The organism is Stenotrophomonas sp. ATCM1_4 (assembly GCF_004348115.1).
Classification (GTDB): domain Bacteria; phylum Pseudomonadota; class Gammaproteobacteria; order Xanthomonadales; family Xanthomonadaceae; genus Stenotrophomonas; species Stenotrophomonas capsici.
Genome location: NZ_QPFB01000001.1, coordinates 3317694 through 3548379 on the forward strand (window position 1 = coordinate 3317694; position 230686 = coordinate 3548379).

The 230686-nt window shown below is 67.1% G+C and carries 200 protein-coding genes, 2 tRNA genes, 1 other RNA gene and 1 pseudogene (1 of these 204 running past the window's edge); 74 read left to right on the plus strand and 130 right to left on the minus strand.

From position 1 onward, the window contains the following. The first annotated feature begins 422 nt into the window (after positions 1-422). The gene (locus ATCM_RS19445) at positions 423-557 is read left to right on the plus strand and encodes a hypothetical protein (protein WP_279432515.1); all 135 of its coding nucleotides are present in this window, start codon (positions 423-425) and stop codon (positions 555-557) included. Between the two features lie 139 nt (positions 558-696). Further along, positions 697-1230: a DUF5694 domain-containing protein gene (locus ATCM_RS19275; RefSeq protein ID WP_207911821.1), complete on the plus strand. Its 534-nt coding sequence runs from the start codon at positions 697-699 to the stop codon at positions 1228-1230. Positions 1231-1412: 182 nt separating this feature from the next. On the opposite strand, the gene ATCM_RS15230 is transcribed toward ATCM_RS19275, so the two are convergent. The 18 genes from ATCM_RS15230 to aspS all read right to left on the minus strand — a co-directional run bounded on the left by ATCM_RS15230 (position 1413) and on the right by aspS (position 16996). Beyond that, positions 1413-1488 (minus strand) — tRNA-Lys (locus tag ATCM_RS15230). A 61-nt stretch (positions 1489-1549) separates the two neighbouring features. Further along, positions 1550-2218 (minus strand): 7-cyano-7-deazaguanine synthase QueC, encoded by a 669-nt coding sequence (gene queC / locus ATCM_RS15235; protein ID WP_132865325.1) that lies wholly within the window; start codon positions 2216-2218, stop codon positions 1550-1552. A 76-nt stretch (positions 2219-2294) separates the two neighbouring features. Then, a complete protein-coding gene (gene queE / locus ATCM_RS15240) occupies positions 2295-2984 on the minus strand; it encodes a 7-carboxy-7-deazaguanine synthase QueE (RefSeq protein WP_132865326.1) in 690 nt (229 codons plus the stop codon). 41 nt (positions 2985-3025) lie between these two features. Continuing rightward, the gene (gene ybgF, locus ATCM_RS15245; RefSeq protein WP_132865327.1) at positions 3026-3841 is read right to left on the minus strand and encodes a tol-pal system protein YbgF; all 816 of its coding nucleotides are present in this window, start codon (positions 3839-3841) and stop codon (positions 3026-3028) included. Positions 3842-3844: 3 nt separating this feature from the next. Further along, positions 3845-4363 (minus strand): peptidoglycan-associated lipoprotein Pal, encoded by a 519-nt coding sequence (pal, locus tag ATCM_RS15250; protein ID WP_132865328.1) that lies wholly within the window; start codon positions 4361-4363, stop codon positions 3845-3847. 63 nt (positions 4364-4426) lie between these two features. Continuing rightward, the gene (gene tolB / locus ATCM_RS15255; RefSeq protein ID WP_132865329.1) at positions 4427-5746 is read right to left on the minus strand and encodes a Tol-Pal system beta propeller repeat protein TolB; all 1320 of its coding nucleotides are present in this window, start codon (positions 5744-5746) and stop codon (positions 4427-4429) included. A 162-nt stretch (positions 5747-5908) separates the two neighbouring features. After that, a complete protein-coding gene (tolA, locus tag ATCM_RS15260) occupies positions 5909-6985 on the minus strand; it encodes a cell envelope integrity protein TolA (RefSeq protein ID WP_132865330.1) in 1077 nt (358 codons plus the stop codon). After that, positions 6975-7403 (minus strand): protein TolR, encoded by a 429-nt coding sequence (gene tolR, locus ATCM_RS15265; RefSeq protein ID WP_132865331.1) that lies wholly within the window; start codon positions 7401-7403, stop codon positions 6975-6977. The genes tolA and tolR overlap by 11 nt, the downstream gene beginning before the upstream one ends. 41 nt (positions 7404-7444) lie before the next feature. Then, entirely contained in the window at positions 7445-8224 is a 780-nt protein-coding gene (tolQ, locus tag ATCM_RS15270) for a protein TolQ (RefSeq protein ID WP_132865332.1), read from the minus strand. A gap of 20 nt (positions 8225-8244) precedes the next feature. After that, complete coding sequence (gene ybgC / locus ATCM_RS15275; protein WP_132865333.1) at positions 8245-8667, minus strand: tol-pal system-associated acyl-CoA thioesterase; 423 nt, start codon at positions 8665-8667, stop codon at positions 8245-8247. Next, positions 8660-9697: a Holliday junction branch migration DNA helicase RuvB gene (gene ruvB, locus ATCM_RS15280; protein WP_132865334.1), complete on the minus strand. Its 1038-nt coding sequence runs from the start codon at positions 9695-9697 to the stop codon at positions 8660-8662. Before ruvB ends, ybgC begins: the two co-directional genes overlap by 8 nt. A 102-nt stretch (positions 9698-9799) precedes the next feature. After that, positions 9800-11716, minus strand: coding sequence for a potassium transporter Kup (locus ATCM_RS15285; RefSeq protein WP_132865335.1), 1917 nt, complete (start codon positions 11714-11716; stop codon positions 9800-9802). A gap of 41 nt (positions 11717-11757) precedes the next feature. Next, positions 11758-12345 carry a Holliday junction branch migration protein RuvA gene (gene ruvA / locus ATCM_RS15290; RefSeq protein ID WP_132865336.1) on the minus strand — a complete coding sequence of 196 codons (588 nt, stop codon included), beginning with the start codon at positions 12343-12345 and terminating at the stop codon, positions 11758-11760. 136 nt (positions 12346-12481) lie between these two features. Beyond that, positions 12482-13003: a crossover junction endodeoxyribonuclease RuvC gene (gene ruvC / locus ATCM_RS15295; RefSeq protein WP_132865337.1), complete on the minus strand. Its 522-nt coding sequence runs from the start codon at positions 13001-13003 to the stop codon at positions 12482-12484. Positions 13004-13070: 67 nt separating this feature from the next. Further along, positions 13071-13799 (minus strand): YebC/PmpR family DNA-binding transcriptional regulator, encoded by a 729-nt coding sequence (locus ATCM_RS15300; RefSeq protein ID WP_132865338.1) that lies wholly within the window; start codon positions 13797-13799, stop codon positions 13071-13073. A gap of 64 nt (positions 13800-13863) precedes the next feature. Next, on the minus strand, positions 13864-14514 hold the full coding sequence (locus ATCM_RS15305; protein ID WP_132865339.1) for an alpha/beta fold hydrolase: 651 nt from the start codon (positions 14512-14514) through the stop codon (positions 13864-13866). A gap of 93 nt (positions 14515-14607) precedes the next feature. Further along, complete coding sequence (locus ATCM_RS15310; protein ID WP_207911854.1) at positions 14608-15123, minus strand: GNAT family N-acetyltransferase; 516 nt, start codon at positions 15121-15123, stop codon at positions 14608-14610. Positions 15124-15241: 118 nt separating this feature from the next. Next, on the minus strand, positions 15242-16996 hold the full coding sequence (gene aspS / locus ATCM_RS15315; protein WP_132865341.1) for an aspartate--tRNA ligase: 1755 nt from the start codon (positions 16994-16996) through the stop codon (positions 15242-15244). Between the two features lie 158 nt (positions 16997-17154). On the opposite strand from aspS, the gene ATCM_RS15320 reads away from it, so the two are divergent. After that, positions 17155-18132, plus strand: coding sequence for a DUF3011 domain-containing protein (locus tag ATCM_RS15320; RefSeq protein ID WP_132865342.1), 978 nt, complete (start codon positions 17155-17157; stop codon positions 18130-18132). Between the two features lie 40 nt (positions 18133-18172). Here ATCM_RS15320 and ATCM_RS15325 read toward each other — a convergent pair whose 3' ends face one another. The 5 genes from ATCM_RS15325 to bla all read right to left on the minus strand — a co-directional run bounded on the left by ATCM_RS15325 (position 18173) and on the right by bla (position 24595). Then, positions 18173-18805 carry a hypothetical protein gene (locus ATCM_RS15325; RefSeq protein WP_132865343.1) on the minus strand — a complete coding sequence of 211 codons (633 nt, stop codon included), beginning with the start codon at positions 18803-18805 and terminating at the stop codon, positions 18173-18175. Between the two features lie 42 nt (positions 18806-18847). Next, positions 18848-19471, minus strand: coding sequence for a hypothetical protein (locus tag ATCM_RS15330; protein ID WP_132865344.1), 624 nt, complete (start codon positions 19469-19471; stop codon positions 18848-18850). Positions 19472-19566: 95 nt separating this feature from the next. Beyond that, the gene (locus ATCM_RS15335; protein ID WP_165931197.1) at positions 19567-22326 is read right to left on the minus strand and encodes a tetratricopeptide repeat protein; all 2760 of its coding nucleotides are present in this window, start codon (positions 22324-22326) and stop codon (positions 19567-19569) included. Positions 22327-22400: 74 nt separating this feature from the next. Beyond that, on the minus strand, positions 22401-23636 hold the full coding sequence (locus tag ATCM_RS15340; RefSeq protein ID WP_132865346.1) for a cation:proton antiporter: 1236 nt from the start codon (positions 23634-23636) through the stop codon (positions 22401-22403). Positions 23637-23704: 68 nt separating this feature from the next. Beyond that, positions 23705-24595, minus strand: a complete 891-nt coding sequence (bla, locus tag ATCM_RS15345; protein ID WP_132865347.1) for a class A beta-lactamase — start codon at positions 24593-24595, stop codon at positions 23705-23707. 166 nt (positions 24596-24761) lie between these two features. On the opposite strand from bla, the gene ATCM_RS15350 reads away from it, so the two are divergent. Continuing rightward, positions 24762-25631: a LysR family transcriptional regulator gene (locus tag ATCM_RS15350; RefSeq protein ID WP_132865348.1), complete on the plus strand. Its 870-nt coding sequence runs from the start codon at positions 24762-24764 to the stop codon at positions 25629-25631. A gap of 273 nt (positions 25632-25904) precedes the next feature. Here the strand turns inward: ATCM_RS15350 and ATCM_RS15355 are convergent, their stop codons facing one another. After that, positions 25905-27782, minus strand: coding sequence for an ATP-binding cassette domain-containing protein (locus ATCM_RS15355; protein ID WP_132865349.1), 1878 nt, complete (start codon positions 27780-27782; stop codon positions 25905-25907). 314 nt (positions 27783-28096) lie between these two features. On the opposite strand from ATCM_RS15355, the gene ATCM_RS15360 reads away from it, so the two are divergent. After that, positions 28097-30508, plus strand: coding sequence for a TonB-dependent receptor (locus tag ATCM_RS15360; protein ID WP_132865350.1), 2412 nt, complete (start codon positions 28097-28099; stop codon positions 30506-30508). A 184-nt stretch (positions 30509-30692) separates the two neighbouring features. Then, positions 30693-32399 carry a YbaL family putative K(+) efflux transporter gene (ybaL, locus tag ATCM_RS15365; protein ID WP_132865351.1) on the plus strand — a complete coding sequence of 569 codons (1707 nt, stop codon included), beginning with the start codon at positions 30693-30695 and terminating at the stop codon, positions 32397-32399. A gap of 196 nt (positions 32400-32595) precedes the next feature. Here ybaL and ATCM_RS15370 read toward each other — a convergent pair whose 3' ends face one another. Then, positions 32596-33477: a GyrI-like domain-containing protein gene (locus ATCM_RS15370; protein WP_132865352.1), complete on the minus strand. Its 882-nt coding sequence runs from the start codon at positions 33475-33477 to the stop codon at positions 32596-32598. A gap of 42 nt (positions 33478-33519) precedes the next feature. Beyond that, positions 33520-34443, minus strand: coding sequence for a LysR family transcriptional regulator (locus tag ATCM_RS15375; RefSeq protein ID WP_132865353.1), 924 nt, complete (start codon positions 34441-34443; stop codon positions 33520-33522). A 124-nt stretch (positions 34444-34567) separates the two neighbouring features. Between ATCM_RS15375 and ATCM_RS15380 the strand changes: the two genes are divergently transcribed. Further along, complete coding sequence (locus ATCM_RS15380; RefSeq protein ID WP_132865354.1) at positions 34568-35218, plus strand: NAD(P)H-binding protein; 651 nt, start codon at positions 34568-34570, stop codon at positions 35216-35218. A gap of 112 nt (positions 35219-35330) precedes the next feature. Here the strand turns inward: ATCM_RS15380 and ATCM_RS15385 are convergent, their stop codons facing one another. The 7 genes from ATCM_RS15385 to ATCM_RS15415 all read right to left on the minus strand — a co-directional run bounded on the left by ATCM_RS15385 (position 35331) and on the right by ATCM_RS15415 (position 44601). Continuing rightward, the gene (locus tag ATCM_RS15385) at positions 35331-36116 is read right to left on the minus strand and encodes a hypothetical protein (protein WP_132865355.1); all 786 of its coding nucleotides are present in this window, start codon (positions 36114-36116) and stop codon (positions 35331-35333) included. 211 nt (positions 36117-36327) lie between these two features. Next, positions 36328-37614 (minus strand): aminotransferase class I/II-fold pyridoxal phosphate-dependent enzyme, encoded by a 1287-nt coding sequence (locus ATCM_RS15390; protein WP_132865356.1) that lies wholly within the window; start codon positions 37612-37614, stop codon positions 36328-36330. A 260-nt stretch (positions 37615-37874) separates the two neighbouring features. Further along, positions 37875-40463, minus strand: a complete 2589-nt coding sequence (clpB, locus tag ATCM_RS15395; RefSeq protein ID WP_132865357.1) for an ATP-dependent chaperone ClpB — start codon at positions 40461-40463, stop codon at positions 37875-37877. A gap of 175 nt (positions 40464-40638) precedes the next feature. Continuing rightward, complete coding sequence (locus tag ATCM_RS15400; protein WP_132865358.1) at positions 40639-41466, minus strand: DUF3014 domain-containing protein; 828 nt, start codon at positions 41464-41466, stop codon at positions 40639-40641. Between the two features lie 76 nt (positions 41467-41542). Beyond that, complete coding sequence (locus ATCM_RS15405; RefSeq protein WP_132865359.1) at positions 41543-43123, minus strand: hypothetical protein; 1581 nt, start codon at positions 43121-43123, stop codon at positions 41543-41545. 65 nt (positions 43124-43188) lie between these two features. Further along, positions 43189-44076, minus strand: a complete 888-nt coding sequence (locus tag ATCM_RS15410) for an SH3 domain-containing protein (RefSeq protein WP_132865360.1) — start codon at positions 44074-44076, stop codon at positions 43189-43191. A gap of 54 nt (positions 44077-44130) precedes the next feature. Beyond that, positions 44131-44601: a DUF3574 domain-containing protein gene (locus tag ATCM_RS15415; protein ID WP_132865361.1), complete on the minus strand. Its 471-nt coding sequence runs from the start codon at positions 44599-44601 to the stop codon at positions 44131-44133. A 185-nt stretch (positions 44602-44786) separates the two neighbouring features. Between ATCM_RS15415 and ATCM_RS15420 the strand changes: the two genes are divergently transcribed. From ATCM_RS15420 to otsA, 4 genes are all read left to right on the plus strand, one after another. Further along, on the plus strand, positions 44787-47225 hold the full coding sequence (locus ATCM_RS15420; protein ID WP_132865362.1) for a TonB-dependent receptor: 2439 nt from the start codon (positions 44787-44789) through the stop codon (positions 47223-47225). Between the two features lie 167 nt (positions 47226-47392). Continuing rightward, positions 47393-48139, plus strand: coding sequence for a trehalose-phosphatase (otsB, locus tag ATCM_RS15425; protein WP_132865363.1), 747 nt, complete (start codon positions 47393-47395; stop codon positions 48137-48139). Positions 48140-48189: 50 nt separating this feature from the next. Then, a complete protein-coding gene (locus tag ATCM_RS15430; RefSeq protein WP_132865364.1) occupies positions 48190-49971 on the plus strand; it encodes a glycoside hydrolase family 15 protein in 1782 nt (593 codons plus the stop codon). Next, entirely contained in the window at positions 49968-51374 is a 1407-nt protein-coding gene (otsA, locus tag ATCM_RS15435) for an alpha,alpha-trehalose-phosphate synthase (UDP-forming) (protein ID WP_132865365.1), read from the plus strand. Before ATCM_RS15430 ends, otsA begins: the two co-directional genes overlap by 4 nt. Before the next feature lie 108 nt (positions 51375-51482). On the opposite strand, the gene ATCM_RS15440 is transcribed toward otsA, so the two are convergent. From ATCM_RS15440 to rluD, 4 genes are read right to left on the minus strand one after another with little or no spacing between them, the layout of a single operon-like run. Further along, positions 51483-51887: a thiol-disulfide oxidoreductase DCC family protein gene (locus tag ATCM_RS15440; RefSeq protein ID WP_132865366.1), complete on the minus strand. Its 405-nt coding sequence runs from the start codon at positions 51885-51887 to the stop codon at positions 51483-51485. Beyond that, positions 51884-52423, minus strand: coding sequence for a DUF4166 domain-containing protein (locus ATCM_RS15445; protein WP_132865367.1), 540 nt, complete (start codon positions 52421-52423; stop codon positions 51884-51886). The genes ATCM_RS15440 and ATCM_RS15445 overlap by 4 nt, the downstream gene beginning before the upstream one ends. Then, positions 52420-53199: a peptidoglycan editing factor PgeF gene (pgeF, locus tag ATCM_RS15450; RefSeq protein WP_132865368.1), complete on the minus strand. Its 780-nt coding sequence runs from the start codon at positions 53197-53199 to the stop codon at positions 52420-52422. Before pgeF ends, ATCM_RS15445 begins: the two co-directional genes overlap by 4 nt. Continuing rightward, positions 53199-54200, minus strand: a complete 1002-nt coding sequence (rluD, locus tag ATCM_RS15455) for a 23S rRNA pseudouridine(1911/1915/1917) synthase RluD (protein WP_207911855.1) — start codon at positions 54198-54200, stop codon at positions 53199-53201. The genes pgeF and rluD overlap by 1 nt, the downstream gene beginning before the upstream one ends. A 103-nt stretch (positions 54201-54303) precedes the next feature. Between rluD and ATCM_RS15460 the strand changes: the two genes are divergently transcribed. After that, the gene (locus ATCM_RS15460) at positions 54304-55188 is read left to right on the plus strand and encodes an outer membrane protein assembly factor BamD (RefSeq protein WP_132865370.1); all 885 of its coding nucleotides are present in this window, start codon (positions 54304-54306) and stop codon (positions 55186-55188) included. A gap of 334 nt (positions 55189-55522) precedes the next feature. Here the strand turns inward: ATCM_RS15460 and ATCM_RS15465 are convergent, their stop codons facing one another. The 5 genes from ATCM_RS15465 to sucC form a co-directional block, all read right to left on the minus strand. Continuing rightward, on the minus strand, positions 55523-58132 hold the full coding sequence (locus ATCM_RS15465) for a TonB-dependent receptor (RefSeq protein ID WP_132865371.1): 2610 nt from the start codon (positions 58130-58132) through the stop codon (positions 55523-55525). Positions 58133-58648: 516 nt separating this feature from the next. Beyond that, positions 58649-60286, minus strand: a complete 1638-nt coding sequence (locus ATCM_RS15470; protein WP_132865372.1) for an NAD+ synthase — start codon at positions 60284-60286, stop codon at positions 58649-58651. Position 60287: 1 nt separating this feature from the next. Beyond that, on the minus strand, positions 60288-60668 hold the full coding sequence (locus ATCM_RS15475; RefSeq protein WP_132865373.1) for an endonuclease domain-containing protein: 381 nt from the start codon (positions 60666-60668) through the stop codon (positions 60288-60290). A gap of 330 nt (positions 60669-60998) precedes the next feature. Then, complete coding sequence (gene sucD / locus ATCM_RS15480) at positions 60999-61874, minus strand: succinate--CoA ligase subunit alpha (RefSeq protein WP_132865374.1); 876 nt, start codon at positions 61872-61874, stop codon at positions 60999-61001. Positions 61875-61895: 21 nt separating this feature from the next. After that, entirely contained in the window at positions 61896-63065 is a 1170-nt protein-coding gene (gene sucC / locus ATCM_RS15485) for an ADP-forming succinate--CoA ligase subunit beta (RefSeq protein WP_132865375.1), read from the minus strand. Positions 63066-63326: 261 nt separating this feature from the next. Here sucC and ATCM_RS15490 point away from each other — a divergent pair, with 261 nt between their 5' ends. Together ATCM_RS15490 and ATCM_RS15495 are read left to right on the plus strand one after the other, a co-directional pair. Continuing rightward, positions 63327-64949 carry an ATP-binding protein gene (locus ATCM_RS15490; RefSeq protein WP_132865376.1) on the plus strand — a complete coding sequence of 541 codons (1623 nt, stop codon included), beginning with the start codon at positions 63327-63329 and terminating at the stop codon, positions 64947-64949. Between the two features lie 63 nt (positions 64950-65012). Further along, the gene (locus tag ATCM_RS15495; RefSeq protein ID WP_132865377.1) at positions 65013-66410 is read left to right on the plus strand and encodes a sigma-54 dependent transcriptional regulator; all 1398 of its coding nucleotides are present in this window, start codon (positions 65013-65015) and stop codon (positions 66408-66410) included. 97 nt (positions 66411-66507) lie between these two features. Here the strand turns inward: ATCM_RS15495 and pilB are convergent, their stop codons facing one another. Further along, complete coding sequence (pilB, locus tag ATCM_RS15500) at positions 66508-68238, minus strand: type IV-A pilus assembly ATPase PilB (protein WP_132865378.1); 1731 nt, start codon at positions 68236-68238, stop codon at positions 66508-66510. A 168-nt stretch (positions 68239-68406) separates the two neighbouring features. Here pilB and ATCM_RS15505 point away from each other — a divergent pair, with 168 nt between their 5' ends. The 3 genes from ATCM_RS15505 (at position 68407) to ATCM_RS15515 (ending at position 71615) form a co-directional block, all read left to right on the plus strand. Further along, a complete protein-coding gene (locus ATCM_RS15505; RefSeq protein WP_132865379.1) occupies positions 68407-69264 on the plus strand; it encodes a glycosyltransferase family 2 protein in 858 nt (285 codons plus the stop codon). Further along, entirely contained in the window at positions 69257-70426 is a 1170-nt protein-coding gene (locus tag ATCM_RS15510) for a glycosyltransferase family 4 protein (RefSeq protein WP_132865380.1), read from the plus strand. Before ATCM_RS15505 ends, ATCM_RS15510 begins: the two co-directional genes overlap by 8 nt. Before the next feature lie 88 nt (positions 70427-70514). Beyond that, on the plus strand, positions 70515-71615 hold the full coding sequence (locus ATCM_RS15515) for a glycosyltransferase (RefSeq protein ID WP_165931198.1): 1101 nt from the start codon (positions 70515-70517) through the stop codon (positions 71613-71615). A gap of 11 nt (positions 71616-71626) precedes the next feature. Here the strand turns inward: ATCM_RS15515 and ATCM_RS15520 are convergent, their stop codons facing one another. The 8 genes from ATCM_RS15520 to ATCM_RS19455 form a co-directional block, all read right to left on the minus strand. After that, the gene (locus tag ATCM_RS15520; RefSeq protein WP_132865382.1) at positions 71627-73123 is read right to left on the minus strand and encodes a hypothetical protein; all 1497 of its coding nucleotides are present in this window, start codon (positions 73121-73123) and stop codon (positions 71627-71629) included. 54 nt (positions 73124-73177) lie between these two features. Continuing rightward, complete coding sequence (locus ATCM_RS15525; protein ID WP_132865383.1) at positions 73178-73849, minus strand: NTP transferase domain-containing protein; 672 nt, start codon at positions 73847-73849, stop codon at positions 73178-73180. Next, complete coding sequence (locus ATCM_RS15530) at positions 73825-74427, minus strand: HAD family phosphatase (RefSeq protein WP_132865384.1); 603 nt, start codon at positions 74425-74427, stop codon at positions 73825-73827. Before ATCM_RS15530 ends, ATCM_RS15525 begins: the two co-directional genes overlap by 25 nt. After that, on the minus strand, positions 74424-75185 hold the full coding sequence (locus ATCM_RS15535; protein ID WP_132865385.1) for a class I SAM-dependent methyltransferase: 762 nt from the start codon (positions 75183-75185) through the stop codon (positions 74424-74426). Before ATCM_RS15535 ends, ATCM_RS15530 begins: the two co-directional genes overlap by 4 nt. A 16-nt stretch (positions 75186-75201) precedes the next feature. Further along, positions 75202-76440, minus strand: a complete 1239-nt coding sequence (locus tag ATCM_RS15540; RefSeq protein ID WP_132865386.1) for an oligosaccharide flippase family protein — start codon at positions 76438-76440, stop codon at positions 75202-75204. 233 nt (positions 76441-76673) lie between these two features. Then, positions 76674-77036 (minus strand): prepilin-type N-terminal cleavage/methylation domain-containing protein, encoded by a 363-nt coding sequence (locus tag ATCM_RS19450; protein WP_132865387.1) that lies wholly within the window; start codon positions 77034-77036, stop codon positions 76674-76676. Positions 77037-77110: 74 nt separating this feature from the next. Next, positions 77111-78976: a hypothetical protein gene (locus ATCM_RS15550; protein WP_132865388.1), complete on the minus strand. Its 1866-nt coding sequence runs from the start codon at positions 78974-78976 to the stop codon at positions 77111-77113. A gap of 117 nt (positions 78977-79093) precedes the next feature. Continuing rightward, on the minus strand, positions 79094-79456 hold the full coding sequence (locus ATCM_RS19455; RefSeq protein WP_132865389.1) for a prepilin-type N-terminal cleavage/methylation domain-containing protein: 363 nt from the start codon (positions 79454-79456) through the stop codon (positions 79094-79096). Between the two features lie 411 nt (positions 79457-79867). Here ATCM_RS19455 and ATCM_RS15560 point away from each other — a divergent pair, with 411 nt between their 5' ends. From ATCM_RS15560 to coaE, 3 genes are all read left to right on the plus strand, one after another. Next, complete coding sequence (locus ATCM_RS15560) at positions 79868-81070, plus strand: type II secretion system F family protein (RefSeq protein WP_225591845.1); 1203 nt, start codon at positions 79868-79870, stop codon at positions 81068-81070. A 7-nt stretch (positions 81071-81077) separates the two neighbouring features. Continuing rightward, complete coding sequence (locus ATCM_RS15565; RefSeq protein ID WP_132865390.1) at positions 81078-81944, plus strand: A24 family peptidase; 867 nt, start codon at positions 81078-81080, stop codon at positions 81942-81944. Between the two features lie 67 nt (positions 81945-82011). After that, a complete protein-coding gene (gene coaE, locus ATCM_RS15570) occupies positions 82012-82626 on the plus strand; it encodes a dephospho-CoA kinase (protein WP_132865391.1) in 615 nt (204 codons plus the stop codon). A gap of 18 nt (positions 82627-82644) precedes the next feature. Here the strand turns inward: coaE and ATCM_RS15575 are convergent, their stop codons facing one another. The 6 genes from ATCM_RS15575 to ATCM_RS15600 form a co-directional block, all read right to left on the minus strand. Continuing rightward, positions 82645-83988 carry a HAMP domain-containing sensor histidine kinase gene (locus ATCM_RS15575; RefSeq protein WP_243694032.1) on the minus strand — a complete coding sequence of 448 codons (1344 nt, stop codon included), beginning with the start codon at positions 83986-83988 and terminating at the stop codon, positions 82645-82647. Then, positions 83981-84658 (minus strand): response regulator transcription factor, encoded by a 678-nt coding sequence (locus ATCM_RS15580; protein ID WP_132865393.1) that lies wholly within the window; start codon positions 84656-84658, stop codon positions 83981-83983. Before ATCM_RS15580 ends, ATCM_RS15575 begins: the two co-directional genes overlap by 8 nt. A gap of 136 nt (positions 84659-84794) precedes the next feature. Next, a complete protein-coding gene (locus tag ATCM_RS15585; RefSeq protein WP_132865394.1) occupies positions 84795-85259 on the minus strand; it encodes a hypothetical protein in 465 nt (154 codons plus the stop codon). Between the two features lie 218 nt (positions 85260-85477). Next, the gene (rimK, locus tag ATCM_RS15590; RefSeq protein WP_132865395.1) at positions 85478-86353 is read right to left on the minus strand and encodes a 30S ribosomal protein S6--L-glutamate ligase; all 876 of its coding nucleotides are present in this window, start codon (positions 86351-86353) and stop codon (positions 85478-85480) included. A 79-nt stretch (positions 86354-86432) separates the two neighbouring features. Next, positions 86433-86506, minus strand: a tRNA-Gly gene (locus ATCM_RS15595). 128 nt (positions 86507-86634) lie between these two features. Next, positions 86635-88440: an autotransporter domain-containing protein gene (locus ATCM_RS15600; protein WP_207911856.1), complete on the minus strand. Its 1806-nt coding sequence runs from the start codon at positions 88438-88440 to the stop codon at positions 86635-86637. A gap of 167 nt (positions 88441-88607) precedes the next feature. Here ATCM_RS15600 and thiS point away from each other — a divergent pair, with 167 nt between their 5' ends. From thiS to ATCM_RS15620, 4 genes are all read left to right on the plus strand, one after another. Next, entirely contained in the window at positions 88608-88808 is a 201-nt protein-coding gene (gene thiS / locus ATCM_RS15605; RefSeq protein WP_132865397.1) for a sulfur carrier protein ThiS, read from the plus strand. 160 nt (positions 88809-88968) lie between these two features. Further along, the gene (locus ATCM_RS15610; RefSeq protein WP_132865398.1) at positions 88969-89763 is read left to right on the plus strand and encodes a thiazole synthase; all 795 of its coding nucleotides are present in this window, start codon (positions 88969-88971) and stop codon (positions 89761-89763) included. Next, positions 89763-90497: a tRNA (guanosine(46)-N7)-methyltransferase TrmB gene (gene trmB, locus ATCM_RS15615; protein ID WP_132865399.1), complete on the plus strand. Its 735-nt coding sequence runs from the start codon at positions 89763-89765 to the stop codon at positions 90495-90497. The genes ATCM_RS15610 and trmB overlap by 1 nt, the downstream gene beginning before the upstream one ends. Before the next feature lie 28 nt (positions 90498-90525). After that, positions 90526-92376 (plus strand): SLC13 family permease, encoded by a 1851-nt coding sequence (locus ATCM_RS15620; protein ID WP_132865400.1) that lies wholly within the window; start codon positions 90526-90528, stop codon positions 92374-92376. Positions 92377-92559: 183 nt separating this feature from the next. Here the strand turns inward: ATCM_RS15620 and ATCM_RS15625 are convergent, their stop codons facing one another. Next, positions 92560-92913: a Rieske (2Fe-2S) protein gene (locus ATCM_RS15625; RefSeq protein WP_132865401.1), complete on the minus strand. Its 354-nt coding sequence runs from the start codon at positions 92911-92913 to the stop codon at positions 92560-92562. Positions 92914-93089: 176 nt separating this feature from the next. Here ATCM_RS15625 and ATCM_RS15630 point away from each other — a divergent pair, with 176 nt between their 5' ends. From ATCM_RS15630 to mscL, 3 genes are all read left to right on the plus strand, one after another. Further along, a complete protein-coding gene (locus tag ATCM_RS15630; protein ID WP_132865402.1) occupies positions 93090-93377 on the plus strand; it encodes a hypothetical protein in 288 nt (95 codons plus the stop codon). Between the two features lie 73 nt (positions 93378-93450). Next, positions 93451-94152 carry a fumarylacetoacetate hydrolase family protein gene (locus ATCM_RS15635; RefSeq protein ID WP_132865403.1) on the plus strand — a complete coding sequence of 234 codons (702 nt, stop codon included), beginning with the start codon at positions 93451-93453 and terminating at the stop codon, positions 94150-94152. Positions 94153-94209: 57 nt separating this feature from the next. Next, complete coding sequence (gene mscL / locus ATCM_RS15640) at positions 94210-94626, plus strand: large-conductance mechanosensitive channel protein MscL (protein WP_132865404.1); 417 nt, start codon at positions 94210-94212, stop codon at positions 94624-94626. A gap of 64 nt (positions 94627-94690) precedes the next feature. On the opposite strand, the gene ATCM_RS15645 is transcribed toward mscL, so the two are convergent. Beyond that, complete coding sequence (locus ATCM_RS15645) at positions 94691-95683, minus strand: hypothetical protein (protein ID WP_132865405.1); 993 nt, start codon at positions 95681-95683, stop codon at positions 94691-94693. A 250-nt stretch (positions 95684-95933) separates the two neighbouring features. On the opposite strand from ATCM_RS15645, the gene ATCM_RS15650 reads away from it, so the two are divergent. Then, the gene (locus ATCM_RS15650) at positions 95934-97361 is read left to right on the plus strand and encodes a M28 family peptidase (protein ID WP_132865406.1); all 1428 of its coding nucleotides are present in this window, start codon (positions 95934-95936) and stop codon (positions 97359-97361) included. A 173-nt stretch (positions 97362-97534) separates the two neighbouring features. Here the strand turns inward: ATCM_RS15650 and ATCM_RS15655 are convergent, their stop codons facing one another. The 6 genes from ATCM_RS15655 to cysD all read right to left on the minus strand — a co-directional run bounded on the left by ATCM_RS15655 (position 97535) and on the right by cysD (position 107537). Then, entirely contained in the window at positions 97535-98380 is an 846-nt protein-coding gene (locus tag ATCM_RS15655) for a TrmH family RNA methyltransferase (protein ID WP_132865407.1), read from the minus strand. A 15-nt stretch (positions 98381-98395) separates the two neighbouring features. Further along, positions 98396-99898, minus strand: coding sequence for an alanine/glycine:cation symporter family protein (locus ATCM_RS15660; protein WP_132865408.1), 1503 nt, complete (start codon positions 99896-99898; stop codon positions 98396-98398). Between the two features lie 297 nt (positions 99899-100195). Beyond that, positions 100196-103321: an efflux RND transporter permease subunit gene (locus ATCM_RS15665; RefSeq protein ID WP_132865409.1), complete on the minus strand. Its 3126-nt coding sequence runs from the start codon at positions 103319-103321 to the stop codon at positions 100196-100198. Beyond that, a complete protein-coding gene (locus ATCM_RS15670; RefSeq protein WP_132865410.1) occupies positions 103318-104403 on the minus strand; it encodes an efflux RND transporter periplasmic adaptor subunit in 1086 nt (361 codons plus the stop codon). Before ATCM_RS15670 ends, ATCM_RS15665 begins: the two co-directional genes overlap by 4 nt. A 339-nt stretch (positions 104404-104742) precedes the next feature. Further along, positions 104743-106626 carry a sulfate adenylyltransferase subunit CysN gene (gene cysN, locus ATCM_RS15680; protein WP_132865412.1) on the minus strand — a complete coding sequence of 628 codons (1884 nt, stop codon included), beginning with the start codon at positions 106624-106626 and terminating at the stop codon, positions 104743-104745. Then, positions 106626-107537, minus strand: coding sequence for a sulfate adenylyltransferase subunit CysD (gene cysD, locus ATCM_RS15685; RefSeq protein ID WP_132865413.1), 912 nt, complete (start codon positions 107535-107537; stop codon positions 106626-106628). Before cysD ends, cysN begins: the two co-directional genes overlap by 1 nt. Before the next feature lie 197 nt (positions 107538-107734). On the opposite strand from cysD, the gene ATCM_RS15690 reads away from it, so the two are divergent. The 3 genes from ATCM_RS15690 (at position 107735) to ATCM_RS15700 (ending at position 112092) form a co-directional block, all read left to right on the plus strand. After that, positions 107735-109573, plus strand: coding sequence for an assimilatory sulfite reductase (NADPH) flavoprotein subunit (locus ATCM_RS15690; RefSeq protein WP_132865414.1), 1839 nt, complete (start codon positions 107735-107737; stop codon positions 109571-109573). Positions 109574-109651: 78 nt separating this feature from the next. Further along, positions 109652-111358 (plus strand): assimilatory sulfite reductase (NADPH) hemoprotein subunit, encoded by a 1707-nt coding sequence (cysI, locus tag ATCM_RS15695; RefSeq protein ID WP_132865415.1) that lies wholly within the window; start codon positions 109652-109654, stop codon positions 111356-111358. Continuing rightward, complete coding sequence (locus ATCM_RS15700) at positions 111355-112092, plus strand: phosphoadenylyl-sulfate reductase (RefSeq protein ID WP_132865416.1); 738 nt, start codon at positions 111355-111357, stop codon at positions 112090-112092. The genes cysI and ATCM_RS15700 overlap by 4 nt, the downstream gene beginning before the upstream one ends. Positions 112093-112234: 142 nt before the next feature. Here the strand turns inward: ATCM_RS15700 and ATCM_RS15705 are convergent, their stop codons facing one another. The 6 genes from ATCM_RS15705 to ATCM_RS15730 all read right to left on the minus strand — a co-directional run bounded on the left by ATCM_RS15705 (position 112235) and on the right by ATCM_RS15730 (position 117653). Then, the gene (locus ATCM_RS15705; protein ID WP_165931199.1) at positions 112235-112675 is read right to left on the minus strand and encodes a BLUF domain-containing protein; all 441 of its coding nucleotides are present in this window, start codon (positions 112673-112675) and stop codon (positions 112235-112237) included. An 82-nt stretch (positions 112676-112757) separates the two neighbouring features. After that, positions 112758-114761 carry a TonB-dependent copper receptor gene (locus ATCM_RS15710; RefSeq protein WP_243694106.1) on the minus strand — a complete coding sequence of 668 codons (2004 nt, stop codon included), beginning with the start codon at positions 114759-114761 and terminating at the stop codon, positions 112758-112760. Positions 114762-114890: 129 nt separating this feature from the next. Beyond that, the gene (locus ATCM_RS15715) at positions 114891-115316 is read right to left on the minus strand and encodes a DUF2946 family protein (protein WP_132865419.1); all 426 of its coding nucleotides are present in this window, start codon (positions 115314-115316) and stop codon (positions 114891-114893) included. An 87-nt stretch (positions 115317-115403) separates the two neighbouring features. Further along, entirely contained in the window at positions 115404-116105 is a 702-nt protein-coding gene (locus ATCM_RS15720; protein ID WP_132865420.1) for an alpha/beta hydrolase, read from the minus strand. A gap of 59 nt (positions 116106-116164) precedes the next feature. After that, positions 116165-116446, minus strand: a complete 282-nt coding sequence (locus tag ATCM_RS15725) for a hypothetical protein (protein ID WP_132865421.1) — start codon at positions 116444-116446, stop codon at positions 116165-116167. A gap of 223 nt (positions 116447-116669) precedes the next feature. After that, positions 116670-117653 (minus strand): LysR family transcriptional regulator, encoded by a 984-nt coding sequence (locus ATCM_RS15730; RefSeq protein WP_132865422.1) that lies wholly within the window; start codon positions 117651-117653, stop codon positions 116670-116672. 165 nt (positions 117654-117818) lie between these two features. Between ATCM_RS15730 and cysG the strand changes: the two genes are divergently transcribed. The 3 genes from cysG to ATCM_RS15745 all read left to right on the plus strand — a co-directional run bounded on the left by cysG (position 117819) and on the right by ATCM_RS15745 (position 121027). Then, positions 117819-119282 (plus strand): siroheme synthase CysG, encoded by a 1464-nt coding sequence (cysG, locus tag ATCM_RS15735; RefSeq protein WP_243694033.1) that lies wholly within the window; start codon positions 117819-117821, stop codon positions 119280-119282. A gap of 23 nt (positions 119283-119305) precedes the next feature. Then, on the plus strand, positions 119306-120265 hold the full coding sequence (gene cysK, locus ATCM_RS15740; protein ID WP_132865424.1) for a cysteine synthase A: 960 nt from the start codon (positions 119306-119308) through the stop codon (positions 120263-120265). Positions 120266-120442: 177 nt separating this feature from the next. Next, complete coding sequence (locus tag ATCM_RS15745; protein WP_132865425.1) at positions 120443-121027, plus strand: O-acetyl-ADP-ribose deacetylase; 585 nt, start codon at positions 120443-120445, stop codon at positions 121025-121027. A gap of 112 nt (positions 121028-121139) precedes the next feature. Here the strand turns inward: ATCM_RS15745 and ATCM_RS15750 are convergent, their stop codons facing one another. From ATCM_RS15750 to ATCM_RS15770, 5 genes are all read right to left on the minus strand, one after another. Continuing rightward, positions 121140-122465 (minus strand): M1 family metallopeptidase, encoded by a 1326-nt coding sequence (locus tag ATCM_RS15750; RefSeq protein WP_132865426.1) that lies wholly within the window; start codon positions 122463-122465, stop codon positions 121140-121142. A gap of 267 nt (positions 122466-122732) precedes the next feature. After that, on the minus strand, positions 122733-123737 hold the full coding sequence (locus ATCM_RS15755) for a class I fructose-bisphosphate aldolase (RefSeq protein ID WP_132865427.1): 1005 nt from the start codon (positions 123735-123737) through the stop codon (positions 122733-122735). Positions 123738-123902: 165 nt separating this feature from the next. After that, positions 123903-125369 carry a pyruvate kinase gene (gene pyk / locus ATCM_RS15760; RefSeq protein ID WP_132865428.1) on the minus strand — a complete coding sequence of 489 codons (1467 nt, stop codon included), beginning with the start codon at positions 125367-125369 and terminating at the stop codon, positions 123903-123905. A 355-nt stretch (positions 125370-125724) separates the two neighbouring features. Beyond that, a complete protein-coding gene (locus ATCM_RS15765) occupies positions 125725-126369 on the minus strand; it encodes an HAD hydrolase-like protein (RefSeq protein ID WP_132865429.1) in 645 nt (214 codons plus the stop codon). Further along, positions 126366-127544, minus strand: coding sequence for a phosphoglycerate kinase (locus ATCM_RS15770; RefSeq protein ID WP_132865430.1), 1179 nt, complete (start codon positions 127542-127544; stop codon positions 126366-126368). Before ATCM_RS15770 ends, ATCM_RS15765 begins: the two co-directional genes overlap by 4 nt. Positions 127545-127626: 82 nt before the next feature. Between ATCM_RS15770 and ATCM_RS15775 the strand changes: the two genes are divergently transcribed. Continuing rightward, positions 127627-128187 carry a GNAT family N-acetyltransferase gene (locus tag ATCM_RS15775; protein ID WP_132865431.1) on the plus strand — a complete coding sequence of 187 codons (561 nt, stop codon included), beginning with the start codon at positions 127627-127629 and terminating at the stop codon, positions 128185-128187. Between the two features lie 105 nt (positions 128188-128292). Here ATCM_RS15775 and ATCM_RS15780 read toward each other — a convergent pair whose 3' ends face one another. The 3 genes from ATCM_RS15780 to ATCM_RS15790 all read right to left on the minus strand — a co-directional run bounded on the left by ATCM_RS15780 (position 128293) and on the right by ATCM_RS15790 (position 132888). Then, a complete protein-coding gene (locus tag ATCM_RS15780) occupies positions 128293-129672 on the minus strand; it encodes a DUF3999 domain-containing protein (RefSeq protein ID WP_132865432.1) in 1380 nt (459 codons plus the stop codon). Next, the gene (locus tag ATCM_RS15785; protein ID WP_132865433.1) at positions 129669-132383 is read right to left on the minus strand and encodes a DUF2339 domain-containing protein; all 2715 of its coding nucleotides are present in this window, start codon (positions 132381-132383) and stop codon (positions 129669-129671) included. The genes ATCM_RS15780 and ATCM_RS15785 overlap by 4 nt, the downstream gene beginning before the upstream one ends. 97 nt (positions 132384-132480) lie before the next feature. Then, positions 132481-132888 carry a helix-turn-helix domain-containing protein gene (locus tag ATCM_RS15790; RefSeq protein ID WP_132865434.1) on the minus strand — a complete coding sequence of 136 codons (408 nt, stop codon included), beginning with the start codon at positions 132886-132888 and terminating at the stop codon, positions 132481-132483. A 112-nt stretch (positions 132889-133000) separates the two neighbouring features. On the opposite strand from ATCM_RS15790, the gene ATCM_RS15795 reads away from it, so the two are divergent. Then, the gene (locus tag ATCM_RS15795; RefSeq protein ID WP_132865435.1) at positions 133001-134041 is read left to right on the plus strand and encodes a pirin family protein; all 1041 of its coding nucleotides are present in this window, start codon (positions 133001-133003) and stop codon (positions 134039-134041) included. 125 nt (positions 134042-134166) lie between these two features. On the opposite strand, the gene gap is transcribed toward ATCM_RS15795, so the two are convergent. Further along, entirely contained in the window at positions 134167-135168 is a 1002-nt protein-coding gene (gap, locus tag ATCM_RS15800) for a type I glyceraldehyde-3-phosphate dehydrogenase (RefSeq protein ID WP_132865436.1), read from the minus strand. A gap of 211 nt (positions 135169-135379) precedes the next feature. Between gap and ATCM_RS15805 the strand changes: the two genes are divergently transcribed. Together ATCM_RS15805 and ATCM_RS15810 are read left to right on the plus strand one after the other, a co-directional pair. Further along, positions 135380-136024, plus strand: a complete 645-nt coding sequence (locus tag ATCM_RS15805) for an OmpW family outer membrane protein (protein WP_132865437.1) — start codon at positions 135380-135382, stop codon at positions 136022-136024. A 105-nt stretch (positions 136025-136129) separates the two neighbouring features. Then, positions 136130-136948, plus strand: coding sequence for a S1/P1 nuclease (locus ATCM_RS15810; protein ID WP_132865438.1), 819 nt, complete (start codon positions 136130-136132; stop codon positions 136946-136948). 48 nt (positions 136949-136996) lie between these two features. Here ATCM_RS15810 and ATCM_RS15815 read toward each other — a convergent pair whose 3' ends face one another. From ATCM_RS15815 to ATCM_RS15825, 3 genes are read right to left on the minus strand one after another with little or no spacing between them, the layout of a single operon-like run. Next, complete coding sequence (locus ATCM_RS15815) at positions 136997-137566, minus strand: hypothetical protein (RefSeq protein ID WP_132865439.1); 570 nt, start codon at positions 137564-137566, stop codon at positions 136997-136999. A 2-nt stretch (positions 137567-137568) separates the two neighbouring features. Then, positions 137569-139104: a TonB family protein gene (locus tag ATCM_RS15820; protein ID WP_165931200.1), complete on the minus strand. Its 1536-nt coding sequence runs from the start codon at positions 139102-139104 to the stop codon at positions 137569-137571. After that, positions 139091-139462, minus strand: coding sequence for a BlaI/MecI/CopY family transcriptional regulator (locus ATCM_RS15825; protein ID WP_132866204.1), 372 nt, complete (start codon positions 139460-139462; stop codon positions 139091-139093). Before ATCM_RS15825 ends, ATCM_RS15820 begins: the two co-directional genes overlap by 14 nt. A 121-nt stretch (positions 139463-139583) precedes the next feature. Here ATCM_RS15825 and ATCM_RS15830 point away from each other — a divergent pair, with 121 nt between their 5' ends. From ATCM_RS15830 to ATCM_RS15845, 4 genes are all read left to right on the plus strand, one after another. Then, positions 139584-141542 carry an acetyl-CoA hydrolase/transferase C-terminal domain-containing protein gene (locus ATCM_RS15830; RefSeq protein WP_132865441.1) on the plus strand — a complete coding sequence of 653 codons (1959 nt, stop codon included), beginning with the start codon at positions 139584-139586 and terminating at the stop codon, positions 141540-141542. A 299-nt stretch (positions 141543-141841) separates the two neighbouring features. Further along, a complete protein-coding gene (locus ATCM_RS15835) occupies positions 141842-143572 on the plus strand; it encodes a M10 family metallopeptidase C-terminal domain-containing protein (RefSeq protein WP_132865442.1) in 1731 nt (576 codons plus the stop codon). Between the two features lie 183 nt (positions 143573-143755). After that, positions 143756-145885, plus strand: coding sequence for a type I secretion system permease/ATPase (locus ATCM_RS15840; protein WP_279432516.1), 2130 nt, complete (start codon positions 143756-143758; stop codon positions 145883-145885). A 10-nt stretch (positions 145886-145895) separates the two neighbouring features. Further along, on the plus strand, positions 145896-147299 hold the full coding sequence (locus ATCM_RS15845) for an HlyD family type I secretion periplasmic adaptor subunit (protein WP_132865443.1): 1404 nt from the start codon (positions 145896-145898) through the stop codon (positions 147297-147299). A 55-nt stretch (positions 147300-147354) separates the two neighbouring features. On the opposite strand, the gene ATCM_RS15850 is transcribed toward ATCM_RS15845, so the two are convergent. From ATCM_RS15850 to ATCM_RS15915, 14 genes are all read right to left on the minus strand, one after another. Beyond that, on the minus strand, positions 147355-147750 hold the full coding sequence (locus tag ATCM_RS15850; RefSeq protein WP_132865444.1) for a hypothetical protein: 396 nt from the start codon (positions 147748-147750) through the stop codon (positions 147355-147357). Positions 147751-148156: 406 nt separating this feature from the next. Continuing rightward, entirely contained in the window at positions 148157-150163 is a 2007-nt protein-coding gene (gene tkt / locus ATCM_RS15855) for a transketolase (RefSeq protein WP_132865445.1), read from the minus strand. Between the two features lie 171 nt (positions 150164-150334). Beyond that, a complete protein-coding gene (locus ATCM_RS15860; RefSeq protein WP_132865446.1) occupies positions 150335-151642 on the minus strand; it encodes a dicarboxylate/amino acid:cation symporter in 1308 nt (435 codons plus the stop codon). 56 nt (positions 151643-151698) lie between these two features. Beyond that, positions 151699-153342: a BatD family protein gene (locus ATCM_RS15865; RefSeq protein WP_243694034.1), complete on the minus strand. Its 1644-nt coding sequence runs from the start codon at positions 153340-153342 to the stop codon at positions 151699-151701. A 35-nt stretch (positions 153343-153377) separates the two neighbouring features. Further along, positions 153378-155291, minus strand: coding sequence for a VWA domain-containing protein (locus ATCM_RS15870; protein ID WP_132865448.1), 1914 nt, complete (start codon positions 155289-155291; stop codon positions 153378-153380). After that, positions 155288-156289 carry a VWA domain-containing protein gene (locus ATCM_RS15875; RefSeq protein WP_132865449.1) on the minus strand — a complete coding sequence of 334 codons (1002 nt, stop codon included), beginning with the start codon at positions 156287-156289 and terminating at the stop codon, positions 155288-155290. The genes ATCM_RS15870 and ATCM_RS15875 overlap by 4 nt, the downstream gene beginning before the upstream one ends. Next, entirely contained in the window at positions 156289-156741 is a 453-nt protein-coding gene (locus tag ATCM_RS15880; protein WP_132865450.1) for a DUF4381 domain-containing protein, read from the minus strand. The genes ATCM_RS15875 and ATCM_RS15880 overlap by 1 nt, the downstream gene beginning before the upstream one ends. Then, on the minus strand, positions 156741-157667 hold the full coding sequence (locus ATCM_RS15885) for a DUF58 domain-containing protein (protein WP_132865451.1): 927 nt from the start codon (positions 157665-157667) through the stop codon (positions 156741-156743). The genes ATCM_RS15880 and ATCM_RS15885 overlap by 1 nt, the downstream gene beginning before the upstream one ends. Positions 157668-157735: 68 nt before the next feature. Beyond that, complete coding sequence (locus ATCM_RS15890; RefSeq protein ID WP_132865452.1) at positions 157736-158755, minus strand: MoxR family ATPase; 1020 nt, start codon at positions 158753-158755, stop codon at positions 157736-157738. Positions 158756-158852: 97 nt separating this feature from the next. Next, complete coding sequence (locus tag ATCM_RS15895) at positions 158853-160742, minus strand: type IV pilus secretin PilQ family protein (RefSeq protein WP_132865453.1); 1890 nt, start codon at positions 160740-160742, stop codon at positions 158853-158855. Between the two features lie 19 nt (positions 160743-160761). Then, entirely contained in the window at positions 160762-161271 is a 510-nt protein-coding gene (locus ATCM_RS15900) for a pilus assembly protein PilP (protein ID WP_243694035.1), read from the minus strand. Between the two features lie 24 nt (positions 161272-161295). Next, entirely contained in the window at positions 161296-161967 is a 672-nt protein-coding gene (pilO, locus tag ATCM_RS15905; protein WP_243694036.1) for a type 4a pilus biogenesis protein PilO, read from the minus strand. Further along, positions 161964-162719, minus strand: a complete 756-nt coding sequence (locus ATCM_RS15910; RefSeq protein ID WP_132865455.1) for a PilN domain-containing protein — start codon at positions 162717-162719, stop codon at positions 161964-161966. The genes pilO and ATCM_RS15910 overlap by 4 nt, the downstream gene beginning before the upstream one ends. Continuing rightward, the gene (locus ATCM_RS15915; RefSeq protein ID WP_132865456.1) at positions 162719-163777 is read right to left on the minus strand and encodes a pilus assembly protein PilM; all 1059 of its coding nucleotides are present in this window, start codon (positions 163775-163777) and stop codon (positions 162719-162721) included. The genes ATCM_RS15910 and ATCM_RS15915 overlap by 1 nt, the downstream gene beginning before the upstream one ends. A gap of 213 nt (positions 163778-163990) precedes the next feature. Between ATCM_RS15915 and ATCM_RS15920 the strand changes: the two genes are divergently transcribed. Both ATCM_RS15920 and ATCM_RS15925 read left to right on the plus strand, forming a co-directional pair. Then, positions 163991-166423: a penicillin-binding protein 1A gene (locus ATCM_RS15920; protein WP_132865457.1), complete on the plus strand. Its 2433-nt coding sequence runs from the start codon at positions 163991-163993 to the stop codon at positions 166421-166423. Between the two features lie 77 nt (positions 166424-166500). Further along, positions 166501-167121, plus strand: a complete 621-nt coding sequence (locus tag ATCM_RS15925) for a hypothetical protein (RefSeq protein ID WP_132865458.1) — start codon at positions 166501-166503, stop codon at positions 167119-167121. 249 nt (positions 167122-167370) lie between these two features. Here the strand turns inward: ATCM_RS15925 and ATCM_RS15930 are convergent, their stop codons facing one another. From ATCM_RS15930 to ATCM_RS15960, 7 genes are all read right to left on the minus strand, one after another. Then, the gene (locus ATCM_RS15930) at positions 167371-168645 is read right to left on the minus strand and encodes a citrate synthase (protein ID WP_132865459.1); all 1275 of its coding nucleotides are present in this window, start codon (positions 168643-168645) and stop codon (positions 167371-167373) included. A 296-nt stretch (positions 168646-168941) separates the two neighbouring features. Next, positions 168942-169184, minus strand: coding sequence for a type B 50S ribosomal protein L31 (locus tag ATCM_RS15935; RefSeq protein ID WP_132865460.1), 243 nt, complete (start codon positions 169182-169184; stop codon positions 168942-168944). 86 nt (positions 169185-169270) lie between these two features. Next, complete coding sequence (locus tag ATCM_RS15940; protein ID WP_132865461.1) at positions 169271-170206, minus strand: nucleoside hydrolase; 936 nt, start codon at positions 170204-170206, stop codon at positions 169271-169273. Between the two features lie 64 nt (positions 170207-170270). After that, entirely contained in the window at positions 170271-172376 is a 2106-nt protein-coding gene (gene recG / locus ATCM_RS15945) for an ATP-dependent DNA helicase RecG (RefSeq protein WP_132865462.1), read from the minus strand. Between the two features lie 198 nt (positions 172377-172574). Then, a complete protein-coding gene (locus tag ATCM_RS15950) occupies positions 172575-174992 on the minus strand; it encodes a TonB-dependent receptor (protein ID WP_165931201.1) in 2418 nt (805 codons plus the stop codon). A 56-nt stretch (positions 174993-175048) separates the two neighbouring features. After that, positions 175049-176239, minus strand: coding sequence for an SO2930 family diheme c-type cytochrome (locus ATCM_RS15955; protein ID WP_243694037.1), 1191 nt, complete (start codon positions 176237-176239; stop codon positions 175049-175051). Positions 176240-176248: 9 nt separating this feature from the next. Then, the gene (locus ATCM_RS15960) at positions 176249-177484 is read right to left on the minus strand and encodes a parallel beta-helix domain-containing protein (RefSeq protein ID WP_132865464.1); all 1236 of its coding nucleotides are present in this window, start codon (positions 177482-177484) and stop codon (positions 176249-176251) included. Positions 177485-177603: 119 nt separating this feature from the next. Here ATCM_RS15960 and ATCM_RS15965 point away from each other — a divergent pair, with 119 nt between their 5' ends. Continuing rightward, entirely contained in the window at positions 177604-178635 is a 1032-nt protein-coding gene (locus ATCM_RS15965; protein WP_207911823.1) for an AraC family transcriptional regulator, read from the plus strand. A 33-nt stretch (positions 178636-178668) separates the two neighbouring features. Here ATCM_RS15965 and ATCM_RS15970 read toward each other — a convergent pair whose 3' ends face one another. The 5 genes from ATCM_RS15970 to ATCM_RS15990 all read right to left on the minus strand — a co-directional run bounded on the left by ATCM_RS15970 (position 178669) and on the right by ATCM_RS15990 (position 183855). Beyond that, a complete protein-coding gene (locus tag ATCM_RS15970) occupies positions 178669-179052 on the minus strand; it encodes a RidA family protein (RefSeq protein ID WP_132865465.1) in 384 nt (127 codons plus the stop codon). Between the two features lie 466 nt (positions 179053-179518). Next, positions 179519-181678 (minus strand): bifunctional (p)ppGpp synthetase/guanosine-3',5'-bis(diphosphate) 3'-pyrophosphohydrolase, encoded by a 2160-nt coding sequence (locus tag ATCM_RS15975; protein WP_132865466.1) that lies wholly within the window; start codon positions 181676-181678, stop codon positions 179519-179521. Positions 181679-181785: 107 nt separating this feature from the next. Continuing rightward, positions 181786-182085: a DNA-directed RNA polymerase subunit omega gene (rpoZ, locus tag ATCM_RS15980; protein ID WP_132865467.1), complete on the minus strand. Its 300-nt coding sequence runs from the start codon at positions 182083-182085 to the stop codon at positions 181786-181788. 123 nt (positions 182086-182208) lie between these two features. Continuing rightward, the gene (gmk, locus tag ATCM_RS15985; RefSeq protein ID WP_132865468.1) at positions 182209-182829 is read right to left on the minus strand and encodes a guanylate kinase; all 621 of its coding nucleotides are present in this window, start codon (positions 182827-182829) and stop codon (positions 182209-182211) included. Positions 182830-182994: 165 nt separating this feature from the next. Further along, positions 182995-183855: a YicC/YloC family endoribonuclease gene (locus tag ATCM_RS15990; protein ID WP_132865469.1), complete on the minus strand. Its 861-nt coding sequence runs from the start codon at positions 183853-183855 to the stop codon at positions 182995-182997. A 110-nt stretch (positions 183856-183965) separates the two neighbouring features. Between ATCM_RS15990 and rph the strand changes: the two genes are divergently transcribed. From rph to pepQ, 8 genes are all read left to right on the plus strand, one after another. Next, the gene (gene rph / locus ATCM_RS15995; protein ID WP_132865470.1) at positions 183966-184694 is read left to right on the plus strand and encodes a ribonuclease PH; all 729 of its coding nucleotides are present in this window, start codon (positions 183966-183968) and stop codon (positions 184692-184694) included. After that, a complete protein-coding gene (locus tag ATCM_RS16000) occupies positions 184691-185080 on the plus strand; it encodes a VOC family protein (RefSeq protein WP_132865471.1) in 390 nt (129 codons plus the stop codon). The genes rph and ATCM_RS16000 overlap by 4 nt, the downstream gene beginning before the upstream one ends. Continuing rightward, a complete protein-coding gene (gene rdgB, locus ATCM_RS16005) occupies positions 185077-185676 on the plus strand; it encodes an RdgB/HAM1 family non-canonical purine NTP pyrophosphatase (RefSeq protein ID WP_165931202.1) in 600 nt (199 codons plus the stop codon). Before ATCM_RS16000 ends, rdgB begins: the two co-directional genes overlap by 4 nt. A gap of 11 nt (positions 185677-185687) precedes the next feature. Further along, the gene (locus ATCM_RS16010; RefSeq protein WP_132865473.1) at positions 185688-186188 is read left to right on the plus strand and encodes a hypothetical protein; all 501 of its coding nucleotides are present in this window, start codon (positions 185688-185690) and stop codon (positions 186186-186188) included. A gap of 42 nt (positions 186189-186230) precedes the next feature. Continuing rightward, entirely contained in the window at positions 186231-187460 is a 1230-nt protein-coding gene (hemW, locus tag ATCM_RS16015; RefSeq protein ID WP_132865474.1) for a radical SAM family heme chaperone HemW, read from the plus strand. A gap of 75 nt (positions 187461-187535) precedes the next feature. After that, complete coding sequence (locus ATCM_RS16020) at positions 187536-189950, plus strand: DUF1631 domain-containing protein (RefSeq protein WP_132865475.1); 2415 nt, start codon at positions 187536-187538, stop codon at positions 189948-189950. Beyond that, positions 189947-190294 carry a PilZ domain-containing protein gene (locus ATCM_RS16025; RefSeq protein ID WP_132865476.1) on the plus strand — a complete coding sequence of 116 codons (348 nt, stop codon included), beginning with the start codon at positions 189947-189949 and terminating at the stop codon, positions 190292-190294. Before ATCM_RS16020 ends, ATCM_RS16025 begins: the two co-directional genes overlap by 4 nt. An 82-nt stretch (positions 190295-190376) precedes the next feature. Further along, complete coding sequence (gene pepQ, locus ATCM_RS16030; RefSeq protein ID WP_132865477.1) at positions 190377-191702, plus strand: Xaa-Pro dipeptidase; 1326 nt, start codon at positions 190377-190379, stop codon at positions 191700-191702. A 140-nt stretch (positions 191703-191842) separates the two neighbouring features. On the opposite strand, the gene ATCM_RS16035 is transcribed toward pepQ, so the two are convergent. The 3 genes from ATCM_RS16035 to ATCM_RS16045 form a co-directional block, all read right to left on the minus strand. Further along, the gene (locus ATCM_RS16035) at positions 191843-193828 is read right to left on the minus strand and encodes a trehalase family glycosidase (RefSeq protein WP_165931203.1); all 1986 of its coding nucleotides are present in this window, start codon (positions 193826-193828) and stop codon (positions 191843-191845) included. 111 nt (positions 193829-193939) lie between these two features. Continuing rightward, positions 193940-195265, minus strand: a complete 1326-nt coding sequence (gene pepP, locus ATCM_RS16040) for a Xaa-Pro aminopeptidase (protein WP_132865479.1) — start codon at positions 195263-195265, stop codon at positions 193940-193942. A gap of 8 nt (positions 195266-195273) precedes the next feature. Then, complete coding sequence (locus tag ATCM_RS16045) at positions 195274-195819, minus strand: YecA family protein (protein ID WP_132865480.1); 546 nt, start codon at positions 195817-195819, stop codon at positions 195274-195276. A 127-nt stretch (positions 195820-195946) separates the two neighbouring features. Here ATCM_RS16045 and ATCM_RS16050 point away from each other — a divergent pair, with 127 nt between their 5' ends. The 8 genes from ATCM_RS16050 (at position 195947) to ATCM_RS16085 (ending at position 200226) form a co-directional block, all read left to right on the plus strand. Continuing rightward, positions 195947-196168: a TIGR02449 family protein gene (locus ATCM_RS16050; RefSeq protein WP_132866209.1), complete on the plus strand. Its 222-nt coding sequence runs from the start codon at positions 195947-195949 to the stop codon at positions 196166-196168. Further along, positions 196165-196464, plus strand: a complete 300-nt coding sequence (locus ATCM_RS16055; protein ID WP_132865481.1) for a cell division protein ZapA — start codon at positions 196165-196167, stop codon at positions 196462-196464. The genes ATCM_RS16050 and ATCM_RS16055 overlap by 4 nt, the downstream gene beginning before the upstream one ends. 85 nt (positions 196465-196549) lie before the next feature. Next, positions 196550-196734, plus strand: a non-coding RNA gene (gene ssrS / locus ATCM_RS16060) — 6S RNA. Between the two features lie 200 nt (positions 196735-196934). Next, positions 196935-197525, plus strand: coding sequence for a 5-formyltetrahydrofolate cyclo-ligase (locus ATCM_RS16065; protein WP_132865482.1), 591 nt, complete (start codon positions 196935-196937; stop codon positions 197523-197525). Further along, positions 197522-198004, plus strand: a complete 483-nt coding sequence (locus ATCM_RS16070) for an EVE domain-containing protein (protein ID WP_132865483.1) — start codon at positions 197522-197524, stop codon at positions 198002-198004. The genes ATCM_RS16065 and ATCM_RS16070 overlap by 4 nt, the downstream gene beginning before the upstream one ends. A 139-nt stretch (positions 198005-198143) precedes the next feature. Then, positions 198144-198791: a ribose-5-phosphate isomerase RpiA gene (gene rpiA, locus ATCM_RS16075; protein ID WP_132865484.1), complete on the plus strand. Its 648-nt coding sequence runs from the start codon at positions 198144-198146 to the stop codon at positions 198789-198791. Positions 198792-198870: 79 nt separating this feature from the next. Next, complete coding sequence (locus ATCM_RS16080) at positions 198871-199323, plus strand: DUF192 domain-containing protein (RefSeq protein ID WP_132865485.1); 453 nt, start codon at positions 198871-198873, stop codon at positions 199321-199323. Positions 199324-199377: 54 nt separating this feature from the next. After that, the gene (locus ATCM_RS16085) at positions 199378-200226 is read left to right on the plus strand and encodes a SirB1 family protein (protein ID WP_132865486.1); all 849 of its coding nucleotides are present in this window, start codon (positions 199378-199380) and stop codon (positions 200224-200226) included. A gap of 155 nt (positions 200227-200381) precedes the next feature. Here ATCM_RS16085 and ATCM_RS16090 read toward each other — a convergent pair whose 3' ends face one another. Next, positions 200382-200573, minus strand: a complete 192-nt coding sequence (locus ATCM_RS16090) for a rubredoxin (protein ID WP_132865487.1) — start codon at positions 200571-200573, stop codon at positions 200382-200384. A gap of 68 nt (positions 200574-200641) precedes the next feature. Here ATCM_RS16090 and thiE point away from each other — a divergent pair, with 68 nt between their 5' ends. Together thiE and hemL are read left to right on the plus strand one after the other, a co-directional pair. After that, the gene (gene thiE, locus ATCM_RS16095) at positions 200642-201271 is read left to right on the plus strand and encodes a thiamine phosphate synthase (protein ID WP_132865488.1); all 630 of its coding nucleotides are present in this window, start codon (positions 200642-200644) and stop codon (positions 201269-201271) included. A gap of 198 nt (positions 201272-201469) precedes the next feature. Continuing rightward, complete coding sequence (gene hemL / locus ATCM_RS16100) at positions 201470-202762, plus strand: glutamate-1-semialdehyde 2,1-aminomutase (protein ID WP_132865489.1); 1293 nt, start codon at positions 201470-201472, stop codon at positions 202760-202762. 219 nt (positions 202763-202981) lie between these two features. Here hemL and azu read toward each other — a convergent pair whose 3' ends face one another. After that, a complete protein-coding gene (gene azu / locus ATCM_RS16105; RefSeq protein ID WP_132865490.1) occupies positions 202982-203431 on the minus strand; it encodes an azurin in 450 nt (149 codons plus the stop codon). 137 nt (positions 203432-203568) lie between these two features. Here azu and ATCM_RS16110 point away from each other — a divergent pair, with 137 nt between their 5' ends. Continuing rightward, positions 203569-204165, plus strand: a complete 597-nt coding sequence (locus tag ATCM_RS16110; RefSeq protein ID WP_165931204.1) for an HAD-IA family hydrolase — start codon at positions 203569-203571, stop codon at positions 204163-204165. A 164-nt stretch (positions 204166-204329) separates the two neighbouring features. Here ATCM_RS16110 and ATCM_RS16115 read toward each other — a convergent pair whose 3' ends face one another. After that, entirely contained in the window at positions 204330-205559 is a 1230-nt protein-coding gene (locus ATCM_RS16115) for an acetylornithine transaminase (protein ID WP_132865492.1), read from the minus strand. Between the two features lie 69 nt (positions 205560-205628). Here ATCM_RS16115 and ATCM_RS16120 point away from each other — a divergent pair, with 69 nt between their 5' ends. Next, positions 205629-206492: an ion transporter gene (locus ATCM_RS16120; protein WP_132865493.1), complete on the plus strand. Its 864-nt coding sequence runs from the start codon at positions 205629-205631 to the stop codon at positions 206490-206492. A 44-nt stretch (positions 206493-206536) separates the two neighbouring features. Here ATCM_RS16120 and ATCM_RS16125 read toward each other — a convergent pair whose 3' ends face one another. After that, positions 206537-207355, minus strand: a complete 819-nt coding sequence (locus tag ATCM_RS16125) for an NAD(P)-dependent oxidoreductase (protein ID WP_132865494.1) — start codon at positions 207353-207355, stop codon at positions 206537-206539. Between the two features lie 120 nt (positions 207356-207475). Between ATCM_RS16125 and ATCM_RS16130 the strand changes: the two genes are divergently transcribed. Next, positions 207476-208153 (plus strand): hypothetical protein, encoded by a 678-nt coding sequence (locus ATCM_RS16130; protein WP_132865495.1) that lies wholly within the window; start codon positions 207476-207478, stop codon positions 208151-208153. Between the two features lie 58 nt (positions 208154-208211). Here ATCM_RS16130 and ATCM_RS16135 read toward each other — a convergent pair whose 3' ends face one another. Next, positions 208212-208874, minus strand: a complete 663-nt coding sequence (locus ATCM_RS16135) for a serine/threonine protein kinase (RefSeq protein WP_132865496.1) — start codon at positions 208872-208874, stop codon at positions 208212-208214. A 126-nt stretch (positions 208875-209000) separates the two neighbouring features. Between ATCM_RS16135 and ATCM_RS16140 the strand changes: the two genes are divergently transcribed. Beyond that, entirely contained in the window at positions 209001-211010 is a 2010-nt protein-coding gene (locus tag ATCM_RS16140; protein ID WP_132865497.1) for a bifunctional DedA family/phosphatase PAP2 family protein, read from the plus strand. A 57-nt stretch (positions 211011-211067) separates the two neighbouring features. Here ATCM_RS16140 and ATCM_RS16145 read toward each other — a convergent pair whose 3' ends face one another. The 8 genes and pseudogenes from ATCM_RS16145 to ATCM_RS16180 form a co-directional block, all read right to left on the minus strand. Beyond that, a complete protein-coding gene (locus ATCM_RS16145) occupies positions 211068-211685 on the minus strand; it encodes an LON peptidase substrate-binding domain-containing protein (RefSeq protein ID WP_192287922.1) in 618 nt (205 codons plus the stop codon). Between the two features lie 71 nt (positions 211686-211756). After that, a complete protein-coding gene (locus ATCM_RS16150; RefSeq protein ID WP_132865499.1) occupies positions 211757-213139 on the minus strand; it encodes a DcaP family trimeric outer membrane transporter in 1383 nt (460 codons plus the stop codon). A gap of 198 nt (positions 213140-213337) precedes the next feature. Next, positions 213338-214126 (minus strand): 2-oxo-3-hexenedioate decarboxylase, encoded by a 789-nt coding sequence (gene dmpH, locus ATCM_RS16155; RefSeq protein ID WP_132865500.1) that lies wholly within the window; start codon positions 214124-214126, stop codon positions 213338-213340. Further along, complete coding sequence (dmpG, locus tag ATCM_RS16160) at positions 214123-215163, minus strand: 4-hydroxy-2-oxovalerate aldolase (protein WP_132865501.1); 1041 nt, start codon at positions 215161-215163, stop codon at positions 214123-214125. The genes dmpH and dmpG overlap by 4 nt, the downstream gene beginning before the upstream one ends. Positions 215164-215173: 10 nt before the next feature. Beyond that, on the minus strand, positions 215174-216112 hold the full coding sequence (locus ATCM_RS16165) for an acetaldehyde dehydrogenase (acetylating) (RefSeq protein WP_132865502.1): 939 nt from the start codon (positions 216110-216112) through the stop codon (positions 215174-215176). Positions 216113-216152: 40 nt separating this feature from the next. Continuing rightward, positions 216153-216950: a fumarylacetoacetate hydrolase family protein gene (locus tag ATCM_RS16170; RefSeq protein ID WP_132865503.1), complete on the minus strand. Its 798-nt coding sequence runs from the start codon at positions 216948-216950 to the stop codon at positions 216153-216155. Then, a pseudogene (locus tag ATCM_RS16175) lies at positions 216947-217150 on the minus strand (tautomerase family protein); the annotation flags it as partial. The pseudogene ATCM_RS16175 and the gene ATCM_RS16170, both read right to left, overlap by 4 nt. 19 nt (positions 217151-217169) lie before the next feature. Beyond that, positions 217170-218435 (minus strand): MFS transporter, encoded by a 1266-nt coding sequence (locus ATCM_RS16180; RefSeq protein ID WP_132865505.1) that lies wholly within the window; start codon positions 218433-218435, stop codon positions 217170-217172. Between the two features lie 149 nt (positions 218436-218584). On the opposite strand from ATCM_RS16180, the gene ATCM_RS16185 reads away from it, so the two are divergent. Together ATCM_RS16185 and ATCM_RS16190 are read left to right on the plus strand one after the other, a co-directional pair. Further along, on the plus strand, positions 218585-219253 hold the full coding sequence (locus ATCM_RS16185; protein ID WP_132865506.1) for a hypothetical protein: 669 nt from the start codon (positions 218585-218587) through the stop codon (positions 219251-219253). Between the two features lie 61 nt (positions 219254-219314). Next, positions 219315-220160 (plus strand): IclR family transcriptional regulator, encoded by an 846-nt coding sequence (locus ATCM_RS16190; RefSeq protein WP_132865507.1) that lies wholly within the window; start codon positions 219315-219317, stop codon positions 220158-220160. 148 nt (positions 220161-220308) lie between these two features. Here the strand turns inward: ATCM_RS16190 and mpl are convergent, their stop codons facing one another. Both mpl and ATCM_RS16200 read right to left on the minus strand, forming a co-directional pair. Further along, complete coding sequence (gene mpl / locus ATCM_RS16195) at positions 220309-221772, minus strand: UDP-N-acetylmuramate:L-alanyl-gamma-D-glutamyl-meso-diaminopimelate ligase (RefSeq protein ID WP_132865508.1); 1464 nt, start codon at positions 221770-221772, stop codon at positions 220309-220311. A 313-nt stretch (positions 221773-222085) separates the two neighbouring features. Then, on the minus strand, positions 222086-222649 hold the full coding sequence (locus ATCM_RS16200) for an adenylate kinase (protein WP_132865509.1): 564 nt from the start codon (positions 222647-222649) through the stop codon (positions 222086-222088). Positions 222650-222790: 141 nt separating this feature from the next. On the opposite strand from ATCM_RS16200, the gene ATCM_RS16205 reads away from it, so the two are divergent. Further along, positions 222791-224047 carry a 6-phosphofructokinase gene (locus ATCM_RS16205; RefSeq protein WP_132865510.1) on the plus strand — a complete coding sequence of 419 codons (1257 nt, stop codon included), beginning with the start codon at positions 222791-222793 and terminating at the stop codon, positions 224045-224047. 5 nt (positions 224048-224052) lie between these two features. Then, the gene (locus ATCM_RS16210; RefSeq protein WP_132865511.1) at positions 224053-224658 is read left to right on the plus strand and encodes a YiiX family permuted papain-like enzyme; all 606 of its coding nucleotides are present in this window, start codon (positions 224053-224055) and stop codon (positions 224656-224658) included. Between the two features lie 48 nt (positions 224659-224706). Here ATCM_RS16210 and ATCM_RS16215 read toward each other — a convergent pair whose 3' ends face one another. Beyond that, positions 224707-225213, minus strand: a complete 507-nt coding sequence (locus ATCM_RS16215) for a hypothetical protein (RefSeq protein WP_225591804.1) — start codon at positions 225211-225213, stop codon at positions 224707-224709. 243 nt (positions 225214-225456) lie between these two features. On the opposite strand from ATCM_RS16215, the gene ATCM_RS16220 reads away from it, so the two are divergent. Continuing rightward, complete coding sequence (locus ATCM_RS16220) at positions 225457-227484, plus strand: sodium-translocating pyrophosphatase (protein WP_132865512.1); 2028 nt, start codon at positions 225457-225459, stop codon at positions 227482-227484. A 257-nt stretch (positions 227485-227741) separates the two neighbouring features. Here ATCM_RS16220 and ATCM_RS16225 read toward each other — a convergent pair whose 3' ends face one another. Together ATCM_RS16225 and ATCM_RS16230 are read right to left on the minus strand one after the other, a co-directional pair. After that, positions 227742-228143, minus strand: a complete 402-nt coding sequence (locus tag ATCM_RS16225; protein WP_132866211.1) for a YbaN family protein — start codon at positions 228141-228143, stop codon at positions 227742-227744. Between the two features lie 43 nt (positions 228144-228186). Further along, positions 228187-228777, minus strand: a complete 591-nt coding sequence (locus ATCM_RS16230) for a biliverdin-producing heme oxygenase (protein WP_132865513.1) — start codon at positions 228775-228777, stop codon at positions 228187-228189. A 279-nt stretch (positions 228778-229056) separates the two neighbouring features. Here ATCM_RS16230 and ppa point away from each other — a divergent pair, with 279 nt between their 5' ends. Together ppa and ATCM_RS16240 are read left to right on the plus strand one after the other, a co-directional pair. Next, entirely contained in the window at positions 229057-229602 is a 546-nt protein-coding gene (gene ppa / locus ATCM_RS16235; RefSeq protein WP_132865514.1) for an inorganic diphosphatase, read from the plus strand. 175 nt (positions 229603-229777) lie between these two features. After that, positions 229778-230686, plus strand: partial view of an HDOD domain-containing protein gene (locus ATCM_RS16240; protein ID WP_132865515.1) — the 5' portion only. 207 nt of this gene lie beyond the right edge of the window; only the first 909 of its 1116 coding nucleotides appear in the window; its start codon is at positions 229778-229780; its stop codon lies beyond the right edge, outside the window.

Here is a 230686-nt window from a genome sequence, read left to right on the forward strand (position 1 = left end):
GTGGCAGGTGAGGCTGGCATCCAGCGCCGTCCGTCGATGACCTTGGGCACCGTGAAACATGGCCATTGAAAGCCCCTCGGGCAGACAGAAATCCCTCGCCAGCTTGCGCCGAACTGGCGCTTCAACGGCAAACCACCATGGGCCTGGGAGTCATACAGGGAATGTTGGGACGAAACCTACTGGTCGGGACGGCGCTGGCCGGATGCCTGCTGGCAGGCGCAGCACAGGCGCAGGGCTATGAACCGCACACACAAGGGGCCCCGGCACGGGGTGCCAAACGAGGTCGCGGTACTGGGTACCGCCCATCTGGCAGGGCTGCCGGACACGTTCGACCCCGCATCGCTCGCCGGCCTGCTCGACCGCTTGGCCAACTGGCAGCCACGGGCCATCGCATCGAGGCCGTCTCGGGCCTGCAGTGCGACATGCTGAGCCGCCAGCCCTCCCGCTACGCGCTGACGATGCACGACTATTGCCCCTACGTCTCGGTCGCGGCCAAGGCCACCGGGCTCGACATACCGGCCGCGAACGCGGCGGTGGAAACCCTGCTGGCCACATGACCCGCGCAGCCGACGGCAATGCAGCGCCGCCGCTTGGCGGCCACGTTCCTGGCTGCCGGCGAGCGATTCCGCGCTCGTCCAGTGGCTGCGGCTTCCCGCCGCCGAACGGCACGCCGGCGACGGCCTGGACGAGGAACTGGTGAACGCACTGGAAGCCCTGCGCGCCAGCCGCAATGAAAACACGGTCATTGCCGCCACACTCGCCGCACGCCTGGGCCACGAGCGGCTCTGGCCGATGGATGACCACAGTTCTGACCGCTACGGGCCCGATCCCAAGGCCTACGTGGCAGCCATCCGCAAGGCCTGTGAAAACCCCGCCAACGCGCGCCGGTCGGCGATGTTCGGAGGCATCGAAGCGCAGATCGACACGCCGGAAAAGGCGCTGGCGCTGTATCGCCACTACAACGGTCCGGAGATGGCGCCGATCGCCTTCGAGAGCGACTACGGCGCCGCGTTGGAGGAACCCTCGCCGCAAGGCTATGGCCGCCTCTACGTGACCTCGTGGGAAACCCGCAACCTGCGCATGGCGGCCAACATCCGCGACCTGATGGGACCGACGCCGGGCATGCGCACGCTGGTGATCGTCGGCGCCTCGCACAAGGCCTACCTGGACACCTACCTGGACCAGATGCACGACGTGCGCATCGTCGATGTGCCGACGCTGCTGAAGTAACCGCGCATCCAACACCGCCTCACCGCCGGGATGGCGGACAGGCGTGCAAGCCCCCAACGGAAAAAGGCACCGCCATGCGGTGCCTTTTCCGTTCTGCAACCAGAACGAGGTGAAGTCGCGGAAAAACTGCCGATTGCGGAAATAAAAAAGGGCTCCGGAATCTCCGGAACCCTTGGCAATACTGGTGGGCCGTGAAGGATTCGAACCTTCGACCAAAAGATTAAAAGTCTTCTGCTCTACCGACTGAGCTAACGGCCCAAACAAAGACCCGGCCGTAGCCGGGGTGCGCATTCTAGCGCAAGAAGCAGCAAACCGGAAATCAGGCGTAGTGCGTGGGGTCGGCCAGGCCGGCGGCGGCGAAGCCGTCCGCACGCAGGCGGCAGGCGTCGCAATGGCCGCAGGCTCGGCCGTTCATGTCGGCCTGGTAGCAGGACACGGTCAGCCCGAAGTCCACGCCCAGGCGCTGTCCTTCGGCGGCGATCTGCGCCTTGCTCAGGTACTGCAGCGGCGCGTGCACGACGATGCCCGCCCCTTCCACGCCGGCCTTGGTGGCCAGGTTGGCCAGCGCCTGGAAGGCGGCCACGAACTCGGGCCGGCAGTCCGGGTAGCCGGAGTAATCCACGGCGTTCACGCCGCAGAAGATGTCGTTGGCGCCCAGCACCTCGGCCCAGCCAAGTGCCAGCGACAGCATGATGGTGTTGCGCGCCGGCACGTAGGTCACCGGGATGCCGGCACCGCCGGCCTCGGGGACGTCGATGTCGTCGGTCAGCGCCGAACCGCCGATGCTGCGCAGGTCGACGTCGACCACCTTGTGCCCGGCCACGCCCAGCGCGGCCGAGACCCGCCTGGCCGCTTCCAGCTCCGAGGTATGCCGCTGGCCGTAGCGCACGCTCAGCGCGTACACCTCGAAGCCCTGTTCCTGGGCGATGGCGACGACGGCGGCCGAGTCCATGCCGCCGGAAAGAAGCACGACTGCTTTCTTCTTCATGTGTTGATCCGGTTGGGGGAGGAATGCCAGCACGCTGTCCCGCGCCGGGGTTGAAGCCATGAACGACGTGCAGGCCTCAGCGCCCGGGCTCGTCGTTCCAGAGGATCTTGTGCAACTGCATCTGGAAACGCACCGGCAGGCGGTCGGCGACGATCCAGTCGGCCAGTTCGCGGGCGCTGACCTGCGACTTGCTGGGCGAGAAGAACACCGTGCAGCGCGCCGGCAGGCCATGCTCGGCCACCATCGCACGTGCCCATTCGTAGTCGCCGCGGCTGCAGATCACGAACTTGAGCTGGTCGCGCGCGGTCAGCAGCGGCAGGTTCTCCAGCCGGTTGCGCGCCACCTCGCCCGAATCCGGGGTCTTCAGGTCGACCACGCGCGACACCCGCGCATCCACCGCGGCGATGTCCAGCGCGCCGGAGGTCTCCAGCGAGACATCCAGCCCGGCGTCGCACAGCTTCTGCAGCAGGATCAGGCAGCGCTTCTGCGCCAGCGGCTCGCCGCCGGTCACGCAGACGTGGCGCACGCCCTGCTGGAGCACCTCGGCGACGATGGCGTCGATGTCCCACCACTCGCCGCCATGGAAGGCGTATTCGGTGTCGCAGTACAGGCAGCGCAGCGGGCAGCCGGTCAGGCGCACGAACACCGTCGGCCAGCCGGCGGTATCGGCTTCGCCCTGGAGGGACAGGAAGATTTCAGTGATCTTCAATCGCGGCAACGGCGACTGCACGATCTCGCTGGGGACAGCGGCGGCGGGAGAATTCATGGCTGCTCAACCGCCCCGCGACCACGCGGTGGCGGCTCCAATCAACGCAGTTGCTGGCCGAGCCGGATCGACTGCAGACGATCCTGGGCGGTGCGGGCCGCATCACTGCCGGGAAAACGGGAAATCACCTGCTCCAGCGTCTGCTGCGCCTGGGCGGCATTTCCCTGACCATATTGCGAAAGACCCAGCTTCAGCAGGCCACCGGCAGCCTTGTCGTGGGTCGGATAGCGGGCCACGAGATCATTGAACTCGGACTCGGCCATCTTGAAATTGCGGGTGGCGTAATAGCTCTCGCCCAGCCAGTACAGCGCGTTGGGCGTGTAGGCCGCATTCGGGTACAGCTCCAGGAAGCTCTGGAACAGCTGCGCCGAATAGTCGTAGTTGCCGGCCTTCAGGGCATCGAATGCCACGTTGTAGGCGGCGCGCTCATCGCCTGCAGCCGCCAGGCTGCTGGCATCGCCGCGCACGGTCGGTGCACGTTCGCTGCCGGTTGCCGCTGCCGGTTTGGTGGCCGGAGCGGCCGGGACTGCCGAGACCGGCTCCGCACCCGTGGCCGCCGGTGCACCGCCCTCAAGGCGGTTCAACCGACCATCGAGGTCGAGGTACTGGTCGCGGTTGCGCTGCTTCAGCTGTTCGTTCTCGTGCTGGAGCTGCTCGATCGTGCCCTGCAGTGCCTGCATCTCCGTGCGGAGCTGCTGCAGCTGGTTGAGCATGTCGGTGTTGGCCTGGCTGTTGTTGACCTGCTGCTCGAGCACGCCGACGCGGTCAGCCAGACTTGCACGCTGCGCGTACGCGGGCGCGGCAGCCACGAGGGCTGCCGCAACCGCGAGCATCAGTCGATTGATGCCGATACGCATCGATTACTGCGCGGTGTAGACGATTTCGACGCGACGGTTCTGCGACCAGCAGGACTCGTTCGACTCGGTGCAGACCGGACGCTCTTCACCGTAGGACACGACGGTCAGCTGCGAAGCCGAGCCACCGTTGGCCTGCAGCGCCGAGTTGACGGCGTTGCCGCGACGCTCACCCAGGGCCTGGTTGTAGGCGCGGCTGCCGCGTTCGTCGGTGTTGCCCTGCAGGGTGATGCGCGAGGACGGACGGTCACGCAGGTACTTGGCGTGGCAAGCCATGATCTGCTGGAACTCCGACTTCACTTCTTCCTTGTCCAGGTCGAAGTAGACAACGCGCTGACGCAGGCAGGCATCGGTGTCCAGATCGCCCGGGCCGTACAGGCCGGAGGTGGACGGAGCGGTCGGCTGGGTCACACCCGCGCCGTTGTCGACCGGCGGAGCCGGCTGTTCCTTGACCTTCTTCGAGCAGCCGGCAAGCGCGGCTACGGACAGCAGCGAAACGAGCAAAACGCGAGTGGACTTGTTCATGGCGATACCTAGAGGCTCCTGGGCCAATGTTGGGTTTAATGCGAGTGGGATATTAACATTTTATCAACGGGCGGTGCGGTATGGGCCCCAAGCCGGCTCACGAACATCACCGTCGGCCAAGACCAGCCGCTGGCGGACGCGGCCGTCAGCGGACACCTCGTACAGAACACCTCGGCCACCCTCACGGGCGGCGTACAGCACCATGCTCGCGTTGGGCGCGAAGCTGGGAGATTCATCCAGCGAGCCCACCGACAGCGTGCTCCAGCGCGCAGCGCCCAGGCTGCTGTCCATCAGGGCGATCTTGTAGCTGCTGCCACTGCCCTGGGCGGTGACGATCTTCTTGCCATCGTAGGACACGCTGGCCTTGGCGTTGTAGTTGCCCTGGAAGGTCACGCGGCTGGCGCTGCCGCCACTGGCCGAGACCTGGTAGATCTGCGGGCGGCCACCACGGTCGGAAGTGAAGTAGACCGAGCTGCCATCGGCGGCCCAGGTCGGCTCGGTGTCGATGCCGAAGTGGTTGGTGAGCTGGGTCAGCTGCTTGCTGCCCAGGTCCATCACGTAGATCTCCGGATTGCCGCTGCGCGACAGCGACAGCGCCAGGCGGCGGCCATCGGGGGAGAACGACGGGGCGCTGTTGATGCCGCGGAAGCTGGTCAGCAGCTCACGCGCACCGGTGGCGATGTCCTGCACGTAGATCGAGGAGTTGCCGCGTTCGAAGCTCACATAGGCCAGCTTGCGGCCGTCCGGGCTCCAGCTCGGCGACAGCAGCGGCTCGGCCGAACGCACGATGGTCTGCGGGTTGAAGCCGTCCGAGTCGGCCACCATCAGCGCGTAGCGCATGTTCGCGCCGCTGCCGCTGGCGGTGATGTAGGCGATGCGGGTCCAGAACGCGCCGCGCACGCCGGTGATCTTCTCGTAGATGGCGTCGGCCATCTGGTGGGCGACATCGCGCATGGCATTGGAGCGGGCGGTCATCGCCAGGCCGAGCGTGCGCTCGCCCTTGGCCACGTCGAACAGCTCGTACTCCACGCGGTAGGCACCGGCGCCGGCGTCCAGCACGCGGCCGACCACCAGGTAGTCCTGCTTGAGCGCGCGCCAGGTCGGGTACTGGACTTCGCTGCCGCGGGTCGGGCGCTCCACGATCTGCGCCTCCGGCAGGCTGCGGAACTGGCCGGAGCGGTCCAGGTCGGCGCGCACCACGGCCGCGACGTCGGTCGACGGCGCGCCGGCCGTGCCTTGGTACGGCATCGGCACCACGGTGATCGGCGTGGCCGACGGATTGCCGCCGACGATATTGATTTCCAGTGCCCCCTGCTGGGCCATTGCCACGAACGGCAACAACAGGACAGTAAGGGCGACCAGCCAGCGTGAGGGTTTCTTCATGAGGCGCTCAGCAGTACGGAAAGGCAGGAGGGATAGCAGCAAGCAGATGAACAGTTTCGCAATCATTAACGAAGATAGTGTGAAGCGCCCTTGAATCTGAATGGCATGACGGTTTCATCCGAAATCATGCCCGGAAACAACGGGCGCGCACGTTCGTCGCGCTCAGTCCTGTGCGGTGAAGGTAAACATCAGCTCACGCCGGAACACCGACTCGAAACCACGGAACGGGAGCGGCTGAGCGCGCAGCACGGCACGCTCGATCGAGTCGCGCGCGGCCGCATCCATCGAGCAACCCGACTGTACCTGGGCACTGACCACCTCCCCGCCCGGCAGCTGCCGGATCAGGATGCGGCAGCGGGTACCGTTGGGCACGTTGTCCGGTTTGTTCCATTGGGTGACGACGGCCTGCTGGATGGCGGCGGCGTACTTGGCGGTCAGGTCATCGCTGGTGCCGCCCTGCCCCGGCGTCGCCGGCGTCTGGCCGCCGGTGTTGCTGGAGGCCGCCGACGCGCTGGTAGCGGCGCGGGCACGGGCATCGGCCACCTGGCGCAGGCGCTGTTCGGCCTGCCGGGCCTCGCGCTCGGCCTGCTCGCGCCGGCGCCGCAACTCGGCGATCTTCTGCTGGCGCTCCTGCTCGGCCTGGGTCTCGTTGGCGCGGCGCTGCTCGTCGGCCAGCTTCTTCTGGCGGTCGGCCTCTTCCTGTTGGCGGGCCAGGCGCGCCTTCTGCTCGGCCTCTTCCACGCGCTTGCGCTCGGTCAGGTCGATCTGTTCCTGGCGACGCTTGGCTTCCTGCTCCTGGCGGGCCTTTTCCTCGGAGATGGCCAGCGCGCTGACCCGCTCCTGGTCCACCTTGTCAGGCTGGGCCACGCGCTCCTGCGCATTGTGCTGCTGCGGGCTGAGCGCATCCTGCGGTCGGGGCTCGGGAAGCGGCTGCGGCGGGGTCACGGTGTCTTCCGGCACCGGCTCCGGGGGCACGTCCTCGACCGGCTCGGGCAGGTCGGGCAGCTTTTCCGAGGCGCGCAGCGCCTGCCGGGCGGCGGTAGCCTCGGCGGCGGACAGCTCCAGGCTGGCTTCCACCGCCGGATCCCCGGCGGCAGCCTCGGTGTCGCGCGAGGGCGACCACAGCCAGGCGACGATGAACACCGCCGCCACCAGCAGGTGGACCAGCAGCGCCAGCGCGACCGGCCGGCCCCAGTCGTCGCGGTGATCGTGCGGCGGTGGCAGTGCGTCAGCGTGCATCGGTCGCCAGACCCACCTTCTCGATCTTCGCGGCCTTGATCACGTCCATCGCGGCCACGACCTTTTCATAGGCCACGGTCTTGTCGGCGGCCACGATCACGCGCAGGTTCTTGTCCTGCGAGGCCAGCGCGCCGAGCTGTGCCTGCAGCGCACCGCTGTCCATCGCCTGCGGCTCCTTGGCCTCGGGCAGCTTGAGGCTGAGCTGGCCGTCGGCACGGACCGAGACGATCACCGGGTCCTGTTTGCTTTCCAGTGCCTTGGCGGTGGAACTGGGCAGGTCGACTTCGAAACTGAGCGTCAGCAGCGGCGCGGTCACCATGAAGATGATCAGCAGCACGAGCATCACGTCGATGTACGGCACGACGTTGATCTCGGACTTGAGCTTGCGGCGCTTGCGGCGGGGAATGGCGGCAGTCATGTATGGGTGCTCCTGCGGGTCAGAGTGAAGTGCGGGCGCACTTACTCGTCACCGCCGGCCTGGCGCTGCAGGATCGAGCTGAACTCTTCGGCGAAGGTTTCATAACGCACCGACAGCCGCTCGACGCGGGTGGTGAAGCGGTTGTAGGCCCACACCGCCGGGATCGCCACGAACAGGCCGATGGCGGTGGCGAACAGTGCTTCGGAGATGCCCGGGGCGACCGAGGCGATGCCGGCCTGCTCACCGCTGCTGATCATGTCGTGCATGGTCACCATGATGCCGAACACCGTGCCGACCAGGCCCACGTACGGGGCGGTCGAGCCGATGTTGGCAAGCAGTTCCAGGTTGCGTTCCAGGCCGTCCACTTCGCGGGCGAAGGTGGTGCGCATGGCGCGCTGGGCGCCTTCCAGCTGGGTGCGGCCGTCCAGGCCACGGCGGCCGTGCAGGCGGGTGTACTCGCGGAAGCCGGATTCGAAGATTGACTCCAGGCCGTCCACCTGGCGGTTGCGGTCGGTGGCCGAGGCATACAACTTGCCAAGATCGGCGCCGGACCAGAAACGGTTCTCGAAATCGTCGGCCGAGCGGTCAGCGGCCTTGAACACGCGCGCCTTGCGGAAAATGATCACCCAGCTGATGAACGAGCCGGCCAGCAGCAGCAGCACGATCAGCTTGACCGGGATGCTGGCCTTGATCATCAGGTCCAGGTAATTGATGCCACCGCCATGGCTGGCCTGTGCCACGGTCTGCGCGGCAGCGGCACTTACATCGGCCGGCAACGCCTCGGTCACGGTGCCCTGCAGGGCCAGAAGCAAAGCGATCATCCGATCTTCCTCAGTCTTACTTACGCGTGTTTGGTTTGTAGGGGGTGGAGCGTTGCGTACAGCGTGTCATCAATGGCTTGTGGCTTGAAATCGCGGGCGCCAACCGCTGCCAGGCGGACCTGCGAGGTGACCAGCACCTCCTCGCCCCGCATCACCGACTGTTCCATCAGCAGGCTGGCCCGACGGCATTGCACCAGTTCCACCGTGACGGACAAGGCATCGTCGAGCCTGGCCGGCTTGAGGAAATCCAGCGTCATGGCGCGGACCACGAACACCTGGCCGTCGCCGCTGCGCATGGCTTCCTGGCCGTAGCCCAAGGCGCGCATCCATTCGGTGCGTGCCCGTTCCATGAAGGCCACGTAGCGGGCGTGGTACACCACGCCACCGGCGTCGGTATCTTCCCAGTAAATGCGTGTCGGCCAACTGAACCGGGCCTCACTCATCGGATTGCTCCGCGAACAGGTCGGCCGGCGCGGCCTTCGGCTTGAGCCCCATGTGCCGGTACGCCTTGTGCGTGGCCATGCGGCCGCGCGCGGTGCGCACCAGGAAGCCCTGCTGGATCAGGTAGGGCTCGACCACGTCCTCCAGCGTGCCCCGCTCCTCGGACAACGCCGCGGCCAACGACTCGATGCCGACCGGGCCACCGTCGAAGTACTCCACCATGGTGCGCAGCAGGCGCCGGTCGAGCTCGTCGAAGCCTTCCGGGTCGACCTTGAGCATCTGCATCGCGGCCTGTGCCACGGCATGGTCGATGTGGCCGTTGGCCTTGACCTGGGCATAGTCGCGCACGCGGCGCAGCAGGCGGTTGGCGATGCGCGGGGTGCCGCGCGAACGGCGGGCGATCTCGCCCGCGCCCTCGGCATCGCAGTCGATGCCCAGGATGCCGGCCGAGCGTCGCACGATGCGGGTCAGCTCCTCGGCCGAGTAGAACTCCAGCCGTTGCACGATGCCGAAGCGGTCGCGCAGCGGCGCGGTCAGCAGGCCGGCACGGGTGGTGGCGCCGATCAGGGTGAACGGTGGCAGGTCGAGCTTGATCGAGCGGGCCGCGGGGCCTTCGCCGATCATGATGTCGATCTGGAAATCCTCCATCGCCGGGTACAGCACTTCCTCGACCACGGGCGAGAGGCGGTGGATCTCGTCGATGAACAACACGTCGTGCGGCTGCAGGTTGGTCAGCAGCGCGGCCAGGTCGCCGGCCTTCTCGATCACCGGGCCGGAGGTCACCCGCAGGCTCACCCCCAGCTCGTTGGCGATGACATGGCTCAGCGTGGTCTTGCCCAGGCCCGGCGGCCCGAAGATCAGCACGTGGTCCAGCGCCTCGCGGCGTGACTTGGCGGCCTGGATGTAGATGTCCAGCTGCTCGCGCACCGGTGCCTGGCCGAGATAGTCGGCCAGGCTGCGGGGACGGATGCTGGCGTCGGCCGCCTCGTCCTCACGGGTGGCGCCGGCGCCGATGATTCGGTCGTCAGTCATCGGACTATGGTACGTCCTGAAACGCCTGAATAGGAACGAAAAGCTGGCAAAACCGCCGCCCGGCGCCGGCCGCCCGCCGGCCGGGCGGCACTGCCCCGGCGGTCAGATCTCAACCTGCGCTCCCAGCTCCACCAGCCGGTTGCCCGGGATCCGGAAGAAGCCGGTGGCCGGGGCGGCATTGCGGTGCATGAAGGCGAACAGCTTGTCGCGCCAGATCGGCATGCCGCGGTTGGCGCTGGCCACGATGGTCTCGCGGCTGGCGAAGAAGGTGGTGTCCATCGGGTCGAAGTAGATGCCGCCGTGGTCACACGAGCGCATCAGCGCCAGTGGCACGTCCGGGGTCTCCATGAAGCCGAAGCGGATGTAGATGCGGTGGAAGTCATCGCCGACCGATTCGATCTTCAGGCGCTGGCCTTCCTGTGCGTACGGCACCGGCAGGGTTTCCACGTGCAGGAACACGTTGCGCTCGTGCAGCACCTTGTTGTGCTTGAGGTTGTGCATCAGCGCATGCGGCACCACGGCCGGGTCGGCGGTGAGGAAGATCGCCGTGCCCGGCACCCGCACCGGCGGGGCCAGCATCAAACCCGGCAGGAAGCTGTCCAGGCGGATGCCGTCCTTGCGGATCTCGTCGCGCAGCAGCTCACGGCCGCGGCGCCAGGTGCGCATCATGGTGAACAGCACCAGGCCCAGCACCACCGGGAACCATGCGCCCTGCAGCAGCTTGGCGCCGTTGGCGACCACGAAGCACAGGTCGATGATGAAGAACACCACGCACAGGGCGAGGATGCCATGGTGCGCGCGCGGCCACAGCGCGCGCGCGACCAGCGCCAGCAGCAGGGTATCGATCAGCATGGTGGCCGACACCGAGATGCCGTAGGCCACGGCTAGGTTGCTGGAACTCTGGAAGGCCAGCACCAGCCCGAACACCAGCGCCGCCAGGCCCCAGTTGATGCCCGGGATGTAGATCTGGCCGATGGTGTCGTGCGAGGTATGCAGGATGCGCATGCGCGGGATGTAGCCCAGCTGCATGGCCTGGCGCGACACCGAGAACGCACCGGTGATCACCGACTGGCTGGCGATCACCGCCGCCATCGTGGCCAGGATGATCATCGGGTACAGCGCCCACTGCGGCACCGCCTCGAAGAACGGGTTGGCCACCGCGTCCGGGCGCTCCAGCACCAGCGCGCCCTGCCCCAGGTAGTTCAGCACCAGGCACGGCAGCACGAAGAAATACCAGGCATGGCGGATCGGCGGCACGCCGAAATGGCCCATGTCCGCATACAGCGCCTCGCCGCCGGTGACCGCCAGCACCACCGCGCCGAAGATGAAGATGCCGTGCCAGCCGTGCTCCATGAAGAAGCGGGCGGCCCACATCGGATTGAACGCCTTGAGCACCTCCGGCGTGCCGATCACGTTGTAGATGCCGATGGCCGCCAGCGCCAGGAACCAGATGATCATCACCGGCCCGAATACCTTGCCGACCTTCTCCGTGCCGAAACGCTGCGCGGCGAACACCGCCGCCAGCACCACCAGGGTGATCGGCACCACGAAGTGGCCCAGCCCCGGCGCGGCCACCTTCAGGCCCTCCACCGCGCCCAGCACCGAGATGGCCGGGGTGATCACGCCGTCGCCGAAGAACAGCGAGGCGCCGAAGATGCCGAGGATGCCGACCACGTAGGCCGTGCGCGAGCCATTGCGCAGGGTGCGCTGGGCCAGCGCCATCAGCGCCATGATGCCGCCCTCGCCGTCGTTGTCGGCGCGCATGATGATGGTCACGTACTTGAGCGTGACCACCATGTTCAGCGCCCAGAACGCCAGCGACAGCACGCCCAGCACGGTGTCGTGGTCACTGTTGAGCCCGTAGTGCGGCGAGAACGCCTCCTTCAGGGTGTACAGCGGGCTGGTGCCGATGTCGCCGAACACCACGCCGATGGCACCGATGACCAGTGCCAGGCCACCGGCGGCGCCGTGGCCGCCCGTGTGAGCGTGGGATTCAGACGGGGAAGAAGCGTGGGACATGGCGTTCTCGATATGGCGTCATGCGGCCGTGGATGAAGGGTTCAGCGCAACGCCGATTGCAGCGCCTTGCGGATCACCGTGGCGACATCGTCGCCCTCGGCTGCCGCATCGCGCGCCATCTTGGCCGCCTCGGCCGGTTTATAGCCCAGTTGCTGCAAAGCCACCGTCGCCTCGGAGACCGGGTCGGCGGCCAGCTGGCCGGCGATGGGCGCACCGCCGCCGGAAAAGTGGGCGGCACGGTCGCGCAGCTCCACCACCATGCGCTCGGCGGTCTTCTTGCCGATGCCGGGGATGCGGGTCAGCGCGGTGATGTCGCCGGCCTGGATCAGCCGCGCGAACTCGTCCACGCTCACCCCGGACAGCACCGCCAGCGCGATCTTGGCGCCGATGCCGGTAACCTTCTGCACGTCGCGGAACAGCCGCCGCTCGCCCTCGCGCAGGAAGCCGTACAGCGACACGCTGTCCTCCTTCTGCGCGTAATGGGTGTACAGCACGACCTCGCGGCCCACATCGGGCAGGTCGTAGAAGGTGCTCATCGGCGCTTCCAGCTCATAGCCGACGCCGTTGACGTCGATCATCAGCCACGGCGGTGCCTTGTAGGCCAGGATGCCGCGCAGTCGTCCGATCATGGGGCAGCCCTCCGGGCGGGAAAACGGGAAACAGGCAACGGCGCATGATGGACCACGGCGTCGACGGCGATGTGATAACCGGAACAGGAAGCACCGTCACTGCCGGCACCCCGCTCCCCCTGCCCTGTTTTCAGATTCACTTTCGACTCCAAGCCTTGCGCACGTCCACGCCCAGCCGGTTGGCAGTGGCGCGCACATGCGCGTGGGTGATGGCCACCGCCAGCGCATCGGCGGCGTCGGCCTGCAATTTGGTGTGCAGGTTGAGCATCAGCCCGACCATGTGCTGCACCTGCTGCTTCTCGGCGCCACCGCGGCCGACCACGGCCAGCTTGATCTCGGTGGCGGCGTACTCGCTGACCGGCAGGTCGCGCATCACCACCGCGCACAGCGCCGCGCCGCGTGCCTGGCCGAGCTTGAGCGCCGAGTCGGCGTTCTTGGCCATGAACACGCGCTCGATCGCCACTTCCTGTGGCTGGTACTCCTCGATCAGCGCGTGCAGCCCCTGCACCAGCAGCTTGAGCCGCTGCGGGAAGTCGGCCGCGCCCAGCAGCACCAGCGGGCAATGGTGGACATGCCGCGCCTTGCCGCTGGCATCGATGTCGATGATGCCGACGCCGGTACGTTGCGAGCCGGGGTCGATGCCGAGGATGCGGGTCATGGGGATGCCTGTGGAAGAAAGACGGCGCGCAGCATCGCAGGGCGCCGTCTCACCTGCCGGGACGGGATCAGCCTTCCAGGCTGGCCTGGTCCACGTTGGAGTACACGTCCTGCACGTCGTCCAGGTCTTCCAGCATGTCCAGCAGCTTCTTGACCTGCAGCACCGTGTCGCCTTCCACGGCGATGTCGTTCTCGGCGCGGAAGGTGATCTCGGCGTGGTCGGGCACCAGCCCGGCCGCTTCCATCGCTTCCTTCACCGCCTGGAACGATTCCGGCGCGGTGATGACGTCGATGGAGCCGTCGTCCGGGTAGACCACGATGTCGTCGGCACCGGCTTCGATGGCCGACTCGGTGGTCTTTTCCTCGTCGGCGCCCGGCGCATAGGTCAGCACGCCCAGGCGCTTGAACATGAAGGCCACCGAGCCTTCCGTGCCCAGGTTGCCGCCGCACTTGCTGAAGGCATGGCGCACGTCGGCCACGGTGCGCACGCGGTTGTCGGTCAGGCAGTCGACGATGACCGCCACGCCGCCCGGGGCATAGCCTTCGTAGCGGATTTCCTCGTACTCGACGCCTTCCAGCTCACCGGTGGCCTTCTTGATGGCGCGCTCGATCACGTCCTTGGACATGTTGGCGGCCAGGCCCTTGTCCATGGCCACGCGCAGCCGCGGGTTGTTGTTGGGGTCGCCTCCACCGCCGCGAGCGGCAACGCCGATCTCACGGATGATCTTGGTGAAAATCTTGCCGCGCTTCGCGTCAGACGCGTTTTTGCGGGCTTCGATGGAAGGACCTCTACCCATGGGATTTACCGTACATCTGTCAGGAACAGGGGGCGAATTCTACCTGATCCCCTCGCCGCGGCCGTCATCCGGCGTAACGCGCCGCCTCGCTGGGGAAGCGCCCCTGGCGCAGGAAGGCCGCCGTCATGGCCACCACCTCGGCCGAGAGCACCATCCCGGTGTGGCTGACCGGCACCACGCAATGGTCGGTCAGGCCCGGCAGGCGGGTTTCTTCCAGCCCGACGGTCCCGTCCGAGTCGCCGTGCAGGGCGCCCATCAGGGTGCCCAGGCCGTGGGCGACGTTGCCGGCGACTAGGCCCACTTCCGCGCGGCCATGCCATTCCGGCAGGCCATGCAGCAGCAGGCTGCCGCTGCGGCCCAATGCCTTGGACCAGCCATGCTCGGCCAGCGCGCGGGCGGTGCCGCTGCCGCACAGCGGCGAGCCCAGGCAGACCACGCGGGGAACGTCGAGATCGGGCGCCTGGCGCAGCGCCTCCAGCGCCACCAACCCGCCCAGGCTGTGCCCGACCAGGTGGATCGGGCCGCTGCCCCGCAGCCGCTCCAGCAGCGACGGCACCGCGATGTCGGGGCCGCCGAAGACGCTGGGATAGCCGAACAGGTCAACCCGGAAGCCCTGCTGGCGCAGGCGCAGCGCCAAGGGCATCAGCCAGGATCGGGGGTTCCAGATGCCATGCAGCAACAGCACACGCGGCTGGCGCGAAGAAGAATGCGACATGGGGGCAGTCTGGACGAAGTTCCGGGGAGCGCCAAGCGGTGTCGGTTGCCGGTGAGGGTGGGCGGGGCCTGCTTCTGGCCAATCCCGATGCGTTCAGCCCAACGGGCGGCGCAGGATGAACTCCTTGTCGCGCACCTGGCCCACCGGGAACTCGTAACTGCCCACCGGCACGAACCCCTGCCGGCCGTAGAAGCGCTGCGCGCCAAGGTTCTCCGACCACACGCCGATCCACAGCGCCTGCCCGCCGCGCGCCTGCAGCCATTGCAGTGCTTCGGCGAACAACTGCCCGCCGCGGCCACCGTTCTGGTGCTCGCGCAGCACGTACAGGCGCTTCAACTCTCCGTCGCCGGGCTGCACGTCGGCGTGCGGCAGACCACAGGGGCCGGCGAAGGCGAAGCCCACCGCTTGCCCGTCCACTTCCAGCAACCAGGCCGCGTAGTCGCCCGATGCCAGCTGCTGGCGCTGCCCGTCCACCGGATAGGCAGTGGCCAGGTAGTCGGCCAGGTCCTGCGGCGGGTACAGGTGGCCGAAGGTCTCCACGAAGGTACGTTCGGCCAGCGCGCACAACAGCGCGGCATCGTCGGGGGTGGCGCGGCGGATGTTCATCAGGTCAGGAGTGGAAAAGATAGGAGGAGGAACCACAGCACGGCGCCCTCATCCGCCCTCCGGGCACCTTCTCCCGCGAACGGGAGAAGGGAGCGGTATTCTCGCGCCTCGTTGATCCGACTCAGTCCTTGGTCTTTGGACGGACCTGGATGTGCACTTCGGCCAGCTGCACGTCGGCGATCGGCGACGGGGCGTCGGTCATCAGGCACTGCGCGCCGGTGGTCTTCGGGAACGGGATCACGTCACGGATGGACTCGGTGCCGGCCATCAGCGCGGCGATGCGGTCGATGCCGAAGGCGATGCCGCCGTGCGGCGGCGCGCCGTAGTTCAGCGCGTCGAGCAGGAAGCCGAACTTGGCGCGGGCCTCTTCGGCACCGATGCCCAGCAGCTCGAACACCGCGCTCTGCATCTCCGGGCGGTGGATGCGGATCGAGCCGCCACCGATCTCGTTGCCGTTGAGCACCATGTCGTAACCGCGCGAGACGGCGGTCCGGGCATTGGCGCGCAGGTCGGCCACGTCGTCCACCGCCGGGGCGGTGAAGGGGTGATGCAGGGCGACGTAACGCCGTTCTTCCTCGTCCCATTCGAACATCGGGAAGTCGGTGACCCACAGCGGGCGCCAGCCCTCGGCCACGCGGCCGAAGTCCTTGCCGGCCTTCAGGCGCAGCGCGCCCATGAAGTCGGACACCTTGTTGTAGCCACCGGCGCCGAAGAACACGATGTCACCGTTGCCGGCACCGACGTGCTTGAGCAGCGCGGCGAAGGCGTCCTCGGCGAAGAACTTCTGGATCGGCGAGCTGACCTCGCCGTTGTCGGCGATCTTGATGTAGGCCAGGCCCTTGGCACCGTACTTGGCGGCGTGGGCGGCGTATTCGTCGATCTGCTTGCGGCTGAGCGTGGCACCACCGGGGATGCGCAGCGCGGCCACGCGGCCGTCAGCGTCATTGGCCGCGGCGGTGAACACGGCGAATTCGCTGCCCTTGACCAGCTCGGCCACGTCGACCAGCTCCAGGTCGATGCGCAGGTCCGGCTTGTCCGAGCCGTAGCGGCGCATCGCCTCGGCCCAGGTCATGCGCGGGAACTGGGCGTCGAGCTCGACGTCGACCACTTCCTTGAAGATCGAGCGGATCATGTCCTCGACGAAGTCCTGCACGTCGCGCTCGCGCACGAAGGCGAACTCCATGTCCAGCTGGGTGAACTCCAGCTGGCGGTCGGCACGCAGGGCCTCGTCACGGAAGCAGCGGGCGATCTGGTAGTAGCGGTCGAAGCCGGCCACCATCAGGATCTGCTTGAACAGCTGCGGGCTCTGCGGCAGGGCATAGAACTCGCCCGGGTGCATGCGCGCCGGCACCAGGAAGTCGCGGGCGCCTTCCGGGGTGGCCTTGGTCAGGATCGGGGTCTCGATGTCCTGGAAGCCGCGCACGTCCAGGTGGCGGCGCAGCGCCTGCACCAGCTTGATGCGGGTGCGCTGCATGCGCTGCATCTCCGGACGGCGCAGGTCCAGGTAGCGGTACTTCAGGCGGGTGTCCTCGCCCGGGTTCTCATGGGCGTGGAACGGCAGCGGCGCGGCCTTGTTGAGGACGGTGATGGCGGTGGCGATCACCTCCACCTTGCCGGTGCGCATCTTGTCGTTGACCGCATGGCGGGCGCGCACCACGCCTTCGACCTGCAGCACGTCCTCGTAGCCCAGCGACGCGGCCACGGCGAACACCTCGGCGTTGTCGATCTCCACCGTCACCTGCACGATGCCCTCGTGATCGCGAAGATCGATGAAGCAGACGCCGCCCTGGTTACGGGCCACGTCGGTCCAGCCGGCGAGGGTCACGGTTTGGCCGATCAGGGTCTCATCGACCAGGCCGCAGAAATGGGTACGCATGGAAAACTCCGCAGGGGGACGCCGGCGCGGAAGCGCGCCGGTCAGCCCCGTATTTTGCGGCCGACGGCAGGCCGGGGCAAATCCGCCATTCAGTCACATGGGCTTAAGCGGGCTTGCCCCTATAGTTCCGCCACCTAAACCTGAACAGGGATGACGCCATGCATCGCCACCTTCTGCTCACCAGCCTGACCGCCCTGATGCCCCTGGCACTGCTCGCCGCGCCGGCCCACGCCCAGTCCTATGGCTACGACGGCGACACCATCCGCTGCGAGAGCAACAGCAACCGCCAACGGACCTGCGTGACCGGCTGGCGCGGCGCCACCGTGGTCCGCCAGCTCTCCGATACGCGCTGCGTCGAGGGCCGCAACTGGGGCATCAACAACGGCACCATCTGGGTCAGCGGCGGTTGCCGCGCCGAATTCGCCGAAAGCCGCGGCAACTGGGGCGGCGGCGGTGGCTGGGGCGGTGGTGGCAACCCCGGCAACAGCGGCACCATCCGCTGCGACAGCAATGACAACCGCCAGCGCGTCTGCAACACCGGCTGGCGCCGCAGCGTGCTGGTCCGCCAGCTGTCCAAGAGCCAGTGCGTGGAAGGCCGCAGCTGGGGCAGCAGCAACGGCAACGTGTGGGTGAGCAATGGCTGCCGGGCCGAGTTCGCCGAGGGCCGTGGCGGCAACTGGGGCGGCGGTGGCGGCGGCGGCAACTGGGAAGGCAACGCGGGCACGATCCGCTGCGAAAGCAACTCCGGCCGCCAGCAGGTCTGCCGCACCGGCTGGCGCAGCGCCACGCTGGTGCGCCAGCTCTCCGATACCCGCTGCATCGAAGGCCGCAACTGGGGCAGCAACAACGGTTCGATCTGGGTCAACGGCGGCTGCCGCGCCGAGTTCGCCGAAGGCCGTGGTGGCGGTTGGGGCGGCGGCGGTGGCGGTGGCTGGGGCGGTGGCAGCAACTACGTCGTCGAATGCGCCAGCGATGGCAACCGCATGCGCTCGTGCGCATGGGAGCGCCGCGCCGGCCGGCCGGTGGTGATCCGGCAGTTGTCCAGCTCGCCCTGCATCGAAGGTCGCAGCTGGGGCTACAACGGCAACAGCCTGTGGGTGAACAACGGCTGCCGGGCCCGCTTCGGCGCCCGCTGAAGCCGCGCCTGCCGCGGACGGAAACATGGAAAGGGCGCCGTCAGGCGCCCTTTTCCGTCGTGTCGCTGCCCCACGGCGGTGGCGGCGGCGTGATCGGGCGACTCAGGTCGAATTCAACCTGGAACAGCCGCCCGTCCGGCCGTGACAGCTCGTACAGGAAGCGGTGGCCGGGCTCGATTTCCATCGCCCAGGTGTTCTGCAGCGATGCGGCCATGCCCTCGGCGCTGAACATCGCCACCGATGCGGCATCCACCGGGAACTGCTGGCGCACGGCGGTGCCGGCGGCGACCGTGTCGCCACCATAGTGGGTCACCACATCCGGCGTGCCGTCTTCGTGGCGATGGTCGTGCTTCAGGCGCAGGCCGTCCCGCTGGCGGGTCAGCACCCAGGTCCGCGAGCGGTCCCCGCCGACATGGAACGGCACCCGCAGTTCGCGGGCCGGCGCATCGCAGCCCCGCACGTGCATGACCAGCGCCTTGCCTTCGAACGGATCCGGGGTGGTTGACGCCGGCACGTTGCGGACCACGCGCCCGGCAAAGGCCTGGCCGCAATGCGTGGCCACGGCGGCCATGAAGCGGTCGGCGGGGGCCGCATCGCCCGCCAGGGCAGGCAGGACGGGAAGCACTGCAACCAGCGGCAGGCAGGAAAGGAGACGACGGGATGGATGGTTCATGCCCCGACCCTAGCTGTTGCCCCCTGCCCCGGCAAGCCGCGGTCAGGGCGCCTGCGCCGGCAAGCCCCACGGCGGCGGCGGCAACGCCACCGGCCGGCGCAGATCGAACTCCACCCGGAACACCCGCCCGTCCGGCCGCGACAACTGGTAGCTGAAGCGTTGCCCCGGCTGTACGTCCACCGTCCAGTGGTTCTCCAGCGACGCCGGCAGGCCGATCCGCCGGAACATCGCGATCGACGGCGCGTCCACCGCGAACGCCTGCCGCCGCGCGCTCCCCGGCGGCAACGACAGGCCGCCGAAGTCACTGACCTCATCCGGGCTGCCATCCGCGCGCCACTGGTAGTGACGCAGCCTTAGGCCCTGTGCGACGCGGGTGAACACCCAGGTCCGGGAATGGTCATCGCCCACGTGCAGGGGCAAGCGCACCGCCTGCCCACCACGCGTGCATTCGGCGACATGCAGCACCGGTGGCTTGCCCTCGAAGGGGTCGGGCACGCTGGACGCCGGCTCGTTGACCGTCACCCGCCCGGCGAAGGCCTGCCCGCAGTGGCTCGCCAACGCCTGCATGAAGGCGTCGGCGGAGCGCGAGTCCTCGACACGGGCCGTGCAGCCGCTCGTCAGCAGCACCACTGCGCCCAGCGCTACGAACAGGGGGTTCCGTTGCATGCCCGCGACCCTAGCCACGCACGCGGCACCCGGCAATCGGACTGCGGCGCGATCATGGGCACACCCGCGCAGGAGGCCAGTTGGACTGGCCGATCCTAGCCGGCCGCGCACCCCGACACCGCCAGCAGCGACTGGGCACGCCGGCGAAGCGTGCTGGCCGGCAGCAACTCGCGTTCCACCGCCGTCCAGGCGATGCGCGCCTGTTCCTGTGCCGCCCTGCACTGCCCCGCCGCGGCCTGCGCGTCGGCCAGACGGACCCGTTGCTGCGCCGTCTCCACCGAATCGCGGCCGACCTGGCTTTCATACAGCCCCACCAGTTGCTGCAGGGTCTGCGCCGCGGCAGCGGCATCACCGGCCTTGCGTTGCCGCTCGGCCAGCACCGACAGGTAGCGCCGCTCCACGCGGATGTCATTGCCCTGCAGCTGTGCCTTGATCGCCGCCAGCGACTGATCGGCGCCGGCAAGGTCACCTTCGGCCACCAGCAACTGCACCCAGATCGCCTCGGCCAGCAGCCGGCGCGGATGCTCGGCCGCCACCTGCCGCGCCCAGCCCGCGCGTGCATGGGCGATCAATGGCCGCGCCTGCTGCAGCTGCCCTTCCTCGACCAGCAGGCGTGCCAGGTTGGCCTCCACGATCCACACCGGCGGCACGTCATCGCCCACGGTCGCGCGGCGGATGGCCAGGCTGCGCCGGAACAGCGCATCGGCGCTGGCCGCGTCACCGCGCGCCTGCTCCAGCCCTGCCAGATTGTTGAGCGTGATCCCGGCATCCATGGTCTGCGCCACGTCCAGCCGCACGTACTGGTCCAGGCCGTGCCGGTACTCGGCGGCGGCTTCGGCGTAACGCCCCAGGTCCTGCAGCACGGCGGCGCGTTCGTTGTGGATCGAAGCAACGTTGTCGTTGACCTCGCCGAACAGGTGCCGGGCCAGCACCAGTACTTCACCGCTGACGTCCAAGGCCTCCTGGTAACGGCCCTGGGCGGCGATGGCGCGCATCAGCACGTATTGCCCCGACCACCACTCGAAGGTCCGCGTGCCCCACGGGCGGCGCAGCTCGGCCGCATGGCGCAGCATCTTCTCGGCCGGCACGTAGTCGCCCTTCTCGATGTACATCAGCGCCTTGTTCTGGTTCACCGTGGCGATCCGCAGCGGGCTGCTTCCCAGCGCGTGGTGCATGCTCAATGCCCGATCGAACGCCTGCTCGGATTCATCGAAGCGACGCTGTATGTTCAACGCCAGCCCCAGCGAGTTGTAGGCCTGCGCGATGCGCAGCTGGCCGGGACGCGGGGCATCCAGTGCCAGCGACTGGCGGGCGAACTGCTCGGATTCCTTGCCGCGCTGCGCGTTGGCCAGCAACGTGGACAGCTCGTTGAGCGACACGGCGGTGATGTCGCGGCCGCTCGCCCCCGCCGCGGCGAGTACCGGGATGGCATCCCGGTACAACGCTTCGGCGCGCTTGACCTGGCCGATGTTCTGGAACGCCTGGGCCAGCACCGACTGCAGCCGGGCCTTGATCACCGGCGAGGTCCATTGCTGCTGGTCGATGCGCGCCTGGCTGGCCTCGAGCACCTCGCGCGCGGTGACGTCATTGCTGCCCCGCAACTCTCCCTTGCGGGGGTTGGCGGCGTCGAACGAGGAGACCAGGAAGTCGCTGACCTCTTGGGCGACGCGCGCCTCCTGCTCGGCGCGCGCACGCGCCTGGTCCAGCCGCCAGACGAACCAGGCAACCACCAGCAACACTACCAACAGCATGCCGGCGCCTTTCCAGTAGCGCCGGAACCAGCGCCCGGTGCGATACAACCGCCCGCCATTGCGGGCCTGCACCGGCCGATGCTGCTGGTAGCGGGTGATGTCGGCGGCCATCGCTTCCACCGACGGATAGCGCTGCTCGGGCGACACCGCGCCGGCGCGGACGACGATGGCGTCCAGGTCACCGCGCAGCGCCTTCGGCCACGGGCAATCGGCACCGGCGACCCGGCTGGGAGAGGCCACCGCCTGGCCGGCGTCGAGCGCGCCGCGTCGCCCGCCCTTGCCGGCCAGCAGCTCCAGCAACAGGCAGCCGAGGCTGAACACATCACCGGCCACCCCGACCGACTGCCCGGACTGCAGCTCCGGTGCCGCGTAGGCCGGGGTGAAAAACTGCCCGCGGCCTGCATCCTCCTGTTCCTCCTCCAACAGGCGCGAGACACCGAAGTCCAGCAGCACCGGCTCGCCGTCGGCGCGCACCAGGATGTTGGCGGGCTTGAGGTCGCAATGCAGTACCAGGCGCGCATGCGCGGCCTGCACGGCGCTGCAGATCTTCAGGAACAGGGCCAGGCGCTGCTGCAGGTCCAGCTGCTTCCGGTTGCAGTACACGTCCAGCGGCTCGCCGCGCACGTACTCCATCACCAGGTAGGGCTGGCCCGCCGGCGTGCTGCCACCGTCGTACAAGCGCGCGATGTTGGGATGCTGCAGGCTGGCCAGGATGCGCCGCTCCGCTGCCAGCCGCTCGGCCACGCGCGCACCCGGCGCGCCCTGCAGGAACTTGATCGCCACTTCCTGGACGTACAACTCATCGGCGCGCTCGGCGCGGAACACGATGCCCATGCCACCGCTGGCCAGCCGCTCGCGCAGGCGCCAGGGGCCGATGCGGTCACCTTCGGCCAGCTCCGACGCGATCACCGCACCGAGCAACTGCTCCAGTGGCTCGCGTGCGCTGCGCAACTCGCGCGTCTGCGCGTGCAGCAATTCCAGCGCCTCGGCGATCACTTCCGGATCGCCGCTCAGGCGCGCGAGTTCGGCCCGCCACTGCGACGGTTCCATCTCGCACACCGCATCGAACAACGCCCGCACCTGCTGCCAGCTGTTCCGTTCCATCGCCATCCCCCAGGGCTGCGTCGTCCGGGCGACGAGGCATGCCGGCAGCGATCATAACGGGACGTTCGGCGTGATCAGGCGTCTCTTACGGCGGCCTGTTCGGTTCCGGGCATTGCGTCGGGTTCTCTTACGGCGTCGTCCTGCAACGCGTGATCGGCACCGGGCTCGGACTCGTTCTGCAGCGGATCCACGTCCAGCGGGCGGCGGAACACCAGCGACGGCAGCAGCGTGGTCAGCGCCGCGTACAGCAGCAGTGCACCAAACAATACCGCCGGAATGGCGAAGCGCTCGCGCATGATCGCGGCCAGTACCAGGGTGAAGATCAGCGTCGGCGACAGTGCTAACGCCACCCGCAGGCTGGAACGGAAACTCTCGCCGAACATCAGCCGGCGTTGCAGCCAGACCACGCCGATGCGCAACGGCAGCACCACCAGCGTGATCACCAGCCCCAGCCCCAGCGCCTCGAAGCTCAGCGCTTCGCTCGGCACCTTGGTGCCGGCATTGAAGAAGTAGAACGGCACGAAGAACGAAGCGAACAGGCGCAGCGCATGCAGGTTGTCATGCGAGGCCAACGACGGCATGCGCTGCTGCAGGAGGCGTGCCACCAGCCCTGCGATGAAGGCGCCCACCAGGTAATACACGCCCAGCGAATAGGTGATGTAGGCCGCGAGCATGCCCACCATCACCAGCAGCGAGAACTCCGAGCCGGGTGCATGCGGCGCCACCCAGCGCCCCAGGGCGATGAACAGCAACGGCAGGCCGACCATCATCGCGATCAGGGCCAGGCTGGACAGCCCCATGTGCAGCGGATCCCCGGCCTGCAGCACGACGAACAGCGCCGCCAGCGCCAGCAGTTCACCGGCAATGGCCTTGCTGCTCACCCAGAACCGTTCGGCCTCGTCCAGCCCGAGCTGCGACAGCGAGTCCATGATGAAGCCGGTCGACGGCGTCAGCAGCGCCAGCGCCAGCAGGGCCGCGGCCTGCCACGGGAGGCCGGCGTAATGCCAGGCCAGCCAGGCCACGCCGGTGAGCGTGGCGCTGCGGATCACCAGATGCGCCAACAGCGGCCACATGCCCTTGCGCAGGTCGGCCAGGTCAACCTCCAGGCCGGCGAACAGGAACAGCGAGGAGATGCCCAGCGTGGCCAGCAGGCCGACCACCGGGTCGTGCGCGCTGTTGCCCAGCCACAGCATCGCGGCGATGCCGAACACCAGGCAGCTCAGCGGGGCGGGAATACTGAAACGCTGCAGCGCGCGCGGGATCACCAGCAACGCGAAGATCAGCAGCAGGTAGATGAGTTCCTTGCTCATGGGAGCCTTTTGATTGCGACCGGATGCGCGGGTTGCGCGCACCGGCCACTGCCCCCGCGACGAACCCGTCAGCGCAGGCGGGCGCCAGCAAGCTCCCCCACGCGGCGCAGGATGCCATTGCGGCCGTCATCGTCCAGTGCAGAACCCTGCAGATAGCTGGCCAGGATCCACGGTGAACCGCCCGCGGCCGGCCACAGCACGGCGATGTCGTTGGTGGTGTCCCTGCCGTTGCTGCCGGTCTTGTCACCGACCCGCCAGCCTTCGGGCAGGCCGGCCCGCAGGCGGGCATCGCCGGTTTCGTTGTCGATCAGCCAGTCCGCCAGCTGCTGGCGCGCAGCGGTGCCGAGCGCATCACCGAGCACGAACCGCTGCAGGTTGCCGGCCATCGCCGCCGGGCTGGTGGTGTCACGCGGGTCGTCCGGCGCGAAGCGGTTGGCTTCCGGCTCGTAGCGCGCGGTGACGGTCACCGCATCGCCCTGCGCGCGCAGGAACGCGGTCAGCCCGGCCGGCTCGCCGACCAGCGGCAGCAGCAGGTTGGCCGCCGCGTTGTCGCTGACGATCATCGTGGTCCGGCACAGGTCGCGCACGGTCATGTCCTTGCCGACATGGCGCTCGGTGCCCGGCGAGTTGCTGAGGATGTCATGCGCGCGCACCGGCACGCGCCGGTCCAGCGACAGCTGCCCTTGGTCGGCGGCATGCAGTACCGCCGCCGACAACAGGAACTTGAAGGTGCTGCACATCGGGAAGCGCTCCTCCATGCGGTGACCGATGCGCACGCCGCTGTCCGGATTCCACAGGCATACGCCGAGCCGGCCGCCACTGAGCGCTTCCAGCGCCGCGAAGTCATCGCCCGCCGGCGTCGCGCCGGCGCCCGCCCCAAGGCGCGCCAGCGCAGGCATGGCCACGCTGCTGAGCAGGGCGGCACCTCCGAACTTCAGGAATTGGCGGCGGGCAAGCATGCGAACGCTCCTTGGCAATGGGTGGCCGTGAGTATTGGAAACCCGCCCCCTCGCCACCAGCGCGAATAATCAGCGGGAGCCATTAGATAAATTTGTGGCAATCACCCAAAACGGATCGCGGGAAGCGGAATAATGCCCCCGTCCATCATCACGCGTTATGGCTGCCATGATCCGCCCCCAGCTCCCGCTCAATGCCCTGCGTGCCTTCGAGGCGGCGGCCCGGCACCTCAACTTCACCCGTGCGGCGCTGGAACTGTGCGTCAGCCAGGCCGCGTTGAGCCACCAGATCCGGACACTGGAGGACCGCCTGCAGGTCAGCCTGTTCCATCGCCTGCCGCGTGGGGTGGCACTGACCGACGAGGGCGCGGCGCTGTACCCGGTGCTGACCGAGGCCTTCGACCGCATGGCGATCGCACTGGACCGCTTCGTCGGCGGTCGCTTCCGCGAAGTACTGACGGTGGGCGTGGTCGGCACCTTCGCCACCGGCTGGCTGCTGCCGCGGCTGGTCGATTTCGAGGCCGCGCATCCGGACATCGAACTGCGCGTGCAGACCCACAACAACCGCATCGATCTGGCTGGCGAAGGCCTGGATTTCGCGATCCGCTTCGGCGACGGCGACTGGCAGGGCCAGGACTGCACGGCCATCGTCGATGCCCCGTTCGCACCTGCCTGCGCTCCGGCGCTGGCGCGCCGGCTCAAGCGTGCGCGCGACCTGGCCAACGTACCGTTGCTGCGCTCGTACCGCGGCGATGAGTGGCCGCGCTGGTTGCAGGCGGCCGGTGTCAGTGGCGTGGAAGCCCGCGGGCCGATGTTCGACTCTTCGCTGACGCTGGCCAGCGCAGCCGCGGCGGGGACCGGCGTGGCCTTGCTGCCGCTGCGCATGTTCGAGCAGGAACTGGCCGAGGGGCGATTGGTGCAACCGTTCGCGCAGACATTGGCGCTCGGGCGTTACTGGTTGACGCGGCTGCGCTCACGCGAGGAGCGTGAGGCGATGAAGCGGTTCCGATTGTGGTTGGGGGGGCAGGAAGGGGGTTAGGCCGGTGGCTGGCCTTGGGCGGCGTGACGGGAGCAAAAGCAGGAAGCGGGGAACGGGAGCAGACACTACCCCTCCCCAGCCCTCCCCTTGGCTGCGCCAAAGGGAGGGGGCGGTTCATGCGATCTGGCAGCGCGCCGCCAAGCCTGCTCTTGCCCCTCCCTTTGGCGCAGCCAAGGGGAGGGTTGGGGAGGGGTCGGCTTTGGCTGTTGCAGTTGCCGGGAATGCCTTTATTCCAGCACTCTGGGCGTCGCGGCCCAGCCCGCATCTGCCGCGTCAGTCGCCCAGCAGTTCCATCCAGGCGGCCTCGGCTTGTTCGAGCTGCTGCGCCAACACCTCGCGTTCGCCGCCGAGCTTGCCCATCTTCGCCGCGTCGGCGTAGTTGGCCGGGTCGGCGAGCTGGCGGTCGATGTCAGCCAACGATGCGCCCAGCTGCTCTACCTTCTTCTCGGCCGCTTCCAGCTTGTGCGGGTTGACCGGCTTCTTCGCCGTCGCCGGCTTGGCCGGGGCTACCTGCTGCACCGGGGCCGGGGCGGGTGCCTTCTCGACGCGGTCGGACTTGTTGCGTGAGCCCTGCGCGCTGGCACGGGTACGCAGCCATGCGGCGTACTCGTCCAGGTCACCGGCGAACGGCTCGACCACGCCGTCGGCCACGCGCCAGAAGGTGTCGCAGACCAGGCCGATCAGGTGGCGGTCGTGCGAGACCATCACGATCGCGCCTTCGAAGATGCTCAGCGCTTCGGCCAGCGCCTCGCGCATTTCCAGGTCCAGGTGGTTGGTCGGCTCGTCGAGCAGCAGCACGTTGGGCTGCTGCCAGGCGATCAGCGCCAGCGCCAGGCGTGCACGTTCACCGCCGGAGAACCCGTCCACCGGCTCGAAGGCGCGGTCACCCGGGAAATTCCACTTGCCCAGGAAGTCGCGGAAGTTCTGGTTCACGCCGTCCGGGTCGATATCGCGGAAGTGGTCCATCGGCGTGGCCCCTTCGCGCAGCGACTCGACCGTGTGCTGGGCGAAGTAGCCGATCTTCATGTCCGGGTGCGCGCTGCGCTCGCCGGCCAGCGGCGACAGGTCGCCCACCAGGGTCTTCACCAGCGTGGTCTTGCCGGCGCCGTTCGGCCCGAGCAGGCCCACGCGCTGGCCGGCCTCCAGGCCGAAGCCCACGTCCTTCAGGATCACCGCATCGTCGCCATAGCCGGCGTTGACGTGGTTCAGGCGGATCAGCGAGAACGGCAGCTTGGCCGGCTCGGAGAACTCGATGCGGAACTCGCGCTCGGCGCGCACCGCCTCGGTGCCGGCCATCTTGGCCAGGCGCTTCATGCGGCTCTGCGCCTGGGTGGCCTTGCTGGCCTGCGCCTTGAAGCGGTCGATGAAGCTCTGCAGGTGGGCGCGCTCGGCCTGTTCCTTCTCGTGCGCGATCTGCTGCTGGCGCAGGTGCTCGGCGCGCTGGCGCTCGAAGTCGGTGTAACCGCCCACGTACAGCTTGGCGCTGCCGCCATGCAGGTGCAGGGTGTGGGTGGCCACGTTGTCCAAGAACTCGCGGTCATGCGAGATCAGCAGCAGCGTGCCCGGGTACTTGAGCAGCCACTGCTCCAGCCAGTACACCGCGTCCAGGTCCAGGTGGTTGGTGGGTTCGTCAAGCAGCAGCAGGTCGCTGGGCATCATCAGCGCGCGGGCCAGGTTCAGGCGTGCGCGCCAGCCACCGGAGAACGCCGCCACCGGACGGTTGTGGGTCTCGGCCGGGAAGCCCAGGCCGTGCAGCAGCTTGCCGGCGCGTGCCTCCGCGTCATAGGCGCCCAGCTCGGCCATCTTCTGGTGGGCATTGGCCACCGCTTCCCAGTCCTCGCGCTCGGCGGCGGCCGCTTCCTCGGCCAGCACCGCGGCCACCACGTCATCACCACCCAGCACGAAGTCGATGGCCCGGTCGGGCAGTGCCGGGGTTTCCTGCGCCACGTCGGCGATGCGGATCTTGCCCGGCAGCGACACGTCGCCCTTGTCGGCTTCCAGCTCGCCGCGCACGGCGGCAAACAGGCTGGATTTGCCGGCACCGTTGCGGCCCACCACACCGACGCGGTAGCCGGCATGCAGGGTGAGGTCGACGTTGGACAACAGCAGGCGCTCGCCCCGGCGGAGGGCGAAATTACGAAGGGCAATCATGAGGGGGTCCGTTATAACGAAAAGGAATGTAGACGTAAGGAACATTCCTGCGACGCGATTCTAGCGTTAACGAATACTTGACTCACTTCCCATTGCCGCATTGCACCCTTCCGCGCGCATGGGGAACCGGTACTTGCCCGGTCAGATGTCTGTCACCCGATCCAATATTGCTTTCAAAAGCAACGATTTAGACGCGGCGAAACGGTTTGACACGAGGTAAATTTTTGGTTAATCCGTTAATGGCGCACCGCAGAGATCCGCGAAACGCATCACCTTTCGCCCGGCGCCGCCCCCACAATCGGAGCTGCAATCTGATGAACCGCAAGTCCAGTACGCTCGCCATCGCCATCGCCGTCGCAATCGCCCTGTCCACCCCGGCCCTGCCCGCTCTGGCCCAGTCCGGTGCCCAGACCCTGGACACCGTGATCGTCACCGGTACCCGCGTGGCCGACCGCACCGTCGCCGAGTCGCAATCGCCCATCGACATCATCACCCCCGAGGCCCTGCAGTCCACCGGCACCTCGGAGCTGGCCACCGCGCTGTCGCGCGCCCTGCCCTCGCTGAACTTCCCGCGCCCGGCGCTGACCGACGGCACCAGCGGCATCCGCCCGGCGCAGCTGCGCGGCCTGTCCCCGGACCAGGTGCTGGTGCTGGTCAACGGCAAGCGCCGCCACACCTCGGCCCAGATCAACGTCAACGGCACCATCGGCCGTGGTTCCTCGGCGGTGGACATCAACGCCATCCCGATCGCCGCCATCGAGCGGGTGGAAGTGCTGCGTGACGGCGCCTCGGCCCAGTATGGCTCCGACGCCATCGCCGGCGTGGTCAACATCGTGCTCAAGGGCAGTGGCAGCGGCGGCAGCCTGGCGGTGGACTACGGCCAGTATTCGGCCGGCGATGGCAACAAGTACCAGCTCTCCGGCGACGCCGGCATCGGCTTCGCCGACGACCGCGGCAGCCTGCACGTGGCCGGCCAGGTCAGTCAGCAGGACGAGAGCAACCGCGCCGGCCCGTACCTGGGCACCTCGCCCAACATCGGCAACTTCCCGGACATCGGCGAGAAGACCTTCGTCGTCGGCGACCCCCGCGTGGATGCCACCGCGGTGTCGGCCAACCTCACCTTCAATTTCAGCGACAACGTCACCGGCTACGCCAACGCGCTGCTGAGCAACCGCGACATCACCTCCTTCGCGTTCTACCGCTCGCCCAACCACAACAACCAGGGCGCGCTGCTGGCGCAGGTGTACCCGAACGGCTTCACGCCGCAGATCAACCAGTACTCCCGGGATCGCTCGATCGTGGCCGGCGTCAAGGGCAGCACCGAGGGCGGCTTCAGCTGGGACGTGAGCGCCAACCATGGCGAGAACACGCTGGATTTCCACACCCGCAACAGCATCAACTACACCTACGGCCCGGGCAGCCAGACCAGCTTCTACGACGGCCGCCTGGAGTACAGCCAGGACATCCTCAACGCCGACTTCACCCAGGCGCTGGACTGGGGCCTGGCGTACCCGGTGACGCTGTCCTTCGGCGCTGAGTACCGCAAGGAGAAGTGGAAGCAGCTGCCGGGCGAGGCGGCGTCCTACAACGATGGCGGCCTGGGCATCCCGGGCTCGCTGTTCGGCGCGCAGGGCTTCGGTGGCTTCACGCCGAACAACCAAGTGGACGCCGACCGCCACAACTACGCGGTCTACGCGGGCCTTGAGGCCGACCTCACCGACAAGTTCTCCGCCGGCCTGACTGGCCGCTACGAGGACTACTCCGACTTCGGCGACAAATTCTCCGGCAAGCTGTCCGCGCGCTATGCCTTCACCGACAAGGTCGCGCTGCGCGCCACCGCCTCCACCGGTTTCCGCGCGCCGTCGCTGGCCCAGCAGAGCTACCAGGCGGTGACCAGCTCGATCACCGACGGCGTGTTCTACGAGAAGGGCACGTTCCCGGCCAACAGCGCCGCGGCGCGGGCGCTGGGCTCGGCGCCGTTGAAGGCCGAGTCGTCCACGTCCTACAGCGCCGGCCTGGTGCTGCAGCCGGTGGACCGCCTGTACGTGACCGTCGATGCCTACCAGATCGACATCGACGACCGCATCATCCTGTCCTCCAACATCAACAGCACCCCGGCCGCGCAGGCGCTGCTGTCCGGCCTGGGCCTGCCGCAGGTCACCCAGTTCGCCTACTTCACCAACGGCCTGGACACCCGCACCCGCGGCGTGGACGTCGTCTCCAGCTACACCGTGCCGTTCAGCGCCAGCAGCCTGGAGCTGACTGCCGCCTACAGCTACAACGAGACCGAGGTGAAGAAGTTCGCCGCCTCGCCGGCCGCCTTCGCGGCGCTGGGCATCACCCAGTCGCTGATCGGCCGCGACGAGATCGGCCGCATCGAGGACAGCTTCCCGCGTGACAAGGCGATCCTGAGCGGCACCTGGCGCTCGGACCGCTGGGAGCTGGGCCTGGCAGCCACGCGCCACGGCAGCTTCACGGTGCGCAACTCGGCCAGTGCCGCCCGCGACCAGACCTACGATGCCAAGTGGATCGTGGACGCCTCGGCCAGCTTCAAGCCGAGCGAGAACTGGAAGCTCACCGTCGGTGCGGACAACCTGCTGGACGAGTACCCGGACCGCGTCGAGAACCTGGTGAACTCCACCTACGGGATGATGCCGTACAGCAACTACTCGCCGTTCGGCTTCAACGGCGCCTATGTCTACGGCCGCATCAGCTACAGCTGGTAAGGACGCCCCCGCGTCGTGAAAGGAAGGTGCCCCGGGAGACCGGGGCATTTTCCTTTGTGGGCGACGGGGCTCACCCTTCCACCCGCGCAACAAAGAAAATCCAGATTTTTCATCCACTTTGCCGCATGAAAAGCAATGCGGCCTTTAGAATCGAGGCATCCCCCACCCGACCCCGCGAGCCCTGATGCACCATGACACCGCCCTGATCAACATGATTGCCATCGGCCTGGGCCTCGCCTTCGTGCTCGGCGCCCTGGCCAACAAGGTGCGGCTGTCGCCGCTGGTTGGCTATCTGATCGCAGGTGTCATCGTCGGCCCGTTCACCCCCGGCTTCGTCGCCGACCAGGCGCTGGCCAACCAGCTGGCCGAGATCGGCGTGATGCTGCTGATGTTCGGCGTGGGCCTGCACTTCTCGCTGAAGGACCTGATGGAGGTCAAGACGATCGCCATTCCCGGAGCGATCGGCCAGATCCTGGTCGCCACCCTGCTCGGCTGGGGCGTGGCCACGCTGATGGGCTGGCCGGTGTTGCACGGGGTGATCTTCGGCTTCTCGCTGGCCACCGCCTCCACCGTGGTGCTGCTGCGCGCCATGGAGGAACGCCGCCTGCTGGAGACCACGCGCGGCAAGATCGCGGTGGGCTGGCTGATCGTGGAAGACCTGGCCTGCGTGCTGGCCCTGGTGATGATGCCGGTGATCGCCGAGGTGTTCGGCCCGGAAGCCAGCGGCAAGAGCCCCTCGCTGATGGGGCTGCTCGGCTCGATCGGCTGGACCTTCGTGCAGTTGGGCCTGTTCGTGGTGGTAATGCTGGTGGTCGGGCGCCGGGTCATCCCGTGGGTGCTGGAGAAGGTCGCCGGCACCGGTTCGCGCGAACTGTTCACCCTGAGCGTGCTGGCCATCGCGCTGGGCGTGGCCTTCGGTGCCGCGGCACTGTTCGGTGTGTCGTTCGCGCTGGGCGCGTTCTTCGCCGGCATGATGCTCAACGAGTCCGAGCTCAGCCACAAGGCCGCGCACGACTCGCTGCCGTTGCGCGACGCCTTCGCGGTGCTGTTCTTCATCTCGGTGGGCATGCTGTTCAACCCGGCGATCATCGTCGAGCACCCGTGGCAGGTGCTGGCCACCGTGCTGATCATCATGTTCGGCAAGTCGGCCGCCGCCTTCTTCATCGTGCGCGCGTTCGGCCATTCCAAGGGCACCGCGCTGACCATTTCCGCCTCGCTGGCGCAGATCGGCGAGTTCGCCTTCATCATCGCCGGGCTCGGCGTGGCGCTGAAGATCCTGCCGCCGGAAGGCCAATCGCTGGTACTGGCCGGCGCGCTGGTCTCGATCATGCTCAACCCGCTGGTGTTCGGCCTGCTCGACCGCTGGCAGGCACGCCACAAGGAAACCACGCCGGTGCCGGAAGTACCGGACATCCCGCCGGGCCCGTCGCTGGACCTGCACGACCATGCCATCGTCATCGGCTATGGCCGCGTCGGTAGCGAGCTGGCGCAGGTGCTGCGCGACCGCGGCGTACCGGTGCTGGTGATCGACGACAACCGCGAGCACGTCGAGCGCGCGCATGCGGCCGGCATCCCCGGCATCCGTGGCAGTGCGGCGGCCGACCGCGTGCTGGCCGAAGCCCATCCAGAGCGCGCCAAGATCGCCGTGCTGGCGATCCCGCAGCCGCTGGAATCGGGCGAGGCACTGGCCAAGCTGCGCGCGATCAACCCCAACCTGACCCTGCTGGCACGCGCGCACAGCGACGCCGAAGTCCGCCACCTGCTCGAGCACGGCGCCGATGGCACGGTGATGGCCGAGCGCGAGCTGGCCTACTCGCTGGCGGAGATGATCCTGTCCACCCCGCCCTACCGCAGCCTGCGCCCCGGCGCGGCGGCCACGCTCGGCGCCTGACCCAACGCCAGCAGGGCGATGGAATGTCGGTGTACCGGGTGCCCCCGGGCCTGCGCCCACGACCCAAGCCATGTGAGCGACCTCGGCCGCAAAGCTGAGCCACTCCGCACCGTGATGGGAGCGCTGCAATTGCAGTCACCTGACCGCCGGTTGCATCGCCTGCTTCGCGGCCAAGGCCGCTCCTGCCTCCGCCCTTTCAACCCACCAGCGGCAGGTGGATGTCGGCGCGCAGGATCGCCTCGGGAGTGTGCTCCGGGTCATCCAGGAAGTGGTAATGCAGCGGCACATCGCGCAGCGCATGACCACTGGCCGGCAACCACTCCGCCAGCAACCGGTCGGTTGCCTCCTCAAGCCCGGAATAGCTGCCGACATGGCGCAGCCGCGCCCATTGACCACCGCCCATGCGCCGCAGCTGCAACGGCTCGGGCAGGGCGGGGATCGTCGCGTCCAGGGCAAGCGCGCAATCGAAGCGCAACGCTTCGGCCGGCAGTTCGCGATGGTCGTCCACCGGGATACCAATCAGCTGCTGCAACTGCTCGACCAGCCCCTGCTCCGCCGCCCAGCCGAACAGCAGGCCGAACGCACCATCCAGGTCGTCGAACGCCCCCTGTGCACGCATCGCAACCACTTCGAACGGCTCCAGCGTCACCACCTCCACGCTCAGCGGTGCCGCCGCTGCGGTGGATCCGCTGGCGGGCCGGGAGAGCCCGGCGACATGCCGCTCCAGCAGGCCCGGGTCAGCACGCAGTTCGGTGGGGCTGGCATTCAACGTTTCGCGCAGCACCCGCGCCAGTGCCTGCGGGGTGTCATAACCGGCCAGCAATGCGATCTCGGTGACGCTGGCATCGCTTCGGCCAAGACGCTGCAGGGTCTTGAGCAGGCGCAGCCGCTGCACCGTGCGACCGATGGTCTCGCCAGTCAGCGCCCGGTAAACGCGGTGGAAATGGAACGGCGAGTAATGCGCCACCGCCGCCAGCGCTTCCAGGTCCGGCAGCGGGCCACCGTCGTTGACCGCCTGCTGCAGGCAGGCAACCACGCGATCGAGCCGGGGCAAATGGGAGACGGCCTGCGTTTTCATGATCGAACTCCGTTGAAGGTGGTCCCATTCCAGCAGCCGTGCTCAGCGCCGGCGTTTCCGATCTTGCGCAATCGACACCGCACCCGGGATACCGGCCAGGTGCGCCTCCAGCAACGCGATGGCCTGCTTCACCTTGGCCGGCTGGCATTGACGATGGGGGGTAACCGCCCACACCGGCAGCGGCGGCACCTCCCACCCCGGCAACAGGCGCTGCAGCGTGCCATTGGCCAACTGCGCGCTCACGTCCAGGCAGGTCAGCACCGCCACGCCCAGACCGGCCATGCACAACTGGCGGACCGCCGGCTGGTTCTGGCTGACGATGCGCGGATGCGCCGGCACCAGGCACTCCTGGCCGCTGGCCGGATGCCGCCAGACCAGCCCCGGCACCTGCGCCACCCCCAGCCAATCACCGGCCGGCACCTGCAGTGGATCGGTCGGCATGCCATGGGCCTGCAACCACTGCGGCGCGGCGCAGGGCCAGCGCTGCAGGGTGCCGATGCGCTGCGCCATCCAGTCGCTGTCCGGCAGCTGGCCGAAGCGCAGGGCCACGTCGATGCGCGCCTGCAGCAGGTCGGTCCAGCCATCGTCGAAGTACAGGTGCACGCGCAGCTGCGGGTTGTCGTGCAACCACTGGCCCAGCGCCGGGCCAATCTGGTCGGCCATGCCCAGCGGGGCGGACACCCGCAGTTCGCCGACCGGCTCCTGCCGGGCCGCCGACAATTCCGCCTCGGCCTCGCCGGCCGCATCCAGCAGGCGCGCGCAGGCCGCGTAGTAGCGGCTGCCGACATCGGTCAGCGCCAACCGCCGCGTGGAGCGGTGCAGCAGCGGTACCCCGGCTTCACGCTCAAGCACGCGCAACTGCTGGCTGACCGCCGAGGTACTCATCCCCAGCGAGCGCGCCGCCGCACTCAACGAACCGTGCTGCACCACCCGGGCGAACAGGGCCATGCGTTTCAAGCTGTCCATCGGCCACCTCCTTGCCGCCCATTGTGAAGCATGGCTTCAAGGTGATTGTGGATTTTTGCGACTGCCACCGGCCCGGCTCCGGGAGGACACTGTCGCCAGTCCCACACAACACCAGGTACCCACCATGAAAGTCGCATTGATCGGCGCCACCGGTTTCGTCGGCCAGGCCCTGCTGGAAGAACTGCTGGCCCGTGGCCATGACGTCACCGCACTGGCCCGCCATCCCGAGAAGCTGGCCGCCCACCCGCACCTGCGCACGGTCAAGGCCGACGCCCAGGACGCCGCCCAGGTCCAGGCTGCGGTGGCCGGCAACGATGCCGTCATCAGCGCCTTCAACGCCGGCTGGAGCAACCCGGACATCTACCGGGATTTCATGAGCGGCACCCGCGCCATCGTCGCCGGCACCAAGGCCGCCGGCGTGAAGCGCTACATCGTGATCGGCGGCGCCGGCAGCCTGTACGCACCGGACGGCACCCAGCTGGTGGATTCTCCGAACTTCCCGGCCGCGATCTTCGATGGCGCCAACGCCGCGCGCGATGCGCTCAACGAGCTGAAGCAGGAAACCACGCTGGACTGGACCCAGCTCAGCCCGCCGGTAGCCTTCCACGGCGGCGGCCCGACCGAGCGCACCGGCCGCTATCGCGTCGACGGCGACACCCCGCTGAACACCGGCGACGGCGTCGGCACCATCAGCCCGGCCGACCTGGCCCTGGCGGTGGTTGACGAACTGGAGACACCGAAGCACGTGGGCAAGCGGTTCACGATTGCGTGGTGATTGCGTCGCGAAAGCGGCCCTCACCCCAACCCCTCTCCCGCCAGCGGGAGAGGGGTTGGGGTGAGGGAGACCCCGGGACACACGTCCACACCCGGCCCGCGTCGCGGGCACGTCAGGGCATGGAGGGCGCTCTCCGCCCCTGTTCGACGAATGCCTTGAAGCCCGGCCGAACCTCGCCTTCCTGACCGCCAGTCGGCCGAATCCGTCGCCACAGGTCTTCCTCGATCAGGCTCGCCCGGAACCGCTGCTCGTCGGAGAGCACCACATCAACCATGTAGGCCTGCGTCAATCCCGCCTGATCGCCGGCCCGCGCCTGTAGCCCGTAATAGGCACGCGCCAACGCCATGTCACGCTGATCCTTCATCGTGAAGGCAATGTCGCCGGCCATCTTCAGCGCGTACACCGAGCCCGACGCCGCGCTGGCATCGAGCATGGCAAACACCTGCTCGCGCGGTGCGCCCCTGCGCGCCAGATGATAGGCATAGAAGGCAAGTGCTGCTGGATTGCCGCGCTCGGACAACTCCTGCAACGTTACCAAGGGGAGGCCGAGCAGATGGCGTTCGACATCCGGCCCGGGAAAGCCACGTGCGCCCAGCCAACGCGCATCCTCTGCACTGGCAGCCACACCAGGATTCTGGGGATTCCAGCGGAAGCCGTTCTCGCGCGAATCAAAGCCAGCCGATGGCAGGGCACGCGGCACGGTCGGCACAGCCTCCACCGGCGGCACACGCATTGACGACGCATCATCAACCTCGACAGCCGACGCGCCTGATGGTGCGCGCGCATCCAGCACGCCCGCCGGACCAGGTACGGCAGACCTGCGAACCAGATGAAATGCCACGGCCACCAGGACCAACACCAACACGAACATCGCCGCCTTGCCCGCCGGAATCCTCATCCTGGAGATACCCCCTGTCGCTTTCGATCAGCAGATAGCACCGGACGGCCAAATCGGTCAAATCAATCACCATCCTGCGGGGAGGCGGCTACGTTCCAGCCATCTGCACCGATGTTTGCCAAGCAACGGGCGCTCCGTCTGCGTTCATGGGCAAGACCTGTCTTGCCGCAGGCGGATGACGCCAGTGCGTCGCCCGCCCTCACACCCCGCCTTACGCTTGGGCCAACGCCTGCTCCAGGTCGGCCAGCAGGTCGTCGATGTGCTCGATGCCGATCGACAGCCGCACCGTATCCAGGGTCACGCCGGCCTTCTCCAGCTCGGCTTCGTCCAATTGACGGTGGGTGGTCGAGGCCGGATGGGTCGCCAGCGACTTGGCGTCGCCCAGGTTCACCAGGCGGGTGAACAACTGCAGCGCGTCGAGGAACCGGGCCCCCGCCTCGCGGCCTCCCGGCAGACCGAAGGTCAGCACGCCTGAGCCATGGCCGCGCAGGTACTTCTGCACCAACGCATGCTCCGGGTGATCCGGCAGCGCGGCGTAGTTCACCCATGCCACCTTGGCGTGCTTCTGCAGGTAGGCCGCCACTGCCAGCGCATTGCTGTTGATGCGGTCCATGCGCAATGCCAGCGTCTCGATGCCCTGCAGGATCTGGAACGCATTGAACGGCGAGATCGCCGCACCGGTGTTGCGCAGCGGCACCACGCGGGCGCGGCCGATGTAGGCCGCCGGCCCCAGCGCTTCGGTATAGACCACGCCGTGGTAGCTCACGTCCGGCGTGTTGAGCCGGGGGAAACGCTGCTTGTGCTCGGCCCACGGGAAGCGGCCTGAATCCACGATCGCGCCACCCAGGCTGGTGCCATGCCCGCCAAGGTATTTGGTCAGCGAATGCACCACGATGTCCGCGCCGAAATCGAACGAGCGCTGCAGGTACGGCGTGGCCACGGTGTTGTCGACGATCACCGGCACGCCGTGCGCATGCGCGATCTTCGCGATCGCCTCGATGTCGGTGATGTTGCCGCGCGGGTTGCCGATCGATTCGACGAACACCGCCTTGGTGCGCGCGTCAATCAGTGCCGCGAAGGCCTGCGGATCTCGGTAGTCGGCGAAGCGGGTCTGGATGCCGAACTGCGGCAGCGTGTGCGCGAACAGGTTGTAGGTGCCACCATACAGCGCGCTGGAGGCCAGGATGTTGTCACCGGCCTCGGCGATGGTCTGGATCGCATAGGTGATGGCGGCCTGGCCGGAAGCCAGCGCCAGCGCACCAACACCGCCTTCCAGCGCCGCGATGCGCTTTTCCAGCACATCGGTGGTGGGGTTCATGATGCGGGTGTAGATGTTGCCCGCGACCTTCAGGTCGAACAGGTCGGCACCGTGCTGGGTGTCGTCGAAGGCGTAGGCCACCGTCTGGTAGATCGGCACCGCCACCGCGCGGGTGGTCGGGTCGGGCGAATAACCGCCATGCACGGCGATGGTTTCAGGCTTCCACTGCGGGTCGGTCATCGGGGCGCTCTGCCGGATAGAGAACTGCTGACATTAGCCCAACACCGCCGCGCAGGCGGCGACGGTTGCAGTGGTTACTTGTGCCGCGATGGCATGAGCTGATGCGCTTTGCTTTTAATGCCGCCCTCACCCCAACCCCTCTCCCGCACGCGGGAGAGGGGCTCATTTATGGCGAGATGAAACGCTGCCTGCAGTCACGCTTTCAAAGCCCCTCTCCCGCACGCGGGAGAGGAGTTGGGGTGAGGGGCAGCACTTCACACTCAGCCCTTGCGGAACTGCAGCTGCCCCGCCCCGCCGGCTTCCACCTCGATGGTGTCGCCGCTGGCGAACTCGCCGGCCAGGATCTTCTGCGCCAACGGATTCTCCAACTGCGCCTGGATCGCACGCTTGAGCGGACGCGCACCATAGATCGGGTCGAAACCCACGTTGCCCAGCAGGTCGAACGCCGAATCGGAGACTTCCAGCCTCAGGCCACGCTCGGCCAAGCGCTTCTCCAGGCCACGCATCTGGATGCGCGCGATCTGCTTGATCTGCTGCTTGTCCAGCGGGTGGAACACCACGATGTCATCCAGGCGATTGATGAACTCCGGGCGGAAGTGCGCCTGCACCACGCCCATCACCGCCGCCTTCATCTGCGTGTAGGCCTCCGGGCTGTCGTCGCCGCTCATGTCCTGGATCTGGTGCGAGCCCAGGTTCGAGGTCATCACGATGACGGTGTTGCGGAAGTCCACGGTGCGGCCCTGGCCGTCGGTCAAACGACCATCGTCCAGCACCTGCAGCAGAATGTTGAACACATCCGGGTGCGCCTTCTCCACCTCGTCCAGCAGGATCACGCTGTACGGGCGCCTGCGCACCGCTTCGGTCAGGTAGCCACCTTCCTCGTAGCCGACGTAACCCGGGGGCGCACCGATCAGGCGCGACACGCTGTGCTTCTCCATGAACTCGCTCATGTCGATGCGCACCATCGCGTCGGATGAATCGAACAGGAAGTCGGCCAGCGCCTTGGTCAGCTCGGTCTTGCCCACGCCGGTCGGGCCCAGGAACAGGAACGAACCACTCGGGCGGTTCGGGTCGGACAGCCCCGCGCGTGAGCGGCGCACCGCATCGGACACCACGCGGATCGCCTCTTCCTGGCCGACCACGCGGTTGTGCAGCATGTCTTCCATGCGCAGCAGCTTGTCGCGCTCGCCTTCCAGCATCTTGCTGACCGGGATGCCGGTCCAGCGCGAGACCACCTCGGCGATCTCCTCGTCGGTGACCTTGTCCTGCACCAGCTTGAAGTCCTTGCGCTCCATTTCCTGCGCGGCCTGCAGCTGCTTTTCCAGGTTGGGCAGCACGCCGTACTGGATCTCGCTCATCTTGGCGAAATCCTGCCGGCGCTGCGCGGCCTCCAGGTCGAGCTTGGCCTTCTCCACCTGCTCCTTGATCTTGGTCGCGCCCTGCAATGCGGCCTTCTCCGACTTCCAGATTTCATTGAGGTCGGAGAACTCGCGTTCCAGCGTGTCGATGTCGGTTTCCAGGTCGGCCAGGCGCTTGCGCGAGGCGTCGTCCTTCTCCTTCTTCAGCATCTCGCGCTGGATCTTGAGCTGGATCAGGCGCCGCTCCAGGCGGTCCAGCTCCTCCGGCTTGGAATCGATCTCCATGCGGATGCGCGAGGCCGCCTCGTCCATCAGGTCGATGGCCTTGTCCGGCAGCTGGCGGTCGGTGATGTAGCGGTTGGACAGCGTGGCCGCGGCAACGATGGCCGGGTCGGTGATCTCCACGCCATGGTGCACGGCGTAGCGCTCCTTCAGGCCGCGCAGGATGGCGATGGTGTCCTCGACCGTGGGCTCGCCCACCAGCACCTTCTGGAAGCGGCGCTCCAGCGCGGCGTCCTTCTCGATGTACTGGCGGTACTCGTCCAGCGTGGTCGCGCCGATGCAGTGCAGCTCGCCGCGCGCCAGCGCCGGCTTGAGCATGTTGCCCGCATCCATCGCGCCATCGGCCTTGCCCGCACCGACCATGGTGTGCAGCTCGTCGATGAACAGGATGATCTGGCCTTCGTTCTTGGCCAGGTCGTTGAGCACGCCCTTCAGGCGCTCCTCGAACTCACCGCGGAACTTGGCCCCGGCGATCAGCGCGCCCATGTCCAGCGACAGCACGCGCTTGCCGCGCAGGCCTTCGGGCACTTCGTCATTGATGATGCGCTGGGCCAGGCCTTCGACGATGGCGGTCTTGCCCACGCCGGGCTCGCCAATCAGCACCGGGTTGTTCTTGGTCCGGCGTTGCAGCACCTGGATGGTGCGGCGGATTTCCTCGTCGCGGCCGATCACCGGGTCGAGCTTGCCGCTCTCCGCGCGCGCGGTCAGGTCGATGGTGTACTTCTCCAACGCCTGGCGCTGTTCCTCGGCATTCTCGCTCTGCACGGTCTCGCCGCCGCGCAGCTTGTCGATGGCGGCCTCGATCTTCTTCTTGTCAGCACCGGCCGCACGCAGCGCCATGCCGGCCGCGCCGCCATCGTCGACGGCGGCCAGCAGGAACCACTCGCTGGCGATGAACTGGTCGTTGTGCTGCTGGGCCAGCTTGTCGGTGGTGTTGAGCAGGCGGCTCAGGTCATTGCCCATCGACAGGTTGCCTGCCTGGCCGGAGACCTTGGGCAGCGCCTCCAGCGACTCGGCCAGCCGCTCGCGCAGCACCGGCACGTTGACGCCGGCCTGGGCCAGCAATGGCCGGCTGCTGCCGCCGGGCTGGTCGAGCAGCGCGCTGAGCACGTGCACCGGTTCGATGATGTTGTTGTCGCGACCGACCGCCAGGGACTGCGCGTCGGACAGCGCCTTCTGGAAGTTGGAGGTGAGCTTGTCCATCCGCATGGGTCTTCTTCCTCGAATAAAGGGGGCCAGCGTCGCTGGCGATACTGGTTCAGATGCGGTTGCAACGGTGTGATTCAAGGGTGACGACTACCCCCTGTTCAGCCATTGCCTGCTTCCCGTCCAGTATCGCCAGCCGATCTGGCCCGACCTTGATCCAGCGCAAACCCGTCATGGCTCAGCCGCGCGTGACCGCCACGCGGATGGCCTGCAGCTGTTGCTTCACCGCCTTGCGCTGTCCGGCATCCAGCCGCAGCAGCGCTTTCTGCCCCACCGACAGCGACTGCAGCGCCGGGTCGACGAAGCGGTATTTGCCCTTGCCATCCGGCGCCAGCGCCAGCGGGCCCGAGGGCTCGGGGGTCTGCAGCAGGTGGTCGATCACCGCCACCAGACGGTCGTTGAAGTGCCCATCGGGATGCCCTATGTCGCGGTAGGCCTGCTGCACCAGCGGATAGAAGCGCACATAGGCCGTCGCCAGGGACTGCGCATCGGCCTGGGTGAAAGCCTTCACCCAGGGCGCGTAACGCTCGGCGTTGGCCGCAGCCAACTGCTCGACACCGTCGCTGCCCTGTGCCACCTGCAGGCTGCCCGGCATCGGTTGCAGGGCCATCGCCGAGGCCGGCAGGCTGGGCTGGGTGAGGTTGTCCACGTGCACCACCCACCGCTGGATCAGGTGCTCGCGCAGCAGCACCGCCAGCACATCGGCGGGGAACACTCCTGCCAGCGCCTGCCAGGCGCCGGCATCACTGTCCGCCAGGGCCGGCAGGGCGGGATCGGCCGCCACGTCCGCATCCAGCGGATAACGGGGCGACGTCGGCCCCGTGGCGGGAGCAGGTGACGGCGCCGACGAGGGGTCAGCAGGTCCATCCAGCGGTGGGGGTGTCGTGGCGGCGGGCGCTGCCGGCCGCAAACGGGCCAGGTCATCCTTGAACAGCCAACCGCCGACACCACCGATCGCCACCACGCCCAACACCACCCAAGGCCACACCGCACTGCGCTTTTCCATCACATCCACCTTGCTTGCATGTGAAGGTGTGACCGGCGCAACGCCGGTGGGTTCCCCCCGGCGCCACCGCGCGTGTTCAGCGCGGCTTCTGCAGCGACATCAAGCCGATTACCGTGGCCAGCACCGCGTAGGCGGCGGCGACCTGCAGGGTGATCGCCTGGCGCAGCCCTTCCAGCTGCCACGGCAGGTAGATGCCGCCGCGCGGATCGGTGGAATGGATCACCCCGAACGCACTGAGCACCGCGGCCACCAGCAGCAGCATCACCGCCACGCCCGGGCGACGCTCGATCAAGGCCACCAAGGCCGCCGCCCACAGCATCGCGGTGATGATGAAACCGTTGCCCAGCACCTGCAGCGTGGCCACGTCCGACAGCCCATGCCCGTCCACCGCCGCATACAGCGCGGCGGCGGCCTCCGGCGCCACCCAGGTGCCGAACTTGATGTTGATCAGGTAGGCGATGGCCGGCAGGAAAGCCAGCGCCACCGCGATCGCATGCTCGCGCTTGGTCTGCTGGAAGGCCTGCACCGTGATGTCCAGACCGACGAACACGATGATCGGCGCCAGCACCGCCACCGGCAGCCACTGCACCAGCCCGGCGACCACGCCGAGCATGCCGCCGATGCCGATGAACAACCCGGTCAGCAGCGTGTAACCACTGCGCGCGCCCAGCCGCTTGTAGGCCGGCTGTCCGATGTAGGGCGTGGTCTGCGCCACGCCGCCGCAGACACCGGCCACCAGCGTGGCGATGGCCTCGACCAGCAGCACGTCGCGGGTGCGGTAGTCGTCACCGGCCGCGCGGGCGCTCTCGGCGACGTTGATGCCGCCCACCACCATCAACAGGCCGAATGGCAGCAGCAGCGACAGGTACGGCACGGTCAGCGGCAGGCCATCGACGAAGCCCAGCGACGGCAGCGGCAGCGCCACCGCCAGCGAGATCGCCGGCGGCCACTGAAAGCCGGTCAGCACACCGGCCGAACCCAGCCCGTAGTACAGCCCCACGCCGACCAGCAGCGCGAACAGCACCCCCGGCAGGCGCAGCGGCACCACGCCGCGGGCGACCAGCACGTACAGCAGCACGCCCAGCGTGACCAGGCCGACCAGCGGCTGGCGAAGGCTTTCGATCAGCGGCAGGAAGCCAAGCAGGGTCAGCGCGGCGCCACCGATCGAACCGAGCAGGGCCGCCCGCGGCACGTGCCGGGTCACCGCATCACCGACGAAGGACAGCACCAGCTTGAGCAGGCCCATCACCACCAGCGAGGCCATGCCCAGCTTCCAGGTCAGCAGGGCCGCCGCGGTCGGGTCCAGGCCCTGCTGCTTGAAGCCGGCGAAGGCCGGGCCCAGCACCAGCAGCGCCATGCCGATGCTGGTCGGCGCATCCAGGCCCAGCGGCATCGCGGTGACGTCATCGCGGCCGCTGCGCGCGGCCAGCCGGTGCGCCATCAGCGTGTACATCAGGTTGCCGATCAGCACGCCCAGCGCGGTGCCCGGGAACATGCGGCCGAACACCACCTCGGCGGGGAACTGGAAGATGCCAACCAGCGCCATCGCGATGAAGCCGAGGATGGACAGGTTGTCGACCACCAGGCCGAAGAAGCCGTTGAGGTCGCCGGGCACGAACCAGCGGGCACGTGCGGTGGGGGAATGCGGGGAATTCATGCGGGAGTTTCGTCAGCAGGGCCGGCCTGGATCAGCCGGCGGAAGGGGGAAAGGAAACACGTGGCTCATTCCGGGTCGGGCACTTTCACCCAGCCCAGGATCGGACCGCGCGCGGGATTGAGGTAGCGCACCTGCAACCAGCCATCGGCCTCGTCCAGCAACTCGACGCGGTCGCCCTTGACCAGGTAGCGCCGGGTGGCAGTGTCACCGGCGCGGCTGTAGAGCGGCAGGCGGGCCGGCACCACCGACGCACCCCAGCCCTTCATCGGCACGTCGGCCAGCGGGGGATCGAATGCATTCCACAGCGCGCGCTCCAGGCGCTTGCCCGAGGCATCCCAGGTACTCCAGACCACCAGGATGCCCATGTCTTCCGCACTGTCCAGGGACAGCACCCGGGACATGCCACTGGTCTCGACCAGTGCGCCGCGCATCGAGCGGTACAGGTAAAGCCGGTCACCCTGGTAACGGTATACGTCGCTGTACCACATCGGCCCGCTGCGACAACTGCTGCTCAGCGTGCGCGAGGCCGGATCCGGGGACAGCGTCCACAGGCCTTCGCAGCTGATCTCCGGCCCGGTGGGTGCGGCCAGCACGCGGAACCGGCCACTGTCCGGCTGGTACAGGTACACGGTGAAGGACTCATTGACCTGGCCCAGCGTCGCGCTGGTGGCCAGGTCCTGGTAGCCGTCGAAGTTGTAGTCCGCATGGCCCAACCGCGTGCCCCCGTCTTCCTCATCGGTGGCCGCCGGCAGCAGTTGCCGCGCCGATGAACGGTCGGTACCGACCTCGACGGTGCCCGCCCCTGTCAGCCGCGCATGGGCAATCACGCCGGCGGTGACCTCGAAGCGGATCTCGCTGTCATCGGCCAGCGCCGGCGGCGCCAGCAGCATCCCAGCGGCAATCAGCATGCCGATGGCGGCGCAGCGGCGGGAGGCGGGGGTATGTGGCGTCATCAGGTGACTCGTCGAAAGGCGGACCAGCGCGCAGGCTAGCCGATCCGGCACCGATCAGAACGACACCTCGACCGGCTGCCGTGCCCACAGCACCGACTGGTGGTGGGTGGCCTGCTTCCACGCCAGGCGGATGGCCTCGATGTCGTTGCGCCGCTGCGGGGTGTCCTCGTGCAGGATCACCAGCACCTTGGTGCTCAGCCGGTTCGGCTCCGGCGCCCCGCGGAACAGCCACTGGCCATAGGCGTCGAACACGGTCAGGCCATCGGGGAACCGCGGCGTCACTTCCTTGTCCAGGAACGCGCGCCATTGCGCCTGGCTGATCACGTCGGTCTGCTCCCGCCGGGACGGGCCGGTTTCCTCGCCCACCCCGAAATACAGCTCGCTGCGCACCCAACCGCCGGCCTCGGCCGGGCGCTGCGCATCGCCATGCAGCGCGGCGGTGGCTGGCTCGGTGACCGGCGGTGCGGCGATGGCGCTGGTGGCAAGGCCCAGCAACAGGGGGAGAACAACGGCGTGCAACTTCATGGAAAACCTCCGGACAGGGCAACACGGTGGCATCCATCGCACCGCAGGGGATATCACGGACGGTCATCAGCTCATGGCATCCAGGGCTTGCAACCGGCCGCGCGTTAACGCCAAGATAATATATCGCTTCATCCGGATGGATGTAAGTGTAAAACCTCTCCCCCTTCGTTCTGCCCGGAGTTTCCATGTCCCGCCCCACCACGGCCCCGCTCGGCCTGGCCATCGCGCTGGCGCTGTCTTCCCCCGCCTTTGCCCAGGAAGCCGCGCCGAACAGCGCCACCACCCTGGACACGGTGATCGTCACCGGTACCCGCGCGGTGGACCGCACCGTGCTCGAATCCACCTCGCCGGTGGACGTGCTCAGCGCCGAGGACATCCGCAAGGCCGGCGTGGTCAATGGCGAGCTGGGCAGCGCACTGCAGGCGCTGCTGCCGTCGTTCAATTTCCCGCGCCAGTCCAACTCCGGCGGTGCCGACCACGTGCGCGCCGCGCAGTTGCGCGGCTTGTCGCCGGATCAGGTGCTGGTGCTGGTCAACGGCAAACGCCGCCACAACAGCGCGCTGGTCAACACCGACAGCAAGATCGGCAAGGGCACCACGCCGGTCGACTTCAACGCCATCCCGGTCAGCGCGATCAAGCGCATCGAGGTGCTGCGTGACGGCGCCGGCGCGCTGTACGGCTCGGACGCGGTGGCCGGCGTGATCAACGTGATCCTGGACGACGCCGCGGAAGGCGGCGCCATCGAAGCCAGCTTCGGTGCGCACCACACCGACCTCAAGCCGATCAACCGCACACTGACCGACGGCCAGGCCAGCTTCTTCAGCGCCAAGGTCGGCACCGCACTGACCGATGACGGTGGCTTCCTGCGCGTGGGCCTGGAATACAAGAACCGCGAAGCCACCAACCGTGCCGGCTTCGACCAGATCCCGCCGTGGGAAGCACAGACCCCGGACAACCTGGCCCTGGCCGGCAAGCGCAACTATGCGCTGGGCGACGGCGCCAGCAAGGACATCAACGCCTGGTTCAACACCGAGATCCCATTCGGCGAGACCTCCAGGGCCTATGCCTTCGGTACCTACAACCAGCGCGATACCGAAGGCGCCAACTACTTCCGCTATCCGGATGGCGAGGCCAACTGGAAGGCGCTCTACCCGAACGGCTACCGCCCGGTCTCCGAAGGCGAGAACCTGGACGTGCAGCTGGTCGGTGGCGCCCGTGGCCAATGGGGCGAGTGGAACTACGACGCCAGCGTCGACCACGGCCGCAATGAATTCACCTACCGCCTGCGCGACTCGCTCAACGCCTCGCTCGGCCCGACCAGCCCGACCCGCTTCAAGACCGGCGACTTCAGCTTCGAGCAGACCGTGGCCAACCTGGACGTGGGCCGCATCTTCGTGCGCGAGAACGACAGCCACAGCCTCGGCTTCGGCATCGAAGGCCGCCACGAGCGCTACGAGACCGGCGCCGGCGACCCGGCCAGTTACGCCGCCGGCCCGTACACCGACCGCCCCACCGGCTCGCAGGCCGGCGGCGGGCTGACCCCGCAGGACGAAGCCAACCTGTCGCGCGACGTGTTCAGCGCCTATACCAGCCTGTCCTCCACCTTCGGCGAGAAGTTCTCCACCGACATCGCCGCCCGCTACGAGCACTACCAGGACTTCGGCGGCGAACTGACCGGCAAGCTCGGTGCGCGTTACGCGTTCGCCCCGGCGTTCGCGCTGCGCGGTGCCATCTCCAACAACTTCCACGCGCCGTCGCTGAGCCAGATCGGCTACGAGTCCACCTCCACCGGTTACACCGCCGGCGGCCAGCTGGTGCAGGGCCGCCTGCTGTCGGTCAACAACCCGATCGCCCGCGCGCTCGGCGCCACCGACCTGAAGCCGGAGAAGTCGATCAACTACAGCCTGGGCTTCACCAGCCAGATCGGCAGCCACTTCGACCTGTCGCTGGACCTGTTCCAGATCGACATCGACGACCGCATCGCGCTGTCGGAGAGCATCACCGGTGACGCGTTGACCACCTTCGTGCAGCAGCAGTTCGGCATCAGCGGACTGGAAAGCGCGCATTACTTCGTCAATGCCGCCGACACCCGCACGCGCGGCGCCGAGTTCGTCGCCAACTGGCGGCAATCGCTGGGCGATGGCGAGCTGCTGCTGACCGGCACCTGGAGCTACGCCAAGACCGAGCTGAAGAACGTGGTGGCCACGCCGTCGCAGCTGCTCGCGCTGGACCCGGACTACGTGCTGTTCGGCGTGGAGGAAAGCAACACGCTGACCGACGCCGCCCCGCGCACCCGCGCGCAGCTGGCCGGCAGCTGGGCCAATGACCGCTGGTCGCTGAGCAGCCGCGTGAGCCGGCACGGCAGCGCCACGCGCGTGTTCGACTTCGGGGGCGGCTACGAGCCGACGCAGACCTATCGCGCCGAATGGCAGCTGGATGCGGAAGTGGAATACCGCATCACCCCGAAGTGGAGCGTGGCCATCGGCGGGCAGAACCTGACCGACAACTACCCGGACAAATCCAACCAGGACATCTACTACTTCGGCAACCTGCCCTACGACGTGCTCTCGCCGATCGGCAGCAATGGCGCGTACTACTACGGCCGCGTGCGGTACACGTTCTGACCCACGGACGCAGGCGGGGATTGCGTCCCCGCCTGCGTCCTGCCGTGCAGTGTGCGCTGCCTGATCGTCGGGCCGAGGCACCTTTGGCAGGTTGGGGTGAAATTCCAGCCCCTCGGGCTGCACACCTGATTACCTCCCCCTAACATCCGTTGCGGCATAGTGGCCGCATGCTCGAAGAACTCCAGCGACCGGCCCCACCGGCGCTGACGGACAACGACGCGCTGTTCCTCGATGTCGACGGCACCCTGGTCGCCTTTGCCGACCATCCTGAAAAGGTGGTGCCCGCCGACGACCTCCCGCACCTGCTCGCCGTGAACGCACAGCGCCTGCACGGCGCGGTGGCACTGGTCAGCGGCCGTCCCATCGCGCAACTGGACCAGCTGCTGTCCCCGTTGCGCCTGCCCGCCGCCGGCCTGCACGGCACACAGCTGCGCTCCACCGCCGATGCCGAAGTTGTCGGCGGCGACACCGCGCAATGGCTGCATGCCCTGCACCAGCAGGCGATGCGGCTGGCCCATCAACACCCCGGCATGCTGGTCGAACACAAGGGCAGCGCGCTGGCCCTGCATTGGCGTACCGCGCCACAGGCGGCCGGCGCCATCGTCGCCTTTGCCCAGGCCCAGGTGGCGCAGCTGCCGGGCGTTCGCCTGCAACCGGGCAACCAGGTCATCGAGTTCGTCAGCGCCGACCACGACAAGGGTGGAGCGGTGCTCGCGCTGATGCGCACCCCGACGTTCGAAGGACGTCGCCCGATCTTCGTCGGCGACGATCTCACCGACGAAGCCGGCTTCGCCGCCGCCATGCGCCAGGGCGGGCATGGCGTGCTGGTCGGCAACCGCACCGCCAGCCACGCACGCTACGGGCTGGCCGACGTCGCCGCCGTGCACGAGTGGTTGCGCGGCGCCCTGCCGTAGATCCTGCGGCCCCCATGGCGCCTGGGCGCCCTCCACAACAGGAGCAAGTCATGCAACGGGCCGATCTGGACCTGGCCGTCATTGGCAACGGAAGTTTTGGCGCGCTGATCGACAAGCGGGCGCGCATCGTCTGGAGCTGTCTGCCCGCCTTCGACGGCGACCCCGCGTTCTGTGCGCTGCTCAGCCCACGCGACCATGACGGCGGCGACTTCGCGGTGGAGCTGGAAGACTTCGCCGACAGCGAACAACACTACTTCACCAACACCGCCATCCTGCGCACGGTGTTGCGCGACACCCGGGGAGGAGCGATCGAGGTGATCGACTTCGCGCCACGCTGGAAACGCCATGGTCGCCTGTACCGCCCCCCCAGCGTGATCCGGCGCATCCGCCCGCTGTCCGGCAGCCCGCGCATCCGCATCCGGGCGCGTCCCTTGGCCGATTGGGGCGCACGTACCCCCGAATCCACCTGGGGCAGCAACCACCTGCGCTGGTTGTTGCCCGGCTTCACCCTGCGCCTGACCACCGATGTGCCGGTGCGCTTCATCCGCGAGGGCACCGCGTTCGCGCTGACCCAGCCGGTGGAACTGGTGCTGGGCGTGGATGAAACCCTGCAGCGCAGCCTGGCCGGTTACGCGCAGGATGCCTTCCAGCGCACGGCCGAGTACTGGCGTGAATGGGTGCGCTACCTCTCCGTCCCGCTGGAATGGCAGGACGCGGTGATCCGCAGCGCCATCACCCTGAAGCTGTGCCAGTACGAGGACAGCGGCGCGATCATCGCGGCCATGACCACCTCGATCCCGGAGGCGCCCGGCAGCGCGCGCAACTGGGACTACCGCTACTGCTGGCTGCGCGATGCCGCCTTCGTGGTACGCGCGCTCAACCGGCTGGGCGCCACCCGCACGATGGAGGGCTTCCTGCACTACATCTTCAACCTGGCCACCAGCGACGGCAGCCTGCAGCCGTTGTACGGCATCGGCATGGAAGAGAAGCTCGACGAGAGCGAGGTGCCCTCGCTGGCCGGCTACCGCGGCATGGGGCCGGTGCGCTGCGGCAACCTGGCCTGGGTGCAGAAACAGCACGACGTGTATGGCTCGGTGGTCCTGGCCTCCACCCAGCTGTTCTTCGACCAGCGCCTGGAAGCCCCCGGCGATGCGGACACCTTTGCCCGCCTGGAACCGCTCGGCGAGCGCGCCTATGCCCTGCACGACGTCCCCGACGCCGGACTGTGGGAGTTCCGTGGCAGGACCTCGGTGCACACCTACACCTCGGCGATGTGCTGGGCCGCCTGCGACCGCCTGGCCAAGATCGCCTCGCGCGTGCAGTTGCCCGAACGCGCCCTGCTCTGGCGCCAGCGGGCTGATGCGATCCACCAGCGCGTCATCGAACGTGGCTGGAACGCGCGCCTTGGGCATTTCACCGATGCCTGGGACGGCCAGCACCTGGATGCCTCGCTGCTGCTGTTGGCCGACATCGGCTTCATCGATGCCCTGGACCCGCGCTACGTCGCCACCGTCGAGGCCATCGGCCGCGAGCTGCGCCATGGCAACGCGCTGTACCGCTACATCGCCCCGGATGACTTCGGTGCACCGGAGACCAGTTTCACCATCTGCACGTTCTGGTACATCGACGCACTGGCCGCGATCGGCCGCGTGGCCGAGGCGCGCGACCTGTTCGAAAGCGTGCTGGCACGCCGCAACCACGTCGGCCTGCTGTCCGAGGACCTGGCCTTCGACGACGGCGAGCAATGGGGCAACTTCCCGCAGACGTATTCGCACGTTGGCCTGATCACCGCCGCCATGCGCCTGTCGCGACCGTGGCAGGACGCGTCGTGAGCCGCCTGGTGGTGGTGTCCAACCGGGTGGCGATGCCCGGCGAATCCCGTGCCGGCGGGCTGGCGGTCGGCCTGCTGGCCGCGTTGAAGGAACGCGGCGGCATGTGGTTCGGCTGGAGCGGGCGCAGCGTCAACGAGGACAGCGGCCCCCTGCGCGAGCAGAGCGAGGGCAACATCCGCTTCGTGACGATGGATCTGTCCAGACCCGACCTGGACAACTACTACAACGGCTTCTCCAACCGCGCCCTGTGGCCGCTGTTGCACTTCCGCCTGGACCTGGTGGACTACGACCGCCGCAAGCGCGAAGGCTACTGGAAGGTCAACGCCCTGTTCGCCGACAGGCTCGCGCCACTGCTGCGCGAGGACGACACCGTGTGGATCCATGACTACCACCTGATCCCGTTGGCGGCGATGCTGCGCGAACGCGGCATCGGTTGCCGCATCGGCTTCTTCCTGCACGTGCCGGTGCCCTCGGCGGACCTGATCCAGGCCCTGCCCGACCACCGCAACCTGTTCTCCACGCTGTACGCCTACGACCTGCTGGGCTTCCAGACCCGCCGCGACGTCGACCGCTTCCAGTCCTATGCGCGCCTGTTCGGCGGCGGCACGCTGGTGGACAGCGAGTGGATCCAGGCACCAGACGGCCGACGCATCCGCACCTCGGCATTTCCGATCGGCATCGATACCGCCCACATCGCGCGGCAGGCACACGGCGCGACCCGCAACAACGCGGTGCGCGCCCTGCGCCGCAGCCTGCAGTTCCGCAAACTGGCCATCGGCGTGGACCGCCTGGACTACTCCAAGGGCTTGCCCGAGCGCTTCCATGGCTTCGAGCACTACCTGGACCGCTACCCGCAACAGAAGGGCTCGATGACTTTCCTGCAGATCGCACCGGTCTCGCGCGGCAGCGTCACCGAGTACCGCAAGCTGCGCACCGACCTGGAGCGCCTGGCCGGCCACATCAATGGCAGCCACGCCGAAGCCGACTGGACCCCCCTGCGCTACGTCAACCAGAACTACGCGCACAGCACGCTGACCGGCTTCTACCGCGAGGCCGCGGTGGGATTGGTGACCCCCCTGCGCGACGGCATGAACCTGGTGGCCAAGGAGTACGTGGCATCGCAGGACCCGGAGAATCCCGGCGTGCTGGTGCTGTCACTGCTGGCGGGCGCGGCGGACGAGCTCAAGCAGGCACTGCTGGTCAACCCGCATGACCTGGACGGCGTGGCCGATGCGATCGCCGCCGCCGCCAACATGCCGTTGGGCGAACGCATCGAGCGTTGGCAGCTGATGATGCAGCACCTGCGCGAGTACGACATCAATCGCTGGCGCCGCGACTACCTGCAGGCACTGGAAACACCGCCCTCACCCCAACCCCTCTCCGGCATGCGGGAGAGGGGCTAACTCATGACGAACCGACGCAATCCGAGCCCGTCTCCCGCATGCCGGAGAGGGGTTGGGGTGAGGGGCCGTGGGGGCAAAACGCTGGCATCACCCACCGCATCCCCGGCCTCAATCCAGGAACCGCGCCCGCTGCTGCGGCGTCGGCAGGTAACAGCTGTCATGCCGCCCGAACCAGCGGTAGCGGTTGCGCGCCAACCACCGGTAGGCACGGTCCCGCAAGGATCCGGGCAGCCAGCGCGCGATCCCCGCGAGCTTCCACACGCCGCCAAGGCCGCTGACCACGCGCATGATCGCATCGGTATCCGTGTAGGCCACGCCGTCCTCCACCAGCAGGAACGACAGCGGGTCATCCGGGTCCAGCCCGTGCGACAGCAACAGCGCACGGCCCCGCGCGCCCTGCATCGCCGCGAAGCGGTAACGCCCCCGGCGGTCGAAGCGCAGCAGGAAGCGCACCCAGCGGCTGCACAGCGCGCACACCCCGTCGAACACGATCACCGGCGCCTCGCCGCTCATGCCGCCCCGTCCTCCGGCAGCAACCAGCCTTCATAGCGGATCAACCGCCCGATCAGCGGCATCGAGACATCCACCAGGAACTCATAACGCCCGTGCCGCTCGCGTTCACGGCAGTACACCTGGCCGAACCAGCGCGTGGGCAGGGGCAACAGCCCAAACGCCCAGGCGCGCTCGGCCCGCCACAGGATCTGGCCCTCCTCCTCGCGCAGGCCGAAGCGGAACCGCACCGCCCCCAGCTGCTCGAACAGCCCCCCACCCTGTTGCCACAGGCGCGATTCCATCCGGGCGGGCCCGAACCGCCGGTTCCAGCGTTCCCCGGCCGCATCCACCACGAACTCCACGCTGACCGGCACGCTGGCACTGGGCGGAAGGCGCGCCAGCCAGGCGCAGGGCGCCACCAGCCAATGGGTGCCGCGCAGCACCTCGCCTTGCCCGCTCCAGCGTTGCCGGCCGCGCACCGAATGCAGCGCGCGTACCTGCGGGGGCAGCTGTCCGAACCCAGGGCCAAGCACCTGCTCGAACAGCGGCGTGCTCATGGGTCCATCCACACCAGGGTGGCGATGCGGCCGCTGCGGCGGTCGCGCCGGTGCGAGAACCAGCGTTGCGGGTCGGCGATGGTGCACTGGTCACCGCCATGGATATCGGCCGGGTCCATGCCCGCGGCCTGCAGCCGCTGGCGTGCCAGTGCGTACAGGTCCACCCGCCAATGCCCGGGACGGGTCGGCGTGAACGCCGCTTCGGCCGCGGCCGAATGGGCGAGGAAGGCCTCGCGCACATCCGCCCCGATCTCGTAATGGGCCGGCCCGGCGGCCGGCCCCAACCAGGCGATGACCGCGCTGGCCGGGGTCCGCATCGCCGCCAGGGTGTTCTCCAGCATGCCGTCGGCCAACCCGCGCCACCCCGCATGGGCGGCGGCCACCTCGTCCCCGGCCCGCGCGGTGAACACCACCGGCAGGCAGTCCGCGGTCAGGATCGCCAGCACCACGCCGGGAACCGAGGTCACCGCTGCATCGGCCACCGGTTCGGCATCAATGCCCTGTGCCTGCGGCGGCGCCTGGAAACGCAGCACGCCGATGCCGTGCACCTGGCGCAGCCAGTGCGGCGCCGAGGGCAGACCCGCCAGTTGCTGCAACTGGTCACGGTTGCGCTGCACCTGCGCCGGGTCGTCGCCCTCGGCGGCGCTGCGGTTGCCCAGGTTGAAGTGGTCGAACGGCGGCTGCGAGCCCCCCGCGCCGTGGCGCCGGGTGGTGAAGGCATGCACCCCGGCCGGGGCCGGCCAGTCGGCGGCCAGGGCAGGCAGCGCGTCGTTCATCACCAGCGGTCCCGCTCGCGTTCGGCGAAGGCCTTGGAGTCCTCGCGCAGCGCCTTCGTCAGCGCCAGCAGGTCCGCCGGCACCGGGGCGGTGTTGCTGATCGTCTCGCCGGTGATCGGGTGCTGGAACTCCAGTGTTTCGGCGTGCAGGGCCTGGCGCTTGAAGCCGCGCAGCTGGGCGACCAGTTCGTCGCTGGCGCCCTTGGGCAGCTTCAGCGACCCGCCGTACAGCGGGTCACCGACGATGGCGTGCTTGATGTGCGCCATGTGCACGCGGATCTGGTGGGTGCGGCCGGTCTCCAGGCGGCACTCCAGCGCGGTATGGGCGCGGAAGCGCTCGCGCAGGCGGTAATGGGTGACCGCGTCCTTGCCGTCCTCGCGCACGCCCATGCGCAGGCGGTCGCGCGGGTGACGGTCGATCGCCGCGTCCACGGTGCCGCCGGCGACCAGCGCCCCGACCACCACAGCCAGGTACTGCCGGTGGACCTCGCGGGCGGACAGCTGTTCCACCAGCGCGGTCTGCGCCTGCACGGTACGGGCCACCATCATGATGCCGCTGGTGTCCTTGTCCAGGCGGTGAACCACGCCGGCACGCGGCACCTTGGCGATCTCCGGGTCACGGAACAGCAGCGCGTTGACCAGGGTGCCGGTCGGGTTGCCGGCGCCCGGGTGGACCACCAGCCCGGCCGGCTTGTCGATCACGTAGACATGCTCGTCCTCGTACAGGACCGACAGCGGGATGTCCTCCGGCTGCGCGTTGACCTCGGTGTCGAGCACCGCATTCAGGGAAACCGACTCCCCGCCCCGGACCGGGTCGCGGGGCCGGGCCGGCTCCCCGTCCATCAGCACCGCACCGGTCTTGATCCACTCGGTCAGGCGGGAACGGGAGAATTCGGGGAAAAGCTCGGCCACCACGGCGTCGAAGCGGCGGCCGGCGGCGGTATCGGGCACCAGCGCCTGGCGCTGGGTCGGGGAGGTGTTCTCGGACATGTCAAAGGCCAACTGAAAGACGAAATCGGGGGTCCTGACAGCAACAGTCATTCGCAGGACAGGCCACTAGGCTATCATCGACACCTCGTATTCCTGCCGCGTCCCGCCCTGACCCATGATCCGACGCTCTTTGCTGTCCGCGCCCGTCCGCCTCACCGCCCTGCTGCTGGTCCTGGTTTTCGTCGCCACCGGCTGCCACCGCGGCGACAAGAAGAAGGACGCCGATGAAGGCGCGCCTGTCGAGCAGCTCTACGAAAAGAGCCACAAGCTGATGGAAGGCGGCAACTGGTCCGGCGCCGAAACCAGCTTCAAGCGCCTGATCGCCCAGTATCCGTACGGCCCGTACACCGAGCAGGCGATGATCGAAAGCGCCTATGCCCAGTACAAGGCCGGCAAGAACGATGACGCCGTGTCGAGCATCGACCGCTTCATCCGCACCTACCCGACACACCGCAACATCGCCTACCTGTACTACCTGCGCGGCCTGGCCAACGGCAACCGTGACACGGTGTTCCTGCGCCGCGTGTGGTCGCTGGACCCGAGCCGCCGTGACCTGTCCACCCCGCGCCAGGCCTACGCCGACTTCACCATCGTCACCGAGCGCTACCCGAACAGCCGCTACGCGGCCGATGCGCGCCAGCGCATGATCGAGCTGCGCGACGTGTTCGCCCAGCACGAGCTGGACAATGCCCTGTACTACGCCCGCCGCGGCGCCTGGGTCTCGGCCGCCGGCCGCGCCAACTACCTGCTGGAAACCTACCCGCAGAGCGCCTTCCAGTACGACGCCGTGGCGGTGCTGGGCGAGTCCTATACCCACATCGGCAACAAGACCCTGGCCGACGACGCCCGCCGCGTGCTGGAGCTGAACCAGCCCGACCACCCGTGGCTGACCGGCGACTGGCCGAAGTACCCGTGGATGATCCGCAAGCTCAACCCGTTCGCCGGCGAGAAGTCGGTGGCCACCGGCCAGAGCAATGCGACGATGAGCCGCCGCAAGTAAGCAGCCAGCGCATGCGAGTACGGTAAGGGGCCTTCGGGCCCCTTTCCCGTTGTGGGCCAACGACGCCCCTGCCCTGCCGAGGCCCGGATGACGCGATGCCCGGGATGTACGTAACCGGGGCAGATCCCAGGCCGCAAGCCGTAGCAGCCCCGGCGATTCCCCCATCTCCCCACCGCGCAGGCGGGGAGGCAATCCCAGCTCCGTCCCACAACATCCCCTGCTCCGGCACTGGCGAACACGGCTTCGGCCACGCACCGCCCTGCATGTTCCGGTCGACAAAAAAGGCGGCCCCGTCACCGGGACCGCCCACATTGCACCCTCAGTCGCGCGAACCTCAGAAGTTCTGGGTGTAACGCACGTACAGCTGGCGGCCGTAGCCGTTGTACAGATAGTTGTTGAAGTTGGTCGGCGAGTACGCCACGTCGTACACCGGCGCCTTGTTGGTCAGGTTGCGGGCACCCAGCGAGATCGTCGCATTCCACGGGGCCTGGTAGTTGAGCTGCAGGTCATGGGTGATGTAGGCGCCGCTGCAGCGCTTCACGTAGCCCTCGCTCTTCAGCTCCGAGCAGCTGTAGTCACCTTCGTAGTAGTCGACGTAGTAGCCCGGCTCATAGCCGATCATGTTCATGGTCCACGCCACGCTCCAGTCGCCGCGCTCCCAGCGGGTGTTGAGGTTGGCACGCCACTCCGGGTAACCGCTGGTGCCGACGTACTCGTCCGAGCCGTAACGGCTGTCGACCTTGTAGCTGTGGGTCCAGGAACCCTGCAGGGTCGAGGTCAGCCTGCCCCAGTCATCCAGGTCGAACTGGGTGCGGATGTTCAGGTCGATGCCGTCGGTCTTGACCAACCCTTCATTGCCATAGCCGGCATACACCGCCTGGATCGAACCGTCGCTGTTGCGCACGACCGACAGGTTGTCCGGCAGGTACTGGCCAAGGGCGGTACGGTTGATCACCGTCTGCGCGGAGTACCACTTGATCTGGTTCTTGATCTCGGTGTTCCAGTAGTCCAGCGTGATGTTGGCCCACGAGAACGGGTCGTACACCACGCCGAAGCTGAACTGCTTGGAGGTCTCGGCCTTCAGGTCCGGATTGGCCACGTGGTAGCCATTGATCTGGATCGAACTGGACGCGGCCAGGCCGTAGGCCAGTGCCGTGGCCTCGTCGGTCACCGAGTCGGCCGAGAACGCATCCTGCTGGTTCAGCGCCTGCAGCGTCGGCGCGCGGAAGCCCTTGCCATACGAGGTGCGGAAGGTCAGGTTGTGCAGCGGCTGGAAGCGCAGCGACAGCTTCGGCGAGGTGGAATCACCGAAGTCGGAGTAGTGGTCGTAGCGAACAGCCAGGTCTGCCGAGAAGTTGTCGAAGATCGGCAGGCTCCACTCGGCGAAGCCCGAGGTCAGGTTGCGCTCGCCCCATGCCGAATTGCCGGACGAGCCACCCACGTTGCCGGCCGCCGACTGCTGGTCATAGATATCCGCATAGTCATGCTTGCTGTACTCACCGCCCACCGCCAGCGAGGAAACGCCACCCGGCAGCGTGAACAGGTCGGTGGTCAACTGCGCGTTGAACTCCTTCTGCTTGTAGAAGGTGTTGCGGCCGATCGTGGTGCTGATGGCATCGAGCACCTCCTGGGAGTTGGCGTACGGGTCGAAGGCGTTGTATTGGCCACTTTCGAAGTACTGCTCGGCCACCGGGATGTTGACGTAGTTGTAGCCGGTCACGGTCGCACGCGCCTCATTGCTGCGCACGCCGAAGTCGACGCTGGTGCTGTCGGTCAGCTGGCCATGCAGGCTCAGGTTGACGTCGTAGCTGTTCTCGTCGGTGTAGGTATAGCGCTTGTCCAAGGCGGCAAAGCGGTGCTTGATGTAGGCATCCTGCCCGGTGGTGTTGTTCGGGCTGTCGGCGCTGACGAAGATGCTTTCGGGCACGGGCGCGTAGACGCTGGTGCTGTTCTTGCGGTTCACGTAGATGTCGGCGTTGATGGTCCAGGCATCGCTGAGCGCGTACTCCGAGCGCAGGAACAGGTTCTTGTTCTTGATGCTGGCGGTGTCGGCCATGTCGCCGACATAGTTGTACAGGCAGCTGGTACGGCCGGTGCTGCTGGTGCTCTCGTAGAAGTTGGTGCCCGAGCAGCCACCCGGCACCACGCTGCTGCCGTTGGTGTAGAGGTTCGAGCCGGCAACCCGGTTGCCATTGGCATCGGTCAGCACGTTGAGGTAGTTGTTCGAGTACGACGAACCGGCGACCGTGTCCGACCACGGGTAGTCGGATACATAGCTGATCTTCTGGTCGGTGTAGGAAATGCCGCCCATCACCGAGCCACGCTCGCCCGCCGCGCCGAACAGCACCGAGGCCTCGGATGCATCGCCACCGTACTTGTTGTCGGTCGCGCCGGCGCTGACCTGGAAGCCTTCATAGTTCTTGCGGGTGATGACATTGACCACGCCGCCGATCGCGTCGGCACCGTAGATGGCCGAGGCGCCATCGGTCAGGATCTCGATGCGCTCCACTGCCGCGGCCGGGATCGAGCTCAGGTCCTGGCCTTCACCGGTCAGCGGCGACACCGCGGCACGCCGGCCATCGATCAGGATCAGCGTGCGGCCTTCGCCCAGGCCGCGCAGGCTCAGGCCGGCGAACGACTGGGCGGAGCTGCCGGAACTGGGCACGAAGGAGCCGAAGGAGTTGAAGCTGGAGTTCTGCAGGATGTCGGCCACCGTTGCCCTGCCGCTTACCTCGATGTCCTGGCGGCCGATCACGGTTACCGGCAATGCACCTTCCACATCTGCACGCTTGATGCGCGAGCCGGTGATCTCGATGCGATCCAGGGTGGTCGCATTCGTACTGCTGCCGGCTGCCTCCTGCGCCGCGACCGTACCGCTGAGGGACAAGCCAATGGCGACAACCAGCGCACCACGGCGAAGACCGGAGTTTGTCTTGATATTCATTATTTACGTGTTCCAGATGAAGAAGGACACGTCCTGATCGCTCAGAACCGTTTTGATCGGCCCGTGCATGAAAGCGTCATTGCACCGGCCTGACGGAAAATTAACGATCCGATATCGCTGCTGTTTTTCAATTGATGGCAGTGCCGTGCCAACTTCGTGTCATGCAGTGCGTCGATCGGCCATCACCCGACACGGCCCGTCGTCCCGCGTCATCACTGACACGCTTCGCCATGCCTCCCCGGCAGGTCAGGCGCACCTTCAGATGACGCAAAAAATTCGCCACCGCGCGGGGCGGTGGCAAAGGAGAGAGATGACTTGATGTTTTCTTGTGGGCCTAGGGTGCCAATCCAGGATGCCAACGGTTTGACGCGAGATCGCACTGACCGGCACGCCCCACGACGGGCGACATCCAACGCCCACGAAGTCGACACACATCGACACGCATCGGCATTTCCGTCTCCACGGAAACAGCAAAGGGGCCTTTCGGCCCCTTTGCTGTTCGCGCAACACCTTGCCTCAGCCGCGATACCCGTTGGTGATCGGGTAGCGCCGCTCACGGCCAAAGGCACGTCGCGACACCTTCGGCCCCGGCGCGGCCTGGTGCCGCTTCCATTCGCTGATGCGCACCAGCCTGAGCACCCGCTCCACCACCTCGGGCGCATACCCGGCGGCGATGATGTCCTGGCGCGACTGCTCCTGGTCGATGTAGCGGTACAGGATGCCGTCCAGCACGTCATAGGCCGGCAACGAATCCTGGTCGGTCTGGTTCTCGCGCAGTTCGGCCGAGGGCGCGCGGGCGATGACCGCCGGGGGGATCACCGGCGCACCGCCGACGGTGTTGCGCCACTTGGACAGGCCGTAGACCTCGGTCTTGTACAGGTCCTTCAGCGGCGCGTAGCCGCCGCACATGTCGCCGTAGATGGTGGCGTAGCCAACCGCGTACTCGCTCTTGTTGCCGGTGGTCAGCAGCAGGCCGCCAAACTTGTTGGACAGCGCCATCAGGATCACGCCACGGCTACGCGACTGCAGGTTCTCCTCGGTGACATCGGCTGCCTGCCCTTCGAACATCACCGACAGCGACTGCATCAACCCCTGGAATGCCGGCTCGATCGGCACCGTCTCAAGCTTCACGCCCAGCGCACGGCACTGCTCCACGGCCAGGTCGTTGGACAGATCGGCCGTGTAACGCGACGGCAGGCTGACCGCGGTGACGTTGTCCGCGCCCAGCGCGTCCACCGCCATCGCCAGCACCAGCGCCGAGTCGATGCCGCCGGACAGGCCCAGCCACACCTTGCCGAAGCCATTCTTGCGGCAGTAGTCCTGGATGCCACGCGTCACCGCCCGCCACGCCAGCGCATCCATGCTTTCATCGCCGTCGTCGATCCAGCGCAACGGCATGAAGCTGCGCGCCTGGAGGTTGTACTCGACCACCAGCATTTCCTCGGCGAACGCCACCGCCGCCGGATGCACCGTGCCGTCACCGTCGGCGACCACCGAGGCACCGTCGAACACCACCGCGTCCTGGCCACCAATGGTGTTGAGGTAGGCGATGCCCACGCCCGATGCCGCGCAGCGCTCGGCCAGCAGCGCATCGCGCTGGGCATGCTTGCCGCGCTCGTACGGCGAGGCATTGGGCACCAGCACCAGCTGGGCACCGGCGGCCATCGTGCCGGCCAGCGGCTCGGGGAACCACAGGTCCTCGCAGATCACCAGGCCGACCTGCACGCCGTTGACCTGCACCACGCAGTTGCCGCCATCCGGATCGACATCGAAGTAGCGACGCTCATCGAACACCGCGTAGTTGGGCAGCTCACGCTTGCGGTAGGTGGTCTCCACGACACCGTCGCGCAGCACGCTGGCCGCGTTGTAGACCACTGCGCCGGCGCTCTGCGGCCAACCGACCACCGCCACGATGCCGGTCGCCTCGGTGGCGATGCGGGCGATGGCCTGCTCGCAGTCATCCAGGAAGCCGGGGCGCAGCAGCAGGTCTTCCGGCGGATAGCCGCTGACCGCCAACTCGGGGAACAGCACCACGTCCGCGCCGTATTCGTCACGCGCCTCGTGCATCAGCTCGATGATGCGGCCGGTATTGCCGGCCACGTCGCCGACCGGGAAGTCGAACTGGGCCAGGGCGATGCGTAGCGATTGGGACATATCAACAACCTTCTGCTTGGCCCCGCACCCTGCGGGGGCTTGGTTTGATCGACAACGCCTGCAGGATGCTCTCGCAGACCGCGGCGGTGTTGCTCAGGGCTTCATTATTCCAGAACCGCAGCACGCGGTAGCCTTGGCGCCTCAGGAAGGCTTCACGTGCCGGATCGTTAGGATCACCGGCATGCTGGCCGCCATCCAGTTCAATGACCAGCCGCCGCGCCAGACAGGCGAAGTCGACCACGTAGGGGCCGATGGGATGCTGGCGACGAAACTTGAAGCCGGCCAGGCGATCGGCACGCAGGTGGTACCAGAGTCGTTGCTCGGCGTCGGTCATCCGTTGCCGCAAGGCCCTGGCGCAGCCGGTCTTGGCACCTTTTCGCATGTCCTTCGCTCCTTCCGTCGGAAGGAGGAAGGTCCCGCGCGGGGACGACGGGAAAATCAGGCATATGGAGGGATAAGGCTCGGAAAGCTGCCCTCACCCCTACCCCTCTCCCGCCGGCGGGAGAGGGGAAAGCAACCGCAGGAGCGCACGGCCTTGGCTTCGGCTTCGGCTTCGGCTTCGGCTTCGGCTTCGGCTTCGGCCTTCGCCTTGGCTCTCCCCTCTCCCGCCCGCGGGAGAGGGGTAGGGGTGAGGGCAGCCCTTCAAGCTCGGCACAAAAGAAAAGGCCGCCCCAAGGGGCGGCCTTCTCGACACATCACCGGCGGTCAGCGCTTACTTGACCAGCTTGGCGATGGCAGCGCCCAGGTCGCCCGGCGAACGCACGGTGACGACGCCAGCCGCTTCCATTGCGGCGAACTTGCCTTCCGCAGTGCCCTTGCCGCCCGAGGCGATCGCACCGGCATGGCCCATGCGCTTGCCGGCCGGCGCCGAGGCACCGGCGATGAAGCCGACGACCGGCTTCTTCACGTGGGCCTTGATGTATTCCGCACCGGCTTCTTCGGCGTCGCCGCCGATTTCGCCAACCATGATGATGCCTTCGGTCTGCGGGTCTTCGTTGAACAGCTTCAGGCAGTCGACGAAGTTCAGGCCGTTGATCGGGTCACCGCCGATGCCGATGCAGGTGGACTGGCCCAGGCCGACTTCGGTGGTCTGCTTGACCGCTTCATAGGTCAGGGTGCCCGAACGCGACACGATGCCGATCTTGCCCGGCTTGTGGATGTGGCCCGGCATGATGCCGATCTTGCACTCACCCGGGGTGATGACACCCGGGCAGTTCGGCCCGATCAGCACGGTATCCGGGTGCGAGCCCTTCAGCACGTTGTCCACGCGCAGCATGTCCAGCACCGGGATGCCCTCGGTGATGCAGACGATGACCTTGATGCCGGCAGCAGCGGCTTCCAGGATGGCGTCGGCAGCGAACGGCGGCGGGACGTAGATGACCGACGCGTCAGCGCCGGTGGCCTGCACGGCATCGGCCACGGTGTTGAACACCGGCAGGTCGATGTGGGTGGTGCCGCCCTTGCCCGGGGTGACGCCGCCGACGACCTGGGTGCCGTACTCGATCATCTGGGTGGCGTGGAAGGTGCCCTGCTGGCCGGTGAAGCCCTGCACGATCACCTTGGTGTTCTTGTTAATCAAAACAGACATGGGAATTCCTTGGTGTCGGGATCAGGCGGCGTTCTTGACAGCTTCAACGACCTTCTTGGCGCCGTCGTTGATGTTGTCAGCCGGGATGATGGCCATGCCGCTGTCACGCAGCAGCTGCTTGCCTTCTTCCACGTTGGTGCCTTCCAGGCGCACCACGACCGGAACCTTGACGCCCACTTCCTTGACCGCGGCGATGATGCCCTCGGCGATCATGTCGCAGCGGACGATGCCACCGAAGATGTTGACGAAGATGCCTTCGACCTTGTCCGAGGACAGGATCAGCTTGAACGCCTCGATCACGCGCTGCTTGTTCGCGCCGCCGCCCACGTCCAGGAAGTTCGCCGGCTCGCCGCCGTTGAGCTTGATGACGTCCATGGTGGCCATGGCCAGGCCGGCGCCGTTCACCATGCAGCCGATGTTGCCGTCCATGGTGACGTAGTTGATGTCCAGCTCCGAAGCGGTCACTTCGGTTTCGTCTTCCTGGGACTTGTCGCGCATGGCGACCAGTTCCTTGTGACGGAAGGCGGCGTTGTCGTCGCTGTTGAACTTGCCGTCCAGCGCGTACAGGTTGCCGTCGTCCAGGATGGCCAGCGGGTTGATCTCAACCAGCGCCAGGTCCTTTTCGTTGAAGATGCGGTACAGGTTCACCATGATGCTGGCGAACTGGCCGGCCTGCTTGGCGGTCAGGCCCATCTTGAAGCCGATGTCACGGCCGTGGTAACCCTGCACGCCCTCGACGAAGTCCACGTTCAGGGTGTGGATCTTGTCCGGGGTTTCGGCGGCAACCTGCTCGATCTCCATGCCGCCTTCCGAGGAAGCGATGAAGCTGATGGTGCGGGTGCCACGATCGACCAGCACCGACAGGTACAGTTCCTTGACGATCTCACCGGCGGTGGTCACCAGCACCAGGTTGATCGGCAGCTCGACGCCGGCGGTCTGGTAGGTGGCCATCTTGGTGCCGAGCATCTTGGCTGCAGCGGCCTTCACGTCTTCGACGGTCTTGCAGAACTTGACGCCGCCGGCCTTGCCGCGGCCGCCTGCGTGGATCTGCGCCTTGACCATCCAGGGGCCCTGGCCCAGCGACTGGGCGACGGCAACCGCCTCGTCCGGGGTAGCCGCGACTTTGCCGGCCGGAACCGGGATACCGTATTCGGCAAGCAGCTGTTTTGACTGGTACTCGTGGAAATTCATGCGTCACCGTGGGAATAGGAACGACCGCACGCATCTCCTCGGGCCCCACGGAGGGGCGCCAGCATGGACCGCGGCGGGCCCACTATTGTGGCCGAGCCAGCGCCGGGGCGCAAAGAAGTCTGTACAAATCGCCAAGACCGGCACGCTTTCCCATGCATTTTCAGCCACTTGCCGCAACTGTCCGGCGCCTGTGAAAACGCCCGGAACCGGCCCGCCGGCACCTATACTTGCCCGAGCCCGTCTGCAGATAGGAGTTCCGGCTTGGCCCCCAGCCCTTCGCTGATTGACCGCATCGAGTCGATCCCGCGCCGTGAACTGTACTTCTTCGCCCTGTTCCGCCTGCTGGTCGCCTCGCTGTTGTGCGCCCTGGTGTTCAGCCCGCTGAGCATGATGGTCGGGGAGGCCCACCATGTCGGGCTGGCGCAGTGGGTGTCGGCGATTTACCTGCTGGTATCGGCCGGGCTGCTGTTCTGGGGCCGCAACGAGCGCTGGCTGCAGACCATCGTGTTCTGGAGCGTGCTGGCCGACATCGTCGCGGCGGTGCTGCTCAGCCATGCCCTGCCCGGCTCCAGCGCCGGCATTTCGATGTCGCTGCTGTTCAACATCGCCGCCGCCGGCCTGCTGCTGCCGCTGTCGCGCGCGATGTTGGTGGCACTGCTGGCCAGCGGCGCCAGCGTGCTGGAGTTCGGCTGGACCTACCTGGAAGGCGTCGACAACAGCCGTACCCTGGCCGAACTGGCCATGTTCGTGACCAGCTACCTGTCGCTGGCCTTCATCTGCTACCAGATCGGCAACCGCACCCGGCGCACCCAGCAACTGGCCGACCAGCGCGGCGCGGAGGTGGCCAACCTGTTCGAGGTCAACGAGCTGATCATCCGGCGCATGCGCACCGGCGTGCTGGTGGTCGACATCGATGGCCGCATCACCCTGGCCAACGAGGCGGCCACCGCCCTGCTTGGCGACCTGGAAGGCACCCTGGCCACCGAACGCGTCACCCTGGCCAGCGCCTCGCCGGAACTGGCCCGGCGCCTGCAGCGCTGGCGCGGCGGTTGGCAGGAAGAAGAAGTGGCCCTGCAACTGGCACCGGAACAGGCCGAAGTCCTGCCCCGCTTCGCCCGGCTGCTGGCCGACAGCGACATGACCCTGGTGTTCCTGGACGACACCTCGGTCGTCTCCAAGCGTGCCGAATCGCTCACCCTGTCCACGCTGGGCCGGTTCTCCGCCAGCCTGGCCCACGAGATCCGCAACCCGTTGGCGGCCATCAACTACGCCACCCAGCTGCTGGAGGAATCCAACGACCTGGGCGATGCCGACCGCCGCCTGCTGCAGATCATCCACCAGCAGTGCCAGCGCACCAACGGCATCGTGGAAAGCGTGCTGGCCCTGGCCCGGCGCGAACGGGCCAACCCGGAGAACCTGGACCTGGTCACCTTTGTCCGGCGCTTCGTGCTGGAGTACCGGCAGAGCCTGTCGCTGGAAACCGACAGCCTGGAGGCGGTGATCCGCGAGCCCAGCGTGCCGGCGCTGATGGACTCGCGCCACCTGCACCAGGTACTGACCGCCCTGGTCCACAATGCGCTCAAGTATGGTCGCATGGTCGAGGAGCCCGCCCGCGTCCGCATCCGCGTGGCCTCCGGCGAGCGACACGCGGTGATCGACGTCATGGACCGCGGCCCCGGGATTCCCGACGCCATCGCCGCCCAGCTGTTCCGCCCCTTCTATACGACCTCCGAGCACGGCACCGGCCTGGGCCTGTACATCGCGCGCGAGCTGTGCCGGGCCAACCAGGCCCAGCTGGACTATGTCTCCGTCCCCGCGGGCGGGGCCTGCTTCCGCCTGACCCTGTCCGTCCCCAAGGCCGCATTCAATCGCGACCTGGGTTGAAAATGCGCAAACCGTGCGTCGAATGTTTGGCGCAGGCCCCTCGCCTCGGCTATCGTTTCGCCCATGAATGCGACACATAGCGCCCTGATCGTCGATGACGAACGCGACATCCGCGAACTGCTGGTTCTGACCCTGGGCCGGATGGGCCTGCGCATCAGTACCGCGGCCAACCTGGCCGAAGCGCGGGAGCTGCTGGCCAGCAATCCGTTCGACCTGTGCCTGACCGACATGCGCCTGCCCGACGGCAACGGCATCGAGCTGGTCGCCGAGATCACCCGTGATTACCCGCGCACCCCGGTCGCCATGATCACCGCCTTCGGCAGCATGGACCTGGCGGTGGAAGCACTGAAGGCCGGCGCCTTCGACTTCGTCAGCAAGCCGGTGGACATCAACGTGCTGCGCGGACTGGTCCGCCATGCGATCGAACTGAACAATGCCGCCCGGCCGAGCACGCCGCCGCCGCCGGAGAACGCCACGCGCCTGCTCGGTGGCTCCGCTGCCATGGACGAGCTGCGCGCCACCATCGCCAAGGTCGCGCGCAGCCAGGCGCCGGTCTACATCCTCGGTGAATCCGGCGTCGGCAAGGAGCTGGTGGCCCGCACCATCCACGACCAGGGCGCGCGCGCGGCCGGCCCGTTCATCCCGGTCAACTGTGGCGCCATCCCCGGCGAGCTGATGGAGAGCGAGTTCTTCGGCCATCGAAAGGGCAGCTTCACCGGCGCCCATGCCGACAAGCCCGGCCTGTTCCAGGCGGCCAATGGCGGCACCCTGTTCCTGGACGAAGTGGCCGAACTACCGCTGCAGATGCAGGTCAAGCTGCTGCGCGCCATCCAGGAGAAGTCGGTCCGCCCGGTGGGTGCCTCCACTGAAGTTCCGGTGGACGTGCGCATCCTGTCGGCCACCCACAAGGACCTCGGGGCGCTGGTGCAGGATGGCCGCTTCCGCCATGACCTGTACTACCGCATCAACGTGATCGAGCTGCGGGTACCACCGCTGCGCGAGCGGCGCGGTGACCTGCCGCAGCTGGCCGGCGCGATCCTCGACCGGCTGGCCCGTTCCCAGAACCAGAAGCCACCGGTGCTGTCGCCCTCGGCGCTGGATGCCCTGGCCGGCTACTCCTTCCCCGGCAACGTACGCGAGCTGGAAAACATCCTCGAGCGCGCCCTGGCCCTGGCCGACGGCGACACCATCGACGCCAGCGACCTGCGCCTGCCCGCGCCCAAGCCGGCCAGCGTGCTGCAGCCCGAAGGCCCCGGCGCGGGCGCCGCGGTCACGGAAGAGGCGGTCATCGACATCGATCCCTCGGGTGCCGCCCTGCCCTCCTACATCGAGCAGATGGAGCGCGCGGCGATCCAGAAGGCACTGGAAGAGAACCGCTGGAACAAGACAAGGACCGCCGCCCAGCTCGGCATCACCTTCCGTGCCCTGCGTTACAAGCTGAAAAAGCTGGGCATGGAGTAAGTACGCTCCGCGCCGGACAGCGCCCGGCACCACCGACAGCAGAACGCCGGGCACTGCCCGGCGTTCTGCTGTACGGCAGGTAGCAAGCAGCCGCCGATCAATCCTTGGTGACGCGGTTGATCTCGGCCAGGCTGGTCACACCCTGCGCGGCCTTGAGCAAAGCCGACTGGCGCAGGTCGTTGACCCCGATCTTCTGTGCAGCGTCGGCGATGTCCATGGCGTTGCCCCCCTGCAGCACGATCGCGGCGATCTCGTCGGTCATCGGCATCACCTGGTAGATACCGGTACGGCCCTTGTAACCTTCCGTGCACTCATCACAGCCCACCGGCTCGAACAGCTGGATGCCCTCGTCCAACTGCTTCTGGGTGAAGCCTTCGGCCAACAGCGCGTTCTCCGGCAGGTGCGCCGGACGCTTGCAGTTGGAGCACAACCGGCGGGCCAGGCGCTGGGCGATGACCAACGTCACCGACGAGGTGATGTTGTATGGCGCGATGCCCATGTTCATCAGGCGCGCGATGGTCTGCGGGGCATCGTTGGTATGCAGCGTGGACAGCACCATGTGGCCGGTCTGCGCGGCCTTGATGGCGATCTCCGCGGTTTCAAGGTCGCGGATTTCGCCGACCATGATGATGTCCGGGTCCTGTCGCAGGAACGAGCGCAGCGCCGCGGCGAAGGTCATGCCGCGCTTGTTGTTCTGCTGCACCTGGTTCACGCCCGGCAGGCGGATTTCCACCGGATCCTCGGCAGTGGAGATGTTGCGGGTATCGTCATTGAGGATGCCCAGCGCGGTGTACAACGACACGGTCTTGCCCGAGCCGGTCGGGCCGGTGACCAGCACCATGCCATAAGGTTTGTGGATGGCCTCCATGAACAACTGCTGCTGGACCGGCTCGTAGCCCAGTTTGTCGATGCCCAGCTTGGCGGCGCTGCCGTCCAGGATACGCAGCACGATCTTTTCGCCGAACAGGGTCGGCAGCGTGCTGACACGGAAGTCGATCTGCTTGGTCTTGGACAGGTTGAGCTTGATACGGCCGTCCTGCGGCACCCGCTTTTCGGCGATGTCCAGCTGCGACATCACCTTCAGGCGTGCCGCGATGCGCTGGTTCAACTTCACCGGCGCCTTGGCCACGGTCTTGAGCAGGCCATCGATGCGCAGGCGGACGCGATAGTCATCTTCGTAAGGCTCGAAGTGAATGTCTGACGCCCCCTTCCGGATCGCATCGACGAGCACCTTGTTGACGAACTTCACTACCGGCGTGTCGTCGCCCTTGGCATCGATGCCAGCATCACCGCCTGCACTACCCTCCTCGTCCCCGACGGCGACATCGAGGTCTCCAATGGCCTCGTCGTCCCCTCCCAGACTGTCCCCGAGCGACTCATTACTGGCCAGCCACAGGTCCAGGGTACGGCGGATCTGCTCCTCGTCAACGAGGATCGGCTCCACCACCAGATTGGTATGGAACTTGATCTCATCCAGCGACTGGGTCGGGTTGCTGGTACCCAGGAACAGCTTGCCGCCACGCCTGAACAGCGGCAGCACCTGGTGCTTGCGCAGCAATTCCTCGCTGACCAGCTTCATCGCGTTCTGGCTGGGATCGAATACCGACACGTCCAGCAGCGGCATCCCGAATTCCATGGCATTGGCGGCGGCCATGTTCGCCGCGCTCACCAGCTTCTTCTCCGCCAACCATTGGCTCAGCGGCATCTTGGCCTCGGCCGCCTGGGCCATGGCCGTGCGGGCGGTGGCTTCCTCCAACGCCCCATCCTGAACCAGCCGACGGGCGATGCCCGTGATTCCGACGAGATTGGCAGTGACTGCAGCGTTCATGAGCTTCCCCTGGGCCGGACCCTAACCTTGGCAATTGTACGCATGCCGGCGCCCCAGGCCAGCGTCCGCATCAGGCGGATACTGGCCCGGCCCCCGGCGTTCCTGACCTCCCCCCTTCCTCACCAACCCGGCTACTATTGCCGCGGGGAGAACTACCGGTAAACGCACGTGCCAGAACTGAGCATCATCCTGCCCGCCAAGAACGAGGCCGAGGGGCTGCGGCGCACCCTGCCCGCGCTGCAGGCAGCGTATCCAACGGCAGAGATCATCGTGGTCAACGATGGTTCCACCGACGAGACCGCCAGCGTCTGCACCCAGCTCGGTACAAAGGTGCTGACCAGCCCCTACTCGATGGGCAACGGTGCCGCGATCAAGCGCGGCGCGCGCGCCGCCACCGGGGCGATCCTGGTGTTCATGGATGCCGACGGCCAACACAGCGCCGACCACATCGCGCGATTGTTGGCCAAGCTGGACGAAGGCTATGACATGGTCGTGGGCGCCCGCGACAGCGACGGGCAGGCCAACTTCCACCGAGGTCTGGCCAACGCGTTCTACAACACGCTGGCCAGCCATATGACCGGGCATCGGATCGATGACCTGACATCCGGCTTCCGCGCAGTCCGCGCCGAACGCTTCCGCGAGTTCCTGCACCTGTTGCCCAATGGCTTCAGCTACCCGACCACCAGCACGATGGCTTTTTTCCGTAGCGCCTACCCGGTGGCCTACGTGCCGATCCCGGTCGCCAAGCGCGTAGGCAACGGCAGCCACATCCGACCGATCAAGGATGGTATTCGCTTCCTGTTGATTATTTTCAAGATTGCCACGCTGTACTCGCCGATGAAGTTGTTTGGGCCAGTTGCTCTTGGTTTCTTCATGGTCGGCGTGGGTTATTACGCCTACACCTTCGCGACGATGCATAGATTCACGAACATGAGCACATTGTTGTTCAGTGCTTCGGTAATTATTTTCCTGATCGGCCTGGTCTCCGAACAGATCACCAATCTGACGTATCGACGCGATGCCTGAAGGACGCCGCCTGCGCATTCTGGTGATCACCCGCAACCTTCCGCCTCTGATCGGCGGCATGGAACGGCTCAACTGGCATCTGCTTGATGAACTATCGGCAGACGCAGATGTAAAGGTCATCGCCCCCAACGGAGCGGCGCAGCTGGCTCCGCGAAAGGTGATCGCGACGACCGAGGTTCCACTGCGTCCCTTGTGGCGCTTTCTTGCCAGCTCCACTTGGCAGGCCGCGCAACAAGCCCGCCATTGGCAACCAGACGTCGTCATCGCTGGCAGCGGATTGACTGCCCCCATTGCCCTGCTCGCGGCCAGCGCCTGCAGGGCAAAATCATGTGCCTATGTCCACGGGCTTGATCTCACGGCCAAACACCCGGTCTATCGAACATTCTGGTTGCCAGCCATCAGATCGCTCGATCTTCTTGTTGCCAACAGCCGTCCAACCGCCGAGATCTGCCGCCGTGTTGGTGTTGACGAGTCGCGCATCAAGGTGATTCATCCGGGGGTGGATCCACCGCTGGAAGAGATCTGCAGACCGAAAGATGATCAGATCAACGTCTTTCGTGAGAAGCATCGCCTCAAGGACAGCAGAATCATTCTTTCGGTTGGCCGTCTCTCCGCGCGCAAAGGCTTGCGGGAATTCACTGCGCTGTCGCTGCCCCAGATCGTGCAAGCCATTCCAGATGCCCTACTCCTCATCATCGGCGATTCACCGAACAACGCCTTGCACGCAGAGCCACAGTCGATGGAGTCCATCCAAGCTGCCGCCGATGCGGCCGGAGTGGGGAACAACATCCGATTCACCGGTGTTGTCGCCGAAAGCGAGCTCAATATCGCTTACGGAATCGCGACCGTCCACGCCTTTCCGGTTCGCAACATCCCCGGAGACCTGGAAGGATTTGGCATGGTCGCGGTCGAGGCGGCCGCACATGGGCTCCCCACCATCGCATTCGCCAACGGCGGCGTCATCGACTCGGTTGCCGAGGGATACTCCGGCCATTTGATCACCGCCGAAGACTATGCCGCCTTCGCCACAGCAATCATACAAACGCTGCGATCCCCACAAATCAGCCGCGAGAACTGCATGGAATTCGCCGGCAGGTTCGCGTGGCCGGAGTTTGGAAAGCAGCTGGGATCCGCAATTCGCTCCGTCCAATCGAACAAGTAAGGCCAACCCATCCGGCCGAAGGTGAACCGAATCGCGGCCATGTGGCACCGCGTCCACCTGATGATCAGAACGCCCCCAAGAGGAAATGGTGAAGATCCTATTCATTGGCAAACGATTCTATACGAATCGCGATGCCGTCCAGGAACAGTATGGCCGCATTTACCAGCTGCCTAGTTTCTGGGCCAAGGCAGGGATGCAGACATCACTCTGGCTCATCGACTATCACTCCAAGGACGTCGTCAATCGAACGGAGGGACAACTCCGGCTGAAATCCACTCCGATCTTCAGTCGCGCCTCCCTGAGCGAATGGCATGAGATTAGAAGCGCCAGCAAACAGGTCCAGTTCGACATTGTTGTCGCAAGCGGTGACTGTTACATCGGATTGATGGCATATCGCTTGGCGCAGCGCATCGGCGCCAAATTCGTTTTCGACGTTTACGACAAGTACGATGAGTTCCGGGCATACCTGAACCTGCCTGGCTTCAATCTTTTCAAGCACCTGCTCGATCGCGCGGACGGGCGCATCTTTGCCAGCCGACCGCTCATGGCGCAGTTGCAACGCGCGACTCACAATCACCTGACCCTGAATGGAATTGATGAGGCACTGTTCACACCAAGTGACATGTCCGCTAGCAGGGGGACGCTCGGACTACCCACGACCGGTATCCTGATTGGCTATTTCGGTAGCATGACTGCGGACCGGGGCGTCACCGACCTGATCGCTTCGGCCAAGATCCTGCGTGACAAAGGGCATCCCGTCGAACTGATTCTGGCTGGCCGGAAGGAGCATGCCCTCGACACATCCATTGAAGGTGTTACCTATCTGGGCAACCTCCCTGTGTCGCAGGTGCCGTTGGCGATGTCTTCCTGCGACCTCCTTGCCCTTCCCTATCGAAGCTCGCCCTACCTCGACATGGCATCCTCCTGCAAGATTACGGAGTACATCGCCATGCGAAAGCCAGTCGTAGCCACCCTCACACCCAACTTCTCCGGCAATTTCCCGTTGCAGGCCCGGCAACTGGATGGCCTGCTGGCCAGCCCGGGTGACCCCGCCAGCATTGCCGAGGTAATTCTGAAGCAACTCGAATCAGCCACGTTGCTCCAAATGCCGGAGGGCGCTACGTGGCAGGAAATATCCGCCGACACCTTGGAATTCCTGGCAACCTTACCTCCACCAAGAGGGGCATAAAGCGAGCGTGCTCAACGCTTCCCGAGACGCCGGGCAAGATCCATCAAGCCAGGATGTCTCTTGACCCCCTCGCCAAGACTGACCCGCAATCCGTTGAGTCGACGGCGCACGGCCTTTTCCCATCCCGGTTGCTCTGCTTTCTCGGCGCGCAGGGATCTCAGCCCAACCATCAACTTGTCCAACACTGGCGGGATGCATGTCGGCGAATTTGTACTCCCCGGTTTCATCCGGACATCGCCGAGCTTGCGATCCACCTTCATTGCCCCCCTTTTTGTTCGGGACGGCCGAGCCGAAGAGGAAATCTCTCCGCAAAGCTCGAGCATCAACTGCGCGACCCGCTGGCCAGCGAATCCATCCAGCATCGGAAGGTGATCTGCCAATGCGTGCTCAAGACCCGTTACATCTACGGCCCCACTCTGGACCAGGTGGATGAAGCCTGCAACTTCAGCTGATGTGCTCGCCCGCGCGTAGTGCGCGACCAACCGGGACGCTTCCTCATTGAAGGGCTCCCCTTCAACATTCACCAGGGAAAGAATTGGCTTTCCCGTCGCCAGATACTCCAATAGGAACGACCCGACGTCGGTAAGCAGAGCATCCGAAGCGTTGAAAGCATCCGCATGATCAGCCGATTCATCAAGGACCATGCCTAGCGCCGCCAGCTCCTCGCGTAGCGTCGAAACTTCATCCTGATCCAGCAAACCCTCTGCAACGATTGCGGGAAACAACCCTGGATGAGGTCGCCATATCAGGCATAGTTGCTCGCGTCGCGAAATCACGAGCTCAAGCAACTCCGGCCCCAGCAGATCGAACGTCGAGAAATTGCCCCCGTGGGAGCAGGACTTTCCGAAACTGAAATGCGAATTCCAAAGAATCGCGCATCGCCCGCCAATGGCATCCGACAACCAACCCGGCACAGGCCGCGACAGCGCTTCCATCAGGTGGTCGAAACGGGGCTGGCCCAATACGTGAACATGCCCGTCGCCACGCGGGCAATGTCTGCGATAGAGCGATTTCTCGTGCTCCGATCTTGCAATAACCGCTGTCGCTTGAATCTGCGTTGGTTGTGAGAACTGCAGCTTCAGATTCTTCCGCCCACCCGCCATCACCAATCCATAAGGGATGTAGAGCATGATGGGAATCACCTGCTTCAGCCGATCGACCCACAGCTGCCTCGGCCGATCCCGGTCATAGGGATGATTCAGAACCACCACGTCGAACTGGCCCGGCGAAACAACTTCACCTTGCGCCCATTCATGAAATGGAATCCCGTCGCTGGCGAGCACAGCCCGCATCAGGGGCAATTTCTGCTGCGAAACAGCCGGATTCTCGATGCTGTAAGGCAGCACCCACACCTCTGAACTGAAAGCATTTCCATCACGCATCGCCAACCACAGCGATGCGAGATTCACCCACGCTTCCGGCCGCTGAACCAACAAGAGCACGCGTAAAGGAGCACCGGGATGCCGTCCCGGCTCGCCAACGGCGCGAGTGGCTTTATCCTGACTCACACACACCTTCTACCCGCGACATCGACGAATACCACTTGACGCGACGCCAAATCATCACTCACGTCGCGCTCGCTCACTCATGAACTCCTCCGCGGCCAGAAGATCCCCCGGCGTATCTACTTCATGCAGGTCCAACAGCCAGGCCGGCAAAGGTAACTGAGATTCAAGCGCCTGATAGACATATCCCGATGCTTCCTCCAGCCGCAATGGTGGTCCAGAGAAAACATTGGCCCATTCGTAACTACTGTCCAGCCCCCTGCCGAATGCTGATATCTCCATCTCCCCCTGCATTCGGCTTGAGATCTCAGCAAACACCGCATTCTCGCTTTTGGCCTGAGTCACCCCGACGAGGGTTCGCACACTCGCGGCTTTTTCGACGAATCCGGCCAGCGATAACTCATCGATGATCAGGTCGCCGTCCAGATACAACACTTTTGAAAGAAAGCCTGCGCTTCCCAACGAGATACTGTAGGCGGTATTGGTTTCCCTGAAACGAGGATTCCTGATCAGGATCACGTCGCGATGATGACGGGCGCAATACTCAGCAACCATTTCCTCGCGATAGCCGATGACAACATGGATGCGCGACACCCGTGACTCCAGCGCCTCGATCAGGCGCGAGAGAATGGTCCTTCCGTCCACTTCGATCAAGCACTTGGGCAAACCCATCCCCAACCGTGAACCGAGCCCTGCACAGGCGATTACAGCACCTTCAACAGCTTGCATAACGCCTCCGGCGAATTAATGAGCATCGTAGCCGCAGCCGCCGTCGCCGGCACCGGGGAGTGCACTGCACCGTACGCGATGCCGATATCAGCTTCTTTCAACATGGGAACATCATTGGCACCGTCCCCAACGGCAACATACCGCCGATGCCCCCCGAGGGCGCGTAATGCACGCATGGCCGCACCTTTATCGAGAATATCCTCAAGCCGTAAGCGCCCTTCGTCCTGCCTTGCCCTGGAACATATCCAACGACACTTCAGACGACTCATGAGAGGCCTCAACCAAACATCAAGATTTCCCGTGACAATGAAACAGTCATCGACACGCTCATTGATGAATTCAACAAGCGAGGGCTCAAGCGTGACCGACTCGACGATCGCATGCACCCTCGCTACCGGCACCTGCCCCAGGATAAGGCAGCGCAATCGCATGGAATCAGAGAATGGGATGTAGCCTTCCATCGTCAATCGCGTGAGTGTCGCCATCTCATCGGCAACATCCAGTTCCGAGGCGATACATGGCAGCAGCTCGGTAGTTGTAATCGTGCCATCAAGATCAAAGCAGAAAGCAGTACTCACGAAATCCGCTCCATGAGGAACCACATCTGCCGGGTATCGCTTCGATTATTGAGCCAGGGCTCGTCGTACACATCCCCCGAACCGACCAGCTTGAAGCGCACACCTGGCATCTCCTGCTGAATCAATCGCTCGAGCTCTTCATGAGTCCGGTAGATGGCACTGTACTGCTGTTCCATCTCTTCCGAATAGTGTTCCGAGATTGTCAGCCGCATCCCCACCCCCATCGGCTCACGAAACATCACAAGGCCGCCCGGCGCAAGTATGGCTGCCATGTTCCTGATTGCCCGACGCACTTCCGCATCGTTGAGGTAGATCAGCACACCCGCGCACAGCACCCTGTCAAAAGGCCCAGTCTCATCCAGTGCATCCAGCGAGAAATCATCGGCGGCCATGACGCTGAAGCGGCAGTTGGAGGAATCCGAAAACTGCTCACGCGCATAGTCCACGAGCCCAGCACAAGCATCGATCCCGTGATACCAAGCACTCCTTTGTACTAGTTCACTGGCCCAGCGCCCCGTTCCACAGCCGACGTCCAATACACGCTGAGCCCCATCAAGACGTAGCAGCGGAAGCAACTTGGCCTTTTCAGCGATATCCCTGCCCCGCGCCAACTCGGCGTTCTTCTCTTGATAGATCACCGCGTGCAGGGGGCCGATCGATGAAATCTTTCCGGCGCGCTCCTCGAAGAAACGCGTTACTGCCTCCGTATTGATGGCGGGACTGCCAGGACACCCCGACTCGGAATAGGATCTCGTCATTTACTCGGACTCGCTTTCATTTCATTCCCCTTCTTGGCATCACGACACGAACGACCAGCACCGAACCGATGACCGCCATTGTCCACTCTGCGGATATTACGGCCAACGGCAATCCCAATGCCCCAAATCGCTGAGTCAACACCACCCCGGCAAGCCCAAGGATCACCAGGCCTCCCATCTCGAAGCCGACACGCATCCACCGCTCGCCGAAGGCCATCAGCGAATTCCCGACTACCTGCCTTATCGCCATTCCGGGAACCGCAAGACATAACCAGCGAACAATTTCGCCGACACCTGCGTACTGCACACCGAAAAAAACATCCAGCAACGGGGCCGCGAGCCACAGTGCCGCAGCGAGCACAAGGCTGTACATGAATGCGCATGCGTACATCCATATGAAAAGACGGCGAGTGGGTCCAGAACCACGATCCTCACGAAACAATCTCGGCAATGCGGAAAGCATCATTGCGGAAACTGGCAACGTCGCCGCCCCGACCACCCTTGCCGCAGCGGCATACATGCCGGCAGCTCCCAGCGGCAACAGCTTCAGCGACAAGGCCTTATCAAGCTCACCTGGAGCAGCACGTGTGATGTTGATTACGGCATAACCGAATGCCTCCCCCCATCCACCTCTATCTGGCAAGCGCCATTCATCCACCTTCGGCCAGCGCCCTGGGAGAACACAGGCACCGCAGAACAGGGCCACAACGGAGGCAAGCAGGTAGCCTGCCCCATATACGTCCAGAGGCAGCTCCGGCTGCACGATGAGGGTCAAGCCAGCTGCGAGAAGCCGCAGCAGCATGGGCAGCAGCTGCAACAATTGCGCACCGGCAATACGCCCAAGCGCATGGTGCTCAGTTGTCATCAATGCAAAGAGGGGCTGCACCAAAAGCTCGGCAATGCCGATCATGGCAAGGACGTGGAAGGGCATGACCCGACCGAACAGATGGACAGTTGAAACGAGATAGACCGTCAACAAAGCACCGCCACACAACAGCGTGCAAGGGATCGCGCTACGAAGCACGATGAGACGGCGCTCAGGAGCCTTGGCAACCTCGCCCAGCAGCACCAACTGCATTCCAAAGGAAGACAACGCCCCCAGAATGACAGCCAATGCAGCAACACCGGCAAGCGCACCAAACTCCCGCGGACCAAGCAGTCGTGCAACCAGCAACAACGTCGCCGACTGCACCAGCAAACGCAATCCGAACACGATACTGGTGCGGATGGTACCTAACGCTATCGGGCCTTTCACGACTGTCCTGGTGCGACGGAAGAAGCTGGACTAGCCAGAGCCGCTGCTCCCCCTGAGCACGGCACCGGACTGGCGAAGGGCACCATCCGGGCACGTCCAAGCGCCTCCAGTATACGCAAACTCAACGCCTGCCCCGTCGTACGAGCGCCACTCCACGCCGTTTTCGACAGACATCGACCTCCCGGATCACTGTCCGCGCCGCAGCCCCTCCCCAGGCCCATCGAGCCCAGCGGCTAGTTTTGTAACGCGCACTGCCCACTACCCGTGTTGCAGTCCACGTCCCTCTTGATGGGTGCATTCCCACGCGTCAGGGAGTTGAATGTCACAGTACGCGGCGTTGCAAAATCACTGGTCGTCAATCCCAAGCTGGTGCTGGTATCACAGGCCTTGGCCTCATAAGCCGGCGGCAACTTGTAATCAGCCAATTCGATAACCGCCGTACTCATGTAAGCCCGCGCCTCGGCCAAGCAGCCAGCGTTCGCCGACCGCTGCGTGTAGTTTCGATACTGCGGCAGTGCGATGGCTGCGAGAATCGCAATGATGGCTACAACAATCATCAACTCGATAAGCGTAAAGCCGCTTTCATTCTTAGACATTTCCCTACTCCCCCAAAAAACACATACCCTTCACAAGCACAGAGCGTGCCAACCTTCGGAGACCACTCCGCCCGTCAGTTGGCGCCTCTCTTTGCAGGGATCAATTCGGAGGCACGTGCAACGACCTCCAACTGCGAGGCCCAGTCTGCCCGCCCCGCCTCCCTCAGCTGCTGCAGCATCCGTTCCACACCAGGGTCACCCACCCGGGAAAGCTCCACAGCACGGCGCAAGTACGCAAGCGCCAACTCAGGATGTTTGGTTTCATTGTGGATGTATGCGCCCACGCGCAGATTCTGCTCGGAAGTCAATTTGGATCGCGCGGATACGATCCCGATCAGCTCGATCATCCCATCAGGGTCCAGGCCGATACCCTTGTCAGCGTTTCCAAGCATCACCCAGAGAACGTTCTTGTTCTGCACACTCATGGGGGCTTTCCGCAATCGATCCAGCAGCCTCTCCCAATCATGGCTCGCGTCATCCCCGCGCATCGTCTTGAAAATGACAATGTTCGAAAGCAGGGCTGCGGATTCCGTAGCCTCCACCCCTTTCTCGCTTAGCGCCAGCGCTCGGCCAAAGTCCGGACTGGCCGGATCAAGACCACTCCGTTTCGCATATACGCCGCTGAGCAACAGCCACGCACGCTCCGAGCGTGGCGCGAGCTCCACGCTCCTCTCGGCAAAGCGCAGCGGCTCTCCCCATTCGTACGACCTTGAAACCGTCGCCCCGACGAGCACCAACCCGATTATCGCCAGAGCCCAGAAAGCCATCTTCCTTCCTGCATGAGCAGCTCCTTCGCGACGCTCAAGCATACCCACGCAGGAAACCCCGATCGCGAGCACCAATCCGACCAGTGGAAAATTATTGCGGTGCTCGAACACCATCTCCAGATTCAGGACATTGCTCGAAATGAAATGCCCTGCAAAAAACAGGAGAACACCGAAGCAGACCAATGGCGCGCGGCGACGGAAACACCAGGCCAACGCTACCAATGCAACGATGAAAGCAAGGGCGAGGATCGTCGAAATTGGGGAAAATAGCCCACGCGAAATGACGAGATCATCGTAGTAAAAAGGCATCATGGAAGGCAGGGGAAGCACTATCTGCCCGCAGTACATCGCTAGCACGCGCCCTTGCGTCAACAATCGCTCCAGGCTGGAAAAGTCCCTTCCGGGATACACCCCCCAATGCCAGTAGTGCGGGACAACCACGCATAAATAGACCCCAGCACCGAGCAATGCGGCAATCCAATACCCTCTGCGCAGCATATCCTGCAAGCCCGACTGTGCAGCACGAAACTGCAGCACCGTGACTTCAAGCAGGAACGTAAACAAGGGCAACAGCGCAGAGTCCTCCTTGCTTGCGAATGCCAGAGCCCATAGCAACACCACAAGAACGCCGTAGTGTCGACTTGGCCTCCCCTCGATCTGCGCTTTACGCATCCCCAGGTACGCCCATAGCGCCAGTACAAGGAACAGCGTCCCCAACATCTGCATGCGCTGCACCACATACAACACCGTGGATACCTGCAGCGGATGGACGCCCCAAACCACCGCAAGCAACAGCGCCACACCGCCTGCCTTACGCGGCCCCCAGTTCGCCAGCAGAAACAACTGGCGCAGGAACAATGCCAGCGCAAGCACCGTCAATGCATGAATCAGGAGATTGGTGGCCTTGAAACTCCCCGCATCGAGACCAGCACGCCAGAAATCCAAGGCAAAACTGAGCATCGCCAGCGGCCGCGAGCCATTCCCGGGCTCGAAGCTGTAGGCCGCATTGAGCAGCCGATCAACAGAAAGATCCGACACATGGATCGCCACGTTCTCGACGATGTTCGGGTTGTCATCGAACAGGAACCCACCGCCCAAGCCAGGAATGAACACTCCAGCAGCGAGCAGGGAGAGCAGTACTGCAAGCAGGTGGTAGTGCCGTGCGGAACTCATCTATTCCCCTGCAAAACGCCATGACCACAACGGAATCCAACATCCAGCGCGGAACCCGTCCTTTCGACAAACGAAAAGCGCCTTTCGGCGCTTTTCGATCTCCTCATCACCGGAGATTTACGGCTTCAGTTCGCACTGACCGCTGCCAACATTGCAATCGGTATCCTTCTTGATATCCGCATTGCCCTTCGTTGCAGCCACGAAGGTCACCGTCGTGCCGCCGTTGTAGGCAGCCTCATCGACAGTCGGAACGGCACCGGCCGGGTCACAACCCTTCGGAGTGTAGGGCGGAGCGGTGCGGCCATCGGCCAGATTGGCAACGGCCGCGCCCATGAAGGCCTTGGCTTCAGCCAGGCAGGCGCCGTTGGCCGAACGCTGGGTGTAGTTGCGGTACTGCGGCAGCGCGATGGCGGCCAGGATGGCGATGATCGCCACGACGATCATCAGTTCGATGAGGGTAAAGCCCTGCTGCTTCTTCATAAGTACATCCCCTAGAGGTGTGAATTGTGAACATGGTTGCAGGCGAATGCCCGCCCCGCATGGGGTTACAAAGCAGGTTGCGTGCCAACTAGCCCAGCACCCCCTACTCCCCGCGGCAATGATGGCAGCATCCTGAAATAAGTGAAGCCCCCCGGCATCAATTTCGAGACTGGCACTCCAACATGACGAAAAACGTCACAATGTGACGCAGCCCTCCACCCTTTGGCCAGCGCCCTGTCCCGGCCAAGTGTGACCCAACGCGTCAAAGGCCGGATGAGGGCGTGCCGGAAGCCAAGCGAACCGCTACCATGCAGACCATTGTTCCGGGTGGGGATGCCCGGACGGGGAGAAGAAATGGCCGTTACCCGAAGTGCAGCAAGCAAAGAGTCGGCGGGTCGCAACACCAGCCAGATGCAGCCGTTTGTCTGGGAGGGGACCGACAAGCGCGGCACCAAGATGAAGGGCGAGCAGGACGCCAAGAACGCCAACCTGCTCAAGGCCGAGCTTCGCCGCCTGGGGATCACCCCCACCGTGGTGAAACCCAAGCCCAAACCGCTGTTCGGCGCCACCGGCAAGCCCATCAAGCCCAAGGACATCGCCTTCTTCAGCCGCCAGATGGCGACCATGATGAAGTCCGGCGTGCCCATCGTGACGGCGCTGGAGATCATCGGCAGCGGGCACAAGAACCCCCGCATGGCCAAGATGGTGGGGCAGATCCGCGCTGACCTGGAGGGCGGTTCCTCGCTGTACGAGGCCATCGGCAGGCACCCCGTGCAGTTCGATGAGCTGTACCGCAACCTGGTCCGCGCCGGCGAAGGCGCGGGCGTTCTGGAGACCGTGCTCGAAACCATCGCCAACTATCAGGAGAACCTCGAGTCCCTGAAGGGCAAGATCAAGAAGGCGCTGTTCTATCCCACGATGACCATCGCGGTCGCGCTGCTGGTGAGTTCGATCCTGCTGATCTGGGTGGTTCCGCAGTTCGAGGAGGTGTTTGCCGGCTTCGGCGCGGACCTGCCCGCCTTCACCAAGATGATCGTTGCAGCCTCCAAGCTCATGGTCAGCTGGTGGTGGCTGATACTGTTCATCGTTGCAGGTTCGATCATCGGTTTCATGTTCGCCTACAAACGATCCATACCGATGCAGCACGCAATGGACAGGCTTGTATTGAAGGTCCCGGTCATCGGCCAGATCCTGCATAACAGCGCCATTGCGCGTTTTGCCCGCACAACGGCGGTCACGTTCAAGGCCGGCGTGCCCCTGGTGGAAGCACTCAGCATCGTCGCCGGCGCAACCGGCAGCAGTGTCTATGAACAGGCGGTGCTGCGGATGCGCGACGATGTCGCCGTGGGCTATCCGGTCAACATGGCCATGAAGCAGGTCAACCTGTTCCCGCACATGGTGGTGCAGATGACCGCCATCGGCGAGGAAGCAGGCGCCCTGGACTCGATGCTTTTCAAGGTGGCCGAATACTTCGAGCAGGAAGTGAACAACGCCGTCGACGCGCTGAGCAGCCTGATCGAACCCATGATCATGGTGTTCATCGGCGTGGTGGTGGGCGGCATGGTCATCGGCATGTACCTGCCGATCTTCAAGCTGGCCTCGATTGTTGGATAATTGACAGATGGCATTTCTCGACCAGCATCCCGGCCTCGGCTACCCCGCCGCGGTCGGCCTGGGACTGCTGATCGGCAGCTTCCTCAATGTGGTGATCCTGCGCCTGCCCAAGCGGCTGGAGTGGCAGTGGCGGCGCGACGCGCGCGAGATTCTCGAGCAGCCGGACATCTACGAACCGCCGCCGCCGGGAATCGTGGTCGAGCCATCGCACTGCCCGCATTGCAAGCACAAGCTGAGCTGGTACGAGAACATCCCGCTGTTCAGCTGGCTGGTCCAGCGCGGCAAGTGCCGCCATTGCCAGGCCCCCATTTCGCTGCAGTATCCGCTGGTGGAGCTGGTCACGGCGCTGCTGGTGCTGGCCAGCGTCTGGCAGTTCGGCTTCGGCTGGCAAGGCTTCGGCGCGATCGTGCTGAGCTGCTTCCTGGTGGCGCTGTCCGGCATCGACCTGCGCACGCAACTGCTTCCGGACCAGCTCACCCTGCCCCTGATGTGGCTCGGCCTGATCGGCAGCATGGACAACCTGTACATGCCCGCCAAGCCCGCGCTGATCGGTGCCGCGGTGGGTTACCTGTCACTCTGGACGGTATGGTGGCTGTTCAAGCAGCTCACCGGCAAGGAAGGCATGGGCCACGGCGACTTCAAGCTGTTGGCGGCGCTGGGCGCCTGGTGCGGCGTGAAGGGCATCCTGCCGATCATCCTGCTGTCCTCGCTGGTGGGCGCCATCATCGGTTCGATCTGGCTGTACTCCAAGGGCCGTGACAAGGCCACGCCGATTCCGTTTGGCCCCTACCTGGCCATCGCCGGCTGGCTGGTCTTCATGTGGGGCGACCAGTTGATTGGCGGTTACCTGCGACTGTCCGGCCTGCAGCAGTAAGACCACTGTCCATGCGGATGCGGGGACGAGGCCGCGAGGCCACCCCGCTCAATCGAGCCCGTCTGCAATGAGCGATTTCACCATTGGCCTCACCGGCGGGATTGCCTCCGGCAAGAGCGAGGTCAGCCGGCGCTTCGAAATACTGGGCATCGTCGTCGCCGATGCCGACGTGGCCGCGCGCGACGTCGTGGCCCCCGGCAGCCCCGCCCTGGCACGGATCGTCGAGCGTTTCGGCGTCGATATCGTCCAGGCCGACGGCGCCCTGGACCGCCCCCTGCTGCGCCAGCGTGTATTTGCCAACGACGATGAGCGGCGTGCGCTCGAGGCCATCACCCACCCTGCCATCCGCCGGCGCATGATGGACATCTGCACCGCCGCACCGGGGCCCTATGTGATTGCTGCCATCCCGTTGCTGACGGAGGTCGGAGGCCGTGCCGCCTATCCGTGGCTGGACCGCATCCTCGTCGTGGACACCCCCGTCGCGCTCCAGCATGCGCGGTTGTTGCGACGTGACAGCATCAACGCCGAACTGGCGGATCGCATGATCCAGGCACAGGCCACGCGCGAACAGCGCCTGGCGCTGGCCGATGACGTCATCGTCAATGATGGGCATCCCGATGCCCTGCAGGCGCAGGTCGAGGCACTGGACCAGCGCTACCGCGAGCTGACCAGCAAACGGTAACGGCCAACCCGCGCCTGATCAGGCCGCGGAGAAACGCAACGTGGCGATCACGCCGCGTTCGCTACCCGGGCGGATATCCACCCGCCAACCGTACAACGCGCACAGGCGACTGACGATCGACAAGCCTATGCCCCCGCCCTGCGAATGACCGGCATGGGTGCCACGATAACCGCGCTGGAACAGGCTCGCCGCGTCCTCCTCGCTCAACCCCGGCCCCGAGTCGATCACCTCCACCGCATTGGCCGCCACCCGTACCAGCACCTGCCCGTCCTGGGTGTACTTCACGGCGTTGCCGATCAGGTTGCCCAGCGCGACCGACAGCGCCGATTCCGGCGCATCGACCACCAGCTCGCGCTCCCCTTCCAGCGCCAGCACCAGCGGTTTGCCACCCAGCTGCGCGCGATGCGCATCCAGCAACTGCTCGGCCACCTTGGCCACATTGCTGTTGCCATGGCCACGCTCGTTGCGGGACAGCAGCAACAGCGAACCGATCAGGTCGGTGCATTGCTGTTCGGCCCGCTGGATGCGCTGCAGGCGTTGCAGCACCTTTTCATCAAGCCCCGGACGCGCGAGCAGCAACTCGGTTGCACCGCGGATGACCGCCAACGGGGTACGCAACTCATGGCTGACGTCGGCGTTGAACTCACGGTCGCGCTGGACCACTTCGGTCAATCGCGCCGAATAATCATCCAGGGCCTCGGCCAACTGGCCGACTTCGTCGTCCGGGAAGCGTGGCGCCAACGGCTCGGGGTGCTTGTTGTCCCCCCGGTAGGCACGCAGGCGGGCAGCCAGATCCGACACCGGGCGCATGACGCGCGAGGCAGACCACCACCCAAGGACCCACGAAAGCAGGCTGAAGACGATCACCGAAAGAAACAGCGCGCGCTTGAGCTGCTGCTCACCGCGCATCGCCTGCCCCATGTCATAGGCGATGAAAAACCAGGCATCGGGGGTCTTGCGCACACCCACTTTGTAGTAGAACGGCTTGCCGTCGGCATCCTCGCCACTGAAGTTATGGATGCCGTCGCGCAGATGCTCCCATTCGGGATACTCCCGACGCAGGGCTTCGAGCCGGTCAGGCTTGTCGGGGCGGATGAGGATGGCGCGAATCTGCTGCACCGGCGCCATCACGTCCTTGCCACCACTGCGGACGTAGCTTTCCCAGGATGCGTCGAGATTGGTGTTCATCACGTCCTCGACCAACTGGTTTTCCACGCGCATCCGCGCCCAGTTCGTCGCAAACGCGAACAGCGTGGTCAGGCAGAAGCCCAACAGCACGAATGAAAGGATGATGCGGCTACGCAGGCGGCGGCGATAACGCCCCCGCTTGCGTGTCGGCCCAGGCGCAACGTCCTCAGACATCGGCAACGGCGATGCGGTATCCAATGCCATGGCGGGTCTGGATCATCGGTGCGGCGAACGGCTTGTCCACCACCGCGCGCAGCCCGTGGATATGCACGCGCAGGGAATCCGAATCCGGCAACTCCTCGCCCCATACCCGGGTTTCCAGTTCCTGGCGGGTGACCACGGCCGGCGAGGCTTCCATCAATGCCTGCAGGATCTTCAATGCGGTGGGGTTGAGCTGCAGCAGCTTGCCCTGGCGGCGCACTTCCAGCGTGTCCAGGTTGTACTCCAGGTCGCCCACTTCCAGCACGCGCGTGTGCGCACCCTTGCCACGCCGCGACAAGGCGTTGAGGCGGACCTCGACTTCCTGCAGCGCGAACGGCTTGATCAGGTAGTCATCGGCACCGGAGTCAAATCCGGCCAGCTTGTTGTCCAGCGAGTCGCGTGCGGTCAGCATCAGCACCGGCGTCTGCTTGCGCGCGTCGTTGCGCAACTTGCGGCAGACCTCGATGCCGTCCATGCCCGGCAGGTTGAGATCGAGCACGATCGCGTCGAAATCATGCACCACGGCCAGATGCAGGCCGGTGACGCCATCGGCCGCGAAATCCACCGTATGACCGCGATCTTCCAGGTAGTCACCCAGATTCGCCGCGATGTCGCTGTTATCTTCGATTACGAGAATGCGCACGTGTGCGGGTACCTTATGTCTTGGAAAGTACAAGCGAGCCCAAAGCCCGCCTGTCAGGAATTACAGCATAGCCATCGTTAACTTCTTACATCTGGCCAAACACGCGCCAAAGTTTCCCGGCCCGGTGCGCCGAGGGTCAATTGCCGGCCCGGGCGTTTCTCCCCCCAAGCGTGGCATCCATATGACGCTGCGCATCCCGCCGCATGCGTTCGCGCTGGGTCACGGTCGCGCACTGTGACGAAGACATGTTCGACCCAATGGCTTTCTCACGACGGCAGACAAGGCGGCTATCTGCACGCGCCCTGGTCAGAAGGCTGTTGACCAGCGCCTGATCGTTGAATACCTGCACCCGCTTCTCGTGCGGCAGCCCCTCGGCGTTTCCGTCACCGATCGCAGCCGACATGCGATCAAGCGCCTCGACAACGAGCGCACGATCTGCCGGGGATATCTCGCTATAGACCTCGCCGGCCTGGAGATCCGCCCGCACCTTCTGCTGTTGGTTCTGGAATGAATCGCTGGCCCGTAGCGGGAGCTCCGCCTGCTTGGCCAACAGCGCGCCCGGGGCCATCAACAACGCCAGCAGCAACAATGTGCGGGCCATCCCATTTCTCTCCATAGAAAGCGCAACTTTAACCCTGCCTCAGGCTTACAACAACAGAAACTATTCCCAACAAAAACAAGGCCCTGGCGAAAACCGCCAGGGCCTGAAAAATTCCCGATCACCGGACCCACTGAGGAGGGCTGGGTACAGTGGAAGCAGGCTAGAACCAAGCGGATTAAAGGGTTGTTAAAACCATGCAAACAAATTGCAGGTGCCCGTCAGCGCTTGAGATTTGCGACGTAATCGATCATCCGCCCGGCGACATCACCGCCGGAAACCGACTCGATGCCCTCCAGCCCGGGGGTCGAATTGACCTCCAGCACCAGCGGCCCGCGCCTGGAACGGATCAGGTCCACGCCCGCGATGCCGAGCCCCAGCGCCCTGGCCGAGCGCACCGCCACCTGCTGCTCGGCCTTGCTGGCCTGCACCGGCTCGGCGGTGCCACCGGCGTGCAGGTTGGAGCGGAAGTCGCCCTCCTGGGCCTGGCGGCGCATGGTCGCCACGACCTGGTCGCCAACCACCAGGCAGCGCAGGTCCGCGCCCTGCGCTTCGGCGATGAACTCCTGCATCAGGAAGTTGGCATACAGCCCGCGCAGGGCCTCGACCGTGCCCTTGGAGGCGCTGAGCTTCTCGGTGAGGATCACGCCGCGGCCTTGGGTGCCCTCGCTGAGCTTCACCACGTGCGGCGGCGGCCCCAGCATCGACAGCAGGTCGTCGGTATCGTCCGGATTGTCACCGAACACCGTCACCGGCATGTCGATGCCCTTGGCGGCCAGCAGCTGGTGCGCGCGCAGCTTGTCACGCGCGCGCAGGATGGCGTCGGACGGGTTCGGGGTGCGTGCCCCCATCATCTCGAACTGACGCAGCACCGCCGTGCCATAGCGGGTGATGGAGGCACCAATGCGCGGGATCACCGCATCGAAGCCTGACAGGGGCTTGCCCTTGTAATGCATGTCGAAGCCGCCGGCGGTGATGCGCATGTAGCAGCGCAGCGGGTCAAGGATACGGACGGTGTGCCCACGCGCACGCGCAGCCTCGACCAGTCGACGGGTCGAATAGAGTTTGGTGTTGCGGGAGAGGATGGCCAGTTTCATCGCAGGGCCTGCATGGAAGGCGTGGCACTTCCCACCCGCCCTTGCGTGATGCCTCAGGCCCATTGCGGCGCCTGGAAAATGGAGCGGGTGAAGGGAATCGAACCCTCGTCGTAAGCTTGGGAAGCTTCTGCTCTACCATTGAGCTACACCCGCGCGGCGTGGCAAGTCTATGCGCCCCTACCCTCGCAGCGCAACGGTCAATGCGACACGGGCAGGCCGGCTGGCAAAACAAAGGCGGTGCCGCCGGGGCGGCACCGCCTTCCATTCACGGCATCCGTGGGTCAGAAGCTGCCGCTGAAGCTGGCGAACACGGTCATGTCACGTGCCGACTTCTGCAGCGTGGTGGTGCTCATGCCGATGTTGCTGTTCAGGCCCCACAGGTTGACCCGGGCACCCAGCACGACGGTGGCGTAATCACGATCAAACGCCAGGCCCGGCACCTTGTAGGTGCCCACGTCGGCCATCGTCTGCAGCCACGCGCTGGCCTGCTTGCCCTTCTCGAACTCGTGGTCGTAGGTAGCCTGCACGTACGGGCGGAAGTTGCCGCCGTCGTAGCGCGCCTGCCAGCCGATGCGGCCGACGGTCGAGTCGGCGTCCTGATCGCCATAGCCCAGCGCGGTGGCGCTGGCGTTGCTTTCGGTGTAACCGTCGAGCTTGACCTTCTGCCAGATCACCGCCGCGACCGGGCCATGACGGAAGCCGCCTTCCTGGCCGAAGTCATAGCCGGCGTTGACCGCCGCCGTCAGGTTGCTGCCGTCCGGCGAGCCCTTGTGCTCACGGGTGGCCGGGCCGAGCTGGACCTTGCGGGTCACGTCGTAGCCCAACCAGCTGTAGCTGAGCTGGCCGTTCACCCAGACCTTGTCGCCGTACCAGCCGGCGAACAGGCCCAGCGTGGTGTCGTCCTGGGTGAAGTCGCCCTTGCTGTTGCCGAAATCGGCGTCCATCCGGCCAAAGCCGGCGAAGCCGCCGAGGACGACGCCGTCGCGGGCCCAGTCGACGCCGAACAGGCCGGCCGGTGCCATGCCGTCGTACAGGTCGGCGTGTGCATACCGCTGCATGTCGCCACGCAGGTTGCCCCACCAGCTCAGGCCATCGGCCGGGCGACCGGCCAGGTGCGCGCCGACCTGGTCGGCACGGGCACGACCGGTGGTCTGCGCCGAGTGGGTCAGCACCTGCTGCAGGCGCGGGGCTTCGATCACCGAGATGGCGTACTGGCCCATGATCTGGTGGGCGGCGGTGCTCGGATGCACGCCGTCGGCGAACACGTAGGTGTTGGCCGCGTTCGGGGCGACCGTGGTCAGCGGGCTGCAGGTCAGCGACGAGACGGACGTGCAGGCCATGCCCGAGACGTTGGTGAACCCGTAGGTGCCCGGGTCGGCGACGATTTCCTGCAAGATGCTGAAGGTATCCACCGGGATCACCTGCAGGCCGGCCTGCTTGAGCCCACCGAACAGGGCATCGTTGTAGGCCTTGGCCAGCGCGGTGCCCTGTGCCATGCCGACCGGACCGCCCGCGCGGGAGGCCGGGGTGAGGCCGATGTCCGGCAGGTTCATCACCATCACGTACTGTGCGCCGGCGGCCTTGAGCGTGCCGACGATGCCGACTTCGTCAGCGACGGCGGCGCCGATGATGGCCTGCGCCTGGGCCGGGGCATCCTGGACGGCGAACAGGTCATTGGCACCGCCCCACACGCTGTACAGGGCGTTCGGATCGGCCTTGCCACCGTTGGCGGCCAGGTAACGGGTCATCTGGCTCTTGAGCGAGGCCACCGGCAGCGCCGGCGTACCCGGGGCCAGGGTGACGCTGCTGTCCACGCCGACGCGCGCGCCACCGATGGCGTAGTTGTCGCCGGTCTGGCCATTGCCGTTGGGGCTGGCATCGGTGCCGAAGTGGTCTGCCACGTAATCCGACCAGACCCAGCCCGGGTTGGTGGTGAAGCGGCCGACGACCGCCGCACTCGGATCCAGTTGCACCAGCACCGGCCGGAAATTGCCGGTGTCGGTCAGGCTGTCACCGAAGAACACCGTCTTGGAGAACGGGGACTGCGCCATGGCCGGTGCAGCGGCCAAGGCAATGGCGACGGCGATGGCCGAGCGCAGCGGGCGGGAGAAGAGGTTCATGGAATGCTCCGAACTGGGGGTAAGCGGCGCATACGCTGCCGCACGTTGTTAGTTTTTCATTCCCTCGTAACAGTCTCACGCTGCGCTGCCGCATGCGGCTGGGCTTTTGCGACGGCTCTGGCGAAAATGGCCGCATGAACATCCAGCTCAATGGCCAGGCCCGCCCCCTTTCCCACCCCCTCACCGTGCTCGAACTACTGGCCGATGAAGGCCTGGCCGAGCGCCGGGTCGCCGTCGAGGTCAACGGCCAGATCGTGCCGCGCAGCCGGCATGGCGAGCACGTCGTGCAGGACGGCGACCTGGTCGAGATCGTTCACGCACTGGGTGGTGGTTGAGCCAGCCGCCCACGGCCAGGAGCGCCCTCGGCCGCGAAGCCGACGACCGCGGGGCCGCCGCCTTCGGGCGGTTCCGCATGCAGCACTCCGCGAGGCCCTGCCATCAGCGGCTTCGCGGCCGAGGACGCTCCTGCCGGGGCTGATGGGTGATAATTCGGCAATGAACGCAAACGCTCCCTCCGATTCGCTGGTCATCGCCGGCAAGACGTACTCCTCCCGGCTGCTGACCGGCACCGGCAAGTTCAAGGATCTGGAAGAAACCCGCCTGGCCACCGAGGCCGCTGGCGCCCAGATCGTCACCGTGGCCATCCGCCGCACCAACATCGGCCAGAACCCGGGCGAGCCCAACCTGCTCGACGTGCTTCCGCCGGACCGCTACGCCATCCTGCCCAACACCGCCGGCTGCTATACCGCCGAGGACGCCGTGCGGACCTGCCGCCTCGCGCGTGAGCTGCTCGACGGCCACAACCTGACCAAGCTGGAAGTGCTGGGCGACCAGAAGACCCTGTACCCGGACGTGATGGCTACCCTCAAGGCAGCCGAGCAACTGGTCAAGGACGGCTTCGACGTCATGGTCTACACCTCCGACGACCCGATCCTGGCCAAGCGCCTAGAGGAGATCGGCTGCGCCGCGGTGATGCCGCTGGCCGCGCCGATCGGTTCGGGCCTGGGCATCCAGAACAAGTACAACCTGATCGAGATCATCGAGAACGCCAAGGTGCCGATCATCGTCGACGCCGGCGTCGGCACTGCGTCCGATGCGGCCATCGCGATGGAGCTAGGCTGTGACGGCGTGCTGATGAATACCGCCATCGCCGGCGCCCGCAACCCGGTGCTGATGGCCAGCGCCATGCGCAAGGCCGTGGAAGCCGGCCGCGAGGCCTTCCTGGCCGGGCGCATCCCGCGCAAGCGCTATGCCAGTGCCTCCTCGCCGGTGGAAGGGTTGATCGCCTGATGACCAATCCCTTTGACAGCGCGGGCTCCAAGGCACCGCCCAAGCCCTTCACCGTGACCGAAGGCCGCCGCGAAGTACGCAGCTTCGTGCTGCGGCAAGGCCGCTTCACCCCGGCCCAGCAGCGCGCGTTCGACGAGCGCTGGCCGCGTTTCGGCATCGACTTCAACGGCGAACCGCGTGATCTGGACGCCACTTTCGGCCGCGTCGCGCCCAAGGTGCTGGAAATCGGCTTCGGCAACGGTGCCGCGCTGCGTTACGCCGCGCAGTTCGACCCGTCCAAGGACTACATAGGCATCGAGGTGCACGCCCCCGGCGTGGGCCGCCTGCTCAACGCACTGGCCGACGACGGCGCCGACCACGTCAAGCTCTACCACCACGACGCGGTGGAAGTGCTGGAGAAGGAAATCGCCGACGGCGCGCTGGACGAAATCCGCATCTACTTCCCGGACCCGTGGCACAAGAAGCGCCACAACAAGCGCCGCCTCGTGCAGCCGGCCTTCGCCGCGCTGCTGGTGCGCAAGCTGCGCCCGGGTGGCCTGCTGCACTGTGCCACCGACTGGGCCGACTACGCCGAGCAGATGTGGGACGTGCTCGACGCCACCGAAGGCCTGGCCAACCGCGCCGGCCCGCGCGGCAGCGTGCCGCGCCCGGACTGGCGCCCGCAGACCCACTTCGAGACCCGTGGCCAGAAGCTCGGCCATGGCGTCTGGGATCTGCTCTACGACCGCGCCTGACCGGGACTGCTGAAGGAACCGCCGCCGCATGGATACCGCGCTGACGCTGACGACCGACATGAAGCTCGTGCTCGGGCTGGTCGGCTTCACGATGGCGATGTTCCTGTTCGAGCGCATCCGCGCCGACGTGGTCGCGCTGGTGGTGATGGTGGTGCTCGGCGTGACCGGGTTGATCGCACCGGAAGAAATCTTCGGCGGTTTCTCCGGTAACGCGGTGATGAGCATCATCGCCACCACCATCCTCGGCGCCGGGCTGGACCGCACCGGCGCGTTGAACCGGCTGGCCGGCTGGCTGCTGCGGCGCTCGCACGGCGTCGAGAAACGCCTGCTGCTGCTGACCACCGCCACCGCTGGCCTGAACTCCTCGTTCATGCAGAACCCCTCGGTGATGGCGTTGTACCTGCCGGTGGCCTCGCGGCTGGCATCGCGCACGACGCTGACCCTCAAGCGCCTGCTGTTGCCGATTTCCGCCGCCATCGTGATGGGCGGCGCGCTGACCATGGTCGGCAACTCGCCGCTGATCCTGCTCAACGACCTGTTGATGTCGGCCAACAACAACCTGCCCTCCGGCACCGCGACGATCGAGCCCTTGCGGATGTTCGCGCCGCTGCCGATCGGCGTGGCGCTGGTGATCGCCTCGCTGGCCTATTTCCACTTCTATGGCAGCCGCAAGCTCCGGGAGGAGGAAGGCGGCGAAGGCGACGATGCGCAGGCGCCGGCACGCACCGAGAGCTACTTCGCCAAGGCCTACGGCATCGAGGGCGACGTGTTCGAGTTGCTGGTCACCGCCGAGAGCCCGCTGGTCGGCATGACCGTCAGCGATGCCGAGAACCTGTTCGATGCACCGTTGCTGCTGGCCCTGAAGACCGGCGACGACACCCGCCTGGCACCACCGGCGGACATGCGCATCTGGGTGGGCAGCGTGATCGGCGCGATGGGGCCGCGGCAGCAGGTATCGGATTTCGCGCAGAACCAGTTCCTGCGCATGTCCTCGCGCCTGAAGCAGCTGGGCGACCTGTTCAACCCGGCGCGCGCCGGCATCTCCGAGGCCGTGGTGCCACCGACCTCGCGGGTGATCGGCAAGACCGCCGGCGAGCTGCGCCTGCGCAAGGAGCGTGGCATCAGCCTGCTGGCGATCAACCGCGACAAGCAGGTCATCCGCGAGGACGTGCGCAACACGCCGTTGCGCGCCGGTGACATGCTGGTCTTCCACAGCATCTGGCAGGACCTCGCCACCGCCGCGGGCAGCCGTGACTTCGTGGTGGTCACCGACTACCCCAAGGGCGAGCAGCGTCCGCACAAGTTCAAGATCGCCATGGCGATCTTCGCCATCACCATCATCATCGCGCTGACCTCGCACCTGCCGGTGGCGTTGACCCTGCTCATGGGCGTGGCCGGCATGCTGCTGACCGGCGTGCTGCGCATGGACGAGGCCTACGCGGCGATCAACTGGAAGACCATCTTCATGATGGCCGGGCTGATCCCGCTGGGCTGGGCGATGGACAGCAGCGGCGCGGCGGCCTGGATCGCCGGCCACACCATCGACAAGCTGCCAACCGGCATCCCGGTCTGGGCGCTGGAACTGGCGCTGGCCCTGCTGACCACCGCGTTCTCGCTGGTGATCAGCCATGTCGGCGCCACCATCGTCATGGTGCCCATCGCGGTGAACCTGGCGCTGGCGGCCGGCGGCAACCCCACCGCGTTCGCGCTGATCGTGGCGTTGTCGGCGTCCAACAACCTGATGACCGCCTCCAACCCGGTGATCTCGATGGCGATGGGCCCGGCCAAGTACACCCCGCGCGAGATGTGGCGCGTCGGCGGGCCGCTGTCGTTGCTCTACACGATCATCGTGGTGGTGATGATCAACCTGATGTTCTGAAGCTGCGTGCGGCCGTCCAGGCGCTCCTGGCGGCGAAGCAACCGATGGCTCCGTCCGTAGGAGCGCGGCTGGCTCGGCACGTGCCATCGTCAATCACGATGCGGAACGTGCATTCCTGCCTGCAGGCCATCAATTCAATACGTGTGTGACAAGCGCCGACGGACCTGGCGACTTACGCCACTCCTACGCACCGGCCAACAGCACCCGTCCGTCACGCACTTCAACGGGTACCGCGCGCAGCGAATCGCCCTTGCACGGGCCGGCCACGCAGATGCCGCCTTCCAGTTCGAACGAAGCACCATGCACGGCGCACACCAGGTGTCCCTCGCGGCTCTTGAGGAACTGCCCCGGCGCCCAGTCCAGCGCGCGACCGGCATGCGGACAGACGTTCAACCAGGCACGCACCTGCGCGCCATCGCGGTACAGCACCAGGGTTTCGGCATCCCCTTGCAGGGTGGCGGTCACCGCGTGGAAGCCACCATCGGGCAGGTCATTGAGTTTTGCCAATTCAGTTTCGGGCGAGGATACGGAAGACATCTGGAACACCGGCGCGATTCGAACCGCGATTGTCGCACGCAGCCATCCAGACCATGACCAAGCTGACCGGAACCATTGTCCGGATGACATATTCAGGCAAGAATTAACGACAACTTCACGCATTGCCCCGCATCGCCGCCGATACTCGCCGGCAGCCAAACGGTCACACCCCTTTCATGCGCATCCGTTACGTCCAGTTCTCCAAGCTCCGCAACCTGTTCGAGCCGCGCAAGCCGCGCAACCCGCTCGTACGGATTGCACTCGGCCTGCTGGGCCTGGCCATCCTGGCGGTGCTGGTCGTGGCCGGCGTGTTTGTCGGTGCCGCGATGATCCTCGGCGGAATCGCCTGGAAGCTGTTGGCAGCACGCAAGCGCCGCAACGCCGGCAAGGCTGACCCGTCGGTGGTCGACGCCGAATACCGCGTGGTGCGCAAGGCCGCACTGCCGCACAGCACCGGCGCCTGAGTTCCCGGCCCCGCTGCAGCGCTTGGCCGCGCAACTCCGCTAGACTTTCGCGTCGTTTCACTGGACGCGAGCCATGACTGACCTGATCCCCACCCCGACCCTGCCCCGTGTACCGGTGGCCGGCGGCAGTACGTTCCCGGTGCGCCGCATCTATTGCGTGGGCCGCAACTTCGCCGACCATGCGCGCGAGATGGGGGCCACGCCCGCCGCGCCGAGCGACCGCGGGCAGCCGATGTTCTTCATGAAGCCGGCCGATGCCATCGTCACCGGCGATGCCGAAGTGCCCTATCCGCCCGCCACCGCCGACCTGCACCACGAGGTGGAGCTGGTCGTGGCGCTGGGCAGGGACGCACCGGCCGGCGTGCTGCCGGTCGACGCCGCGCTGGCGCTGGTGGCCGCCTATGGCGTGGGCCTGGACCTGACCCGTCGTGACCTGCAGGCCGCGGCCAAGGCCAAGGGCGGGCCCTGGGACATCGCCAAGGGGTTCGATCATTCGGCGCCGGTCAGCACGCTGGTGCCGGCCGACCAGGTGGGCCCGCTGGAAGCGGTGCGCCTGTCGCTGGAGATCAACGGCCAGGTGCGCCAGCAATCCACCCTGGACCAGATGATCTGGAACGTCCCGGAGATCCTGCACGAGCTGTCCAAGCTGTACGCACTGCGTGCCGGCGACCTGGTGTTCATGGGTACGCCGGCCGGCGTGGCCGCACTGCACAAGGGCGACCGCTTCGATGCACGGCTGGGTGACATCGCCCGCTGCCAGGGTGTGATCGCCTGACGACATCCGATGGAGTAGGCTGCGCCAGCTCCCCATCCGTACGAACAGGAGAACTTCATGGGAATGATTAGCGAGTTCAAGGAATTCGCCATGCGCGGCAACGTCATCGACCTGGCGGTCGGTGTCGTGATCGGCGGCGCGTTCGGCAAGATCGTCACCTCGCTGGTGGACAAGGTGATCATGCCGCCGATCGGCTGGCTGATCGGCAACGTCGACTTCTCGGCGCTGGCCTGGACCCTGGCCCCCGCCAAGATCGGTGCCGACGGCAAGGAGATCCCGGCGGTGGTGATCGGCTACGGTGATTTCATCAACACCCTGATCCAGTTCATCATCGTCGCCTTCGCCATCTTCATGCTGGTCAAGGTGGTCAACAGGCTCTCGCGCAAGAAGGAAGAGGCCCCGGCGGCACCGGCCGAGCCGTCCGAGGAAGTGCTGTTGCTGCGCGAGATCCGCGACAGCCTCAACAAGCGCTGAGGCGCCCCGGGCGTTGATGCAACGGCCGGAAGGACTTCCTTCCGGCCGTTTTCGTCTGCTCCGATCAGAAGGTCAGCATCGCCGAGAACTGGGGGCTGACGAACGACGCGCTGTTGCGCCCGCCCGGCAGCGACAGCTCGGCACCGAGCAGGAAGCCCACCCGATCACTGTGGATGTATTCGATGGCCGGTGCCGCGCTGAAACTGCGGCTGCGTGGGTCGGTGCGACGCTGCCCCTGGACGCAACGCCCCTGCGCAGGGGCATGGCACCCCTGCAACACCGCGCGCCCGTCGCGTGAGGCGGTGACGTCCAACGCCAGTGCCCAATCCGGGCTGAGGCTGTATTCGAACCCCACCGCGGCGCTGGTGTTGCTGCCGTGGCGCATCGCGCCGCGGAAGGCATCCCCGGTACCAAACACGCTGGTTCCCTCCACGTCGACGCGGCCAGGCGACGGACTCCAGCCCATCTGCCAGCGCCACCGCAGCGTGTGGCCGTTGGACATCGGCAACCATTGCTGGCCCACCAGGGAAAGAGCGGTGCGCCTTGCGCCATTGCCACGCCCATTGAGGGCATTGCCGCCAAGCTCGTCGTAACTGCCCGTGGCCAGCGTCTGACTCACCTGGGTACTGATGACCATGTCACCCGTCGAAGCCGCCCGTGGGCGCAGCACGTAGTTGAGCTTGAGCGTGCTGTCGCCGAAGCGCAGGCCATCGGCGCGCTGCTGGCCGATGCGCGCCCGCCCGGCACTGAGCGAGAGCTGCCCGGTGAGCCGCTCACCGATGCCATAACCGGCCAGCAGGCTCAGCTGCAGGTCGCTGCCGTGCTCGCTCATCCCGAAGCGATTGCCCTGACTGTCGTAGTACCCGCGCTGGCGCGTGTTGATCAGATAGGGCTGCAGATAGAAATGCCCGGGCGTATAGGCCGCCGGATTGGCGGTGATCAGCGGCCCGGTGAAACGGGCCTGTTGGGAATCCTGCGGTGACTCCTGGGCCAGGGCCACCGCCGGCATCAGGGCCATCGAGAACAACGGGGCTGCCATCCTGTGCTGCCACTTCATGCTTGCTCCAGCTACGCGCTCATCCATCCCATCGGTGGTCGCGTAGGCTCGCCCGCGGACCTGGCGCGGCGCAGCGGGAAAACTCCTGAAGTCTGGCTCATCCGCATCTGCGTAGCGAACATTCTGGGCAGCGGTTCACATCGTGACGCTCCAACTGCGCCAGGCAGCGCCGCCATCCCCCCCAACCGGCACATTCGGTGGCCGGAGCACGCTGCTAAAGTCAGCGGCTCTTTACCTCGGAGCGGAACCCATGCGTCGCACTGCCCTCGCCCTTGCCACCTTGCTGTTGTGCGCCACGGCCGGCGCGACGAACGCCCCCGCCCCGACCCGCATCCCCGATGCGGCGATCAGCACCGCCGCGCAGCTGCGCGAACAGGCGCTGGCCGACACCACCGGCTGGCAGGTGGTGGAGTCGCTGACCACCGAGGTCGGGCCGCGCATGGCCGGCAGCGAAGCCGATGCCCGTGCCGTGGAATGGGCCAAGGCCAAGTTCAAGGCGCTTGGTTTCGACAAGGTGTGGACCGAGCCGGTGACCTTCCCGAAGTGGGAACGCCGCAGCGAGCACGCATCAGTGCTGGGCGCCCATCCGCAGCCGCTGACCATCACCGCACTGGGCGGCAGCCCGGCCGGAACGGTCGAAGCCGAAGTGGTGCGCTTCGAGGGCCTGGATGCCCTGAAGGCCGCACCGGAAGGTTCGCTGGCGGGCAAGATCGCCTACGTCGACTTCACCATGAACCGCAGCCGCAGTGGCGAGGACTACGGCATCGGCGGCACCGTGCGCAGCCGCGGCCCGTCCGAGGCCATCCGCAAGGGCGCGATCGGCTACATCATGCGTTCGGCCGGCACCGATTCGCACCGCATGCCGCATACCGGCATCACCCGCTTCGATGAAGGCCTGACGCCGGTACCGTCGGCCGCGCTGTCCGGCCCGGATGCAGACCAGCTCAACCGGCTGGTCGCGCGCGGTGCCACCCGCATCCGCATCGCGCTGGATTGCGGCTGGGATGGCAGCTACACCTCGCAGAACGTGATCGGCGAGATCACCGGCCGCAGCCTGCCCAAGGAAGTGGTGGTGATCGGCGGTCACCTGGATTCGTGGGACCTGGGCACCGGCGCGATCGATGACGGCGCAGGCGTCGGCATCACCATGGCGGCGGGCCACCTGATCGGCCAGCTCAAGCAGGCGCCCAAGCGCACCATCCGCGTCATCGCCTTCGCCAACGAGGAACAGGGGCTGCACGGTGGCAAGGCCTACGCTGCCGCGCGCGTGCAGGCCGGCGAGATCGTGCAGCAGCACATCGCGGCCGAAAGCGATTTCGGCGCGGGCCGCATCTATGCGTTCAACACCGGCTCGGGCAATGCCGAGGGCTCGCGCGAAGCAACCCGCCAGATCGCCGAAGCGTTGGCACCGCTGGGCATCGAGTACCAGCCGGGCAAGGGCGGTCCGGGCCCGGATGTCGGCCCGCTCGCGGCCAAGGGTGGCGCCTGGGCCTGGCTGGCGCAGGACGGGACCGATTACTTCGACCTGCACCACACCCCGGACGACACCCTGGACAAGATCGACCCGAAGGCGCTGGCGCAGAACGTGGCCGCTTACACCGTATTCGCCTACCTGGCCGCCGAATCGGAAGGCAGCTTCGGCAGCGAGGCCAAGGACGTGGTGCCGCCGCGCGAGTGATCGCGCAGGCCGTGACCGGAAAGGCGCCGCAAGGCGCCTTTTCGTTGCACGGGGTGCCGAGCCGTGCCCGGCAGGGCTATTCCCTGCAAGGCCTCAGTGGAGCGTGATTCCGCTCTACCATGAACGACAAAGGCGCCGTCGGCGCCTTTGTCGTTCAACCCGGATCGCACCGATCACGCCTTGGCGTGACGGCTGCACCAGCTGGACAGGAACACCGCGGTAGCCGAGGCCACGTTGAGGCTTTCCACCGCGCCGGTGCCGGGGATGGACAGGCGCAGGTCACAGCCCTGCGCGAAATCGCGGTCCATGCCTTCGCCTTCGGCGCCCATCACGTAGACCATGCGCGCCGGCAGCGCCGTGGTGAACAGGTTCTCGCCCCCCTCGACCAACGTGGCCGCCAACCCGAAACCGGCGCCACGCAGTTGCGCCAGCGCTTGCGGCAGGGCCGGCAGGCGGACCAGTTGCACCGCCTCGGCGCCGCCTTCGGCAACGCGTGCCGCCGCACCGGACAACGCCAGCGTGGATTCGGCCGGCAGCAGGATCGCCGACACACCGAAATGCGCCGCCGAACGCAGGATCGCGCCAAAGTTGTGCGGGTTGCCCACGCCATCCAGCCACAGCGCCAGTGCCGGGCCATCGGCCAACGTGTCCAGCCACGCCGCCAGCGCAAGCGGCTCCTGCCGCACCACGTCGGCGACGACGCCTTCGTGGTGGGTGGTGGCGGCGAGCTTGTTCAGGTCACCATCGCCCACCACGCGGTAGCCGACGCGGTTGGCCACACACCATTTCAGCACCGGCTGCAGCCGCGGGATCATGTCCTCGGCCAGGTACAACTTGCGCAACGCCTGCGGACGGCGGGCGAACATGGCCTGCACGGCGTTGAAACCGTACAGGCGCAGCTCGTCGCTGCCACGCACCGGCGGGCCACCGGCCCCTGCGCCATCGCGCGGGCTGGCCGGCAACGGGGTCGCGCGCGGCGGGCGGGAGGACGGGCGTCGGTTGTTCCAGGGGTTGCTCACTGCTTGAGTACTCGCTTACTTGTTGGTGCGCCAGAAGTCGGCGTTCTTGATGCCCAGTGCATCCGGGTTGAAGACCGGGTCCAGGCCCTGCTTCTTCTGCCGCTCGTAGTCGGTCAGCGCCAGCATCGCCGGCTTCTGCAGGATCAGGATCGCGATCACGTTCAACCAGGCCATCAGGCCGACGCCGATGTCGCCCAGCGCCCACGCCATCTTGGCGTTGTGGAAGGCGCCGAACACCACCATGCCCATGATGCCCAGGCGCAGCACCAGCGTGGCCGCCGGATGGGTGCGGTTGCTGCCGGCCAGATAGGTCAGGTTGGTTTCGGCCATGTAGTAGTAGGCCATGATGGTGGTGAAGGCGAAGAAGAACAGCGCCAGCGCCACGAAACCCGCGCCCCAGCCCGGCATCACCGACTCCACAGCGGCCTGGGTGAACAAGGCACCTTCGGACGGGGCCACGCCGGGCACGCCGGTGACGATGGCCTCCAGCTTCTGCACCCCGTCGACGGTGACTTCGCGGAAGACGTTGTACATGCCGGTGGACAGCACCAGGAACGCGGTCGAGGTGCACACCAGCATGGTGTCGAAATAGATGGCGAAGGCCTGCACGTAACCCTGCTTGGCCGGGTGCGAGACCTCGGCGGCAGCGGCGGCGTGCGGGCCGGTGCCCTGGCCGGCCTCATTGGCGTAGATGCCGCGCTTGACGCCCCAGGCGATGGCCTGGCCGATGATGCCGCCGAACGCCGCGTGCGCACCGAAGGCGCTGGAGAAGATGTCGGCGAACATCGTCGGCACCTTGCTGGCGTTGAGCATCATCACCACGATGGCCATCAGGATGAAGCCCAGTGCCATGAACGGCACCACCACCTCGGCGAAGCTGGCGATGCGCTTGACGCCACCGAAGATGATCACGCCCAGCAGCACCGCCACGGCGATGCCGATCCACAGCTTCATGCTGCTGGCGCCGCCCATCGAGGCACAGGCATCGGCCCCGGAGCACATCACCGCCACCGCGCTGTCGGCGATGGCATTGGCCTGCACGCCCGGCAGCAGGAAGCCCGCGGCGACGACCGTGGCAAGCGCGAAGGCGGCCGCGTACCACTTCAGGCCCATGGCCTTCTCGATGTAATACGCAGGGCCGCCACGGTAGCGGCCTTCGCCGTCCTTGACCTTGTAGATCTGGGCCAGCGTCGACTCGACGTAGGAGGTGGAGGCGCCCAGGAAGCCCATCACCCACATCCAGAAGATCGCGCCGGGGCCGCCGTAGGCGATGGCGGTGGCCACGCCGGCGATGTTGCCGATGCCCATGCGCCCGGCCATCGACATGGCCAGCGCCTGGAAGGAGGACACGCCGGCTTCGGACTTCTGGCCGCGCACGGTCAGCCGGCACATTTCCGCGAAGCCACGGATCTGCATGAAACGGGTACGGAGGGTGAACCACAGACCTGCGCCCAGACACATGAAGATCAGGGCGTTGCTCCAGATGATGCCGTTGATGTATTCGACGATGGATTCCACGTATTTCCCCGGAAAGCTGAAAGTGATCAAGCCCCGGGCCCCGGGACCGACCGATTCTTCCACGATTGAGCCGTGCTGTGCACGCCTGTCGGGCCAATTGCGGCAAACTCCCAAGCCGGGAGCCGCAACGCATGTCATACCGCTGGCCATCCCTGGACACCGATCGACGGTCGGTGCCGTACTCGGCGCATCCCTGCTTGAACATCCCCCAGGCTGCGGCAGCCCCCTCGCCGCCGCGGCCCGGATCATCATCGGGCGGTGCGGACACCGCCCCATTCATGCCTGACACCGCTCGGCTCAGGCATGCCCGCCCACCGGCGGGGTCTGGCGCTCCTGCCGTTCCAGCTCGTTGGCCACGGTCTCCGGCGACTGCGTGTACGGGGCCAGCAGCGCGTAGAACGCCGGCACCACGAACAGCGACAGGAACGTGGACACGGTGACACCGAAGATGACCACGATGCCGATGGTGGCGCGGCTGGCCGAGCCCGGCCCGCCGGCGAGCACCAGCGGGATGGCACCGACCACGGTGGCGATGGAGGTCATCAGGATCGGGCGCAGGCGCACCACCGACGATTCGACGATGGCCTGGTGCACGTTGCGTCCCTCGTCGCGCAGCTGGTTGGCGAACTCCACGATCAGGATGCCGTTCTTGGCCGCCAGTCCCACCAGCATCACGATGCCGATCTGGCTGAACAGGTTGAGCGTGCCGCCGCTGATGTACAGGCCCAGGAACGCGCCGAGCACGCCCAGCGGCACGGTCAGCATGATCACCAGCGGGTGGATGAAGCTCTCGAACTGCGCGGCCAGCACCAGGTACACCACCAGCAAGGCCATGCCGAAGGTCAGCAGCACCGCACTGCCGGTGCTCTGGTACTCGCGCGACTCGCCCTTCCAGTCGATCTGCGCGTACTCCGGCAGTTCCTCGCGCGCCACGTCCTGTACCCAGGCGATGGTCTCGCCCAGCGTGTGGCCCGGGGCGACGTTGGCGCTGATGGTGATCGCGCGCAGGCGGTTGAAGCGGTTGAGGCTGCCGGCCTCGGCCACTTCGCTGAGCGTGACCAGGTTGGACAGCGGCACCAGTTCGCCGGAGCGTGCCCGCACCTGGATGGCCGACAGGTCCGCCGGCGAGGTACGTCCCTCGCGGCCGGCCTGCACCAGCACGTCGTACTCCTCGCCGTTGTCCACGAACGTGGTGACGCGGCGCGAGCCCATCATGGTTTCCAGCGCGCGGCCGATGGCGGTGACCGAGATGCCCAGGTCGGCCGCGCGCTGGCGGTCGATGTTCACGCGCATCTGCGGGCGGGTTTCCTTGTAGTCGGAGTCGGCACCGACCAGCCCGGGGTAATCGGCCATGCGCGCCAGCAGGCGGTCACGCCACTGCGCGATCTCCGCGTACTCCGGGCCGCCAAGCACGATCTGGAACGGCTGGCCCATGCTACGCACCAGGCCGCCGCCGACCATCGTGCGCACGCGCACGCCGCTCAGGCCGTTGAGTTCCTTCTGCAGGTCATTGGCCACGTCGCTGGTGGCCTCGTGGCGGTCGCGCCACGGCTGCAGGAACACGCTGATGCGGCCTGTGTGCATTTCCTCGCTGTTACCCCAGCCGCCGGGCACGCGCGGGTTGGCGCGCACGATGGGTTCTTCCGGGCCGACAAAGCGCGAGACGATCTGCTCCACCTGCTGCACCTGGCCGACGGTGTAGTCGTAGCCGGCGCCTTCCGGGCCGTCGATCATGATCTGGAACGAGCCGCGGTCCTCGGCCGGCGCCAGCTCCGAGGGCAACAGTTTGAACAGGCCCCAGCTGGCACCCAGCGCGGCCAGCATCACCACGCCGAAGATCCAGGTGCGCTGCACGTGGCGATCCAGCACCCGGCCATACGCGGCCGAGACGCGCTCCAGCTCGCGGTTGACGAAGCGGTTGATGCGGCCGGGCTTCTGCTCGCTGTGCGGCTTGAGCAGCTTGGAGGCCATCATCGGCGTCAGCGTCAGCGCGACGAAGGCCGACAACGCCACCGCCGCGGCCAGCGCCACCGCCAGTTCGCGGAACAGGCGGCCGGTGTTGCCTTCCAGGAAGCCCACCGGCAGGAACACCGCCACCAGCACCGCGGTGGTGGCGATCACCGCGAACGCCACCTGCGCGGTGCCACGCCGCGCGGCCACCAGCGGCGGCTCGCCCAGGTCGATGCGGCGCTGCACGTTCTCCACCACCACGATGGCGTCATCGACCACCAGGCCGATGCACAGCACCAGCGCCAGCAGGGTGAACAGGTTGATCGAGAAGCCGAACGCGAACAACGCGATGAACGCCGCCACCAGGCAGACCGGCACGGTCACCGCGGGAATCAGCGCCGCGCGCAGGCTGCCCAGGAACAGCCAGATCACCGCCAGCACCAGCAGCATCGCCTCGACCAGCGTCCAGTACACGCGCTCGACCGCCGCCTCGATGAAGGTGGTGTTGTCGAAGGCGACGAAGATCTGGGTGCCCTTGGGCAGGGTCTGGGCGATGCGCTCGGCCTCGGCGCGGGTGGCGCGGGCCACGTCCAGCGCGTTGGCGGTGGAGGTCTTGACGATGCCCAGGCCGATGCCCGGCTCGCCATTGCTGCGGTAGTACGCGCGGCGCTCGGACGAGGCCAGCTCGACCTTGGCCACGTCGCCCAGGCGCACCACGTAGCCATCGTTGCCCTTGCCCAGCGGGATGCTGGCGAAATCGGCCGGCGCGACATAGCTGCGCTCCACGCGCAGGGTGAAGTCGCGGTCGGCCGACTCGATGCGGCCGGCCGGCAGCTCGACGTTCTCGTTGCGCAGCGCGGTTTCCACCTCGTTGACGGTCAGCCCGCGCGCGGCCAACTGGTCGCGGTCCAGCCAGATCCGCATCGCGTAGCGCTGGCGGCCACCGATACGCACCTGTGCCACGCCGTCGATGCTGGAGAAGCGGTCCACCACGTAGCGCTCGGCGTAGTCGCTGAGCTCCAGCGTATCCATCGCCGAGGAGGCCATGTTGAACCAGATGATCGGGTCGGCATCGCTCTCGACCTTGGCGATCTCCGGCGGGCGTGCTTCTTCCGGCATGCGGTCGGCAACCCGGCTGACCGCGTCGCGCACGTCGTTGGCGGCGGCCTCGATGTCGCGGTTGGCGGTGAACTCGATGCTGACCGAGGCACGCCCGTTGGTGCTGCGTGCGTTGATCGTATCGATGCCCTCGATGCCGGCCAGCGCGTCTTCCAGCACCTGGGTGACACGGCTTTCGATCACCGCCGCCGAGGCGCCGGTGTAGTCCACCGACACCGACACGATGGGCGGGTCGATGGCCGGCAGCTCGCGCAGGGTCAGGCGGTTGAACGACATCACGCCCAGCACCACCAGCAGCAGGCTCATCACCACGGCCAGCACCGGCCGCTTGATCGAAAGATCGGAAAGCTTCATCCGGCCTTCGCCCCGGTGGCCGCGGCCGGCGCCGCCTTGGCCGGCCGGGCATCTTCCACCCGGATGCCTGGGCGCAGCTTGCCGGTGCCATCGACGACGATGCGCTCGCCGGCCTTCAGGCCCTCGGTGATCTCGACCACGCCGGCGCGGCGGGTGCCGGTGCGTACGTCAACCCGCTCGACGCTGGCATCGTCCTTGACCCGGTACACGAACGAATCCCGTCCGACCTGCACCACCGCGATCTCGGGAATGACCAGCGCCTGCCGCTCCGGGCGGAACACCCGCACGTCCAGCAGCATGCCCGGCCGCAGCGCGTGGTCGGCGTTGACGAAATCGGCGCGCACGGTGACCGCGCGGCTGCCCGGGTCAACGCGCGCATCGACGGTGCTCACCTCTCCATCGAAGCTGCGCCCCGGGTAGGCGACGCTGCTGCCGGTGACCTTGTCGCCCGGCTGGAGCGACGCCAGTTCGGCCTCCGGCACCTGGAAATCGACGTGCACGCGCGAGATGTCATCCAGCGTGGCGATGGCGGTGGTCGGGGTGACCAGCGAGCCCGGGCTGACCTGGCGGATGCCCAGTACCCCGGCGAATGGCGCCCGTACCTGGCGGTCGGTGATGTCCGCGCGCATCTGCCGCACGCGCGCCTCGGCGGCGTCACGGATGGACTTCTGGGTGTCCAGGGTGGAATGCGCGACCAGCTGCTGGGCGGCCAGCTCACGCTGGCGCAGGTACAGCCGGTCGGCCTCGGCGAAGGTCGCCTGGGCCTGGGCCAGCGCTGCCTGCTGGGCATCGCCGCGCAGGGTGACCAGCGGGGTACCGGTCGTCACCTGCTGGCCGCTTTCGAAATGCACCGTGTCGATGATCTCGCTGACCTTGGCGGTGACGATGATCGACTCGCGCGCCTTGGCGGTGCCGATGGCCTGCAGCGTGTCATTCCAGGCCGAAGGCTGCACCACCTGGAGGGTGACCGGCACGGCGTCGCCGGCCTGGCGTGGCGTTTCAGCGCCCTTGCGGTTACAACCGGCCAGGGCCAGTGCCAGGACAGTGGCCCCAGCCACGGTGAAGGCAGAACGCCGCAACATACACAATCCCGTCATTTACACGATCCAGCAGTCTAGCGGCCGCCGGTTACGGTGATATGTGCCGTTAGGGGGGGAACGGGGGCTTTGGCTTTGGCTTTGGCTTTGGCTTTGGCTGTTGCTGTTGCTGTTGCTGTTGCTGTTGCTGTTGCTGTTGCTGTTCCCTTCTCCCGTCCACGGGAGAAGGGGGTGCGCAGCACCGGATGAGGGCGGCCTTTCACCTTCCCCCGAAAGGCCAACGGGCACCCGCCCTCCTTCGCCCTTCGGCCGGTTTCCCCATGAATGGGAGAAGGCACGGCAGGCAGCCCTATCTGCCCGCCCGCGCCCTGTTGAGCCGCTGCCTCATCCCTGCTCCAGCGCCTTCAACACCTGCTCGACCATGGCCGGCACGCTCTCACGGTCCGCCCGCAGATGCAGCTCCGGCGCCACCGGCGCTTCATAGGGCGAATCGATGCCGGTGAAGTTGGGGATCTGCCCGGCACGCGCCTTGCGGTACAGGCCCTTCACGTCACGTGCTTCGGCCACTTCCAGCGGCACGTCGACGAACACCTCGATGAACTCGCCCGGCTCGAAACGCTCGCGCGCCATCTGCCGCTCGGCCCGGAACGGGGAGATGAAGCTGACCAGCACCACCAGCCCGGCATCGGCCATCAGCCGCGCCACCTCGGCCACCCGGCGGATGTTCTCCACGCGGTCCTCGTCGGTGAAGCCCAGGTCGCGGTTGAGCCCGTGGCGGACGTTGTCGCCATCGAGCAGGAAGGTATGCCGGCCCTGCGCGTGCAGGCGCTTCTCCACCTGGTTGGCGACGGTGGACTTGCCGGCCCCGGACAGGCCGGTGAACCACAGCACCTTGGGCTGCTGGCCCTTGATGCGGGCCCGCGCGGCCTTGTCCACGTCCAGGTGCTGCCAGTGCACGTTGCCGGCGCGGCGCAGCGCGAAGTCCAGCGTACCGGCGGCCACGGTCGCATTGCTCTGCCGATCGATCAGGATGAAGCCGCCCAGCGCGCGGTTCTGCGCGTAGGCCGCGAAAGCCACCGGCTCATCCAGCGACAGGTTGCAGAAGCCCACCTCGTTGAGCTCCAGCCGCTTGGCGGCCAGGTGCTCCTGCGTGTTCACGTCCACGCGGTGCTTGATCTCGCTGATGCTGGCGGCCACGGTGCGGCTGCCGATCTGCAGCCAGTACGGGCGACCCGGCAGCAACGCGGCATCATCCATCCACAGCACGTGGGCGGCGAACTGGTCGGCCACCTCCGGCGGATCGTCGGCGGCGGCGATCACGTCGCCACGACTGACATCCACCTCGTCGGTCAACGTCAGCGTCACCGCCTGCCCGGCCGTGGCGACGTCGAGCGGACCGTCCGGGCCAAGCACCTGCCGGACCGTGGAGCGGCGCGCCGATGGCAACACCACCACCGCGTCGCCCGCACGTACCTGCCCGGCGGCCACGGTGCCGGCAAAGCCGCGGAAATCCTGATTTGGCCGGTTGACCCACTGCACCGGCAGGCGCAGCCCACTGGCGGCATCACGGTCTTCCAGCACGAGCGTGTCCAGGTGCTCCAGCAGGTTGGGGCCGTCGTACCACGGCGTCAGCGCCGAACGCACGGACAGGTTCTGCCCTTCCAGCGCCGACAGCGGGATGGCCTGCACGTGGGCGATGCCCAGCTGCGCGGCCAGTGCCTGGTAGTCCTGGACGATGCGCGCGAACACGTCCGCGTCGTAGTCCACCAGGTCCATCTTGTTGACCGCCAGCACCACATGGGCGATGCCGAGCAGCGAGATGATGTAGCTGTGCCGGCGGGTCTGCGCCAGCAGGCCCTTGCGCGCATCCACCAGCACCACCGCCACGTCGGCGGTGGACGCACCGGTGGCCATGTTGCGCGTGTACTGCTCATGCCCCGGGCAGTCGGCGACGATGTACTTCCGGGCGTCGGTATCGAAGTAGCGGTAGGCCACGTCGATGGTGATGCCCTGCTCGCGCTCGGCGGCCAGGCCATCGAGCAGTAGCGCGTAATCGATGCGCTCGCCCTGCGTGCCATGGCGCCGGCTGTCGGCTTCCAGCGCGACCAGCTGGTCATCGAACAGGCGCTTGCTTTCGTACAGCAGGCGACCGATCAGCGTGCTCTTGCCGTCGTCGACGCTGCCGCAGGTGATGAAGCGCAGCAGCGGCTTGGATTCGTGCTGTTGCAGGTACGTGGAGATATCGGAAGAAGTGGTGACCGTGCTCATCAGAAATAGCCCTCCAGCTTCTTCTTCTCCATCGAGGCAGACTGGTCGTGGTCGATCAGGCGCCCTTGTCGTTCGGAGCTGGTGGACACCAGCATCTCGGCGATGATCTTTTCCAGCGTGTCCGCTTCCGACTCGATCGCACCAGTCAGCGGATAGCAGCCCAGCGTGCGGAAACGCACCTTGCGCAGCTGTGGCACTTCACCCGGCTGCAATGGCAGGCGGTCGTCGTCGACCATGATCAGGCTGCCGTCGCGCTCGACCACCGGTCGTTCGGCAGCCAGGTACAACGGCACCACCGGGATGTTCTCGCGGTAGATGTAGAGCCAGATGTCCAGCTCGGTCCAGTTCGACAGCGGGAACACGCGCACGCTCTCGCCCGGGTGGATGCGGGCGTTGTACAGGTTCCACAACTCCGGGCGCTGGTTCTTCGGGTCCCAGCGGTGGCGGTCGTTGCGGAAGGAGAACACGCGCTCCTTGGCACGCGACTTCTCCTCGTCGCGGCGGGCGCCGCCGATGGCCGCGTCGAACTTCCACTTGTCCAGCGCCTGCTTCAGGCCCTGGGTCTTCATCACATCGGTATGCACGCCGGGCCCGTGCGTCACCGGTCCGATGTCCTGTGCGATGCCGTCGGGATTGATATGCACCCGCAGCTCGGTACCGGTCTCGGCCACGCGCCGGTCGCGGAAGGCGATCATCTCGCGGAACTTCCAGCGGGTGTCCACGTGCAGCAGCGGGATCGGCGGCACGCCGGGCGCGAACGCCTTCATCAGCAGGTGCAGCAGCACCGAGCTGTCCTTGCCCACCGAGTACAGCAGCACCGGGTTGTCGAAGGCCGCGGCGACTTCCCGCAGGATGTGGATGCTCTCGGCTTCCAGCCGATCGAGGTGGGACAGGGATCTGTTGGCGGTCATCTGAGAAGGTTTTACGAAGGCGGAGCCTGATTCAGGGCACAACAATACCTGGGTCGACCCAGGATTGGATGACCAGTATCGGTTCAGACACGCACACGACTAAATAAACACAGGGCATCACGCGATAACCCCTGCTCCTTTCTGCTGAACGAAACATTTACCTAGCATCGGTCATCCCTTATCAGACCGGACTGGACATGACCGCCGCCGCCATCGTGCCTCCCAGCCCCTTGCCCGAAGACCGCAGGGTCCTGCTGACGCGACTGGTGGAGGGGCTGGATGGCAACAGCCTGTGGTGGCTGTCCGGCTTCGCCGCCGGGCTGGCCCAGGGCCACCCGCCGCCGCCGCTGGCGGTGATCCCCGGCGGACAACCCGCCGCCCAACCGGCGCCGGCACGCCTGACGGTGGTCTATGGCAGCCAGACCGGCAATGCGCGCCGCGCCGCCGAGCAACTGGCGGCCGAGGTCGAGGCCGCCGGCCTGCCGGTGCGCCTGCTGCGCGCCGACGCCTACCCCACCCGCGAACTGGCCAACGAGCGCCTGCTCTACGTCGTCATCAGCACGCAGGGCGAAGGCGACCCGCCGGACGATGCGATCGGCCTGGTCGAATTCATCGCCGGCAAGCGCGCGCCCAGGCTGCCCGAACTCAAGTACGCGGTCCTGGGCCTGGGCGACTCCAGCTACGCCGAGTTCTGCGGCATCGCCCGCAAGCTGGACAACCGCCTGGCCGAACTCGGCGCCCAACGCCTGCAGCCGGCCGGTGAAGCCGACCTGGACATCGACGCGGTGGCCAGGCCCTGGCGTGTCCAGGCCCTGGCCGATGCCCGCACCACCCTCGGTGAAGCCCTCAGCCCGGCACCGAGCAACGTTACCCCGCTGCGCCATGCCAGCGCCTACAACGCACAACACCCGTTCAGCGCCGAGCTGCTGGCGCGCCAGGTCATCAGCGGCCGTGATTTCAAGGGGCCGGCCTATGCTCGCTACGGCAGCGCCGACAAGCGCGTGCATCACGTCGAACTGTCGCTGGAAGGCAGCGGCCTGCACTACGAGCCCGGCGACGCGCTGGGCATCGTCCACCGCAATCCGCAGGCGCTGGTCCAGGACGTGCTGGCCGCCACCGGCCTGGACGGCGACACGGCCGTGGCCCTTGACGGCCAGGCCCGTCCGCTGTCGCAATGGCTGGCCGAACACCGCGAGCTGACCCGCATCTCGCGTCCGCTGCTGGCCACCGTGGCCGAGCGCAATGCGCACCCGGAGCTGGGGCGGCTGCTCGAACCCGAGCACAAGGCCGAACTGGCGCGCGTGTTCGACGACCACCAACTGGTCGACGTGCTGCGTCGCTGGCCGGCGGACTGGAGCGCCGAGGCACTGGTCGGCACCCTGCGCCCGGCAACGCATCGCCTGTACTCGATCGCCTCCAGCCGCAAGCGGGTGGGCGAGGAAGTGCATCTCACCGTCGACGAACTGCGCTACGACGCCCATGGCTCGGCGCACGTGGGCGCGGCCAGCAGCTTTCTGGCCGCACTGGAGGAAGGCGCGCAGGTACCGGTCTTCGTCGAGGCCAATGAACGCTTCCGCGTCCCGGCCGACGGCAGCCGCGACATCATCATGATCGGCCCGGGTACCGGAGTGGCGCCATTCCGTGCCTTCGTGCAGGAGCGCGCCGAGGTCGGCGCCGGCGGCCGCAACTGGCTGTTCTTCGGTGCACGGCACTTCAATACCGACTTCCTGTACCAGACCGAGTGGCAGGACGCGCTGCGCCGCAAGGAACTGCAGCGGCTGGACCTGGCCTTCTCACGCGACCAGGCCGACAAGGTCTACGTGCAGCAGCGCCTGCGCACGCGCGGCCGCGACCTCTACGACTGGCTGCAGAACGGCGCGCACCTGTACGTGTGCGGTGCGATCGGCATGGGCAAGGACGTGCACGCCGCGCTGCTGGACGTGGTCCGCGAACACGGCGGGCTGGACGAGGACGCGGCGCGTGAGTACCTCACGCAGCTGCACACGGAGGGGCGTTATGGCCGGGATGTGTACTGACGGTTGAGCCGCGGCCCGCGGCGATATGGATATCGCGCCCGAAGGCGCTCCCACCTGTTACTGGCATAGCGAAAGAAGATGAGCACCCATTCCGTCGAATCGATCAAGGCCAAAAGCAACCGCCTGCGCGGCTCCCTACTGGAAAGCCTGGCCGACCCGGTCACCGGCGCCTTGTGCGAGGACGACCAGACCCTGATCAAGTACCACGGCAGCTACCAGCAGGACGACCGTGACGTGCGCGACGAGCGCCGCCGCCAGAAGCTGGAGCCGGCCTATCAGTTCATGATCCGCACCCGCACCCCGGGCGGGGTGATCACTCCGGCGCAATGGCTCAAGCTCGACGCCATCGCCACCCGCTTCGGCAATCACTCGCTGCGCATCACCACACGCCAGGCGTTCCAGTTCCATGGCGTGATCAAGCGCGAGCTCAAGGCCACCATGCAGGCCATCAACGCGGCGTTGATCGACACCCTGGCCGCCTGCGGTGACGTCAACCGCAACGTGCTGGTCGCCGCCAACCCGCTGCTGTCCAGCGCGCACGCCACCCTGTACGCCGATGCCGCGCGCACGTCCGAACACCTGCTGCCCAACACCCGTGCCTACTACGAGATCTGGCTGGACGAGGAACGCGTGGCGGGCAGCGGCAGCGAGGAGGAGCCGATCTACGGCGAACGGTACCTGCCGCGCAAGTTCAAGATCGGCTTCGCCCTGCCACCGGTCAACGACGTGGATGTGTTCGCCAACGACCTGGGGTTCATCGGCGTGCTCGACGATGCCGGCACGCTGCTCGGCTACGACGTCAGCATCGGCGGCGGCATGGGGGCGACCCACGGCGACGCCGAGACCTACCCGCGCCTGGCCAACATCGCAGGCTTCATCCCGCGCGACGCCCTGCTCGACGTCGCCACCGCGGTGGTCACCACCCAACGCGACCTCGGCAACCGCGACCTGCGCAAGCGCGCCCGCTTCAAGTACACCATCGACGACCACGGCCTGGACACCGTGATCGCCGAGATCCAGCGCCGCGCCGGCATCGCCTTCCAGCCGCGCCGCTCGCTGCCGTTCACGCACAACGGCGACCGCTATGGCTGGAACGAGGGCGGGGATGGCCGCTGGCACCTGACCCTGTCGCTGCCGGCCGGCCGCATCGCCGACCTGCCCGGCGCGCCGCACCTGACCGCGCTGCGTGAGATCGCGCGCCTCCACGCCGGCGAGTTCCGCATGACCGGCAACCAGAACCTGGTCATCGCCGGCGTCCCCGCCGCACAGCGCGCGCAGATCGATGCGCTGGTGCGCAGCGCCGGGCTGGATGCCGGCAACCAGGCCCCCACCGCGCTGGCACGCGCCGCCATGGCCTGCGTCGCCCTGCCCACCTGCGGGCTGGCCATGGCCGAGGCCGAGCGCTACCTGCCCGACTTCAGCGCCAAGCTGCAGCCGCTGCTGGAACAGCACGGCCTGGCCGAAGCACCGATCCTGCTGCGCATCTCCGGCTGCCCGAATGGCTGCTCGCGCCCGTACCTGGGCGAGATCGCCCTGGTCGGCAAGGCACCGGGCCGCTACAACCTGATGCTCGGCGCCGACCATCGCGGCCAACGGCTGAACACCCTGTACCGCGAGAACATCACCGAGCCGGACATCCTGTCCGCGCTGGAGCCGTTGTTCGCCCGCTACGCCGGCGAGCGCACGGCGGACGAGGGCTTCGGCGACTTCCTGCACCGCGCCGGCATCGTCGACCTGCCGACCTACCCCACCCACCGCCAGATTCCCGTGGAACTGCACGCATGAGCGCCCTGCCCCGATCCTCGAACGATGCCATCGTCACCCCGCCGTTGCCGGATGACCTGGGCCCGCTCAACGCCGAGCTGGAGGCCCTGGACGCCGTCTCGCGCGTGCGCTGGGCGCTGCAGCATGCCCCCGGCACGCACGTGCTGTCGTCCAGCTTCGGCGCGCAGTCGGCGGTGACGCTGCACCTGCTCAGCAGCCAGCAGCCGGACGTACCGGTGATTCTGATCGACACCGGCTACCTGTTCCCGGAAACCTACCGCTTCGCCGACGAGCTGACCGACCGGCTCAAGCTCAACCTCAAGGTCTACCGCCCGCTGGTCAGCCGCGCCTGGATGGAAGCCCGCCATGGCCGCCTGTGGGAACAGGGCGTGGTCGGCATCGAGCAGTACAACAACCTGCGCAAGGTCGAGCCGATGAAGCGCGCGCTCGACGACCTGCAGGTCGGCACCTGGTTCACCGGCCTGCGCCGCAGCCAGTCGGCCAGCCGCGCCGGCACCCCGGTGCTGCAGCGGCGGGGCGAGCGCTACAAGGTCAACCCGATCGCCGACTGGAGCGACCGCGACGTGTGGAAGTACCTCAAGCAGCACGACCTGCCCTACCACCCGCTGTGGGAACAGGGGTACGTGTCGATCGGCGACTTCCACACCACCCGCCGCTGGGAACCGGGCATGCGCGAGGAGGACACCCGCTTCTTCGGCTTGAAGCGTGAGTGCGGATTGCACGAGGAAATCTGATCCGCGTCGCGATGCGCCCAGCGTGGCGCGGCACCCGTCAAGGCGGTGGTGGTCAACGCGGCACGGGCTTGGCGGCCGAGGCCGCTGCCGCCTGCGTTGCCCTCCCTTCCGCGCGGCAGAGGGAAAGGCCAGGGCGGGGGCTTCAGCCCTCGGCCTGCACCTGTTCCCAGAACGAGAGCAGCTCACGCAACGCGGGAGTGCCCTGCCCGGCTTCGGCGACGTCCTCCTGCAGCAGCTCCGCTTCACGCAGCCACTGCTGGTTGCTCAACTTCTGCAGCACGCTGCCCTCGGCATGGCTGCTGCCCATGTGCCACTGGCTGAAGTACAACTGGTCGACGTGCCCATCGTGCAGCACGCGCACGTTCACGTGCATGGTCGATGCCATGATGCGCTCGTAGACACGGGCCACGCCCTCCTGGCTGCCTTCGAAGTACTGGAAGAACTGCTGCCCGTCGTACAGCAGCACGCCGGTCACACCGGCCAGTTGGTTGTGCGCCCGCGCATCCACCAGCAGATGGTCGATGTCGGCCGGCGTCAGCCCGGCAACAGCGGTACTTGCATATGCCACCGCGCGATACGTCATGTCCGTGGAAAGCTCCGAGCCAATGCCTGCCGAGCATGCCATAGCGCCCCCACCACCGCGAGCGGTGGCGGGGGCGCCGTCCTCAGTACCGGTAGTCCAGCTTCAGCCACGCGGTACGGCCCGGCTCGTTGATCCGCACCGGGTCGGCCGGGAAGCCGAAATCGGCACTGCCGGCCAGGTTCAGGTGCTCGGCGTAGGCGCGGTCGAACACGTTGTCCACGCCGACGCTGGCGCGCAGGTGGTCGCTGATGCGATACGCGGCGTTGAGCGAAAGCGTGGCAAACCCGGCCGTCGGCCCAAGGTCGCGCGCGATCACGTTGCCTTCGTCGGTGGCCACCCGGTTCTGCCGGTGCACGCCCCGCAACAGGCCACCGACCGACCAGCGGTCATGCTCGTAGGACGCGTTCAGGCGTGCCTCCAGCGGCGGGATCTGCGGCAACGGCCGGTCTTCGCTGCGGTTCTCGCCCCACGCGTAGGCCAGCGTGCCGCCCAGTTTCCAGCCCGGCGCGGGTCGCCACTCCAGCCCCGCTTCACCGCCGGCGATCCGCGCCTCGACATTGGAGGCCTGCGTGGTGCTACCCATCATGCCGCCGCTGCGGTAGGCAAACAGGATGTAGTCCTGCAGGCGCCCGGCATAGGCCGACACCCAGGCATCCAGGCGTTCGCTGCGGAACTGCAGGCCCAGATCCAGCTGGGTGGTCTTCTCCGGCTGCACGCCGCTGAAGGCATTGGGGCTGTCCGTCGGCCCGCTGTTGGCGGAGAACAGCTCCCAGTAGTCGGGCATGCGTTCGCTGCGGCCCACGCCGGCATACCAGGTCCAGGCCTGGCCATGGTCGCGCTCGTAGCGCAGGAAGCCACTGCCCAGGGTTTCGTCACGGCGTTGGCCGGCGGTCGGGTTGGGCATGTTCATCATGCCGGTCGTGGCCCGGCGGTCCTTGACCTGCGCCGTGTCCACGCGCAGCCCGCTGACCCAGCGCTGCGCGGTACCTTCGCCAAAGGTCAACTCGGTGAACACGCCCTGGTTGCCGAAGTCCGCATCGCGCGTCCACGCCGCCTGCCGCCAGGTGCCGCGGCCCATGCCGTTGCGGCTGCGATGGCGGCTGTCCTGCGCATCCACGCCGGCAACGATGGCCACGTCCTGCCAACGCCACTCGCTGCTGACCCGGCCACCGGTGGTGCGCCGTTCGACGTTGGAGGCCATCGGCATCGGCATGCTGCTGTGCGGGTTCGGCGTGCGCAGCGTGTAGTTGTCCATCAGGTGATCGGCGTTGTTGTAGTACAGGTTGGCCTGCAGCTTGTCCCAGGCGCCGGGCAGGTTGTCCTTCTCGAAACGTAGCCCGTAACTGTCGCGCTTGAAGCCGGCGCCATCCATGCCGCGCCCGGCATAGCGGGCGATCGCATCGCCGGTGCCGGCACTGAGTTCGACCACGGTGTCGGCATCGGGCGTCCAGCCGATGGCGGCATCGGCATTCCACTTGCGCCAGCGCGACGGCACCACCGCGCCGTTGCCGTCGCGGTAGTCGTCCGATTCGGAGCGGTTGCCGTTGACGCGCACATAGCCCGGCGTGCTGCCAAAAGTGGCGTCAAGCATCTGGTCATTGCGGTTGTTGGAGCCGCCCAGCGCGCTGGCCTTCAACGCCATGCCCGGCGCATCGAAGCGGGGGGTTTCACGCTCGAAGCGCACCGTGCCGGCCGAAGCCCCGGCCCCCCAGCGCACGCTCTGCGGGCCCTTGATCACGGTCAGCCGGTCGTAGGTTTCCGGGGCGATGTAGGACAGCGGGTTGTCCATGCGCGAGGGACACGCGCCGATCAGGTTGCCGTCGTTGCTGAGGATGTTCAGCCGCGAGCCGCCCATGCCGCGCAGCACCGGGTCGCCATTGGTGCCGCCATTGCGGATCGCCGAAAAGCCCGGAACGGTCTTGAGGTAGTCGGCACCGTCACTGGCCGGCACCGGTTGCCGCGGCAGGCGCGGGTCGGTCACCCATTGCAGCGGCGAGGACGGCGCGGCGGCGGTGACCACCAGCGTATCCAGGGTCTTGGCCGGGTCACGCGCCTGGGCGTATCCCGGCGGTGAAAACAGCGCCATGCAGATGCAGGCAGACAGGCACGCCGGTGCACCCGGCATACGGGAAAGGGAAATCATGCAGTTCTCCAATACGACACAGCCGCGCCCTGCCCGATGACAGCGCGCGACGAAGGAATGAGGGGATGTCGTTCAGGAGAACAGCGGCGGGCCACGCACCGGGTGCGCGGGCCAGCGCAGGCTGGGCGGCAGTTGGATGCTGCGTGGTGAGGCCGGCGCAAGCCGGTATAACAACGGGGCCAGTACCAGCAGCACCGCCAACCATGGCAGCAACCGCGAGGCCATGGTGCAGTAGTCGCACGCCTCGCCGTGCGCGGCATGCGGATCGGGCGGCGCCTTGGCCGGCGCTGCGGGCGGCGCATGCCCGGCCAGGTGATGTGCATGCGCTGCATCGGTCATCGCCGCATGGCCAGCGTGCGCCCCCGGCATGGCCATCGCATGGGTGTGCTGGACGTGCCCGGCCTGCACCCAGCGACTGACCACCGGCGCCAATGCCATCAACAGCGTGGCGGCCAGGGCCAGATACAGCAGCAGGGTTTGAAAACGGGCCGTGCGCATGACCCGGGCATTCTATCGGCGCAGGCCAGGGTTACCGGTTCAGCGCAGGTGCGACCGTTTGCCGCACGAGCGCCACCTGCACCGGCCTCACCGCACCCAGCCCAGCCGCATGGCTTGTGCTTTCACCGCCGCCGCACAGGCCGGTGCCGCCGCCTGCAGCAGCAGGTGCGGCCCTTGCATGTCCAGGCAGGTGCAATCCGCCACGTTGCGTGTGATCAACCGCCCTGCGCCCGCGGCGAGCAGGCGGTCACCGCTCGCCCGCAGGTAGACCACCGGCACCGGGATGCGATGCAGCAGCCCGACCACATCCACCCGCATCGCCAGCCCGGCACGATGGCGCAGGACCTGCGGGCTGACCTGCCGCAATGCCCGCCGCAACGCACGGTCCAGCGCAGGCGAACTCCAGCGTCCCAGCAACCACCAGCGCAGTACCGCCAATGGCACGCCGTGCACCGGTGCAACACGGGTGATCGGGGCCAACAGCCGCGACAACGGCACCGGCGCACGCGCGAACGTGGTCGACAGGACCAACCCGCGCAGGTTGGCGGGCGGATCGGCGGCGATGGCGATCGCCAACGGGCCGGAGAAGGATTCCCCCAGCAACACGAAGGGCGCTTGGTCGGGCAAAGCCGCACGGACCCGCCGTTCCAGTGATGGGTAATCCAACACGGCGTCGGCGGGATAGGCCATCACCTGCACCGTGGCAAAGGTGGTGCCCAGCGCTGCGATGAAGTCCTCGTGCAGGGTTCCCGTACCGTCCAGGCCGGGAAGGATCACAAGCCGGGTCACGCGCATCTCTACGGGAGTTTCGATGAGGATACGCTGCACGCAGGTGCCGGGGACGCCGATCAGTTCACCGCGATCGCATGCCGCACCTTGAGGGCGCCGTAGCAGAGGTCGCAGACGATGGCCATGTCGTTGAATGCGGCGAAGGCCTCGGTCAGGCCGCGTTCCTGCTGGAACTTTTCCTCGCAGCGATGGCACCAGGCCTGCAGGTTGTTGGGGTCGCTGCTGTTCTCGATGAAGCCGGTGGGTGCCCCTTCGGCCCGCAGCATGTGCTGGCAGACCACCGCCGACACCCGCTGCCCATGCGGGCCGCAGTTCACCATGAGGGGTTCGTTCTCGTCCATGTGGGTTCGGCTCCTTGCTGAAAGGGGAAGCACTGCATCACTTCTCCGGCAATGGTTCCAGATAAGCCAACGACAGGGACCGGAAGGATGCCCTTCAGGGAGGTAGGCCAACGGCGTGGACGGACCGCAGCCCGTTTGCGCCCCTTGCTTTGGCGCAAACGGGGAGAAGATCCGGAACAGGCACCGTCCCGCCTTCGCGGCGGAAGCCGCGCCTGCCGTCAGCTCAGCTGGTGATCGTCTGGGTCAACGATTCCCAGGTCGGCGGCGTGGGCCAGTTGGCCTCCTGGTTGCCGTCCAGCACGCGACGCAGGTCGCGCTTGTCGATCTGCGGGGCGAGCACGTGCACCAGTTCCAGTGCGTAGTCGCGCAGCACGCGGTCGCGCGGCAACACCGCCCAGGCAATGCACTCGGGGATCGCGGCCGGTGCCGGCCAGGCGCGCAGGTCGGTGTCGTTGCCGCTGACCGCCATTTCCGCCAGCAGGCCAACGCCCAGGCCTGCACGTACGTAAGTCTTGATCAGGTCCGCATCCAGCGCGGTCAGCGCCAGGTCCGGCTCCAGCTCGCGCGAGGCAAAGGCGCGTCGCAACGACGAACTCGGCCGTTTGGAAGATTCGTAGCTGATCAACGGGTAGTCGGCCAATGCCGCCAGGTCCGGCACCGTGCCGGCCCGGTCCAGCGGATGGCCCTTGGGCACCAGCACCAGGCGACGCCAGCGGTACAGCGGCACCGCGATGCCGGTGGTGGGCTCGCTGCCGGCGGTGCTGATCACCGCGATGTCGGCATCGCCCTGGCTGAGCAGGTCCAGCGCATCGCTTTCGGCCGCCTGCTGCAGGTGCACGCTGACCTGCGGGTAGGCCTGCTTGATGCGCGCCACCGCCGGCGGCAGCACGAAGCGCGCCTGCGTGTGGGTGGTGGTCAGGATCAACTGGCCATGGCTCTCGCGACGCTGGTTGGCCGCGTAGGTGCGGATGTTGTTGGCCTCGGCCAGCACCGCACGCGAACGGCTGATCACTTCCTCGCCGGCCGGGGTCACCGATTCCAGGCTGCGCCCCTTGCGCACGAACAACAGGAAACCCAGCTCGTCCTCCAGCTGCTTGAGCTGCTTGGACAAGCCCGGCTGCGTGGCATGCACGCGCGTGGCCGCGAGCGTGATGTTGAGCTCGGCGTCGGCAATGGCGACGAGGTAGCGCAGTTGGGTCAGGGTCATCGCAGCAGGACAGGGAGAGGCGAAGGTGAGGCAACCGACTGTAGGTTAAATCCCACGAACAGCTTTATAACCAAAAGAGATAAGCAAGGCGACGCAAGTCATTTCCGGCCCATCGAGGGCAACGCTACGGTCAGCGGCCTCTCCCTACGATACCGCGCCACTGCCTTGGACGCCCCCCTGTTTCCGCTGTTTGCCGACCTCTCCGGTCGCGCCGTGTTGGTGGTGGGCGGCGGCGCGGTGGCCGAACGCAAGGTGTCGGCGCTGCTGCATGCCGGTGCCCGCCCGCGGGTGGGTGCTCCGGAACTGACGCCGCGCCTGCGGGAGCTGGCCGATGCCGGCCACCTGCAGTGGCTGCAGGGCAGCTTCGAGGACGCCTGGCTGGGCAAGGACATCTGGCTGGTCGTGGCGGCCACCGACGATGTCCCGACCAACCGCGCCGTCGCCGCCGCCGCAGGGGCACAGCGACTGTTCGTGAACGTGGTCGACGATGCCCGCCTGTCCAGTTTCCACGTGCCGGCGGTGGTCGAGCGCGGGCCACTGCAGATCGCCATTTCCAGCGGCGGTGCCGCACCGATGGTGGCCCGCCACGTGCGCCGCCAGCTGGAGCAGTTGTTCGACGGTGCCTGGGGCCAGCTGGTGGAACTGGTTGGCCGCCACCGGCGCAGCATCCGCAGCCGTTTCCCGGAGCTGGGCGCACGCCGCCAGTTCTTCGACCGGCTGATCGAGAGCCCCCTGCTCGGCCTGCTGCGGCGTCGCCAGGACGGCGCGGCCGATGCCCTGCTGTCCGAGGCCATCGCCGGCACGGTCGCTCCGGCCCAGGGCTCGGTGGTGCTGGTCGGCGCGGGCTCGGGCGACCCCGGGCTGCTTACGTTGGGGGCACTGCGCGCACTCAACCAGGCCGACGTGATCCTCTACGACCGCCTGGTCAGCATCGAAGTACTGCAGTTGGCACGTCGCGATGCCGAGTACATCGAGGTCGGCAAGTCGGCCAAGGGCCACAGCACCGCGCAGCAGGACATCCATGCGCTGATGCTGGAGCACGCCAGTGCCGGCCGCCGCGTGGTGCGCCTCAAGGGCGGGGACGCCTTCGTGTTCGGCCGCGGCGGCGAGGAACTGCAGTTCCTGCGTGCGCATGGCGTGCCTTATGAGGTCGTGCCCGGCATCACCGCTGCCCTGGCCTGCGCCGCGTACGCCGGCATTCCGTTGACCCACCGCGACCACGCCCAGCAGCTGCGCCTGGTCACCGCGCACTGCAAGGACTCGATGGACACGCTGGATTGGCCGGAACTGGCCAAGGCCCGGCAGACCCTGGTGTTCTACATGGGCGTCGGGGCGCTGGAACAGATCCAGGCACGCCTGCTCGCTGCCGGACTGGCCGCCGGCACGCCGTTCGCGCTGATCGAGAACGGCTCGCGCCGCGAGCAGCGGGTGATCACCGGCCCGCTGCATGCCCTGCCCGAAACCGCCCGGCAACACCAGGTGCAATCCCCCGCACTACTGGTGCTCGGCGAGGTGGCGGCGTTGGCCGACGAGCTGCACTGGTTCGGGGCCGCGCCGTTGCACGGCAGGACCACCCCGCCCTCACCTTCCACAAAGACGCCGCCGACGACACTGGCCGACGCCGCCTGACCCCCTCTTCCCTGGAGAACCCCATGGCCATCTACAACAGCATTCTGGACACCATCGGCAATACCCCGGTAGTCAAACTCAACCGCCTGGCGCCGGCTGGCGTGGATGTGTACGTCAAGGTCGAGTCGTTCAACCCGGGCGGCTCGGTCAAGGACCGCCTGGCCCTGGCCATCATCCTGGACGCCGAGAAGAAGGGCCTGATCAAGCCCGGCGACACCATCGTCGAGGCAACCTCGGGCAACACCGGCGTGGCACTGGCCATGGTCGCCGCCGCACGCGGCTACAAGTTCGTCGCCACGATGGTGGAAACCTTCTCGGTCGAGCGCCGCAAGCTGATGCGCGCCTATGGCGCCAAGGTCATCCTGACCCCGGCCGCCGAGCGTGGCAGCGGCATGGTGCGCAAGGCCAGGGAACTGGCCGAGCAGCACGGCTGGTTCCTGGCCAGCCAGTTCGCCAATCCGGCCAACCCGGCCTTCCACCGCCAGACCACCGCCGCCGAGATCCTGCGTGACTTCGCCGGCAAGCGGCTGGACTACTTCGTCAGCGGCTGGGGCACCGGCGGCACCCTGACCGGCGTTGGCGAAATACTGAAACTGGCCCGCCCGGAGACCCGCATCATCGCCACCGAGCCGGCCGGCGCCGCGCTGCTGGCCGGCAAGGACTTCACCCCACACAAGATCCAGGGCTGGACCCCGGACTTCGTGCCGGAGGTGCTCAACCGCGAGGTCTACGACGCGCTCTACTCGGTGCAGGACGAGCGCGCCATCGAGATCGCGCGCCGCCTGGCCGCCGAGGAAGGCATCTTCGTCGGCATCTCCTCCGGCGCCACGGTGGCCACCGCGCTGGAAGTGGCGGCCAAGGCCGAAGCCGGCTCGGTGGTGCTGGCGGTGGCCCCGGATACCGGCGAGCGTTACTTCTCCACCCCGCTGTTCGCCGACGTCAACGATGGCTCGGACGACGACTGGCTGGCCGGTCTGCCGTAACCGCCATTACTGGATGCATCCGTCGAAGGCCGCCTCCGGGCGGCCTTCGTGTTTGCCGCCCGCGACGTGAAGACGAATCGCGCCCGATGAGACGGGACCGGTGCAGACTGGCCGCGGGCAGGTCGCCCGGGTGTGCCGTCACACTTTTCTCATACAGGGAGCGGGAAGATCACAGCCATGAGCATCGAAGTCTGGCAGGGCGACATCACCGAACTGGCGGTTGACGCCATCGTCAACGCGGCCAACGAAACCCTGCTTGGCGGCGGCGGTGTGGACGGGGCCATCCATCGCGCGGCAGGCCCGGGCCTGCTGGCCGAGTGCGAGCGCCTGCCGGAACTGCGGCTGGGCGTGCGCTGCCCGACCGGCGAGGTCCGCGCCACCGACGGCTACAACCTGCCGGCCCGCCATGTGTTCCACGCGGTCGGCCCGGTGTGGCGCGACGGCCGTTATGACGAGGCCGCGCTGCTGGCCAACTGCTATTGGCAGTCGCTGCGGCTGGCCGAACAGATGGGGCTGGAATCGATCGCATTCCCGGCCATCAGCTGCGGGGTGTACGGCTACCCGCTGCACCAGGCCGCGACCATCGCCGTCACCGAAACCATGACCTGGCAGAAGAGCCACCCGCACCCGCTGCGCATCATCCTGGTGGCGTACAACGCGGCGGCCTTCAAGATCTACCAGCAGGCGCTGGCCAGGGAAGGCCTGAGCAGCGAGCCGGCGGCACCGCCGCTGGTGCCACTGGTCGGGCTGGCGGCCGGCTGAGGCAGTCCTTCCGGTTCAGGAACGGCCCTTCCCCTGCCTGCGGCACAGGGAGGCGGTGGTCATGCGCCGTCGAGGATTCCGGGCAGGCCGGGACTGCATCCCGGCCTGCCGATCAGATCTGGCCGCCGGTGCCGTAGACCCACGCATCGAAGAACGGCTGCAGCGATCGCCCTGCCGCCGCTTCCATCGCCTGCTGGAAATCCCGGGTCACCACCGAGCGCCCGTCATTGGCCTGGGTATAGGCACGCAGCCCCTGCCAGAACACCGCCTCGCCCAGTTCGCCGCGCAGGCGATGCAGCACGTAGGCGCCCTTCTGGTAGACCACGGCGCGGTCATCGGCGCTGGGCCTGTTCCAGTCCGGATACACCAGTGCGCGGTCCGCCCCGCTCTCGCGCAGCGTGCCGATGCGTGCTTCCCAACGCGCCACCATCTGCTGGTACGCCGCCTCGCCCTGCGCATGCTGCAGCCACGCGGCGGTCATGAAGTTGGCCATGCCTTCGTTGAGCCAGAAGTGCTCCCAGCCCGCGCAGGTCACCCGGTTGCCCCACCATTGGTGGGCCGCCTCATGGGCCAGCAGGCCCTGCCGGCCCGGGTCGTCCAGCAGCTCCTTGCCATAGGCTTCGGACAGCAGCGAAAGCCCCGCCATTTCCTGGCCGATCGTGCGCGCCACCAAGGCCTGATGATAGTCGCCGTTGTAGGCCAGTCCGGCGCGTGCGGCGAAGAAGTCGAGCATGTCACCGGTGGCGGCGAACACCTGCGCCAGCTCAGCATCGGTGCGGTCCACCGAATAGAAGTGCAGGTCGATGCTCCCGTGGCGCTGCTGCACGTGCCGGTACGGGCCGGCGGCGAAACCATAGACATAGCCCGGCATCGGCGTGCGCAGCCGCCAACGGCGCTCGATGCGGCCATCGTCGAGCAGGCGGGACGGCATCACCTCGCCTACCGCGGTGGCCTGCACGGTGCCTGGCAGGCGCAAGGCAAGGTCCAGCGTGGCCCGTGCATCCGGCGCATCCAGCGAGGGCATCCATTGGCTGGTGGAGAAGACCGTGTAGGCCTCGTTGCGGGCGGGTGCGAACTCCAGCCCGAACGGTGGCTTGCCGTGGTAGCGCAAGGCCACGCTGGACGTTTCACCCGGTGCCAGTGGCGCGGGCAAGGTGATGCGCAGCTTGCCTTCGCCCTGCGTGAAGTCCAGCGGGGCTTCGCCCTGGCGTACCGCCGCAATCTGCAAGGCGCCGCTGTCCAGCTCCAGCTGCTGCAACGGCGCATCGCCGGCGCGGAAGCGCACGACCTGTTCGCCCTGGATTTCACCGGCGGCGATGTCCAGGTCCAGCATGGTCTGGTAATGCAGCACCTGGAAGTTCCGCTCCGCCGAGATGCCGGACAGCGGCAACCACAGGGCCAGTGCCCACCACCACCGGTGCTGTTTGCCTTCGCGCATGTGCTGCTGCCTTGTTCGGGAAGTCGCGATTGTAGGGGCAGGTTGCTTCTGGGGCTCCCCCCTCCCCAGCCCTCCCCTTGGCTGCGCCAAAGGGAGGGAGCAGTCCCGCGCGATCTGTCAGGTCATCGCAGCACTCGCTTTGGTGCCCCTCCCTTTGGCGCAGCCAAGGGGAGGGCTGGGGAGGGACAAGCTTTTCCTTCCAACAAACGCAGAAACGAAAACGCCGGCACAAGGCCGGCGTTCCCGATCAATCACAGCCGATGGCGATCAGCCGTTCCACTTGCCCAGCGCCGCCTGGCCGTTTTCCTTGGCGCGCTCGAACACGGTCTTCTGTGCGGCGGCGTAGTTGCCCTTCATGTCCTTGGCCCACAGCTTCAGCGCGGCCTGCTGCATGGCGCGGCCGTAGGAGAAGCTCAGCGGCCACGGCAGGTTGCCCAGCTGGTTCATGGCGTTGAGGTGCGCGGTGGACTGCTCGTCGCTCTGGCCACCGGACAGGAACACGATGCCCGGCATGATGGCCGGCACGGTCGACTTCAGGCACATCACGGTCGACTCGGCCACTTCCTCCACGTCCACCTGCTCGTCGCAGGTCTTGCCCGGGATGACCATCGAGGCCTTCAGGATGGTGCCTTCCAGCACCACGTTCTGCTGGTACAGCGCATCGAACAGCGAGCGCAGGGTGGCTTCGGTGACTTCGTAGCAGGTCTCGATGTCGTGGTCGCCGTCCATGATCACTTCCGGCTCGACCATCGGCACCAGGCCGCATTCCTGGCACAGGGCGGCATAACGGGCCAGCGCATGGGCGTTGGACTCGATGCAGGTGCCCGACGGCATGCTCTCGCCGATGTTGATGACCGCACGCCACTTGGCGAAGCGGGCGCCGAGCTTGTAGTACTCCTGCAGGCGCTCACGCAGGCCGTCCAGGCCTTCGGTGACCAGCTCGCCCGGGCAGCCGGCCAGCGGGTGCGCACCCTTGTCGACCTTGATGCCCGGGATCATGCCGTTGTCGGCCATGTACTTGGCGAACGGCACGCCGTCCTTGGTCGACTGGCGGATGGTTTCGTCGTACAGGATCGCGCCGGAGATGTGCTCGTTGAGCTTGGGCGTGGTCAGCAGCAGCTCGCGATAGGCACGGCGGTTCTCTTCCGTGTTCTCGATGCCGACGCTGGCAAAGCGCTTGGCAATCGTGCCGGTGGATTCGTCGATGGCGATGATGCCCTTGCCCGGTGCGACCATTGCCTGGGCGGTTTCAGCCAGCAGTTCGATGCTCATTGAGTTTCCTGTAACAGGGGTGCGGGAAGACCCGGATTATAGCCCGGCCCGCTCGCGAGCTGTCCGCCCGCAAGGTCTGGAACCGGTTTCAATCCGCCCTGTCAGGACAAATCTTGTCCGCCCCGATCAGCTTCCTGACCGGGGCGTTGTCTCACGCCCGCGCGATCAGAGTTCGCCCAGGCCGCTGGCGCGACCGTCCGCACCCACTTCGAGCAGGCGCAGCGTGTTGGTGGCGCCGTGGGTTTCCATGTGCTCACCACTGGTGAACACCACGCGGTCACCGGCTTCCAGCTGTCCGGCCTCGACCAGCAGGCGGATGCTGCCACGCGCGGCTTCGCGCGGGGTCAGGCCACGGCTGTCGAAGTTGATCGGGAACACATCGCGCATCAGCGCCATCTGGCGGCGTGCACCGTCATGGCGGGTGACCGCGTAGATCGGCGCCTTGGCACGGAAGCGCGACAGGTAACGCGCGGTGCCACCGGATTCGGTCATCGCCACGATGGCGCGCACGCCCACGTGCTGGGACAGGAACATGGTGGCCATGGCGATGGCCTGGTCGGCGCGCTCCAGGTTGCGCGGCGAGGCGTTGAAGTCGGTTTCGGTCTGGAACTGGCGCTCGGCGCCCAGGCAGATGCGGGCCATCGCCTCGACCGCCTTGACCGGGTAGGCGCCGGCCGCGGTTTCGGCCGACAGCATCACCGCATCGGTGCCGTCGATGACCGAGTTGGCCACGTCCAGCACTTCGGCGCGGGTCGGGATCGGGCTTTCCACCATCGACTGCAGCATCTGCGTGGCGGTGATCACCACCTTGTTCTGCGCCAGCGAGGCCTTGATGATCTTCTTCTGCAGGCCCGGCAGCTCGGCATCGCCGATTTCCACGCCCAGGTCGCCGCGGGCCACCATCACCACGTCGCTGGCCTCGACGATCTCCTCCAGGTTCTCGATGGCTTCGGTGCGCTCGATCTTGGACACCAGCGCCGCGTCACAGCCATGCTGCTGGGCGATCGCGCGTGCGTCGTTCATGTCCTGCGCATTGCGGCAGAACGAGACGGCGATGAAGTCCACGCCGATCTTGGCGACGATGCCGATCAGTTCCTTGTCACGCTCGGTCAGCGCGCCCAGCGACAGGCCGCCGCCCTGCTTGTTCAGGCCCTTGCGGTCGGACAACACGCCATCGTTGAGCACGGTGTTGATGATGCGCTCGCCCTGCACTTCGACCACCTGCAGCTGCATCAAGCCGTCATCGAGCAGCAGGACGTCACCCGGACCCACGTCCTGCGGCAGCCCCAGGTAGCTCACGCCCACCTGGCTGGCATCGCCTGACGGCGCGCTGCTGCTGGCGATCAGGTCGAAGCGGTCGCCCGCCTTGAGCGTGACCTTGCCTTCGGCAAAGCGTTCGATGCGGATCTTCGGGCCCGGCAGGTCGGCCAGGATGCCCACTTCCACGCCCACGCGCTGCGCGGCGGCGCGGACCTCGGCGGCGCGCTTGGCCTGGCCGGACGGATCGCCGTGGGAGAAGTTCAGGCGGACCACGTTGACGCCAGCGCGGAACAGCTCATCCAGTACCCCTGGCGCATCGGTGGCAGGGCCGAGGGTGGCAAGAATCTTGGTGCGGCGCTGACGTTCAAGCATTGTGCGAAGTCTCCCTATCGAAGCCGCCGAAAGTAGCACATCCATTGCATGACAACGATGTCGCATACGATTTCATAAGACACTTTCTGCACTGTCCCAAAGACAGCTGGGACAGCCTGTCTGGACATACCGTACGGTATGACAACGCGGGTCCCATCGCTGTCCCGAACTGCATGCACCGGGAACATGATGGCGCAATGATGCGGCGATGTCCGGGCCGCTGCGTGGCGGAGAAGGGACATCCCCACCGGACAGACGGGACAGGCTGCGCCGTGCCAGCGGGCGGAACGCAACGCCCCGGGGGAACCCTGCCCTGGAACGCACAGGCCCCGCGAAGCGGGGCCTGTGCGTTCGTTCAACCGTGCAGTACCGCAGCCAGTTCGTCCGGCGTCTCCGCCAACCGCCCTGCCCCGGCGGCGAGCAGTTCCTCGCGGCCGCCGAACCCCCACAGCACACCGACATTGCGCATGCCGTGGTGACGCGCGCCTTCGATGTCCATGCGGCGGTCACCGATCATCCAGCATTGCGCCGGCGCCAACGACAGCCGCTGCAGGGCCTCGGCGATCAACTGCGGCTTGTCGCTGCGCGAGCCGTCCGGCGTGGCACCGATGACGTCCTCGAAGCAACCGCCAAACGGCAGGTGCTCGATGATGCGCTGGGCATGCGGTTCGTTCTTGGCGGTGACCACGGCCAGGCGATGCCCGGCCGCGTGCAGGCCCTGCACGACCTCACCGATACCGGCGTAGATATCGTGCTCCTGCCAGCCAAGCACTTCGAAGCGCTCGCGGTACAGCTCCACTGCCTGCTCCACGCGCTGCACATCGTTGAACAGCGGGCCGAAACTGGTGCGCAGCGACGGGCCGATCCACTTGCGCAACTCGGCCTCCGGCGGCACCGGTTGCTGCATCTTCTCCAGTGCGTAGGCCACGCAGCGGGTGATCCCGACGGCCGAATCAATCAGCGTGCCGTCCAGATCGAAGAAGAACACATCCCGGCTCACTGGCCGCGGGCCTCCAGCGCGGCCACCGCCGGCAGGGTCTTGCCTTCCAGGAACTCCAGGAACGCGCCGCCGCCGGTGGAGATGTAGCTGACTTCCTTGGCGATGCCGTACTTGTCCACGGCGGCCAGGGTGTCACCACCGCCGGCGATGGAGAATGCCTGCGAGCTGGCGATGGCGCGGGCCAGTGCCTCGGTGCCCTTGCCGAACGCGTCGAACTCGAACACGCCAACCGGGCCGTTCCAGACCACGGTGCCGGCCTTGGCGATCAATGCGGCGTACTGCTCGGCGGTCTTCGGGCCGATGTCCAGGATCATGTCATCGGCACCCACCGCATCGACCGCCTTGACCGTGGCCGGCGCGTCGGCGGCGAACGCCGGTGCGACCACCACGTCGACCGGCAGCGGGATTTCGGCGCCGCGCGCCTTGGCCGCGGCGTCGATGTTGCGCGCGGTGTCGAGCAGGTCGTTCTCCACCAGCGACTTGCCCACGCCATGGCCTTCGGCGGCGATGAAGGTGTTGGCGATGCCGCCACCAACGATCAGCTGGTCCACCTTGCTCACCAAGCTGGACAGCAGTTCGAGCTTGGTCGACACCTTGGAACCGGCGACGATGGCCAGCAGCGGACGGGCCGGGTTGGCCAACGCCTTGTCCAGCGCATCTAGCTCGGCCATCAACAGCGGGCCACCGGCGGCAACCGGTGCGAAGCGGATCACGCCATGCGTGGACGCCTGCGCACGGTGCGCGGTGCCGAAGGCATCCATCACGAACACGTCGCACAGTGCGGCGTACTTCCTGGACAGCGCCTCGTCATCCTTGCCCTCGCCCACGTTCATGCGGCAGTTTTCCAGCAGCACGATTTTGCCCGGGGCCACATCCACACCATCCACCCAGTCCTTGACCAGCGGCACGTCCACGCCCAGCAGCTCGGACAGCCGCCTGGCGACCGGTGCCAGCGAATCGGCCTGGCTCCACACGCCTTCCTTCGGGCGCCCCAGGTGCGAGGTGACCAGCACCGCGGCGCCCTTTTCCAGCGCCAGCTTCAGCGTCGGAAGCGAGGCAGTGATGCGCTGCTCGGAGGTGATCCTGCCATTCTCGTCGATCGGCACGTTCAGATCCTGGCGGATCAGGACACGCTTGCCGGAAAGATCGAGGTCGGTCATGCGAACGATGGACATGGCAGTATCTGCTCCGCAGGGGGTAGGAAACCCCCATTTTCGCCCGCCCCGGCAACCGGGGCAAACCCGGGATTCGTTACCGATGCAGATACCGCTGCCCCAACCTGAACTGCACAGCAGCCGCCTGCGCCTGCGCGAGGTCCGCCAGGACGACGCCGCGGCGCTGTACGACATCCATTCCGACCCGGTGGTGATGCGCTACTGGAGCTACCCGGCCTGGACCGAACTGGCACAGGCCGAGCAGAAAGTGGCCGACATCCTGAGCCAACGGCGCGAGCAGGAAATACTGATCTGGGCGATCGCGGACAAGGCGAGCGACCAGTTGATCGGCACCGCCGTTGCCTTCGCGCTGAACCGCGACCAGGGCCGCGCCGAGATCGGCTACAGCCTGCGCCGTGACCGGCAGGGGCAAGGGCTGGCAGTGGAAGCGATGCGGCTGATCGTGCCCTACCTGTTCGATGTGCTTGAACTGCGGCGGCTGGAAGCGGACATCGACCCACGCAACGCAGCCTCGTGCCGGCTGGTGGAAAAGCTTGGCTTCGTGCGCGAAGGCGTGCTGCGTGAGCGCTGGCACGTCAACGGCGAGATCACCGATACGGCGCTGTATGGGCTGCTGGAACGGGACTTCAGGCGCGGGGAATGAATCGCAACGCGCCGATGCGATGCTTCATGGCGCTGCGGCTGCTGCGGGAGGGTAGCCTTCAGAAGCAAAAGCCCTGCGATCCAGCAAACCGGCAAGCGCCACCTCTCACTGCTTTCCGGCCTGACCACTGCGGATCAGGCTGAGCGCGAACCCGGCCACCACCAACGCCCCCAACACCAGCACGGCCCATAGCACGAGGTTCTTCCAGTCGCGCGGCGTCTGAGCCGGCTGGTACGCCGCATCACCTGCGCGCTGCGCCTGTGCCCCCAGGCTTGCCGCAACCGGTTGCCACTGCTGGCCGTTGCGTGCGCGCAGCGCATCCAGCATCGGGTCGAGCGCGGCCTGCGCCTGGCCCACGTTCGCGCTGCCCGCCACCAGCAGGTACGGCGCCCTGCCCTGCGTCAGGAACATCACGCTGCCCGGGCGGTAGCCCAATCGCAGCTCCGGGGCCTGCGCCGGCTCCGAACCGGGCTCTGCCTGCAGGCGCCATTCGCGGTCCGTAACCGTCCCGGAGGTCTCCAGCGGGGCCGAGCGCTGCTGCTGGCCGCCTTCGCTCAGGTTCCACGCATTCCAGCCCTGGGTCAGGGTCTGCCAGTGCGGGGTCTGGCCGTCCGCGCCGGTGCGGTCCAGATCGCGACTGGAAACCGTCCAGCTCACCGCACTGTTGGCCGGCATCACCACATCCAGCCGCTGCACCGGCAGGCGTCCCTTGAGCGTGTACAGATAGCCGTCACGGGCGTTGCCACCGGATTGCGCCTGCAGGACCTGCCATTGCCAGTCGCCGGCGTCGACCATGTCGGCCATCTCACCGCGCAGGCCGCGCAGGGCCGGCGCACCGTGCCGCTGCAGTGGCACCAGCCGCAGGTAGCGCAGGCCGCTCTCGACCTTGATGGTGGTGTTGCGCAGGGCACGGCCCTGGTTGTTCAACTGCACCAGCCGCACCTGCGGATCCAGCACCTGCCAGCCGCGCAGGTCATCGCTGCCTTCCAGGCGGTAACCCAGGTCGAGCGTTGCCGAGGGGTCCGCCCAATCAACCTGCAATGCACGCAGCTTGCCGGCATCCTTGTCCAGGTCCACCAGCCACACCGGATCGGCACTACCCGCTTCTCCGGCCCGTGCCACCGAGTTGCGGATGGACAACACCTTGCCGCCGCCGTCCCGCTCGACCACCACGTTCAGGTCATCATCCGCCGTCGCTGCGGACACCGGCAGCGCGAACCAGGACAACTCCACCGTGCGCAGCGGTGCGGACAGCGGCATGGCCGCTGCGTACACCGCGCTGGCCACCGGCTTGCCGTCGGCATCGAGCACGCGTACATCACGCAGGTCGCGCCAGTGCGCGGCAGCATACACGGAGGCATCCAGCGGCACCCGGTACGCGCCCGCGTCCGGCTGGGACAACTGCAACGGCCATTGCCGGGCGAAATCGTCGGCAGCCTGCGCGCCCATCGGCAACAGGGCCAGCCACAGCAGACGCTTGATCATGCGGATACTTCCTCGTTGTTGTTCGTCGCTGCCGCGCGTCGCGGCGGTGCCGGGGCCAGCCAGCCCACCAGGGTGCACAGCAGGCCATAGGCGATGAACGCGCCAATACCCAGCAGGTCGCCGAGGTTGCCACGATCGACCAGCAGCAGCTTGGCCAGCACCACGCCCATCAGGATCGCGCCGGCCAGCCACAGCCCCCATTGCCCGCGCCGCGAGCCGGATACCCAGCCCACCACGCCCAGCAGGCTCCACACCACGGTCAGGCTGGTCTGCGCCAGCTGGGTGCCGAGCAGACGATCACTCCACGGCTCGCCGCCCCACTGGTGCACGGCGCGCAGGGTCATCACCGTCACCAGCACCAACGCGGCGACGGCCATCCCCACCAGCTGCGCCGGCGGCGCATGTCCGTCACGGCCCTGCCACACGCGCATGGCGACCAGCACCAGCACTGCAACCTCGGCCAGTTCCAATGGATTGAACAGCACGATCCAGGGCAACGGCGCGGCGCTGCCGGCGCTGGCCAGCGAGCCCAGCCACCACAGGCCAAGCACGCCGAACACCGCCGCCTGCAATGCCAGGCGGTAGCGATCGAAAGCCTCGCCCAACGGTTGCGCCAGCCAGTTCCAGCGACGCATCGACACCAGGCCGAGCAGCAACCAGGGCGATGCCAGCAGCAGCCCGACCCAGCCTTCGGCCAGCGTGAAACGCTCGCCGATGTGCCAGGCCAGCAGCGACAGCACGGTCGGCCACAACAGCCACCACGCCAACTGCGCCAGGCCCACGATCACGCCGCTGCCGGCACGCAGGCACAAAAGACTGCGGATGCCGAGCACCGCGAACACCAGCCAGGCCCAGAGCCCGTAACCGGCAAACGGCTGGCCGTAGTTGTCGACCTGCAGGAACGCCAACGGGAACGCGACCACCAGGCATCCCAGCGTGGTCAACGACAACAGCAGGGCCGGCGCACGCCGCTGTACTTCGGCGGCCAGCCAACCGGTCACGCCAAACACCAGCAAGACCACGTGCAGACGGCTGCTCCACGCCACATGCTGGTCGTTCTCGCGGAGCAGGTTGCCCAACCACCAGAGCAGGCCCCAGCCGTAGGCAGCGATGGCCACCGGCAGGCGGCCTGCACCGCGGTACAACCAGGCGGTGGCCAAGCCAGCCAGCGCGATCAGCAACGCCCCCATGAAGGTCGCGTTGGCGATGCCCAGGGTGCCGTCGCCATAGGCATTACCCGCACCGACGAGCAGTGCGCCGCCGGCCAGCACTTGCAGGCCGATACCCGTCCAGCGCGCGAGCCTGCGCTCCTGCATGAGCCCCAGCCACACCAGGCCGGCCCCCTCCAGCGCGAACACCGAAGCGGTGACGCGCGCTGACAAGGCCAGCGGCACCGCCAACGTCGCAAAACCCACCGCCAGGATCGCGTAACCGCGCGCCAGCACGTCCAGGCGCTCCTTGTGGATCAGCGCCTTGGCCAGCAGCGCATACACCACCGCAACGCCCAGCGCGCACAACGCCAGCGGCATGCGCTCGCCCTGCAGCAACCCGGCCTGCAGCGAGAACGCGATCAACGGCGTGCCGAACAACAGGCAACCATCGATGCGCGCGCTGCCCGGCGTGCTTGCCTTGCGTGCATACAGCAAGGGCAGCAGCAGGTAGAACACGAAGAACAGCACCAGGAACGGCTGGGTGCTGTTGAACTTGGCCGGTGCGTACTGCAGCACGCCCCACAGCGTGCCGATGCCCCAGGTGAAGGCGAAGCCCAGCAGGTTGAGGATGCGCCACGGGCGTACCCAGGCGATGGCGAAGATGCCGGCGTTGAGCAGCGCGTAGTACGAGAACAGGCCCACGTGGTTGCCACTGTTGCTGGACAGCCAGATCGGCGCCATGAACCCGGCCAGCACCCCCAGGATGGCGAGCGTGCGTGACTCCTGCAGCACCGCCATCACCGACAGCCCGGCGATCAACACCACGCTGATCAGGAACGCGGGCACCGCGTCGATGAAGCCGTAGATCTTGAACGCCGCAAACACGGTCAACAGCAATATGCCGATGCTGCCCCCCTGCAGCGCCAGGGCGAATGTCCGGTGGCTTTCACGCTTGCGCCAGGCGAAGACCAGCCCGGCCAGGGCCGCCACACTGACCGCCACCAGGCGCATCTGCGCGGAGATGCTCACCCAGCCCTGGTCACTGGCGTACTTGAGCAACGCCGCGACACCGGCCAGCAACACCAGCATGCCCACCTTGACTGGCACATTGCCGCTGGTGAACCACTGGCGGACACGTTCGATGCCACGTTCGATGAAATTGGGCCCGGAGGGCGCGGCCGGCGCGCGTCTCGGCTCCGGGGTTGGTTCCGGGATCGGCTCGACCGGTGCCGCAGACACGCGGACCGGCTCCGGCAAGGGCGGTGGTGCGGGAGCTGCCGACGTTACGTCGACCGGCGGCGCTGCCACGGCCGGCGCCGCTTCGGGGATGGCCTCCGGCAGCTGCGTGGCAGGCTCCTCGAACGCGTCGGGTTGCATCCAGCCGTAGGGCCGCTCTGCCTCGCTCGCGGACGCCGGCTCCTGCGCTGCCAATGCTGCCTCAAGCGCCGTGACCCTGCGCTTGAGCGAGGACACCGACACCAGCGCGATCAACAGCAGCACCGGCATCGCCAGCACCACGATCAGCAGCAGGATCCCGAACAACCACAGTATCTCTTCCATTACCGTCCTTGTACCCCGTCAGGTGCCGCACCACCTTAATCACGCGCTTGGGAAACGCAAGCCGTCACGCGACCACTTCACGCGCAGATAACATCCCTCAGGTCGCTGCAGCCACCGCCTCCCGGGCATCGAAGTCACGGCGCGCCATATCCATCGCCTCCCGGTGTTCATCGGCCCAGTGCAGCAGCGCATCCACCGGCTGCAACAGCGAACGCCCCAGGGCGGTCAAGGCGTAGTCCACCTGCGGCGGCACGGTGGGATGCACCGTGCGGCTGACCAGGCAATCGCGTTCCAGCGCCTTCAAGGTCCGCGCCAGCATCCGCGGCGAGATGCCCTGCAGCTCGCGGCGCAACGCGTTGAAACGCAGCGCCTGCGCCCGCAGGGCGATCACCGCCAGCAGGCTCCAGCGCTCACCGACCCGTTCCAGCAGCAGGCGCATCTGTTGGCAGTACGCCGCCCCCTGCTCGCTGCCGCGCACGGTATCACCGGTGTGAGTAGCTGCCATCAACGTGCCTCCTTGTACCGCCGAACCGTGCGCCCCATCAATAGACCATGCCGATGGCTCGGCCGCCAAGTACGCCGGGCCCCGCGTCCCGCATCCGCGTAAAGGAGTTCCCATGTCCGACCTGATCCTCCGCAACGAGCCGCTCGGCCGCCCCTGGCCCGGCACCGACCCGTTCCTGTTCTGCATGCACCACCTGGACCACTACCCTGCGGCCACCGCCGAGCAGGGCGTGGACATGCGCCAGCTCGGCGGGCGTGAACTGGGCCAGGACTTCAGTGGCAAGGACGGCTGGAGCATGTACCACGGCGTCACCGTGCCCGGTTTCCCTGCCCACCCGCATCGCGGCTTCGAGACCGTCACCATGGTGCCGCAGGGGCTGGTCGACCACGCCGACTCGCTCGGTGCCACCGCGCGCTATGGCGACGGCGACGTGCAGTGGCTCACCACCGGCCGCGGCGTGCAGCACTCGGAGATGTTCCCGCTGCGCGAGCGCGGGCAACCCAACCCGCTGGACCTCTACCAGATCTGGTTGAACCTGCCGCCGCGCAACAAGATGACCGACCCGGAGTTCGTGATGCTGTGGGGCGAACAGATCCCGTGGTACCGCCATGAAGGTGCGGCGGTCAAGGTCGTGGCTGGCCGCTACCAGCCGCAGGAGTCGGCGCAGGCCGCCATCGTGCCGCTGGCGCCGGCGCGCAACTCCTGGGCTGCCAACCCGGACGCCGACGTCGCCATCTGGCAGATCCTGCTGCAGCCGGGAGCGACCTTGACCCTGCCAGCCGCGACCGGCACCGGCACCCGGCGCACGCTGTATGTGCACGGCGGCCAGCAGCTGGAGGTGGATGGCAGCCCCGTGGCCAGCCCCCGCCTGCTGGAAGTCGCCGCCGATGCCACGCTGCCCCTGCACAACACCGGTACCGAACAGGTCCGGATCCTGCTGCTGCAGGGCGTGCCGATCGGTGAACCGGTAGCGGCTTACGGCCCGTTCGTGATGAACACCGCCGGGGAGATCGAACAGGCCCGCCGCGACTATGGGCGCACCCAGTTCGGCGGCTGGCCGTGGCCCAGCTACGGCCCGGTACATCCGGTTGGACAGGGACGCTTTGCCAGGTACCCCGGCAGCGACACCATCGATACACCACCGACCGCCTGATCCCGGCAGCAAGGCACCCTCGCCCGGGCCGGCACGGTGCATTCCCCGCGACGGCGACCATTGATCGACGGCAAAAAGAAAGGGCGCCCTCAAGGCGCCCTTTCCCCATCCACGCAGCGTGCCGGTCAGGCAGCAACCACGCGCACCATTTCCAGGCACTTGTTGGAGTAGCCCCACTCGTTGTCGTACCAGCTGACCAGCTTGACGAAGGTGGAATCCAGCGCGATGCCGGCGTCGGCGTCGAACACCGAGGTGTGGGTCTCGCCACGGAAATCGGTGGCGACCACCTTGTCTTCGGTGTAGCCCAGGATGCCCTTCAGCGCGCCTTCGCTCTGTGCCTTCACTTCGGCGCAGATTTCGGCGTAGGTGGCTTCCTTTTCCAGCTCGACGGTCAGGTCGACCACCGACACGTCCGAGGTCGGCACGCGGAAGCTCATGCCGGTGAGCTTCTTGTTCAGTTCCGGAATCACCACGCCGACAGCCTTGGCTGCACCGGTGGAGGACGGAATGATGTTTTCCAGGATGCCGCGGCCGCCGCGCCAGTCCTTGTTGGACGGGCCGTCAACGGTCTTCTGGGTGGCGGTAGCCGCATGCACGGTGGTCATCAGGCCGCGCTTGATGCCCCACTTGTCGTTGATGACCTTGGCCAGCGGGGCCAGGCAGTTGGTGGTGCACGAGGCGTTGGAGATGATGGCCTGGCCGGCGTAGGTCTTGTCGTTGACGCCGAACACGAACATCGGCGTATCGTCCTTGGACGGGGCCGACAGGATCACCTTCTTGGCGCCCGCATCAATGTGCTTCTGCGCGCTGACCTTGTCCAGGAACAGGCCGGTGGATTCGATGACGACATCGACGCCGACTTCGTCCCACTTCAGGTTGGCCGGGTCGCGTTCCTGGGTCAGGCGGATCTTCTTGCCGTTGACCAGCAGGTCCTTGCCGTCGACCGCAACGTCGGCCTTGAAGCGGCCGTGCACGGAGTCGTACTTGAGCATGTAGGCCAGGTAATCCGGCTCGAGCAGATCGTTGATGGCCACGATCTCGATGTCGTTGCCGAAGTTCAGCACTGCCGAACGCAGCACGTTGCGTCCGATGCGCCCGAAACCGTTGATGCCGACCTTGATTGCCATGTTCACAAGCTCCTGCAGCCGCAAGCCCGTTGCGGCGGGGGTTGAAAGGGGCCGCCATTCTAACAGGAGCGGCCCCCCGGCCGTGGCGCTGCGGGGAGCGCGGCCAGATGACCGCCAGCTGAGTGCAAACAGCTGTTTGATCAGGATCAAAGCGCCTCGGCGGTGCGCCCCGGACACTGGCGCCACCTCCACCACGTAACGGAATTACAACATGCGCAAGACCTCCGCCCTGTTGCTCTCCGGCCTGGCCGCCGCCATGGCCCTGGCCGCCGCTCCCGCCATGGCCCAGTCCAAGGGTGACTGGACGCTGGGCGTCGGCGTGCACGCCGTCGACCCGAAGTCCGATGCCGGTGACCTCAACGGCGCCGCCCTGGGTCTGGGCGCCCTGCCGACCAAGGTCGACAGCAGCGTCCGCCCGACCGTCACCTTCGAGTACTTCGTCGCCGACAACGTGGGCATCGAAGTGCTGGGCGCCCTGCCGTTCAAGCACGAAATCAGCATCGACGGCGTCGGCAAGGTCGGCGAGACCAAGCAGCTGCCGCCGGTCGTCTCGCTGCAGTACCACTTCGCCAACAGCAGCAAGGTCACCCCGTTCGTCGGCCTGGGCGTGAACTACACCAAGTTCTTCAGCACCGACAGCAAGGGTGCCCTGGCCGGCACCAAGCTGAAGCTGGAGGACTCCTGGGGCCTGGCCGCGCACGCGGGCCTGGACTTCGCGCTGAGCGAGAAGGGCGCGCTGCGCGTGGACCTGCGCTGGGCCGACATCGACTCCAAGGTCAAGGTCAACGGCAACACGCTGGGGACCGCCAAGGTCGACCCGCTGGTCTACGGCATGGCCTACGTCTTCAAGTTCTGAGCCACGCCGGAACCTGCCGTACCCACGCCCTCCCGGCCTCGCCGGGAGGGCGTTCTGCCATGAACGGCATGCTGCCCGGCCATCGGCTGCCGCTAGAATGCGCCGATGAACAAGCCGTACCGACTCTCCGTTTCCCTCCTGGCTGTCGCCTTCACCGCCCTGCTGCCCGGCCACGCCCTTGCATGGGGCGCACAAGGCCATCGACTGGTCGCGCGCGTGGCCGAAACCCGCCTGGACCCGCAGGCCAGGGCCGAGGTGGAACGCCTGCTGGCCACCGAACCCGGCGCCACGCTGTCCAGCATCGCCCCGTGGGCCGATGACCTGCGTTCGCAGGACCCCGGCCTGGGCCGCCGCTCGGCCGGCTGGCACTACATCAACATGGCCGAGGAAGGCTGCGACTACGACCCGCCCAAGCACTGCCCGAACGGCAACTGCGTGGTCGAAGCACTCAAGGCGCAGGCGCAGATCCTGGCCGACCCGAGCAAGTCCGACGCCGAGCGCCTGCAGGCGCTGAAGTTCGTCGTGCATCTGGCCGGCGACGTGCACCAGCCCATGCATGCCGGCTACGGCCATGACCGCGGTGGCAACACCTACCAGTTGCAGTTCAACGGACGCGGCACCAACCTGCATTCGGTGTGGGACAGCGGCATGTTCTACCCGCTGCAGTTGAACGACGACCAGTTCCTGGAACGGCTTGAAGCCCTGCCCGCCCCGCGTGACGTCGGGCGCCCGCAGCTGCAGCGCGATGCCACGCGCTGGGCCGAGCAGTCCTGCAGGCTGGCCACCCGCAAGGGCGTGTACCCGGACACCCGCAAGGTCGGCGAGGAGTACGCCGCCACCTGGCGCCCCGTGGCCGAAGCGCAGGTCCGCCTGGCCGGCGAACGCCTGGCGGCCCTGTTGAACGACCTGCTCGACAGGCACTGATCACCAGTGCCCGTTCCCCGGCGGCCGCCCGCCGCCGGGAACATCGCCTCAGCGCACGCCCGACTGGCTGCGCACCACCGTCCTGCCTTCGATCACCTCAAAGGTGAATGCATAGGCCAAGGTCACCGGCACTTCCTCGATGCGCGTCGCGCCGCTGCAGTCATCCGCCGCACGCGGCGATACACCGGCGGGAAAGTGGCACCTTGCCGCCGGCACGAACGTCCACTGCGCGGTGGCGGCCTGGGCCGCCTGCAACAACCGCTGGTTGGCGGGATCGGCACCCGCCGCGCAGGCCGAATGGCCCAGCAGTGGCTCACTGCGCTGCACCTGTCCAGTGGCATCCAGGATCACCTGCACGCACACCGTGGTGGCCGGCAGCGACGGTTGCCGCGGATCCTGCGGCAGCTGCGGCGACGGCACCTGCACCGGCCGGGGCATGCGGAAGCCCTCGCTCGCCGCCAGCGTATAGGCATTGACCGACCCACCTGCCGCGCCGCTTTCCGGTACCAGCAGCCGCCGGTCGACGCTGTAGCTCGACGCTTCACGTTCCTGGACGACCGCGTGGCCAGCACAGCCGGACAGCACCAGCGCCAGTACGGCACCTCTCCCCCCGCGCATGCTCAGCCCTCCGTCGCGTCGTCGGTGTGGGTCACCTCTTCGTCGAGGTCAAACCAGATCGGCACGCGCACCTTGCCGGCAACCGCCAGCCCGTCCCGGCGCGCCGGGGTGAAGCGCCATTGCCGAGCGGCGGTGATCGAGGCCGCATCGAATACACCTTGCGGTCGCGACTGCACCACCGTGACGTCCGTGGCCGTGCCATCGGCCGCCACCTCGATCTCCAGCACGACCTTGCCACTGATGCCCTGATCCATCGCATCCAGCGGATAGGATGGCGGCGCCTGCTGCTTGCTGATCACCACCACCTCGGCATCCCTGGCCGTCGCCACCGGAGAAGCACGCATTTCCAGCGCCCATACCGAACGGCCGTCCGGCGTGGAGACCTGGATGCCAGCGGGCACCTCGGCGTTCATCAACAGCATCGGCGAGGACACCAGCACGCCATCGGCCTTCAGGCTCCCGCTCAGGCGAAGCGACTTACCCTCCGGTTGCAGGGTGAACTCGCCGATCCAACCCACGCCCTTCTCCGAGGTCATGCGGAATGAGAACGGCTGTCCCAGTGGCTGGCGCAGCTCAAAGGTCTGCCGCGTGCCATCGAGCGTGGCGGTCACCGCCACGCCATACAACGACAGCGGCGCCGCCTCCGTGCTGCGCGCCGGCTGTGCCGCCCATGCCGCGTACCCCAGGCCCGAGGACAACAGTGCCGATACCACCAGCATCGTCGCCCACTGCTTCTTTCCGGGTACGGGTCGCTTCAGCATGGCAATGCGCTCCTTCAATGGATGGTGGTCGTGCCAATGGCAACCCACAGGCAACGGGGACAACGCCAGCCCGGTTTTCAGCATGGCGTTGCCGTAGCTGCGACGTGCGCCACGGCTGCCGGCGATGACGCGCTCATCGCAGGAAAACTCCTGATCCTCGCGGCAGCACCGCACGGCCAGTGGCAACAGCGGGTTGAACCAGTACAGGCAGCGCAGCGCGGCCCACAATGCGTTGATGAGGATGTCGCCGCGGCGCAGGTGCACCTGCTCATGGCGGACCACCAGCTGCTGTTCAAACCGCTCGTAACGGCGCTCGAAGTCCGCCGGCAGCACGATGCGCGGCCGCAGCACGCCCATCGCCGCCGGCAGGCCGATGGCCCCCTGCGCCTGCCACAGGCCGTCACCGCGGCGCTCGACCGGCCCAAGCCCACGCAGGAAGCGCCGCTGCTGCACCCACAGCCCGGCCGCCATGCACAGCGCACCGGCGGCCCACGCGAGCAACCACGCAACCGGACCAAGTGCCGCCTGGGCCGGCGCCGCCAGCACCTGGGTGACCGGCCCCACCATCGCCGCTGGCAGCATCGGCGTTGCCACGACCTGCGACGCAGGCAGCAGCACTGCCCCCAACGCCACCGGCACCGCCAGCCACAGCAGATACGCCGCGCTGGCCCCGAGCCAGCGGCGCACCGGTCCGCGCAATGCCAGCACCAGCAGCATCGCCGCGCTGCTGGACAGCGTGGTCTTCAGCAGCACCTGCAGCAGCTCAACGCTGTTCATCGTCCAACTCCTCCAGCAGGCGGCGCAGTTCGGCCACGTCCTCGGTGCTGAGCTTGCGGTGCTGGCTGAAATGCGCGACCAGCGGCGCGACGCGACCATCGAACAGGCGATCGATCAGGCTGCGGCTCTCTTCCTGCACCCATGCATCGCGCTGCACGAGCGGCGAGTACAGGTAACGCCGCCCCTCTTTCTCGGCGGCGATGGCGCCCTTGTTGAGAAGGCGGTTGAGCAGTGTCTTCACCGTGGCCTCGGCCCAGTCGTTGCCACCGGGCAGGCGCGCCATCACCTCATCTGCCGAGAGCGGGTGGTCACCCCACAGCACCTGCATCACCACTGCTTCGGCCTCGCTAATCCGGATCATCGTTTACGCCTGTAAATTTTGTTCGATTACACGAGTAAACGAATCCCCTGTCAAGCGTCCACAGGGGGATTCAGGCCCTGCGTGCTGTAATGCAGCCGACCACGCAGGAACCGTGCCCATGCCGCAACACCTGACCGATCTGGATGCTGCCGTCGACTGGCTGCTGGCCCGTGTCGACGGCCCGCTGCGCATCGCCGCACCGCTGGCATTGGGCAAACCACATCGCCTGCTCAACCAGCTCTACGCGCGCATCGAGAACGATGCGGCGCGCCCGCTGCAGCTGTACACCGCGTTGTCGTTGAATCCGCCGATGGCCCAGGGTGATGGGCTGGAGGCGCGCTTCATGCGTCCGTTCGTCGAGCGCCACTTCGGCACGGATTTCCCGCGCCTGGCCTACGCCGATGCGATCCGCCGCGACGCCCTGCCCGCCCATGTACAGGTGGAGGAGTTCTACATGCAGTCCGGCGCCCTGCTCGGTTCACGGCAGGCCCAGTGCGGCTACACCAGCCTCAACTACACGCATGCCGCCGATGCGGTGGCACAGCGCGCACCGCATGTCATCGTACAGAAGGTGGCATTCCGCGAAGGCAACCGGCGGCTGTCGCTGTCCTGCAACAACGACATCACCCAGGACACGCTGGACGCCATCGCCCGCCGCGGCCTGCCGCGCCCCCTGCTCATCGCCGAAGTGGACCCGCAACTGCCCTGGCTGGGCGGCAGCGCCACGGTGGCCCCGGACTTCTTCGACCTGGTGGTGGTCCCGCCGGGGCCGTATCCGCAACTGTTCGGGCTGCCACGACAACCGGTCAGCGATGCCGACTACGCAATCGGCCTGTATGCCAGCACGCTGGTGCGCGACGGCGGCACCCTGCAGATCGGCATTGGCACCCTGGCCGACGCGCTCAGCCATGCACTGGTCCTGCGGCATACCGACAACGCACGCTACCGGGCCATCATCGACGCACTGGACCCGTCACTGGCCACGCACCCGCTGGTACGCGAAGCCGGGGGCCTGGAACCGTTCGAGGTCGGCCTGTATGGCTGCAGCGAGATGCTCAACGAGGGCTTCCGCGTACTGGTGCAACGTGGCGTGATCCGGCGCAAGGTGCATGAGGACCTGGCATTGATGCAGCGCCTGGCCAATGGCAGCGCCTACACCGCCGACCATGCGACCCTCGCGGCGGAAGGCGAGTACCTGCACGGCGCCTTCTACCTCGGCTCGCCGGAGTTCTACGACTGGCTTCGGCACCTGCCCGAAGAGGAGTGCCGGGCGATCGGCATGCGCCGCATCAGCGAGATCAACCAGCTCTATGGCGGCAATGAGGCACTGGAACAGCTGCAGCGCCGCGACGCGCGCTTCTTCAACTCCTGCATGATGGCCACCGCCCTGGGGGCAGCAGTGTCCGACGCGCTGGAGGACGGCCGCGTGGTATCCGGCGTGGGGGGGCAGTACAACTTCGTGGCGATGGCCCACGCGCTGCCGGACGCGCGCAGCGTGCTGATGTTCCGCGCCGTCCGCGAGGAGGCCGGGAAGCCGGCCTCCAACGTGCGCTGGAACTATGGGCACACCACCATCCCACGTCATCTGCGCGACGTATTCGTCAACGAGTACGGCATCGCCGACCTGCGCCACCGCACCGACGAGGACTGCGTGATCGCCATGGCGGGCATCACGGATGCGGCGTTCCAACCCGCACTGCTCGAACAGGCCAAGGCCAGCGGCAAGCTGGCCACGGACTTCACTGCCCCTCCATCGTGGCGGCGCAATCGTGGCGATACCCTCGCTGCGGTGCTGGCGCCGTTTCGCGCCGATGGCGGCCTGCCGGACTATCCGCTGGGCAGCGATTTCACCGCCATCGAACAGGACCTGCTGCGCGCATTGACCTGGCTCAAGGCCAACACCGCCACCCCCAAGGCCAAGCTGCGCACCGTGGCCGCAGCGCTTACGCAACCGGCCGGCGACAATGATGCGATGTACCTGCAGCGGATGGGATTGGACATGCCCGGCACACTCGGCGACCGACTCAACGCACGAATGCTGCGACTGGGACTGGCCCGCACGCTGCGCGCGGGTTGATGCCACGCGGTACCGTCGGGGGATTACCGTCACTGCCGGCATCCCGGTGAGCTGAAGCGCAACACCATCGTCCCGGGACAGGCCATTCCAGACGTTTCCCATGGCACTGGCATGCCCGCCGGCATTCCATGGAGGTCGTGGCGCCGCCCCGTCGGTGGCCTCACCTGTACCGGAGCCCCATGCCCACATCATCGTGACCCGACATCCGGGCATGCAGGTCGCCGGCAATCCGCAGGCCCTCATCCCGCCCGGCATCTGCGGGACGCGATGAAGGCGCATATCACGCAAGGAGATCCGCCATGTCCCTCGGCATCGAGAAGACCGTCGCATCCGGCATCAACGCTATCGACACGCTCATTTCCTACCGTCAGTGGAGCCTGGACGCGAGCCGCACCATCACCTGGACCATCACCCAGGCCGATGCCGTCTTCTCCAGCGACCCCTACGGCATCCGCGGCGAGCTGCCCTACTTCCGCGCGATTGATGACGCCGCCGACATCGCGGTCATCAACCAGGCGATGGCGGTCTACAGCAGCATCCTGGACATCAACTTCCAGTATGTGGATGAACGCATCGATGGCGAGGCGGTGGTCCGTTTCAATGCCCATGCTGCCCCCTTTGGTGAGTATGCAGGGGGCGGCTGGGCCTACGGCCCCTACAGCCACTCGTGGGGTGGTGATGTCTGGACCTCCTGGCATACCGGCTACAACATGGAATTCACCCTGCACGAAATGGGCCATGTCCTCGGGCTGGACCACCCTGGGCATATCACTGGCCTCCCAGTCGCAGGCTTCACTACGCTGCAGACCGTCATGTCCTACAGCGGCGGCCGGCCCACTGTGATGCTGGATGCCGCAGGGAACTACATCGGACGAGCCAGCACCGATAACCTTGGCATCTACGACATCGCCGCATTGCAGTACCTGTACGGCGCCAACATGACGCACAACGATACCGACACGGTCTATGCCTTCACCCCCGATGCCGGTTTCTACACCACACTATGGGACGGTGGCGGCACCGACACGCTGGACCTGTCAGCGTTCTCGCTGGGCGCGCAGATCAACCTTGCCGAAGGCAGCTACAGCTCCATCACCTATGCCACGCCCGCCGGCGTCAGCTCGCCCCTGCTCTACACCGGCAAGGACTGCATCGGTATCGCCTATGGCACCGTCATCGAAAATGCGATCGGCACGCGCGGTGACGACCTGATCCACGGCAACGCCGCCAACAACGCGCTGCATGGCGGTGACGGCAATGATGCCCTGTATGGCCATGACGGAGATGACCTGTTGGCTGGCGGCGCCGGCAACGACATCCTGGATGGCGGCACCGGCGCGGACCGCATGATCGGCGGTGCCGGCAATGACGTCTACTACGTGGACAACATCAATGATGTCGTCATCGAAGAGGTGAACGGCGGCATCGACACACTCTACACGACCGTTGACAATGGCAATGCGCGCGCATACGCCAATGTCGAGAATTTCCATCTGGTCGATACCGGCGTTACTCGTGCTTTCGTCGGCAACGTGCTGGACAACAGCATCGTTGGCACATCGGCCAAGGACTACCTGATGGGCCATGACGGCGATGACACCCTCATCGGCGGCAAGGGCAATGACGTGCTGTACGGAGGACGCGGCAGCGACACCTTCATCTTCAATCGTGGCGACGGCAGGGACACCCTCATGCCCGGTGAGTTCGATCCCGACGATGTGGATACGCTCCGCTTCGGAAAGGATGTCTCCGCCAATCAGCTCTGGTTCGAACGCGCCCGTGGGACCGACAATCTGACCATCCGGATCATCGGCACCAACGACTCGGTGAAGGTTTCCAGCTACTTCACCCAGAAAGACGCCACCCTTGACCGGGTGCAGGATTCCGTCGGACGTGTACTCGACATCGCCGGCATCGACCGGCTGGTGCAAGCCATGGCCGCGTTCTCGCCACCACCCCTGGGCCAGACCACGCTCCCGGCGAACCAGCAACAGGCGTTGGCACCGGTGCTGGCCGCCGCCTGGGCCTGACCATCGCATCGACGACGATCACTGTTCAACCGTAGTCCAGACACTTCCCATGGCCGGGCATTGCCCGGCCGCTTTATCCATGGAAGGCAGCATCACATGCGCGACAGCCGTCGTGTCACGGACCCTGCGTCCGTCGCACCGTGCATCCGTGCAACTCCGCGATGCGTCTGACAGGAAGGCAATGTGACTTCGCCGTACCCCGCTCCACCGTCCGACAGTGGCCTGGCCTGCCTGGTGATGCTGGCAAGGTTTCACCAGATTCCCGCAAACGCCGAGCAGCTGCGCCACGACTTCGGCGAAGGAGATACGCCGCTGGACATGCCTGCCTTGCTGCAGGCCGCCCGCGCCCTGGGACTGCGCACCCGGCGACTCACGGTACCCGTCGAACGATTGCCGCGCATGCCACTTCCGGCGATCGGCATGGATGCCCTGCATGGATACTTCATCCTCGCCCGCGCCGATGAGGACAAGGTCCTGATCCAGCGCCCGGGCGCCGAGCAGCCGGAGGTGATGCCACTGGCAGCCCTGCGAACAGCCTGGTCTGGCACCTTGATCCTGCTGCAACCCCGGGGTGCCAACGGCCGAGTCACGCAGCGCTTCGGCCTGCGTTGGTTCCTGCCTGCCCTGCACAGGCACCGCGGCATCCTGCTCGAAGTGCTTGCCGCCAGCCTGTTCCTGCAGGTCTTCGCGCTGATCACACCGCTGTTCTTCCAGGTGGTGATGGACAAGGTGCTCGCGCACCAGGGCCTGTCCACCCTCAACGTGCTGATGTTCGGCCTGCTCGCGGTGGTGGTGTTCGAAAGCGTGCTCAGCGGGCTGCGCGGCTATGTCTCGGTGCACACCGCCAGCCGCATCGATGTCACGCTGGGCTCACGCCTGTACCAGCACCTGGTCCATCTGCCGCTGGCCTACTTCCAGGCACGCCGGGTCGGCGACTCGGTGGCACGGGTGCGCGAGCTGGAGAACATCCGCAGCTTCCTCACCGGCAGCAGCATCACCCTGGTGATCGATGTGCTGTTCTGTGCGGTCTTCCTGGCGGTCATGTTGATGCACAGCCCTGTCCTGACGCTCGTCGTCATTGGATCACTGCCGCTCTACCTGCTGCTGGCACTTGGCATCACGCCACTGCTGCGCACGCAGCTGCATGAGACCTTTGGTCGCGGCGCGGAGAACCAGGCGTTCCTGGTCGAATCCCTGACCGGCATCACCACGCTCAAGGCACTGGCCGTCGAACCCCAGGCCAGGCGCCGCTGGGACACGCAGCTGGCGGCCTACGTAGGCGCCAGCTTCCGGACCCAGTTGCTGTCGACCCTGGCCAACGAATCGGCCGGCCTGATCGGCAAACTGGTGACCGTGCTGACCCTGTGGCTGGGTGCCCGGCAGGTCATCGATGGTCATCTGTCCGTCGGCCAACTGATCGCCTTCAACATGCTCGCCGGGCGCATCGCCCAGCCGGTCATGCGGCTGGCGCAACTTTGGCCGAACTTCCAGCAGACCCGTCTGTCGATGCAACGGCTGGGGGACATCCTCGACACACCGACCGAATCAGCGACGACCGGACGCAACGTGCTGCCGGCCCTGCGTGGGGGCATTGAGTTCCATCAGGTGCATTTCCGCTACCGTCCCGATGGTCCGGCCGTATTGCAGGATTTCAGCCTGCAGGTCGCCCCCGGCGAAGTAATCGGCATCGTCGGCAGCTCCGGCTCGGGCAAGAGCACCCTGGCACGCCTGCTGCAACGCCTGCATGTTCCGGAACAGGGACGCATCACCGTCGATGGCATTGACCTGGCCTTGACCGAGGCCAGCTCGCTGCGCCGTCAGATGGGCGTGGTCCTCCAGGAAAACATGCTGTTCCACCGCAGCGTGCGCGACAACATCGCGCTGGCCGACCCCGGTGCATCACTGGATACCGTCGTCCACGCCGCACGACTGGCCGGCGCACATGACTTCATCCTCGACCTTCCCGAAGGCTACGACACCGTGGTCGGTGAGCAAGGTGCTTCGTTGTCTGGCGGCCAGCGCCAACGCGTGGCCATCGCCCGCGCCCTGCTGCGCAATCCCCGCATCCTGATCTTCGATGAGGCCACCAGCGCACTGGACTACGAGTCCGAACGGCTGATCCAGGCCAACATGCGCCAGATCTGCGCCGGCCGCACCGTGCTGATCATCGCCCATCGCCTATCGACCGTGCGCAATGCCGATCGCATCATCGTCCTGGAACGCGGGCGGCTGGTCGAGCAAGGCAACCCTGCGCAGCTGCTGGCCACGCCGGACAGTCGCTACGCCCAGTTGCACCGGATGCAGCAGGGATGACTCACGCAGCATGAAGCCGTATACCGTCCTTCGTCACCGGCTGCATGTTCTGCTGCAGCACTTCCTGGCTCGTCGCCACGCGCGCAACCAGCGGGCGGACTTGGCTTTCCTTCCTGCCGTCCAGGCCCTGCAGGAGACGCCGATCCACCCCGCCCCGCGCTGCATCCAGTGGCTGATCATGGCCTTCGCATTGAGTGCCCTGGCCTGGTCGATGCTCGCACGCCTGGACGTGGTGGCCATCGCCGAGGGCCGCATCGTCTCCAGCGACCAAAGCAAGCTCATCCAGTCGCATGAAGTGGCGGTGGTGAAAGCCATTCATGCCCACGACGGCCAGACGGTGCGGGCCGGCGACGTGCTGATCGAGCTCGATGCCAGCCAGACCACGGCCGACAAGGATCGGCTCAGCAATGATCGCGATGACGCGCAGTTGGACGCCGCACGCGCACGCATCCTGCTCGAGGCCATCGACCAGCAGCACCCACCGGCCGATATCACCTCGCTGCTCCCGCAGGCAAGCCCGGAACAACGCTCGGCGGCCAATGCCTGGCTGCAGAGCCAGTACCACGAACTGCGCAGCGAGCTGGCCCAGAGTGAAGCGGTGATCACCCGCCGCAGCGCGGAGATCCGCGCCGCGCAGGTATCGGCCAATGCACTGGCGCAGATGCTGCCCATGACCCAGCGCATCACCGCCGACTACGCCAAGCTTGCCGGTGAAGGCCTGGTCTCCAAGCACCACTATCTGAGCAAGCAACAGGAGCAACTGGAGCAGGAGCGCCAGCTGGCCGAGCGCCGCAGCCATATCGTCGAGCTCAGCGCCTCGCACCAGGAGGCGCTTGAACGCCACCGCAGCACGCTCTCCCGGTACCGCCGCAGCGTGCACGACCTGCTGAACCAGAACGAGCGCCGCACCACCACCTTGCAGCAGGAACTGATCAAGGCCGAACGGCGCGACATGCTGACCCGCCTGACCGCCCCCGTGGACGGCACCGTGCAGCAACTGTCCGTGCATACCGCCGGCGGCGTGGTGACCGCGGCACAACCCCTGATGGTCATCGTCCCCAGCAACCAGCCACTGGAAGTCGAGGCGCGCCTGCATAATCGTGACGTCGGCTTCGTGCGTGCCGGCCAAGCGGTGTCGGTGAAGGTGGAGACCTTCAACTTCACCCGCTACGGCATCCTGCACGGCACCGTGCTCAACGTCTCGCGCGATGCCATCGACGACGCCCGGCAGGGACCGCTGTACAGCCTGCGCATCGCCCTGCACGAAAGCCACGTGCGGGTAGGCCAGGAGAACGTACCGCTGGCACCGGGCATGTCCATCCGGGCCGAAGTGCGTACCGACCGGCAACGGGTGATCGACTACTTCCTCAGCCCGTTCAAGCAGCACGCCAGCGAAAGCCTGCGCGAGCGCTAAGTGGCATTGAAGCTACGGGGTCACCAACTCACCAGCACGCCCGTCACCGGAGGGTTCACCCCTTGCGGCGGCGCCTGCCGCGATAGATCAGGAACGGCCAGAACGCAGCCATCGCGCCACCCAGCACGCTGACAAGCAGGCGCCGCAGCAGGCTGACATCGCTGCTCCATGCCATGCCGATCAGCATCAGGCCAAACACGATCATCGGCCCACCGATGAACACCAGGGCGAACGCGCGCATGCGGCTGCTGGCGGCCGGCTCCTGCAACTTGCCGATGACGTCGGTAGTGGCGAAATGGATCTGCAGCGGATCGGTGGTCGAACGTATCTGCACGTCAGCCACGTCCTGACGCGCCTGCACCGGCTGATTCAGATCGATTTCGCGCGCGGTGGGTCCCAACAGTTGGTCGATGTTGGTGCGTCCCACCAGTTCCTTCCGTTTGTCATCCATGTGTTGTTTTCAGTGTCATCGCCCAAGCCAAGCATGACAGGCCCCTGCCGTCGCCGCACCCTGCCACTCGGTCGCCCAGGCGATCGAGGTGGCCTGGAGGCGGCTGGCAGGCCCCACGTCCGCGTATTGCATCGGTCCGGCAGGCAGCACATCACCACCGCGTCGCATCGCGCTTGCCATTTATCCGCCTTTGATCCTGCACCTGCTGCGACCCCGAGCGCCATTCACTACCCGGAAGGATTCATGGGGCGCTTCGACTCCCCCTGCAGGGGCAGCGGAAGCTACGACGACGCAACGGAGGAAGGCTTGGAAGTACGCGGCCATCCCTGCGCGTGATGCTGCAGGGCTGCAGATACGCAAAGGCCGGGTTTCCCCGGCCTTTGCTCCACCTCAGCTACAGCGTCGCTCAGTTCGCGACCTGCGCCTTGGCGGCGGCCACCACCGCGTCGACGGTGATGCCGAAGTGCGGGTACAGCTTGTCCGCCGGGGCCGAGGCACCGAAGGTATCCAGGCCAACCACCGCACCGTCCAGGCCCACGTACTGGCGCCAGAAACCGGTGACGCCGGCTTCCACCGCCACGCGTGCGCGCACCGCGTTCGGCAGCACCGATTCACGGTAGGCCGCATCCTGGCGATCGAACACGTTGGTCGACGGCATCGACACCACGCGGGCCTTGAGGCCGGCCGCTTCCAGCTCGGCCTTGGCGGCCATGGCCAGCCCCACTTCCGAACCGGTGCCGATCAGGATCACGTCCGGCGTACCGGCGGCATCGGCGAGCACGTAGCCGCCGCGTTCGATCTGCTTGACCTGCTCCGCACTGCGCTGCTGCGGGGCCAGGTTCTGGCGGCTGAAGATCAGGCAGCTCGGGCCGTCCTTGCGCACGATGGCCGCCTTCCAGCTGACAGCGGATTCAGCGGCGTCGCACGGGCGCCACACATCGTTGTTGGGGATGTAACGCAGCGAGGACACGTGCTCGACCGGCTGGTGGGTCGGGCCGTCCTCGCCCAGGCCGATGGAGTCGTGGGTGAACACGTGGATGACGTGCGCCGGGATCAGCGCGCTCATGCGCAGCGCATTGCGCGCGTAGTCGCTGAACACCAGGAAGGTGGCGTCGAACGGCAGGAAACCGCCGTGCAGGGCCAGACCGTTGGCGATGGCGCTCATGCCGAACTCACGCACGCCGTAGTGCACGTAGTTCGCCTGCGGGTCTTCGCCGACCACGGTGTGTGCGCCCTTCCACAGGGTCAGGTTGGAACCGGCCAGGTCAGCCGAACCACCGATGATTTCCGGCAGCAGCGGCGCGAAGGCCTGGATCGCATTCTGCGAGGCCTTGCGCGAGGCGATGTTCGGCGCTTCGGCCTGCACCTGCGCGATATAGGCATCGGCCTTGGTGATGAAGTCGGCCGGCAGCTCGCCGTGCGAACGGCGGGTCAGCTCTTCGGCCTGTTCCGGGAACTGTGCGGCGTACTTGTCGAACAGCTGTTCCCACTCGGCCTGGCGCAGCGTGCCGGTGCCACCTGCACGCCAGCCGGCGTAGATGGCTTCCGGGATCTCGAACGGGCCATACGGCCAGTCCAGCGCCTTGCGCGTGGCTTCCAGTTCGTCCTTGCCCAGCGGCGCGCCATGGCTGGATTCCTGGCCGGCCTTGTTCGGCGAGCCGAAGCCAATGGTGGTCTTGCAGCAGATCAGGGTCGGCTTGTCGAACTGCGACAGCGCCGCGTCGATGCCGGCCTTGATGCTTTCCGGATCGTGGCCATCCACGTCGCGCACCACGTTCCAGCCGTAGGCCTCGAAACGTTCCGGGGTGTTGTCGGTGAACCAGCCTTCCACTTCACCGTCGATGGAGATGTTGTTGTCGTCCCAGAAGCAGACCAGCTTGCCCAGGCCCCAGGTGCCGGCCAGCGACGCGGCTTCGTGCGAGATGCCTTCCATCAGGCAGCCATCGCCCATGAACACCCAGGTGCGGTGGTCGACGACTTCGAATTCCGGGCGGTTGTAGCGCTGCGCCAGCAGCTTCTCGGCCAGCGCGAAGCCCACGGCATTGGCGAAACCCTGGCCCAGCGGGCCGGTGGTGGTTTCCACGCCCGGGGTTTCGTGACGCTCCGGGTGGCCGGCGGTCTTGCTGCCCAGCTGGCGGAAGGCCTTGAGCTGCTCGATCGGCAGGTCGTAGCCGCTCAGGTGCAGCAGCGCGTACTGCAGCATCGAGCCGTGGCCGTTGGACAGCACGAAGCGGTCACGGTTGAACCACTTCGGGTTGTTCGGGTTATGGCGGAGATAGTCGTTCCAAAGCACTTCGGCGATATCGGCCATGCCCATCGGCATGCCGGGGTGACCGGACTTGGCGGCTTCGACTGCATCGGCGGCAAGGAAACGAATGGCATTCGCCAACTGGCGGCGGGTGGGCTGCGTCATGGTTCGTCGGAATCGGGAGGCTCCCGCGGAACTGCGGGCGGCCTATTGTCCCACAAGCCACCGCCCGGATCAGGCCGCATTCCCTGCCTTCACGCATCGCAAAGCACCTGCCCATGGCAAGACGGCCACCCTGTTCAGGATGGCCGTCATCTGGATGCCGTGGGTGCCCGCTCAGCCTTGCGGCGGCGGCGCCGGCTCGGTCCCGTCCTGGCTCTCGCCACGCGCCACCAGGGTGGTCAGGGCCAGGTCGCCGGTCACGTTGAGCGCGGTGCGGCACATGTCCAGGAAGTGGTTCACGCCCAGGATCAGGCCGATGCCGACCGGGTTGACGCCGACCATGGCGCAGATCAGCGCCACCACCGGCAGCGAACCGGACGGCACACCGGCGGTGCCGATGCCACCCAGGATGCAGACCACCATCACCATGAACTGCTGGCCGATGCTCAGGTCCACGCCGAAGAACTGCGCCAGGAAGATCACCGTCACGCCCTCGAACAGCGCCGTGCCGTTCTGGTTGGCGGTGGCACCGACGGTCAGCACGAAGCGCGAGACCTTGTGCGGCAGGCCCATCTGGTCGGCCACGCGCATCGCGGTCGGCAGGGTTGCATTGGACGAGGCCGTGGAGAACGCCATCAGCGTCGCTTCCTGGGTTTCACGGAAGAACGCCATCGGTGAACGACCGGCCAGCTTCACCGCAACGCCATAGCTGATGAACATGTGCACGGCCAACGCCAGCACCACCACGCCCACATAGGCCCCGAGCTTGACCAGCAGGCCGAAGCCGAAGATGGCCGCCAGGTTGAACATGAAGCAGGCCACCGCGTACGGGGCCAGGCGGATGACCAGGTTGATCAGGGTCATCGAGATTTCGAACAGGCCCTCGATCGCCTTGCGCAGCGTTGCCACCTTCTCCGCCGGCGACAGCACCATGCCCACGCCCAGCATCAGCGCGAAGAACATCAGCGACAGGATCTTGCCGTTGTCGGAGGCGGCCTCCAGCACGTTGTTCGGCACGATCGACAGCAGCATTTCCATGCCCTTGGGCTGGGAGCCGACACCGGCCACGATCTCCTTGCTGCGCTCGGCGTTCTCGGCCAGCAGCTGCGCGGCGACGCTCGGATCGACACCCGCGCCAGGCTTGAGCAGGTTGACCAGCACCAGGCCGATCAGCACCGCCAGGCCCGACAGCACGATGGTGTAAGCCAGCGACTTCCAGCCGATGCGGCCGAGCGAGCGGATGTCGCCCATCTCGGACACGCCCATCACCAACGCCGAGAAGATCAGCGGCACGATCAGCATGAAAATCAGGCTCAGGAACAGGCCTGACACCGGCGTGGTGAGGTACGTGGTCACCCAATGCACCCATTCCGCGCCCGGCGATACCAGGTGCACGATCAGGCCCAACAACAGGCCAACACCGAAGCCAATCCCGATTTTCCAGTGGAACGGCAGCTTGCCGGCAGTTGCTGGGTTGGTCATACGCGGATTCCCCTTGGTCAGTGAAGCAGCTTAGCAGACGCCTCCACGGCGCCTTTTCAGCTTTGTCCCGGATAAAGAGGGTCCAGGAGCGGTTTTTCCGCCACTTTGCCGGCATCGCGCCAACGCGGTCCCGCACGGAAAGCCTCGCGCAGCTGTGCCCGGGCCTGGCTGACATCGCCCTGGCCTGCCCAGCGCGCCCGTTGCATCCGCTCCAGCGCCTGGCGTTGCCCGGCGTCGCCAAGGCGGGCCAGCACCGCATCCAGGTCCCGCACACCGGCCATCGCGGCGAGGATCTGCACCACTTCGTCCAGGCCACCGGCATCCAACGCACGCCGCAGGTCGGCCTGGCTGTAGGCGGGCGCGGCAGTGCCGGTCGTTCCGGACACGCCCGGGCGCCGCTCCCGCACCGGTGCGTCGCGACGGCGCGACAGCCCCCAGATCAGCGTCACCAGCCACAGCAGCGCGAAACCCACCGCCAGCGCCGGCCACAACCAGTCACGCTGACCGGCCGCCGCCAGTGCCAGGTCCGTGCCCTTCAGCGCCGGCGAACCGACCGCCGCCTGCGCCACCGGCGGGGGCTGCACGCCACCGCTGCCCTGCTCGACCTGCAACTGCAGGTCCGGCAACGCGGTCACCTGCGCCTGGCCTGCCCGCACGTCCCACCACCCCAGCCTGATGCCCGGCACCGTCAACGGGCCGGTCTGCTGTGGCACCACCGAGTAACGGCGGGTCAGCTTCAACTGCGGGCTACCGCCGACGAAGCTCTCGTCGTACTGCGGCGGCTCGGCGAACACCTGCGCGGCATCGCCCAGCGATGGCACCGGCAGGTCCGGGAACTGCGCCTTGGTCACGCCGGTAGCAGTGGCCTCGACCACGATGTTGGCCGCTTCACCGGTACGAGCGCTGTTGGGTGCCGTGGTGTAACGCAGCTGCAGGCTCTTCAGCGGCAACCAAGGTTGCGACGCATTGGCCGGGACCGCCCGGACCTGCAGGGTCTGGTCCGGGGCACGTGCGCTGAGCTGGCCACTGTCGCGGCCGAGGAAATCATCGAAGAACCCACCCACGCCCTGCCCGCTGAAGCGCGCGCCGGGCACCTGCAACGCCCCGCTGCGCTCGGGCACCAGCATGAAGCGGCGTTCGACCACGTTGTAGCGACGTCCGCCGATATCGCGGGTGGAGGTGGCATCCTCGCCCACGCGTTGCAACGAGGCACCGGCCGGGGTGTCGAGTACCAGCTCGCCGGACGCCAGCTGCGTGGCGAAGTACAGCCGCACCACCACGCCCACGGTCTGCTGCACGTAGGGCTGGGTGTCGTCCACGGTGGTCTCGACGAAGGCCAGCGCGTTGCTGTCACGGGTGGCCAGCGGTGCCTGCGCGACCACCAGCCGCAATGGCGCGGTCTGCGCATTGCCCACCCGCAGCGCCGGGATCTGCAGCTCGCCATTGCGGCGTGGCGACAACGCGACCGAGAACAACGCACTGCTGCTGACCGTTCCGTTGCTCATCTGCATCTGGCGGTTGGTGTTCTGCCGGCTCAGGTCGAACTCGGCCCGCAACGGGCCGTAGTCCGGCTGTCCGGACTGGTCGGTCTCGATGTTGAGGATGACCGTTTCCCCCAGGCTGATGCTTTCGCGGTCCAGCCAGGCGCGGGTCTGTGCCTGTGCCATGCCCATGCACGTGAGCAGCAGCCACAGTGCCATCCAACCCCTGCAGCAGAGGCGCCCGATCTTCGTCTTCATCGCTGTTCCCGCATCCGTCGCTCGTACTCGAGCTGGAATTTCGCCTTCAACAGATTGCCAGGCTCATCCGGCACGCGCTGCATCCAGGCGTCCAGCGCCTGCTGGCGCTCGCGCTGCTCCGGCGTCATCGCCGCGCGCGCCGCCGCGGCGGCACGCTCACCTTCACGCGCAGCGTCTGCCTGCTGGCGCATCGCCTGGGCCATGCGCTCGCGCTGCGCCGCATCGGCCTGCTGCTGCGCGCCGCCGTTCTCCGCATCCAGCGGCTGCTGCGGTTGCGCCTGGCCGCTGCCGCCCTGGTCCCGCCGCTGCTGGCCGTCCCTTCCCTGCTGTCCCTGCCGGGAGCCATCCTGCGGCTGTTGTTGATCGGACGGTGATTGCCGCCCCTGCCCTTGCTGTTGTGAGCGAGGGTCATTGCCATTCTGCTGCGACTGCTGCCCGGGGTTGCCCTGCTGCTGTTGCCCGGATTGCTGTTGCCCGGATTGCTGCTGCCCCGACTGTTGTTGTCCTGACTGCTGTTGTCCGGATTGCTGCTGCCCTTGCCGGTCCTGTTGATTCGGCTTGCCCTGCTGGCCTTGCTGACCCTGCTGGCCACGCCGTTTGCGCGCTGCATCCACCGCCTGGCGGTTGGCCACCGCATCCGGCATCCCCGGATGCAACTGCAGGGCGCGGTCATAGGCCTTGATTGCATCGTCGTACTTGCCCTGTCGGGCCAGTGCATTGCCCAGGTTGTACCACCCCTGGTCGGTGTCGATGCCTTCGAAGCGCTTCTGCGCCGTACCGAAATCACCTGCGCGATAGGCATCCACGCCATCGTTCAAGCGCTGGTGCTGGCGCTGGTCGGCACGCTGCCACAGGGTGCCCGGCTCGACAGCCGCGCGTACCGGCGTGGCCGCATGCGCCGGCTGCAGCGTCGGCAGCAGCAGGCACAGCACGACCGCCGCAGCTCCCTGTCGCGGACGCCGGAATGCCAATGCCCCCAGCAACAGCAGCGGCAGCAACAACCAGTAGCCTTCGTCCTGCCAAGAGGTTCCCTGCGGCACCTGCCCGCGTTCGGCCTTGCCCACCTGTGGTTCCAACACATCCAACGCCTGCAGGTCCGCATCCGTGGGCGCGATGCGCCGGTAGCTGCCGCCACCGGCGGCGGCCAACGCACGCAGCGAGGTCTCTTCCAGGTGCGCGTGTTCGATCTCGCCGCGCACGTCACGGTAGGACGCGCCCTGCAGGCTGCCCAGGCCCAGTACCGACACCCGGTACCCCGCCGCCCGCAGCGGTGCTGCCGCGGCCAGCGCAGCACCGTCGGCATGATCGGTGAGCACCAGCACGTCACCCTGACGGGCCCCGGACTGCTTCAGCAACGTGCCGGCCCAGGCCAATGCCTTGTCCAGCTTCTGTCCATCCACCGGCATCACTTCCGGCGTCAATGCGTCCAGGAACAGGGCGACATTGGCAGCATCATCGGTCAACGGCGCCACCGTGAACGGCTCCCATGCATAGGCCACCAGCGCCACCTCGCCTCCCTTGCGCTCACGCAGCAGGGTGGCCAGCTTGGCCCGCGCCTGCAACAGGCGCGAGGGCGGCAGGTCGGGCGTGCGGATGCTGCTGGACAGGTCCAGCAGGATCACCAGCGGTGTCTTCGATTCCCACAGCGGCTGTTCCACCTGGCGCCAGCTCGGGCCTGCCAGTGCCAGTACTGCCAGCAACAGCCCAAGCAGCAATGCCAGCGCTCCCCAGCCGCCACCCCGCGCCTTGCCGCCGGTGGTCACATGCGGCAACAGGTGTGGATCCACGGCGTCATGCCAACGCGCGTGGCGACGGCGGCGGTACCATCGCGCCAGCATCGCCAGTGGCAGCAACAACAAGGCCCACAACCAATCCGGGCGGACGAAGTGCAGTGCGTCGAGCAGGTTCATGCGCGCAGCCCCCGCCAGGCCAGGCCCAACACGCCCAGCACCAGCGCACAGGCCAACGGCCACGGATAACGTTCGATGCGCGGGCGCACCGCGGGGCCCACGCTCTTGATCGGCTCCAACCGGTCCAGTTCGGCATAGATGCCGGCCAGTTCATCGGTATCGCGTGCGCGGAAGAAACGGCCGCCGGTTTCGCTCGCCACCTGGGTCAAGGTGGCTTCATCGACCTGGTCGTCGCCGCCAGCCAGTTGCACGCCGAACAACGACATCCCGCCGGTACCACCAAACGCCACCGTGTAGACGCGGACGCCTTCGGCCTTGGCCAGCTCGGCAGCCTTCAACGGCTCGAGCACGCCGGCGGTATTGACGCCATCGGTCAGCACGATCAATACCCGCTGTCCTTCGGGCTGTTCGCGCAGGCGCTTGACCGCCAGCCCGATCGCATCGCCCAACGCCGTCTCACGACCGGCCAGGCCAACCACGCTGTCGCGCAGCTGCTCGCGCACGGTGGCGCGATCGGCCGTCAGCGGCGTCAACGCATAAGCCTGCTGGCCGAACACCACCAGGCCGATCCGGTCACCTTCACGGCGGTCCAGGAAGTCGGCCAGCACCGCCTTCGCGGCGGTCAGGCGATCAACCACGCGCCCGCCCAGTTGCATGTCCGCTTCGCTCATGCTGCCGGACAGGTCCACCGCCAACATCATCTGCCGCCCCTCGCGCGGCGGCTCGACCGGCTCACCCAACTGCTGCGGACGCGCGGCAGCCGCACACAGGCACAGCCATGCCAGCCACAACAGCACGCCGGCAAACCACGCTCCGGCACTGGACGAGGACGCCTGCAACTGCAACCGGGCCGGGTCATACGGCACCCGCAACGCAGGAGCCTGGCTGTCGCGCAGCGGCCACCAGCGCATCAGCACCGGCAAGGGCAGCAACAGCCAAAGCCAGGGCCAGGCGAACGGCGGCAACCATCCGGCGACCAGATCGAGCCACTGCTGCATCAGCGTTTCCCTTCCATCAGTTCCAGGAAACGCGCGCGGGCAAGGGCACGTACCTGCTCCACGCCCTGCATGTCCACCTGCGGGCGGTATGCCCCCTCCAGCAGGAGGCGGCCCTCGCCGTCACTGAACTCCCGCCCCTGACGGCCATCCAGGAACCTCAGCCAGGCTTCGCCCTGCAACTGTGCGGCGCGGGCATCCGCGCGGCGCGCGGCGCGGCGCAACAGGTCCGATATCGCCGCCAGGCGTACCGGCCCCTCCAGCGCGGCGGCGACCTGTCCATCGAACAGGGCCAGCCAGCGCCGGCGGCGGCGACGGCGCAGCCACAACAGCCCGGCCACGACCACGGTCACGACCAGAACCGCCCCAATGACCATCCACCAGCCCGGCGGAAGTGGCCACCAGGACGGCGCGGCGGGAAGATGCACGTCACGCAACGGCAGTTTCGCGGCCATCAGTACGCTCCCTGTGCGCTGGCACCCAGCCATGCGTCGCTGGCCTGGTCCGACGCCAGCGGTGTTACCCGCACGCGTCGCCCCGGCAACTGCCGCAGCAATGTCTCCATCGGCCCGACCAACGCCTCATGCCACGACTGGCGAACGCCTTCGGCAGCCAGGTCGAAACGCATCCGTCCCGCCGGCGTGGCGACCGGCAACAGGCAATGGGGCGGATCGGTTTCGAGTCGGTCCACCAACAGGATCAACTGGACCTCCACGTGCATCGACAGCGCCGACCATACCGCTGCCGGGACCGCCAGGGCGCTTGCCGGGTCAGCCAGGACGAAGGCCCGTGCCCCCGGGTGCAGGACGCGCGCGGCGCGCTCCAACGCCAACTGCAGCCCCGCGTCGTCGGCGGGCGGCTCGGCGTACCAGCGCACCAGCGCATCCAGCACGCGCAACACACCGCGCGTGCCACCGGCGGGCGGAACCAGGGGTTGCTGCCGGGCACCACGCAACGCTGCAAGCCGGTCACCGTCGCGCATGGCCGACCACGCCGCGACAGCGCCGGCACGCGCCGCCTGCACCGACTTGAAGCGCACGCGGGTACCGAAATACAAGGCCGCCGACGTATCGGCGATCACCAACGTCACCCGTTCGCGCTCGGTCTGGAACGTCTTGGTATGAGTGGCATCGGTGCGCGCGGTCAGTTTCCAGTCGATATGACGGGCATCGTCTCCGGCCACGTACTCGCGCGACTCGGCGTACTCCATGCCACGCCCGCGCATGCTCGATGCCGCGCGGCCGCTGACCGCATAGCGACCGCGTCGCGCCTGCCGCCCCTGCACGCCGGCCTGGCGCAGGGCGATCAGCTCCGGCAGCGTCGGGCGCAGGCCGGCGTCAACTGCCGGCTCCCGTGTGGATTCCCTCGCCGGAGCGCTCATCGTCCGCCCCCGCTCAGGATGCCCGGACCATGGGCGCATCGATCCTGTCCATCACCTGCGGCCATGGCTCAGGGCAACGGCACGCTGTCGAGCAGCGCGGCGACCAGGCGCTCGCCATCCCAGCCTTCGGCAGCAGCCTCGTAGCTGGGCAGCACACGGTGGCGCAGCACGTCCGGGGCAACCGCGCGGATATCGTCCGGGGTGACGAAGTCGCGGCCAGCCAGCCACGCCCGGGCCCGGGCGCAACGCTCCAGGGCAATGGAACCGCGCGGGCTGGCACCCCAGGCGATGCGCCGCGCCAACGCCGCGTCATACGCACTGGCATCGCGCGAGGCCAACACCAGCGCCACCAAGTAGCGTTCCAGCTGCGGTGCCATGTGCAATTCCAACACCGCACGGCGTGCCTGCTCGATCTTCTCCAGCGACAGCTTGCGCGCAGGTGCGGCCTTGGGCTGCATCGCCTGCAGGGCGCGCTCCCGCGCCAGGCGCAGGATCTCGGTCTCGGCGCTGGCATCGGGGTAACCGATGCGCACATGCATCAGGAAACGGTCCAGCTGCGCCTCCGGCAGCGGGAACGTACCTTCCTGCTCGATTGGATTCTGGGTCGCCATGACCAGGAACACCTGCGGCAGCGCATAGGTGTTGCGACCTACGGTCACCTGCCGCTCGCCCATGGCCTCCAGCAGCGCCGACTGCACCTTGGCCGGCGCGCGGTTGATCTCGTCGGCCAGCAGGATGGGATGGAAGATCGGCCCGGCCTGGAATTCGAAACGCCCTTCCTGGGCGCGCCAGATATCGGTACCGGTCAGGTCGGCCGGCAGCAGGTCCGGGGTGAACTGGATACGCGCGAAGCTGGCATCCACGCGCGAGGCCAGGGCCCGGATCGCGGTGGTCTTGGCCAGGCCCGGCGCGCCCTCCACCAACAGGTGGCCGTCGGCCAGCAGCGCGATCAACAGGCGGTCGATCAGCAGTGACTGGCCGACGATCTCGGCGGCCAGTGCATCGCGCAGCGCGGTAAATTCCTCGTGCAGGGCGCTGGTCACGACCGCTGCGGTGGTCTCGATGGGCAATTCGGGAGGCAGGTTCATAGGCGCAGTTTGACTGATCCGGCGTGAAATGGTTCCAACAATGGCCAACAACGAAAAAGGGCCGCTTGCGCGGCCCCTTTTCCAAGTGCGGTGAAGATCAGTTCGCGGCCTTGGCCACGCGCAGGATCTTCGGCGTCACGAACACCAGCAGCTCAGCTTTCTCCTTGCTGGTACCGCGCTTCTTGAACAGGTTGCCCAGGAACGGGATATCGCCCAGGAACGGCACCTTGCTCACGCTGCTGCGGTCGGAGAACTCATACACGCCACCGATCACCACGGTCTGGCCATCCTCGACCAGCACGGCGGTATTGATCTCGCGACGGTTGATCGACGGGACCACGCCGTAGCCGTCCAGCTCCAGGAGTTCGTCAACCTCGTCCTTCTTGACGTTCATGTTCAGGAACACACGGTTGTCCATGGTGATCGTCGGGGTCACCTTCAGCTCCAGCAGCACTTCCTTGAACTGGACGCTGGGAGTGGCCGCGGTACCCGCGGTGCCACCGGTGATGGTGACGTAGCCGATTTCCTTACCCTGCTTGATCACGCCTTCACGCTGGTTGGCGGTGACGATGCGCGGATTGGAAATGACTTCGCCACGTCCTTCTTCCTGCAATGCGGACAACTCCAGATCCAGGTTGAAGTTCGCGCCCAGCAACGTGTAGGCCAGGCTCGGCTTGCTGGTACCCGTGGTGAAGCTGCCGGCCGGCAGATTCACGTTGAGCCCGCGCCCCGCGTTGCCGCCCCCGCTTGCACCGCTTCCGATCGTGGCGGTGTTGTCGCCATTGTTGTAGTCACGCGTGCCGCCGATGCCGAACTTGGCACCCAGGTCACGTGCAAACGTATCCGAAGCAATGACGATCCGCCCCTCGATCAGCACCTGATCCACCGGACGGTCGATCACGTTGATCAGCTCACGCATCTGCGCGACCTTCTTCGGGATGTCGCTGATCATCAGGGTGTTGGTGCGTTCATCGGCCACCAGGCGGCCACGCGGTGACAGGAAGCCATTCTCCTGCGTCCCGTTACCCGCCCCGCCGCTGTTGCCACCGTTCGAGCTACCGATTCCCTTGGCCTCGGTCAGCGCCTTGAAGATGGCTTCGGCGCTGTGGTAGTTGATCTGCACGTAATCGGTGATCAGGTCCTCGCGGTTCTCGATGGCGATACGCGCGTCTTCCTTGTCCTGCTCGAACTTGGCCAGCTCCGGCTGCGGCGCCACCCAGACCACGCCGCCGTCACGACGCTTGTCCAGGCCCTTGGCGCGCAGGACGATGTCCAGCGCCTGGTCCCACGGCACGTTGACCAGGCGCAGGGTCACGTTGCCCTGCACGGTGTCCGAGGCGACCACGTTGAGGTTGGACTCCTCGGCGATCAGCTGCAGGACCGTGCGCACCGGCACGTCCTGGAAGTTGAAGGTCACCGGACGGCCGCTGTAGCCGCGTGCCGCCACGGTCGCCGCCGCCTGCGCCACGGTCCTGGAGGTCACCGCACCGGTGGCGACATCCTCCTTGCGCGGCGTGATCTCGACCACGTACTCGTTGCCGGTCTGGTAGGCCAGCGATTCATACGGACCGTTCGTGCTCAGCACCAGTTGCGAACCATGCCCGGAGGGCTTGGCGTCGATGCGCTGGACCGGTGTCGCGAAGTCGGTGACGTTGAGCGGACGCTGCAGTTCGGCCGGCAGTACCGCGTTGCCAACGTCCACCACGACGTTGCCGCCCTGGTTGCGCAGGTCCGGGCTGGCTCCCTGGCCATCGAACTGCAGGATCAGGCGACCCGCGCCGTCATTACCCCGCTTGAAGTCGATCTTGGTCACGGAAACCGCGGACGTCGCCTGCTGCATGCCGGTGGCCATGCCACCTGCTGCCACCGGCGGCGTGGCCGCGAACGAAGAGCCGCACACCACAGCCAACGCCACTCCCAGGGCGCAGACGCGGACCAGTGCATGGCGCCGGATGGGACGCAGGCTCAGGGCTTTGGTAAAAGTCATCGTGCTATCCCCTAATCAATCAACGATCGTCCAGTGCGAGCGAGGCTGGACGTTCCAGCCAACCGCCAGCACCGTCCGGCACCAGTTCAATCAGTTCAATCCCGTCTTCGCGCACCGCCGTGACACGGCCATCGCTCTGGCCCATGTACACCCCCGGGCGCACGCGATAGGTGACCTTGTCCGGCCCCATCACCAGGGCAACGATGCCGTTGCCCCCGCCGATGGTGCCGACCATGTCGAGACTGTCCAGCGGATACGCCTCCAGCGGCTCCTTGCGACGGTTCGGATCCGGGCGCAGCTGGTTGCCGCCATCAGCGGACACCCACGCATCACTGAACGGATCGCGCAAGCCCTGCGCGGCGTACTCAAACGTTTCGAACTGCTGCATCACCGGCAGCGGCTCCAGCGGCTCGGCAGGACGTGCACGCACATCCGCCACCCACCTCTCGAGATTCGGCGCCTCACCAGGCGTGCTGCTGATGCCTCGGGCGCAACCGGCCAGGGCCAGCACGCACAGTGCGCCAAGCATGAAGGAAGAAGTCCTGCTCATCGCTTACCTGCCCCCCTTCTTCTTGCCCTTCTCAGCCTCGGCGGCCAGCCGTTCCTGCTCCTCGAGCTCGGTGTCGTCAAGGTAGCGGTAGGTCTTGACCGTACCGGACAACTCCAATGCCCCACCGGGACTGATCACGCCGCTGCCACCCTTGGGTTTCAGGTTGATGTCATGCATGGTCAGGATCACCACGCGCGGCAACGAGGCCACGCCACTGACGAACGCACCGAACTGGTGGTAACTACCGACCAGGCGCAAGGCGATCGGCTTCTCGGCGTAGAACTCCTTCACCGACTCCGCACCCGGCTGGAACAGCTCGTTGTTCAGGCCGCTGGACAGCGCGGTCTGCGACACGTCGATGATCAGGTCCGGCATCTCGGTCTTGCTGGGCAACTGCCGCAGCATCTGCTGCAGCACCTGCTCCATCTGCGCCAACTGCTGCTTCAGCGGCTCGAGATTGGCAGCACGCTGCTGCTCCTTCTCGAAATCGCCGCGCAGGGTACTCTCGCGGCTTTCCAGCGTCGCCAGCTCCTCGCGCTGTCCACTGACCACCAACAGGTAGGCCAGGATCAGGATCAGGAAGGCCAACACCGCGCAGAACACCATCTTCGCGTTGCGCGGCCAATTGCCGATGTTGTTGAAATCCAGGTCTTTGGCGTTGAACTTCTTGCTCACGAGCGGGCCTCCTTCGGAGCAGGGGCAGCCGCCGGAGCGGTCTCGGCCTTCGGCTTGTCTGCCGCGGGTGCGGCAGCCGGCGCGGGGGCTGTTGCCGGTGCGCTGGTCGCTTCCGGGGCCGCCGGCGCAGCGCCTGCCGCGGCGCCACTGGCCTCCACGCCCGTCACCTGCGCCGGATTGGCCTCACCCGGGGCGGGCAGCTTCACACGCAGGGTGAACACGTACGGCAGGGACTTGATATCCACGCCGACGCCACCGCCCTGCTGTGCACGTGCCTCGATGATCGACAGTTCCGGATTGGTCATCCAGCCGGAACCTTCCAGATTGCGCATGTAGGTACTGACGCGCGCATTCGACTGGGTCCGACCTTCTAGGGTCAGCATCTCGCCTTCCTGCTTCAACGCGGTGAGCACCACGCCGTCCGGAATCGTGCGCACCAGCGAATCGAACAGGTGCACCATCTGCGAACGCTTGCCCTGCAGCTCCTCGATCACCGCCTTGCGGGCCAGCAATCGCGCCTTCTGCTTGTCCAGCCGCTCGATTTCCTTGTTCTGCTCCTTGACCTTGGCGATCTCGGCTTCAAGGAACGCGTTGCGGTCATTCTGTCCGCTGATCTGCTGGCTGTAGTAGAACCACAACAGGCCGGACAGGACCACACCGGCCAGCGCGGCGAAGCCGAGCATGCCGTAGAACTCACGCTGCCGTTGCTTGCGGCGCTCCTCGCGCCACGGCAGAAGATTGATCCGTGCCATCAGTCGAACCCCCTCATGGCCAGACCGGTTGCGATCATCAGCGCAGGTGCGTCCTGGGCCAGTGCGTGTGCCTGCACCTTCGGGCCCAGGGTCATCTGCGACAGCGGATTGGCCACCGACGTCGCAACGCCCAGCTGCTCTTCAACCATCGTCGGCAGGCCCGGCAACGCGGCACAACCGCCGGCCAGGACCACATGATCGACGCGGTTGAACTCGCTGCCGGCATAGAAGAACTGCAACAGGCGGCTGATCTGCTGCACCGTCGCTTCCTTGAACGGCTCCAGCACCTCGACCTCGTAGCTTTCCGGCAAGCCGCCCTGGCGCTTGGCCAGACCGGCTTCCTCGTAGCTCAGCCCGTAGCGGCGCATCACCTCATCGGTCAGCTGCTTGCCGCCGAAGACCTGCTCGCGGCTGTACAGGCTGCGGCCGCTGCGCAACACGTTGAGCGTGGTCATGGTCGCGCCGATGTCCACCAGGGCCACCACCGCGTCACTGCCCACCGCCAACTCACTGGCCACCAGCGCGTACGCGTTCTCGATGGCGAAGGCCTCCACGTCCATGACCTTGGCGGTCAGGCCGCCAAGTTCCAGCGCGGACTGGCGCAGCTCGACGTTCTCCGAGCGCGACGCGGCCAGCAGCACCTGCACCATCTCGGGATTGTTGGGCACCGCGCCGATCACCTCGAAATCGAGGTTCACTTCGTCGATCGGGTACGGGATGTAGTTCACCGCCTCCAGCTCGACCTGCGCCTCCAGCTCGTCCTCGTCCAGGTCGGCCGGCATCGGGATCACCTTGGTGATCACGGCCGAACCGGCCACGGCAGCCGCAGCGCTCTTGGCCTTGCTGCCTGAACGGGCGACGGCGCGACGAATGGCTTCGCCAACCGCCTCGACTTCGACGATGTTCTTCTCGACCACCGCATTCGGCGGAAGAGGTTCCACGGCGTAGTGTTCCACGCGGAAACGATTACCGCTGCGGGAAAGCTGTAGCAGCTTCACCGCAGTAGAACTGATGTCGACGCCAATGATTGGCGCCTGACTTTTTGGGATAAGCCCCACGGATTCTCCCCTGCCGACGGGCACTTGGACGCAAGTGTTGCGTCCGCGCATTAATAACGGATTTTTCTGAAATGGCAACCATCCCGGGCACGAGACGCGATCCGCATCACACGCTCCGAAGACCCCCTTTGCACTCCCCAAGGATCCGGCCCCAGCCGTTCCCCTGCGTAATCTATACTCTGCGGCCACAAAAACCGCAATTGGGACCTTTGGATGGCACGTTTCCGTCGCTGGCTGCGCTGGCTGCTGGCCCTGTTCGTCGCCTTCGCCCTGATCGGGGCGATCGCCGCCGGAGCGCTCTATTACGTTGTCTCCTCCAAGCTGCCCGACGTCCAGTCACTGCGTGACGTCGAGCTCCAGGAGCCGATGTATGTCTATGACAGCGAAGGGAAATTGATGGCGGTCTTCGGTGAGACCCGGCGCTATCCCATCCAGATGAAGGACGTTCCCGAGCGCCTGAAGCAGGCGTTCCTGGCCACCGAGGACGCCCGCTTCTACCAGCATGACGGCGTCGACTACAAAGGCGTGGGCCGCGCGATCTGGCTGCTGGCCACCACCGACGCCAAGCGCGTGCCCGGCGGCTCGACCATCACCCAGCAGGTCGCCCGCCAGTTCTTCCTGAGCTCGGAGTACAGCTACACCCGCAAGCTGGCCGAGATCCTGCTGGCCCGCAAGATCGAAAGCGAGCTGAGCAAGGACGAGATCTTCGAGCTTTACCTGAACAAGAGCTTCTTCGGCAATCGCGCCTATGGCATCGGTGCCGCGGCCGAGTACTACTACGGCAAGAAGCTCAACGAACTGGACCTGGATGAGATGGCCTCGCTGGCCGGCATCCCCAAGTTCCCGTCCAGCGGCAACCCGATCAGCAACCCCGAGCGCGCGCGCCAGCGCCGTGACAACTACGTGCTGCAGCGCATGGCCGAGTTGCACTTCATCAGCCAGGCCGAAGCCGACGCGGCCAAGGCCGTGCCGATGCATGCCGCCCCGCATGAGCCGCCGGTGGAGGTCTACGCGCCCTACGTGGCCGAAATGGTCCGCCAGGAGATGATCGCCAAGTACGGCGGCGACGTGCTCAACAAGGGCTACCACGTCACCACGACCATCAATGGCACCTGGCAGGAAGCGGCCAACATCGCCGTGCGCGATGGCCTGATGCTGTATGACCATCGCCACGGCTGGCACGGCGTCGAGCAGCATTTCGATGTCGCCGCCGATGCCGATGCCGCCACCCTCGCCCGCCAGATCGCCGGCATTCCGGCCCAGGCCGGCCTGCTGCCGGCGGTGGTCTCGGCCACGCATGCCGACGGCGGCATCAGCGTGGTGCTGGCCGACCGCACCGAACTGACCCTGCCGGCAGCCGCCAGCCGCTGGACCAACCGCACCCCGGCCAAGCTGGCCACCCGCGGCGACCTGATCCGCGTGCGCGCGGGCAGCAAGGAAGGCGAGTGGCTGATCGACCAGCTCCCGCGCGGCCAGGCCGCACTGGTGTCGCTGGACGCCGAGAGCGGCGCGCTGCGCGCCCTGGTCGGTGGCTTCAGCTTCGCCGGCAACAAGTTCAACCGCGCCACCCAGGCCCGCCGCCAGCCCGGCTCGAGCTTCAAGCCGTTCATCTACGCCGCCTCGTTCGACAAGGGCTTCAACCCGGCCTCGATCGTGCTCGACGCACCGGTGGTGTTCCGCGACCGCCGCGGCAAGACCTGGCAGCCGCAGAACGACGGCGGCGGCTTCCGTGGCCCGATGCGCCTGCGCGAGGCACTGGTGCAGTCGCGCAACCTGGTCTCGGTGCGCCTGCTCGACAGCATCGGCGTGGACTATGCGCGCAAGTACATCAGCGAGTTCGGCTTCCAGGAAGCCGAGCTGCCGCCGAACCTGTCGATGTCGCTGGGCACGGCCTCGGTGACGCCGCTGTCGGTGGCGCGTGGCTACGCCGTGTTCGCCAACGGTGGCTCACGCGTGGATACCTGGGTGATCGATGAGATCAAGGACCGCGACGGCACCGTGATCTTCAAGGAGAACCCGGCCATGGCCTGCCGCGGCTGCGGCGGCCTCTCCGGCCCGGGCGCCGCGCCTGTCGCGCAGGTGGTGGACGGCTTCAATTTCGGTGCCGAAGCCGCCCCTGCCCCCGCCCCGAAGCCCGGCAGCGCCACGCCCGACGCGTCCCAACCGCCGAAGCCGGTCAACCCGGATGCACGCACCGCGCCACGCGCCATCGACGAACGCACCGCCTACCAGCTGGTATCGATGATGCGTGACGTGGTCCAGCGCGGTACCGGCACCGCGGCCAAGGTCCTGGGCCGCGAGGACGTCGGCGGCAAGACCGGCTCGACCAACGACCACCGCGACGCATGGTTCTCCGGCTTCGGTGGCCCCTTCGCCACCACCGTGTGGGTGGGCCGCGACGACTTCCGCTCGCTGGGGTACCGCGAGTACGGTGGCAAGGCCGCCCTGCCGATCTGGATCGACTACATGCGCGTGGCCCTGAAGGATGCGCCGATCGCGCGCAACGACCCCCCGTCGGGCATGGTGCAGGCCACGCTCAACGGCGCCACCGAATGGGTCAAGAACGAGGACCTGGACCGCATGCAGGAGTTCGACTTCGAGCAGCAGGACCAGAGCGCCGACGACGCCGCGTTCGACATCTTCTGACGCATTGCCGCAGGCGGTGGGACGCACACCCCGCCGCCTGCCTACAATCGGGCCGCACCCACCGGGAGGAGCCCGCGATGCCATCATCCCCACAGAGCGCCCAGCGCAACGCACGTGGCCGCCAGCGGATCGCCCAGGAAGCCGCGCGCCTGATCGCCGAGAGCGGCATCCAGGACTTCGAACACGCACGCCGCAAGGCCGCCAGCCGGCTGGGCATCCACGAAGAAGCGTTGTGGCCACGCCTGGCCGATGTCGAGCAGGCGCTGCGCGAGCACCAGCGCCTGTTTGCCTCCACCACCCAGCCGGGCGCGCTGCGGCAACGGCGTGCATCGGCGCTGCAGGCGATGCAGTTCCTGCAGGCATTCCAGCCGCGCCTGGCCGGCCCGGTGCTGACCGGCCTGGCCGGTGACAGCAGCCCGGTCATCCTGCACCTGCACTGCGACGACGCCGAGGCCGTGCAGCACTTCCTGCATGACCAGCAGATTCCCGCCGAGGCACGCGCGTGGCCGCTGCAGCTGGCCGGGCATGCCTCGCGCCAACATTACCCGGGCTGGGAGTTCGCCGCTGATGGGATTGCCTTCGAGCTGGTGATCCTGCCCGAGGACGCGGTGCGGCAACCGCCAGTATCCGGCGATGACGGCAAACCCCTGCCGCGTGCCACGCTGGCCCAGCTGCGCCAGCTGCTGGTCGACGAATAGGAGCGCCCTGGGGCGCAAAACCGGAAACCTGCCGGCGCCGGAAATCCCGCGCTTGAGGAACGCCTGGTTCCCGGCAGTGCATCGGCGGATGCCGTTCCTGCTTCGCCGCTGAAGCCGCTCCTACCGGGACCCCTCGTTGTAGAAGCGCCCGCGGGCGCGAAGCTGGAACGCCCGGCCCCCCGGAACACGAAGGCCCCGCATTGCGGGGCCTTTGTCGTCATGGTGCGGCGCATTGCTGCGCCGGTGCCATTACTTGTAGTCGCGCACGTCGTGGCCGGTGTAGACCTGGCGCGGACGGCCGATCTTCATTTCCGGGTCGACCTGCTGTTCCAGCCAATGCGACACCCAGCCGGCGGTGCGGCCGAGGGCGAACATGACGGTGAACATCTCGGTCGGGATCTGCAGCGCCTTGTAGATGATGCCGCTGTAGAAATCGACGTTCGGGTACAGCTTGCGGGCGACGAAGTACTCGTCCTGCAGCGCGGCCTGTTCCAGCTTGACGGCCACGTCCAGCAGCGGATCCTGCACGCCCAGCTGCTTGAGCACCTTGCTGGTCATCTCGCCGATGACCTTGGCGCGCGGGTCGAAGTTCTTGTAGACGCGGTGGCCGAAGCCCATCAGGCGGAAGCCGGAGGTCTTGTCCTTGGCCTTGACCACGGCGGACTCGACGTTGTCGGCGGTGCCGATCTCTTCCAGCATCTTCAGCACGGCTTCGTTGGCACCACCGTGGGCCGGACCCCACAGCGCGGTCACGCCAGCGGCGACCGAGGCGTACGGGTTGGCGCCGGTGGAACCGACCAGACGCACGGTCGAGGTCGAGGCGTTCTGCTCATGGTCGGCGTGCAGGATGAACAGCAGGTCCAGCGCCTTGACCACGTCCTGGTTCAGGTCGTACTTGCCATCGGCCGACTCGAAGGTCTGCTTCAGGAAGCGGCTGACGTAATCCAGCGAGGTGTCCGGGGTGTTGGCCGGCAGGCCCTTGCCATGGCGGTAGATCAGGGCCGACAGGGTCGGCACCTTGGCGATCAGGCGCACGGCGGCCTGGCGGCGCTGCTCGGCGTCGGCCAGGTCCAGCGAGTCGTGATACTTGGCCGAGAGCTGCGCGATCGAGGCAGCCAGGATCGCCATCGGATGGGCATCCTTGGCGAAGCTGCCGATCAGCGTGTTGATCGAGGCGTCAACGCCGGCTTCGGCGGTGAGTTCGGCTTCGAAGGCCTTCAGCTGGGCGGCGTCCGGGCGCTCGCCATTGATCAGCAGGTAGGCGACTTCGACGAAGCTGGACTTCTCGGCCAGCTGTTCGATCGGGTAACCGCGGTACAGCAGCACGCCATTGTCGCCATCGATGTAGGTGATGGCCGACTTGCAGCTGGCGGTGGCGGTGTAGCCCGAGTCGTAGGTGAAGAGACCGGTTTCCTTGGTCAGCTTCGAGATATCGACACAGTTATTGCCCAGAACGGGTTTGACGACAGGCAGAACGACCGACTTGTCGCCGGCGTTGAGCGTGACCTGATCAAGATCGGACACAGTGTGCGCTCCTCAAGTAGAAGGCGCCGACCATGGATCAGAGAGGTGACCGTGGCCAGACGCGTGAAGGAAATCCGCAGCTTTTCATGCTGTTTCCGGCTGCGGTTGCCACTATTATCGCACAGCAGCAATTCCAGATTGCGCAGACGAAAGTCTTATAGCAGCCCCGGCAATGCGACACAGCGTTATCGGCAATGCCAGCCGGATTGAGCATCGGTTCAGCAAGCTGCAGACAGCACAAAACATCGGCCACGCAATGCGCGGCCGATGTTTGTGTGCGTACAACAACAACCAGATTAGCGGGCGTAGCGCTTCTGGAACTTGTCGATACGACCGCTGGTGTCGATGACCTTGTGCTTGCCCGTGTAGAACGGGTGCGAGGCCGAGGAAATTTCGACCTTGATCAGCGGGTAATCTTCACCATCTTCCCACTTGACCGTCTCCTTGGAGGACATGGTCGAACGGGTCAGGAACTTGAAGTCGGAGGTGACGTCGTGGAAAACGACGTTGTGGTAATCGGGATGGATATCGGCCTTCATGGGCTCGCACCGTGTGGGCTGGTGGTCAAGAGCGGCATTATAGTCCCGGCTTGCCTCGGGAGCAAGCCGCGAATTCAACCCGGGTTTCAGGCGCCCAGGGCGCGCTGCACCTGAGCTTCGAACCGGGCCTGGTCGTAGCCGACCAGCAAAGTGGTGTTGTCCGGCGCGCCGGTCTGGCGGTTCCAGTCCACCACGGTCGCACCGCGGGTCCGCGCACCGGTCAGCTCAATCGACAGCGGGCGCTGCTCGAGCTGCGTGGCACCGTCGGGCTGCAGCGCCCATGCCATGGCCAGGGCATCGGCGGCATACCAGTGCTCGCCGCGGCTGTCTTCCGACCACAGACGCGTCTTGCGCGAGATCAGCTCATAGAAGCGCGCCTTGTCCGAATCGGCGGCCAGCCACGTCTCCACGCTCCGGTGCAGCATGCCGTGGGCGATCGTGGCTTCCCAGTCGGCCACTTCGATATGCGGGAAGCTGGTGAACACGATGTGCGCCGCTTCCGGATCGAAGGCGATGTTGAACTCGGCCACCGGGGTGATGTTGCCGTGGCCATTGATGGCACCGCCCATCACCAGGAAGCGCTTCACGCGCTGCGGCAGGGTCGGGTCCAGCTTCAGCGCCAGCGCGATATTGGTCAGTGGGCCCAAGGCCACCAGCAGCAACTCGCCGGCGTATTCGTGGGAGAGGCGCAGGATTGCCAATGCGGCGTGCTCGGCTTCAGCCTGGCGTGCGGCGTGCGGCAGGTCGACGTCGCCAAAACCATCGCGGCCATGCACGTGGGCGGCGTCCTCGGCCGGGTAGACCAGCGGGTCGGGCGTGCCGGCAAACACCGGCACGTCTCCACGGCCGGCCACTTCGCACAACTTCAACGCATTGCGCACGGTGTACTCGAGCCCGACGTTGCCGGCCGCTACCGTCAGACCGATCACCTCGTGGCGTTCGTCGGCAAAGGCCATCAACAGCGCCAGCGCGTCGTCCACACCCGGATCGGTATCAATCAGCAACGGTATCTTCTTGCTCATCTTCTGCTTCACTTTGGTTGGCAATGGAGTCTGTCATCTCCTCCATGACAGGGGAAGCACGCGATCAGGCCGATGCGTAGCGCACCGCGCCACCGATCCAGCGCCGGACCACCCGGTCGGCCAGGTCCGGCGACTGCGCCAGCAGGCGCTCGGCCAGGTCGTGAACCGCCGGCAACATGCCCGCGTCGCGCGCCAGGTCGGCCACGCGGAACGCGGCCAGGCCGGTCTGGCGGGTGCCCAGCAGTTCGCCGGGACCGCGCAGCTCCAGGTCCTTCTCGGCGATCAGGAAGCCGTCGGCGGTGTGGCGCATGGTTTCCAGCCGTTCGCGCGCCATGTTCGACAGCGGCGCCTGGTACATCAGCACGCAGCTGGAGGCGGTGGCCCCGCGCCCCACCCGCCCGCGCAGCTGGTGCAACTGGGCCAGGCCCAGCCGCTCGGCGTTCTCGATGATCATCAGCGAAGCATTGGGCACGTCCACGCCGACCTCGATCACGGTGGTGGCCACCAACAGGTCGGTCCCGGCGGACTTGAAGGCACGCATGGCCGCCTGCTTCTCGGCCGCCTTCATGCGCCCGTGCACCAGCCCGATGCGCAGTTCCGGCAACTGCGCCGACAGCGCCTCGAAGGTGGCCTGCGCGGCAGTGGCAACGACCTCGTCGCTTTCGTCGATCAACGTGCACACCCAATACACCTGACGCCCCTGCTGGCAGGCGACACGGATGCGCTCGACCAGTTCGGGACGACGTTCGGCGCTGATCACGATGGTCTGCACCGGCGTGCGCCCGGGGGGCAGCTCGTCGATGGCCGAGACATCCAGGTCCGAATACGCGGCCATGGCCAGCGTGCGCGGGATGGGGGTGGCGGTCATCACCAGTTGGTGCGGCACGACGCCGGCGCTGGCGCCCTTGTCGCGCAGGGCCAGGCGCTGGTGCACGCCGAAGCGGTGCTGCTCGTCGACGATGGCCAGCGCCAGGTCGTTGAACACCACGTTGTCCTGCATCAATGCATGCGTGCCGACCACCACCTGCGCGTGCCCGGAGGCGACGTCCTCCAGCACCTTGTTGCGCGCCTTGCCGGTGACCTTGCCCGCCAGCCACGCGACGCGCACGCCCAACGGCTCCAGCCAGCCACGCAGGTTGGCCAGATGCTGTTCGGCCAGCAACTCGGTCGGCGCGGCCAGCGCCGCCTGCTTGCCGCGCTCGACCGCCAACATCGCCGCCAGCGCGGCGACCACGGTCTTGCCCGAACCGACATCGCCCTGCACCAGCCGCAACATCGGGTGGGCCCGCGCCAGATCCTTGCGGATCTCGTCGAACACGCGCTGCTGGGCACCGGTCAGCTTGAACGGCAAGGCGTCGAGCAAAGCCTTGACCAGCCCATCACGGCCACGCAGCGACGGCGCGCGATGCTGCTGCAGGGCGATGCGCTGGCGGCGCAGGCTCAGGTGATGGGCCAGCAGTTCCTCCATCGCCAGGCGACGCTGCGCCGGATGCGTCCCGGCGGCCAGCGCGGCGATGTCGGCCGTGGCCGGCGGGCGGTGCATGGTCAGCAGGGCGTCACGTAGCGATGGCAGGTTCAGGCCGGCCAGCAGATCGGCCGGCAGCAGTTCCAGCCGTGCCTCCTCCGGCAGGCGATCCAGCGCCTGCCCGATCAGCTTGCGCAGGCTGGCCGGACCGATGCCTTCCACCGCCGGATACACCGGGTCCAGCGCTTCGCCCAGCCCGGCCTCCTCGCCGTCGCCGAGTACCCGATAGCTGGGATGGACGATTTCCAGCCCGTGCTGCCCGGCGCGCGGCGTGCCATAGCAACGCAGCCGCGTGCCGACGCTGAACTGCGCCACCTGCGCGGCGCGGAAATGGAAGAAGCGCAGCACCAGCGTGCCGCCGGAATCATCGCCGATGGCCACGCGCAGCATCGGCCGGTAGCGGAAACCACGCTCCACCGCCTCCACCCTGCCCTCCACCTGCGCGGCCAGGCCCGCCTTCAACGCGCGGATCGGCAGCAGCGTGGTGCGGTCCTCGTAGCGCAGCGGCAGGTGCAGCCACAGGTCCTGCAGCGTGGTCAGCCCCCGCGCCTCCAGCTTGGCGGCCACCCGCGGCCCGACGCCGGCAAGGCGGCTGAGCGGTTCGGTGGACAGGTCAAGGGATACGGCGTCACGACGGGCAGACATGTGACAAGGATGCCGTCATGTGCCCAAAACAGAAACCCCGGCCGCGGTGGGCGCCGGGGTTTCCTTCCCCTTGCAGCGTTGGAAGTCCGAGGTGAAAGGTGGGATGAGGGCTGTGTCTGGGCGCCTTCGGGGGACCTGCCTGTCCCCCTGCCCTCATCCCGGCCCTTCTCCCGTGCACGGGAGAAGGGCTTGGAACGCCTAGAACTTCACGGTCATTTCCAGACCGTAGGTGCGCGGATCGGTGATGGTCGCGCCGACCACGCCCAGCGGGCCACGGCCGTAGGTGTTCAGGCCGCGCACGTACTGCTTGTCGAACACGTTGTTGGCGTACACCGCCCAGTTGAAGTGGCCCAGCGGCGAGGTCCAGGCGATGCGTGCATCCGTGCGTTGCCGGGATTGGCCCACGTTGAGCAGCCTGCTGATGCCGCAGTCACCCTGCAGGTCGGAGGCCTCGTTGCAACGCTGTGCGCCGCGGTACGCCTGCCGGACCGAGAAGCGCAGCTGGCCGTTGCCACCGAGATCAGCCTGGTATGCGGCGCCGGCCGAAGCGGTGAAGCGCGGTTCGCCGGTCGGCTCGCCGTCCAGGTCGACTCCCTCGGGCGTCACGTAGTTCTTGTACTTGGAGTCGATCCACTCGGCCTGCGCATCCAGGCTGAAGGCATCGGTGACTTTCCAGCGCATGTCAAAGTCCACGCCGGTCGCTTCCAGGTCACCGGTGTCGAAGACGTAGCGTGGGATGTCGACCGGGTTGTTCGGGTCCGGGTCGACCAGGCGGATGGCCTGGCGGTTGTCATAGCGGTAGTGGAAGACCGAGGCGTTGTACGAGAAGCGGGCGAAGCTCTGCTTGATGCCCATCTCCAGGTTCCACACGTCCTCGTTCTCGAACGCCGGGCCGATCTGCAGCGCGTTGAAGCCACCGGCCTTGTAGCCCTTGGCCAGCGACGCGAACACCATGGTGTCGTCATTGACGTGGTAGTCGATGACGATGCGCGGGCTCCAGTCGCTCCAGCGCTTCTTGTCGCGGACCAGCTTGCCCTTGTTGACCATCGCCGGCGCATCGATGAAGGCCATGTCGAAGGTCAGCAGTTCACGGGTGATCGGAACGCCCATGCCGGCCAGCGCCTGGAAGAAGCCCAGCGCCTCCAGCGTGTCCAGCTTGGCCTCCAGGCCGGGCGCGTTGCGCGGCGTGTTGAGCCAGGTGAAGTCCTTCTCGTCGCGCGTGTAGCGCAGGCCGAAGGTCAGGTTGAGGCGGTCGGTGGCCTTCCAGATCACGTCACCGAACACCGCATAGGACGTGGTGTCGAGCGTGTTGAGGAAGCGCTCGTTCCACTTTTCGCCCACCAGCGAGATCGGGATGCCGTTCATCTGCGCCAGCATCGAGGTGAAGCCGAACAGGCTGCCGTCGGGCGTGGGGGCGATGCCCATGTTGCGGACGATGTTGTCCACCGCCTCGGTGTTGGTATTGACCTCGCTGGTCTGGCGCGCGTCCTCGTTGAAGTAGCTGGCACCGGCCACCCAGTCGATGTGGTCGTTGCTGCCGGAGAACTTGAACTCCTGGTAGAAGGTCTCGTTGCTCTCGGTGTTCTTCGAATCCACGTACAGGTCGGCGCGGTTGGTGCCGTCCTCCTCGGTGTGGTTGGTCGAGTCGTACTTGCGCCAGGAACTGGTCGAGGTGAAATTGCCCCAGGCCAGCGCATGGTCGACGATCAGCGTCACGCCATCGAACGTGCGCCATTCGGCATTGTCGGCATCGCTGTAGGTCTTGACCTTGCGCGGGTCCAGATAGTCGTTGGGATCCACTGGCACGGTGGGGCGCGCCGGGTAGTCCGGCAGCGCCACGATGCCGGTGGTGACGCGACCGTTCTGGTCCAGGCTTTCATGGTCCCAGGTGATGTAGGCGGTGGTGTTGTCGCCAAAGCGCGACTGCCAGGCCGCGCGCGTGGCCCAGACATTGTCCCCGCCCAGGTCCTTGCCGGTGGCACCGTCCTGGAACCAGCCATCGCTGGTATTGATCAGGGCGTTGAAGCGCAGCGCGGAGTTGTCGCCGGTGGGGATGTTCCACATCGCATCGGCGTACTTCTTGCCGTAGTTGCCGACCCGCACCGTCGCACGCGCTTCCACGTCGGCCTGTGGCCGGCGGGTGATCAGCGAGATCGCACCGGCGGCGGTGTTGCGGCCGAACAGCGTGCCCTGCGGGCCCTTCAGCACTTCGATGCGCTCCACGTCGACGAACGGCAACAGCACCCCGCCGCCGCGCCCCCCGTACACGCCGTCGACGAAGATGCCCACGGCCGGATCGGTGCCGATGCCGAAATCGTCGGTTTCCACGCCGCGCAGCCGGAACGAAGGCTGGGTCGGCTGTACCGCATCGATCACCAGGCCCGGCACGAACGCGTCGATGTCACCCAGGTTCTCGGCGGCCACGTCGCTGAGCAGGTTCTGGTCGACCACCTGCAGGGCGATCGGTACGTCCTGGATCTCCTGCTGGCGGCTCTGCGCGGTGACCGTGATCCGGTCCAGCGTGGTCGCCGCGTCCTCCCTCGCCGATTGCGCCATGGCCGTACCGGCCGTCCCCAGCACCACCAGCCCGGCCATCGCCCGCTGCAGCCCTGTCACCAGACTCCGTTGTTTCACTCGCATCGCCTCTCTCCCAGCAGTGGGTGAAACCGACCTCAACCGGCCGGCGGTCCCGTCGTGTTGACCGGCCCCGCGCCGGCCGTCGTATCGCAACTACCTTCAAGCCCATTGATCCATTGCCGGATCAATGCCAGACCTTCCTTGTGCACCACCGCCCTGCCCAGCTCCGGCATCATCACCGCCGGATCGTCGCTGTCCATGCGGAAGGCGATGATCGAGGCGTCGGCGTCACCGGGCAGCACGTCATACAACCGGTTGCCGGTGCCCTTGCCGGCGGCGATGGGCTGCTTGCACAGGCCGAGTTTCAGGTGATCGCGGGTGGGCGCGTCCAGCCACAGCCCGGAGGTGATCGCCGGGCCGGTGCGGCTGTGGCAATGCCCGCAGTTCACGTCCAGGTAAGCACGTGCACGCGCATCCAGCGATGCCTGCGGATCGGTGGCATCGGCGGCCCGTGGTGCCTGCGCCGGGGCCGGCGCGCCCTGCAGGTAACCCACCCGCGCCAGGTGCGCCAACTGGTTCTCGCGCCCCCCGGCGTAGTCGAAGTCACGGTTGAGGTTCCGGGCCTTGGGGCCGATCGGCAGCAACTTGCGCGACCGGTTGTCGGTGATGTGGCAGCCGCCGCATTGGTTCTGGTCCGGGACCTGGTAGCTCAGCGCCTCGCGCGCGCCGGCCGCGTCCACCAGCTCCAGTTCAACCGTATCGCCGGTGCGCTTGAGCGTGGCAATGGTCTGCTCGCGGTTCCATACATACGGCAACGCCACCCAGCCCTGTTGGCGATGCACCAGCAGCCGCGTTTCGATCAGGCGCACCCTGGACAGGTCCAGCACCTCACCCTGCAACGAGGACTGCGAGGGCGGCGTGCGCGCCACCGCCATGGCGTCAGCGCCGCCCCCTGCCGGCAGCGGGTAGTAGAACGTCTTGCTGAGGATGGTGCCGACCGGGAAATCGAAGGCATTCTCCGGCTGATAGCCGGCGGCCTTTCCTTCCGGCATCCACACCGTGCGCAGCTTGTGCGCGTAGTCGCTGAACAACGGGGTGTTCAGGTCATACGGCACCACCCCGTCATTGAGTCGCAGCTTGCCCCCCTCGACCCGCAGCACGTGCCACTGGTCCAGCGTCGCAGGCTGGCCCTCGTCGAAGAAATGCACCGCCGGCTTGCCGCTGCACCCCACCAGGGCCAGCAGTACGCCGATCATCATGCCTACCCGCACACGCATCGCACGCATCGGTCGTCCTCAACCCCGCTTCAGGTCGATTGCCGGCAAGCGCGGCAATTCGCAATCGAACGGCTTGAGGTCCTTGCTCGGATTCTTGTAGCCCCCGGGGCCATCGGCGTTGATCACGCCGTTGACGTCGCGCAGGCAGATCTGCGGGCCCATCCGGACCCCATCGACCACTCGGTTGGCGTTGAAGTAGCCATCCCACAACACGTCCGGGAAGTTGCCGGTCAGGCCGAAGGTGGCGACCTTCATCGCCTTCAGGTCCAGGCCATCGGGGGAATCACCGCCGCCGGACAGCGTGTTGTTGTGGATGTAGATGCGCTCGGGGTAGGGGTCGAAGCTGGCCGACGCGCTGCTGTCCTTGTAGCCGGTGGAATAGACGCTGGAGACGATGATGTTGGCGGTGGCGTTGTCGCGTATCTCGTTGTCGAACACCTCGATGTCATCGTTGGAATTGATGACCACCCCCGAACCGGCCGGCACGCTGGCCACCGGCGTGCCCTTGGCACCGAAGTTGGCGTGGTTGTTGGCGATGACCTTGTTGTTGAACACGCGGATGTTGGCGCCCTGCTGCGACAGCCCGGGCATGTTGAATACCAGGATGCCGCCGGTGTTGCCGGTGGCCACGTTGTTGTAGACATCGGCGTTGCGGGTGTTCTCCACCTCGATGCCGGCCACGTTCTGCTCGGCGCGGCTGTCGCGCACGATCACCCCGTCGGACTGGCCGACGTAGATGCCCGCATCGGACGCACCGATGGAGATGGTGTTCTCGATCAGCACGTCCTTGGTCAGCACCGGGTAGATGCCGTAGGCACCGTTCTTGGTGCTCGGCCCGCCGGTCCACTGCACCTTGATGCCGCGGATGGTGATGTGCTCGGACTCGCTGATCTTCAGGCCGTCGCCCCTGGAGTCCTCGATGGTGAGGTTCTCGATGGTGAAGTTGTCACCATTGACCAGCAGCCCTTCGGCACCGGCCTTCTGCCCCTTGAAGCTGAGCACGGTCTTGTCCATGCCGGCACCGCGCAGGGTCACCCCGTCGGCGCGCAGGGTCAGGCTGCGCTCGAACTGGTGCCGGCCGGCCGGGATCTCGATCACGTCCCCGGGCTTGGCGTCGAGCAGGCGTTCCTGCAGGCTGGCCGCAAATGCCCCATCGGCGGCGGCCACGGCCGGACCCGGCTCGGCCTGCTTCTGGCAACCGGACGCCAGCACCGCCACTGCGGCTGCCACCGCCCATTTATTGCTGCGCTGCATGATTCAGCCTCCCATACGCCGCCAGATGTTGCCGCAGTCTGGCTTTCAGCCAGTGTTCACGCGAAGGGCAGGAGCGGCATACTTGGGGGGGCAAAGCGGACAAGCTGGAGGGAGCTTCGATGCATCGCAGATCCGGGGACCGGCTGGCCATCGCCGATGTCCCCACCAACATGCTGTGTGGCCTGTTGCTGATGGGCCGCGAACTGGGCGTCAACAGCGAGAGCTGGCTGGCCGGCCTGCGCCTGAGCGTCACGCAGCTGGACGACCCGCGCACGCGCATTTCCTACCGGCAGGCGATCGAGGTCATCCGCCGCGCCCTGCCCACGCTCCCCATCGACGGCGTCGGACTGGCGATGGGCAGCAGCCAGAACGGCGGCAACTTCGGCCTGCTCGGGCTGGCGATGAAGACCGCGCGCACCTTCGGCGATGCGGTGCGCATCGGCCTGGACTACCAGCGCAACCTGGGCCCATTGATGACATTGAGCCTGCATGAGCACGATGCCCAGACCCTGGCGCTGGTGGCCACCGCGCCGGAGGAATCACATGACCTGTTGCCATTCCTGTGCGAGGAACTGTTTTCCAGCGTGCTGATGCTGGGCCGTGAACTGGCCGGCGAGCGCTTCAGCCCGCTCTGGGTGGAGCTGGGCTATCCCGCACCCGGCTACGCGGCCCAGTACGCAACGCTGTTCCGCTGCGAGGTCCGCTTCGAGCAGGCGCGGCATGCGGTGTTGCTCGACCGGCGCTGGATGGACCTGCCTTTCGCCAGCTACAACCCGGTGACCTCGCAGCAGGCCCTGGCGTTGTGCCATGGCCAGCTCGCCAGCCTGTCGATGCGCGGCGAGACCACCGCGGCGGTGGAGCGGCTGCTGCGCCCGCAGTTGCGGGACAACCCGCAGATGAGCGACGTCGCCCTGGCCCTGCACCTGAGCGAACGCACATTGCGCCGGCAGCTGGCCGAGGAGGAAACCTCCTTCAGCGAGGTACACGACCGCATCCGCACCGAACGGGCCCTGGAACTGCTGCAGGATCCCGAACTGGGCATCGCCGCGATCGGCAACCAGCTCGGCTTCAACGACGCGCGTGAGTTCCGTCGCGCCTTCAAGCGTTGGACCGGGCAGACGCCGAGCCAGACCCGGCGTCCCCTGGCCTGAGGGCCTGCAGGCAGGCCCCCGCTGGCCGCTGGATTACTCCAGCACCATGATGGCGTCGACTTCGAACGCGGCGCCCTTCGGCAGGCCCGACACTTCGATGGTCGAACGGGCCGGGAACGGCGCCTGGAAGTACTCCTGCATCACCGCGTTGACCTTGGCGAACTCGCCCAGGTCGGTCAGGTACAGGCCCAGGCGCACCATCTTGTCCAGCGAACCGCCGGCTTCCTCGGCCACGGCCTTGAGGTTGTCGAACGCACGACGGGCCTGTGCGGTCACGTCGCCGGCGACGATGTCACCGGTGGCCGGGTCCAGCGGGATCTGGCCGGAGAAGTAGACGGTGTTGCCGGCACGCACGGCCTGCGAGTACGGGCCGATGGCGGCCGGGGCGTTGGCGGTGTTGATGATCTGGCGGGACATGGGCAGCTCCACATGGGAAAAAGGTCGGCCATTGTAACGTCGGCCCATGACGGCCCAGTCATCACCCGCGCAATGGCCGGTTCATGCACATGGACAATTCTTCACCACACGTTGCGAAGCCTTGGGACACAAGGGCTGCGCACCCTTATCCACAAGTTCTCCGTGCAGTGCCGCACACCGATTGTGGAAAAGCGGTTCGGGCCTGCATTCGCCACGCACGGCTTGGCGCTACCGGCGCATGGTGACCACGCAGGCCAGGCTGGACAAATCTTCACCACACGTTGCGAAGCCTTGGGGCACAAGGGCTGCGCGCCCTTATCCACAAGTTCTCCGTGCAGTGCCGCACACCGGTTGTGGAAAAGCGCTTCCGGCCTGCATTCGCCAAGCATGACCCGGCGCTACCGGCACATGAGGGCTGCGTGGAAGGGATGCACTCCCCGCCACGCTTGCCCAGGCCAAGCGCCGACTACTGCCGGCGCACCGCCTGCACCACCTGCAACCGACGCAGGCGACGCATCACTTCGGCCAGGTGGTTGCGGTCACGGACCTGGATGTTGAAGCACAGCACCGCCGCGTTGAAGTCGCGGTCCAGGTAATCCACGCGCTCGATGTTGGAGTGGCTCTGCGCGATGGCCGCGGCCAGTTGCGCTAGCACGCCGGTGCCGTTCTCCACTTCCACCACCAGCGCGGTGTCGTAGTCGCCCACCACGTTGGTGTCCCAGCCGATCGGCACCCAGCGCTCGGGCGACTTGCGCAGCTCGGCCAGGTTCGGACAGTCCAGCCGGTGCACCACGATGCCCTTGCCGGCGGTGTGGTAACCCATGATGTCGTCGCCCGGGATCGGCTGGCAGCAGCCGGCGAAGCTGACCACGCCACGCTCGCTGCCGTTGATCAGGATCTTCTCCTGGCGGCGGCTCGGCGCATTGCCACCGCGCAGCTCGGCGTAGGACATCAGTGCCTGCGCGGCCTGGGTGGGCATCCAGTTGCCCAGCGCCACGTCGGCCAGGAAAGCCTCCAGGCGCGGATAACGCTGCTCGGCCAGGAACGCATCCAGGCGGCCCTTGGGCAGGCGCTCGATCGAACTGTCCATCGCTTCCAGCGCGCGGTCGAGCATGCTGTGCCCCAGCTGCACCGCGTCCTCGTGCTCGAGCTGCTTGAGCTGGTGGCGGATGGCGGTGCGCGCCTTGCTGCTGACCACGAATTCCAGCCATTGCGGCTTGGGCGAGGCCGAGCGCGCGGTGATGATCTCCACCGTCTGCCCGCTGACCAGGCGCGTGCGCAGCGGCACCAGTTTCTTGTCCACGCGCGAAGCCACCGCGCGGTTGCCCACGTCGGTATGCACCGCATAGGCGAAGTCCAGCGCGGTGGAGTTGCGCGGCAGCGCCAGGATCTTGCCCTTGGGCGTGAACAGGTAGACCTCGTCCGGGAACAGGTCGACCTTGACGTTGTCCAGGAACTCCAGCGACGAACCGGCGGTGCGCTGGGAGTCGATCAGCTCCACGATCCACGCGTGCGCGCGGCTCTGCGCGCTGTTGGGGCTGTCGCCACCGAACTTGTAGGTCCAGTGCGCGGCCACGCCGCGCTCGGCGATCAGGTCCATCTCCTCGGTGCGGATCTGCACCTCGATCGGCGAGCCGTACGGCCCGAACAGCACGGTGTGCAGCGATTGGTAGCCGTTGGCCTTGGGGATGGCGATGAAGTCGCGGAAGCGCCCGTCCAGCGGCTTGAACGCGGCATGCACCGCGCCCAGCGCGTGGTAACAGTTGGGCACGTTGCGCACGACCAGGCGGAAGCCGAACACGTCCATCACCTGGTCGAAGGTTTTGTTCTCCTCGCGCATCTTGGTGTAGATGCTCCAGGGCGTCTTGATGCGGCTGATCAGGCGGTGCTCCAGCCCTTCGCGCGCCAGCCGCTGCGACAACTGCACCTCCACCTGCGCCATCGCCTCGCGGCGGACCACCGGCTGGCTGCGGATGTGCTTTTCGATGATGGCGTGACGCCACGGGTACAGCGCGCGGAAGCCCAGGTTCTGCAGCTCGGACTTGATCAGGTTCATGCCCAGGCGCTGGGCGATGGGCGCGTAGATGTCCAGCGTCTCGGTGGCGATGCGGCGCCGCGCCTCGGCACTCTGCGCGCCCAGGGTGCGCATGTTGTGCAGGCGGTCGGCCAGCTTGATCATGATCACGCGCAGGTCGCGCGACATCGCCAGCAGCATCTTGCGGAAGCTCTCGGCGGCCGCTTCCTGGCGGTCGCGGAACTTGAGCTTGTCCAGTTTGGTGACACCGTCCACCAGGTCGGCCACGGCCTGCCCGAACTCACCGGCCAGTTCCGCGGCGGTGAGCGGGGTGTCCTCGATGGTGTCGTGCAGGATCGCGGCGATCAGCGTTTCCACGTCCAGGCCGAGCTCGGCCAGGATGCGCGCGACGGCGACCGGATGGGTGATGTAGGGCTCGCCGGACTTGCGGGTCTGGCCCGCGTGCGCGGTGGCGCCCACTTCCCAGGCGCGACGCAGCAACGGCAGCTGCTCGGCGGGCAGGTAGCTGGCTGCGCGTTCGAGTTGGAGTACGTAGTCAGGTACCGCCCCGCCCGCGGGCGTGGCTACCTGGGCGGAAGGGCCTGGGTTCATGGCGGAAGACTATGCCAGCAGGCGATCTTCGGCAAACCCGGAATGCAGAACAGCCCGCACGGGGCGGGCTGTCCGATGTACTGCAGCGATGCGCTTGATCGAGCCGATCAATCGTCGTTCTTGGACATGTCTTCGTCGGCGACCACTTCGGCGGCGGCCCACTCCAGCGCTTCGCGCTCCACGCGCTCACGCTCGGCCTTCTCGACTTCCTCGATCAGCTCGTTGTCGATACGGCGGGCGGCGATTTCGCGCAGCGCCAGCACGGTCGGCTTGTCCTCGGTCTCGCTGTTGTCGATCGTCGCCTGGACACCATTGGCCAGCTGACGGGCGCGCTTGGACGCCATGATGACCAGCTCGAAACGGTTGTTAACGACTTCCAGGCAATCTTCTACGGTGATGCGGGCCATGCGGGCTCCCGGCGACCTGCACGGCCGCTCGAACGAATGAGGGAAAGGGGAGCGATTGTAGAGGCCCGGCCGCCCGGAAATCAAGCCGACGGCTGAACAGCCCCTTGTGAATCAATCGCTTGCTCAGTTTTCGGGGGCCAGCAGGGAGGCGATCAGGTCGGCATTTCGCCGCTGCTGGGGCTCCAGCCGCAGCCGGCTGGCGGCGAAGATCGCGCACATCTCGCCCACGGCGGTGTCGAAATCCTCGTTGACGATGACGTAGTCGAACTCGTCGTAATGCAGCATCTCCTCGCGGGCGGCGGCCAGACGCTGGGCCATCACCGCCTCGCTGTCCTGGCCGCGCTTGCGCATGCGCTCGTCCAGCGCCTGGCGCGACGGCGGCAGGATGAACACGCTGACCGCACCCGGCACCTTCTGCCGCACCTGGCGTGCGCCCTGCCAGTCGATCTCCAGCAGCACGTCCTTGCCGGCGGCCAGCTGCGGCTCGACCGACTGACGGGCGGTGCCCTTCCAGTCGCCATGCACCAGCGCGTGCTCGAAGAAGTCGCCTTCACCGATCATCCGCTCGAACTCGGCGGCGCTGACGAAGTGGTAGTGCTTGCCGTTCTCCTCGCCCGGGCGCATGGCCCGCGAGGTGAAGGAGATGGACAGGGAGATCTGCGGGTCGCGCGCCAGGGTGGCGTTGACGATGCTGCTTTTGCCGGCCCCGGACGGGGCGGCGACGATATAGAGGGTGCCACGCATGGAAGGGTGGGCCAGCGTCGGAATGGCCCGGCATTGTAACGGGACGGGCCGTTTCGTGCCGAACGCCCCCGCCGTGGAGCGCCGCCATGCCGCGCCAGCGCCGTGCCGGGGACGCCGATACCGGCTGCCGTGCCGAGCAGGGCCCGGCACGACTGGACCGGCATGTCACTCGATGTTCTGGACCTGCTCACGGATCTGGTCGATCAACACCTTCAGCTCGACCGAGGCGTTGGAGGTGCGGCTGTCCACCGACTTGGAGCCCATCGTGTTGGACTCGCGGTTGAACTCCTGCAGCAGGAAGTCCAGGCGACGGCCGACCGGCTCGCGCTGGCGCAGGATGCGGCGGATCTCGGCGATGTGGCTGCCCAGCCGGTCCAGCTCCTCGTCCACGTCCAGCTTCTGCAGCCACAGCACCAGTTCCTGCTCGGCGCGGCCCGGGTCCATCGGGTGCGGCAGGTCGGCCAGGCGTGCGGCCAGTTTGGCGCGCTGGCCTTCACGGATCACCGGGATCAGCTCGCGCACCTCGGCGGCGATGCGCTCGATGCTGTCCACGCGCTCGCTGATCGCCGTGGCCAGCTTGTCGCCTTCACGCTCCCGGGCCTGCACGAAGCCATTGATCACCTCGTCCAGCAGCGCCATGGCCTCGGCCTGCAACGCGGTGGTGTCGGTGGCCTCGGTACGCAGCACGCCCGGGTACTGCAGCAGCTCGGTGAACTCGACCCGCAGGTTCGGGAAGCTCGAATGCAGCCGGACCGCCAGGTCCCCCAGCTGCTTCACCAGCACCTCGTTGACCGTCAGCGAGGTCGCCGCCTCCGGGCTGCGCAGGCGCATGACCAGGTCCAGCTTGCCGCGGCTGATGCGGCCGGACACGCGCTCGCGCAGCTGCGGCTCCAGCGCGCGCAGCTCCTCGGGCAACCGTACCCCGACTTCGAGGAAACGGTGGTTGACCGAGCGCAGCTCGCAGCCCAGGGTGCCCCAGGGCGTGACGCGTTCGCCGCCGGCATAGGCGGTCATGCTTCGAATCATGTGGAATTCCGCTGCGTTGCAAAGGGCGAATGGTACCCTAGGCGCCCCCGGACGCCGGCCCGTCGGCCGCCCGGGCGCCCCATTGAATACCCCTGTCATCCGGACCTTTCATGACCTTTTCCCGTCCCAGCGGCCGCCAGGCCGATCAGCTGCGCACCGTCACCATCGAACGCGCCTTCACCCGCCATGCCGAAGGTTCGGTGCTGGTGAGCTTCGGCGACACCCGCGTGCTGTGCACCGCCAGCGTCGAGAACCGCGTGCCCGGCTTCCTGCGTGGCAAGGGCGAAGGCTGGGTGACCGCCGAGTACGGCATGCTGCCCCGCTCCACCCATACCCGCTCCGACCGCGAAGCGGCACGTGGCAAGCAGGGCGGCCGCACCCTGGAAATCCAGCGCCTGATCGGCCGCACGCTGCGCGCCTGCATCGACCGCAATGCGCTGGGCGAACGCACCATCACCCTGGACTGCGACGTGCTGCAGGCCGATGGCGGCACCCGCACGGCGGCCATCACCGGCGCCTACGTGGCCCTGGTGGACGCGGTCAACCTGCTGCTCAAGCGCGGTGACATCAAGCGCAACCCGCTGTTCGGCGCGGTGGCCGCGGTCTCGGTCGGCGTCTACAAGGGCCAGCCGGTACTGGACCTGGACTACGCCGAGGACAGCGACTGCGATACCGACATGAATGTCGTGATGAACGACGGCGGTGGCTTCATCGAGCTGCAGGGCACCGCCGAGGGCCATGCGTTCCGCCGCGACGAGCTGGACGCGCTGCTGGTGCTGGCCGAAAAGGGCATCCGCGAATTGTTCGACGCTCAGCAGGCGGCACTGGCCCAGGCATGAGCCGGCGCATCGCCCTGGTCACCCTGGTGGTGGCCGACTACGACGAGGCCATCGCCTGGTACACCGGCAAGCTGGGCTTCCAGCTGCTGGAGGACATCGACCAGGGCCGCAAGCGCTGGGTGGTGGTCGGGCCGGCTGACGGTAACTCCGCCGCGCTGTTGCTGGCCCGCGCCAGTGACGCAGAACAGCGCAGCCGCATCGGCAACCAGACCGGTGGCCGGGTCGGCTTTTTCCTGAACACCGACGACTTCCGGCGCGATCACGCCGCCATGACCGAGCGCGGCGTGCAATTCCTCGAGGCCCCGCGCGAGGAGCCCTATGCCACCGTCGCGGTGTTCCGCGACCTGTACGGCAACACCTGGGACTTGTTGGAGCCCAAGCAATGAAACTGGTACTGGCCAGCGGCAACGCCGGCAAATTGAAGGAACTGCAGGCCATGCTCGGCGCGCTGCCGCTGCAGATCGTGCCGCAGCGCGAGCTGGGCGTGGACGATGTGCCGGAGACCGGCCTGACCTTCGTCGAGAACGCGCTGATCAAGGCGCGTCACGCCTGCGCGGTGACCGGACTGCCGGCGCTGGCCGACGACTCCGGCCTGATCGTCGATGCACTGGACGGCGCCCCCGGCCTGTACAGCGCGCGCTATGCCGGCAGCCCGACCGACGATGCCGCCAACAATGCCAAGCTGCTCGACGCCCTGCGTGATGTCCCGGCCGAACGCCGCAGCGCCCGCTTCTACGCGGTGATCGTGCTGCTGCGCCACGCCAACGACCCGCAGCCACTGATCTGCGAAGGCAGCTGGGAAGGCCGCATCATCGATGAACTGCGTGGCACCCACGGCTTCGGCTACAACCCGGTGTTCCTGGACGAGGAACTGGGCCTGACCGCGGCGGAAATGCAGCCGGAGCAGAAGAACGGCCGCAGCCACCGTGCCAAGGCGCTGCAGCAGCTCAAGCAGCAGCTGGCCCGGGTCAGGCTCGACTGAGGTCACGGCGGATGACGGCGCGCCGCTACCGGCCCCGGCTGGGACTCGTGCAGCTGTTGGCGATGCTTGGCGGCATCACCGGGGCGATCCTCGGTGGTGTGCTGGCCTACAACGGCGAACAGCCGTGGTGGGCACCGCCGCTGTGGGCGTCGGGCTGCGCACTGGTCATCACGCTGATCGGCGCGCCGATCATCTGGCAGCGCGTGGTCCTGGATGAAGCCGCCGGACACCTGCGTTACCACAACATCGGTACCCTGCACCGATGGCGGCAGGTCCGGCTCCACGACGTGCTTGAAGTCCGTTACGACGACTTCGCCGACCAGCGCAGGGCCATGGTCTCCGGACTGCTGCTGTATATGCGCAACGGCAACCGCCCGGCCTACCACCGGCTGATGGACAACGATGCGGGAAGCGACCGGGGCGCCTCGCCGATGTTCCATGACATCACCGCGGCCGTGCTGCGCGCGCAGCCACGCTCACTGGTCGATCCGATCCTGCTGGACAGGCGCTGACCCGCCTCGCCCCCCGCCCCCTCATTCCCGCCTGACCTGCCCATGTCGCACTCCCACGCCCATTGCCACCACGCGCCCGGTGAATCCTGTTCGGGCGACCACGGCCACGCTGCCGGCCCGCAGCTGGTGCCACCACCGTTGTCGCTGTACGTGCACCTGCCCTGGTGCGTGCGCAAGTGCCCGTACTGCGATTTCAACTCGCACGCGGGCAAGGGCGCGCTGCCGTTCGATGCCTACATCGACGCGCTGATCCGCGACCTGGACCAGGACCTGCCACTGGTCTGGGGCCGGGTGGTCAGCAGCGTGTTCTTCGGCGGCGGCACGCCCAGCCTGTTCCCGCCCGAAGCGATCGATCGTTTCCTGCAGGAGGCCAGCGCACGGCTGCGTTTCGCGCCGAACCTGGAAGTGACGCTGGAGACCAACCCCGGCACCGCCGAGCACGGCCGCTTCGACCGCTACCGCGCGGCCGGCGTGAACCGCATCAGCTTCGGCATCCAGACCTTCAACGATGACGCGCTCAAACGCCTGGGCCGCATCCACGACAGCAACGAGGCCGAACGCGCGGTGAAGCTGGCCCAGGACGCCGGCTACACCAACTTCAACATCGACCTGATGTACGCGCTGCCGGAGCAGACACTGGCCCAGGCCGAGCATGACCTGGAGCGCGCCTTCGCGCTGGACCCCACGCACATCTCGCACTACCAGCTGACGCTGGAGCCGAACACGGTGTTCTTCGCCCGGCCGCCGCAGGGCATCCCCGACGAGGACAGTGCCTGGGACATCCAGGAGCACTGCCAGGCACTGCTGGCCCAGGCCGGCTACGGCCAGTACGAGGTCAGCGCCTATGTCCGGCCCGGCTACCAGTGCGCGCACAACCTCAACTACTGGCGCTTCGGCGACTATCTGGGCATCGGTGCCGGTGCACACGGCAAGATCAGCTCCGGCGCCGGGCAGCACGTGCTGCGCCGCTGGAAGCACAAGCATCCGCAGGCCTTCATGGACAGCGCCGGCACCCCGGCCAGCATCGGCGGTGACGACATGATCAGCCCCGAGCGGCTGCCGTTCGAGTACATGCTCAACCTGCTGCGCCTGCACGAAGGCTTCACCCTGCGCGATTTCACGTCCCGCACCGGGCTGCCCGCCGCCGCGCTGCAACCTGCGCTGGCCATCGCCGGCGACCGCGGCTGGCTGGCGATGGAGGGCGACCGCCTGCTCCCGACCGAGCTGGGCCGGCGTTTCACCAACGACGTGGTGGAGCTGTTCCTGCCCTGATCGTAAGAACCAAAGTGGCGAAGCTGTCACCAAAATGATAGAAAGCGCGGTCTAACGGGGGCAGAACACACCACGATGTCAGGGACCGCATCCAGTTCGTCCAGTCAGGCGCCTGCCCGGATCGCAGACGCGCCGGTCCCCGCCCGCGTCCGCCAGTTGCTCGAAGCCGTCTGGCAGGCCGCCGACGACGTCCTGCGCACGCCCCTGCAGCTGTGCATGGTGGAGCTGGAACGTGCGCTGTTCCAGCATGCCGAGAAGGCCCGCAACAGCCAGATCCAGTCGGACATCTACGCCCAGATGCGCACGCTGCGCGAGCAGGCCCCGCAGTTCCCGGGCCTGTTCCTGGATGCCCTGGCCGGGCAGCTGGCCAGCTTCAGGGATGCCCCGCAACCGATCGGCAACACCCAGGCCACGGCGTTCAAGACCATGACCCTGGTCGAGGACACCGACATCGACCGCGACATCGTGCTGCACGAGATGGCCCGCCGCGAAGGGACCCGCGGCATCACCGCCCTGCAGCTGCTCGGGCAGCGCTTCGCGGTGCTCGCCGCGCAACCGGCCTTCGACATCGAGCGGCTGCCCACCGGCCCGTATGCGCTGTGCCGCGCCCTGCGCGAGGCCGGCGAGCGGCTGCAGCTCAACCTGGAAAGCCAGTTGGCGCTGTACCAGGTGTTCGAACGCCAGGTCATGGACCGCCATACCGAGCTGGCCGACCGCCTCAACATCCTGTTCGCGCGCGAAGGCGTGCTGCCCGGGCTGGTCTACCGCCCGTACCTGGTCCGCCCCTCCGCGCCGCGCGGCAACGCCCCCGCCGGCAGGGACACCGGCAACGGCCTGGGCCCGGGCAGCCGTTCGGCCGGACAGGGCCCGCTGACCAGCTGGCAGGGCCAGGCCCCGGCGGCCTCCTGGGCCAGCAGCCTGTCGCAGGAACTGCAGCTGCCGGGCGGCCTCGCCGGTGCCGCCGCCGGCGCTGCCACGGCGCCTGCGGTTTCCGGGGGGGGCACTGGTGGCGGCTCCGATGCCGCCGCTCCGGCCGGCAACCCGGTGCTGTCGGGCCTGCACAACCTGCTGGATGCCGCCCGCCATGGCGTGGCCGGCGGCGCGGCCGGTTCCGCCAGCGCGGCGCCATCGGCCCTGGCGACCGGCGGCAGTACCGAGGGCTCCCATGCCGTGGCCGTGCCGAGCAGCGCCGTGATGGACCTGCTTGGCAAGCTGCAGAGCGCCGCAGCCGGCAACCGCCGCAGCATCGGCGACATCCACGGCGCGCTGCTGTCACAGATCAAGGCCGAACACGGCCCGACCGCGGCACTGTCCTCGCAGGACACCGACACGCTGGACCTGCTGGGCATGCTGTTCACCCAGATCCAGCGCGAGGTGCGCAGCGACGGCCCGGCCACCGGCCTGCTCACCCAGTTGCAGGTGCCGCTGCTGCGCGCGGCCATCAGCGACGCCAGCTTCTTCCAGCGCGACCAGCACCCCGCGCGCGAGCTGCTCAATGCCGTGGCCGAGTCCGGCGCGGTGTGGCTCAGCGACGACGACAGCGACCCGGTACTGCTGCAGAAGCTCAACGAATCGGTCGCCACGGTGGTCAATGACTACCAGGGCGACGAAACCGTCTTCACCGAGGCCAACGAGCGCATCCAGACCCACCTTCGCGCCGCCGCCCGGCGCGCCGAGGTCACCGAGCGCCGGCAGGTCGAGGCCGCGCGCGGCAAGGAGCGGCTGGAGGCCGCCAAGCAGCTGGCCAGCCGCACCATCGAGGACGTCTGCGCCAACAGCAACCCGCCCAAGTTCGTGCAGACCCTGTTGCGCAAGGCATGGTCGGACGTATTGACCCTCACCCTGCTGCGCCAGGGCGAGCAGTCGGAGGAATGGAAGCAGCGCGAGCAGTCCACGCGCCGCATCAGCGAGATCACCGCGCTGAAGTCCGGCACCCCGGACATCACCTTCGGCGACGAAATCGAGCAGTCGCTGCAGCAGGTCGGCTACCACCGCGACGAGGCCGGTGCGATTGCCCGCCGCCTGTCCTCGCCCGGCGGCGAGGACGACATCACCTCCAAGACCGAGCTGACCGCCAAGCTCAAGGCGCGCTCGCGCCTGGGCGAGGCCGGCGACCGTGACGAGGACGAGGAGCGCCGGCGCAAGGAACAGCCCGAGCGCACCCCGGCCGAGGAAACCCATTACCGGCAGCTGCGCACCCTGCCCTTCGGCACCTGGTTCGAGTTCGTGGTCAACCAGCAGGGTGACAGCCGCCGCCAGCGCCTGTCCTGGTACAGCCTGATCACCGACAACGCCCTGTTCGTGAACCAGCGCGGCCAGAAGATCGCTGAGCTCTCGCTCGATGCGATGGCCCGGCTGATGGCCAAGGGCCAGTTGCGCATGGTCACCGAGGACCGCGGCCGCCTGATCGACCGCGCCTGGCAGGCCACCCTGCGTACCCTGCGTTCGCTGGCCGGCAAGGCCCCTGCCGCTGCGGAGGAAAACGCATGATCACCGAAACCCGCCGCGCTCCCCGCATGCCGGTGCCGGACCTGGTGCCGGTCCGCGACATGATGACCGACGGCGTGATCGGCCGGCTCAGCAACATCTCCGAAAGCGGCATGCTGCTGATCGCCTCCGGCCCGCTGCAGGACGACGCGCTCTACCAGCTGCAGTTCACCATTCCCGACGGCCGCGGCGGCCAGCACCAGATCGATGCCGGCGTGCACCTGCTCTGGCGCGAGCCGGCGCACGCCCCGGAACAATCCTGGGCCGGTTTCCGCTTCCTGACCATGGACAAGGCCCAGCGCGAACAGCTGGTGCACTGGATCGAAAGCAACCTGCCGAAGGCCTGAGTGACGAAAACGGCACAGCAGCCGTGGACCGATTGCGGCAGAATCGTGGCCCCGCATCACGTCATCCAAGCGAGCCACCGCGATGAACCAGCACGATCCCGCCGCCCTGTATTCCGACCATCTGGGCGTGCTCATGCGCCGCGCCGATGAGGCACTGGCGCGCGGCGGCTTCGATCACCTGGTCGTCCCCAGCGGCACCCTGCACTACCAGGCCTTCGACGACCGCGACTACCCGTACGCGGTGAACCCGTTGTTCAAGACCTGGCTGCCGCAGACCCGGCTGCCCTGCAGCTGGCTGGTGTACACCCCCGGCAAGCGGCCGACGCTGGTGTTCTACCAGCCCTTCGACTATTGGCACGTGGTCCCGGACGCCCCCAGCGGCTGGTGGGTCGAGCACTTCGACATCCACATCATCCGCAAGCCGGAGGACGCGCTGCCGCTGCTGCCCAGGGACCCGGCCCGTTGCGCGATCATCGGTGAAGCGCAGAGCGCGCTGGGCGGCTTCGTGCCGAACAACCCGGAAGCGGTGATCCATTACCTGGACTGGTACCGCGCCTACAAGACCCCCTACGAAGTCGCGCTGATGCGCCAGGCCCAGGTGCTTGCCGTGCGCGGCCACAAGGCCGCCGAGGCCGCGTTCCGCGCCGGCGCCAGCGAATTCGGCATCCACATGGCCTACTGCAGTGCGGTCGGCCAGGACAGCAACGAACTGCCCTACGGCAACATCGTCGCGCTCAATGAGCATGCCGCGGTGCTGCACTACACCGAGCTGGGCCGCGTCGCCCCGCAGCCGCTGCGCAGCTTCCTGATCGATGCCGGCGCCTCCGCGCATGGCTACGCCAGTGACATCACCCGCACCTACGCCGCCGCCGGTCATGACGAATTCCAGGCCTTGATCGATGCCGTCGACACCGCGCAGCGGAAGATGTGCGCGGCCGTGCGCAACGGCTTCGACTACAAGCAGCTGCATGTGGATGCACACCTGTCGCTGATGGGCATCCTGAAGGACTTCGGCGTCATCAACGTCTCCCCGGAAGCCGCACTGGCCACCGGCGTCAGCGCCGCCTTCTTCCCGCATGGCATCGGCCACCTGATCGGCGCCCAGGTACATGACGTGGCCGGTTTCGCCGCCGGCGACCACGGCGGCCGCGTCGAGCGTCCGGCCGGCCACCCTTACCTGCGCATGACCCGTGTGCTGGCGCCGGGCATGGTGGTGACCATCGAGCCGGGGCTGTACTTCATCGACATGCTGCTGGACGAGGTGAAGCAGGCCGGCAACGCGGCCAGCGTGAACTGGGAGCGCGTGGACTTCTTCCGCCCCTACGGCGGCATCCGCATCGAGGACGAGGTGCTGTGCACCGAGGGCGAGGCCGACAACCTGACCCGCCCGGTGTTCGCCGCCGCCTGATCGGTCACGGCAGCGATGCCGTCCGCCGCAGGAACAGGAAGCGCCGCGATCGCGGCGCTTCCTTTTTCACCTGAACGAGGCGCCGACGTCTGCCCGCACGTTCGATGACGGGGCGCGCCAGGCAGGCCCGCCGCCAACCCTCACTCGCGTCCCACGCCCAGCAGCCACAGGTAACTTGCCGCCGACCAGCTGAAGTTGCGCGCCTGGTAGCCCTTGCCGGTGGTCGGGTCGTAGTTCTCGTACATCGGCGCCTGCGCATCCAGCCCCTCGGCATTCAACAGCAGGCGTGCGGTCAGCTGGTCGGCCTCGCGCACGTGGCCATGGCGGCGCAGGGCTTCGACCCCGAATCGCGCCTGGTCCAGCCACAGCGGCCCGCGCCAGTAGCCCTTGATCGGCGAGAAGCGCGGATCATCGGCCGCCAGCGTGGGCAGCGGCATCGGCGTGGCGAAGCGCTTCGGATCCAGCATCGTGGCGATCACCCCACGCGCCTGTGCATCACTGGCCAGCCCCGCCCACAACGGCGTCCAGCCCTCCGAGCCGAACACCCGGATATGCGCACCACTGCCCAGTCGCGCATCGAAGAACCAGCCCGCCTCGGCATCGTGGAAGCGCGCACCGATGCGCTGCTTCATCGCCTCGGCATCACGCAGCCAGGCATCGCGTTCGTCCAGCTTGCCCAGCACGCCGGCCAATGCCGCCAGGTCCAGCTTCTCGCGGTAGAGATAGGCGTTGAGGTCGACCGACTCCTGATCCAGCGACCAGGCGTTCTCGCCATTGCGCAGCATCTTCGCGTCATCGAAGCGCACCGCGTTGTCCATGCCGCTTTCCCACGCGGCGGCCAGGCGGGTGCCGTCGGTGGCACCGAATTCAGCCAGGCCGTTGTGGTCGTGGTCGCGCTCGGCGAACCACCAATGGTGATAGCCCACCAGCTTGTCGTACATCTCGGCGACGAAACCGGCATCGCCGGTGGCACGGTGGATTTCCAGCGTCGCCCAGGCAGCCAGCGGCGGCTTGGTGTTGCGCCAGTTGTTCTCCTTCGCATCGAGGTAGACGCTGTCGGCGACCATGCCGTTGGCGGCCTGGTAGTCGAACATCGCGCGCATCTGGTCGCGCGCCAGGTCCGGCGCGAAATGGGCCAGCGCGACCGCGTGCTTCCACGAATCCCATGCCCAGAAACCGTTGAAGTAATCGGCCGAGTAGGAGGGAATCACCCCGTCGTGGCGCAGATCGCCGCGCGCCGCGCGCCAGTTGCCGATCAGGGTCTGCACGGCCTTCAGCGCGATGCGCTGCGCGGTCGCATCCGGCACGCCCGGCACGTGGCTGGGCTTGATCGCCTGCAGGTAGCCGTTCCAGCGCGCGCGGTTGCGTGACCAGGCGGCATCGGCGTCGACCTCGACGGCCGGTCCCGGCCCTGCCGACAACTGCTGTTCCAGCACCAGCACCAGTGGCTTCGCTGCCTCCAGCTGCACCGGCTGGCTCGACGCGAAGACGACCTGGTTGCGCGCCTGCCGTGGCAGCAGTTGCACCACGTCCTGGTGCAGGCGGGTCAGCACGGTCTCGGCGCTGCCGGCGAACGTCTGCGTCACCGCACCGGAATGCAGCACGAGCCGATCCCCCGGCGCCAGCATCGCTTCGTTCTCCACCGCCACGTCCAACGCGCGCGAGGTCGACGATTCCAGCTCGATGCGCACCAGCGCGCGCTGCGCATCGGCGAAGAACAGGGTCTGCCGCAGTTGCAGGCCCTGGCCCTGAAAATGGCGCTGCAGGTAGCCCGGCCCGGCATGGCTGCCGACTTCGCGCAGCGCGATCACCTCGCTGCCTCCGGGCGGGGCCAGCGTCACCTGCGCGAGCCGCCGTCCCGCCCAGCGCCCGGCACCGATGCTGTGCACGAAGGGCCCGGAGAAACCACTGCCGGCGTCGCGGGCAAGCGGCAGGCTGTAACCATGCCAGGCGCCGGCATCGAAGAAGATGTTGAAGCCGCGATCGGTTTCACTGGCCGGCGTGCCATGCATGTCCAGCACATCGACGGCGGCATCGGCCACCGGCGATGCCGCAACGGCTGGCCCGGAAAGTGCAAGGATCAATGCCGCGGCCCGCAGCCGGCGCAGGTGTGTGGTGGCACTCATCGGTTGTCCCCCGTGGATCGAACCGGGGAGTCTAAGCGTTCGGCCATGCAGGCGGCAGCGACGGCTTGCGCAACTTCGCAGGGCCAGGCTCCCCATGGCCCTGGCGCGGCCTCAACGTCGTGCCATGAACGCTTCGATCTCCTCGGCGCTGCGCTCCAGCGCGCCGGTCAGCACGTGGTGCCCCGCTGCGGTGATCAGCACATCGTCCTCGATGCGGATGCCGATGCCGCGCCAGCGCGGCTCCACGTCGCGATCGTCCGGCGAGATGTACAGGCCCGGCTCGATCGTGAACACCATGCCCGGTTCCAGCAGGCGCGACTCGCCGGCCACCCGGTAGTCGCCCACGTCGTGCACGTCCAGCCCCAGCCAGTGCCCGGTCTTGTGCCGGTAGAAGCGCTGGTAATGGCGCTCGATGATGTTCTCTTCCAGGTCGCCCTTGAGCAGTCCCAGCCGCAGCAGCCCCTCGGTCAGCACCTCCACCGCGGCCAGGTGGCCTTCCTCGTAGGCGATGCCCGGCCGCGCCTGCTCCAGCGCCGCCGCCTGCGCGGACAGCACCAGCTCGTGCAGCAGGCGCTGCTCCGTGCTGAAGCGGCCGTTGACCGGGAACGTGCGGGTGATGTCGCTGGCGTAACCGCGGAACTCGGCGCCGGCGTCGATCAGCACCAGGTCGCCCTCGCGGCTGCCGCCGTTGTTGTCGCGGTAGTGCAGCACGCAGCCGTTGGCACCGGCACCGACGATGCTGTTGTACGCCGGCCACGCATCACTGGCGCGGAACTCGCGTTCCAGCTCGGCCTGCAGCTCGTACTCGTGGATGCCCGGGCGGGCGACGCGCATCGCGGCACGGTGGGCCCGCACGCTGATGTCCGCCGCAGTCTGCATCAACGCGATCTCGTCGTCGGACTTGTACAGGCGTTGCTCGTGCAGCAGGTGGCCCAGTTCCAGGAATTCGTGCGGCGGCTGCGCGCCGTGCCGCACCTGCGAGCGCACCCGGTTCACCCAGCCGATCAGCTTCAGGTCGAAGTCCGCGTCGCGGCCAAAGTGGTAGTACACCCGCGAACGGCCTTCCAGCAGGCCCGGCAGGATTTCGTCCAGGTCCTCGATGGGATAGGCGTCGTCCATCCCGTAGCGCGATACCGCGCCGTCCTGGCCGGCACGCGGGCCGTCCCACGCTTCGCGGTCCGGGTCGCGCTCGCGGCAGAACAGGATGCTCTCGCCGTGGCGACGCCCCGGGATCAGCACCAGCACCGCCTCCGGCTCCTGGAACCCGCTCAGATACCAGAAGTCCGAATCCTGCCGGTACGGATAGAACGTATCGTGGCTGCGCACGCGCTCGGGGGCGGCGGGCAGCACCAGGATGGCGTCATCGCCGGCCGCTTCCATCAGCTGGCGACGGCGGCGGGCGTACTCGGCGGGGGTGATCCCGGACAGGCGCTTCATGCCGCTCCTCAGTTCAGGCGCTGGCGGTGCCGCGAGCCCATCACGCAGTCGCCGTGCAGCAGCAACGCCGCCACGCGCACGAACTCCTCGATCTCGGCCAGCGCGTCCTCGTCCTCGTCGGCGCTGTCGAACTGGTCACTGGAGGACTGCGCCAGGCGTGCCAGGTCCTGCAGGGCCTCTTCACCTTCCTCGCTCAGCGCCGGGCGCTTGCCCGAGGCCAGGCCAAAACCGCCCAGGAACGCACGGCACCATTCGAACAGGGCATCGGTGCGCACCTGCAGCGGGGCCGAGGCGTCGGCCAGGACCAGCTCGAAGGCGAAGTCGCGGTCTTCCAGCTGCGCCACGGTGGCCTGTCGCACCCGGTCCAGCACGCTGCCCGGCTCCGGTGCCGGCAGGTTGTCGTCGGCCAGCACCTTGGCCGGCCAGTTGGGCAGGTCATCACCGCCGGCGGCAAGCCAGCCGGCCAGCGCGCCATGGAGTTCGGCCGGGGAAGCACCCAGGCCCAGCGACTGGCTGGCCTGGAGGATGTCGTTGACGACAGGAAGATCGGTCATGTCACGGGTCTGTAAAGCGGGAAAAGGATCGCCACCACGCCGTGCGCGGCAGCGGCTGCACAGTGTAGCAACCACGCGGTGTTGCCCTCCTTGACCGGCCCCTGCCTGCATGCCTATCGTGCCGACCATGGATGCCTTCGATCCCGCCGGCCAACTGGTCGCCCTCGCCGCCCGCCTCGAGCTGCTGCTCGAGCGCAACCAGCGGCTGGCCGACGAGAACCGCAGCCTGCGCCAGCAGCAGGAGCAGCTGATCGCCGAGCGCTCGCAGTTGCTGACCAAGAACGAACAGGCCCGCTCGCGGGTGGAAGCCATGATCACCCGCCTCAAGTCGCTGGAGCAGCACACGTGAGCCAGAACGAGCCGGTCAGCGTCCGCCTCCTTGACCGTGAGTACACCGTCGGCGTGGAGCCGGACGAACGCGACAGCCTTGCCGCCGCCGCGCGCATGCTCGACCAGAAGATGCGCGAGATCCGCGGCAGCAACCGCATGGCGGCGGTCGACCGCGTGGCGGTGCTGGCCGCGCTCAACCTGGCCCATGAACTGCAGCAGGTGCGCGACGAGCAGGCCGCCCAGCAGCAGCGTTTCCAAAGCGCGCTGAACGATCTGAACCGGCGCCTGGACATCGCCATCGACAACGCCCGTTGAACAGTCTGAGCGGGTAAGCCAGATGAACTCGCCGGACGGGCAAAAAGACTGCCCCCGCGCACGCAACCCCGCTATACTGGCCCCGCGTTCTCTGCTGTGAACGACGGCGTGTGCAAACATTCGCCTTGTCCCTTAATGACGACCACGGGGGCGCGACGGAGCCGGGTGTGCAAGTCCGCCTTGTAGCGGGAAGCCCGATGGCCCCCCAACGCTCCCACTTGAACCCCGGGTTCAAGGTCGTTTCGCACGCATCGTCACCGCGGAGAATGCAATATTCCAGAACGGCGCCCAATGGGCGCCGTTCTTTTTTGTCCTTCTTCCACCGGGAGAAGGTGCCCGGAGGGCGGATGAGGGTGCGGGAAAAACCCGGTGAGAACAGGCTGCACGAGACTGCGCCCGTGCCCTCTCCCCAACCCCTCTCCCGCCTGCGGGAGAGGGGCTTTGCAGCCGGATTCCGATACCCTGTGTCGATGACTGACGATCCTCGCCAACGGCTGCGCCAACAGCTGCGCCAGCGCCGCCGTGATATTCCCGCCGCCGACCGCATCGCCGCCGCCGAAGCCCTGGCCGCGCACCTGCTTGCCCTGCCCTTTGCCCACGCCAGCGGCCATGTCGCCGGCTACTGGGCGATGGATGGGGAAATCGCGCTGCACCGCTGGCAGATGCAGTTGCCGCCGCAGCAGACCTACTGCCTGCCGGTACTGCACGGCAAACGGCTGCGCTTCGCGCCGTGGCGGCCCGGGCAGCCACTGGTCAGCAACCGCTATGGCATTCCCGAGCCCGCCGTGGACCCTTCCACGGCGCTGCACCCGGAAGAAATGGCGCTGGTCGTTGCGCCGCTGGTGGGCTTTGATCCTCACGGCCGGCGGCTGGGGATGGGGGGCGGCTGGTATGATCGCAGCTTCGCATTCCGGCAGCGCCAGGCCGCGCCGCCGTGGTTGGTCGGGGTTGGTTTTTCCGCCCAGCAGGTGCCGTCGCTGCCGGTCGAGGACTGGGACGTGGCGGTCGATGCGATCTGTACCGAGCAGGCCACTCTCTACCCGGAACCGTTGAACGCATGACCGCCCGCAAGCGCTACTGGCTGATGAAGTCCGAACCGGACGCCTTTTCCATCGATGACCTGCAGCGCGTGGGCACCGAACCGTGGAATGGCGTGCGCAACTACCAGGCGCGCAACTTCATGCGCGATGGGATGAAGGTCGGTGACGGCATCCTGTTCTACCACTCCAATACCAAGGTGCCGGGCATCGTCGGCCTGGCCACGGTGGCCAGCGAGGCCTACCCGGACGACACCCAGTTCGACCCCAAATCCGATTACCACGACCCCAAGAGCACGCGCGAAGAACCGCGCTGGATGCTGGTGGACGTGGCCTTCGAGCGCAAGCTGGCGCAGGTGATCGCGCTGGACGAGATCAAGCTGCATGCCGACGAACTGGGCGAAGGCTTCCCGCTGACCGCCAAGGGCAACCGGCTGTCGGTGTTCCCGGTCACCGCCGCGCAGTGGAAGCGCCTGCTGTCGCTGGAAAAGAAATCAAGCTGACCCCGTAGGAGCGGCCTCGGCCGCGAAGCATGCGCTGTTCCCGCTGCGGGCATGCATGCAAGCGTTGGCGACACCGGCTTCGCGGGCAAGCCCGCTCCTACCCGCTCCACGCATTCCTCCAACTCCATCGAGTCCCACCATGTCCGAAGCCAAGCGCCTGGCCGCCGAAAAAGCCATCGAGTACGTCCAGAAGGGAATGATCGTCGGTGTCGGTACCGGCTCCACCGTCGCCTACTTCATCGAGGCACTGGCCCGCATCAAGGACCAGATCGAAGGCGCGGTATCCAGCTCGGACCAGAGCACCGCCCTGCTCAAGGGCCACGGCATCGAGGTGCTGGACCTGAACCACACCGGCGGCCTGTCGCTGTACGTGGACGGCGCCGACGAGTGCGACGGCAACAAGAACCTGATCAAGGGCGGCGGCGCCGCGCTGACCCGCGAGAAGATCATCGCCGAGGCCAGCAAGCAGTTCGTCTGCATCGTCGACCCGAGCAAGCAGGTCAAGGTGCTGGGCAAGTTCCCGCTGCCGGTGGAAGTGATCCCGATGGCACGCAGCCTGGTCGCCCGCGAGATCATGGCCCTGACCGGCGGCCAGCCGGTGTGGCGCGACGGTGTGGTCACCGACAACGGCAACCTGATCCTGGACATCCACAACCTGTCCATCACCGATCCGGTCAAGCTGGAACAGCAGCTCAACCAGATCCCGGGCGTGGTCACCGTGGGCCTGTTCGCGCGCCGCCCGGCCGACGTGGTGATCGTCGGCGGCGAACCGCCGCAGGTACTTTGACCTGATGCGGGGCCCGGGGACAGGCCACGGCCGTCCCTCGCCCCGCACCGCCCCCCACTCCTTCCCGACAGAGCCTTCCATGTCCCTACTGCGCTCCCTGTTGCTGCTCTCCCTGCTGACCCTCGCCGGCTGCGCCAGCGCCGATGGCAAGCATTGGGTGGAACTGGCCGGTACCCGTTACCAGGTGGAACTGGCCCAGAACGATGAAACCCGCGCCCGCGGCCTGATGTTCCGCGACCAGATGGATACCGGCAGCGGCATGCTGTTCATCCATGACTTCGAGGAACCGCAGGCGTACTGGATGAAGAACACCCGCATCCCGCTGGACATCCTGTACTTCGACAGCCAGCGCCGCCTGGTCAGCCAGCAGCGCGACGTGCCGCCGTGCTCGGCCGGCGACATGTGCCCGCCCTACCCCAGCTTCAAGCCGGCCCGCTACGTGCTGGAGCTGAATGCAGGCCAAGCCGCCCGGTTGAAGCTGGAGGATGGCGCCGAGCTGACCTTCGGCCCGGGCATCCCCAAGGCGGATTGAACCGTCCCGGCGCCCGGCCTTGAACCGGCCGGGCTTTGCCCGCAGTCTTGGGGCATGTCTGATACACGCATCACCCTTCCGCACTGGGACGAGCTGGCCACCTTGGCCGACGACGCCCTGCCACTGCTGCCGACCGCGCTGCTGATTGCCCGCGACGAGTATCCCGAGCTGGATCCGGCCGCCTACGAGCGCCTGCTGCAGGCCCATGCCGACCACCTGCGCGTGGAGGTGGACGCCACCGGCGAGTGGCCGCTGAAGATCGCCGCCATCAACCACCACCTGTTCAACGAGGTGGGCTACAGCGGCAACAACGACGAGTACTACGACCCGCGCAACAGCTACCTCAACGAGGTGTTCGAGCGGCGCCTGGGCAACCCGATCTCCTTGGCGATGGTGCAGATCGAGGTCGCGCGCCGGCTGGGCCTGCCGCTGGAAGGCATTTCCTTCCCCGGCCATTTCCTGGTGCGGCTGCCGGTGGATGACGGCGTGCTGATCATGGACCCGTTCAACGGCGGTCGCCCGCTCGGCGTGGATGAACTGCGCGAGCGGGCGCGTACCAACCTGGGCGGGCAGGCACCGGACGACAGCGTGCTGGCGCAGATCCTGGACCCGGCCCCGCACCGCGCGATCCTGATGCGCATGCTGCGCAACCTGTATGGCGTGTACGCCGAGCGCCGGGAATGGGACCGCGCCGCGCGCAGTGCCGACCGCGTCCTCAAGCTGGCCCCCGAACAGGCCGATGCGGTACGCGACCGTGGCCTGGCCTACCTGCAGCTGGAACATCTGGCCGGCGCCCGCGCCGACCTGGCGCGCTACCTGAAGATGGAACCGGAGGCCAGTGACGCGGCCAGCATCCGCGACCGCCTGGTCGCGCTGGGCGGCGAGCGCCCCAAACTGCACTGATCCCGCAGGAGCGGCCTCGGCCGCGAAGCCGGTACCGCCCGGAGCTGCAAGCAACGCCAACCCTCCCGAGGAGGTTACCTGCCCACCCGCAGGCCCGCGCCTGCCGTCACCGGAGCCACCGCCGGCTCCGCGGCCAAGGTCGCTCCTGCCGGAGCTCAGTCCAGCTCGACCATCTCGAAGTCGTCCTTGGTCACGCCGCAGTCCGGGCAGGTCCATGTGTCGGGCACGTCCTCCCAGCGCGTGCCCGGGGCGATGCCCTCTTCCGGCAGCCCATCGGCCTCGCGGTAGATGAAACCGCAGACGACGCACATCCAGTTGCGGAAGGTGGAGGCCGTGGCATCTGACATCGGGGATAATCACTGCAATGAGAAACGGCGTTGATTGTCACACTCCCGCCGCCGTACCGGTAGCCATCATGTCCCCAGCTTCTCCCGCCGCCCGCGGCGTGTACCTGATCACCCCCGACGAAACCGACAGCGCGCGCCTGCGCGCGCGCGTGCAGCCACTGCTGGCCGGCACCACCTGGCTGCAGTACCGCAACAAGGCGGTGGATGCCCCGACCCGACTGGCCCAGGCCACGGCATTGCAGGCGCTGTGCAGCGCGGCCGGGGTGCCGCTGATCATCAACGACGATGCGGCGCTGGCGCAGCAGGTAGGTGCCGCCGGCGTGCACCTGGGCGAGGACGATGGCGACATCGCCGCGGCCCGCGCCCTGCTCGGGCCGCAGGCCATCATCGGCGCCTCCTGCTACGACGAACTGGCCCTGGCCGAACGTGCCGCGCAGGCCGGGGCCAGCTACGTCGCCTTCGGCGCGTTCTTCCCCAGCCGCAGCAAGACCACCTCCCGCCGCGCCAGCACCGACCTGCTGCGACAAAGCGCCGCACTGGGCGTGCCGCGGGTGGCGATCGGTGGGCTGACCCCGGACAATGCAGGGCCCGTTGTCGAAGCCGGTGCGGACCTGCTCGCGATCATCAGCGGCGTGTTCGCCGAGGATGATCCGGTGGCTGCGTTGCAGGCGTACCGGCGCTGTTTCCACACTGATTGAATTCACCTGACAGCTGAAAGGCACGGCTTTTCCCTTCTCCCGTCGGCGGGAGAAGGTGCCCCGAAGGGGCGGATGAGGGGAGTTTTTTGCGTTTGTTCGCTGGAAGCCCCCCTCACCCCAACCCCTCTCCCGCAAGCGGGAGAGGGGCTTTGAATCCGCGCGCTTCAACGCTGTTGCAACCTTACAGAGGAGTTACCCATGAACCACGCCCAATCCCACGCCCTGTTCGCGCGCGCCCAGACGCTGCTGCCAGGTGGTGTCAATTCACCGGTGCGCGCGTTCAAGTCGGTCGGCGGTGAGCCATTCTTCGTGGAGCGTGCCGACGGCGCCTACCTGCATGACGTCGATGGCAACCGCTACATCGACTACGTCGGCTCGTGGGGCCCGATGATCGTCGGCCACAACCATCCGGCCGTGCGCCAGGCGGTGAAGAAGGCGATCGACAACGGGCTGTCGTTCGGCGCGCCGTGTGCGGCCGAAGTGACCATGGCCGAGACCATCACCGCGCTGGTGCCGTCGTGCGAGATGGTGCGCATGGTCAACTCCGGCACCGAAGCCACCTTGTCGGCCATTCGACTGGCGCGTGGCGCCACCGGCCGCAACAAGATCGTGAAGTTCGAGGGCTGCTACCACGGCCATGGCGATTCGTTCCTGGTCAAGGCCGGCAGCGGCATGCTGACCCTGGGCGTGCCGACCTCACCGGGCGTGCCGGCCGGCTTGAGCGAACTCACCCTCACCCTGCCCTACAACAATTTCGAGGCCGCCACCGCATTGTTCGAGCAGCAGGGCAACGACATCGCCGGCCTGATCATCGAACCGGTGGTCGGCAACGCCAACTGCATCCCGCCGCGCGATGGCTACCTGCAGCACCTGCGCGCACTGTGTACGCAGCACGGCGCGCTGCTGATCTTCGACGAAGTGATGACCGGCTTCCGTGTCGCTCTGGGCGGTGCGCAGGCGCATTACGGCATCACCCCGGACCTGACCACCTTCGGCAAGATCATCGGCGGCGGCATGCCGGTGGGCGCGTATGGCGGACGTCGCGAATTGTTGTCGCAGATCGCACCGGCCGGCCCGATCTACCAGGCCGGCACGCTCAGCGGCAATCCGGTGGCGATGGCCGCCGGGCTGGCGATGCTGCAGCTGATCCAGGAACCCGGATTCCATGACCGTCTCACTGCGGCCACCGCCAAGCTGTGCGATGGGCTGGAAGCGGCTGCGCGCGATGCCGGTGTTTCGGTCACCAGCAATCGCGTCGGCGCGATGTTCGGCCTGTTCTTCACCGATGAGAAGGTGGAAACGTATGCGCAGGCCACTGCCTGCGATATCCCGGCGTTCAACCGCTTCTTCCACGCGATGCTGGAGCGTGGTGTGTTCCTGGCACCGTCGGCGTACGAAGCCGGCTTCCTGTCCAGCGCGCACGATGATGCGGTGATCGAAGCCACGCTGGTTGCAGCGCGCGAGGCGTTCAAGGTGGTGGCGGCGGGCTGATCCTGCGGCACGATCTGTAGATAGAGAAACGAAAGCCCTCCCTCATCCGCCCTTCGGGCACCTTCTCCCGTAGACGGGAGAAGGGATGGGGTCAGCGTGAGCGCCAGGGATGCTGCACGATTTCAGTTCGCGATAGACCAAGCCCTTCTCCCGCACGCGGGAGAAGGTGCCCGCAGGGCGGATGAGGGCCGCTCCACGTGTGCTGCTACCACAGCCCGCTCAGCCGAAAATGAGCTTGCCCTTCATCAGTCCCCAATGCCCCGGGAACGAGCAGAAGAAGGTGTAGTCGCCACCGCGCGTCAGTTTGCTGGTCGCAAAGCGCACCCGGGTGGTCTGGCCACCACCGATGACCGGCGTGAACGCGATCACCCGTGCATCGTTCTTCGGCAGGTAGCTGTCGGCCAACGTCGCACGCATGCCGGCCGTGGCCACCGGCTGGAAGTCCGGCGTACGGGTCAGCACCCAGTTGTGGCCCATCGCCGTGGCGCCCAGCTTGCCGGTGTGGCGCAGGGTCAGGTCGACCTGGGTGCAATCGGCGGCAACACGGATTTCCGGCAACGAGAACTGCATGCGGTCATTGCCCTCGATGGTCACCGCACAGGTGCGGGCCATGGCGGGTGCGGCGGGCAACAGGACCGCAAGGGCCAACAGCATGGAAAATCGCTTCAAGCACAACTCCGTGAATACGTGGGTTGCGGTGATTCTAGGCAAGCTGCGCGGATGGCACCTGCGACGGGATGTCGCAGGGATGCAGGAACCAGCGCGCGCGTCGATACTTCCCCTCCATCCTGCCTGCCCCTGCCTTGATGCCTGCTCCCCATGCACTGCTGCTCGACTTCGATGGCCTGCTGGCCGACTACGACCACCGTCGGTTCCTGCAGGTGCTGGCAACCGCCGCGGGCGTCGAATCACCGCAACTGGATGCCGTGCTGCGCGGACAATCGTTGGAACTTGCCCATGCCCGCGGTGCATTGGCCGGCGGGGCATTGCTGGAGGCGCTGAACGATGCACTGGGCAGCACGCTGCAGGCCAAGGACTGGCTGGCCGCACGCCGAGCGGCGAGCACGCCGCGGCGTGACTGCATTGCCCTGCTCGGTCGCATTCCGGGCCACGTGCGCGTTGCGGTCCTGACCAACAATGGCGCGCTGACGTTGCCGCTCATCGCGCAACTGCTGCCGGACATCCAGGTGCTGGGCAGCGCCCAGCTAGGTATGCGCAAGCCTGATCCCGCCGCCTATCAAGCCGCCTGCGAGATGCTCGGCTGCCCACCGTCGCGCACGTTGTTCGTGGATCACCTGTTCCGCAACGTGCAGGGCGCGCGTGCGGCAGGCCTGCTGGCCGATACCGCCTATCACGCGCAGTCGTTGCGGCGGCTGTTGCGGCGGCATCACCTGCTGGACTGATCCCACGACGCAAGAGCGCCTTCAGGCGCGAAGCCGGCGATGCTCCACCGGCAGGAGAACTCGGCTACCGGAGGGGGCTACCAGCTTCGCGGCCGAGGCCGCTTCTCCCGGTGGCATGGATGCCGCGGCTTGCCCGGGGCATCCAGGATCAACGCCGGCCGTGTTCAGCCGCGCGAAGCAACGTAGGCCGCAATCGCCTCACGCACGCGCTTGAGGCCTTCGGCGACTTCCTCGTCGGTGATGTTCAACGCCGGCACGAAGCGCAGCACGCTGGTGCCGGCCTGCAGGATCAGCACCTGCTTCTCGGCGGCAAGGTCCAGCAGCGCGCCGATGTCGGCCACGTACTCGGGCTTGAGCACCGCGCCGATCATCAGGCCCATGCCGCGCACCTGCTCGAACACGCCGAATTCTTCGCCGATGGCCTCCAGCCCGGCCTTCAGCGCGGCTGACTGGCGCACTACGTTGGCCTTGATCTCGTCGGAGGACAGCTTGCGCAACGCCACACGGGCGACCGCCGCAGCCAGCGGGTTGCCGCCGAAGGTGCTGCCGTGTGCGCCCACGCCCATCACCTCGGCCACCTTCGGGCCAGCCAGCATCGCGCCGACCGGGAAGCCACAGCCCAGCGCCTTGGCCAGGGTGACGATGTCAGGGGTGACGCCCCAGTTCCAATGCGCGAACAGTTCACCGGTGCGGCCCATGCCGACCTGGATCTCGTCCAGCACCAGCAGTGCGTCGTGCTGGTCGCACAGCTCGCGGGCGCGGCGCATGAACTCGGCGCTGGCCGGCATCACGCCGCCTTCGCCCTGCACCGGCTCGAACATCACCGCGGCCACGTCGCCGCCGGCCATCGCCGCTTCCAGCGCGGCCACGTCGTTGAAGTCCACGTAACGGAAGCCGCCGGGCAGCGGCTCATAGCCTTCCTGGTACTTGGGCTGGGCGGTGGCGGTCACCGTGGCCAGGGTGCGGCCATGGAAGCTGCCACGGAAAGTGACGATGAAGCGCTTGTCCGGCGCACGGCCCTGCGCGGTGGCCCACTTGCGCACCAGCTTGATCGCCACTTCGTTGGCCTCGGCGCCGGAGTTGCACAGGAACACGCGCTTGGCGAAACGCGAGGCCTCCACCAGCTCCTGCGCCAGGTGCAGCGGCGGCTCGCTGTAGAACATGTTGCTGGTGTGCCAGAGCTTGTCGGCCTGCGCGAACAGGGCCGCCTTCAGGTCGGCGTCGTTGTGGCCCAGGCTGCACACCGCGATGCCGGCCGCCAGGTCGATGAACTCCCGCCCCTGCGTATCCCAGACCCGCGCGCCCTGGCCACGCTCCAGCACCAGCTGGCGCGGACGGTAGACCGGAAGGTAGTAGTTGGACAGGGACAACAGCGGTTCAGCGGCGGCAGTCATGGCGTTCCGGAGGGGTGGGTGTGAAAGCCGCATTGTCCCCCATTCCACGGGCTGCGGCACAATGTACGGATGCGCCTGTTTTCTGCCCCCCAACTGAACCCCGCCAGCGAGTCCGGCTGGCGCCGCCGCTGGTTCGACATCATCCACCGCACCGACACCCCGCCTTCGCGCCGGTTCGACCTGCTGCTGGTCTGGGCCATCCTGGCCAGCGTACTGGTGGTGATGGTCGACAGCGTGCAACGCATCCACGTGGCCTGGGCCAGCTGGTTCTACGTGGTCGAGTGGGGGTTCACCGTGCTGTTCACCGCCGAATACGTGCTGCGTCTGCTGGTGGTGCGGCGGCCGCTGCGCTATGCGTTCAGCATCTGGGGGATCATCGACCTGCTGGCGATCCTGCCCTCGTACATCTCCTTCTTCGTGCCCGGCGCGCAGAGCCTGCTGGTGGTGCGCGTGCTGCGCCTGCTGCGGGTGTTCCGCATCCTCAAGCTGACCCGCTACATCGAGGAAAGCGGCGTGCTGATGCTGGCGTTGTGGCGCAGCCGGCGCAAGATCCTGCTGTTCCTGTCGATGGTGGTCACCATCGCGATCATCGCCGGCGCCCTGATGTACGTGATCGAGGGGCCAGCCTACGGCTTCAGCAACATCCCGACCAGCATGTACTGGGCGGTGGTGACGATGGCAACGGTGGGTTTCGGCGACATCGTCCCGCACACCACGCTCGGTCGCTTCATCACCTCGGCGTTGATCCTGGTCGGCTACAGCATCCTGGCCGTGCCGACCGGCATCTACACCGCCGAACTGGCCGGCACCATGCTGCGCGAGCGTCGCCAGGACACCCGCGGCTGCGTGGTCTGCGGCCATGAGGGCCACGAGGCCAAGGCCCACTACTGCAACCGCTGCGGGCATGAGCTGCCCGAGCCGCTGGAGCCCTGAGCGCCTACCGTGCTTCACGGCCGAGGCCGCGCCTGCGGGGTTGCTCAGTCGAGGAACAGGTCCGGCAACAGCGGCCTGGACGGGTCCACCGCATAGCCGGACAGGTCGGTGACACCGGCCTCGGCCAGCACTTCATCGTCGATCAGGAACTTCCCGCTCAAGCCGGCCGCCGGGCGGGTCAGCACCGCGTGCGCGGCATCGGCCAGGATCTCCGGGCGGCGGCAGCCGGCCGGGTCCACGCCGGGAATCATGTTGATCGCGTCGGTGGCGATGATGGTGCGCGGCCACAGTGCGTTGACCGCCACGCCCTGCGGGCCGAACTCACCGGCCAGGCCCAGGGTAACGAAGCTCATGCCCATCTTGGCCAGCGTGTAGCCGGTATGCGGCGCCCACCACTTCGGGTCCAGGCTCGGCGGCGGCGCAAGCGTCAGGATATGCGGGTTCGGGGCCTTGAGCAGGTGCGGCAGGCAGGCCTGCGCGCACAGGAAACTGCCGCGTGCGTTGACCTGCTGCATCAGATCGAAGCGCTTCATCGGCGTGTCCAACGCACCGCGCAGCCAGATCGCCGAGGCGTTGTTGACGAGGATGTCGATGCCACCAAAGGCATCCACGGTGGCGGCCACCGCCGCGTTGACCTGGTCCTCCTCGCGGATGTCGCACTTCAGCGCCAGCCCCTGGCCACCGGCGGCAGTCACCGCCTCGGCGGCGCTGTGGATGGTGCCCGGCAGCTTGGGGTTGGGCACCGCCGACTTGGCGGCGATGGCCACGTTGGCACCGTCGCGCGCAGCACGCAGTGCAATGGCCAGGCCGATGCCCCGCGAGGCGCCGGTGATGAAAAGGGTCTTGCCTTGCAGGCTGCTCATGCGCACTCCAACGGGTAGGAAACCTCCCGCATTATGCCGGTGCATCACGCCTGCGGTTCGACACTTTGCGTTCATGCACCATGCCGATACTGGTGCGGCATTCTCCCCCGAGATCCAATGATGAAAACGCTGTACCGCACCACCCCGCTGCTGCTCGTGCTCGCCCTTGCCGCCTGCCAGAACCGGCAATCGGCCGGCGAAGTCCCGCCGGTGGTGCACGATGTCACCGCACACACCACCGGGCTGGGCAGCACCGGTGGCAAGCTGGACGCCAGCGCGGTGTGGAATGGGTCGCTTGATGCCTGCCGCAACGCTGCAACCGCCAGCGATACCTGCCTGATCGACACCCTGCGCGCGGGCGGCGCCTCGGCCGCCGCACTCACCGCCGCTCGTAATCTGGCCGCGCAGGACAACCCGGGATATGTCAGCGCCTGGCAGAGCGTGGAAGGCGTGGGCGTGGCGACGCTGGAGTTCCCGTTCCGCGCCAACACCAACGAAGGCACCTGGCTGGTTGACGCCAGCGGCCGGACCGTCGACGTGGACCGGGACGTGCTGGACGACAACACCCGCAGCCTGCCTGAATACAAGGCGTTCATCGCCGCGCACCCGGACGCGGTCCCGTTCGCGCCGGCCATCGCCAGCGGCAGCGATGCACTGCCCGACGGCGGCGTGCGCCTGCGTTACCGCACGCCGCTGCGCAGCTGCCACGCCTGTGCCGACGAGGGCATGCTGACCATCGGCTACGACTTCGACGCCAAGCGGAATTTCAGGGGCAGGCAGTTGGTCGAGCTGCGCTGAGCCCCTTCCGGGCACCGGTGCCGGCCACGCCGGCCGGTGCCCCGTCCCGCGCTGCGGATCAAGGCTTTGGTCCCTGCCCTTCGTTGTCTTCCCAGTGCAGGATGCGCCGGGTGACGAAGCGGTACACCGGCTTGCCGGTGGCGAACCACAGTTCGCGCACCCAGGAATGGCGCTTGAGCAGCCGCCGCTCCACCGGCGTCAACGCCGCGCCGCAATACATTCGCTTGTGCTTGAGCAGGTGGCGCAGGTCTTCGCGGGCCAGCAGCCGCATCCAGCGCGAGCGCGGGTTGCCGCAGACCGCCAGCTGGAAATCAATCAACGCCGGCGAACCATCCTCGCGCACCAGCCAGTTGGCCTCCTTGGCCAGGTCGTTGTGGGCGATGCCCTGGCGGTGCACGCGCTGCAGCAAGCGCCGCGCGGCGCGGAAGTAGGCCAGGTCACCTCGGGGCGGGCGCTGGTACATGGCCGCTCCCTCCATGTAGCTGCGGTCCAGCCAGCGGCCGTCCCAGCCGAGCAGGCGCGGCGTGGCCTCCATGCCATCCAGCCTGGCCAACGCCCGCGCCTCGCGCCGGGCCAGCCACCAGGCCGGCAGGCGCAGCCACGGCGGCGTGGCCCCGAGGTCACGGCGGACAAAGCGGCCGTGCTCCCCGTCGACCAGCAGGATACGGCCGAAACTGTCGGCTTTCAGCGTAATGAAGGTGTCAGGCGAAGAGTCCAGCATGCCCCCATTCTAGTGGCCTGCCGGGCTTTCATTCACCGACACGGCAGGTGAACGGCCCGCCGCCACGCCAATGGAACCTGCAACGGAAGCAGCGGTCTGAACGGGCCCTGCCACTATAATCGCCCGATGAATTCTTCCTGGATCGACGCCACGCTTGCGTGGATCGCCGCTCATCCGGTTTTGGCCGGTGCCGCGATTTTCGCCATCGCCTTCTGTGACTCGGTAATCATCCTCGGCACCATCGTGCCGGCGTTGCCGCTGATGATCGCGGTGGGCGTGCTCATCGGCATGGGCGAGCTGTCCGGACCGTACGCGATCGCCTGCGCCACGCTGGGCGCGTTCGCCGCCGATGGCCTGAGCTACTGGGTCGGCCGTCGCTGGGGCGACCGGCTGCGCGGCGTCTGGCCGGTCAGCCGCTACCCGCAGCTGCTTGACCGCGGCGAGCTGATGTTCCGCCGCAACGCCTTCAAGAGCATCCTGGTGGCGCGCTACGTGGGCGCGATCCGTCCGTTCGTGCCAGCCATCGCCGGCATGGCGAACATGCCCTTCCGCAACTACCTCAAGGCCAGCGGCATCGCCTGCCTGTCCTGGGCGGTGCTGTTCCTGCTGCCCGGCTGGGCGCTGGGCCAGGCCTACGACGCGGTGGCGGCGGTCGCCGGCAGCCTGTTCCTGGTGCTGGCCCTGCTCGGCGCGATGCTGGGCCTGGTCTGGGCCATCGTGCTGTACAGCTACCGCTGGTCGGCCGCGCGCATGGACGGTTGGCTGGCGCGCGTGCTGGCCTGGTCGCAGCGCCACCCGCAGTTGCTGGGCCGTTCGCTGACCGACCTGTTCGACCCCAAGCGGCGTGAATCGGTGCCGCTGGCGATGCTCGCCCTGATGCTGCTGCTGCTCGGCTGGGGCTGGTTCGTGCTGCTGATGGTGGTGGTCGCGCATGGCGAACCACTGGCGCTGGACCTGGCCGTGCACAAGCTGATGCTGGCCCTGCGCAACCCGCTGGCCGACTATCCGATGGCCGCGCTGGCCTCGCTGGGCGACTGGCAGGTACTGCTGCCGGCCATCGGCGCGGCCATGGGCTACTTGGCCTGGCGCCGGCGCTGGATGGCGGTGGTGCATTGGCTGGCGGCGCTGGCCTTCGGCCTGGCCCTGACCAAGCTGCTGGGCGCCACGGTGGACGTGGTCCGCCCGCCCTCGGCCAGCAGTGGCTTCGGCTTCCCGTCGGTGGCGGTGACCATGGCCACGATCACCTTCGGCTTCTTCGCCGTGCTGATCGGCCGTGAGCTGCCCGGCCGCACCCGCGTCTGGCCGTACCTGCTCTCCGGCGTGGTCGTCACCGCGATTGGCTTTGCCCGCATCTACCTGGGCGCACACTGGCTCAGCGACGTCATCGGCGGCATGTTGTTCGGCATCTTCTGGCTGTTGTTGCTGGGCGTGGCCTACCGCCGCCGCTTCAACCGTTCGTTCTGGGTCAAGCCGGTGGCCTGGCTGTTCTACGGCGTGTTCGTGCTCGCCGGCTTCTGGTATGCACCGCGCAACGTGCCGGCCAAACTGGCCAAGTTCGAGCCGGTGGCCGCCGCACCGCAATCGATGGTGTCAACGCATTGGTGGCAGGACGGCTGGCGCGAGCTGCCGGCCCGTCGCAACGAGTTCGATGACGACCAGCGCTGGCCGCTGGACGTGCAGGTCGCCGGCCCATTGGCACCCCTGCAGCAGCAGCTGGAGCGCAAGGGCTGGACCGTGCAGCCGCAGGCCGGCTGGCAGCAGGCGCTGGCGATGCTGGAGCAGAAAGCCTCGCCGCAGGACGTGCCGGTGCTGCCGGCCACCCTGGACAGCAACGTCGAGGCACTGCTGTTGTTGCACCCGGGCACGCGACCGGACGAGGTCTATGCGCTGCGGCTGTGGCCTTCGGCCGTACGCCTGGAGCCGGGGCAAGCCCAGGTCTGGCTGGGCAGCGCGCAGACGCTGCGCTTCCAGCGCCACCTGAAGCTGTTCGGCATGTGGCGCCCCCTGCGCGGCGTGGATCCCGCACTGGATACGCTCAAGCAGTCGCTCGACGGCATGCCCAACCAGCAGCAGGTGCAGCCGGAAACCGGCCTTCCGTTGCTGATGATCCGCAGCCAGGGAACACCCGCGCCGTAACAGCGGTGATGCCCGCGTTGCCGGATCCGGCAACGTGGATGGAGCTTCTGGCGGAGGTCAGAGATCCTGTTCCTGCGGGATGTCGAAGCCGGGGATCCATTCGAGCAGGCGCTCCAGGCGCCTGTGCGGATCGTCTTCGTGCAGCAGCATCACCCGCTGCTGTTCCTGCAACGGCAACAGTTCCGCCAATCGCCAGCCCACCCAGGCCGCCTGGTCGAACTGTGCCGGGCCGGCCGAGGCGTACTCACCGCCCGCCTGTTCAAGAATGCGTTCGAGCAGGATGCCGAGCAGCGCATGCTCCGGCTGCAGTTCATCGTCGCTGTCACGCTCGCGCCATTCCACCTCGGCCACGACCAGGCCGTTGTCGCGCACGCGCGTCTGCCGCACGTGGAAGCGGCGACCGCCACGCAGGCGCAGCACCAGGACGCCATCGGCACCCACGTCGAAATCCTCGACCAGGGCTTCCACGCCCCACGCGGCGGGCGTTGCCGGCGTGCCGACCTCCTCGCCCTCCAGGATCAGGCAGACGCCGAACGTGCCACCCTTGCGCCCGCATTCGCGCACCAGGTCAAGGTAACGCGCCTCGAACACGCGCAACCCCAGCGAGGCACCCGGCAACAGCGTCGAATGCAATGGAAACAGCGGCAGGCTTTGCGTGGCAGTCATCGGCAACAGAAACGGCGGACCCGGGCTGATGGTACCCCAGCCCGCCGTGGGCCATCGTCGCAGGCGCCGGCAGGACGCCGTCAGAAGTTGTACTTCACGTGCGTGTGCACGCGGTTCATGTCGCCCTTCTCGCCATTCTCCAGGCGACGCTGCGCATGGCTCAGCTCCACGCCCAGGTCCAGCTTGGGGAATGGCGAATAGATCAGGTTGGCGCGCACCGACTGTGCCTTGTCGGTGACTTCATAGCCGGTCCAGGCCGTGTCGTTGTCGAGCACGGCGACCGAATAGACCAGGTTGCCGCGCAGCTTGGGCGAGAACGCGTGGCGCCACGCGGCGAAGCCACCGTAGCCGTCCATCGCGTGCAGGCGTCCTTCCTCATCCAGCACGGTGTCGCTGCCCAGCGCGAAGCCGAGGTAGCGGCCCACGCCGGCACCGCCACTGACCATGTAACGCAGGTCGTCATTGGCCCCCATGTTGAACTTGCCCGACACGCTCAGGGCACCGCCGCTTTCGTTGTGACCGTCGTAGCGGAAGTTGCGCAGCAGCGCGGCAACGGTGAAGTGGCCCCAATCACCGCGGGTGAGCCAGCGCGCGGTCAGGTCCGGCATCACGTCGGTGCTGCTGTTGATGCGCGCGCCCTTGCCGCCGAACGGGGTGATCGTGGTCTGCGGGTTCTCCGCCGAGAACGACCATGGGCCGCGGGTGTAACGCAGCTGTGCCTGGCGCGAGAAGATGGTGCCTTCCGAAGGACCGGTGAAGTCCACCGTGTCCGGCAGCGCCGCCACGTCCTGGAAGTTGGACCAGGTCTGGCCGGCCAGCCAGTTGTTCCAGCTCACGTAGGCCTGGCGCAGGGTGAGCGCGTAGGTGTTGGTGATGACCTCGTTGCCGGCGAAGGCGTTGCTGCCACCGCCGTACATGTCCGCCTCGATATAGGCCTTGAGCTTGTCGCCGCGCTCGGTGATGGTATCGGCACCGAGCCAGAAGCGCGAGAACTGCGCATGCACGTCGGTATAGCTGGCGCTGTGCCCGTTGCCATCGGCCGCCACCGGCGTGGCACCGGGGAAGTAGAACAGACGCCCGGCCGAGCCGTCGGCGATCTCGCCATCGCTGGTACGGGTGTACATCGAATCGAGCTTGATGAAGCCGCCGAAGGAGAACTTCGTGCCCGGCATCGCGTTGGGCATCACGACGGCCGGCGCCGCTGGTGCGGCAACGCGGGTGGCGTCGAGCGCTGTCGCCGTCGGCGCCGCAGCGGCATTGGCATTGGCATTGGCATTGGCATTGGCAGCATCACGCTGCTGGTAGGCCTGCAGCATGTCGCGCATCTGCTGCATCTCCTGCTCCAACTGCGCCATGCGTGCCTCCATGGCCTGCGCATCCATGGCCTGCGCCAGCGCACTCAGCGGCATCGCCGACAGTACCGCCGTGGTGGCCAGGGCGGCCAGTTTCTTGTTACCGATCATCGTTTTCCCCTCCCAGGGCAACAGGACACCGTTCCGGCGCCCGGTAGGGCGCCGGTCATGAAGAACGTCGTTTTCTTGCCATGGCCGTCCGGGCAGACCGAACGGCGTTCAGCGCGTCATACCCGCCTGCGCGGGAGTGACGTGATGCGGGCAGGCAGGCGTGGCTGACGCCTCAACGGCTGCCCGGCCTTCGGGCCCTCACACAAACCGCAACGCCGTCGTACCCATGCCATCGGCGCGTACCAGCACGTTGTCACCGGCAGCCACCGCAACCGCTGCGGTGATCGCGCCGGACAGCACCACGCTGCCGGCCGGCAGTGCCTGGCCGCGCTCGGCCAGCATGTTGACCAGCATCGCCACCGCCTCGGCCGGATTGCCGAGCACCGCGGCGCCGGCTCCAACCTCGACCACCTGGCCGTTCTTCTCCATCACCACGCCGAGCGTCTCCAGGTCCAGGCCCTGCACCGCCGTCGGGCGCGAGCCCAGCACGTAACGCGCGGCCGACGTGTTGTCGGCGATCACGCTGGGCAGGTCGAAACGGAAATTCTCGTAGCGTGAGTCGATCAGCTCGATGGCCGGCACCACGTAATCGGTGGCCGCCAGTACCTGGGCGATATCGCACCCGGGCCCGGTCAGGTCCTCGCGCATGACGAAGGCGATCTCGGCCTCCACCTTCGGGTGGATCAGGCGCGCGGTGTCGACCACGGCGCCGTCGTCCACGGCATTGTCAGCGCCGAGGAAGCCGTAGATCGGCGTGTCCACGCCCATCTGCTGCATCTTCGGCTTCGAGGTCAGGCCCATCTTCATGCCGACGATGCGTATGCCGGCGGCCTGCTTCATGCCGCGCAGGCATTCCTGGATGTCGTACGCCGCGTTGACGTCGATCTGCGGATGCGCATCGGTGATTCGGGTCACCTCGCGCACTTCCTGCTCGGCGGCCAGCAACTGCAGGGCGCAGTTTTCGATGATGGAGCGGTCCAGCGTCATGCCTGTGCCTCCTGCGGTTGCTCGCCGCGCGCACGCAGCATGTCCAGCGCGACGTCCACGATCATGTCTTCCTGGCCGCCGACCATGCGACGCTTGCCCAGCTCGACCAGGATGTCGGCGGTCTTCAGGCCAAAGCGCTGCGATGCGATTTCCGCGTGACGCAGGAAGCTCGAATAGACGCCGGCGTAGCCCAGCGCCAGGGTTTCGCGGTCCACCCGCACCGGGCGGTCCTGCAGCGGACGCACGATGTCGTCCGCCGCATCCATCAGCGTGTACAGCGCGCAGCCGTGGTTCCAGCCCATGCGCTCGGCCGCGGCGACGAACACCTCCAGCGGTGCATTGCCGGCGCCGGCGCCCATGCCGGCCAGGCTGGCGTCGATGCGGATCGCGCCCGCTTCGACCGCGGCGATGGAGTTGGCCACGCCCAGCGACAGGTTGTGGTGGGCATGGATGCCGATCTGGGTATCCGGCTGCAGCGCCTCGCGCAGCGCGCCGACCCGGTCACGCACATCATTCATGTTCAATGCGCCACCGGAATCGACCACGTACACGCAGGACGCGCCGTAGCTTTCCATCTTCTTCGCCTCCACCGCCAGCGCCTGCGGCGTGGTCATGTGGCTCATCATCAGGAAGCCGACCGCATCCATGCCCAGAGCATTGGCCGCTTCGATGTGCTGGCGCGAGATGTCGGCCTCGGTGCAATGCGTGGCCACCCGCACGATGCGCGCGCCGGCAGCATGGGCGTTCTTCAGGTCATGCACGGTGCCGATGCCGGGCAGCAGCAGCGTGGCGATCTTCGCGTGGGAAACCGATTCGGCCGCGGCCTCGATCCACTCGATGTCGCTGTGCGCGCCGAAGCCGTAGTTGAACGAGGAACCCTGCAGGCCGTCGCCATGGGCGACCTCGATCGAATCGACCCGGGCCTGGTCCAGCGCAGTGGCGATCGCGCGCACCTGTTCCAGGCTGTAGCGATGGCGCACGGCGTGCGAGCCGTCACGCAGGGTGACGTCGGAGATGTAGAGCTTGTTGGCGGTCATGTTCATGTCCTCACGCCGCTGCACGCGCGGCCAGCACCGAGGCGGCCATGCGCTCCCCGGTGGCCAACGCGGCCGACGTCATGATGTCCAGGTTGCCGGCATAGGCCGGCAGGTAGTGCGCGGCGCCTTCCACTTCCAGGAAGATCGAGGTCTTCAGGCCGGTGCTCGGGCCCACGCCCGGCACGTTGACCGGCTCGTCGATGAGCTCGAACTGCACCTGCTGCTTGAGCCGGTAGCCCGGCACGTAGGCGGCCACGCGTGCGGCCATCCCGGTGACGGCCGCTTCGATGAGGGCGGTGTCGACCACCTCGCTGAGCACGTACACGGTATCGCGCATCAGCAGCGGCGGCTCGGCGGGGTTGAGCACGATGATGGCCTTGCCAACCTGCGCACCGCCCACGCTCTCGATCGCGCGCGAGGTGGTCTCGGTGAACTCGTCGATGTTGGCGCGCGTGCCCGGGCCGGCACTCCTGCTGGAGATGCTGGCCACGATCTCGGCGTAGGCGACCTTGGCCACCGACGCGACCGCCGCCACCATCGGGATGGTGGCCTGGCCACCGCAGGTGACCATGTTGACGTTGGCCGCCTCGATGTTGTCCTCCAGGTTCACGGTCGGCACGCAGTACGGGCCGATCGCCGCCGGCGTCAGGTCAACCACGCGGATGCCCGGCTTGGCCGCGCGCAGCAGCGCGTCGTTGGCCACGTGCGCCGAAGCCGAGGTCGCATCGAACACGATGTCGATATCGGCGAACAGGTCCGATTCGATCAAGCCGGCCACGCCGCTGGAGATGGTCGCCACGCCCATGCGCGTCGCACGCGCCAGGCCGTCGGACGCCGGGTCGATGCCGACCAGTGCCGCCATCTGCAATTGCTTGCCGTGGCGCAGGATCTTGATCATCAGGTCGGTGCCGATGTTGCCGGGACCGATGATGGCCGCTTTCAGGGTCATGCAGAACTCCTGTCGTTCAAGGTGGGGGAGGAAGCAGGCGTCATGCAAAGCGGATCTCGGCGCTGCCCAGCGCGCCGACGCGCACGCGCATGTGGTCACCGGCGCGCACCGGGATCAGCGGCACCAGCGCGCCGGACAGGATCACCTCGCCCGCCTTCAGCGGCGTGCCGAGACGGCCGAGCGTGTTGGCCAGCCAGGCCACGCAGTTGACCGGCGAGCCCAGCGCGGCGGCACCGGCGCCGGTGGCCACCAGCTCGCCGTTCTTCTCCACCACCATGCCCAGCGTGCCCAGGTCCAGGTTTTTCGGTGGCACCCGCAGTTCGCCGAGCACGTAAGCCGCGGCCGAGGCGTTGTCGGCCACGGTGTCGGTGATGCCGATGCGCCAGTCGCGGATGCGCGAATCGACGATCTCGAAGCACACCGACAAAGCCTCGGTGGCGGCGAGCACGTCGTGGTGGGTGATGCCCGGACCGACCAGGTCACGCTTGAGGTGGAAGGCGATCTCGCCCTCGGCACGCGGCGCGATCATGCCGGCGGTGGACAACACGCCACCGTTGGCGACCTGCATGCGATCGGTGAGGAAGCCGAAGTCCGGCTGGTCCACCTTCAGCATGCGCTGCACCGCCACCGAGGTGGCGCCGATCTTCTTGCCGACCACGCGCTCGCCATCGGCAAGACGGCGCGCCAGCAGGTCGTTGGAGATGGCATAGGCATCGCCCAACGACAACCCGGCGATGCGCTCGCTCAGCGGCTCCACCGCCACGCCGCTGCGCAGCGCGGCGTGCAGTTCGGCACCGTGCCGCGCGATGGCGTCGGCACCCAGGGACACAGCACTCATGCCTTCACTTCCTTCGCATCGCTCTTGAGCACGTCGCCGACCGCGAAACGCTGCGGCGGCACTTCGTTGATCATCACCCGGATCGCACTCATCGGCGCCTCCAGCTCGGCATGCGCCACCTGCGCCACGGCGCGGATGAAACGCTGCACTTTCTCTTCGTCACGACCCTGTACCAGGGTCACCTGGATGATCGGCATGGGGTTACTCCTGCGGTTGCAATCAGGTCAGCTCGGCGCCCTTGGTCTCGGGCAGGAACAGCAGCACGATCACCGCGGCCAGCCCGAAGAACCCGGCAGTGGCCATCAGTCCGCTGGCCACGCCGTAGCTGTTGGCCAGGAACCCGATCAGCGCCGGTGCGATGGCGGCGATGGCGCGGCCGCCGTTGTAGACGAAGCCCTGCGCAGTGGCGCGCACGGTGGTCGGGAACATCTCCGCGAATGTCGGCGCGAAGCCGCTATAGAAGCCGGTGCCGAAGTAGGCCACGACGATGCCGAACGCCATCAGCGCCATCGGCGACTTGATCATCACGAACACCGGCACCGTCAGCGCCGAGCACACGAAGAACAGCATGAAGGCCTTCTTGCGGCCGATCGCGTCGGCGATGTAGCCGAAGGTGACGAAGCCGAATGCGGCACCGATCTGCATGATCACGATCCAGATCGTCGACTTGACCATGTCCAGGCCCGGGCCGCCGTCGGCGACCGGCGTTGCCAGGTAGGTCGGGATCCAGGTGAATAGCCCCCAGTAGCCGCACATCGCCGCGGTGACGAAGGCCAGGCCGACCAGGGTGCTGCGCGCATGCGCGCCGAACAGCTGGCCCATGGTCTGGCCGAAGCTCAACCGCTGGGCCTGGTTGACCCAGATCTCCGGCTCCTTGACGTGGCGGCGCACGTAGAACGCCAGCAGCGCCGGCAGCAGGCCGACCACGAACACCCAGCGCCAACCCAGCGTCGGCACCACCAGCGCGGCGACGATCGCCGCGGCGGCGTAGCCGGAGGCGAACGCGCTCTGGATCCAGGCCAGGATCTTGCCGCGGTGCTGTGCCGGCCAGCTTTCGCTCACCAGCGCCGAACCTGCGGACCACTCACCACCGACGCCCAGGCCGACGATGATCCGGAACAGCATCAGCTGGCCGAGCGTGTCGGACAGGCCGCACAGCGCGGTGCCGATCGAATAGCAGATGATGCTCAGCATCATCGACTTGGCGCGGCCCATGCGGTCGGCCAGGTAGCCGAACACCAGTCCACCGAACGCGGTGGCCAGCAGCGTGGCCGACATCACCATGCCCGCCTGCGACTTGTCGAAACCCAGGTCCGCACTGACGTGCTTGAGCACCATCGCGAACAACATCAGGTCCATCACATCCAGCATCCAGCCCAGGTAGGCCGAACGGAACGTGCCCCACTGCTGCTTGCTGGCACCCTGCCACCAGCGGCCGCTGCTGGCGGCCGGTACCTCTTGGATCGTTGAACCACGCTGCGCCATTGGCTTCCCCTCCGGAATCTTGGCTGATACGAAAGTATCGGTGAACGATACTGCGAGCACAAAGTAACCCACTTTTCTTGAAAATGGAACATGACAAATGTTTTCGTCTCGATATACGATACCGACGTCGTAACAAACGCGAGATTCCGATGTCCGAGCTGATCCTCCGCCTCCACGAAGACCACCTGCCGGCCGGCTGCCCGCCGGTCTATCTGCCCGCCGGCCCCCGTGCGCTGTACGTGCGCGAAGGTGGCCTGATGGTTGAGTCCCCACAGGACGCACAGTCCCTTGACCCGGCCCAGGCGCGGGTGGGCCAGGAGCCGCTGACCCTGCTCAGCGGCGAGCAGGACACCGTGCTGTGGCGCTGGGATCTGACCGATGCGCACCAGCCAGCGGGCGCCCTGCCCTCGGCCCCGGCCACCCGCAGCGAGCTCAAGCTGGAAGCGTCGATCACGCTGGATGCGCGCTTTGAGTGGCTGATGCGTTGCGATCGCGTTGATTTCCCGAAGGGCGGCGTTGCCCTCACCCACGTCCACCAGGGCCCGGGCATCCGCATCTGCGACTACGGCAGGATCAGCATCGAGACGCTGGGCCAGCGCCACGACCACCCGGCCGGCCACGCCTGGTTCGAGCTGGGCCATGCACCGGTGCTGGCACCGACCACCGAGGACGAGGAAACCCGCTTCATCCGTTGCTTCCTGCTGCCGCGCCAGCTCAAGGGGCGCAGTTCGATCCGCTACGTGCGCCCGGAGGACGCCGCCGCGCAGAAGACCCAGCGGTACAAGGTTTTCGCAGAGCGATACATCGACCTGCCATAATCGGCGCATGGGTGCGGCGTCCCGAGGCCGCGCCCCTCCGCCACCGCCGAACAGGTAGCCGATGCCCCGCAACACCGCGCCCGACAACAAGGATTTGCCCCATGCCGCCCCCGGCGTGGACGCCCAGGACGACACCGCCGAGCAGGGCCTGCCCACCGCCATTGTTTCGCTGAAGGTGATCGAGGCCCTGGCCTCGGCCCCGAACGGGCTGGGCGTCACCCGCCTGGCCCAGCTGCTGGGCATGCCCAAGGCGCGCGTGCACCGGCACCTGAGCGTGCTGCGCGAGCATGGCTACGTCGACCAGGACCCGGACACCAACCAGTACCGCGTCGGCTGGCAGATGTTCCTGCTGGGCCGCGCCTGCACCAGCCGCTTCGACGTGATGAGCCTGGCCAAGCCGATCCTGGAACACCTGCGTGACCAGGTCGGCCAGACCGTGGTGATCTCCACGTTCTCCGACAACGAAGTGGTGGTGATCGACCTGCTGCGCGGCACCGCGCCGGTGGAAATCAGCCTGCGCCCCGGCACCCGCTTCCATCACAACAGCGTGGCGCAGGGCAAGATCGCCCTGGCCTATGGTGCGGAGAAGCTGCGCCGCGCCTATCTGGCGCAGGCGCTGCCGGCCAGCACCCGGCACACCATCGTCGACCCGGACCGGCTCGCCGCCGAGATCGAGCTGGTGCGCAGGCGCGGCTGGGCCGATGCGCCGGAAGAGCTGTACATCGGCATCAATGCGCTGGCCGCACCGCTGATGCAGGCCAATGGCGAATTGTTCGGCACGCTGGCCATCGTCGGCTCCATCCACTACCTGCCCAGCACGCCGGACCCGGCGCACGTGCAGGCGCTGCTGGAAGCGGCCGCGCAGATTTCGGCAGCGATGGGCTACAACGGCAAACCGGCACGCTGAAGCCGCCCCGCGCAGGAGCAGGCCTGGCCGCGACGCGGGGGATGCCCGAACAACCGCATCAACCGCACTCCCGGGATCACGAACCACACACCGCATCCACCGGCATCGGCTTCGCCAGTGAAGCCGCTCCTGCGGAAACGCCGGGATCTCAGCCGTTCTGCAGTTGCGCCAGGAACCGGCGCGGCGCGCCGTCGAAGCCGCCGTTGGACATGAACACCACGTGGTCGCCGTCGCCTGCCACGCGCCCCAGCTGCGCCAGCAATGCATCGGTATCGGCCACCGCCTGCGCCTCACCGCGTACCGCGGCGATCACCTTGGCCGCATCCCACGGCAACTCCGGCCGCGCCAGGAATACCACCGCATCGGCGATATCCAGCGACGGCGCCAGGGCGTCCGCGTGCGCGCCCAGCCGCATCGAATTGCTGCGCGGTTCCATCGCCACCACGATGCGCGCAGCGCCAACCTTGGCGCGCAGGCCTTCCAGTGTGGTATGGATCGCGGTGGGGTGATGGGCGAAATCATCGTAGATGGTGACCCCGTGCGCCTGTCCGATCACTTCCATGCGTCGCTTGACGCTGTGGAAGCGCGCCAACGCCGGCGCGACAGCGGCCACGTCCACGCCCACCGCATGCGCGGCGGCCAGTGCGGCCAGCCCGTTGAGCACGTTGTGGCGGCCCAGCAGCGGCCATTCCACCGTCGCCACCGCCACGCCACGGTGCAGCACCGTGAATGCGCTGCCATCCTGGTTGACCAGGCGCGCGCTCCATTCCAGCGCGGGATCGAAGCCGAACCGCTCCACCGGCGTCCAGCAGCCCATCGCCAGCACCTCGGCCAGGCGGGCATCCTCGCCGTTGACGATCAGCCGCCCATTGCCGGGCACGGTGCGCACCAGGTGGTGGAACTGGCGCTGGATCGCGGCCACGTCCGGGAAGATGTCGGCGTGGTCGAACTCCAGGTTGTTGAGGATCGCCACCCGCGGACGGTAGTGGACGAACTTGCTGCGCTTGTCGAAGAAGGCGGTGTCGTACTCGTCGGCCTCCACCACGAACAGCGGTCGATCCGAAAGCGCCGACGCGTTGCTCCCTTTCCCCTCCGGGGGAAGGGGGTGCGCAGCGCCGGATGGGGGTACGGCATCACTCCCTGCCCGGGGAAGCTCGCGTCCCAACCGCGCCGACACCCCGAAATCCTCCGCCACGCCGCCAATCAGGAAGCCCGGCGCGCGCCCGGCGGCCTGCAGCAGGAACGACAGGATGGTGGTGGTGGTGGTCTTGCCGTGGGTGCCGGCCACCGCCAGCGTGTCGCGGCCGGGCAGCACGTTCTCGGCCAGCCACTGCGCCCCGGAGGTGTAGCGCCGGCCCGCATCCAGCACCGCTTCGACCGCCAGGTTGCCGCGCGAGAGCGCATTGCCGACCACGACCTCGTCGCAATCCCCCGCGATATTGCCGGGCAGATAGCCCTGCGACAGCGTGATGCCCAGCGTTTCCAGCTGGGTGGACATCGGCGGGTAGACCGCCTGGTCGCTGCCTTCCACCTGATGACCGAGTTCGCGTGCCAAGGCGGCCACGCCGCCCATGAAAGTGCCGGCAATGCCGAGGATATGGATCTTGCTCATCCGCCGATTGTCGCCGATGCGCTTGCGAACGGGTATCTGCGTAGGAGATACCGAAGCGTATGTAAGGGAATCCCCGATACCGTCACATCGGCTTCATCCGCACAATGCATGACGCCAGCCGCAGTATCCCTCAGGTCCTACTCCCCAAGAGGCCATCCCCAGGGAGCTCATGCTGCGGGGCTCTGAGCAAGCTCATCTGCTGGCCCCTGCAAACGGAAACGCCCGGATCCTCACGGATCCGGGCGTTTCTGTATGGGCGCACCGCGGCGGCGGGGCCCTGCGGCTGCGGCGGCAGGCGCCGCAGCCGCCTGGGTCAGCGCTTGATCGCGGCCAGGATGCGGGCCAGCACTTCGTCCAGCGCACCCACGCCGTCGACGCGGGCCAGGGTGCCCTTGGCAGCGTAGAAGTCAATCACCGGCGCGGTGGAATCGTTGTAGACCTGCAGGCGCTGGCGCACCGATTCCGGGTTGTCGTCGGCGCGGCCCTGCTCCTTGGCGCGGCCAGCGATGCGCTCGACCAGCAGCTCGGTCGGCACGTCCAGCTGCACGATCGCGTCCAGCGGCTGGTTCAGCCTGGCCAGCAGTTCACCCAGCGCATTGGCCTGGGCCACGTTGCGCGGGTAGCCGTCGAGGATGAAACCCTTGGCGGTGTCGGCCTGGGACAGGCGCGATTCCAGCATGCCCAGCAGGATGTCGTCGGACACCAGGTTGCCGGCGTCCATCACGGCCTTGGCCTGCTTGCCCAGCTCCGTGCCGGCGGCCACTTCGGCGCGCAGCAGGTCACCGGTGGAAATGTGCGGAACCTGCAGTTGTTCCTTCAGGCTCGTCGCCTGCGTGCCCTTGCCCGAACCGGGCGGTCCCAACAGAACCAATCGCATTCCTGACTCCCATATGTTTGAGGAAACGGGACGGACAGCGGCGTTAGACTCCATGGGCCGATTCACGCTGCACCGCAATATGTGCAGCTTACCGCATCCGGCCAATGTCCCGGAATGTCCCCCGTCCAGAGAGTATCCATCATGTCCCAAGGCACCCTGCTGTACGCCCAGTCCGGCGGCGTCACCGCCGTCATCAACGCCACCGCCTCTGCCGTCATCAGCGAAGCAAGGGCAAGGAAAATCAAGGTATTGGCAGCGCGCAACGGCATCCTGGGCGCGTTGCGCGAAGAGCTGATCGATACCTCGAAGGAGTCGGCGGCCAGCATCGCCGCGCTCGCCCATACGCCGGGCGGTGCATTTGGATCGTGCCGCTACAAGCTCAAATCGCTGGAGGCCGACCGCGCCAGGTACGAGCGCCTGCTGGAGGTGTTCAAGGCGCATGACGTGCGCTGGTTCCTCTACAACGGCGGCAATGATTCGGCCGATACCGCGCTGAAGGTGTCGCAGCTGGCCAAGGAGTACGGCTACCCGCTGACCTGCGTGGGCGTACCCAAGACCATCGACAACGACCTGGCCGTGACCGACACCTGCCCGGGCTTCGGCTCGGCTGCCAAGTACACCGCGGTATCGGTGCGCGAGGCGGCGCTGGACGTGGCGGCGATGGCCGAGACCTCCACCCGCGTGTTCATCTACGAAGCCATGGGCCGCCACGCCGGCTGGCTGGCCGCTGCCGCCGGGCTGGCCGGCGGCAGCGCCGACGACGCGCCGCACATCATCCTGCTGCCCGAGCGCGCCTACGACGAAGCCACCTTCCTGGCCAAGGTGAAGCAGGTGGTGGCCAAGGTGGGCTACTGCGTGGTGGTGGCCAGCGAAGGCATCCACACCGCCGATGGCCAGTTCGTCGCCGATGCCGGCGGTGCCAAGGATTCGTTCGGGCACACCCAGTTGGGCGGCGTCGCCTCGTACCTGGCGGGCCGGGTCAAGGCCGAGCTCGGCTACAAGGTGCACTGGACCCTGCCCGACTACCTGCAACGTTCGGCCCGCCACATCGCCTCCAGGACCGACTGGGAGCAGGCACAGGCGGTCGGCAAGGCCGCGGTGCAGTTCGCGCTGAAGGGACAGAACTCGGTGATGCCGGTGATCGTGCGCACCGCCGACGCGCCGTACCGCTGGAAGATCGAGGCCGCGCCGCTGTCCAAGGTGGCCAACCACGAGAAGAAGATGCCGGCCGGCTTCATCCGCAAGGACGGCTTCGGCATCACCGAGAAGGCACGCCGCTACCTGCAGCCGCTGATCCGTGGCGAAGCACCGCTGCCTTACGGCCGCGATGGACTGCCCAAGTACGTGACGCTGAAAAACGTGGCCGTCGCGAAGAAGCTGCCGGGCTGGGAAGGCTGATCACGATGTATCTGCGCCTGGGCCTGTGGGCGTTGCTGGTGCTGCCGGCGTGGTGGGCGCAGTCGGCAACGGCCTACACGCCGCAGGACGGCGACATCGTGTTCCATACCTCGACCTCGCGCCAAAGCGTGGCGGTGCAGGCTGCCACGCATTCGCCGTACAGCCACCTGGGCATCGTGCTGTTGCGCGGCGGTGCCCCCTACGTGCTGGAAGCCGTGCAGCCGGTGCGCTACACGCCACTGCAGGCCTGGCTCGACCGTGGCAGTCACGGCCGCTACGTGATCAAGCGACCGATCGCGCCGTTGGATGCGCACACCAAGGCCCGCCTGCATGCCGCTGCCACGCCCTATCTCGGCAAGCCTTACGACCTCACTTTCGAGTGGTCCGACCAGCGCATCTACTGCTCGGAGCTGGTGTGGAAGCTGTACCGCGATGCCGCCGGCATCGGCCTGGCACCGCTGGCGCGGCTGGACAGCTTCGACCTGCAGGCACCGGCCGTGCAGGCCAAGCTGCGCGAACGCTATGGCGCGAACATCCCACGGGGCGAACCGGTGATTTCGCCGGCGGCCATCTTCGCCTCGCCCCTGCTGGTCACCGTGGACCAGCGCTGAGGCCCGCGCGTCCCGCCGGTTGAAACCGGTGGGCGCCCTTCAATGCGTTCAGCGCGTGCAGGCGGCGCCTTCCATCGACAACCTGGCCGAGTACGCCGGCAGCGCCGCCAAACGGCCCGCTGCGGCCTGGGCCTTGGCATCCTCCAGGTAGACGCGGTTCTGGCCTTGGCCATCCAGCGCCACGCGCTGCCCGGCCGGCTTGCGCCAGACCTCGATCAACGCCTGCTGCGTGCTGCAGGCCGCCGAGGGCACGCGCACCACTTCGTTGAGCTTCCAGCCGGCCGCCTCGCTCGGCGTGACCTTGCCCGCATCCAGGAACACCGCGCGGGCCTGGCACTGTGGGTTGGTACGCACCAGCTGCATGTCATAGGGCTGCGCCGCGGTGCCGGTGAAGCGGCCTTCGATGCGGGTACAGGCTTCGGGAATCTGGCGCACGGTATGCACCGCACCCACCGCCTGCGCCGCGGCCGCCGGCCGCTCGATTTCCGGCGTGGGCAAAGCCGCCAACGCGGTCAGGGGCAGCAGGGCCAGCAACACGGGGGCGATGGCTTTCATCGGGCAACTCCACAAGACGGACGCCGCACGTTGCCACTGTCGCGCTGAACGGGCAGGCAAACGCGGCCATGGCTGGCGGCGGAGACAGCTGGCAGTCATACTCGGCCGGCCTCAGGAGTGTTTGAACACAGCGACACGTACCACAGCCGCAGCGCGGCCCGGGTCTGTTCCAGTGCTTCGATCTACCCGGCGTGTCCCCGCTTCATCCACAGCTGGATGGCATCCACCAACGCTGGAGGGGTCATGCTCGAACAGTACGGTCTTGTGCTCTCGCTGGTCTGCGCCGCCGTCGCCATCATCTACGGCATCATCTCGGCCCAATGGGTACTGCGGCAGCCTGCCGGCAATGCCCGCATGCAGGAAATCGCCGCCGCCATCCAGGAAGGCGCGCGGGCCTACCTCAACCGCCAGTACCTGACCATCGCCATCGCCGGCGTGGTGCTGTTCGTGCTGGTCGGCTTCTTCCTCAGCTGGTACACCGCCATTGGCTTCGCGGTGGGCGCGGTGTTGTCCGGCGCGGCCGGCTACATCGGCATGAACGTGTCGGTGCGCGCCAACGTGCGTACCGCCGAGGCCGCACGCAACGGCATGAGCGCGGCGATGGACGTGGCGTTCCGCGGCGGCGCGATCACCGGCATGCTGGTGGTCGGGCTGGGCCTGCTCGGCGTGGCCGGCTACTACCTGATCCTGCAGCGGCTGGGCCTGAGCCAGGCCGACAACCTGCATGCACTGGTCGGGCTGGCGTTCGGCAGTTCGCTGATCTCGATCTTCGCGCGACTGGGCGGTGGCATCTTCACCAAGGGCGCCGACGTGGGCGCGGACCTGGTCGGCAAGGTCGAGGCCGGCATCCCCGAGGACGACCCGCGCAACCCGGCGGTGATCGCCGACAACGTCGGTGACAACGTCGGCGACTGCGCCGGCATGGCCGCCGACCTGTTCGAGACCTACGCGGTGACGGTGATCGCCACGATGCTGCTCGGCGGGCTGATGGTGGCCGAGGTCGGGCGCAATGCGGTGCTGTACCCGCTGGTGCTGGGCGGGGTGTCGATCATTGCCTCGATCATCGGCGCGTTCTTCGTCAAGGTGAAGTCCGGTGGCTCGATCATGGGCGCGCTGTACAAGGGCGTGATCGTCTCCGGCGTGCTGGCCGCCATCGCCTTCTGGCCTGTGACCACGCAGCTGATGGCCGATTCCCGCCATGGCGCCACCAACCTGTACCTGTGCGCGCTGATCGGGCTGGTGCTGACCGGTTTGATCGTGTGGATCACCGAGTACTACACCGGCACCCAGTACAAGCCGGTGCAGCATGTGGCGCAGGCCTCGACCACCGGCCATGGCACCAACATCATCGCCGGCCTCGGCGTATCGATGAAGTCGACCGCGCTGCCGGTGATCGCGGTGTGTGCGGCGATCTGGGGCGCCTTCCACTTCGGCGGTCTGTATGGCATCGCCATCGCCGCCACCGCGATGCTGTCGATGGCCGGCATGATCGTCGCGCTCGATGCCTACGGGCCGATCACCGACAACGCCGGCGGCATCGCCGAGATGGCCGAGCTCCCCGCCGACATCCGCGACATCACCGACCCGCTGGACGCGGTGGGCAACACCACCAAGGCGGTGACCAAGGGCTATGCGATCGGTTCGGCGGCACTGGCCGCGCTGGTGCTGTTCGCCGACTACACGCACAACCTGCAGGCCGCGCATCCAACCGAGGTGTTCACCTTCGACCTGTCCGACCACACGGTGATCATCGGCCTGCTGATCGGCGGCCTGATCCCCTACCTGTTCGGCGCGATGGCGATGGAGGCGGTGGGCCGTGCGGCCGGCGCGGTGGTGGAGGAAGTGCGCCGCCAGTTCCGCGATATCCCCGGGATCATGCAGGGCACCGGCAAGCCGCAGTACGACAAGGCGGTGGACATGCTGACCCGCTCGGCGATCAAGGAGATGATCGTGCCCTCGCTGCTGCCGGTCGCGGTGCCGGTGGTGGTGGGCCTGCTGCTCGGCCCGAAGGCGCTGGGTGGCCTGCTGATCGGCACCATCGTCACCGGCCTGTTCGTCGCCATCTCGATGACCACCGGCGGCGGCGCCTGGGACAACGCCAAGAAGTACATCGAGGACGGGCACTTCGGCGGCAAGGGCAGCGAGGCACACAAGGCGGCGGTGACCGGCGACACCGTCGGTGATCCGTACAAGGACACCGCCGGGCCGGCCATCAACCCCCTCATAAAAATCATCAATATTGTCGCGCTGCTGTTGGTGCCATTGCTGTAGTCGAAGCCGACTGCGCATGGCACCTTCGCCCTTCCCCCGTTCACGGGGGAAGGGAACGGGATGGGGGACGCCGAAGGCGCAGATCAGGATCATCAACATCGTGGCGCTGTTGCTGGTGCCGTTGCTTTGATGCACATCGCGTGACCGGCGGCATCTCCCTTCCCCCATCCGGGGGAAGGGTGGATGGCCGTGCAGGCAGGGAGTCCGCCTGGCTTCATCCCGGCGCGGGATCTTCGGTCACACGGTGTGCGGCCCGCTCATCCCGGGTGATCACGGCCCGGTTCGACCAGCTGCGCGTCTTCCTGCGGTCGCGGCCGCGACAGCACGTAGGCGGCACTGGCAACGAAGAACAGGCCCACGCCCAATGCCAGCTTCCAGTCCGGGTGGGCGCCGATGAAGAACAGCACATAGCCCAGTGCCATGCCGCCGCCGGCAAAGCACTTGCCCTTGCGGCTGATCGCGCCGTGCTCCTTCCACTGCCGAAGCGGCCCCCCGTAGCGCGGGTGGTTGAGCAGCCAGGCCTCCAGGCGCGGCGAGGAGCGCGAGAAACACCACACCGCCAGGATCAGGAAGATCGTGGTCGGCATCACCGGCAGCAAGGCCCCGATGATGCCCAGCGCAACCATCAACCAACCCACGCAGAACCAGAACCAGCGGATCATCGCTGGCTCTCCGGCACGGCGGGCCTGGCCCGGGGGTTGGTCACACGAACTCCTCCTCGACATACCCGCGCACCGTACGGAACGCGGCATTTGCACCTTCGATGGCCTCCGCTTCCTGCCCGGCAGTCAGCGGCACGGCATCCAGTGCCGCGGTGAACTGCCGCCAGTGGCGGGCCGCACCGTCCGGGTGCGCCGCCAGGTGGCTGGCACCGAACCGCGCGCCCAGCCCCAGCTTGGCGGCCATCTTGAACAGAATGGTACCGCCCAGGTTGGAGCCTTCGGCGACATACAGCCACCCCAGTGCATGCGGCAGCTCGACAGCGGCGGGCAGCGCCGTGGGTGCGGCAGCCGGCAGGCCCTGCTCCAGGTCGCCCAGGTCCTGGGCGATCTGCTCCAGCCGGCAACGCCCGGCCAACCCGGGCAGCAGCGCGACCAGCGCCGGCACCGCGTACAGCGCCTGGATGTCACGGTGGAAGCGGTACTGCACGCGCACGAAGCGGGCAAACCGCGCGCGGCTGGCGAAGATGTCCTCGGCCATGATCCGCTTGTCCAGCGAATCGTGCGTGCCGTGGGTCGCGGCCTTCAGGCGTTGGCTGCGGGACGGGAAAGCAGGGGTTTCGGTCGTGTTCATGGCGCGCGGAGGGGTAGCGGTGGGGTTCGCCTTCGCCTGCGGCACAGGCGCGGCCCCGCGGGGGAGAAGCCAGGGCCGGAAGATCGGCCGCGCACGGCCGGTAGCCGCCGTTGTCCGGCATTCCAGGCGCCGGGCGTTCCTCCTGCCCACAGGCTGTCCAGCATATCGCAAACGATAATGCTTCCCATGCGCAAATAATCCTTGCCTTTGGTGCGCCGCAATAGCCGTGCGCGTAGAATGGCCCTCTTTTTCAACCAAACACGATTCGGAGTCAGCGCAATGGGCCTGAAACTGGTCTCCCCGGGCAAGAACCCGCCGGAAGAAATCAACGTCATCGTCGAGATCCCGAAGGATTCGGAGCCGGTGAAGTACGAGATGGACAAGGAAAGCGGCGCGATCTTCGTCGACCGCATCCTCTCCACCCCGATGCGCTACCCGTGCAACTACGGCTTCGTGCCGCAGACCCTGTGCGGCGACGGCGACCCGGCCGACGTGCTGGTGGTCCTGCCGCTGCCGCTGGTGCCGGGTTCGGTGGTCCGCTGCCGCCCGGTCGGCGTGCTGAAGATGACCGATGAGGCCGGCAGCGACGAGAAGATCCTCGCCGTGCCGGTGGCCAAGATCTTCAATGGCTACGCCCACGTGGAAGACATCAACCAGGTGTCCAGCCACTGGCTGGAGCGCATCGGCCACTTCTTCGAGCACTACAAGGACCTGGAAAAGGGCAAGTGGGTCAAGATCGAAGGCTGGGGCGACGCCGCCGAAGCCAAGAAGATCCTGGTCGACGCCCACCAGACCTTCCTGGCCAAGCAGGAACAGGAAGGCTGATCCACGCCGCGGGCGGGGCCACGTTCCGGCCCGCCCGCAGCGACTGCGATCACGTTTCTCCGGCGTCGCGCATGACCCGTCGCCAGCGATTCGCTACATTTACAGGCCGGTTGATCCGGCCTGTTTCCGTTCTGCCCGTTCGTCGTAATCGCGTGTTTTGCCAAGGGGAAGTGTCTTGCGAATCCTGTTAGTCGGTGGCGAAGCCACGCTGTCGGCCGAGTTGCTCGAGTACATCGGCGATCTGGGCGACGAGTGGGAGGTGCAGTCGGTCCCCGATGGCAGTGCCGCGATAGTGGCGGTTTCCTCGGCGACCATCGACGCGATCATCGTCGCCCCGACCCTGAACGACCTGTCCCCGGCGACCCTACTCGGCCAGATCCGCACCCTGCGCCCGGAAACCATCCGCATCGCCCTGATCGAGGGCGGCGAGAACCAGCGCGTGCCGTCGGCCCGCATCATCGGTCTGGCCCACCGCTTCCTGCCGCTGCCGCTGGCCCCGGAACTGCTGCTCGAGGCGCTGACCAGCCTGGAAGAGCTGCGCGAGCTGCTGGACAGCCCGCGCCTGCGTGCAGCGATCGGCCGCATCGAGAAGCTGCCCTCGCCCCCGCACCTGTACCTGAGCCTGATGCATGCGCTGGAGGACGACGACGAGAGCAACGCGGCCGACATCGCCAAGCTGGTCTCGGCCGACCCAGCCATCGCCGCCAAGGTGCTGCAACTGTCCAACTCGGCGTTCTTCAACAACGGCCGCGCGATCTCCGACCTGCGTGGCGCGGTGACGCGGCTGGGCCTGTCCACCTTGCGTGACCTGGTGCTGGCCAGCGAGGTCTTCGCCCTGCCCGGCGCGTCCAGCGCCGAGCGCAACGCGCTGCAGACGCGCGCCCTGCTCGCCTCGCGGCTGGCGGCCAGGATGCTGCCCCAGTCCAGCGCCGAGCTGGGCGCCACCGCCGCGCTGCTGGCCGACATCGGCCAGTTGCTGCCGGGCGTGCGTGACGAACACCTGCCGCTCGAATCCGGCGATGACCGCCCCGGCCACGCCGAGGCCGGCGCCTACCTGCTGGGCCTGTGGGGCCTGCCGATGCCG

Excerpts from the sequence above, each read along its gene's own strand:
- ruvA (WP_132865336.1), bottom strand. The coding sequence starts at position 12,345 with ATGATCGGACGACTGCGCGGCATCCTGGCCTACAAGGCACCGCCGTGG.
- queC (WP_132865325.1), bottom strand. The coding sequence starts at position 2,218 with ATGAAGAAGAAAGCAGTCGTGCTTCTTTCCGGCGGCATGGACTCGGCC.
- ATCM_RS15320 (WP_132865342.1), top strand. The coding sequence starts at position 17,155 with ATGCATCGCCACCTTCTGCTCACCAGCCTGACCGCCCTGATGCCCCTG.
- ATCM_RS16215 (WP_225591804.1), bottom strand. The coding sequence starts at position 225,213 with ATGAAAGCCATCGCCCCCGTGTTGCTGGCCCTGCTGCCCCTGACCGCG.
- dmpH (WP_132865500.1), bottom strand. The coding sequence starts at position 214,126 with ATGACGCTGGACCGCTCCATCATCGAAAACTGCGCCCTGCAGTTGCTG.
- ATCM_RS15920 (WP_132865457.1), top strand. The coding sequence starts at position 163,991 with ATGGCACGTTTCCGTCGCTGGCTGCGCTGGCTGCTGGCCCTGTTCGTC.
- ATCM_RS15440 (WP_132865366.1), bottom strand. The coding sequence starts at position 51,887 with ATGAGCGGCGAGGCGCCGGTGATCGTGTTCGACGGGGTGTGCGCGCTG.
- pepQ (WP_132865477.1), top strand. The coding sequence starts at position 190,377 with ATGAACCAGCACGATCCCGCCGCCCTGTATTCCGACCATCTGGGCGTG.
- ATCM_RS19450 (WP_132865387.1), bottom strand. The coding sequence starts at position 77,036 with ATGTCTAAGAATGAAAGCGGCTTTACGCTTATCGAGTTGATGATTGTT.
- rpiA (WP_132865484.1), top strand. The coding sequence starts at position 198,144 with ATGTCCGAAGCCAAGCGCCTGGCCGCCGAAAAAGCCATCGAGTACGTC.
- hemW (WP_132865474.1), top strand. The coding sequence starts at position 186,231 with ATGTCGCACTCCCACGCCCATTGCCACCACGCGCCCGGTGAATCCTGT.
- ATCM_RS15730 (WP_132865422.1), bottom strand. The coding sequence starts at position 117,653 with ATGACCCTGACCCAACTGCGCTACCTCGTCGCCATTGCCGACGCCGAG.
- hemL (WP_132865489.1), top strand. The coding sequence starts at position 201,470 with ATGAACCACGCCCAATCCCACGCCCTGTTCGCGCGCGCCCAGACGCTG.
- cysN (WP_132865412.1), bottom strand. The coding sequence starts at position 106,626 with ATGAGCACGGTCACCACTTCTTCCGATATCTCCACGTACCTGCAACAG.
- ATCM_RS15940 (WP_132865461.1), bottom strand. The coding sequence starts at position 170,206 with ATGAGCAAGAAGATACCGTTGCTGATTGATACCGATCCGGGTGTGGAC.
- ATCM_RS16085 (WP_132865486.1), top strand. The coding sequence starts at position 199,378 with ATGTCTGATACACGCATCACCCTTCCGCACTGGGACGAGCTGGCCACC.
- pgeF (WP_132865368.1), bottom strand. The coding sequence starts at position 53,199 with ATGAACGACGCGCTGCCTGCCCTGGCCGCCGACTGGCCGGCCCCGGCC.
- ATCM_RS16190 (WP_132865507.1), top strand. The coding sequence starts at position 219,315 with ATGCCCCGCAACACCGCGCCCGACAACAAGGATTTGCCCCATGCCGCC.
- tolA (WP_132865330.1), bottom strand. The coding sequence starts at position 6,985 with ATGCACGCTGACGCACTGCCACCGCCGCACGATCACCGCGACGACTGG.
- ATCM_RS15705 (WP_165931199.1), bottom strand. The coding sequence starts at position 112,675 with ATGACGTATCGCGCGGTGGCATATGCAAGTACCGCTGTTGCCGGGCTG.
- ATCM_RS15975 (WP_132865466.1), bottom strand. The coding sequence starts at position 181,678 with ATGAACCCAGGCCCTTCCGCCCAGGTAGCCACGCCCGCGGGCGGGGCG.
- ATCM_RS16065 (WP_132865482.1), top strand. The coding sequence starts at position 196,935 with ATGACTGACGATCCTCGCCAACGGCTGCGCCAACAGCTGCGCCAGCGC.
- ATCM_RS16090 (WP_132865487.1), bottom strand. The coding sequence starts at position 200,573 with ATGTCAGATGCCACGGCCTCCACCTTCCGCAACTGGATGTGCGTCGTC.
- ATCM_RS15285 (WP_132865335.1), bottom strand. The coding sequence starts at position 11,716 with ATGTCCCACGCTTCTTCCCCGTCTGAATCCCACGCTCACACGGGCGGC.
- ATCM_RS16165 (WP_132865502.1), bottom strand. The coding sequence starts at position 216,112 with ATGACCCTGAAAGCGGCCATCATCGGTCCCGGCAACATCGGCACCGAC.
- ATCM_RS15380 (WP_132865354.1), top strand. The coding sequence starts at position 34,568 with ATGAAAGTCGCATTGATCGGCGCCACCGGTTTCGTCGGCCAGGCCCTG.
- ATCM_RS15445 (WP_132865367.1), bottom strand. The coding sequence starts at position 52,423 with ATGAGCACGCCGCTGTTCGAGCAGGTGCTTGGCCCTGGGTTCGGACAG.
- ATCM_RS16170 (WP_132865503.1), bottom strand. The coding sequence starts at position 216,950 with ATGAGTGCTGTGTCCCTGGGTGCCGACGCCATCGCGCGGCACGGTGCC.
- ATCM_RS16045 (WP_132865480.1), bottom strand. The coding sequence starts at position 195,819 with ATGACCGATCTTCCTGTCGTCAACGACATCCTCCAGGCCAGCCAGTCG.
- ATCM_RS15870 (WP_132865448.1), bottom strand. The coding sequence starts at position 155,291 with ATGAACCTGCTCGACGCACTGCACTTCGTCCGCCCGGATTGGTTGTGG.
- ATCM_RS15420 (WP_132865362.1), top strand. The coding sequence starts at position 44,787 with ATGTCCCGCCCCACCACGGCCCCGCTCGGCCTGGCCATCGCGCTGGCG.
- ATCM_RS15795 (WP_132865435.1), top strand. The coding sequence starts at position 133,001 with ATGTCCGACCTGATCCTCCGCAACGAGCCGCTCGGCCGCCCCTGGCCC.
- sucD (WP_132865374.1), bottom strand. The coding sequence starts at position 61,874 with ATGTCTGTTTTGATTAACAAGAACACCAAGGTGATCGTGCAGGGCTTC.
- ATCM_RS16205 (WP_132865510.1), top strand. The coding sequence starts at position 222,791 with ATGTCCCAAGGCACCCTGCTGTACGCCCAGTCCGGCGGCGTCACCGCC.
- ATCM_RS16200 (WP_132865509.1), bottom strand. The coding sequence starts at position 222,649 with ATGCGATTGGTTCTGTTGGGACCGCCCGGTTCGGGCAAGGGCACGCAG.
- ATCM_RS15725 (WP_132865421.1), bottom strand. The coding sequence starts at position 116,446 with ATGGACGAGAACGAACCCCTCATGGTGAACTGCGGCCCGCATGGGCAG.
- coaE (WP_132865391.1), top strand. The coding sequence starts at position 82,012 with ATGAGCGATTTCACCATTGGCCTCACCGGCGGGATTGCCTCCGGCAAG.
- ATCM_RS15665 (WP_132865409.1), bottom strand. The coding sequence starts at position 103,321 with ATGAAGCTTTCCGATCTTTCGATCAAGCGGCCGGTGCTGGCCGTGGTG.
- ATCM_RS15955 (WP_243694037.1), bottom strand. The coding sequence starts at position 176,239 with ATGCGTGCGATGCGTGTGCGGGTAGGCATGATGATCGGCGTACTGCTG.
- ATCM_RS15355 (WP_132865349.1), bottom strand. The coding sequence starts at position 27,782 with ATGATTGCCCTTCGTAATTTCGCCCTCCGCCGGGGCGAGCGCCTGCTG.
- ATCM_RS15925 (WP_132865458.1), top strand. The coding sequence starts at position 166,501 with ATGCCATCATCCCCACAGAGCGCCCAGCGCAACGCACGTGGCCGCCAG.
- tkt (WP_132865445.1), bottom strand. The coding sequence starts at position 150,163 with ATGACGCAGCCCACCCGCCGCCAGTTGGCGAATGCCATTCGTTTCCTT.
- ATCM_RS15415 (WP_132865361.1), bottom strand. The coding sequence starts at position 44,601 with ATGAAGTTGCACGCCGTTGTTCTCCCCCTGTTGCTGGGCCTTGCCACC.
- ATCM_RS19455 (WP_132865389.1), bottom strand. The coding sequence starts at position 79,456 with ATGAAGAAGCAGCAGGGCTTTACCCTCATCGAACTGATGATCGTCGTG.
- bla (WP_132865347.1), bottom strand. The coding sequence starts at position 24,595 with ATGCTTGCCCGCCGCCAATTCCTGAAGTTCGGAGGTGCCGCCCTGCTC.
- ATCM_RS15620 (WP_132865400.1), top strand. The coding sequence starts at position 90,526 with ATGGATACCGCGCTGACGCTGACGACCGACATGAAGCTCGTGCTCGGG.
- ATCM_RS16070 (WP_132865483.1), top strand. The coding sequence starts at position 197,522 with ATGACCGCCCGCAAGCGCTACTGGCTGATGAAGTCCGAACCGGACGCC.
- ATCM_RS16010 (WP_132865473.1), top strand. The coding sequence starts at position 185,688 with ATGACGGCGCGCCGCTACCGGCCCCGGCTGGGACTCGTGCAGCTGTTG.
- ATCM_RS16020 (WP_132865475.1), top strand. The coding sequence starts at position 187,536 with ATGTCAGGGACCGCATCCAGTTCGTCCAGTCAGGCGCCTGCCCGGATC.
- ATCM_RS15810 (WP_132865438.1), top strand. The coding sequence starts at position 136,130 with ATGAACAAGCCGTACCGACTCTCCGTTTCCCTCCTGGCTGTCGCCTTC.
- ATCM_RS15750 (WP_132865426.1), bottom strand. The coding sequence starts at position 122,465 with ATGCGCGAAGGCAAACAGCACCGGTGGTGGTGGGCACTGGCCCTGTGG.
- otsB (WP_132865363.1), top strand. The coding sequence starts at position 47,393 with ATGCTCGAAGAACTCCAGCGACCGGCCCCACCGGCGCTGACGGACAAC.
- ATCM_RS15775 (WP_132865431.1), top strand. The coding sequence starts at position 127,627 with ATGCAGATACCGCTGCCCCAACCTGAACTGCACAGCAGCCGCCTGCGC.
- ATCM_RS15885 (WP_132865451.1), bottom strand. The coding sequence starts at position 157,667 with ATGAGCGCTCCGGCGAGGGAATCCACACGGGAGCCGGCAGTTGACGCC.
- ATCM_RS15830 (WP_132865441.1), top strand. The coding sequence starts at position 139,584 with ATGCCGCAACACCTGACCGATCTGGATGCTGCCGTCGACTGGCTGCTG.
- ATCM_RS15350 (WP_132865348.1), top strand. The coding sequence starts at position 24,762 with ATGATCCGCCCCCAGCTCCCGCTCAATGCCCTGCGTGCCTTCGAGGCG.
- pal (WP_132865328.1), bottom strand. The coding sequence starts at position 4,363 with ATGAACAAGTCCACTCGCGTTTTGCTCGTTTCGCTGCTGTCCGTAGCC.
- ATCM_RS15710 (WP_243694106.1), bottom strand. The coding sequence starts at position 114,761 with ATGGCGCTGTTTTCACCGCCGGGATACGCCCAGGCGCGTGACCCGGCC.
- ATCM_RS15470 (WP_132865372.1), bottom strand. The coding sequence starts at position 60,286 with ATGTCCCAATCGCTACGCATCGCCCTGGCCCAGTTCGACTTCCCGGTC.
- cysD (WP_132865413.1), bottom strand. The coding sequence starts at position 107,537 with ATGACCGCCAACAGATCCCTGTCCCACCTCGATCGGCTGGAAGCCGAG.
- cysK (WP_132865424.1), top strand. The coding sequence starts at position 119,306 with ATGGCCATCTACAACAGCATTCTGGACACCATCGGCAATACCCCGGTA.
- ATCM_RS15535 (WP_132865385.1), bottom strand. The coding sequence starts at position 75,185 with ATGACGAGATCCTATTCCGAGTCGGGGTGTCCTGGCAGTCCCGCCATC.
- ATCM_RS15805 (WP_132865437.1), top strand. The coding sequence starts at position 135,380 with ATGCGCAAGACCTCCGCCCTGTTGCTCTCCGGCCTGGCCGCCGCCATG.
- ATCM_RS15850 (WP_132865444.1), bottom strand. The coding sequence starts at position 147,750 with ATGGATGACAAACGGAAGGAACTGGTGGGACGCACCAACATCGACCAA.
- ATCM_RS15965 (WP_207911823.1), top strand. The coding sequence starts at position 177,604 with ATGCATCGCAGATCCGGGGACCGGCTGGCCATCGCCGATGTCCCCACC.
- ATCM_RS16110 (WP_165931204.1), top strand. The coding sequence starts at position 203,569 with ATGCCTGCTCCCCATGCACTGCTGCTCGACTTCGATGGCCTGCTGGCC.
- trmB (WP_132865399.1), top strand. The coding sequence starts at position 89,763 with ATGACCAATCCCTTTGACAGCGCGGGCTCCAAGGCACCGCCCAAGCCC.
- dmpG (WP_132865501.1), bottom strand. The coding sequence starts at position 215,163 with ATGACCGCCAACAAGCTCTACATCTCCGACGTCACCCTGCGTGACGGC.
- ATCM_RS15860 (WP_132865446.1), bottom strand. The coding sequence starts at position 151,642 with ATGACCAACCCAGCAACTGCCGGCAAGCTGCCGTTCCACTGGAAAATC.
- queE (WP_132865326.1), bottom strand. The coding sequence starts at position 2,984 with ATGAATTCTCCCGCCGCCGCTGTCCCCAGCGAGATCGTGCAGTCGCCG.
- ATCM_RS16185 (WP_132865506.1), top strand. The coding sequence starts at position 218,585 with ATGTCCGAGCTGATCCTCCGCCTCCACGAAGACCACCTGCCGGCCGGC.
- aspS (WP_132865341.1), bottom strand. The coding sequence starts at position 16,996 with ATGCGTACCCATTTCTGCGGCCTGGTCGATGAGACCCTGATCGGCCAA.
- ATCM_RS15410 (WP_132865360.1), bottom strand. The coding sequence starts at position 44,076 with ATGACGCCACATACCCCCGCCTCCCGCCGCTGCGCCGCCATCGGCATG.
- ATCM_RS15900 (WP_243694035.1), bottom strand. The coding sequence starts at position 161,271 with ATGCTTGGCGCACTGTGCGTGCTGGCCCTGGCCGGTTGCGCCCGAGGC.
- ATCM_RS15625 (WP_132865401.1), bottom strand. The coding sequence starts at position 92,913 with ATGTCTTCCGTATCCTCGCCCGAAACTGAATTGGCAAAACTCAATGAC.
- clpB (WP_132865357.1), bottom strand. The coding sequence starts at position 40,463 with ATGCGGATGGACAAGCTCACCTCCAACTTCCAGAAGGCGCTGTCCGAC.
- pilB (WP_132865378.1), bottom strand. The coding sequence starts at position 68,238 with ATGAACGCTGCAGTCACTGCCAATCTCGTCGGAATCACGGGCATCGCC.
- ATCM_RS15305 (WP_132865339.1), bottom strand. The coding sequence starts at position 14,514 with ATGTCGCATTCTTCTTCGCGCCAGCCGCGTGTGCTGTTGCTGCATGGC.
- ybgC (WP_132865333.1), bottom strand. The coding sequence starts at position 8,667 with ATGAGTGAGGCCCGGTTCAGTTGGCCGACACGCATTTACTGGGAAGAT.
- ATCM_RS15910 (WP_132865455.1), bottom strand. The coding sequence starts at position 162,719 with ATGGCACGGATCAATCTTCTGCCGTGGCGCGAGGAGCGCCGCAAGCAA.
- ATCM_RS15790 (WP_132865434.1), bottom strand. The coding sequence starts at position 132,888 with ATGGCAGCTACTCACACCGGTGATACCGTGCGCGGCAGCGAGCAGGGG.
- ATCM_RS15970 (WP_132865465.1), bottom strand. The coding sequence starts at position 179,052 with ATGTCCCGCCAGATCATCAACACCGCCAACGCCCCGGCCGCCATCGGC.
- pepP (WP_132865479.1), bottom strand. The coding sequence starts at position 195,265 with ATGAAGCGCCTGTCCGGGATCACCCCCGCCGAGTACGCCCGCCGCCGT.
- ATCM_RS15690 (WP_132865414.1), top strand. The coding sequence starts at position 107,735 with ATGACCGCCGCCGCCATCGTGCCTCCCAGCCCCTTGCCCGAAGACCGC.
- ppa (WP_132865514.1), top strand. The coding sequence starts at position 229,057 with ATGGGCCTGAAACTGGTCTCCCCGGGCAAGAACCCGCCGGAAGAAATC.
- rpoZ (WP_132865467.1), bottom strand. The coding sequence starts at position 182,085 with ATGGCCCGCATCACCGTAGAAGATTGCCTGGAAGTCGTTAACAACCGT.
- mpl (WP_132865508.1), bottom strand. The coding sequence starts at position 221,772 with ATGAGCAAGATCCATATCCTCGGCATTGCCGGCACTTTCATGGGCGGC.
- ATCM_RS16150 (WP_132865499.1), bottom strand. The coding sequence starts at position 213,139 with ATGATCGGTAACAAGAAACTGGCCGCCCTGGCCACCACGGCGGTACTG.
- recG (WP_132865462.1), bottom strand. The coding sequence starts at position 172,376 with ATGTCTGCCCGTCGTGACGCCGTATCCCTTGACCTGTCCACCGAACCG.
- ATCM_RS15360 (WP_132865350.1), top strand. The coding sequence starts at position 28,097 with ATGAACCGCAAGTCCAGTACGCTCGCCATCGCCATCGCCGTCGCAATC.
- ATCM_RS15645 (WP_132865405.1), bottom strand. The coding sequence starts at position 95,683 with ATGAAGTGGCAGCACAGGATGGCAGCCCCGTTGTTCTCGATGGCCCTG.
- ATCM_RS16180 (WP_132865505.1), bottom strand. The coding sequence starts at position 218,435 with ATGGCGCAGCGTGGTTCAACGATCCAAGAGGTACCGGCCGCCAGCAGC.
- ATCM_RS15370 (WP_132865352.1), bottom strand. The coding sequence starts at position 33,477 with ATGAAAACGCAGGCCGTCTCCCATTTGCCCCGGCTCGATCGCGTGGTT.
- ATCM_RS15495 (WP_132865377.1), top strand. The coding sequence starts at position 65,013 with ATGAATGCGACACATAGCGCCCTGATCGTCGATGACGAACGCGACATC.
- ATCM_RS15880 (WP_132865450.1), bottom strand. The coding sequence starts at position 156,741 with ATGGCCGCGAAACTGCCGTTGCGTGACGTGCATCTTCCCGCCGCGCCG.
- ATCM_RS15755 (WP_132865427.1), bottom strand. The coding sequence starts at position 123,737 with ATGAGCATCGAACTGCTGGCTGAAACCGCCCAGGCAATGGTCGCACCG.
- ATCM_RS15865 (WP_243694034.1), bottom strand. The coding sequence starts at position 153,342 with ATGGCACTGTGGCTGCTGCTCACGTGCATGGGCATGGCACAGGCACAG.
- ATCM_RS15385 (WP_132865355.1), bottom strand. The coding sequence starts at position 36,116 with ATGAGGATTCCGGCGGGCAAGGCGGCGATGTTCGTGTTGGTGTTGGTC.
- ATCM_RS15815 (WP_132865439.1), bottom strand. The coding sequence starts at position 137,566 with ATGCGCGGGGGGAGAGGTGCCGTACTGGCGCTGGTGCTGTCCGGCTGT.
- thiE (WP_132865488.1), top strand. The coding sequence starts at position 200,642 with ATGTCCCCAGCTTCTCCCGCCGCCCGCGGCGTGTACCTGATCACCCCC.
- rimK (WP_132865395.1), bottom strand. The coding sequence starts at position 86,353 with ATGAAACTGGCCATCCTCTCCCGCAACACCAAACTCTATTCGACCCGT.
- ATCM_RS16230 (WP_132865513.1), bottom strand. The coding sequence starts at position 228,777 with ATGAACACGACCGAAACCCCTGCTTTCCCGTCCCGCAGCCAACGCCTG.
- ATCM_RS15390 (WP_132865356.1), bottom strand. The coding sequence starts at position 37,614 with ATGACCGACCCGCAGTGGAAGCCTGAAACCATCGCCGTGCATGGCGGT.
- ATCM_RS15330 (WP_132865344.1), bottom strand. The coding sequence starts at position 19,471 with ATGCAACGGAACCCCCTGTTCGTAGCGCTGGGCGCAGTGGTGCTGCTG.
- gap (WP_132865436.1), bottom strand. The coding sequence starts at position 135,168 with ATGGCAATCAAGGTCGGCATCAACGGTTTCGGGCGCATCGGACGCAAC.
- ATCM_RS16050 (WP_132866209.1), top strand. The coding sequence starts at position 195,947 with ATGGATGCCTTCGATCCCGCCGGCCAACTGGTCGCCCTCGCCGCCCGC.
- ATCM_RS15895 (WP_132865453.1), bottom strand. The coding sequence starts at position 160,742 with ATGACTTTTACCAAAGCCCTGAGCCTGCGTCCCATCCGGCGCCATGCA.
- ATCM_RS15565 (WP_132865390.1), top strand. The coding sequence starts at position 81,078 with ATGGCATTTCTCGACCAGCATCCCGGCCTCGGCTACCCCGCCGCGGTC.
- ybgF (WP_132865327.1), bottom strand. The coding sequence starts at position 3,841 with ATGCGTATCGGCATCAATCGACTGATGCTCGCGGTTGCGGCAGCCCTC.
- ATCM_RS15745 (WP_132865425.1), top strand. The coding sequence starts at position 120,443 with ATGAGCATCGAAGTCTGGCAGGGCGACATCACCGAACTGGCGGTTGAC.
- ATCM_RS16025 (WP_132865476.1), top strand. The coding sequence starts at position 189,947 with ATGATCACCGAAACCCGCCGCGCTCCCCGCATGCCGGTGCCGGACCTG.
- ATCM_RS15700 (WP_132865416.1), top strand. The coding sequence starts at position 111,355 with ATGAGCGCCCTGCCCCGATCCTCGAACGATGCCATCGTCACCCCGCCG.
- rph (WP_132865470.1), top strand. The coding sequence starts at position 183,966 with ATGACCTTTTCCCGTCCCAGCGGCCGCCAGGCCGATCAGCTGCGCACC.
- ATCM_RS15325 (WP_132865343.1), bottom strand. The coding sequence starts at position 18,805 with ATGAACCATCCATCCCGTCGTCTCCTTTCCTGCCTGCCGCTGGTTGCA.
- ATCM_RS15430 (WP_132865364.1), top strand. The coding sequence starts at position 48,190 with ATGCAACGGGCCGATCTGGACCTGGCCGTCATTGGCAACGGAAGTTTT.
- ATCM_RS15465 (WP_132865371.1), bottom strand. The coding sequence starts at position 58,132 with ATGAATATCAAGACAAACTCCGGTCTTCGCCGTGGTGCGCTGGTTGTC.
- pyk (WP_132865428.1), bottom strand. The coding sequence starts at position 125,369 with ATGCTTGAACGTCAGCGCCGCACCAAGATTCTTGCCACCCTCGGCCCT.
- gmk (WP_132865468.1), bottom strand. The coding sequence starts at position 182,829 with ATGCGTGGCACCCTCTATATCGTCGCCGCCCCGTCCGGGGCCGGCAAA.
- ATCM_RS16210 (WP_132865511.1), top strand. The coding sequence starts at position 224,053 with ATGTATCTGCGCCTGGGCCTGTGGGCGTTGCTGGTGCTGCCGGCGTGG.
- ATCM_RS15935 (WP_132865460.1), bottom strand. The coding sequence starts at position 169,184 with ATGAAGGCCGATATCCATCCCGATTACCACAACGTCGTTTTCCACGAC.
- ATCM_RS15340 (WP_132865346.1), bottom strand. The coding sequence starts at position 23,636 with ATGAGCAAGGAACTCATCTACCTGCTGCTGATCTTCGCGTTGCTGGTG.
- thiS (WP_132865397.1), top strand. The coding sequence starts at position 88,608 with ATGAACATCCAGCTCAATGGCCAGGCCCGCCCCCTTTCCCACCCCCTC.
- ATCM_RS15560 (WP_225591845.1), top strand. The coding sequence starts at position 79,868 with ATGCAGCCGTTTGTCTGGGAGGGGACCGACAAGCGCGGCACCAAGATG.
- ATCM_RS15785 (WP_132865433.1), bottom strand. The coding sequence starts at position 132,383 with ATGGAAGAGATACTGTGGTTGTTCGGGATCCTGCTGCTGATCGTGGTG.
- ATCM_RS16120 (WP_132865493.1), top strand. The coding sequence starts at position 205,629 with ATGCGCCTGTTTTCTGCCCCCCAACTGAACCCCGCCAGCGAGTCCGGC.
- ATCM_RS15525 (WP_132865383.1), bottom strand. The coding sequence starts at position 73,849 with ATGCAAGCTGTTGAAGGTGCTGTAATCGCCTGTGCAGGGCTCGGTTCA.
- mscL (WP_132865404.1), top strand. The coding sequence starts at position 94,210 with ATGGGAATGATTAGCGAGTTCAAGGAATTCGCCATGCGCGGCAACGTC.
- ATCM_RS16140 (WP_132865497.1), top strand. The coding sequence starts at position 209,001 with ATGAATTCTTCCTGGATCGACGCCACGCTTGCGTGGATCGCCGCTCAT.
- ATCM_RS15585 (WP_132865394.1), bottom strand. The coding sequence starts at position 85,259 with ATGGCCCGCACATTGTTGCTGCTGGCGTTGTTGATGGCCCCGGGCGCG.
- ATCM_RS16125 (WP_132865494.1), bottom strand. The coding sequence starts at position 207,355 with ATGAGCAGCCTGCAAGGCAAGACCCTTTTCATCACCGGCGCCTCGCGG.
- cysI (WP_132865415.1), top strand. The coding sequence starts at position 109,652 with ATGAGCACCCATTCCGTCGAATCGATCAAGGCCAAAAGCAACCGCCTG.
- ATCM_RS16115 (WP_132865492.1), bottom strand. The coding sequence starts at position 205,559 with ATGACTGCCGCCGCTGAACCGCTGTTGTCCCTGTCCAACTACTACCTT.
- ATCM_RS15990 (WP_132865469.1), bottom strand. The coding sequence starts at position 183,855 with ATGATTCGAAGCATGACCGCCTATGCCGGCGGCGAACGCGTCACGCCC.
- ATCM_RS16000 (WP_132865471.1), top strand. The coding sequence starts at position 184,691 with ATGAGCCGGCGCATCGCCCTGGTCACCCTGGTGGTGGCCGACTACGAC.
- ATCM_RS15960 (WP_132865464.1), bottom strand. The coding sequence starts at position 177,484 with ATGCAGCGCAGCAATAAATGGGCGGTGGCAGCCGCAGTGGCGGTGCTG.
- tolR (WP_132865331.1), bottom strand. The coding sequence starts at position 7,403 with ATGACTGCCGCCATTCCCCGCCGCAAGCGCCGCAAGCTCAAGTCCGAG.
- ATCM_RS15400 (WP_132865358.1), bottom strand. The coding sequence starts at position 41,466 with ATGGAAAAGCGCAGTGCGGTGTGGCCTTGGGTGGTGTTGGGCGTGGTG.
- rdgB (WP_165931202.1), top strand. The coding sequence starts at position 185,077 with ATGAAACTGGTACTGGCCAGCGGCAACGCCGGCAAATTGAAGGAACTG.
- ATCM_RS15510 (WP_132865380.1), top strand. The coding sequence starts at position 69,257 with ATGCCTGAAGGACGCCGCCTGCGCATTCTGGTGATCACCCGCAACCTT.
- ruvB (WP_132865334.1), bottom strand. The coding sequence starts at position 9,697 with ATGACTGACGACCGAATCATCGGCGCCGGCGCCACCCGTGAGGACGAG.
- tolB (WP_132865329.1), bottom strand. The coding sequence starts at position 5,746 with ATGAAGAAACCCTCACGCTGGCTGGTCGCCCTTACTGTCCTGTTGTTG.
- ATCM_RS16135 (WP_132865496.1), bottom strand. The coding sequence starts at position 208,874 with ATGCTGGACTCTTCGCCTGACACCTTCATTACGCTGAAAGCCGACAGT.
- ATCM_RS15875 (WP_132865449.1), bottom strand. The coding sequence starts at position 156,289 with ATGCAGCAGTGGCTCGATCTGGTCGCCGGATGGTTGCCGCCGTTCGCC.
- ATCM_RS15550 (WP_132865388.1), bottom strand. The coding sequence starts at position 78,976 with ATGAGTTCCGCACGGCACTACCACCTGCTTGCAGTACTGCTCTCCCTG.
- ATCM_RS15335 (WP_165931197.1), bottom strand. The coding sequence starts at position 22,326 with ATGGAACGGAACAGCTGGCAGCAGGTGCGGGCGTTGTTCGATGCGGTG.
- ATCM_RS15460 (WP_132865370.1), top strand. The coding sequence starts at position 54,304 with ATGATCCGACGCTCTTTGCTGTCCGCGCCCGTCCGCCTCACCGCCCTG.
- ruvC (WP_132865337.1), bottom strand. The coding sequence starts at position 13,003 with ATGACCCGCATCCTCGGCATCGACCCCGGCTCGCAACGTACCGGCGTC.
- ATCM_RS15630 (WP_132865402.1), top strand. The coding sequence starts at position 93,090 with ATGCGCATCCGTTACGTCCAGTTCTCCAAGCTCCGCAACCTGTTCGAG.
- ATCM_RS16080 (WP_132865485.1), top strand. The coding sequence starts at position 198,871 with ATGTCCCTACTGCGCTCCCTGTTGCTGCTCTCCCTGCTGACCCTCGCC.
- sucC (WP_132865375.1), bottom strand. The coding sequence starts at position 63,065 with ATGAATTTCCACGAGTACCAGTCAAAACAGCTGCTTGCCGAATACGGT.
- ATCM_RS15715 (WP_132865419.1), bottom strand. The coding sequence starts at position 115,316 with ATGCGCACGGCCCGTTTTCAAACCCTGCTGCTGTATCTGGCCCTGGCC.
- ATCM_RS15300 (WP_132865338.1), bottom strand. The coding sequence starts at position 13,799 with ATGGGTAGAGGTCCTTCCATCGAAGCCCGCAAAAACGCGTCTGACGCG.
- ATCM_RS15635 (WP_132865403.1), top strand. The coding sequence starts at position 93,451 with ATGACTGACCTGATCCCCACCCCGACCCTGCCCCGTGTACCGGTGGCC.
- ATCM_RS15835 (WP_132865442.1), top strand. The coding sequence starts at position 141,842 with ATGTCCCTCGGCATCGAGAAGACCGTCGCATCCGGCATCAACGCTATC.
- ATCM_RS16220 (WP_132865512.1), top strand. The coding sequence starts at position 225,457 with ATGCTCGAACAGTACGGTCTTGTGCTCTCGCTGGTCTGCGCCGCCGTC.
- ATCM_RS15780 (WP_132865432.1), bottom strand. The coding sequence starts at position 129,672 with ATGATCAAGCGTCTGCTGTGGCTGGCCCTGTTGCCGATGGGCGCGCAG.
- ATCM_RS15575 (WP_243694032.1), bottom strand. The coding sequence starts at position 83,988 with ATGTCTGAGGACGTTGCGCCTGGGCCGACACGCAAGCGGGGGCGTTAT.
- ATCM_RS16130 (WP_132865495.1), top strand. The coding sequence starts at position 207,476 with ATGAAAACGCTGTACCGCACCACCCCGCTGCTGCTCGTGCTCGCCCTT.
- ATCM_RS19445 (WP_279432515.1), top strand. The coding sequence starts at position 423 with ATGCTGAGCCGCCAGCCCTCCCGCTACGCGCTGACGATGCACGACTAT.
- tolQ (WP_132865332.1), bottom strand. The coding sequence starts at position 8,224 with ATGATCGCTTTGCTTCTGGCCCTGCAGGGCACCGTGACCGAGGCGTTG.
- ATCM_RS15475 (WP_132865373.1), bottom strand. The coding sequence starts at position 60,668 with ATGCGAAAAGGTGCCAAGACCGGCTGCGCCAGGGCCTTGCGGCAACGG.
- ATCM_RS15820 (WP_165931200.1), bottom strand. The coding sequence starts at position 139,104 with ATGAACAGCGTTGAGCTGCTGCAGGTGCTGCTGAAGACCACGCTGTCC.
- ATCM_RS15610 (WP_132865398.1), top strand. The coding sequence starts at position 88,969 with ATGAACGCAAACGCTCCCTCCGATTCGCTGGTCATCGCCGGCAAGACG.
- ybaL (WP_132865351.1), top strand. The coding sequence starts at position 30,693 with ATGCACCATGACACCGCCCTGATCAACATGATTGCCATCGGCCTGGGC.
- ATCM_RS15375 (WP_132865353.1), bottom strand. The coding sequence starts at position 34,443 with ATGGACAGCTTGAAACGCATGGCCCTGTTCGCCCGGGTGGTGCAGCAC.
- ATCM_RS15845 (WP_132865443.1), top strand. The coding sequence starts at position 145,896 with ATGAAGCCGTATACCGTCCTTCGTCACCGGCTGCATGTTCTGCTGCAG.
- ATCM_RS15770 (WP_132865430.1), bottom strand. The coding sequence starts at position 127,544 with ATGTCCATCGTTCGCATGACCGACCTCGATCTTTCCGGCAAGCGTGTC.
- ATCM_RS15670 (WP_132865410.1), bottom strand. The coding sequence starts at position 104,403 with ATGTTGCGGCGTTCTGCCTTCACCGTGGCTGGGGCCACTGTCCTGGCA.
- ATCM_RS15650 (WP_132865406.1), top strand. The coding sequence starts at position 95,934 with ATGCGTCGCACTGCCCTCGCCCTTGCCACCTTGCTGTTGTGCGCCACG.
- ATCM_RS15405 (WP_132865359.1), bottom strand. The coding sequence starts at position 43,123 with ATGAATTCCCCGCATTCCCCCACCGCACGTGCCCGCTGGTTCGTGCCC.
- ATCM_RS15890 (WP_132865452.1), bottom strand. The coding sequence starts at position 158,755 with ATGAACCTGCCTCCCGAATTGCCCATCGAGACCACCGCAGCGGTCGTG.
- ATCM_RS16035 (WP_165931203.1), bottom strand. The coding sequence starts at position 193,828 with ATGAGTGCCACCACACACCTGCGCCGGCTGCGGGCCGCGGCATTGATC.